Origin of the sequence: Kitasatospora sp. NPDC096128, assembly GCF_040303105.1 — a bacterium.
Lineage (GTDB): Bacteria > Actinomycetota > Actinomycetes > Streptomycetales > Streptomycetaceae > Kitasatospora.
This window is the reverse complement of the sequence record NZ_JBEOSP010000001.1, coordinates 32,992-263,677: the sequence shown is the minus strand read 5'-3', so window position 1 is coordinate 263,677 and position 230,686 is coordinate 32,992. Positions and strand designations below refer to the sequence as shown.

The following is a 230,686-nucleotide window of genomic DNA, read 5'->3' as shown; positions in this document are numbered from 1 at the left end:
TCCTGGTCGAACTGGCCGAGTCCGCCAAGGAGGTGCTGCGGGGGCTCGCCCAGGCCCCGGCCGGGCCGCCCGCGAAGCTGCGCCCGGTCTTCGCACACGGGCTCGCCCCCGCCGAGGTGGCCGACGCGGCCTTCGACGGGCTGTTCCGCTCGGCCGGCCTGGCCGTCCTGGCCACCGGCGAACTGCCGCTGTCCCTGACCGAGTTCACGGCCGGGGGCGAGCGGATCGAGCTGCCCGCCTGGTGGCTGGCGGTCGGTCCGAGCGGGGCGGACGGGCCGGCGCACGGCCCGCGCTGAACCCGTTGACGGCGCGGGCGCGTTCGACCAGTGTCAGGACCGACGGAGTGTCAGGACGAGTCGTCGCAGCCGCTCGCGGGGCAGAGGGAGCCGGACCATGGGCATCGCACGTCGTGATCTTCTCAGGTGGGGCGTCGGCGCGGGCGGCGCGGCCGCGGTCGGCACTCTGCTCGGGGCGCCCGCCGGAGCCTTGGCCGCGGGCCGGGCGACCACCCCGGGCGGGGTGACGACGGACAGCTGGATGGGCCGACTGGACGGGAGCCTGCCCCTGCTCGACCTCACCGTCCCCGGCACCCACGACTCCTGCTGCCAGAACCCCTGGTACGGCACCGAGTGGTCGCACACCCAGAACTGGGGCATCCCCCAGCAGTTGCAGGAGGGCGTGCGCTTCCTCGACATCCGCTGCAACGGCCTCCAGGGGGCACCCGACGAACTCGGGATCTACCACTCCGACGCCTACCAGCACATCCGGCTGCAGGACGTGCTCGACCAGTGCCGCGCCTTCCTGGCCGCGCACCCGGGCGAGACGCTGCTGATGCGCCTGCGCAACGAGCGCGCCGGCGGCCAGGCCCTCGACGACCAGGAGTTCCGGCGCAGGGTCGACCACTACCTGGACGGCCTGGGCTACCGCGGCCTGTTCCACTTCTACGGCTGGCCCACCCTCGGCGCCGCCCGCGGCAAGGTGGTGCTGCTCGCCGACTTCGCCAACCCGTGGGGCCTGATCGACTGGTCCAGCGGTCAGAACTCCTGGTTCGACACCCAGGACGTCTGGCAGACCGCCGGCACCGACCCGCTGGGCGACAAGGGCCGGTACGTCGTGGCCCAGTTCGACAAGGCCTTCCGCAGTCCCGGATATCCGCGGATGTTCGTCAATTTCCTCAGCTACGCGGGCGGCTTCTGGCCCAGGACCAGCTCGCAGGCCGTGATGGACCGGGCGGTCTACCCGTACCTGAGCGCCCGAACCGGGCAGCGCGCCCGGTTCGGCATCGTTCCGATGGACTTCCCGGACTTCCACGTGAACGTGCTGCAGATGCTCATCGACAAGAACTTCGACTGATCACGGTGTGGACGTCGGGCTTGCGGGGGCGACGAGGCTGGTGACGGACCTGGTGCAGCCGTCGCCCTCCGGCTGGTGGCCGCACACCTGCAGGACGGTGTCGGCGGTGGCGGCCTCCACCATCATCGAGTAGTTGTCGTAGCCCCAGTGGATCAGGGCGGTCTCCTGCGAGCCGGTGCTGGTGGTGATGGTGGCGGTGTCCCCGGGGGCGCCGTCGGTGATGCCCGCCCAGGCGGCCCGGCAGCGGGCGCTGTAGTGGACGTACAGCACCACCTTGCCGATGGTGCCGGTCACCAGGGTGCGGTCGTCGGCCTCGCACCCCATGGCCTGCGGGTCCCGGCCGGCGCAGCCGACGGCCTGGCAGAGCTGGGCGGGCAGGGCCACCGGGCGCGCCCCGGCGGTCGGGCGCCCGGCGGAGGCCTCGGCGGCGCTGGTGTCGGCGTTCAGGCCGTGCAGGTAGAGGCCCGCGAGTACGAGGAGGACGGCGACGGCGGCAACGGCGGCCAGGACCGGTGGCCGCCGCCAGCCGGGGACCCGGGCGGCGGCGGGAACGGGGACGGGTACGGGGACGGGCAGTGGGAGGGGTATGGGAACGGGGACGGGAACCGGGACGGTGGCGGCGGCCGCGGGTTCGGCGGCGGGTCCGGGTACGGGGGGTGCGGCGGCCGGCTCGGTCGCGCCGCGGGCGGCCTCGGCCTGGCGCAGCAGGGAGGTCAGCAGCACGGCGTCGCAGTCCACCGTGGCGATCAGGCCCGCCAGGGCCTGCGAGGTGATCAGACGCTTGCCGTTCAGCCAGCGTTCCCAGGAGGCCTTGCTGAGGTAGGTCCGCTTGCCGAGTTCGGCGAGCGAGATCCCGTGGGCGTCCTTGACCGCGCGCAGCTCCTCGGCCAGGCGCCGAGCGGGCTCCGACAGGTCGTCAGGCAGCGGTTTCCAGGACTGACTCATCGTGAGGTCACCTCTGGCGGTCGACGGTGGGCGCAAACTGATCTTCTTTCGGATGATCAGTCTAAGGTGCCCGGCGTCTGACCCCCGCCCGCCGCCCGCCGCGCCCGGCCCATCGTCTCAACCGCTTCCCGGTCCGCGTCCCAAGTCGCAGCTCAGAGGCCTGGGGGCGGTTCGCATCGTCTCAGAACGATCGGAGACGGTCGAAGATCGGTGCACGATCCCGCAGAGTGGGGCGCGCCGGGTAGCCCCGAGGTCAACACGGGTTCTGGTCCGGGTAAAGACCTCGCGGAGTCGGAGCACACGTCAGAGCAGACGAGGGCGCCCCGGTGCAGTTGGATCCATGCACCACAACGGTCATCTCAGAGGAAGTTCGGGGAAACCTCATGGGCCGCCACCACGCGTCCGAGATCACATCACCATCACCGGCGTCACCAGCCGACCGGCTCGCCGGGGAGCTGCAGTCATTGAAGAACGGGTCGGGCCTCACCTACGCCCGGCTCAGCGAACGCACCCACTACGCGAAGTCCTCGTGGGAGCGCTGGGTGAACGGGAAGCAGTTCCCCCCGCGCGACGCGGTGCAGAGCATCGCGGTCGTCTGCGGGGGCGATGCCCGGCTCCTGCTGGAACTGTGGCAGCTCGCGGAGAGCCGCCGCCTCATGCTCGCCGCGCCGGGCGTCCCCGGGCCGGGCAGCGGCCCGGTTCCCGGCGCCGGTCCGACCGCCGGATCGGCCGGAGCCCGGTCGGCGGGACCGTCCGTGGGGACGACCGACCTGCGGGACGCGGACGCTCCGACCGGGGAGGAGCCCCCGGAGTGCAAGCACCGCCGGCAGGCCGCCGTGCTGCGACGGGTGGCCCTGGTCTCCCTCGCGGTCGGGGCGGGCGGGGTGCTGGCCGCGGCCGGCCGCCGGACCCTCCGACGGGAGGCCTGACCGCCCGCACCCACCGTCCTGGTCCCTGCGGGCAGCGCAGGAACCTCCACTCCCCACCGGCACCACCGGCACCACTGGCACCACTGGCACCACCGACACCGTCGGCAGCACTGACAGAGCGGCACCGCGCCCCGTGGGGAGGGCGCGGTGCCGCCGCCGTGGGGGGCCGCCGCCGTTACGCGACGCCGTCCTGCCACCACCAGAAGCCCGAGCCGTAGTTGGAGTGCTCGACCCGGCTGTCCACGTGCTGCCAGGAGACGGTGTGGGTCTCCAGGCCGGAGAAGCCGCAGGTCTCGGCGATCCGGTAGACGTCCAGCGTGGACAGGCCGGAGACCGCCGTGTCGGCCGCCACCCCGTAGGTGTGCATGGAGTTGCCGGCCCCGCCCACCGAGGCGTTGTACGAGGTGCTGCGGAAGCCGGAGTTGATGGTGATCGCGCGGTCACCGGCCTTCTTGCGCAGCGCCTCCAGCTTGTACATGGTGCGGCGGACGTTCTCCTTCACCTCGTCGGCGCCGACGTTGCCGCCGCCGAAGCCCGAGCCGTCGTGGCTGGTGAACTCCGACCAGTTGAAGTGGGCGGTGGAACCGTCCGACTTCTCCAGCGCGTTCAGCACGCCGAAGGTCTGCGGACCGGCCACGCCGTCCGCGCTGAGCCCGTAGGCGGCCTGGAACCGGCGCACCGCGGCGGCGGTGCCGGGGCCGAAGGAGCCGTCCACGGCCACGTAGGTCTGCGAGGCGGAGTCCGCCGCCCAGCCCGCGACGCGGATCTGCAGCTCGGCCACGGCCGAACCGGACGAGCCCTGGCTCAGGTTGCCCGACCAGCCGTAGGCGGCCGCCGGACGGGCGAAGCCGATGTTGGCGACCGCGGCGAGCCCGGCGGCGGCCACCGCGCCGGTGCCGTAGCGCAGGAGGGCGCGGCGGTCGAGGGAAGAGCTGTTCACAACGTGCTCCTTCGAGGAGTCGGCAGGGGAAGGCGTCGTACGGGGCGGTACGGGGAGCCGGTCAGGACGACGGGCCGGTCAGTACCAGTTGTGGGCCTGCCAGAAGCTCCAGGCCGAGCACGGGGAGCCGTAGCGGTCCTTGATGTAGTCCAGGCCCCACTGGAGCTGGGTGGCCGGGTTGGTCTGCCAGTCGGAGCCCGCGCCGGCCATCTTGTCGCCGGGCAGCGACTGCGGGATGCCGTACGCCCCGGACGAGGGGTTGGTGGCGTAGACCTTCCAGCCGCTCTCGTGGTTGTAGATCTGGTCCAGGCAGCCGAACTGGCCGCTCACGCTCCAGCCGTGGCTGGGGAACTTCCACTGGGCGGTGATCTGCACCGTGCGGGCGACGCCCATCGCGTTCATGGTGGCCGGGCCGGCGATGCCGTCGTCGCTCAGGCTGTGGGCGTGCTGCCAGTTGCTGACGGCGCTGGTCGTACCGGAGCCGTAGGCGCCGTCCGCGCCCGAGCCGGCCACCCGCTGGACCTCGGCGACCTTGTTGTGCAGGGCGAGTTCGGTGCGGGGGCCGTACACGCCGTCCTCGTCCAGGCCGTTGTCGTGCTGGAAGCTGCGGACGGCGGCGGCGGTCTGCGGGCCGTAGTTGCCGTCCACGCCGCTGCTCGCCAGGTAGCCGATGCCCACCAGGTTGCGCTGGACCCAGGTGGTGCTGTCGGTCGCCTGGGCCTGCGCGGGCAGCAGGGCCAGCGCGACGAAGGCGAGCACGGCCGCGGCGAGTACGCGCAGGGCCGAGGTTTTCTTCACGGTCATCCCATCCCCTCAGGTGCCTGTCGGATGATCAGGCGGTGCCGCCCACTCTCGGGGGGCGGCCGCCCGTCCCGCCAGGAGTCGGCGGCACCAGGGACGTCCCGGGCCGTCCGGGGACGCTGCGGAGACGCTGTGGGAGGGCCGTGGGACGGGGTGGGACGGGCCCCGGCCGGGCACGCACCGGGCATGGGACGCGGGTGGGGACGGCTGTGGGACGGCCGTGGGACGCCGGTGGCCGGCCCGTTCGCGCTGGAACGGGCCGGCCACCGGACGGCGGGTCAGCCCAGCAGCCGGCTCCAGGTCCGGGCGTCCACCAGGCCGTCGGCCGGCAGCCCGGCCGAGGACTGGAAGGACGTCACCCCGGCCTGGGTGCCCGGGCCGAACGCGCCGTCCACGCTCACCTGGATGCCGTGCGCGACCAGCTGGCTCTGCACGGCCTGCACCGCACTGCCCGAGGCGCCGCGGGCCAGCGGTGCCACGGCCTGGCTCCAGGTCTGGTTGCCGGCGACGCCGTCGGCCGAGGCGTGGGTGGTGCTCTGGAAGGCCGTGACGGCGGCCTGGGTGGCGGGCCCGTACGCCCCGTCCACGGTCAGCGACTGGCCGCGCTGCACCAGCAGGTACTGCAGCGTCTTCACGTTCTCGCCCGAGGCGCCGCTGCTGAGCATCGGCCAGACCGGGCCGGTCGGGTCCCCGCCGATCCGGGCCGCGACGTCCCGGCGGATCTGCGGGATCAGCGCGTAGAGGCGGTCGCCGGGGCACTCGGTGGTGTTGAAGTCCCGGTGGCCGTACACCTGGTAGGCGCGCAGCCCGTACTGCCGGCAGATGTAGGTGATCAGGTCGATCAGCGCCGCGTACTGCTGGCTGCGCGGGTCGACGGTGCTGTAGGTGCCCTCGTTCTCGATGCCGATGGCCACCGTGTTCTGCGCGGTGCAGTGGGCCCCCTCGACGTGCTGGGTGCCGCCGCGCAGCGTGGCCAGGCTGCTGTGGCGGCCCTCCATGATGTAGGCGCCACGGCTGACGGTGAAGTGCTGGCCGGTGTCGATCCAGTTCTCGCTGTCCATCTGGTAGGCCTGCATCGAGCGGGCCAGCGCGAACGCGGCGGCCTGGGAGTAGTCCGTCACGTTGGGCGTCGCGGTGTGGTGGACGATCACCTTGTCCGGCGCGCCGGACACGAAGTTGAGCGGGCTGCCGGCCGCCCGGGCACCCCAGGTGCCGGTGTCGGCGATCACCGGGCCGGTGGCGGCGCGGGCCGCCCCGGCGGTCAGGGCGGAGCCCAGCAGGGCGCCGGTGCCGACGGCGAAGGCGCCAGCCAGGAAGGTGCGGCGGCCGGGTCCGACGGGGGCGGAGGCGGGGTTCACGGGGTCCATGCGGGGGTTACCTGGTCCTTCAGGGGTTCGGCGGGGAGACGGAAAGACCCCTGCCCCCGGGCCTGCTGACGGCGCGGGGGCAGGGGTGGCAGGGGTGCGCGTTACCGGGACGGGCCCCGGTCAGGAGCTGGTGGGCAGGGCGGCCCGGCACTTGCCGTCCCAGCCCTCGTCGCCGTAGGCGAGCAGCATGTCCCCGGTGAGCGGGCCGACGATGCCGTCGGAGCTCTTGGTGTAGCTGATCAGCTTGTTCTGGAACCAGTGGATCGCGTTGTCGGTGTTCGAGCCCCAGTACCCGTCCTCCTTGAGCGTCGGGTACCACCCGCCGCCGGCCTGGCTGAAGTGGTTGATGTCGTGCTGGACGCACTGCACGGCGGTCCAGTTGTTGGCCTGGCCGGGGCCGACGTACCCGGCGTTGGTGTTGGCGCTGGCGGTACCGGACACGGTGATCAGGGCGACGGCGGCAGAGGCCGCCACCACGGCGGCGCGCTTGACCAGGGCGTGGATGGCCACGGTTCTCCTCGGACTGGGCTGGGGTCCGCACCTCGGCGGACCGGACGGCAGCCACGCTAGGAGCGCCGCGAGGCCGTCCACCACGCTTCGCCGTCCCTCCCGCGTCCCAGCGCCGTCCCGGGACGGCGGCGGGCGGGCCGAGGCGCCTCCGCGCTCCCGGGCCCCGGCACCTCAGGCCCGGCGCACCCGGACGCCGCTCTCGGCGATCGCCTTCTCCTGGGCGTCCGGCAGGCCCGCGTCGGTCACCAGGTCGTGGACGTCGGAGAGCGGGCAGATCGAGGCGAAGGTGACCCGGCCGACCTTCGTCCGGTCGGCGAGCACGACGGTGTGGGCGCTGCTGCGCAGGAAGGCCCGGTCGGTCTGGGCCTCCATCTCGTCGTGGGTGGTGCACCCCTGCTGGACGGTCAGGCCGTCCACGCCGATGAAGGCGAGGTCCAGGTGGTACTGGTCGAGCATCCGCTCGGCGGCCGGGCCGACCAGTTCGTAGCTGGCCGAGCGGGCCAGCCCGCCGATCACGACCAGCCGGACCTCGGGGCGGACGATCAGCTCGGCGGCGATGTTGACCGCGTTGGTGACCACGGTGAGATTGCCGCGCTCGGCGAGCACCCGGGCCAGCTCGGTGGTGGTCGTGCCGCCCGTCAGGCCCACCACGGCGCCGTCCGGCACCAGTTCGGCGGCGGCCCGGGCGATCCGGCGCTTCTCCTCCGCCTGCTGGTCGCTCCGGTGCCGCAGCGGGATCTCCAGGTTGACCGCCCCGGTCACCGCACCGCCCCGGGTGCGCTGGAGCAGCCCCTGGTCCTGCAGTTCCTGCAGGTCCCGGCGCACGGTCGCGTCGGACACCCCGAGCAGGTCGGAGAGCGTCCGCACGTCCGCGCTCCCCGCCTCGGCGATGTGCGAGACGATCCTGGCGGCGCGATCAGCTTTGAGCATGGACGGAGTGTAGTTCAGCCGGGTTCGACGGTCGGTGACCGCGCACCTCTCCCCGGTGGCCCGCCCCGCGCACCGGCTCGACGGCGGCGGTCCGCCGGATTCGCTGCGCACATCCGATCGGACCTCCCGGTGTTCGAACAGCTACGGGCAGGGCGGGCCGGTGAACCGCGCATCCCCGGACGCGGAGGGAGCAGCGCTCAGGTCAGGGCCCGACGGCGGACCGGTCGGCCGGGTGCGGCGCGGTCAGCACGGCGAGCAGCCGGGCGACTTCGCGGGCCACCGCCGCCCGGCCCTCCCCCAGGTACCTCCGGGTGTCCACCAGGGCCGGGTCGGCGGCCAGGCTGCGGCGGACCGCCTCGGTGAAGGCCTTGTTGAGGTGGGTGGCGATGTTGACCTTCGTCATCCCACGGGCGACCGCCGCTGCGAGCACCGGCTCCGGCACCCCGGAGGAGCCGTGCAGCACCAACGGCACCGGGACGGCGGCCCGCAGCGCGGCGATCAGGTCGAGGTCCAGGGCGGCGGTGCGGGTGAGCATGGCGTGCGAGGTGCCGACGGCCACGGCCAGTGCGTCGACGCCGGTGCGCCCGACGAACTCGGCGGCCTGCGCCGGGTCCGTCCGGGCGCCGGGGGCGTGCACCCCGTCCTTGCCGCCGACCTCGCCGAGTTCGGCCTCCAGCCACACGCCCGCGCCGTGGCACAGCCGGGCCACCTCGGCGGTGGCGCGCACGTTCTCCTCGTACGGCAGCGCCGAGGCGTCGAACATCACCGAGCCGAACCCCAGCCCGAGGGCCTCCGCCACCAGCGGCCGCTCGGTCGCGTGGTCCAGGTGGACGGCCACCGGCACGGCGGCGGCCCGGGCCACGGCGAGCGTCGCCGCACCGATCGGCGCCAGGCCGCCGTGGTAGCGGACGGCGTTCTGGCTGAGCTGCAGCACCACCGGCGCCCCGGCGGCCTCGGCTCCGGCGACGATGGCCTGGGCGTGTTCCAGCTGGATGACGTTGAAGGCTCCGACGCCGCGGCCGCCGCTCAGCGCGGGCACGACGATCTCTCCGGTTCCGACCAGGGTCACGGTTCTCCTCGGGGCTGGGCCGTCGGTCGGGGCGGGGGCGTCGGTCGGGACTCGGCCGTCCGTTGGGGCCGGTCCGACTGCGGACCGTCCGGTTCGAGCGGCTCGATCCGGACCTCGCCGAGCAGCCGCCGGTAGGCCCCGGCGTCGTACTGCCCGGCCACCGGGGCGAGCACGGTGGCCGCGGACAGCGCAGCGGCCCGGCGCAGCCGCTCGGGCCAGGGCGTCCCGTCGGCCAGGCCGAGGGCGAGGGCGGCGACGGCCGAGTCGCCCGCCCCGATCGGGTTGCCGGGCAGCGCCTCGGGCGGGCGGGCCCGCCAGCGGCCCTCGGCGGTGGCGGCGAGCAGCCCGTCCGGGCCGAGCGAGGCGACCACCGCGGCGGCCCCGGCCGCGCGCAGCCGTTCCGCGCCCCGCACCGGGTCCCCGGTGCCGGTGGCCGCGGCGAGCTCGTGGGCGTTGGGCTTCACCACGGCCGGCCCCGCGGGCAGCGCCCGCAGCAGGGCCGGTCCGTCCGCATCCAGGACGGCCGGTACGCCGTGGGCGCGGGCCAGCCCGATCAGGACGGCGTAGGCGTCCGCGGACAGTCCGGGCGGCAGGCTGCCGGAGAGCACCGCGACGGCGGCGCCGGGCAGCAGTCGCCGGTAGTGCGCCAGGAAGCGCCGCCACTCCGGGGCGGTGACGGGCGGCCCGGGTTCCAGGAAGACGGTGGTGTCCCGGTCGTCCGCGACGGCGACGGTGCGGCGGGTCTCCCCCGCGACCTCGACCAGTTCGTCGTGCAGCGCGGCCGCCGCGAGGTCCGCCCGCAGGGCCTGGCCGGTGGGGCCGCCGGCCAGGCCGGTGACGATCGCGGTGCGGCCGAGCGCGGCGAGCACCCGGGCCACGTTGATTCCCTTGCCGCCGGCCTGCTGCCGGACGTCCCGCACCCGGTTGCCGGCGTGCAGGCGGACGGCGGGGAGCCGGTAGGTGAGGTCCAGCGCCGGGTTGAGGGTCACGGTGAGGATCACCGGCGGCCGCCGCCCGGCCGCCGGGGCCGGTCCGGGCCCGGCCGTCCGGTCACGGCTGGTCCAGCACGATCGAGCGGGTGAGGTGGCGCGGCCGGTCGGGGTCCAGGCCGCGCCGGACGGCGAGGCCGACGGCCAGGCGCTGGACCCGGACCAGTTCGGCCTGCGGGTCGAGCCGCGGCACGCTGATCGTGGCGCCGGTCGCCCCCGCCTGCCGGACCAGGCCCGCGGGCGGGGTGTCGAGGAACCAGACCAGGCCCTCGGGGCCGCTGACGCTGATCGGGCCGTGCCGGTACTCCATGGCCGGGTAGGACTCGGTCCACGAGGCGGCGGCCTCCCGGACCTTGAGCGCGGCCTCGTTCGCCAGCCCGCAGCTCCAGCCGGTGCCGAGGAAGGTGAACTGCCGTGCCTGCACCGCTCCCGGCGGCAGCGGTGCGGCGAGCGCCGTCCGGGCCTGGGCGGGCAGGTCGGCCGGTGCGGCGCCGAGGTGGGCGCGCAGCAGGGCGAGGGCAGTGGTGGCGAACCGGGTCTGGACGACGGACCGCTCGTCCGCGAACTCCAGCGCCACCACGTGGCGTGCGGCGGCGCCGACCGGGGTACGCGGGTCGGCGGTGATCGCGACCGTCTCGGTGGTGCCCACCGCGGCGAGGACGTCGAGCACCTCGGTGGTGGTGCCGGAGCGGGTGAGTGCGACGATCCGGTCGTACGGGCGGCCGGCCGGGAACTCGGAGGCGGCGAAGGCGTCGGTCTCGCCGAATCCGAGGGATTCGCGCAGCACCGCGTAGGCCTGGGCGATGTAGAGCGAGGTGCCGCAGCCGATGACGGCGACCCGCTCGCCGGGTTCGGGCAGGTGCCGCGGGGCCAGTTCCAGGGCGCGCTGCCAGCAGTCGGGCTGGCTGGCGATCTCTTCGTCGACGTGGGCCATCAGGTCCTCCTACGCGAGACTGCACGAACATGCGTGAAGATGATCGATTTATAGTTCAGCTCGCCATCATTGCGCAATAGTGCGCATCCTCGATCATCTTCGCGCAGCCGACCCCGGGCCCGCACCGCCCCGTCGGCGCACTCCCCGGGCGTCGGACTTCTCGAACACCCGACGGGGTGGTTGAGATCATCACGCTATTCACCGGTCCGAGCGATTCCGGCCCGTCCGTGTATCCGGCGGTGACTAAGCTGCCCGTTCTGTGACCGAACGTCAGAAGAGCCCAGCAGAGCAGCAGAGCGCCGATGTCGTGATCCTCGGCGCCGGACCGGCCGGACTCACCCTGGGGAACATCCTCCACGCCGCCGGGATCGACTGCGTCGTCCTCGAACGCGCCGACGACGCCCACGTCCGGACCAGGGCCCGGGCCGGCTTCCTCGCCGCCAACACCGTCCGGGTGCTGGAGCGCCACGGCCTCGCCGACGGGCTGAACCGGCGCGGCCGGCCGCACGGCACCTGCGAGTTCCGCACCGAGGACGGCAGCTTCCGACTCGACTACGGCACCCTCGGCCGCCGCGAACTCCACACCGTCTACCCCCAACAGGACCTGGTCACCGACCTCCTGGCGCGCTACCTGGACGCGGGCGGCCGGATCGCCTTCCAGGCCGAGGCCCAGACCGTGCGCGACGCCGACGGCCCCCGCCCCACCGTCACCGTGCGCGATGCCGAGGGCCGCCCCGGCCTCTGGCGCGCCCGGTACGTGGCCGGCTGCGACGGCCGCCACGGCGCCGCCCGGCGCTCCCTGCCCCCCGGCACCCGCCGGCACCACCGCGACCACGGCGTCACCTGGCTCGGCCTGCTCGCCGAGGCGCCCCCGAGCATGGACGCCGTCGGCTACGCGATGCACCCCGACGGCTTCGCCGGCCACATGGCCCGCACCGCCGACATCACCCGCTACTACCTCCAGTACGAGCCCGGCGCCCCGGCCGACGCCTGGTCCGAGAAGCGGATCTGGGCCGCCCTCGACCGGCGGATGCGCACCGACGAGCACGGGCCGCTGCACCACGGGCGGATCCTCCAGCGCTCCGTCATCCACCTGGAGTCGGACGTGGTCGAGCAGCTGCGGCACGGCTCGCTGCTGCTGGCCGGGGACGCCGCCAGCCTGCCCGCCCCCGCCGCCGCGAAGGGCGCCAACCTGGCTGTCCTGGAGGCCGAACTCCTCGCCGAGGCCCTGATCGACGAGCTCCGCCGGGGCGACTCCCGGGCGTTGGACGGCTACTCAGCGCGCTGCCTCGCCCACATATGGCGGGCCCAGGAGTTCGCGCACTGGATGATCCAGTTCCTGCACTCCCCCGTCGGCCCGGCAGGGGAATCGTTCTTCCACGAATCCATGCGGCGCTCCCGCGTCGAATCCCTGCGCACCTCGCGCACCCACCAGGACTGGTTCGCCGAGAACTACGTCGGCCTCTGACCGGCCCCGCCCACCGGACACCCCAGCCCCCTCAGCAAGGACCCCCTCGCCATGACCGCGACACCCCACGACGACACGGCCCTCCTGCGCGCCACGGCCGACTTCGTCCGGGAGCACGACACCGCGACCCTGCTCCCGCTGCTGCTGCCCGAGCTCGACGGCCCGGAACTCCTGGCCCTGGCCGAGCGCTGCCGCTTCTCGCACGCCGCACTGCTCGTCCTGCCCCCGGACCGAGCCGCACTCCACCGCCAACTCGCCGACTGCGGGCTGGACTTCGACGCACCCCCACAGCCCAGCGTGGTGGTCCGCGGCCGGCTCGCCCGCCGGCACGGACGCCCCGAGGCCGAGCTCGACGTCACCATCCTGCGCCCGCCGGTGCCCGGCCCCCACGGGGAGCGGAGCGTCGAGGTGTTCGCCCTCACCGTGCCGCCGGGCTCCGACCTGGCCGGCCTCGCCGCCCACGAGCGCGCCCACCAGCACGAGGCCCACCTCGCCTTCGACGTCGCCCACCCCGACCCGCTGGCGCTGCGCGGCCTCTGCGCGCTGTTCGCCCGGCACGGCGCCGCCCCGGACGGCGGCGGCTACAACCCCCACGAGGACTCCACCGTCCTCTACTTCACCACCCCCGCCGACTCCCGCACCGGCTACCGCCGGGTCGAGCTCCACGCCCACGGCGACCACCGCACCGTGCTCGCCGACCACCTGGGCGAGGAGGCCACCCAGCGGTCGGCCGAGACCCTGCTGCACCAGCTGACCGGCGCCTGGACCACCCAGGCCCTCGCGGTCGCCGCCCGCCTCGGCCTGCCCGACGCCCTGGACACCCGCACCGCCACCGCGCCGCAGGACCTCGCCGGAAAGCTCGGCGCCGACCCGCAGAGCCTCGCCACCCTGCTCCGCTACCTCGCCATGCTCGGCGTCGTCGCCGAACACCCCGACGGCTACCGGCTCACCGGCACCGGCGCCCTGCTGGGCGCCGACGCCCCCGGCTCGATGCGGCCGCTGGCGCTGATGTACGGCGGCCCGTTCTACCGCTCCTTCGCGGAGCTGGAACACACCGTCCGCACCGGACAGGCCGCCTTCGACCACCTCTTCGGCGAGAACCACTTCGACCACTTCGCCCGCGACCCCGAACTCGCCGAGCTCTTCGACCTGTCCATGGCCGCGAGCGCCCGGATGTTCGACCCGCTCCCGGACCACCCCGTCATCACCGCCGCGGGCTCCCGCACCCCCGGCGGCACCGTCGTCGACATCGCCGGCGGCAACGGCGAACTGCTCGGCCGCCTGCTCGCCGCCCACCCCCGGCTGCGCGGCGTCCTGCTGGAGCGCCCGCACGCCGTCGAGGCGGCCCGTCGCCGGCTCGACGCCGACGGGCTCGGCGAGCGCTGCGGATACGTGGCGGGCGACTTCGCCGACGTCCCCGGCGACGCGGACGTCTACGTGCTGTCCCGGGTACTGCACGACTGGGACGACGAGCGCTGCACCGGGATCCTGCGGCACTGCGCCCGCGCGATGCCCGCCCACGCCGACCTGCTGATCGTCGAACGGCTGCTGCCCGCCGACGGCTCGACCTCGCTGGCCACCGCGTGGGACCTCCACATGATGGTCAACACCGGCGGCCGCGAACGCCGCGCCGACCACTACGGCCGGCTGCTCGCCGACACCGGGCTGCACCTGCTCGGCCACCGCCCGCTCCCGCTGGGCGCCGCCGTCCTGCACGCCCGCAAGGCCGCCGTCCCGGCGCCGGCCGGGCCGTCCCACGCCCCGGCCCGCTCCGGGGCGTAGCGCCGTCCCCGGCGTCACGTCGGAGGACGACGGGCCACCGGGCCCGGGGTCAGCGCAGGCGCGGCTCGACGTAGTCGACGGTCTGCATCATCCCGAGGTCCTCGTGCTGCAGCTGGTGGCAGTGGGCGACGGCCCGGCCGGTGAAGTCCTCGTACCGGACCAGGAAGGTGACGGTGTCGCCCGGCCTGCCGCCCGCCAGGTCGACGGTGTCGTGCCAGACCGGGGGGTCGAGCCGGTCGCCGTTGCGGTGGGTGACCAGGACGTGGTTGGTGTGCAGGTGGAAGGGGTGCTGGAAGGCCGGGTTGGTCTCGTCGGTGCGCAGGGTCCAGCGCTCGACGGTGTCCAGTTCCAGGGTGTGGTTGACGTAGCCGGGGTCGAACAGGCCGTAGGCCGGGTCCCGGGTCGGGTCGCCCGCGGGGTCGGCGGCGGGGGTCGGGTTGCTCCCCAGCATCCGGAAGGCGTTGGGGAACGAGCCCGGGAAGACGCCCGGGTCGACGTGGAAGACCACCTCGCGGTCCGCGTCCGGGTTCGCGATGTCGCCCTCGTCGAGGAACGGCTTTCCGGCCGGGAGCGTGGTCGGCAGCCCCATCGGCGGGTCGACCGCCTCGCCCGTCACCTCGACCGTCATCAGCGGCGCCGCCCGCCCGTCGGCCCGCAGTTCGTAGCTGCCGGGGTCGTCGGCCCGGACCAGGACGTCGGCCCGGTTGCCCATGGCCAGGCGCACCGCGTCGGTGGCGACCGCGGCCGGGAAGGTCACGCCGTCCTGGGCGATCTGGTGGAGGGTGAGGTCCCGGCCGCCGCCGGTGAGCCGCAGCACCGGCGCGGTGAACGCCGTCGCGCAGACCAGCCGCCAGCGCTGCACCTCGCCCGGGCGCAGCGTCACGGTGGGGTTGACGGCGCCGTTGACGGTCAGCACGGCCGGGACGGCGGCCAGCGCGTTGCCGGAGGTGAAGTCGGGGACCTTGCCGCCCTTGAGCCTCAGCTCGTTGAGGCAGACCACCAGGTCGGCGGCGGCCGCGATCTCGGGGACCTCGTCGACGTCGCCCTCGACGACGAGGACTCCGGCCATCCCGCCGACGATCTGCACGGAGGTGGCCCCGTGCAGGTGGGGGTGGTACCAGTAGGTGCCGGCCGGGTGGCCGGCCGGGACGTCGACGGTCGTCACGTACCGCGGCTCCGGGGCGCCGGCCTCGACCTCCTCGGCGGTGCGCGGCTCGAACACCCGGAGCACGTTGTCGGCCTCCCCGGACGGGTCGACGTGCAGGCCGTGGGTGTGCAGGTTGAAGCTGTTGAAGCCGTGCGGCCGGTTGTGGTCGCCGTCGTGGGGCTCGTTCGGGGGCAGGCCGTTGACCTGGGTCAGCCGCAGGGTGTCCCCGGCGCGCAGCCGCAGGGTCGGGCCGGGGATCGTCCCGTTGTAGGTGCGGGTGGTGACGGTGCCGTAGCCGGGGACGACGGTGTCCGTGAACCGCACGTCGAGCGTCTGCTCCAGTACCGCCCCCGGGTTGCCGGGCACCCGCCGCGCGGTCCGCAGGGCGGGCTGGGGGAAGGGCTGCGGGGCGGCGGCGGCGTGCCGTCGGGAGAGGATCCCGTCGGACGCGGCCACCAGGACGGCGGCGGGCAGCGCCTTGAGCATCGACCGACGACTGATTCCGACATTTTCGCTCATGGTCGGGCAATCTAGGTCAACTCATCGACGGAGTCCGGAAAGCTCACCGGACACCCGGCGGACATCGCCCATTGACGCCCCCAGCTCATGACCCCAGCTCATGACCCTTCAGCTCATGACGCCCGGCTCAGGACCCCGACTCATGACTTCAGCCGGACCAGACCGTCACCGTGGCCTCCACCTGATAGTCCGCCGGGGCGATGGAGTCGACCTTGATCAGGGCGGTGCGGCCGCCGGGGCTCTTCAGGCAGACCAGCGTCCCGACGCTCACGTGGGCCGAGGAGCCCGGGTGACTGGCGGCCCAGTCCGCGCAGGCGGCGCCGGACGGCGGCGCCTGCCCGGTCCAGATGCCGAAGCTGTCGTGCTCCGACTGGATCTCCTCGCGCAGCACTGCCGTCGTGTCGGTGAAGCCCGTCGCGTAGATGCCCTGCGGGAAGCCGGGGTGGCGCCCCGGCGGGGTGAGGTCGAAGTCGGCCCCGCCCTCCATCGTGATGGCGACCTGACCGCTCCAGGCCACCACGGGCCCGGCCGAGGAGGGCGCGGGCGGATTCGGAACGGCCGTGGTCGCACTCCCGGCACTGGCGGTGGCCGGCCCGGGCAGGACAACGCTCGGCCCGGGCGTGCCCAGAGTCGTCGGCAGGGCCGTCGGCGAGTCGCTCTTCGGCCGGATCGCCGTCCCCAGGATCAACGCCAGCACCCCGACGGCGACCACCCCGACCCGCGCTCCCCCGCTCTTCGGCCCCGGCAGGCTGATCCCGGCCCCGCTCGCGGCCTCCTTCGCGAAGGCCACGACGAAGCAGAGCAGACCGAACACCCACAACGTGATGGTTCCTGCCACGGACCCGTCCCCCACCTGCGCAGCCGACCTCGAACGCGCAGATGCTACAAGGAAGCTGACGCCCCGGCAGGTCATTTCCCCCGTCCTTCGGGGTGCGGACCGCATCCGCCCCGCTCAACCCCTGCGCCCCGGCCGCCCGCCGGACAGGCCCTGAGGCTGCGCGCGCCCGGTCAGCGGTCGGGCCGCTGCGCGGGCCGGGCGTCGATCTCGGCCCAGACCGTCTTGCCGTCGTCGTGCGGCACGGCGCCCCACCGGGAGGCGGCCTTCTGCACGATGACCAGCCCGTGTCCGCCCGGCAGGCCCGGGCGGTGCGGCCGGCGCGGCTCGGGCAAGGCGGTGGAGCGGTCGCTGACCTCGATCCGCAGCCGGGCCTCGGAGGCGTCCAGGACGAGGTCGACCGGGCCGCCGGCGTGCAGCATGGCGTTGGCGACCAGTTCGGCGACCAGCAGCACGATGTCGTCCTCGGCCCCGGCGGTGCTCGTCGGCCAGGACCAGTCGGCGACGGCCTGCGCGGTGTACGCCCGGGCCCGGGCGACGGGCTTGGGCTGCCCGGCCAGGTGCAGGCGCCGACGCTGACCCCCGGGCGGCAGGGAGGGGCCGGTGCCCGGCCGGTCGTCGTCCAGGGTGGCCCGGCTGGTCGTCATGTGCGGGATCCCCTTCGGTTCCGGTTCGGTTCCGGCGCTGTGTTCCGCCTCGTTCCGCTGTCGTCTGCTCGGTTTCCCGACCAGTGACGAATTATGCGTGCTCTCGACCGGCCGCGGCGGTCTCCGCCGGTCTCCGCCGGTCTCCGCCGATCACCGACGGTCACCGGGGTGCGGCGGCCGCGGCCTCCACGGTCGGGTGGAGCGAGAACACGGAGTCCGTGCAGGTCAGTTCCAGCAGCCGCTGCACCGTGCCGGACGGCGCGGCGAGGCGGAAGCCCACGTCCGCCGCCGCGGCCGCCATCCGGGTCTGAAGCAGCAGGTTGAGACCGGAGGAGTCGCAGAAGCCGACCTGGGCGAGGTCGACGACGAGCAGCGGCGGGCGCTGCGCGACCAGCTCGTCGAGGGTGCTCCGGGCGGGGGCCAGGGTCTCGATGTCGAGGTCGCCGGCCAGGGCGCAGACGGCCGCCCGGCTGTCGGTGTACCAGGTGTGCACGGCCAGGTCGGGCCCGGACGGGGCGGGCCCGGACGGGGCGCCCGACCGGGAGGGGTCGGCTGCGGTGGTCGGCGGCACGGTCACGGACTCGTTCTCTGCTGGCATCGTCTTCTCGGCTGGCATCGTCGTCGTGTTCCCCTCCACGGGTGTGCTCCACGAGCGTACGCACGCCACCGGGCGCAGGACCAGGCCGGGGGCGGACCGGCCCGGTCCGGCGCAGGGTGGCGGCGGGCGGCGACGGGTGCCGTGCGCGACGTGGCGGGGCTCCCGGTGCCGTGCGGCGGCTCAGCCGGCGGTGAGGTCCGCGCGCAGGTGCTTCAGGGTGCGGCTGAGGAGCCGGGACACGTGCATCTGCGACAGCCCCAGCCGGGCGCCGATCTGCGACTGGGTGAGCTCCTCGCCGAAGCGCATCGACAGGATCTGCCGGTCGCGTTCCGGCAGGGCGGCGACCAGCGGCTTGAGAACGATCAGGTTCTCGACCGTGTCGAACCTCGGATCCTCCTCGCCGAGCCGCTGGGCGAGCGGACCCGGGTCCTCCTCGCCCTCGGTCACCGGGGCGTCCAGGGATCCGGCGGTGTGGCCGTTGGCGGCGGTGAGGCCCTCGATCACCTCCTCCTGCGAGAGGTCGAGGTGCACGGCCAGCTCGGCCACCGTCGGCGCCCGGCCCAGCCGCTGGAACAGCACGTCGCGGGCCTTGGCGAGGGTGATGCGCAGCTCCTGGAGGCGGCGCGGCACGTGCACGGCCCAGGTCGCGTCGCGGAAGTGGCGGCGGATCTCGCCGAGGATGGTCGGCAGCGCGAAGGTCACGAACTCCGCGCCGTGGTCGGGGTCGTAGCGGTCGATCGCCTTGATCAGGCCGAGCGAGCCGACCTGTATCAGGTCCTCCTCCGACTCGCGCCGGTTGCCGACGCGGCGGATCGCGAACCGCACCAGCGACAGGTTGAGCTCGATCAGCGTGGCCCGCACGTACGAGTACTCGCGGGTGCCCTCCTCCAGCGTGACCAGCCGGGCCAGCAGCACCCGGGTCAGCTCGCGCGCGTCGCCGGGAGCGACCTGCCGCGGGTCCTCGACGCCGGCGAGCTCGGGCAGGTCCGGGCACCCGGCGGGCCCCGGGACGGCGGGCCGGCGGGCGGCCGGCACGTCGGGCGTGGCGGCCTCGTCCGGGCCCGGGGCGGTCGCGCGGTGGAGGAGTTCGTCACTGGTCGTGGCCATGTCGGTCCTTTCCCCTCGGCGTACGGTCCGTCCCCGGGTACCCGCCGTGGCCGGTTCCATTCCGGTTGCCGTTGTGAGGATTACGTGAACGAAGGACCCGGACGGCGGCGCAGTGACGGCCGACACACGCCGTGCATGCCGGGCGGGGTACGGGGCACCCGGACCGGTGCAGGACCGGAGCGCAGGAGGAGAAGGAGGACCGGACGATGGGACGGATCGAGGAATCGGTCGAAATAGCGGCGCCGCTCGGCGAGGTCTACCGGCAATGGGTGCACTGCGAGGACTTCCCGCAGTTCATGCGCGGCTTGGTCAGCGTGGACGTCTCCGGCGGCGGAAGCAGCAGCTGGGTGGTCGAAACCGCGGGCGGCCGCCGGGAGTTCCAGGCCGTGACCACCGAGGTGGTGGAGGGCGAGCGGGTCGCCTGGGACGGCGGGACCGGACCGGTGCGGCACAGCGGAGTGGTGACCTTCCACCACGTGGACGACCGCAGCACCCGGGTCATGCTCCAGCTGGAGGTCGAACCGCACGGACTCTGGGCGCACGTCGCCGAGGCGCTCGGCTTCGTCGACCGCCGGGTCATCGACGACCTGAACGACTTCAAGCACCACGTCGAACGGGGCGGCGGCCGGGAGGCCGGTCCGGACGCCGGCCCGGGAGCATGAACTCCCGCACCGGGGGCAGCCGAACCGTACCGGCCCCGGAGCGGACCAGCCGGACCGGAATGAAACGAGACGAACGGAGGCAGTCATGACCGCACGCCGCACCATCTGGGAGTTCCAGACCTCCGCCGGGCACACCGCCGGCACCGACCTCATCGGCTTCCACGTCGAGGCCACCGACGGCTCGATCGGCACGGTCGACAAACTGTCCGAGGAGGTCGACGAGCAGTACCTGGTCGTCGACACCGGGCCGTGGATCCTCGGCCGGCGCGTCCTGCTCCCGGCCGGCACCGTGACCAGGATCGAGATCGGCGAGCGGAAGGTCTACGTCGACCGCTCCAAGGACGAGATCCGGAACAGCCCGGACCTCGACGACGGCGGGCCCGACCAGGAGACCGACACCCCCGGCCGATTCGGCCCCTACTGGGACCCGTACTACGGCGGCCGGATCCTCTGAGCGGGCAACCGGAGGACAGTGCCGCGCCGGGCGACCGGACCCCGACAGACCGACCGACACCACCGACGAACGGACGGGGACAGCCCGCGGCCGTCCCCGTCCGGACCACCCGGGAAAGGGGAACCCTTCCATGGAACGTCTCACCACCCGGATCACCATGCGACTGATGACCGGCGACGAACGCAGCCGGGACCTGGACGTCGACTGGTCCTACCGGGACGACGAACCCCACGCGGCGCAGCTGGACTTCACCTCCTACCAGGCGGACGCGGTGTGGTCGCTCTCCCGCGACCTGCTGCTGGCCGGCCTGCACGCGCCCGCCGGCGAGGGGGACGTCCACGTCACGCCGTTCGACGACGCCCGCGTACTGATCGCACTGGCCGGCACCGAGGGCGTCGCCCTGCTCGCGGCCCCCGCGGCGGCGGTCGCCGGATTCCTGGCCGAGACCGTACGGCTCGTCCCGCCGGGGCAGGAGCACGACCGGATCGACTGGGACGGCGGCCTCCAGGCCCTCCTGGCCGCCTGATCGTCCCGGCCGCCGAACACGCGCAGAGCGGTACGGAACCGCACAGCGCCGCCCCGAGAGGAGCGCACCATGACCACCGCCCCCGCCCGCCCCGGCATGCCGCCGCCCGAGCCCGAGCCCCCGGCGCCCCCGAGCCGGCCCCTGCTGCCCGACCCGCCGCCCCCGCCCGGCTCGCCCGTCCCCCCGCCGGCCCCGCGGCCGGTGCGCCGGCCGGCCCCGGAACCGGCCGCCCCGCAGCCGGGCCGGCCCCACCCGGTCGAGCCGCCGGACTGAACCGGGCCCGCGGCCGGGTAGTCCCGGGCCCGGGTAGTCCCAGCCCCCAACGCCCCTGCCAGCAGCGGAAAGGAGAGCCGGAGATGTGGTGGAGCCTGCTCCGCCTCACCGTCGTCGGCGTCGCGGCCGCCCTCCTCACCTACGGCCTGGACCGGGCCGTCCGACTGGTGGCGCGACGGCTGTCCGCCCCCAGGGGCGTCGGCATCCCGGAGGTACTGCGCAGGTGCCGCCACCCGGTGCTGGCGCTGACGGCCTGCCTGCTGCTCTCCGCCGCGCTGCCGTGGATCGACGCGCCGCCCGCCGCCCGCGAGGGCCTGCGGCACCTGGCGGTGATCCTGGCGATCACCTCCGGCGGCTGGCTGTGCGGCCGGCTGGTGGCGATCCTGGTGGACGGCGCCGCCCGGCTCGCCGTGTACCGCCGCGATCCGGCCTGGGCCGGCCGCGCCCGGACCCAGGCCAGTCTGCTCGGCCGGATCTGCCAAGTCGTGGTCGCAGTCGTCACGTTGGGCGCCGTACTGATGACCTTCCCCGCGGTGCGCGGCGTCGGCACCAGCCTGCTGGCCTCCGCCGGGCTGGTCGGCGTGGTGGCGGGCGTGGCCGCCCAGAGCACCCTGGCCAACGTGTTCGCCGGGGTGCAGCTGGCCTTCGGCGATCTGGCCCGGATCGGGGACGTCGTGGTGGTGGCCGGTGAGTGGGGGACGGTGGAGGAGATCACCCTGACCACCGTGGTGATCGAGACCTGGGACCAGCGGCGGCTGATGATGCCGATGTCGTACTTCGTCGGGCGGCCGTTCGAGAACTGGTCCCGCCGCTCCAGCCGGATCACCGGCACCGCGCTGCTCCACCTCGACCACCACGCCCCGATCGGGCTGCTGCGCGAGGAGTTCGAGGACTACCTGGCCAAGAGCGAGCTGTGGGACGGCCAGGGCAGCGCCCTCCAGGTGGTGGACACCACGCCGACCACCATCGTGGTCCGGGTGCTGGCCACGGCAGCGGACGGCAGCGACGCCTTCGAGCTGCGCTGCCGGCTGCGCGAGCACCTGATCGGCTACCTGCGCGACCGGCACCCGTACGCGTTGCCGCGGATCCCGGTGGCGGAGGCACCCGCACGGCCCCCGGACGGCCGGGGGGACCCCCGTACCCCCCGGCCGGCCCCGGGACCGTAGGACCGGCACCGGAGCGCCGGGTCACGGCGTTACGGCCGCGGGTCGACGGGCGCGAGCACGCCGAAGCGGCGCTCGAGCACCTCGGCGGCCTCCAGGCACTGGTCCTCGCGGTACATCCGGCCGATCAGCTGGAGGCTCTGCGGCAGCCCGTCGGCGAACCCGCTGGGCACGCTCACGGCGGGCACCCCGACCAGCGAGGTCACCGCGCACACGGCCCTGGGCAGCGTCAGCGCGGCGTGGCCCTCGGCGTCGGTGTCCGCGGTGAACACGTCGACCCCGGGGACCGGGTGGGGGCAGGTGGGCGTGAGCAGCAGCGGGTGGGTCTCCAGCAGCTCGGCCCAGTCGCGCTGCAGGCCGAGCCGGACGCCGGTCTGCCGGAGGAACTCGCCGAGGTCGGTGTGCGGGGTGCGCTCAAGGAACAGGTCGAGGTTGCGGGCGCCCTTCTCGGTGAGCAGCTGCCGGATCCGGGGCCAGCTCAGGCCGAACTCGGCCATGATCAGCTTGCCGTAGCAGTCCAGGGCCTCGAACAGCCGGGGGATCTCGACCTCCTCCACGGCGTAGCCGGCCTCCCCCAGGGCGGCGGCGGCCTCGTCGAGGGCGGCGCCGATCGCGGGGTGGACGCCGATGCCGGCCGGGTCGACCACCACGCCGACGGTGAGCGGGCCGGTGGGGCGGGGCCCGTAGGCGGGGGCCGGGACGGCCCTCGGGTCCTGCGGGTCGGCGCCCGCCAGCACCTCGTAGGCGGCCCGCAGGTCGGCGACCGAGCGGGCGAACGGGCCGTCGACCGGGACGAGTTGGGAGGCCAGCAGCGGCTCCTGGCCGAGGATGCGGTGGTCGGCGGCGAACCGGCCGTAGCTCGGCTTGAGCCCGGCGACCCCGTTGAACGCGGCGGGCAGTCGGACCGAGCCGCCGGAGTCGTTGCCGAGGCCGAGCGCCGCCATGCCGACCGCGACGGCCACTCCGTCGCCGCAGCTGCTGCCGCCCGGGTTCCTGGTCCGGTCCCAGGGGTTGTACGTCCGGCCGTGGAGCCGGCTCTCGGCGTCGGAGGAGATCGACAGGTCGGACATGTTGGCGTGGCCGATCGGGATGGCGCCCGCGGCGCGCAGCCGGCGCACCGGCGGGGCGTCGGTCGCGGCCACGTGGTCGCGGAACCGGGGCACGCCGTGCGTGGTCGCCAGGCCCGCGACGCGGATGTTCTCCTTCACGGTGAACGGCACCCCGGCCAGCGGGCCGAGCGGCTCGCCCGCCGCGCGGCGCCGGTCGGTCTCCCGCGCGGCCTCGCGGACGGCGTCCGCCCTCAGCTGGGTGACGGCGTTGACGGCCGGGTTCACAGCCGCGATGCGCTCCAGGTGGCTCTCGACCACCTCGGCCGCCGAGAGCTCGCCGCGGGCGACGGCGGCGGCCAGTTCGGTCGCGCCCAGCTTCCACGGGGCGGTGGTCGTCGTGTCGGCACTCATCGTGGTTCTCCCCTCCGGTTCGTTTCGATGCACCTGCATCACATCGCATCCGAGGAAGCGATGCAAGTGCATTGCTACGGGCCCGTGCCGACCCCGCCCGGAGGGTCGGCGATAGGCTGAACGGATCGGATGATCTTCAGGAGAGCCATGAGCACCACCAAGCCCCGCGTCCTGCTCGTCACCGACCTCGCCTACCAGGCCCGGGGCCGGCGCTACTGCGACGAGGACATCCAGCTCTCCGCCCGGCTGCGCGAGGACTTCGACGTCGCGCTGTGCCACCCGCTCGACGCCGCCGCACTGCTGGACTCCTTCGACCTCGTCCTCGTCCGCAACAGCGGCCCGGTGCTCAACTACCGCGCCGAGTACGAGGACTTCCGCACCCGCGCACTCGCCCGCGGTGCCCGCGTGTACACCCAGCTGACCGGGCGCGCCGACATGGCCGGCAAGCAGTACCTGCTCGACCTCAGCGCCGCCGGGTACCCCGTCATCCCCACCGTCGACCGGGCCGAGGACCTCGACCGGCTGCCCGTCGTGCCCGAGTACGTCGTCAAGCCGAAGCTCGGCGCCGACTCCGTCGGCCTGCGGATCGTCCCCCGCGAACAGCTCGACGGCGTCGCGTACGACCAGGACGTCCTGGTCCAGCCGCTGATCCCGTTCAGCTACGAGGTCTCGTTCTACTTCGTCGACGACACCTTCCAGTACGCCCTGCACGCCCCCGACCCCGAGCAGCGCTGGCGCCTCGAACGGTACGAACCCACCGCCGCCGACCTGGAGTTCGCCCAGCGCTTCATCGACTGGAACACCGTCGAGCACGGCATCCAGCGGGTCGACGCCTGCCGCACCCCCGAGGGCGGGCTCCTCCTCGTCGAGCTGGAGGACCTCAACCCCTACCTCTCGCTCGACCTGGTCGACCAGGCCACCCGGGACGCCTTCGTCGACGCCCTCAAGGCCGCCCTGCACGCCTTCGCCACGAAGCCCCGGCCCCTGACGGAGCCCCGGTCCGCCGACTAGGGCCTGGGGACCACGGCCGACCGGCGCGCCCGGGCTTCGTCGAACGCCCGGACATCGGCACCACGCCGATGCCCTGCCCGCCGCCGGGCTCGATCGTCCACCCGTCCTGACGGGGGACAAGCGCACGCACAGGAAGTCGACCCCGCCGACGTCCTGCGCCGGGCGCACCGGGTTCGGCACGGCTGGGACGATCGGTGACGGGACGCCCTCAGGACGCCCGCACCCGCCGGACCGCCTCCGTCAGCGCCGCCCCCAACGGCAGGCCGACCCGGGCCTCGGCCAGCTCGTCGCCCCGGGTCGCGCCCTGGTTGACGATCACCACCGGTGTGCCCGCGCGGGCGGCACGGCGCACGAAGCGCAGCCCCGACATGACCGTGAGCGAGGAGCCCAGGACCACCAACGCCTGGGCCGCGTCCACGAGTTCGAAGCAGCGCTCGACCCGCGGCTTGGGCACGCTCTCGCCGAAGAAGACCACGTCCGGCTTGAGCACTCCCCCGCACACCGCGCAGGGGGCGACCCGGAAGCCCGCCACCAGCTCCGGCGCCAACTCGGCGTCGCCGTCCGCCCGGACCAGTGCCGGGCCGTCCCGGAAGCCGTCGTTCAGCTGCTCCAGGCGCCGGTCCAGCTCCGTGCGCGGGCTGGTCCGGCGGCAGTCCAGACAGACCACCCGGTGCAGCCCGCCGTGCAGCTCCACCGCCGCCCGGGTGCCGGCCGCGCGGTGCAGGCCGTCCACGTTCTGGGTGATCACCGCCGCCACATGCCCCGACCGTCGCAACTGCTCCACCGCCCGGTGCCCGGCGTTCGGCTCGGCCCCCGCGATCGCCCGCCACCCGACGTGGCTGCGCGCCCAGTACCGCCGCCGGGCCGCCGCGCTCCCGGTGAACTCCTGGAAGGTCATCGGCACCCCGCGCCGCCGACTGCCGGTCTCCCCCCGGTAGTCCGGGATGCCGGACTCCGTCGACAGCCCCGCCCCGCTGAGCACCACCACACCGCGCCCGGCCAGCAGCCCGACCAGCACCGCCAGGCCGGCCGCATCGGCGGCCGGGCTGCCGGGGGTCGTCACGGGCACACCCATGCCGTCCAGGGTAGAACGGTGGCCCGTAAAGCGGTGGCCCCGGATGGAGCCGGGGCGTTAGCCTCGGGGGCATGGACGTCATGGACCGCAGCCACCGCAGCAACCGCTGCACCACCGCAGCCGCGCGAGCGACCAGCTCGCCGGCCGCCGCCGCCTGACGTACCCCCTCCCCCGGCGACCGGAAACGGTCCGCCGGTGGTGGCTTCGAGGCGTTCCCGCCTCGGTCCCGATGATCGCGCGGCTCGTTCTCCGGCGCCTCCCTCCCCCGAGAAGGAGCCCCGCCATGAACACCGACCAGCTCGTCCGCGTCTTCACCGAGTACTTCGAGGAGCGCGGCCACCGCCGGATCACCGGCTCGACCCTGCTGCCCCCGCCCGGCGACCCGGTGCTGTTCACCACCTCCGGCATGCACCCCCTCACCCCGTACCTGGAGGGCCGACCACACCCGCTCGGGCGGCGGCTGGTGAACGTGCAGCGCTGCCTGCGCACCACCGACCTGGACGAGGTCGGCGACCGGACCCACCTCACCGTCTTCGAGATGCTGGGCACCTGGTCGTTGGGTGACTACGAGGGCCCGCAGAGCCTGGACTGGGGCTACGGACTGCTCACCGACGGCTTCGGCATCGATCCGGGCCGACTGCACGTCACCGTCTTCGGCGGGGACGAACAGGTCGGGCCGGACACCGGCTCGCTGGAGCTGTGGCAGGGCCGCGGGGTCCCGGTCGAGCTGACCGTCGAGGACAACTGGTGGTCCAACGGGCCGACCGGCCCCTGCGGCCCCGACTCGGAGATCTTCCTCTGGACCGGCGACACCCCGCCGGAGTCGACCCCGACCCGGGACGACCGCTGGGTGGAGGTGTGGAACCACGTGATGATGCGGCACCGCCGGCTCGACGACGGCTCGCTCGTCCCGCTCCCCCAGCGCAACGTCGACACCGGGCTCGGCCTGGAGCGGCTCTCCTCGCTGCTCCAGGGCCGCTCCTCGGTCTTCGACTGCGACGTCTTCGAGCCCTGGCGCCGTCTCGTGCCGACCCTGTGGCCACTGGACGAGCCCTCGCTGCGCCTGGTCTGCGACCATCTGCGCTCGGCCGTCGTCGTGATCGGCGACGGCGTCCACCCCTCCAACACCGGCCGCGGCTACGTGCTGCGCCGCCTGATCCGCCGGGTGCTCACCGTGCTCCGCCGCGAGGACCCGCAGCGCGGACTCGGGGACCTGCCGCCCGAGCTGGTGCGGCACACCCTGGACCGGTTCCGCCAGGACGTGGACCCCGAGTCGGTCCGCCGGGTGCTGCTCGACGAGGAGCGCCGCTTCGACCGGCTCCTGGACCGCGGCCGCCGCCTGCTCTCCGGCCCCCGCTTCCAGGGGCCGCTCGACGAGGACGACCTCCACTACCTCCACGACACCCACGGCCTGCCGCGCGAGCTCGTCCTGAACCTGCGCCCGCAGTGACGCCCGGCGGCGGGGCGGGGCCGGGCGGGGCGGGCGATGCGTCGAAGGAAGTCGACATGTCGGAATCCTCCGACGCATGGTGGAGGCACGGCGGAAGTCGATGTGTTCAGCGCGCCGGCCAACCCGGTACGGCGCAAGCTGCTGGAACGGCTCCAGGACGGGCCCCGGGCGGCCGGTGAGCTGGCCGGGGGGTTCGACCTCAGCCGGCCGGCCGTCTGCGAGCACCTGGCGGTGCTGCGGAACGCCCGACTGGTGCGGGAGGAGCCGCGGGGGCGGCATCGGTGCTACCACCGAACGGGCTGTCATCGTACGGTGCCTGGCGGCTGCTCGCTCACGGGCCGGACGTCGGGACGGCCGGTTGCAGGTACTGCTCGGCCCAGATGATCTTGCCCTCGGGGGTGTAGCGGACGCCCCAGCGTTCGGTGAGCCGGGCGACGAGGAACAGGCCGCGGCCGCCCTCGTCCTCCTCGACCGCGTAGCGCAGGTGCGGGGCGGTGCTGCTGCTGTCGGAGACCTCACAGATCAGCGTGCGGTCGTACAGCAGCCGCACCCTGATCGGTCCGGTCGCATAGCGGATGGCGTTGGTCACCAGTTCACTGAGCACCAGTTCGGTGACGAAGGCGGCCTCGTCGAGACCCCACTCGGCGAGCTGTCGGGTGGCCTCGGCGCGGGCCTGGGCCACGGCCTCCGGAGCCGGGGCCACCTCCCACTCGGCGGTCCGATCGGGCTCCAGCACGCGGGTGCGGGCGACGAGGAGGGCGATGTCGTCGGTCTGACGGACAGGCAGCAGCGCGTCGAGCACGGCGTCGCAGACCTCCTGGGGCGATCGGTCGGGGCGGGCCAGGACGGCCGTCAGGACGTCCAGGCCGACGCCGATGTCACGGGTGCGGTCCTCGACGAGGCCGTCGGTGTAGAGGATCAGGCTGCTTCCCGGTGGCAGCCGCACCTCCGTGGCTTCGAAGGGCATCCCGCCCAGACCGAGCGGCGGGCCGGCGGGGAGGCCGAGGAGCTTCACCGTGCCGTCCGGGTGGACGAGGGCGGGCGGGGGATGGCCCGCCCGGGCCAGCGCACAGGTGGCCGTGCTGGGGTCGTAGATCGCGTAGAGGCAGGTGGCGCCGGTGATCGCGAGCTCACCCCCGGCCGCGGCCGCCTCCTGGTCTATGTGGGCGACCAGCTCGTCAAGGTGTCCGAGGAGCTCGTCCGGCGGCAGGTCGAGGGTGGAGAAGTTCTGGACGGCGGTACGCAGGCGGCCCATGGTCGCCGCCGCGTGCACGCCGTGGCCGACCACGTCGCCGACGACGAGCGCGACCCGGGCACCCGGCAGCGGGATGACGTCGAACCAGTCGCCGCCGACCCCTGCCTGGGCGGGCAGGTAGCGGTAGGCGACGTCGAGGGCACTCTGCTCGGGCAACGCGCGCGGCAACAGGCTGTGCTGCAGGGTGACGGCCATCGTGTGCTCGCGGGTGAAGCGGCGAGCGTTGTCGACGGACACGGCGGCCCGGGCGGCCAGCTCCTCGGCCAGGGACAGGTCGTCATCCTCGAACGGGCCTCTGTCACGGCCACGCCAGAAGCAGGCGATGCCCATCAGCACACCCCGCGCCGTCAGCGGAACGGCGATAAGCGACGCCAGGCCGAACCCCAGCACCGCCTGGGTACGCTCGACATCCTGCATGCGCCACCCGGCATCGGTCGCCAGTTCGGGGACCAGCGCGGATCGCCCGCTGACGAAGCCCGCCGCCTGCGGGGTACTCCCCATCCATCGGACCAGCGTGTCCTGGGGGTACAGCGGCGAATCGTCCCGGATGCCCGCGAGCGCCACCCGCCGCAGCTCCACCGTGGCACCGACCGTCAGGGTCTGCGGCTCCTCGCCCCGCAGGACCGCTTCGGCGAGGTCGACGGTGGCGTAGTCGCAGAATTCCCGGGAGGCCGTCCCGGCGAGTTCCTCCGCGGTGCGCCGGACGTCCAGGGTGGTGCCGATGGCCATGCTGGCCTCGTACAGCAGCCTGAGCCGACCGCGGGCGACCTCGGCCTTCCCCGCTAGGGCGCGCAACTCGGTGGAGTCGCGCAGGGTGGTGACGCTGCCGGGCGGGCCTCCCCCACTGTCGGTGGGGCGGTTGTTGACGGCCAGCAGGCGGTCGCCCACGGGGAGCACCTCGTCGGTGACCGCGCAGTCGGAGAGCAGCAGTTCGGTCGTACGGGGATCGAGGCCGAGGTCGGTGACAGCTCGCCCCTCAACGTCGGAGGGCAGGTCCAACAGCCGGCGCGCCTCGTCGTTGGCGAGCAGGACCCGGCCGTCGCCGCTGACGATGGCCACGCCCTCGCGCACCGCGTGCAGCACCGCATCGTGGTGCTCGTACATCCTGGTCATCTCCTCCGGCCCCAAGCCGTGGGTCTGCCGCAGGAGACGCCTGCCCACCAGCGCAGTACCGGCCGTGGCCAGGCCGAGCGCGACGGCACCGGCGCCCAGCACGACCGGCAGCTGGCGGTTCACCGTGCTGCTCACGTTGGCGACCTTCATCCCGGCGGACACGATGCCCACGACCGCACCGTGGGTGTCCTCCACCGGAACCACCACCTGGTACTCCAGGCCGAGCGGGCCGTGCACCTGCTCGACGGTGATTCGGCCCTGCAGCGACGGCCCGATGGTGCCGACGAACTTCTTGCCGATCTGTTCCGGCTGGGGGTGGGTGTAGCGGATGCCGTTTCGGTCGGTCACCACGATGAAATCGACATTCGCGTCCTTGCGGGCCACTTCGGTCAGGGGCTGGAGCACCGTGCTGGGATCGGGGCCCTGCATCGTCGCCACCAGACCGGGGCTGTGGGCGAACGCCTCGGCCGCGGCGAGCGAACGGTCGCGCGCTGCGGCGAACCGGTCGCTGCGGGACTCGATCAGAAGTGCGCCGACCGCCGCCACCACGAGCAGCAGCACGATCAACACCTGGAGGAGGAACATCTGACCGGCGACGCTGCGGATGCTCGTCACCGACCGCAGACGCCGCGCCGACGGCTCCCCCGGGATCGGACTCGGATGCCGCCGCCCGCCATGACCACCCGCTCGGCCCGGCACCCGGGGACCGGGGCCCGTGTCTCTCGCCATACACCCATGGTCCCGCCCCGGACAGCGCGGGACACGCCGCACGGGGCACCTCGCCCGAGCACCCCCGGGTACGCCCCGCCCGCCGGCCCGCGGAAGCGGCCCCGCTCCGTCATGGCTCAGCGGGGGACGGAGCGGATCAGCAGCAGCGCGACGTCGTCGGTGCGGCGCTCTCCGTGTCCGGCCCGATCGACGAGCGCATCGGCCAACCGGTCGAGTGGTTCGCCGCCGTGGCGGGCCACCGTGGCGGTGAGGTCGGCCAACGCCTGGTCGAGATCCGTACCGGGCGTTTCGATGAGGCCGTCGGTGTACAGGACCAGAGTGGTGCCGATCGGCAGGTCGATGCGGATCTGCGGGTAGTCGGCGGCGGGGTCGACGTTCAGCACCAGGCCGACGGGCGGCTCCAGCGCGTCCGCCCGGCCGTCCGGGCGGTATCGCAGGGGCACGGGGTGACCGGCGTTGGCCAGCCAGGCCTCACGGCGGGCGAGGTCGACGCGAAGGTAGGCGCAGCTGGCCAGCAAGGCGGTGTCCAGGTCGGCCACCAGGCGGTTGGTGCGGGAGAGCACGGTGCTCGGATCGGCATCGGCCGCGGCGAAGGCACGGACAGCGGTACGGACCTGGCCCATCAGCGCGGCGGCGTTGACATTGTGGCCCTGGACGTCGCCGATCACCACGGCCACGCTGTCAGGCCCGACCCGAATGACGTCGTAGAAGTCGCCTCCGACGTCCATGCCCTCCGTGCACGGGAGGTAGCGGGCACTGACCTCCAGGCTCGGGACGTCCGGCAGTGCACGGGGCAGCAGGCTTTCCTGGAGGCCGTGGGCGAGACCGAGCTTGGTGTCGTACAGCCGGGCCCGGTCCAGGGCCTGGGCGATCAGTCCGCCGAGCGAGGTGAGAACGGCGCGTTCCTCGAGATCGAAGTGGTGCGGCTCGGCGAAGGCCAGCACGCAGGTGCCGATCAGCCTGCGCGAGGTCACCAGCGGCAGATAGGCCCAGGCGGCCATCCCGTCCTGGGTCTCGGGGCGGCCCGGGTAGACCCGCTCCAACTCCGCACGGGTCTCGAAGTACGCCGGTACGGGGTTGGTGGACGCCCGGACACCGGGCGTGGGCTCGGTCAGCGGAGTGCCGTCGAACCGGTCGACCAGGCCGGGCGGGTAGCCGCGATGGCCCACGATGCGCAGTCGGCCTCCTTCCGCCATCAGCACCGCCACGGCTCGGCCGCCGAACGCCGGCACGATCTGCTCCGAGACCATGCTCACCACGTCCTGCACGCTGACGGCCTCGGTCAGCGCACCGGCGAGGTGGAGGAGGTGGTAGAGCGCCCCGGGCCGGGTGTGCCCCGCCCGGGGCGCCCCGGTGGCCCGGGCGCGGTGGGCGGCGTCGGCGGTGACGATCCGCGCGGTCAGTCCGGACGGGCCCGGGAAGAGCTCGAACGACAGCCACCGGTCCGGCGGTCGCATCGCGACGAAGGAGGTGGACTGCCCGCTGATCACCGCGGCCCGGTAGTGGTACTCGTACACCGGGTCCCGCAGCCACGGCAGAACCTCCCACGGCCGCGCGCCCAGCAGCCGCTCGACCGGCTCGCCCAGCAGCTCGGCGGCGGCCGGTGTGACCACGGCCAGCCTGCCGTTCAGATCGATGGCGCAGATGCCCTCGGGAAGCCGTGCCGCCATCGTGGTGAGCTGGGCGACGGAACCGCGCTCCGCCACCTCGGGGCGCGGGCCGGCCCGGACCGGACGTCCTGCCCGGGCTGCCTCAGCCAGCGCCTCGGTCAGGAGCGCGGCGAACGCGCTGAACCCGTCCCGTTCACCGGGCGACATCTCGGGCGGATGTGCCGCGGGCCAGAGCACGAAGACGGCCCCGTACGCGGTCCGCCGCCTGACGAGCGGGGCGACTGCGAGGCAGAACGCGTACGGCATGGCGACCGCGATCCTCGGATACCTGCGCGCCATGTCCTCCGCGCCACCCACCCAGACGACCCGGCCGCTGCGCACCGCCTCCGCCACCGGTATCGGTGCGGTCAGGCCCACGCGCTGCCACGGCCTGGTGAACTGCCGGGCAGCCCCCAGTGTCAAAGCCAGTTCGAGCAGCTGCCGGTCCTCGGACAGCAGGTAGAGACCTCCGATGTGCGCATCGAGCCGGGTCGGCGCGGATCGCAGGAGCTGCGCCATCGCCTCAAGGCCCTGCCCGGCCGGCGCCTCGGCGGCCTCGTGTCCGGGCCTTGGCGACGAATGCCACGGCACGCCCATCACGAACACCCCAATCGAGCCGACCACCCGTAGGCCCCCTCCTATAGTGGCCCGGTCTCGCCCCCGCTACTCGCCGCCCGTCGTCGCCCCCGCCACAGACAGGAGTCCTGTGTCGCCCCGCGTAGCCACCGGAGTGCCGACCGGTGGCCGTCGTCGGCAGGGTGTCAGGTCAGCGCCCTGGACCGCCAGTAACCGAACCGGTCGAGCGGGTCACCGTCGAGTGTCCACGGCCAGGCGGTGACCGTGTCGCCGATCAGGCCGAAGGCGTCGGCACACTCGCGCACGCGGCCGGCCTGGACCATGGCGAAGGCGAGCAGGTTGAGGTCGGCCAGAGCGGCCGCGTGCCGCAGGTGGCCGGGACGCGGCCAGCCCGCCAGAGCGGTCTCCAACGCGGTGGCGGCGCGGTTGTTCTCCCACTGGCGGCGGACCAGCAGGGCCTCGACGCCGCCCCGGGCGGCGATGCGGGTGTGTTCGTCGACCAGTGCGGTCAGTTCCACGCCCACGGCCGGTGCGTCGGCCGGCACCGAGGCCCGAACAGCGTGCACGAAGTCCAGCTGACTGCTGCGCGAGCCGCACTCCTCCGGCGACAGGTAGCGCAGCATGTGCAGATGGGCCTCCCGGTTCCAGGGGTCGCGCGCTGTCACCTCGTGCCAGACGGCGAACACCTCTCGCGATTCGGCGCGCGTCAGACGCAGGATCCCGAGCAGCACCACCCACGGTGTGGGGTCGTCGGGAACGGCGGCGGCGGCACGACGGCAGCATTCGGCGGTGGCGGGGGCGTCCTCCATCCGCCCCGCCCATCGGCCACGGCACAGCTCGACCCACGCCTCGAAGACCTGCGGGTCGGCACCGGACGGGCGGCGCATCCGCCAGGAGCGGGAGAGCGCCGAGTGCGCAGCCGCCTCGGCGAGCACGGCGAAGCGGTGCGCGCGACGGTCCCAGTCCGTACCGGCCCCGTGGAGCAGCCGCTCGATCTGGTCGATCTGAATTCCGTGCTGCCCCGGCATCGCGGGTGAATTCAGCTGTCGCCGCACGCGACCGAGTTCAACGTCGTCGAGTTCCGGCCGCAGGCGCGGGCCGGAAGCGCGAAGTCTTCGAAGGATCGACACGCGTCGCAGCCTAGGCCACCGGTCGAATTTCAGAAACCCCCGAAAGGAAACCGATATGTCCAGCAGATTCCGGTGACCCTACCGCCCCGTACGGCGACCGGAAGGGGCACGGCGGGAATCGACTCCGAGCCCTCGGACGGCGGTTGCGGACCGAGAGTTGGCGGGGCCCCGCAGGAGGGGCTGGAGGCATGCGAGGGCACGGCTCCGGCCGTCACGCACGACCGCTGGTTCGCCCGGCCCTTCGACCGGTTCACGGTCTTCGGTCGGACGGCGTCGCGCGGGAGACACCCGAACCGGTGCGGGCCGAGCGCAAGGTCGAACGGGCTCACCGAGCCCGCGATCTGACATTCAGTCGGCAGCCCATTGACGAATCATTCACTGAATTTCGCCCGCCATTCCCATTCGCACCGCATACGGAATGAGGTGCTTTTGTCCCAGCAGACAGCAATCGGCCATTCCCTCCGATCGTTGCGTTCGTCTGCGAGGCCCTGCGTTCGGGCATCGACACCGTGCCACAAGGGAGTTACCGGCACCCTGTTTCGCATGTCGCGCCTTGTGGGCGGCGATCAGATCTCGGTACCAGGCGCACGAGGCCCTCGGCGTACGGCGCTGCGTTGCGAAGTCGACGTGGACGAGACCAAACGTCTGACTGAACCCCTCTGCCCACTCCAGGTTGTCGAGGAGCGACCAGGTGTACCGACCGCTTGCTCACCCGGCCGTACTGCGCCGGATCGCGCCCGCGCTGGCCGAGTGAACAGTCGAGCGCCGGGGTTCGGTGAGCTCAGGCGCGGCCGAGGACCCGCTCGACGGCGATCTCGATGACCACCCGGTCCGGGTTCTCCCGGGGCTGGCGGTAGCGCTCGGCGTAGCGGCGCTCGGCGTCGGCGACCTGCTCAGCCGAGTCGCGCAGCACGGCGACGCCCTCCAGGTGGGAGAAGCCCATGATGGTCTCCTGCGGACTGACGCCGGTGGCGCCCGGCAGGACGCTCGCGTCGCACAGCCGCAGGTTCGTGAAGCCGTGCGGACGCCCCTGGGCGTCGCACACCCCGCCCAGGGCGGCCGGGCCCATCCGGCAGGACGCCATGGGGTGAGGTTCCCCGGCATCACCCGCACACCCCGGTCGGCGAACTCCTGGAGCTGCGCGGTGAAGATGGTGCCCTCGGTGGCCCGGATGGATTCGCCGAACAGCGCCACCGTACGGAAGTCGACGTGGAACGCGATGGCCCGGGCCGCGCCCGCCGACGGCGCTGCGCCACAGCAGCAGCGGGCTGCCGATCGGCCCCGCGGCCAGGAACACCGTCTCCGGTTCGACGTCGTCATGGAGGGTCAGACGTCCGGGTTCCGGCGGGACGCCGACGCGACGGCCGTCGCCCCGTACCGGGCGGCCGGCCTCACCTGGTGGGTGGAGAAGCTGGGCTGGTTCCGGGGCCCGGTCGACCTCGTCCGGACCCGGATCGCCGCCCCCCCGGTTCCCACCGTTCCGGGAGCCGACCGCCCCGGCGACGGTCACCACCGACCGGCCCAGCACCGGCAGACCGCCCGCTGAGACCCCGGCGGCCCGCCCGGCCGGTGGTCAGACAGGTCGTCGACTCCGGTCGCCGGGCGGGGCGAACCGCGCCGCCGACCGCGGGTGCCACAGCAGCAGGACGCCGGCCGCCGCCGGCACCAGCAGGACGCAGCAGGTCCACAGCGTCGGATCGTGGAAGCTCAGCAGTACCTGCGGCAGCGCCAGCGAGGTCACCAGTCCCGCGCCGACGGTGGCCGCCACCCGGCCGGACGGCCGGCCGTGCCGGCACCGCACCACGATCCAGGCCCACAGGGCCAGTGCGGCACCCCCCGCCAGCACGACCAGCAGCGCGTCGACGGCGTGGCCCGTCCGCGTGACCTGGTCGTCCAAGGTCTGCGGCCAGGGCATCGGGGCCTGCAAGGCGTGCAGCAGGCGGTACTCCACCGTGTACCCGGCCGCCGTGAACGGCAGGGTACCGGCGGACATCAGCAGGAGCGCCGCCCGCACCGTCAAGGGCAGCTCACGCCAGGTGGCTTGATGGCGTTCGGGGCCGCCCAGATCGGGCAGCGGGACCGCCGCCCCGGGCACGGCACCCGGCGGCACCGGACGGGCAGGCGACCGGGGTTCGAAGTGCGGCGCCGAGCCCGGCCGCCACAGCAGGACGACCGACACGAGCGCGGGCAGCAGAAAGCCGAGGCCCAGTACGTGCTGGGCGACGCCTGCCATCCGGCCGGCGACCATCAGCGAACACAGCAGGACGATCCCGAACAGGACGGTGGCGGCGCTCCGGGCCCGGGCGTCGCCACGCGCACAGCGCCAGGCGACCGGGATCCACACCAGGAAGGAGATCACCAGCTCCACGGCGAGGACCCCGCCGAACGAGTCGGCGGCCGGGGTGGAACCGTCGTTCGGGACGGTCGGCTCCGTGGCCGGGGCGGTGTTCACCAGGTGGGCGAGCACGACGGTCGCAGGCAGGTAGCAGACCATCGCCGCCACCGTCAGCCCCAGGGCCCACCGGACGGTGGCGGGCATCTGCCCCCGGGGCACCGGTGCGGGGGCCGGCCGCCACGGCGGCGGGGGCGGGGGCGGGGCCGACTGCCACGGCGGCGGCGGGGCCGACTGCCACGGCGGCGGCGCGGGCGGGGGCGGCGGGGGCCCGTAAGGGCTCGGCTGCGGCGGAGGACCGGAGGGAGCCGGCTGCGGGAACCCCCGGGGTGGGACCGGCAGCGTGCACCGTGCCTCCAGGTGCTCCATCGCCCGCATGATCGCGACCGCGTACGTCCACTCGGTGCGCCGCTCCGCGCCCCAGGCCGACCAGCCCTCACCCGGCACGTACAGCAACAGGTGTGCCGCACCCGTCGAGTTGAGCTCCCGGGCGCCCCGGTACACCGGCCACCGCTCGACGAACTCGCCGAACGCCGCCCAGCGTTGGGCGACGGTGGGCGGCTCCCGGTGCGGGGCCGCCTTCGGCAGCACCACCCGGACCGCCCGCCGGGCCGAGACGGCGACCTGCCGCCAGAGCGTCCAGGGCCGGTCCGGCGGGACCAGCAGCAGGAGCGGGTGCGGTGGCATCCGCTCCCCCAGCATCTCCAGCTCGTAGCGGAATCCGGGCCGCAGTTCGACCGGTGCCGCCGACAGCAGTACGGCCCTGCTGGACCGGGCGTACATCTCGACCTCGTACTTCCACCGGTCCAGCGGCTCGGTCGAGAGGAAGAGCTTGGCCGCGCCGAGGGTGGCCAGGCCGGCGGCGTTGGGGTCGTTCCCGGCGATGACCGCCCCGTAGTGCTGGAAGCGCCAGGCGATCACCTCCTCGAACGGCAGCCGCCGGCCCGGCGACAGGGCCGTGACCAGGCCCCGCCGGTTGACCGCGCCGGCCCGGATCTCCACCGCGTCGTCCTGGAACGTCCGCAGGTAGAGCACGTGCGGCCGCTGGTCGGCGGCGAGCAGGGCGTTCACCCGGGGTGAGCGGTACCTCAGCCCGCGCTGGTCGACCCACCGCACCACCGAGGCGAGCCCCCGCAGCGCCAGCAGGCCCGCGGCCGTACCGCACACCGCGACGACCCCGCCGAGCGCACCGAACTGGCCGGTCACCGCCATGGCCGTCAGCACGACCAGCAGCATCCCCATCGGCACCCCGTAGAGGAGGGCGGGGGACAGCACGGCCGCCACCCCGGTCCGGACCAACGAGCCGCGCAGGGAGTGGCGTCGCCCCGCCCGGCCGCGGCGCGGCGGGGAGTACATCGGGTGGGCGTACCGACGGCAGAGCGGCGTGAGGGCGAGGCCGACCAGCGCCAGCAGGGCCGCCGCCACCACCAGTCGGTCCCCGCCGGCCCCGGCCGAGGACACCGTCAGGGCCTGCCGCGACACCCAGCCGGAGAAGGCCAGATAGCCCCCGCCGATCACCAGCACCCGCCGGGCCAGGAACAGCAGCCGCCACCGGCGGGCCCGCCGCCGCAGCTCCACCGCCTCCGGACCGACGTCGTGCCAGTCGCGCGAGGGGGCGGGCAGCTCGTGCACCACCCGGTGCCTGCGCCGCCCGACCCCGTAAGCCAGCGCCACGCCGACCAGCAGCGCCGCGGGCAGCACACCGGCAAGCACGCCCACTCACCGGCTCAGCATGACGGCCGGGCCCGCACGGCCCGTCCGGGAAAGCTCGACATGAATTTCGACACCCGAGTAGTATCCGACGGGCCATCAGAACTGACAAGGCGTCAATTCAGTTCTCATAAAGCAGAGATGACAATTCACGGTCAGATTTCGACCGGCTTTCCCGGCGGGATGGGGCCCTGCGGCGCGAGGATGCGCCGCCCCGTCACAAGGCCCCATCCGACCGGGCAGGACGCTTGAGAGTCGAGGACACCGGGGGCTATCCTGCGACCCGGGCCGGGTGATCGCACCCGTCACCCCCGGACGACGACCTCTTCCGTCAGCCTTCACCGTGGAAATCCGATCCAGGCAGATGATGGACAGGGAAGCACACGTGAAACGAGCCATCGTCGTCGGAATCGACGACTACCAGACGGCACCCCTCCAGGGCTGCGTGGCGGACGCCGAAGCCCTCAAGGACCTCCTCGCCACGAACGCCGACGGAGGCCCCAACTGGCGCGTGGAACTGCTCACCAGCGCGCGGGCACCCCGGATCACCCGGGACCGGCTCCGCGGGGCACTGGCTCAGCTGTTCGCGAACGCGCGGGACAGCGATCTGCTCTTCTACTTCGCCGGGCACGGCATCCAGACCGCGTGGGGGGCCGACCTGGTCACCCAGGACGCCACTCGCCACAGCTTCGGCGTGTCCATGAACGACCTGATCACCCTGGCGAACGACTCGCCCGCCCGCAGCGTCACCCTCCTGCTCGACTGCTGCTTCGGCGGGGACGCCGGAAACTCCCCCGGGCACCAGGCCGCGGCAGTGGCCGAGACCTTCCGGCTCAACAGGAGCACCCTCCGGGAGAACGTCACCGTCCTGGCGGCCAGCCGGGCGACCGAGGCCTCGGAGGAGGTCGACGGGCACGGCGCGTTCACCCGCGTGCTGCTCGACGGACTCGCCGGCGGAGCGACCGACCACCTGGGGAACGTCACCGCCCTGAGCCTCTACAGCTTCACGAGCGCCGCGTTCGACGCCTTCCAGCAGCGCCCCACCTTGAAGACCCACATGACCGAGCCGGTCGTCCTGCGGATCGGACCGCCCTGGGTGGACGCGGAGCTCCTCCGGCAGCTCCCGGCACACTTCCGGACCGCGGACTCCCCGGTCTGGCTGAGTCCCGCCCACGAAGGCGAGGGCCGCCCGCTGCCGCCCGGGAACCCGGGCACCCGGGAGCAGCAGCAGTTCGACTACCTCGGCCGCCTGCGCAACGCCAACCTCGTGACGACCGACGGTCGGCGCGACCACTACTGGGTGGCCATGGACAGCGGAGCTGTGTACCTCACACCGCTCGGCCGCTACTTCTGGAACCTGGCCAAGAGGAGGGTACTGTGATCCGCATCGGTTGTTCCGGTCACCAGAACCTGACCGCCGGCACGCGCCGCGTCGTCGCCCGGGCCGTCGCCGCGCAGATCGCCGAGGTCACGGACGACGAGTTCGTGGGACTGTCCTGTCTTGCCGAGGGCACGGACCAGTTGTTCGCGTTCGCGGTGCTGGCGGCCGGCGGACGGCTCCACGCCGTTCTCCCCAGCCATGAACTCGAACGCAGCTTCCGGTCGGCCGAAGCGCTCACGAGGTACCGGGCCCTGCTGGACCTGAGCACCGACGTCCGGACCCTGCCCTTCGCCGAACCCGGCGAGGACGCGTACCTGGCGGCGGGCTACGAGGTCGTCGACCGCTGCGACCTGCTGCTCGCCGTCTGGGACGGACAGCCCGCGGGTGGCAAGGGCGGGACGGCGGACGCGGTCGCCTACGCGCGGCGGAAGGGCGTCGCCGTCCACGTCATCTGGCCGTCGGGAGCACGCCGGGCCTGAACGGCCGCGCCCCCGTCGCCGCCCCTCTCCCACCGGCGGGCGGCGGCGGAGCACCGGGAGAAGCGCTCAGGCGCGGCCGAGGACGCGCTGGACGGCGATCTCGATGACCACCCGGTCCGGGTTCTCCCGGGGCTGGCGGTAGCGCTCGGCGTAGCGGCGCTCGGCGTCGGCGACCTCGTCGGCGGTGTCGCGGACCACCGCGACGCCCTCCAGGGTCGACCAGCGGGCCCGGTCGACCTGGCAGACCGCGACGCGCAGGCCCTCGGGGCCGGCCTCCGCCACGTTGCGGGCCTTGCGGCTGGTGCGGCTGGTGATCACCCGGGCGGTGCCGGTCACCGGGTCGAAGGTGACGCCGACCGGCACCACGTGCGGGGAGCCGTCGGGGCGGGTGGTGGTGAGGGTGGCGATGTGCCGCTCGCGCCAGAAGGCGAGGAAGGCGTCGTCGAGGTCGCGCGGGTCGTGGGCCATGATCGTGATCGTACGGCCCCCGGGGAGGCGTCCTCGCCCGGGGGCCGTACGGCGTGCGGCAGGCGGCTCGCCGGCCGCGGGCGGCTCAGCGGCCGGAGCGGCTCAGTGACCGCGGGCGATCCACTCCGGCAGGGCCGGGGCCTCGGCGCCGATGGTGGTCGGGTCGCCGTGGCCGGTGCGCACCACCGTGTCGGCCGGGAGCGCCAGCAGGCGCTCACGGATGGACTCGATGATGGTCGGGAAGTGCGAGAACGAGCGTCCGGTCGCGCCGGGGCCGCCGTGGAACAGGGTGTCGCCGGTGAACACGGTGCCGAGTTCGGGGGCGTACAGGCAGACCGCGCCGGGCGCGTGGCCCGGGGTGTGCAGCACGGTCAGCGCGGTGCCGGCCACCTCGATCCGCTGCCCGTCGGCGAGTTCGCCGTCCGGGAGCCGCTCGGGGTGGGTGAGCTTCCACAGCGGGAGGTCGTCCGGGTGCAGCAGGACCGGCGCGCCGGTGCGCGCGGCCAGCTCCGGGGCGGCGTCGATGTGGTCGTTGTGGGCGTGGGTGGAGACGATCGCCAGCAGCCGGCGCCCGCCGAGCGCGGCCTCGATGGCCCCGGCGTCGTGCGCGGCGTCGATCACCACCGCCTCCTCGTCGTCGCCGACGATCCAGACGTTGTTCTCCACCTCCCAGCTGCCGCCGTCGAGTTCGAAGGTCCCGGCGGTGACCAGGCGGTCCACTCGGACGGTCACAGGACCACCACCGAGCGGAGGACGTCACCCTGGTGCATGCGCTCGAAGGCCTGCTCGACGGCGTCGAGCTCGATCGTCTCGGTGACGAAGGCGCCCAGGTCCAGGCGGCCCTGGAGGTAGAGGTCGATCAGCATCGGGAAGTCCCGGGAGGGCAGGCAGTCGCCGTACCAGGAGGACTTGAGCGCGCCGCCCCGGCCGAAGACGTCCAGCAGCGGCAGTTCCAGGGTCATCTCCGGGGTCGGCACGCCGACCAGGACGACGGTGCCCGCGAGGTCGCGGGCGTAGAAGGCCTGCCGGTAGGTCTCGGGGCGGCCGACGGCCTCCACCACGACGTCGGCGCCGTTGCCGCCGGTCAGTTCGCGGATCGCCTCGACCGGGTCGGTGGTGCGGGAGTTGACGGTGTGGGTGGCGCCCAGGGCGCGGGCCTTCTCCAGCTTGCGGTCGTCGATGTCCACCGCGATGATCTTCGACGCGCCCGCCAGCCGGGAGCCCATCACGGCCGCCCCGCCGACGCCGCCGCAGCCGATCACCGCGACGGTGTCGCCGCGGCCCACGTTGCCGGTGTTGAGCGCGGCCCCGAGGCCCGCCATCACGCCGCAGCCCAGCAGGCCCGCGACGGCCGGCTCGGCGGCCGGGTCGACCTTGGTGCACTGCCCGGCCGCGACCAGGGTCTTCTCGGCGAAGGCGCCGATGCCCAGCGCCGGGGACAGCTCGGTGCCGTCCAGCAGCGTCATCTTCTGCTTCGCGTTGTGGGTGTTGAAGCAGTACTGCGGGCGACCGCGCTTACAGGCACGGCACTGACCGCACACCGCACGCCAGTTGAGGACGACGAAGTCGCCCGGCTCGACCTCGGTGACGCCCTCGCCGACCGACTCCACGATGCCTGCGGCCTCATGGCCGAGCAGGAAGGGGAACTCGTCGTTGATGCCGCCCTCGCGGTAGTGGAGGTCGGTGTGGCAGACGCCGCACGCCTGGATCCGGACCACCGCCTCGCCCGGGCCCGGGTCCGGCACCACGATCGTGGTCACCTCCACGGGCGCGCCCTTGGCGCGCGCGATGACTGCCTTCACCTGCTGGGCCATCCGATTCCACCTCCGTCGGCCGATGCGGCTCCGCACCGGCGTGACCTGCGACAAACGACTGCGGGAGAACTCTAGAAGCACTGCCGAAGGAGTGCCTACGAAGGGTAGCGCCCGCCCGGCTTGCCGCACGTGCCCCGGGCATATCCGGCGGCCCGCCCGGCGCTCGCCCCCGCGCGGCCCCGGCGCGGCCCGCCACCAGGGGCGCGCGGGCGGCGCCGAGCGCCCGTCAGCGTGCTACGAACTGCCCGGAAAGCGCCGCCGTTGGCTGGAAGTGCCGCAGACGGGCGCCCCGCCGTCCACGTACGGTCGTAGCAGAGACGGTCCACGCGACCACGCTCAGCACACCCGTCCCACCTGACGGCTCGCCACCGCGCGCCGCCCGTGCCGGGCGCGTACCGACCGTACGCCCCCGCACGTTCGCGCCGTCCGCGCGCGGGCCCGCGCCCCGTGCGGGCCGCGTTCCCGGTCCCACCGCTCCCCGGCCCGCTTGAACCCTGGTCCGCCAGGCCCCCGGTCCCACCGCACACCCGGAACCACCGCGCGCCCGGAACCACCGCACCGCCGGCCGCGAGTCGAGCCGCCCCGGCCGAACCGCCCGTCCCCGCACGAACCCCGGATCCACCCCCCGTCGGGCCGCACCGCGCGGTCCCAGCCCTGGAGTCTGGAGTACGGATGTCCACCGAGAACAGTGCGACCGGTGCCGGCACCGGCACCGCCCCGCTCCCCCCGATGCACTGCCTGCGCCACCTCGAGCCCGGCCCGCCCAGGCTCGCCGCGCTGCCCACCGGCACGCCGGTCTGGCTGGTCAGCCGGCACGCCGACGTCCGGCAGGTGCTGACCGACCCGCGGCTGGGCCGCGCCCCGCTCTACGCGCCGGACGCGCCGCCGCTCATGGTCACGCCCAACATCCTGGACGACCCGCAGAGCATGCTGAACATCGACGGCGCCGAGCACCAGCGGCTGCGCCGCACCGTGCAGCGGGCCTTCACCCCGCGTGCGATCGCGCGCTGGAAGCCCTGGGTCGCCTCGGTGATCGAGTCGCTCATCGACGAACTGATCGACCACGGCTCCCCCGCCGACATCGTCGCCACCTACACCCGCCCGCTGCCGGTCCTGGTGATCAGCCGGCTGATGGGCCTGGACAACCTCGACGGCAAGCGGCTCGCCCACTGGAGCGACCACGCGCTCTCCACCACGGCCTACAGCGCCGACGCGATCGCCACCGCGCTCGGCGAGTTCGCCGCCTTCGGCGCCGAGGTGATCGCCGAGCGGCGCGCCGCCCCGGGCGAGGACCTGGTCAGCAGCCTGCTGGCGGCCGCCGAGGAGGACGGCTCGATCACCGAGGGCCAGCTGATCACCCTGGTCATCGGCCTGGTGGTGGCCGGACACGAGACCACCATGACCAGCCTCGGCAACGCCCTGGTCTACCTGCTCCAGGACGGCCGGGACGCCTGGCAGCGACTCGCCTCCGACGAGGCCAGCGCCGCCGCCGCGACCGAGCAGATCCTGCGCGCCGTACCGCTCGGCGACGCCCTGGAGCACATGCCCGGGCTGCTGCGCCGCACGGTGGAGGAGGTGGAGATCGGCGGGGTGGTCATCCCGGCCGGCAGCGTCGTCGCCGCCGACACCGGCGCCGCCAACCAGGACCCGGAGGTCTTCACCGGGGACCTGCGCACCGAGCTGTTCTCCCCGCTGGCCGCACCGATGCTCACCTTCGGCGCCGGACCGCACCACTGCCTGGGCGCGTGGCTGGCCCGGATGGAGCTGGAACTCGCCCTGCACCGGCTGGCCCGGCGACTGCCCGCGCTGCGGCTGGCCGACCCGGTACAGGACATCGACTGGCGGCGCGGACTGCTCACACGCAGCCCCGACGTCCTGAAGGTCGCCTGGTGACGGGCCCTACCGGCCCCGCCGACGCGGCGGCGGCCGAACCCGTACTGGTCCGGGTCGACCGGGACCGCTGCATCGGCTCCGGGATGTGCGCCCTGAGCGCCCCCGAGTCGCTGGCCCTCGACACCGAGGGGCAGGCCCGCCCGGTGGCCGGATACGCCGATGGTGGCGCGGAGTTGACGGACGGGCTGGCCGAGGCGGTGGAGTTCTGTCCGGTCGAGGCGCTCACCCTGCTCTCGGCCCGTGGCGGCCACCGGATCGCTCCCGCGGACTGACCCGCCGGAACGCGTGATCCCGTGATCCCGTGATCCCGTGCTCCCGTCATCCCGTGGCTCCGTAACCGCGTGACCCCGGTGGCGCCCGCTGAGACTGCGGCAGCAGGCGCCACCGGGGCGGGTGGGCGGGTCAGGCTTCGCCCGGCCCGGTCGGCCGCCACCGCGCCCACGGCTCGTCCTGACCGGTCCGGGCCTCCCCCTCCCACCACTGCAGGACCGTCGGACTGCTGTCGAGCAGCGCGGACACCCGCAGCCCCTCCTCCCGTGCGGTCACCCGGGGCAGGGGCGCGAACTCCTCCGGGAAGACGTCCAGCAGACTGCTCAGCGTCTCGCCGCTCCGCAAGGTCAGCAGCAGCCGGCAACGAATCTGGCGCGGCAGCTCCGGGCGACCGAACACCGTGTTCCACCCGACCGGCCACAGGTGGTGGCTGCCGTCCGGCGCCGCGTGCTCGCGCACCCAGCCCGGATCCAGCCGCTGGTTGAGGACGAACTCGTCCGCCCGCTCCTCCAGCCTCAGCAGGGCGGCCGTGTCGCAGGCCTTCACTTCCCGGGGAACGGGCTGATCGGATCGCATCCCGCTATCCTGCCCGACGCCCGCAGGCCAGGGCGGCGCGCAGTTCGGCGGCCGGGTCGCCCTCGTGGTACGGGCGTTCGCTGGGCTCGATGTGGTCCAGGAACTCCTGGTAGCGCAGCGCGTGGAACACGTGGTGCAGCGGCTCGGCGAGCTCGAGAGCGCGGCCCGGGTCCGAACCGGGGGCGTGCTCGCGCCAGGCCGCCGTCCAGACCTCGGCGTGGTGCCGCCAGGCCGCCGGGGTGAGGTAGCCACGGGGGCGCAGACCGTCCAGGGCGGGGTGGCCCAGGCAGGCGTCTGCGTAGTCGACGACGACCGGGCGGGTGGCGCCGGTGCGCCAGTTGCCGGGGTGGAAGTCGCCGTGCAGCAGCGTCTCCGGGAGCCCGCAACCGGCCAACTCCTCCAGTATGCGGGGAAGTTCGGCGGCAAGGCCGCGCAGCCCGTCCCGTTCCTCCGCCGTCAGGTCGGTCTCGGCGGGGAGGCGGTCCAGCAGCGCGAGGAGCTGGACGTGCAGGGTGGCGGGCGTGCGGTCGCGCAGGGCGGCGAGAGCGCGCGGCCGGGCGGCGAGCGCGGCCTGGGCGGCGACGAAGCGCGGGAGGACGTCGGCGACGGTCGCCTCGGTGGGGCTCCAGCAGTCCTCGCCGGGGACGTGGTCGAGCAGCAGCCGGCCGGCCACCGGGTCGGCGGCGAGCACCGGTGGGACGAGGGTGGGGTCGACGCCGCCGAGCAGCGCGATGACCTCCCCCTCGGCGGCGTTGAACTCCGGGCTGGTGGTCTTCAACCAGGCGTCGGCCCCGGCCGGATCGAGGTCCGGAGCGACGGCGGGGAACCGGAAGAGGCCGGACAGGTTCCAGGTCCGGATCTGCCGCGCCGCCCCGCTCCGGCGGCCGAGGGCGGCGAGTTGCCCCTCCGCCCAGCTCAGCGCCGAGCGCAGGCCGTCCGGATCCGCCCAGGCGGCGCGCCGGGCGGCGGGTGCCAGCAGGGCGGCCGTCCCGTCGTCCAGCGGGCGGGGGGCCAGGGCGGCGGGCGGGCGGAGCGCCTCGGCGTGGTAGCGGACCCGGCCGCCGTGGCCCGGGTCCTCGCTGCTGCCCTCCAGCAGCCTGGCCACCAGCACCGGCACTCCGGCCAGTTCGGTCGCCCGGCCGACCACGCCGTCCACCGCGGACCACCAGCCGAGGTCCACCTCGAAGGGGCCCAACTGCCCGTAGTACGCGCCCCGGTGGGTGAGGTCGACGGTCACGGTCCGACTGCTCGCTCGCTGCATCCGAGCAGCTTCGGCCACGGATCCCGGCGGACGCGAACGATTTTCCACCGCGGCCGCTCGGGGTCGGTCCGGCGGTGGTCCCCCTGGCGAGGCTGCGCCGCCCGTAGCGTCCCGCCGGGGTCCCGCCGGTCCGTGTCACCGGGGCGATGCCACCAGGCCCATGCCACCGGTGCCGCCGTCGGAGGCGCCGCCGTCAGAGGTCGTCGAGCGGCTCGTCCAGGACGCCTTCGCGCGCGATGATGTAGCCGAGGTGGCCCCGGCTGCGGCTGCCGAGGAGTTCGCTGGCCTTCTGGATGTGGCTGGAGACCGTACGGGTGCTCATCCCGAGGCGGGTGGCGATGGCCTCGTCGGTGAAGCCGTTGACCATCAGCCGCAGGACGTTCCGGCGGGTGCGGTCGGTGAGCAGCTGGGGGCGGTGGTGGCCCTCCAGGTAGGTGACGGGCTCGGCCCGCTCCCACATCAGTTCGTAGATCTTGAGCAGGTACTCGACCAGCGGCGGGTACTGGATCAGCACCGCGGCGGCCTCGCGCTGGGCGCCGGCCGGGATGAAGGCGGTGGAGCGGTCGCAGATGATGACCCGGTCGAAGACCTCGTTGAGGGTGCGCACCTGGGCGCCGCGGGCGCTGACCTGCTCGATGTAGGCGAGGGTCGGGCCGTGGGAGCGCACGGTGTGCTGGTAGAGGGTGCGCTGGCGGACGCCGCGTTCGGCGAGGGCGAGGTCGCGCGGGAGGGCGGCGGCCAGGTGGTCGGCGCCGCGGCCGCCGCCGGGCTGGGCGGTGCGCAGTTCCTCGGTGCAGGCGGCGACGGCCTTCTCCAGCGCGGGGTTGATCTCCTCGCCGGCCAGCAGGCGGATCGGGAGCTGGGCCTGTCTCATCACGTCCTGGTAGGCGTGCTCGGCGGCGGTGAAGGCGGTGCGCAGCTCGGCGAGCTGCTCCTGGTGGGCCAGCACGGCGAGTTCGAGCGGCCGGGTCAGGCCGGCGACCGCGAGGTCGGGCGGGACGGGGGCGAGCCGCTGCCCGGCCCCGGGCAGGGTGCGCAGCAGGCCCATGCTGAGCAGGCATTCCGGGGCCTGTCCCGCCGTGGCGCCGCCCTCGGCGAGTGCGGTGCGGTAGAACTCGATTCCCCGGTCGCAGAGTTGGGGTGTCCCCTTTTCCGTGCTGGTGTCCTGGGATACGCACATCTGGGCATCCTTCCGGCTTCGGCATTGCGCTTTCACGAATGCCCGAACCGGCAACAGCCAGACGCCCGGAAGGGCAGGATGGTGTTCACCTGCCGTTCGGACGCATCCCCCCCGGGCCACGACAGCCGCGAGTGTACGCCCTGAAGGCGCGGAAATCAGCGGTTGACGGCGAAACCGGCATGCCCGGACACGGCGTCCGACGGTGGTGACGGCGAGGACGACCGCACCCGACGGCCGTGACGGGCGGATGGCCGCCGCACTGCACGTGTCGCCCCGTCAGGGCGGTTGGAGCGAAGGGCCGGTGGACCGGCCCGGCCGACGGACGGAGGGCACCCCTTGATGCGAGCTGATCCCGACCCGCCGCCACCCGTGGACCCGCCCCCACCCGTGGACCCGGCCGGGCTGGTGGACCAGCGGCTGGTGCGGCAGCTCGCGGAGGCGGCCGCCGCTCAAGTCGGCTCGGGCTCGGTGCAGTTGCTCGGTGACGGCGGGCTGCTCCAGGCGCTGGCCAAGCAGTTGATCGAGCGCGCGCTGGAGCTCGAACTCCAGGAGCACCTGCGCGGGCCGGGCGCCGACAACCCCGCGGGGGTCGCCGGCGGCTCCGGCACTCCGGTGGGCCACCGCGGCCCCAACGGGCCGAACGGCGCCCGGGCCAGGCGGCTGCTGACCGAGATCGGGCCGGTCGAGGTACGGGTGCCGCGCGACCGGGACGGCAGCTTCGCCCCCCGTACGGTCCGGCCCCGGGCGCGCCGGCTGCCCGGCCTGGACCGGCTGGTGGTCTCGCTCTCCGCGCGCGGCCTCAGCTCGGCCGAACTGGTGGCGCACCTGGCCGAGGTGTACGGGGTGGAGCTCAGCCGGGAGACCGTCTCGGTGATCACCGACCAGGTGCTCGACGAGCTCGCCGACCGGCGCGGGCGTCCGCTGGACCCGGTGTACCCGGTGGTGTTCGTCGACTCGGTGCGCTGCGGGCGTTCGGGCGGCCCGCTGGTGCACCTGGCGCTGGGGATCTCCGCGGACGGCCTGCGCGAGGTGTTGGGCCTGTGGCCGGCCACCGACGGGGAGCGCTGGCCGCAGGTGCTGGCCGGGCTCTCGGAGCGCGGGGTGCGCGAGGTCTGGGTGCTGGTCGGCGACGCCGGGGCGGGGCTGGCGGAGGCGGCGGCCGCGCGGTGGCCGCGCACCGTGGTGCACACCTCGGTGGCCCATCTGCTGCACGCCGCGCTGCGGCACGCGCCGGGCGAGGACTGGGGCGGGCTGGCCCGGACGCTGCACGAGATCTGTACGGCGCCCACCGAGGCGGCGGCGCTGGAGCGGCTGGGCCGGGCCGAGCGGGAGTGGGGGCCGGGCCACCGCGAGGTGTTCCGGGTCTGGCGGGCGGCGTGGCCGCTGCTCGCCCCGGGGTTCCGGTTCGGCCCGGAGGCGCGGCGGCTGCTGGCGGGCGGGGGCGCGTTGGAGCGGCTGCACGCCCGGTTGCGCCGGATCGAGCAGTCCGCGGGGCGGGTGCGGGACGAGCGGGCCGCGCTCAAGCGGGTCTACCTGGCGACCCTCGCCCTGGAGTCGCCGGCCGGGGCCCGGCGGCCGTGGGCCGGGGACTGGCCCACCGTCCGGGAGGAGCTGCGCCGGGGATCCCGGCGCTGACCCCGGACCGCTCCGGCCGGTACGGGAGTTCGGACCGGGGGTCCGGCCTGGGAACCCGCCTGGGGTCCGGCCTGGGAACCCGCCTGGGAACCGGCCGCTGAGATGCGCTCCAGCCAGGGGCCCGGACTTCCGCATGCCCGGGCTTCCCACCACTGATCTGACAGGCCCAGGTGCTCTTTGCATCAGATCTGCCCGTTTTTGACACAGTCTGTTCACGCTTCCGGTTCTCGCATTGCGTGATCCCGATAACGGCCAGAGCTTCCACGCCAGTTTGAGCCTCGGCAGGATTCATTCACAGCGAGGAGCGCACACACCGCCCGCCTCAGGAAGAGGAATTCGCCATGACGAATCTTGCCGATCGCATTCACAAGATGCTCGGGATTCTCGCCGTTCTGCTGGTCGCCGGGATCGGCTTCCAGATGCACGCCGCACCGTACCAGTCCACGGTGGCCGCAGGCCCCTCGGCCATGCACGGGGACGACTCCGGCTGGGGCCCGTGAACGTACTGAGGCGAACTCGGTGAACCGGACGCAGATGTAGTCCGTTCACCGCCTGCCGACGAAATTCCCCCCTCCTCGTAATTCTCCGAACAGAGAGGAAACCGACGATGGCGAACCCGTTCGAGGACCCCGAGGCCGACTACCTCGTCCTGGTCAACGACGAGGGCCAGCACTCGCTGTGGCCGGTGTTCAGCCCGGTGCCCGACGGCTGGCACCAGGTCTTCGGCGCCGCCGCACGACAGGACTGCGTCGACTACGTCGAGCAGCACTGGCAGGACCTGCGGCCGAAGAGCCTGGTCGCCCACCTGTCCGGCCACTGACCGCGCCGCGGTACGCGACACCACGCGGCACCACGCGGCACCACGCGGCACCGCGCAGCGAAGACGCAGAACGCGCAGAACGCGCAGCGACACCGCACGCCCACGCTCCACCGGTCACGCAGCAACGAGGGGAACAGTCACATGTCCGGGGACCAGCAGACGCGCAGAACCGACCCGCGGCCGGGACCGGCCGAGGTGCTGTGTCGACTGTTCGCGGAGGTGCTCGGCCGGGAGTCGGTCGACCCCGCGGCGGGCTTCTTCGAGCTGGGCGGCGACCGGCCCGCCGCCGCACGGCTGCTGGCCCGGGTGCGCGCCGAGCTCGGGTTCCGGGTGCCGCTGCCGCTCCTGCTGGACGCCCCCACCCCGGCCGGCCTGGCCACCAGGCTGGCCGACCCGGCCACGACCGGCCCCGACCCGCGCCCCACCCTCGGCGCACTGGTCGACGCCCAGGTGTCCCGTACCCCGGACGCCCCCGCGCTGTACACCGAGGACGCCACCCTCACGTACGCCGAACTGGACGCCCGCGCCAACCGGCTGGCCCGGGTGCTCGCCGCCCGCGGCCTGGGCACCGAGGACGTGGTCGCGCTCGCCCTGCCGAAGTCCCCCGAGGCGGTCGCCGCGATCCTGGCCGTGGCCAAGACCGGCGCCGCCTGGCTGCCGGCCGACCCGGCCTACCCGGCCGAGCGGCTGCGGCACATGCTCACCGACTCCCGCGCCGCGCTGGTGCTCACCACCACCGGCGCCGCCGAGCGGCTGCCCGGGACCGACGCCCCCCGGCTGCTGCTCGACTCCCCCGAGCACCTCGCCGAGCTGGCCGACCGGCCCGGCACCCCGTTCGCCGCCGACGAGCGGGTACGCCCGCTGAGCGCCGACCACACCGCGTACGTCATCTACACCTCCGGCTCCACCGGCCTGCCCAAGGGCGTGGCCGTCACCCACGCCGGGCTGCCCAGCATGATCGGCACCCAGGTCGCCGCCACCGGTCTCGGCCCCGGCAGCCGGGTGCTCCAGGCCGCCTCGCTCAGCTTCGACGTCTCCGTCTCCGACCTGGCCGCGGCGCTCACCACCGGCGCCGCGCTCGTCCTGCCCCGCGAGCAGAGCCAGCTGGTCGGCGAGGCGCTCGCCGACCTGATCGACCGCCACGGCGTCACCCACGCCGACCTCGCCCCCGCGATGGCGGCCACCCTGCCGGACGTCCCGCTGCCCTCCCTGCGCACCCTGGTCAGCGGCGGCGAGGCCGTCCCGCGCGAGCTGGCCGCCCGCCTGGGCCGCGACCGGCTGATGTTCAACAGCTACGGGCCGACCGAGGCCACCGTCAGCGTCACCCTGAGCGAGCCGCTCACCGGCGCCGAGCAGCCCCCGATCGGCCACCCCTGCCAGGACGTGCGCATCCATCTGCTGGACGAACGGCTGCGCCCGGTCGAGCCGGGCACCGTGGGCGAGCTGTACCTCTCCGGCCCGCACCTGGCCCGGGGCTACCTGGGCCGCCCCGGCCTGACCGCCGAACGCTTCGTCGCCTGCCCCTTCGGCGGGCCCGGCGAGCGGATGTACCGCACCGGCGACCTCGGCAGCCGGCGCCCCGACGGGCAGCTGGACTTCCTCGGCCGGGCCGACGACCAGGTGAAGATCCGCGGCTTCCGGGTGGAGCTCGGCGAGATCGAGCAGACCCTCTCCGCCCACCCCGGGGTGCGCCAGGCCGTGGTGCTGCTCCGGGAGGACCGCCCGGGCGAGCGCCGGCTGGTCGGCTACACGGTCGGCGCCGCCGACCCGGCCGAGCTGCGCGCGTACTGCGCCGAGCGACTGCCCGACCACATGGTGCCCGTCGTCGTGGTGCTCGACCGGCTGCCCCTCACCCCCAGCGACAAGGTGGACAAGCGGGCCCTGCCCGCGCCGGTCCTCGGCGCCGCGCAGGAGGGCGGCCGGGCCCCCGCCGGGGAGCTGGAGCACACCCTCAGCCGCCTGTTCGCCGAGGTGCTCGGGATACCGGGGGCGGGCGTCACGGATTCCTTCTTCGAGCTCGGCGGCGACTCCATCGTGGCCATCCAGCTGGTCTCCCGGGCCCGGCACGCCGGGCTGCAGCTCACCCCGCGCGAGGTCTTCGACGCCCCGACCGTGGAGGCGCTGGCCCGGGTCGCCCGCCCGTTGGAGGGCCCGGTCGCGGTCGAGCCGCCCGGAGCCGGCCTCGGCGAGGTGCCGCCGACCCCGATCGTGCACTGGCTGGCCGAACAGCGGGGCGCGGTCGAGAGCTTCTACCAGGCCACCGTGCTGCCCCTCCCGGCCGGGACCGGACACCGGCACCTCACCGCCGCCCTCCAGTCCCTGCTCGACCACCACGACGTCCTGCGCGCCCGCACCTCCCCGCTCGCCGAGCGCCCCTGGACGCTGCACGTCCCCGCCCCCGGTGCGGTGGCCGCCGCGACCGTACTGCGCAGCGTCCCCGGCCCCGCCACCGAGCAGACCCTGCGCGCCGCGACCGCGGCCGCCCGCGACCGCCTCTCGCCCGAGGACGGCCGGATGCTCCAGGCCGTCCGGTTCGACGCCGGCCCGGAACTGCCCGGGCAGCTGCTGCTGGTGATCCACCACCTGGTGGTGGACGGCGTCACCTGGCGCATCGTCGAGGAGGACCTGCTCGCCGCGCTCGCCGCCGCCCGGCAGGGCCGCGAACCCGCGCTGCCGCCGGTGCCGACCTCCTTCCGCCGCTGGGCCCAGCGGCTCACCGCCGAGGCCCGCACCGACCGCCGGGCCGCCGAACTCCCCTACTGGCAGGCCGCCCTGGCCACCCCGGACCCACTGCTCGGCGACCGGCCGCTGGACCCCGCCAAGGACACCCACGCCACCGGCGGCGCCCTGCGCGTCGTGCTGCCCGCCGAGACCACCCGGGCCCTGCTGACCCGGGTCACGGCCGCCTACCACGCCCAGGTCAACGACGTGCTGCTGACCGCGCTGGCGCTCGCCCTCGGCCACTGGCGCGGCGACGCCCCCGCCGGGCCGGACGGCGCCGTGCTGGTCAGCGTCGAGGGCCACGGCCGCGAGGAGGTGGTCGAGGGCGTCGACCTGCACCGCACCGCCGGCTGGTTCACCTCCGTCTACCCCGTCCGGCTCGCCCCCGGGGCACTGTCCTGGTCCGAGGTCACCGCCGCCGGCCCCGAACTCGGCCGCGCCCTGGGCCGGGTGAAGGAACAGCTGCGCGCCGTCCCGGACAACGGCATCGGCTACGGCCTGCTGCGCCACCTCAACCCGGCCACCGCGGCCGTGCTCGCCGGCTGCGCCGAACCGCAGATCGAGTTCAACTACCTGGGCCGCTTCCAGCCCGAGGGCGTCACCGCCGAGGACGTGCTCGCCGGGGCCGAGGCGATGACCGAGGGCGCCGCCGACGGCCTCGCGCTCGCCCGGGTGCTCGGCCTGGACGCCACCACCGTCGACACCCCGCAGGGCCCGCTGCTGGTCGCCCAGTGGTCCTGGGCCGCCGAACTGCTCGACGGGGACCGCGTCCGCGCCCTCGCCGAGGCCTGGTTCACCGCATTGCGCGCGCTCGCCGAGCACGCCGAGCGGCCCGGCGCCGGCGGGCACACCCCCGCCGACTTCCCGCTGGTCCCCCTGGGCCAGGACGAGGTCGACCGGCTCGCCGAACACCACGCCCCCGCAGGCCTGGTGGACGTCTGGCCGACCTCCCCGCTCCAGCAGGGCATGGCCTTCCACGCGGCGTACGACACCGACGGCGCCGACGTCTACACCGCCGTCTGCACCTTCGACGTCACCGGTCCGGTCGACGCCGACCGGCTGCGCGCCGCCGCCGAGGCCCTGCTGCTGCGCCAGCCCAACCTCAAGGCCGGCTTCCACCAGCGCCCCGACGGCCCGCCCGTCCAGGCCGTGCCGGACCGGGTCGAACTGCCCTTCACCGTCCTGGACCTGACCGGGCACCCCGCCCCGGAGGCCGAGGCCGACCGGGCCGCCGCCGCCGAGTACGGCCGCCGCTTCGACCTGGCCCGGCCGCCGCTGCTGCGCTACACCCTGCTCACCCTGGCCCCCGGCCGGCACCGGCTGATCGCCGCCGCGCACCACATCCTGCTGGACGGCTGGTCCACCCCGCTGTTCGCCGAGGAGCTGTGGGCGCTGTACTTCGAACGGCCGCTGCCTCCGGCCGCGCCCTACCGCGAGTACCTGCGCTGGATCACCCGGCGCGACGGCGCCGCCGCCCGCACCGCCTGGGCCCGGGCCCTCGCGGGCGTGGACGAGCCCACCTTGCTCGCCCCCGGCCACACCTCCGCCACCCCGCAGCTGCCGCTGCGCGTGCACGCCGGCCTCTCCCCGGCCGCCACCGAGGCGCTCGGCCGCACCGCCCGCCGCTACGGCGTCACCCTCAACACCCTGGTCCAGGCCGCCTGGGGCGTGCTGCTGGCCCGGCTCACCGGCCGCACCGACGTGCTCTTCGGCACCACCGTCTCCGGCCGGCCGCACGACCTGCCGGGCGTCGAGCGGATGATGGGCCTGCTCATCAACACCGTGCCGGTGCGGGTCACCCTCGACCCGGCGGAGAGCTGGGGGCAGCTGCTGCTGCGCCTCCAGCACGAGCAGTCCGCGCTGCTGGACCACCAGCACCTCAGCCTCACCGAGATCCAGCAACTCGCCGGGCTGGGAAACCTGTTCGACACCGTCACGGTGTACGGCAACTACCCCGACCCGTCCGCCCTGGACGACGCCGACCCGAGCGGCACCACCCGGGTCACCCTGGTCGAGGACGTCGACAGCGCCCATTACCCGCTGCTGCTCGCCCTCACCCCCGGCGACGGCCTCCAACTGCGGCTCGACCACCAGCCGGACGCCTTCGGCCCCGCCGAGGCCCGCACCCTGCTGGACCGCTTCCTCGCCCTGCTCGACCGGATCACCGCCGACCCGTCCGAACTCATCGGCACCGTCGATGTGTCGACCCCCGACGAGCGCGAGCGGCTGCTGTCCGACGGAAGCGGCCCGGTCGCCGCGCTGCCGGCCGGCTCGGTGCCCGAGCTGTTCGAGGCCCGGGCCGCCGCCACCCCGGACGCCGTCGCCCTCACGGCGGACGACGGCGAGCTGAGCTACGCCCAGCTCAACGCCCGGGCCAACGGCCTGGCGCTGCGTCTGGTCGAGGCGGGCGTCGACGCCGAGACACCGGTCGCACTGCTGCTGGACCGCTCGGCCGCCCTCGTCGTGGCCGTCCTCGCGGTGCTCAAGGCCGGCGGCAGCTACGTGCCGCTGGACGACGCCCAGCCGCAGGAGCGCCTGGAGGCCGTCCTCGCCGACGCCGGCGCCCGGATCGCCGTCACCGACCGGGAGCACCCCGCACTGGCCGGGCTGACCACCCTGGCGGTCGGATCCGACACCGCCGACAACCTCGAACTCGCCATTGCCGACGACCGGTTGGCCTATGTGATGCACACCTCCGGCTCCACCGGCACGCCCAAGGGAATCGGCGTCACCCACCGCTCGATCGTCGACCTCGCGCTCGGCGGGACGTTCACCGCCGGCGGTCACGAACGCGTCCTGGTGCACTCCCCGACCGCCTTCGACGCCTCCACCTACGAACTCTGGGCCCCGTTGCTCGCCGGCCACCGCCTCGTCATCGCCCCCGCCGGACGCCTCGGGATCGCCGAACTCGCCGACACCGTCGACCGGGGCCGGGTGACGGCCGCCTGGCTGACGGCCGGCCTGTTCGGCGTGCTGGCCGCCGAGGCGCCGCAGACCCTCGCGGGACTGCGCGAGGTGTGGACGGGCGGGGACGTCGTCCCGCCGGCCGCCCTGCGCCGGGTACTGGAGAGCTGCCCCGGACTGCGGGTGGTGAACGGCTACGGCCCCACCGAGACCACCACCTTCGCCACCCACCACCGGATGGCCACCGCGGCCGAGGTCCCGGACAGCGTCCCGATCGGACGCCCCCTGCCCAACACCCGGACGTACGTGCTGGACGCCGGGCTCCGCCCGGTGCCCGCGGGCGTGACCGGTGAGCTCTACATCGCCGGGCCCGGCCTGGCCCGGGGCTACGTCGGCCGCCCGGGGCTGACCGCCGAGCGCTTCACGGCCTGCCCGTACGGCGAGCCCGGCGGCCGGATGTACCGCACCGGCGACCTGGTCCGCCGGACCGGCACGGGCGAACTGGAGTTCGTCGGTCGAACGGACCACCAGATCAAGCTGCGCGGCTTCCGGATCGAACTCGGCGAGGTGGAGGCCGCGTTCACCGCCCACCCGGCCGTCGGCCAGGTCGTCGCGCTGGTGCGCGAGGACCAGCCCGGCGACAAGCGCCTGGTCGCCTACGTCACCGGCGGGGCCGCCCGCGGCGACCTGCGCGCCTTCGTCGCCGGCCGGCTGCCCGCCTACATGGTCCCGGCCGCGGTCGTCACCCTCGACGCGCTGCCCGTCACCCCCAACGGCAAGGTCGACCGCCGCGCCCTGCCCGCCCCCGACTACAGCCTCACCGAGGGCCGCGCCCCGCGCAACGCCACCGAACAGACCCTCTGCGACCTGTTCGCCGAAGTCCTCGGCCTGCCCGAGGTCCGGATCGACGACAGCTTCTTCCACCTCGGCGGGCACTCCCTGCTCGCCACCAAGCTGGTCAGCCGGATCCGCACCCGCCTCGGTGCGGAACCGCCGATCCGCACCCTCTTCGACCACCCCACGGTGGCCACCCTCGCGCTCGCCCTGCCCGCCGCCGCCCGGGCCCGCCCCGCCCTGCGGCCGGCCACCCGGCCCGACCGCGTCCCGCTCTCGCCCGCGCAGCAACGCCTGTGGTTCATCGAGCAGTTCGAGGGGCCCAGCGCGCTCTACAACACGCCCGTCGCCGTCCGGCTGACCGGCACGGTCGACCTCCCCGCGCTGGAGCAGGCGCTCCGCGACGTGGTCGCCCGGCACGAGGCGCTGCGCACCATCGTCCCGACCGCCGACGGCCAGCCGCACCAACTGGTCACCGACGCCGCCGGGTTGAGCCTACGCGCGGTCCGGGTGGCCACCCCGGACGAGCTCCGCGCCGCCCTGGCCGAGGCCGGGCAGGAGGTCTTCGACCTCGCCCGCGACCTGCCCGTCCGGGCGACACTGTTCTCGCTGCCGCAGGACGAGCACGTGCTGCTGGTGCTGATGCACCACATCGCCGGCGACGGCTGGTCCATCGCCCCGCTGTTCCGCGACCTCGGCGAGGCCTACCAGGCCCGCCGCACCGGCACCGCGCAGAACCGGGAGCCGCTGCCCGTCCAGTACGCCGACTACGCGCTCTGGCAGCAGGAACTGCTCGGCGACCACGAGCGGCCCAGCACCCTGCTCGCCGGCCAACTCGCCCACTGGCAGCGGACCCTGGCCGACGCCCCGGAAGAGCTGGCACTCCCCTACGACCGCCCGCGCCCGGCCGCCCCGAGCCACCGCGGCCGGCTGACCGAGGTCGCCGTCGACAGCGAACTCCACCACCGGCTGGCCGAGTTGGCCTCGGCGCAGCACGCCAGCGTGTTCATGGTCCTGCAAGCCGCCGTCGCCACCCTCTACACCCGGCTCGGCGCCGGCACCGACCTGCCGCTGGGCACCGCCGTCGCCGGACGCACCGACGAGGCCCTGGACGACCTGGTCGGCTTCTTCGTCAACACCCTCGTGCTGCGCACCGACACCACCGGCGACCCCAGCTTCCGCGACCTGCTGGACCGCGTCCGCCGGCTCGACCTGGACGCCTTCGAGCACCAGGACGTCCCCTTCGAGCGCCTGGTCGAACAGCTCAACCCCACCCGCTCCCCCGCCCGCCACCCGCTGTTCCAGACCCTGGTGGCCCTGGAGAGCCCGGCCGCGGTACCCGCCGCCTTCGGCGACCTGGCCTGCGCGGAGCACCGGTTCGAGCTGGACGTGGCCAAGTTCGACCTCTCCTTCCGCTTCACCGAGTCCGTCCGCACCACCGAGTCCTTCCGCACCACCGAGCAGGGCCCGCAGGCGGGCCTGACGATCGTGCTCGAGTACGCCACCGACCTCTTCGACCACACCACCGCCACCACCCTCGCCGAGCGCCTGCTCCGGGTGCTGCGCGCCGTCGCCGCCGACCCCGACGCGCCGATCGGCACCGTCGACGTCCTCGACCCGGCCGAGCGCGAGCAGCTGCTCACCGGCTGGCACGGCCCCGCCGCGGCCGTCCCGGACGCGACCCTGCCCGAGCTCTTCGAGGCCCGGGCCGCCGCCACCCCCGACGCACCCGCCGTGGTGACCGACGCCGGGCGGCTGAGCTACGCCGAACTCGACGCCCGGGCCGAGCACCTGGCCGCCGGCCTCGCCGAGGCGGGCGTGGGCGCCGACAGCCCGGTGGTCCTGCTGATGGACCGCTCCGCCGAGCTGGTGGTCGCCCTGCTGGCCGTCCTCAAGGCCGGCGGCAGCTACGTCCCGCTGGACGACCGGCAGCCCGCCGCCCGGCTGCGGCAGATCACCGCCGAGACCGGGGCCGCCCTCGTCCTGGTCGACTCGGCGCACCGCGACCACCCGCTGGCCGCCGACGCCCCCTGCCCGGTGCTGACGCTCACCCCGGACCGCTTCGACGGACCGCTCCGGCGCCGGGCCCACCGCCCCGCCGTCCACCCGGAGCAGCTCGCGTACGTGATGTTCACTTCCGGCTCCACCGGGGTGCCCAAGGGCATCGCGATCACCCACCGGGACGTCGTCCAGCTCGCCACGGACCCGTGCTGGCAGCACCCCGACGGGCTGCGGGTGCTCTTCCACGCCCCGCACGCCTTCGACGCCTCCACCTACGAGCTGTGGGCACCGCTGCTCTCCGGCGGCCGGGTGGTCGTCGCGCCGCGCGGCGACCTGGACGCGGCCACGATCGGCGCCCTGGTCCGGGCCCACGGGCTCACCCACGTGCACGTCACCGCCGGGCTGTTCCGGGTCATCGCGGAGGAGGACCCGGGCGTCTTCGCCGGTGTGCGCGAGGTGCTCACCGGTGGGGACGTGGTCTCCGCGCCCGCCGTGCGCCAGGTGCTGGCGGCTGTCCCGGGGGTCGGCGTGCGGGTGCTCTACGGCCCGACCGAGATCACCCTCTGCGCGACCCAACTGCCGCTCCCCTCGGCCGAGTCGGTGCCGGACACGGTGCCGATCGGCCGTCCGATGGCGAACACCCGGGCGTACGTCCTCGACGAGGGCCTCCAGCCCGTCCCGGTCGGCGTCCCCGGTGAGCTGTACATCGCGGGGGCCGGCCTGGCCCGCGGCTACCTGGGCCGCCCCGACCTGACCGCCGAGCGCTTCGTGGCCTGCCCCTACGGGGAGCCCGGCACCCGGATGTACCGCACCGGCGACCTCGTCCGCCGCCGCGCGGACGGGGTGCTGGAGTTCCTCGGCCGGGCCGACGACCAGGTCAAGATCCGCGGCTTCCGGATCGAACTCGGCGAGGTCGAGGCCGCCCTCACCGCCCACCCCGCCGTCGGCCAGGCCCTCGCCCTGGTCCGCGAGGACCACCCCGGCGACAAGCGCCTGGTCGCCTACGTCACCGGCGACGCCACCCCCGGCGAACTCCGCTCCTTCCTCGCCGACCGCCTCCCCGCCTACACGCAACCGGCCGCCGTCGTCACCCTCGACTCCCTGCCCGTCACCGCCAACGGCAAGGTCGACCGCCGCGCCCTGCCCGCCCCCGACTACACCGGCACCCCCGAGGGCCGCGCCCCCAGGACGGCGCAGGAGCGGAGCCTGTGCGAGCTGTTCGCCCAGGTGCTCGGACTGACCGCGGTCAGCATCGACGACGGCTTCTTCGACCTGGGCGGGCACTCGCTGCTCGCCACCAAGCTGGTCAGCCGGATCCGCGCCGCCCTCGGCGTCGAGATGACGATCCGCACCCTCTTCGACCACCCCACGGTCGGCGAACTCGCCACCGCGCTGCCCGCGGCCCGCAAGGCCCGGCCCGCCCTGCGGCCGATGCGCCGGCCCGGCAGCCCGTCGTAGGCCCCGCGCGCCACCGGCCGTCCCCGGTGGCCCGACCGCACCCGTCCCCACTCAGCACGTCACCCGCCGGAGGCAGACCTTGATCCCGTTGTCGTTCGCGCAGCAGCGGCTGTGGTTCATCGAGCAGCTCGAAGGCCCCAGCGCGCTCTACAACACCCCGTTCGCCGTCCGGCTGACCGGCGGGCTCGACGCCGCCGTCCTCTCCCTCGCGCTGCGCGACGTGCTCGCCCGGCACGAGGTGCTGCGCACCACCTTCCCCACCGTCGACGGCCGGCCGCAGCAGTCGATCGCCGAGCCGGACGGCCCCGCCGTCGCCTCCGTCGAGGTGGCCGCCGTCCCGGTCGCCGACGCGGCCGAGCTGACCGCCCGGCTGGCCGCGGCGACCCGGCACGTCTTCGATCTCGCGGCCGAACTTCCCATCCGCTGCACGCTGTTCTCACTGTCCGCCGAGGAGCACGTGCTGCTGGTGCTGATGCACCACATCGCCAGCGACGGCTGGTCGGTGCCCCCGCTCTTCCGCGACCTCGACCAGGCCTACCGGGCCCGCCGGGCCGGCGGCGCGCCGCAGTGGGAGCCGCTGCCCGTCCAGTACGCCGACTACACCCTGTGGCAGCGCGAGCTCCTCGGCGAGGAGGACGACCCGGAGAGCGTGCTCAGCACCCAACTCGCCCACTGGCAGGGCGCCCTGGCCGAGGCGCCGGAGGAGCTGGCACTCCCGTACGACCGGCCGCGACCGGCCGCGCCCACCCACCGCGGTGGCGCCGCCGACCTCGCCCTGGACACCGAACTGTACGCGGCCCTGGCCGAGTTGGCCGCGAAGGAGCGGGCCAGCCTGTTCATGGTCCTGCAGGCCGCCGTCGCCACCCTCTACACCCGGCTCGGCGCCGGCACCGACCTGCCGCTGGGCACCGCCGTCGCCGGACGCACCGACGAGGCCCTGGACGACCTGGTCGGCTTCTTCGTCAACACCCTCGTGCTGCGCACCGACACCACCGGCAACCCCACCTTCCGCGAACTCCTCGACCGGGTCCGCCAGGCCGACCTGGACGCCTTCGAGCACCAGGACGTCCCCTTCGAGCGGCTCGTCGAACAGCTCAACCCGGCCCGCGTCCCGGCCCGCCACCCGCTCTTCCAGACCATGCTGACCCTGGACAGCGACGAGGACCTCCCCAGCGACTTCGCCGGGCTCGGCTGCCGGGAGCACGTCCTCGACCAGCACCTCGCCAAGTTCGACCTCTCCTTCGCCTTCGTCGAACTGCACGACGCCCACGGCGTCGCCAACGGCCTGACCGGAGCGGTGGAGTACGCGGCGGACCTCTTCGACCACGCCACCGCCGCCACCCTGGGCGAGCGCCTCACCCGGGTGCTGCGGGCGGTCGCCGCCGACCCGGACGCGCCGATCGGCGCCGTCGAGATCCTCGGCGCGGACGAGCGGGAACGACTGCTGACCGGCTGGCACGGGCCGGTGGCGGCACTGCCCGCGGGCGCGGTGCCCGAGCTGTTCGAGGCACAGGCCGCCGCGACGCCCGAGGCGATCGCCCTGGTGGCGGGTGACACCGAACTCAGCTACGCCCAGCTCAACGCCCGGGCCAACGGCTTGGCGCTGCGCCTGGTCGCGGCGGGCGTCACCGCCGAAACCCCCGTCGCACTGCTGCTGGAGCGCTCGCCCGCCCTCGTCGTCGCCCTGCTGGCCGTCCTCAAGGCCGGCGGCAGCTACGTGCCACTGGACGACGCCCAGCCGCAGGAGCGCCTGGAGGCCGTCCTCGCCGACGCCGGCGCCCGGATCGCCGTCACCGACCGCGACCACCCCGCACTGACCGCCCTGACCACCCTGACGGTCGGCGACGAGACCGCCGACAACCTCGAACTCACCATTGCCGACAGCCAGTTGGCCTATGTGATACACACCTCCGGATCCACCGGCAAGCCCAAGGGCATCGGCATCACCCACCGCTCCATCGTCGACCTCGCGCTCGGCGGCACCTTCACCCGTGAAGGCCACACCCGGGTCGCGGTGCACTCCCCCACCGCCTTCGACGCCTCCACCTACGAGTTCTGGACCCCGCTGCTCTCCGGCGGCCGCCTCGCCATCGCCCCGCCCGGCCGGCTCGGGATCGCCGAACTCGCCGGCCTGCTCGACCGGCAGCGGGTCTCCGGCGCCTTCATCACCGTCGGGCTGTTCAACGTGCTGGCCACCGAGGCCCCGCAGACCTTCGCCGGGATGCGCGAGGTCTGGACCGGCGGGGACATCGCCTCGCCGACGGCCATGCGACGCGTCCTGGAGACCTGCCCCGGGCTGCGGGTGGTGCACGTCTACGGCCCGACCGAGACCACCACCTTCGCCACCCGCCGCGCGATGACCTCCCCCGAGGAGGTGCCGGCCGCCGTGGTGCCGATCGGCCGGCCCCTGCCCAACACCCGGGCGTACGTCCTCGACGAGGGCCTCCAGCCCGTCCCGGTCGGCGTCCCCGGTGAGCTCTACCTCGCCGGTCCCGGCCTGGCACGCGGCTACGTCGGCCGCCCGGCGCTCACCGCCGAGCGCTTCACCGCCTGCCCCTACGGGGAGCCCGGCACCCGGATGTACCGCACCGGCGACCTCGTCCGCTGGACCGGCACGGGCGAACTGGAGTTCGTCGGGCGAACCGACGACCAGGTCAAGATCCGCGGCTTCCGGATCGAACTCGCCGAAGTGGAGGCCGCGTTCGCCGCCCACCCGGCCGTCCGCCAGGTCTTCGCGACGGTCCGCCAGGACCAGCCCGGCGACAAGCGCCTGGTCGCCTACGTCACCGGCGGCGCCCCGCTCGACGAGCTGCGCGCCTTCGTCACCGACCGGCTGCCCGGCTACATGGTCCCGGCCGCCGTCGTCCCGCTCGACGCCCTGCCGGTCAACTCCAACGGCAAGGTCGACCGCCGCGCCCTGCCCGCCCCCGACTACTCCGCCACCACCACCGGCCGGGCCGCCCGCAACACCACCGAGCAGACCCTGTGCGCGCTCTTCGCCGAAGTCCTCGGAACAGCCGAACCCGGCATCGACGACAGCTTCTTCGACCTCGGCGGCCACTCCCTGCTGGCCACCAGGCTCGCCAGCCGCATCCGCACCGCCCTCGGCACCGAACTGCCCATCCGCACCCTCTTCGACCACCCCACCATCGCCGGACTGGCCCGGCACCTCGGCGAGAGCCCCACCCCGGTGCGGACCGGACCGACCGCCCGGGAGCGCCCGGAGCTGGTACCGCTCTCCTACGCCCAGCAACGCCTGTGGTTCATCGACCAGTTCGAGGGCCCGAGCGCCCTCTACAACACCCCCTTCGCCCTCCGGCTCACCGGCACGGTCGACACCCGGGCACTGGCGGCGGCGCTGGCCGACCTGGCGACCCGGCACGAGGTGCTGCGCACGACGTTCCCCACCGTCGACGGCCGGCCCCACCAGCTGGTCACCGCCTCGGGCCGGCCGGCCCTGACCGTCACCACCGTCGCCGACGAGGCCGAGCTGACTGGGCAGTTGGACCGGGCGATCGGCCACGCCTTCGACCTGGCCGCCGAACTCCCCATCCGGGCGTCGCTGTTCTCACTGCCGTCGGGCGAGCAGCACGTGCTGCTGCTCCTGCTGCACCACGTCGCCAGCGACGGCTGGTCCGTCGCCCCGCTCTTCCGCGACCTGGGCCAGGCCTACCGGGCCCGCTGCCGCGGAGGCGCACCGCAGTGGCAGCCGCTGCCCGTCCAGTACGCCGACTACACCCTCTGGCAGCGCGAGCTCCTCGGCGACGAGGACGACCGGGACAGCCTGATCGGGCGGCAGCTCGCCTTCTGGCAGCAGTCCCTGGCCGACGCACCGGAGGAGCTGGCGCTCCCGTACGACCGACCTCGACCCGCCGTGCCCAGCCACCGGGGCGAGCTGGTCGAGTTCACCGTCGACGCCGAACTGCACCACCGGCTGGTCGAGTTGGCCACCGGCAACCGGGCCAGCCTGTTCATGGTCCTGCAGGCGGCCGTCGCCACCCTCTACACCCGGCTCGGCGCCGGCACCGACCTCCCGCTCGGCACGCCCGTCGCCGGACGCACCGACGAAGCGCTCGACGACCTGGTCGGCTTCTTCGTCAACACCCTCGTGCTGCGCACCGACACCACCGGCAACCCCACCTTCCGCGAACTCCTCGACCGGGTCCGCCAGGCCGACCTCAGCGCCTTCGAGCACCAGGACGTCCCCTTCGAGCGCCTGGTCGAGCAGCTCAACCCCACCCGCACCCCCGCCCGCCACCCGCTCTTCCAGACCCTCATCGCCCTTGAGAACCAGGCGAAGGCGCCGCATTCCTTCGGTGAACTCCCTTGCCGTGAAATGGAATTCGATCTCAATGTGGCCAAGTTCGACCTCTCCTTCGGATTCTCCGAACTGAGCGGACCGGGCGAGGCGGGCGGAGCAGGCGGCCTCTCCGGCGCCCTGGAGTACGCGGCGGACCTCTTCGACCACGCCACCGCCGCGGCCCTCGCCGCACGCCTGCTGCGCGTCCTCCACGCCGCCGCCACCGACCCCGACGCGCCGATCGGCACCATCGAGATCCTCGACCCGACGGAGCGCGAGCAGCTGCTGTCGGGCCGGCACGGGCCGGTGGCGGCACTGCCTGCGGGCGCGGTGCCCGAGCTGTTCGAGGCACAGGCCGCCGCGACGCCCGAGGCCGTCGCCCTGGTGTCGGGCGACACCGAACTCAGCTACGCCGAACTCAACGCCCGGGCCAACGGCTTGGCGCTGCGCCTGGTCGCGGCGGGCGTCACCGCCGAAACCCCCGTCGCACTGCTGCTGGAGCGCTCGCCCGCCCTCGTCGTCGCCCTGCTGGCCGTCCTCAAGGCCGGCGGCAGCTACGTGCCACTGGACGACGCCCAGCCGCAGGAGCGCCTGGAGGCCGTCCTCGCCGACGCCGGCGCCCGGATCGCCGTCAGCGACCGCGACCACCCCGCACTGGCCGCCCTGACCACCCTGACGGTCGGCGACGAGACCGCCTACAACCTCGAACTCTCCATTTCCGAAAGCCAGTTGGCCTATGTGATGCACACCTCCGGATCCACCGGCAAGCCCAAGGGCATCGGCATCACCCACCGCTCCATCGTCGACCTCGCGCTCGGCGGCACCTTCACCCACGACGCCCACCAACGCGTCCTGGTCCACTCCCCCACCGCCTTCGACGCCTCCACCTACGAGCTCTGGGCCCCGCTGCTCTCCGGCGCCCGCCTCGCCATCGCCCCCGCCGGCCGCCTCGGCGTCACCGAACTCGCCGACACCATCGGCCAGGGCGCCGTCACCGCCGCCTGGTTCACGGCCGGGCTGTTCAACGTGCTGGCCACCGAGGAGCCGAGCCTCTTCGCCGGCCTCCGCGAGGTGTGGACCGGCGGCGACGTGGTCTCCCCGGCCGCCGTCCGCCGCGTCATGACGGCCTGCCCCGGCCTCACCGTGGTCGACGGCTACGGCCCCACCGAGACCACCACCTTCGCCACCCACCACCCCATGGCCACCCCGGCCGAGGTGCCGGCCGGCATCCCGATCGGCCGGCCCCTGCCCAACACCCGGGCGTACGTCCTCGACGAGGGCCTCCAGCCCGTCCCCGTCGACGTCCCCGGTGAGCTCTACCTCGCCGGGCCCGGCCTGGCCCGCGGCTACGTCGGCCGCCCGGCGCTCACCGCCGAGCGCTTCACCGCCTGCCCCTACGGAGAGCCCGGCACCCGGATGTACCGCACCGGCGACCTCGTCCGCCGCCACTCGGACGGCGTGCTGGAGTTCCTCGGCCGGGCCGACGACCAGGTCAAGATCCGCGGCTTCCGGATCGAACTCGGCGAGGTCGAGGCCGCCCTCACCGCCCACCCCGCCGTCGGCCAGGCCCTCGCCCTGGTCCGCGAGGACCACCCCGGCGACAAGCGCCTGGTCGCCTACGTCACCGGCGACGCCACCCCCGGCGAACTCCGTTCCTTCCTCACCGACCGCCTCCCCGCCTACATGCAACCGGCCGCCGTCGTCACCCTCGACACCCTGCCCGTCACCGCCAACGGCAAGGTCGACCGCCGCGCCCTGCCCGCCCCCGACTACACCGGCACCCCCGAAGGCCGCGCCCCCCGCACCACCACCGAGCAGACCCTCTGCGCACTCTTCGCCGACACCCTCGGCCTGCCCGCCCTCAGCATCGACGACAACTTCTTCGACCTCGGCGGCCACTCCCTCCTCGCCACCAGGCTCATCAGCCGCATCCGCACCACCCTCGACACCGAACTCCCCATCCGCACGCTCTTCGACCACCCCACGGTCGCCGCCCTGGCCGAGGCCCTCCCCAGCCCGGAGGCCGAGGCCGGCAAGGCCCGCCCGGCGCTCCGGCCACAGCCCAGGCCGGAGCTGGTCCCGCTCTCCCCGGCCCAGCAACGCCTCTGGTTCATCGACCAGTACGAGGGCCCGAGCGCCCTCTACAACACCCCGTTCGTCGCCCGCCTCAACGGCGCGATCGACACCGGGGCCCTCGCCGCGGCCCTGACCGACGTGGTCGCCCGGCACGAGGTGCTGCGCACCACCTTCCCCACCGCCGACGGCCGGCCCCACCAGCTGATCGCGCCGAGCGCCGGGCCCGTTCTGCACACCCGCACGGTGGCCGACGAGGAGGAGCTCGCAGCAGCGGTGGCCGAGGCCACCGGCGCGGTGTTCCGCCTCGCCGAGGACATGCCGATCCGAGTATCGCTGTTCTCGCCGGCCCCCGAGCGGCACACCCTGGTCGTCCTGCTGCACCACATCGCCAGCGACGGCTGGTCCGTCACCCCCCTGCTGCGCGACCTCGACACCGCCTACCGGGCCCGCCGGGCGGGCACGGCACCCGACTGGGAGCCACTGCCCGTCCAGTACGCGGACTACACCCTCTGGCAGCGCGAGCTGCTCGGCACCGAGGACGACCCGAGCAGCGCCCAGCACGCCCGACTCACCCACTGGAAGCAGGCGCTGGCCAAGCTCCCGGAGGAGCTGGCGCTCCCCTACGACCGGCCGCGACCGGCCGCGCCGAGCCACCGCGCCGGGACGGTGGAGTACCGACTGGACGCCGAACTGCACCTCCGGCTCGGCGAGTTGGCCAACGCCAACCGCGCCAGCCTGTTCATGGTCCTCCAGGCGGCCGTCGCCACCCTCTACACCCGGCTCGGCGCCGGCACCGACCTCCCGCTGGGCACGCCCGTCGCCGGACGCACCGACGAGGCCCTGGACGACCTGGTCGGCTTCTTCGTCAACACCCTGCTGCTGCGCACCGACACCACCGGCAACCCCACCTTCCGCGAACTCCTCGACCGGGTCCGCCAGGCCGACCTCAGCGCCTTCGAGCACCAGGACGTCCCCTTCGAGCGGCTCGTCGAACAGCTCAACCCCACCCGCACCCCCGCCCGCCACCCGCTCTTCCAGACCGTCCTCACCGTGAGCAGCGGCCCGTCCCCGCTGCTCACCCTCGGCGGGGTGAGCGGGGCGCTGGAGGGCGCGGGCGAGTCCCTGGCGCACTTCGACCTGAACTTCAACTTCGTCGAGCAGCACGGCGAAGGCGGGGCTCCGCTCGGCGTGGCCGCGGCCGTGGAGTACGCGGCGGACCTCTTCGACCACGCCACCGTCGCCACCCTCGCCGAACGCCTGCTGCGCGTCCTCACCGCCGCCGCCGAGGACCCCGACGCGCCCATCGGCACGATCGAGATCCTCGACCCGGCCGAGCGCGAGCAACTGCTCACCGGCTGGAACGACACCGCCGTCCCGATCGCCGACACCACGGTGTCCGAGCTGTTCGAGGCCCAGGCCGCCGCCACCCCCGACGCGGTCGCCGTGGTCTCCGACACCGAGCAGCTGAGCTACGCCGAACTCGACGCCCGGGCGAACGCGTTGGCGGCCGTCCTGGTGGACCGCGGGCTGGCGGCGGAGGAGCCGGTCGCGATCCTCATGGACCGCTCGACCGAGCTGGTGACGGCGATCCTCGCGGTCACCAAGGCGGGCGGCAGCTACGTCCCGCTGGACGCCCGCTACCCGCTGGACCGGATGCGGCACATCCTGGCCGACACCCGGGCGCAGCTCGTCCTGGTCGACCCGGCCCACCGCGGCCATCCGGTCCTCGACGGCGATACCGGCGGCACCGGCGTCACCGCCCTCGACGTCACCGAGGCGGCCGCGGCCCGGCCCGCCGCCGGCCCGGCCGCCCCCCTCGCCCCCGCCGGCCGCCGCTCGCACCCCGGCCAACTGCTCTACGTGATGTACACCTCCGGCTCGACCGGCGTCCCCAAGGGCGTCGCGGTGACCCACCGCAACGTGGTCGACCTGCTGGCCAACCGGCACTTCCACCAGGGCCACCACCGCAGCGTCCTGCTGCACTCGCCCACCGCCTTCGACGCCTCCACCACCGAGGTGTGGGCTCCGTTGGTGACCGGTGGCCGGATCGTCCTGGCCGCCCCCGGGCAGCTCGACCTGCGCGCGCTGGCCGCGACCATCACCCGGCACGCCGTCACCCTGGTGCAGGCGCCCTCCGGTCTGCTGCGGCTGCTGGCCGAGGAGGCCCCGGAGGCGTTCCGCGGGGTGCGCCAGGTGTGGACCGGCGGCGACGTGGTCCCGCCGGAGGCCGTCCGGCAGCTGTTCCGGGTGTGCCCGGAGACGGACGTGGTAGCGGTGTACGCGCCGACCGAGACGACGGCGATCAAGACCACCTTCACCATGGCGCCGGGCGGGGACGTCCCCGCCGTGGTGCCGATCGGCCGCCCGCTGGCCAACACCCGGGCCTACGTCCTGGACGACACCCTCCGGCCGGTCCCCGCCGGGGTGCCCGGCGAGCTGTACCTCGCGGGCAACGGCCTGGCCCGGGGCTACGTCGGCCGCCCGGCGCTGACCTCGGAGCGCTTCGTGGCCTGCCCGTTCGGCGGCAAGGGCGAGCGGATGTACCGCACCGGCGACATCGTGCGCTGGAGTACGGACGGCGTGCTGGAGTTCCTCGGCCGGGTCGACGACCAGGTGAAGATCCGGGGCTTCCGGATCGAGCCGGCCGAGGTGGAGGCGGCGCTGGCCGCCCACCCTGCGGTGGGCCACGCGGTGGCGATGGTCCGCGAGGACCAGCCGGGTGACAAGCGCCTGGCCGCCTACGTCACCGGTGACGCCACTCCCGGCGAACTGCGCGCCTTCCTCGCCGACCGGCTGCCCGCCTACATGGTCCCCGCCGCGGTCGTCACCCTCGACGCCCTGCCCGTCACCGCCAACGGCAAGGTCGACCGCCGCGCCCTGCCCGCCCCCGACTACACCGGCACCCCCGAAGGCCGCGCACCCCGCACCACCACCGAGCAGACCCTCTGCGCACTCTTCGCCGACACCCTCGGCCTGCCCGCCCTCAGCATCGACGACAACTTCTTCGACCTCGGCGGCCACTCCCTCCTCGCCACCAGGCTCATCAGCCGCATCCGCACCACCCTCGACACCGAACTCCCCATCCGCACCCTCTTCGACCACCCCACCGTCGCCGCCTTGGCCGACCACCTGGGCGAGGGCGCCGGCCCGGTCCGCGCCCGGCTGCTGCCGCGGCAGCGCCCGGAGCTGGTCCCGCTCTCCCACGCCCAGCAACGCCTCTGGTTCATCGACCAGTTCGAGGGCCCGAGCGCCCTCTACAACACCCCGCTCGTGCTCCGGATCGGCGGCGCGGTGGACACCGGGGCCCTCGCCGGGGCCCTGACCGACGTGGTCGCCCGGCACGAGGTGCTGCGCACCACCTTCCCCGCCGTCGACGGCCGGCCCCACCAGCTGATCGCGCCGAGCGCCGGGCCCGTTCTGCACACCCGCACGGTCGCGGACGAGGAACAGCTGCGGGACGCCCTGGCCGGAGCAGGCCGGCAGGCCTTCGACCTGGCCGCCGAACTCCCGCTGCGGGCAACGCTGTTCTCCCTGCCGCAGGGCGAGCACGTGCTGCTGGTGCTGATGCACCACATCGTCAGCGACGGCTGGTCCGTGGGCCCGCTGCTGCGCGACCTCGACACCGCCTACCGGGCCCGCCGGGCGGGCACGGCACCCGACTGGGAGCCACTGCCCGTCCAGTACGCCGACTACGCCCTCTGGCAGCGCGAGCTGCTCGGCGCGGAGGACGACCCGGCCAGCACCCAGCACGCCCAACTCGCCTACTGGAAGCAGGCCCTGGCCGGCCTCCCGGAGGAGCTGACGCTCCCCTACGACCGCAAGCGGCCGATGGCGCCCACCCGCCGGGGGGACACCGTCGAGTTCCGGCTCCCGGCCGAACTCCACTCCTCCGTCGTCGAGTTGGCCCGGGCGAGCCGGTCCAGCGTGTTCATGGTGGTACAGGCCGCGCTGGCCGCCACCCTGGCCCGGCTCGGCGCGGGCACCGACATCCCGCTCGGCACCCCGGTCGCGGGCCGCACCGACGGGGCCCTGGACGAGCTGATCGGCTTCTTCGTCAACACCCTGGTCCTGCGCGCCGACCTTTCCGGCGAGCCGAGCTTCCGGCAACTGCTGGAGCGGGTGCGCCAGGCCAACCTGGACGCCTTCGAGCACCAGGACGTGCCCTTCGAGCGGCTGGTCGAGGTGCTCAATCCGGTCCGCTCGACGGCCCGGCACCCGCTGTTCCAGGTGATGCTGACCTTCGCCGCCGGGCCCGAGGCCGAGACCGCCCTCGACTTCGCCGGCCTGCCCGCCCGGGTGGAGCCCTCGGCCGCCGAACTCGCCAAGTTCGACCTGGCCTTCGGCTTCAGCGAGCAGCTGGCCGCCGACGGTTCCCCGGCCGGGATCGGCGTGGTGGTCGAGTTCGCCGAGGACCTGTTCGACCCGGCCACGGTGACGGCGATCGGCGAGCGCTTCGAGCGGCTGCTGGCCGCCGTAGTGGCCGACCCGGCCCGCCCGGTCGACGAGGCGGAGCTGCTCTCCCCCGCCGAGCGGACCCTGATCCTGGACCACTGGAGCGCGCCCGCCGGGCAGCCGGAGAGCGTCGAACTCCGCACCGTCCCGGAGCTGTTCGCGGCCCAGGCGGCCCGGACCCCGCAGGCCGTGGCGGTGGTCCACCGGGACGAGCGGATCAGCTACGCCGAGCTGGACGCCCGGGCGAACCGGCTGGGCCGGCTGCTCGCCGACCGGGGCGTCGGCCCCGAGCGCCTGGTGGCGCTGGCGCTGCCGCGCTCGGTGGAGCTGGTGGTCGCCGTGCTCGCGGTACTCAAGGCGGGCGGCGCCTACGTGCCGATCGACCCGGACTACCCGGCCGACCGGATCGCCTACACCCTGGCCGACTCCTCCCCCGAGCTGCTGCTCACCACCACCGCGGCCGCCACCCGGCTGCCGGATCCGCGGCTGCCGCTGCTGCTGCTCGACACCCCGGAGACGGCCGCCGAGCTGGCCCGGACGCCCGCCGGAGCCCCCGCCCCCGCGCTCGGCCCCGACCACCCGGCGTACGTCATCTACACCTCGGGCTCGACCGGCCGGCCGAAGGGCGTGGTGATCCCGCACGGCAACGTCGCCCGGCTGTTCGCCGCCACCGACCACTGGTTCGCCCCGGGCCCGGCGGACGTCTGGACGCTGTTCCACTCCTACGCCTTCGACTTCTCGGTCTGGGAGCTGTGGGGCGCGCTGCTGCACGGCGGCAGCCTGGTCGTGGTGCCCTTCGAAACCAGCCGCTCGCCCCACGAGTTCCTGGAGCTGCTGGTGCGCGAGCGGGTCACCTTCCTCAACCAGACCCCGTCCGCCTTCTACCAGTTGATGCAGGCGGACCAGGAGGATCCGGAGCTCGGCGCCCGACTCGCCCTGCGCCGGGTGGTCTTCGGCGGCGAGGCGCTCGACCTGGCCCGGCTGGCGCCCTGGTACGAGCGGCACGCCGAGGACGCGCCGGTGCTGGTCAACATGTACGGCATCACCGAGACCACGGTGCACGTCTCCTACCGTCCGCTGGACGCCGGAACGGCCGCCGGGCAGTCCCGTTCGCTGATCGGCGCGGGCATCCCGGACCTGCGGCTCCACCTGCTGGACTCCCGGCTGCGCCCGGTGCCCGCCGGGGTGCCCGGCGAGCTGTACGTCGCCGGCGCCGGCCTGGCCCGCGGCTACCTGGGCCGACCGGCCCTGACCGCCGAACGCTTCGTCGCCGACCCGTACGGCGCCCCCGGCAGCCGGATGTACCGCACCGGCGACCTGGCCCGCTGGACGGCCTCCGGCGAGCTGGACTACCTGGGCCGGATCGACGCCCAGGTGAAGATCCGCGGCTTCCGGATCGAGCTGGGCGAGATCGGCTCGGTGCTCAGCCGCCGGCCCGAGGTGGCCTCCGCCGCCGTGGTGGTCCGCGAGGACGCCCCGGGCGAGAAGCGCCTGGTCGGCTACCTGGTGCCGGCCGCCGGACCCGCCCCGGTGGACCTGGACGCACTGCGCACCCAGCTGGCCGCCGAGCTGCCGGACTACATGCTGCCCGCCGCCCTGGTGCCGCTGGAGCGCCTGCCGCTGACTCCCAACGGCAAGCTCGACGAGCGGGCGCTGCCCGCCCCCGAGCCGGGCCGGGCGGGCGACGGGCGGGGGCCGCGCACCCCGCTGGAGGAGGTGCTCTGCGGGCTGTTCGCCGACGTGCTCGGCCTGGACCGGGTCGGCATCGACGACAACTTCTTCGAGCTGGGCGGCCATTCCCTGCTGGCCGGCCGGCTGGTCGCCGGGATGCGCGAGCTGACCGGCAGCGCCGAACTCGGTGTCCGGGCGCTGTTCCAGGCCCCGACCGTCGCCGGACTGGCCGAACTGCTGGCCGCGGCCCGGGACGGCGCCCCCGCCGAGGAGAACTTCCCGGTGCTGCTGCCGATCCGCACCCGCGGCTCGCGCCCGCCGCTGTTCTGCGTGCACCCGGCGGCCGGGATCAGCTGGGTGTACACCGGGCTGCTGCGCCACCTGGACGCCGAGCAGCCGATCTACGGCCTCCAGGCGCCCGGGCTGGCCGACCTGGCACGCCACCCGGCCAGCCTGGCCGAGATGGCCCGCACCTACCTGGCCGAGCTGCGCTCGGTCCGCCCGCACGGCCCGTACGCCCTGCTGGGCTGGTCCTTCGGCGGCCCGGTCGCCCACGCGGTGGCCGCGCTGCTGCGGGAGCAGGGCGAACGGGTCGAGCTGCTCGCCGTGCTGGACGGCTACCCGGAGCTGAACGAGTACGAGCAGCACGCCGGCCAGGACCAGGCCGGGGAGTCCCGCGACCGCGACCCGGCGCTGCTCGCCGCGATCCTCGCCTCGCTCGGCCAGCAGGCCGGCGAGATCACCGCCTGGCCGGCCGACGAGGCGGGCTACGCCGAGCTGGTCCGGCACGGCGAGGGCCCGCTGACCGGGCTGAGCGGCGCCGGGGTGGCCCGGGTGGTCGAGGTCTTCCTGGCCAACCTCGCGCTGGCCGACGACGCCCCGCTGCCCGGCTACGACGGCGACGCGCTGGTCTTCGTCGCCGCGAAGGACCGCCCGGCCGACGCCCCCGACCCCGAGACCTGGCGGGCCCACGTGGGCGGCCGGCTGGAGGTCCACGAGGTGCCGAGCACCCACGGCGCGATGACCGGCCCGGAGGCCCTCGCGGTCATCGGCCCGGTGCTCGCCGACCGGCTGCGCCCTCCGGCACAGGACGCCACGCCCCGCCACTGAGCCTCCCCGCACCACCGCGACACCCCCGCACCACCACACCGAGCGGCCGTGACCCGGCCCACCACGAGGAATGGACACACCGATGCAGACTGCCGTCATCCCCGACACCTGGCGCGGCGTCACCCCGGCGCCGATCTCGTCGACCGACGCCTACAACGGCTTCATCGCCGCCAACGTGATCTTCGCGCTGGACCGGATCGGGGTACTGGAGCAGATCGGCCGCGGCGAGCCGCTGGCCGCCGCCGAGGTCACCGCCGAGCGCGGCGACACCGCCCGCACCGAGGCCGTGCTGCGCGCCGCCGCCGACTACGGCTACCTCAAGGCCGACGGCGCCGGCTACCTGCCCACCGAGGCCGGCATCGAGATCGCCGCCGCCCGCGGCTACTTCACCTGGGCGGTCGGCGGCTACCACGACGTGTTCGGCCGCGCCGGACACCTGAGCACCGGCTCGCACCACTACAACGCGGACGTCTTCCGCGACGAGGCGATGGTCGCCCTCGGCTCCGCCCAGTGCGACCAGTCGATGTTCGCCGCCCAGCTGGCCGACGTGCTCTCCGGCATCGACTTCCGCACCATCGCCGACCTGGGCAGCGGCACCTCCGCCCGGGTCCGCCGGGTGGTCTCCCAGCGCGAGGGCAGCCGCGGCCTGGGCATCGACATCAGCCGCCCGGCCACCGACATCGCCCGCGCCGACATCGCCGCCGCCGGGATGCAGGACCGGGTCACCGCCGTCCGGGCCGACGTACTGGGCCTGCTCGGCACCCAGATCGACAACGACGCCGAGGCCGCCGAGGTGGCCGAGGTCGACACCGTGATGAGCTTCTTCCTGCTGCACGACCTGCTCGCCGACCCGAGCACCCGCTCCTCGATCTTCACCCGGATGCGCGAGGCCTTCCCGAAGGCCCGCACCTTCGTGCTCGGCGACACCATGCTGCGCGGCCCGGGCGAGTCGCAGAGCGCGATGCCGGTCTTCTCGGTCGGCTTCGAGCTGGCGCACGCGATGATGGGCGTGCCGCTGCACACCAAGGAGACCTACGAGCGGCTGTTCACCGAAGCCGGGCTGCGGATCGACCGGGTCGAGGCGCTGGCCACCCCGCACTCCTGGCTCTACGTCCTGCAGGCCGACTGATGGCGGCCGCGTCCGGGGCCAGACACCTGCTGGCCCAGAACGAGCTCCCGTACCCGCCGCCGCTGTCCGTGCTGACCGCCCTGGCGGGGGCGGTCGCCGACCTGAACCGCTACCCGGACTTCCGCCCGGAGCGCTTCGCCGGGCTCATCGCCGACTGGCAGCGCGTCCCGGCCGCACAGGTCGTGGTCGGCCACGGCTCGGCCGGCGTCGCGCTGGACCTCTTCCACTCCGTCGTCCGCCCCGGCGACAACGTGGTGCACTCGGACCCCTGCTTCGACGCGTACCCGCTGTTCTGCGCGATCGCCGGGGCCGAGCCCCGGGCCGTCCCGCTCGGCCCGGACGCCCGGCACGACCTGGCCGCGATGGCCGACCGGGTGGACGACCGCACCCGGATCATCGTGCTGTGCAACCCGCACAACCCGACCGGCACGGTCTACTCCTGGGCGGAGCTGACCGGCTTCTTCCGCCGGGTGCCGGCCACCGCGCTGATCCTGCTGGACGAGGCGTACATCGACTTCGCCCGGGGCTGGGCGGCCCCGGAGGTGCCGGCCCGGATCGCCGAGTGGCCCAACCTGGTGGTGCTGCGCACTCTCTCCAAGTCGCACGGCCTGGCCGCCCTGCGGATCGGCTACGCGGTCGCGGCGGAGTCCGTGGCGCAGCGCGTACGGGCCGTCCAGGTCCCGTACGCGGTGAACCGGCTCCAGGAGGCGGGGCTGCTGGCCGCCGTCGCCGCCCAGGACGAGGTGGACCGGCGGATCGCCGAGATCGCCGCCGAACGCGAGCGGCTGCGGGCCGAACTGCTCGCCCTGGGCCGGTCGGTGCCGCCGAGCCTGACCAACTTCCTCTGGGTGGCGGCGCCTTCGCCCGAGGAGCAGCTCCCGGTCAAGTCCGAACTGGAGCGGCTCGGGGTGGCCGTCCGCTTCTACCCGGGCCAGGGCATCCGGATCGCCGTCGGCGAGAAGGACGCCAACGACGCCGTGATCGAAGGCTTCACCCGCGCCCACCGGGCCGTCACCGCGCCCCGCTAGGGCCGGACAGTCGCCGGGCACCGCTCCATCCCTCGCAAACGCAGCAGTCAAGGACAGGACAGGACATGCACCCACTTCTGGCGCGGCCGGAGTTCCGGCTCTACATCGCGGGACAGACGCTGTCCGTCCTCGGGGACAGCGCGCTCTTCATCGCCCTCGGCATCTGGGCCAAGGTCCTGACGGGGAGCAGCTCGGCGGCCGGTCTGGTGATGTTCTGCTACGCCGTCCCGATGCTGCTGCTGCCGCTCGGCGGCCTGGTCGCCGACCGGGTGCGCCGACGGCCGCTGCTGGTCACGGTCAACCTCGCGCTGGCGGTGGCGGTTTCGCCGCTGCTGCTGGTCGACGGCCGCGGCCGGCTGTGGATCGTCTACGGCACCGCGGTGCTCTACGGCCTGGCCGGAGCCGTCCTGACACCGGCCCAGAGCGCCATGCTGCGCACCATCCTGACGGAGCGTCAGGACTTCGGCGCGGCCGTCGGGTTCACCCAGACCATGCGCGCCGGCACCACCCTGGTCGCGCCGCTGGTCGGCTCCGGCCTGTACGGGTGGCTCGGCGGCCGGGCCGTCGCCCTGGTCGACATCGGCATCCTGCTCGCGGCCGCGCTCGCCTTCCTGGCGCTGCGGGTGCCCGAGACCAGGCCGGAGCCGTCCGGCCGGCACTGGCGCACCGAGGTGCTGGCGGGCTTCCAGCACCTGCGCGGCACCGCCTCGCTGCTGCCGCTGCTGATCGCGACCACCGCCACCGCGACCGTGCTCAGCTTCCTGCAGCCGGTGCTCTTCTCGCTCATCCAGCACGGGCTGAACCGCTCGCCGCAGTTCCTCGGCGTACTGGAGACCGTGGAGGCGGTCGGGGCGCTCGGCGGCTCGGTGCTGGGCGGCATCCTGATCGGCAGGCTCGGCCCCCGGAAGACCGTGATGCTCGGCGCGGCCACCTTCGCGGTCGGCGCCCTGCTGCTGCTGGTGCCCTCGGTCTGGGTGGTGTCGGCCGGACTGCTGATCGCCGGGGCCGGCATGCCGGCCGGGGTGGTCGGCCTCGCCACCGCCGCCCAGTCGCTGACCCCGCCGCAGCTGATGGGCCGCACCCAGGCGGCCGTCAACCTCTCCCTCACCGCCCCGCAGGCGGTCGCCATCGGCGTCGGCGCCGGCCTGGTGGCCGCGCTGGACTTCCGCACGGTGCTGGTCGCCATGGTGGTCGGCGCGCTGCTGTCGGGCCTCTACCTGCTGGGCAAGCCCGACGCGGTGATCGAGGACGACGCGGACGACTCCGACGAGGAGGAGTCGGCCGGGCAGCCCGCCGGGGAGCTCACCCCGGCGCCGGCCGAGGACGCCGAGGACGCCGAGCCGACCGCAGTGCCCGCCGAGTCCGCCCCGCGCCTCCAGTCCACCTGACCGTCCCGCACCACCCCGCCCCCGCACCACACCGCCCCAGCACGACACCACCGGCCCACCCCGGCGGCGGCCCGGCCGCACCGCGCCGCCACCGGGGCGGGCCGCCGCGCCCTCCTCACGAGAGAGCCCCTCAGATGCCCGACAGATCCGCTCCCGCCCCTGCCACCGAGACCGCCGTCGGCAGCACTGCCGGAGCCCCGGTCGAACTCGCCCTGGACCACGTCGAGTTCTACGTCACCGACCTCGCCGCCGACGTCGCCCGGCTGACCGCGGAGTACGGCTTCGACCTGCTCGTCCCGCCCACCGAGCGCGGCGACAGCGCCGAGCGCTGCGTCTCCGCGCTGCTCGGCCAGGCCGCGATCCGGCTGCTGCTCACCCAGCCGCTGGCCGCCGGCCACCCGGCCACCGACTACCTGGCCCGGCACGGGGACGGCGTGGGCGCGCTCGCCCTGCGGGTGCCGGACGCCACCGCCGCCTACCGCGCGCTGACCGGCCGGGGCGCCGACGGGCTGCGCCCGCCGCAGGCCGCGGCCGGCTGCGTCACCGCCGTGGTCGGCGCCTTCGGCGACGTGGTGCACACCCTGATCGAGCGCGGCCCCGGCGTCCCCGCCGACCGGATACCGGGCCTGCCCGACGCCGCCCCCGCCGCTCAGCGGGCAGCGGGCGGCGCCGACGCGGTGGGCCTGCGCTCCGTCGACCACTTCGCGGTCTGCGTCCCCTCCGGCGGGCTGCGCGCGACCGTCCGGCACTACCGCGAGGTGTTCGGCTTCCGGATGGTCTTCGAGGAGCGGATCGAGGTCGGCACCCTCGGCATGGACTCGATGGTCGTGCAGAGCCCCGACCACAGCGTCACCCTCACCCTGATCGAGCCGCTCACCCCGGACGCCGGCGGCCAGATCGCCTCCTTCCTCGCCGACCACGGCGGCGCCGGGGTCCAGCACGTGGCCTTCTCCTCCGCGGACGCCGTCCACTCCGTCTCCACCATGGCCGCCCGCGGCGTGCCCTTCCTGCGCACCCCGGGCGCCTACTTCGACGCCCTGCCCGCCCGGCTGACCCCGCTGCGGCACTCCCTCGACGAGCTGCGCGACCTCAACCTGCTGGTCGACCAGGACCACGACGGCCAGCTGTTCCAGATCTTCACCCGCTCCCAGCACCCGCGCGGCACCTTCTTCTTCGAGGTGATCGAGCGCATCCGGGCCCGCAACTTCGGCAGCAACAACATCCGCGCCCTCTACGAGGCCGTCGAACTCCAGCGCAGCGCCAGCGAAGTCGCCGGATGAGCGCCCCGGTCACCACGGCACCCCGGCAGGCGCTGTCGGTAGCCGAGTACGCCGAGCCCGCCCGGGCCGCCCTGGCCCCGGAGGTCTGGGACTGGCTGGCCGGCGGCGCCGAGCAGGAGCGCACCCTCGCCGCCAACCGGGCGGCGTTCGACCGGCAGGCGGTGGTGCCCCGGGTGCTGGCCGACGTCTCCGCCTGCGACACCTCCGCGACCCTGGTGCACAGCCGGGCGGCCCTGCCGGTGGCGGTCGCCCCGATCGCCTACCACCGGCTGTTCCACCCCGAGGGCGAACTGGCCACGGCCCGGGCGGCGGCCGCGGCGGGGGTGCCGTTCACCGTCGGCACGCTCAGCAGCGTCGGCTTCGAGGAGCTGACGGCGACCGGGGCCACCCTCTGGTTCCAGCTGTACTGGCTGCGCGACCGGGCCCGGCTGCTCGACCTGGTCGCGGCGGCCGAGGCGGCGGGCAGTGAGTGCCTGGTCGTCACCGCCGACGTGCCGTACATGGGCCGCCGGCTGCGCGACGCCCGCAACGCCTTCGCCCTGCCCGGGGACGTCCGCGCGGCGCTGCTGGAGGGCGGCGCCGCCGGGCGGGCGCACCGGGCCACCGCCGAGGTCTCGGCGGTGGCCGCGCACACCGCCGAACTGCTCTCCCCCGCCGTCACCTGGGCGGACCTCGGCTGGCTGCGCGAGCACACCGGACTGCCGCTGGTGGTCAAGGGGGTGCTCGACCCGGCGGACGCGCTGCGGGCCGCCGAGCTGGGCGCCGCCGCCGTGGTGGTCTCCAACCACGGCGGCCGCCAACTCGACCGGGCGGTGCCCTCGTTGACGGCCCTGCCGGCCGTCGCCGAGGCGCTGGCCGGGCGCGGCTGCCAGGTGCTGCTGGACAGCGGGGTGCGCGGCGGATCCGACGTGCTCACCGCGCTGGCCCTCGGCGCGTCCGGGGTGCTGCTCGGCCGCCCGGTGATCTGGGGCCTGGCGGCCGACGGCGAGCCGGGCTGCACCCGGGTGCTGGACCTGCTGGCCGCCGAACTGCGCCACGCCCTCGGCCTGGCCGGCTGCCCCGACCTGGCCACCGCCGCCGCCCTGCGCACCACCCCGATGCCCTGCCCCGCCTGGAGCTCCCCGTGACCCTGATCGCCCCGCCGCACGAGCTGCGGCTGACCGACCTGCACCCCTCCCTCGCCGACCCGGCGATGACCTCGATGAACCTGCTCAACGAGATCTCCATCCGCTACCCGGAGGCGGTCTCCTTCGCGGCCGGCCGCCCGGCCGAGCAGTTCTTCGAACTGGACGCCGTCCACCGCCACCTGGACCGCTACACCGAGCACCTGCGCACCGAGCGCGGGCTCTCCGAGGAGGCGGCCCGCCGCCAGGTGCTCCAGTACGGGCGGACCAAGGGGATCATCCACGAGCTGATCGCCGCCCACCTCGCCGTGGACGAGGGCATCGAGGTGCCCGCCGAGTCGATCGTGGTCACGGTCGGCTGCCAGGAGGCGATGTTCCTGGTGCTGCGGGCGCTGCGCCGCGGCCCCGAGGACGTGGTGCTGGCCGTCTCGCCCACCTATGTCGGGCTGACCGGCGCCGCCCTGCTGGCGGACCTGCCGGTGCGGCCGGTGGCCGACGGCCCGGACGGGCTGGACCTCGCCGACCTGCGGCGGCAGTTGGCCTCGACCCGCGCCGAGGGGCGGCGGCCCCGGGCGCTCTACCTGGTCCCGGACGTGGCCAACCCGAGCGGCGCCAGCCTGCCGCTGGAGCTGCGCCGGGAGCTGCTGGAGCTGGCCGCCGAGGAGGACTTCCTGGTCCTGGAGGACAACCCGTACTGCGTGTTCGCGGGCGATCAGCGGCTGCCCTCGCTCAAGGCGCTGGACACCGGGCGCCGGGTGGTCCACCTCGGGTCCTTCGCCAAGACGGCCCTGCCGGGCGCCCGGGTCGGGTACGTGGTGGCGGACCAGCTGGTGGCGGACGGCGCGGGCGGCACCGGGCTGCTGGCCGACCTGCTCGGCATGATCAAGAGCATGACCACGGTGAACACCTCGCCGATCGCCCAGGCCGTGATCGGCGGTGCGCTGCTCGAACACGGCCACAGCCTGCGGGCCGCCAACACCGAGGTCGCCGCGCTCTACCGGCGCAACCTCGCGCTGGTGCTGGCGGGCCTGGCCCGGCGCTTCCCACCGGGCGGCGGGGTGACCTGGAACGAGCCGCGCGGCGGCTTCTTCCTGGTGCTCACCGTGCCGTGCGTGGCGGACGACGCCCTGCTGGAGCTCTCCGCCTCGCGGTACGGGGTGATCTGGACGCCGATGTCCCACTTCTACCCGGGGGAGGGCGGGGAGCGGCAACTGCGGCTCTCGGTCAGCCAGGTCGACCCGGCGACCCTCGACCGGGGGCTGGACGGCCTGGCCGCCCTGCTCGCCGACCGGTCCTGACCCGGTGGCGGGGGGCGCCGGTCCGGTCCGGGACCGGCGCCCCCCGCCATCCGTGCCGCTACGGGATGGCCACCGCCGTGCCGGAGACCCGCACCCGGGTGTCCTCCGTGCGCAGTTCGACCCGCAGCACGCCCGGGCGGCCGAGGTCCTCGCCCTGGTGCAGCGTCAGCACCGCCGGGGCGGCGACGGCGCCCAGCTCGCGCAGGTACGCCCCGAAGGCGGCCGCGGCCGCGCCGGTGGCCGGGTCCTCGACCACGCCGCCGACCGGGAACGGGTCGCGGACGTGGAAGACCTCGGGAGCCTCACGCCAGACCAGCTGCAGGGTGACCAGGTCGCGGGCGTTCATGAACGCGGCCAGCCCGTCGAAGTCGTAGTCCAGCCGGGCCAGTCGGGAGCGGGTGCCGGCGGCGAGCACCAGGTGCCGGGCCCCGGCGTAGCCGATCCGCGGCGGCAGCGCCGGGTCCAGGTCGGCGGCCGACCAGCCGAGCAGCGCGAGCGCCTCCTCGACGTCCGCCGCCGGCACCTCCTCGACCTTCGGCTCGACGCTGGTGAGCGTCGCCCGCAGGCCGTCGGCGCCGTGCTCGACCTCGACCGGGACGTCCCCGGCCGCGGTACCGAACACGTACCGCCCGGGGCCGGTCCGCTCGGCGACCGCGACGGCGGCGGCCACCGTCGCGTGCCCGCAGAACGGCACCTCCAGGAGCGGGCTGAAGTACCGCACGCGGTAAGCGCCCTGCTCGCTGCCCGGGATCAGGAAGGCGGTCTCGGAGTACCCGACCTCGGCGGCGACGGCGAGCATCCGCTCGGCGGTCAGTCCGGTGGCGTCGAGCACCACACCGGCCGGGTTGCCGCCCTCGGGGCGGATCGCGAAGGCTGCGTAGCGGAGGATCTCAGGGTCGTCGGTCATGACCGGACGAACGTCCCGCCGGTGATCACTGTTCCCGCCGCTCCCGCCGTCCCCGCTCCCCCGTCCCCGCTCACCGCAGCACCGCCTCCAGGAAGTCCGAGCCGAGCCGGGCGCTGCCGGAGAGGTCCAGCTGGTAGAGCATGTACCGCCCGCGCCGCTCGGTGACCAGCAGCCCGGCCTTGCGCAGCACGGCCAGGTGGCGGGACACCTCGGGGGCGCTGAGCTGCCAGGCCGCGGCGAGTTCGCCGGTGGTGTGCGGGCCGCGGGCGATGGTGCGGGCCAGCCGCAGCCGGATCGGGTGGGCGAGCGCCTCCAACCGCTGCTGGACCAGCGCGAGCGAGACCGGCTCGGGCAGCCCGGCCTCGGCGACGGGGTACTGCAGGACCGGCCGCCAGCCCGGGGCGTGCACCGCCAGCAGGTGGGGGCGGCCGAAGGCGGTGGGGATGAAGGTGACCCCGCTGCCGTCGGTGCCGCTGGTGCTGGAGTCCTGGAGCTTGTCGATGACGATCCGTCGCCGACCGCCGCTCTCGTCCAGCCTGACGGACGGCGAGAGCGCGCCCACGGCCTCGGCCGGGCCCCGACGGGCGAGCAGGTCGGCCTTGTGCCGGGCGTCGGCGGCGAGTCCGGGCAGGACCCGCTGCCAGGCGTCGGCGAAGAACGCCGACCGGCAGTCCTCCAGCATCCGGCGCACCAGGGCCCGGACGGCGGGCGGGTCGGCGAGCAGCCGGTCCGCGAAGGCCGCCTGCCGGGGGCCGCGGGCGAGGGCCAGCTCGCGGGCGCGCTCGTTGGCCGCCGGGTCGGTGAGCGGGGAGGCCGTCGGCCGGTCGGGCCGGGAGGCACCGCAGGTGGTGATGAGGGCGGCGGCCACGTACAGCTCGTCGTCGATCCGGTCGACGGCGTCGAGCTCCTCGGCGAGGGTGGCACCGGGCCGGCCGGGCACCAGGAAGTCGGCCCGCGAGGAGCGCCAGAGGAAGTCCGCCTCCAGCAGCCGCTCGGAGAGCTCCGGCGGGATCGCCGTGGTGGTGCAGGCGGCCCAGCCCTGCAGCGCCGGGTGGTGCGCGGGCTCGGAGAGCACGTGCAGCATGGCGTTCAGCTCGGCGAGCGGCGAGGGGGCGAAGAGCAGGTGCTCCTCGGGCAGGCCGGTGATGTCGATGGTCACACTCACGATCAGGATCCTGCCATCTGCCGAGCAGCCCTCCCCCGTCGATTGACGCCAACCGTCAATCCACGGGACACGCGGCGCGACCTGGGCGGACCGTACCGGCCATGAGCCTGATCCAGGAGAAGTCCGTCCACGATGCCGCCGACGCCCGCAGCGGCGAACCGCCCGCACCGCCGATCGGCACCGGCCGGGGCGGCCCGTCCGCGCTGCTGAGCCTGCTGACCGCTGCCGGCGGCCCCCGGTACGCGGCGGCGCTCGCCGTCGACGCGGTGGGCGGCGGCATGCTGCGCCCGTTCCTGCTGCTGTACGGCGTCGGGGTGCTGCACCTGCACGCCGGGGCGGTCGGCCTGGCCCTGTCGGCCGGGATGGTCGCCGGGCTGGTGATGGTGCCGCTGACCGGCCGTTGGATCGACACCGGCGCCCGCACCCTGCCCGCCGCCGTCACCCTGCTGCTGCGGGCGGCGGGCGCGCTCGTCCTGCTCGCCGCGGACGGGCTGCCGCTGTTCACCGCGGCGGCGGTGCTGCTCGGCGTCGGCAGCCAGTCCTGGCCGACCACCCACACCGCCGTGGTGAGCACCCTGACCGAGGGCCGGCTGCGGGACGCCGCACTGGCCGCCGGGCGCTCGCTGCGCAACGCGGGCCTGGGCGCGGGCGCGCTGCTGGCCACGGTCGCGGTGGCCGGCGGGACGGACACCATCCGGGTGCTGGCCGGGGTGACGGGCGCGGCCTGCCTGCTGGCCGCCGGGCTGGTGGCCTCGCTGCGGGTCCGGGCGCCGCAGACGGTGGTGGAGCGGGCGAAGGAGGCCGGGGACGGCGGCGAGCCGCTGCGCCGGATCACCCTGCTGAGCCTGGCCAACCTGCCGTACGCGTTCTGCTTCGACGTGCTGGAGGTGGCGCTGCCCGCGCTGCTGGTGCTGCAGCTGCACGCGTCCGCGGCCTGGTCCTCGGGCGTGTTCGTGGGCAACACCGTGCTGGTGATCGCGCTGCAGCTGGCGCTGGTGCTGCGGCTGGCGAAGCGTTCCCGGCAGTCGGTGCTGGCGGTCTCGGGGGCGGCGCTGAGCGTGTCCTACCTGGGCTTCTGGGCGGCCGGGTCGCTGGGCGGGGTGTCGGGCACGGTGGGCATCGTGCTGGTGTCCGTGCTGTACACGCTGGGTGAGATCCTCTACACCGGCTCGGGCACCGCTCTGGTGACGGCCACGGCGCCGCCGCACCTGCTGGGGCGGGCGGTGGCCCGCTGGGAGCTGTCGATGGGGGTCGGCCGGGCGGCGGCGCCCGCGGTGCTGACCGGGCTGCTGGCCGCGGGGCCGGGGCTGCTGTGGGGCGGGCTCGCGGTGACCACGGCGGTCGGCGCGCTGGCGGTGCTGCGGCTGGGCCGCACGGAGGAGTAGGGCCCAGCCCGGCAGCGGGCTGATCATCCGCAGGGCAGCGACCTCACCCCCCGGACCAGGCACTGAGGCCCGTCGACGCCGGTGGCCGGAGGCGCCGCCCTCGGCTCCTCCGGCCACTTCATCACTTCAGACGCCCACGCGCGGGACGGCCGGTCAGGCGCGCCCCCCGTGGACGCCGGACACCGGGATACGGTCGGCGTCCGGGCCCCACGGGTGGTCCGGCGGGTCGCACGGCTCCGGCGGGCACGGCTCAGGCGGACACGGCTCCGGCGGACACGTCCTGCTGTCCGCGACCGTGATCTCCACGCACGGGCAGTCCTTGGTCAGTTCGACCGTGGACACCGCGTCCTGCGGCAGGTCGTACCCGGGGGGCGCGACGACCTCCTGCCAGTAGTACGTCCCCAGCGGGAGGTTGTCCGCCGAGCACACGCCGTTGACGTCGGTCGCGCAGAGCGGGCCGACCGCCGTGTCCGGGTTGGACCCGGTGGTCTGCAGCCCGGGCACACCGTTGGTCTCCCGCCACAACTGGAAGACCGCACCCGCCAACGGCTTGCCCGTCTCGGCGTCCACCTTGGTGACGGTCGTCCTGCCGGTCTGCGCGGCCGTCCTGGAGTCCTTCACGGTGACCGGCACGTTCTGCCCCTCGGTGTCCAGCACCACCGTCGTCACCGGCTGCTGCGGCAGGTCGTACCCGGGCGGGGCCGCCGTCTCCTGCCAGTAGTACGTCCCCAGCGGCAGACCCGTCGCCGAGCAGACGCCCGAGGCCGGGGTGGTACAGGGCGAACCGACCGCCGTGTCCGGGTTGGCACCCGTGGTCTGCAGCCCGGGCACACCGTTGGTCTCCCGCCACAACTGGAAGACCGCACCCGCAAGCGGCTGCCCGGTCGCGGAGTCGACCTTCGTCACCGAGGTCGAACCGGTCGGGGCGACGGTCTGGGTGTCCTGGACGGTCACCGGGACGGTCTGCCCGTCGGTGTCCAGCACCACGGTGGTCACGTTCAGGTCGGGCAGCTCGTAGCCGTTGGGCGCGGAGACCTCCTGCCAGTAGTACGTGCCCAGCGGCAGGCCGTGCGCCGAGCAGACGCCGTCCGCCCCCGTGGTGCAGGGCGAGCCGACCGCCGTGTCCGGGTTGGCACCGGTCGTCTGCAAGCCGGGCACGCCGTTGGTCTCCCGCCACAACTGGAAGACCGCGCCGGCCAACGGCTTGCCGGTCGCGGAGTCGACCTTCGTCACCGACGTCGAACCGGTCGGGGCCGCCGTCCTGGTGTCGGCCACCGTCACCCCGACGGTCTGCCCGTTGGTGTCGAGCACGACCTCGGTCACGTTGAGCTGCGGCAGGTCGTACCCGGGCGGGGCCGCCGTCTCCTGCCAGTAGTACGTCCCCAGCGGCAGACCCGTCGCCGAGCAGACGCCCGAGGCCGGGGTGGTGCACGGCGAGCCGACCGCCGTGTCCGGGTTGGCCCCGGTCGTCTGCAAGCCGGGCACACCGTTGGTCTCCCGCCACAACTGGAAGACCGCACCCGCGAGCGGCTGCGAGGTCGCCGAGTCGACCTTGGTCACGCTGGTCGACGCGGTCTCGACCACCGGCGTCTTGGTGTCGGCGACGGTGACCGGGACGTTCTGCCCGTTGGTGTCCAGGACCACCGTCGCCACCGGCTGCGGCGGCAGGTCGTAGCCGGGCGGGGCCGCCGTCTCCTGCCAGTAGTACGTGCCCAGCGGCAGGTCGCCGGCGGAGCAGACGCCGTCCGCCCCCGTGGTGCAGGGGGCGCCGACCTTGGTGTCCGGGGTGGTGCCCGAGGTCTGCAGCCCGGCGACGCCGTTGGTCTCCCGCCACAGCTGGAAGGTGGCGCCCGCCAGCGGCTGCGAGGTCGCCGAGTCGACCTTGGTCACGCTGGTCGACGCGGTCGCGATCGGCGGGTTGCCGCAGTCGGGCAGGTCACCGTTGAAGGGGTAGGCGTGGAACTCGGTGCCGGTCATGCCCGAACCGGAGTTGTGCAGCAGCGAACCGGTGGTGAAGAAGCGCCCGTTCAGGCCGGGCAGGTTCATCGTGCTGGTGCTGGCCGGGTTGCCGACCAGCACACTGCCCTGGAACTGCCCGGAGCCCGTGAGGGTGACGGTGCTCGCGGTCGGGAAGTTCCACAGCAGACGCGGGCGCAGCCGGTTCCACGGGTCGTTGTCGTCGAAACTGCCGCTGTAGGTGTTGATGGTGCGGGCGCCGCCGACCAGGTTGACCAGCACCGTCGCGTTCGTGGGGATCCCGGCGAAGGCGACGCCCTGGGTGGAGCCGCCGTTGCCGACCAGGTCGAAGTCGACGTTGAAGACCTGGAGTGCGGAGCTGCCGTCGCCAGTGAACAGGGTCTGGTAGCCCTGGTTGACGGCCGTCCCGGTGGCCGGCCGGGGTGTGCCGACCCCGGCGTAGCACTCGCTCGCCGACTGCAGCTGACCGCGCAGCGGCGTGTAGGCGGCGACGGCCTGGCCGTCCTGGGTCGTGGTCCCGGTGATGGTGCCGGTGGCGGTGCCCGCGTAGCGGACCACGCCGCCGTCCGCCAGCAGCCGCTGGCCCGGGGCGACCGTGACGTTTCCGCCGGCGGTGAGGAAGTCCGCGCCGTCCGGCGGGGGCACCCGCGAGCCGACGCCGACGATGCCGATGTTGTACCCGGAGCTGGCCCCGGCGGCCTTGTTCTGGCTGAAGTTGCCGAGGGTCACCACGTGGCCCTCGGCCTCGGCGGCCGAGCCGCCGACGTTGAAGTCACCGCCGACGAAGATGTTGATCCCGGCGTCGCGGCCCGCGAAGGGGCCGTTGTTGACCGGGGGGAACGTCGCCGGGCAGTCCGCGCCCAGGCAGGGCCCGAGCCCGCCCGGCAGCCCGGCCGCCGAGGCCTGGGTGGGTGCGGCGAGTGAGATGGCGAAGGGTACGAGCGTCAAGGCCAGGGCGGATGTCATCGCCTTGCCTAGTCGGCGTCTCCAGCCGACGGGTGGTGCCGCCGGTCTCTGACTGGGCTTCACCGCGGTCCTCTCATGACGTGAACACGATGGGGCCCTGGAAGTCTCCTGGGGCACGGCCCGGGCGACTGGCGACGCGCACGGGGTGTCCCCCGAGCACGGAACGGGAGCACCCGATCGGCAGCAACCGCCCGCTCTCCGGATGCGGGCCGGTGCCCCGGCACGGATCCTGGCGACGAGGCGTGCCCGGCCCGAGGAAGGACTTCACGGCATGAGTTCTCTCGACTTCGAGATCATCGACGCCCCCGACAGCTCGCTCAACAAGACCGCCGTCCTGGTCACCGGGCCGAACGACGCCCTGCTGGTGGACGCCGGCTTCACCCGCTCCGACGGGCGCCGGCTGGTCGAGCGGGTGCGCGCCAGCGGCAAGCGACTGACCACGGTCTTCGTCAGCCACGGCGACCCGGACTTCTACTTCGGCGCCCAGGAGGTCCAGGAGGCCTTCCCGCACGCCCGCTTCCTGGCCACCGCCTCGACCGTCCAGCACATCCAGGAGACCTACGAGGACAAGCTGCGCGCCTGGGCGCACCTGGGCCCCGAACTGCCGACCCGGCTGGTCCGGCCGGAGGTGCTGCCCGGGGACGAGATCGTCTTCGAGGGCCACCGGTTCGAGCTGCGCGGCGCCGACTTCCACCTGCCCGACCGGCACTACCTGTGGCAGCACCACCACCGCGCCGTGCTCGGCGGGGTGCTGCTCTTCGAGGGCCTGCACGTGTGGACGGCCGACACCCCCACCGCCGCCCAACGGGCCGCCTGGATCGACCTTTTGGACGAGATGGAGGCGCTCCACCCGACCTGGGTGGCGGCCGGCCACCGGGTCGCCGACGCGCCCACGGACCTGAACGCCCTCGACCACACCCGCGCCTACCTGCGTGCCTTCGAGACCGAGCTGGGCCGGGCCGCGGACGCCGCCGGCGCGAAGGAAGCGCTGGAGCGGCGCTTCCCGGAGCTGGGGCTGCGGATCGCGGTCGACATCGGCACCAAGGTCGCCATGGGCGAGATGGCGTGGGGGTGAGCACCCGGTGATCGAGATCCCCCGGGACGTGTCCGGCTTCGCCGAGTCCGCCGCCCCCGCCGACGTGGTGCGCCGCCAGTACCTGGCCTCCGCCAGGGGCGACCTGGCCGCGCTGCGCGGCACCCTCGCCGACGACGTCGAGTGGACCGAGATGGCCGGCTTCCCGCTGGCCGGCACCTACCGCACCCCGAAGGGCGTCACCGCCAACGTCATGGAGCGCCTCGCCGCCGAGTGGCACAACTGGACGGCGCACGACGACCACTACGTGGTGGACGGCGAGAACGTGGTGGTCCTGGCCCGCTACACGGCCGTCCACAAGGCCACCGGAAAGCCGCTCGCGGTGCGGGTCGCCCACCACTTCGTCGTGCGCGGCGGCCGGATCGTCCGCTTCGAGCAGTTCACCGACACCGCGCTGGTCAGGGACGCGACGACACCGTGAGGCGCCCCGTTCACCCGTACGGGCGGGCGGGGCGCGGCGCGCCCGGCACTGCCTCGACACACCACCCCGGCGGCGGCAGGCTGACGCCCGATCCCCAGACGCCTGATCCGTCAGACGCCTGATCCGCAACGGAGAGCAAGGAGTCGGGCATGGTGGGCAGCGAGCGGCCGATCGTGATCGTGGGGGCCTCCCTGGGCGGCGCCAAGGCGGCCGAGGCCCTGCGCGGGGCCGGGTACCGGGGCGGGATCGTGCTGATCGGCGAGGAGCACGAGCGCCCGTACGAGCGCCCGCCGCTGTCCAAGGGCTACCTGCTCGGCAAGGAGGGCCGGGAGAAGATCTACGTCCACCCCCCGCAGTGGTACGCCGAGCACGACGTCACGCTGCGCCTGGGCACGGCGGTGGTCGCGATCGACCCGGCGGCCCGCACCGTGACGCTCGCCGACGACGGCGAAATCGCCTACCACAAGCTCCTGTTGACCACCGGCTCGGTGCCGCGCCGGCTCCCGGTGCCCGGCGCGGACCAGGACGGCGTGCTCTACCTGCGCCGGGTCGAGGACAGCGACCGGATCAAGGCCGCGCTGCACCCGGGCGCCCGGATCGCGGTGGTCGGCGCGGGCTGGATCGGCCTGGAGGTGGCGGCCGCGGCCCGCACGGCGGGCGCCGAGGTCACCGTCCTGGAGGCGATGGAACTGCCGCTGCTGCGGGTGCTCGGCCGGGAGGTCGCCCAGGTATTCGCCGACCTGCACCGCGCGCACGGCGTGGACCTGCGCTTCGGCGTGCAGGTCGCCGAACTCACCGGCGCGGACGGCACGGTGAGCGGCGTGCGGCTCGGCGACGGCAGCGCGGTGGCGGCCGACGCGGTGGTGGTCGGCATCGGCATCTCGCCCGCCACCGCGCTGGCCCAGGCGGCCGGCCTGGAGGTCGACAACGGCATCAGGACCGACCGGCACCTGCGCACCTCGGACCCGCACGTCTACGCGGCCGGCGACGTCGCCAACGCCTACCACCCGCTGTTCGAGCGGCACCTCCGGGTCGAGCACTGGGCCAACGCCCTCAACCAGCCGCAGACCGCCGCCCGCGCCCTGCTCGGGCAGCCGGACGCCGTCTACGACCGCGTCCCGTACTTCTTCTCGGACCAGTACGACCTCGGCCTCGAGTACCTCGGCTACGCCGAACCCGGCGGCTACGACCGGGTGGTGTTCCGCGGCGACCCGGCCACCCGCGAGTTCATCGCCTTCTGGCTGTCCGGCGACCGGGTGCTGGCCGGCATGAACGTCAACGTCTGGGACGTCACCGACCCGATCCGCGAACTCATCGTCTCCCGGCGCCCGGTGGACCCCGACCGCCTCGCCGACCCGAAGGTCCCGCTGGCCCAGGTCTAGGCAGCGCGGCGGGGACACCCGCCGAACGTCAGGACCGCACGCGCTCGGCGATACTGGGGTCCGAGGGGAAGTCTCGGGGCTGGTACTTCGGGCTGGGAGGCGCGCGGTGGGTGGGACGGCCGGGTTCGCCGTGGTGGTGTTCGGTGCGCTGGGCGGCGTGGTCGCCTACCTCGCCGGGGTGGTCGGGCTGCGCGAGCTACGGCGGCTGCGCCGGGTCGGGGTGCCGGTCCGGGCGCTGGTGCGGGCCCGGGCGGCGACGCCGGAGGACCGCGCGCTGCCGCCGCGCCCGCTGCTGCAGTTCGAGACCGCGGACGGCCGGGTCTTCGAGGTGTTCTCCCCCGTCCCGTCCACCGCCCGCCACCCGCTGCCCGACGGCGGCTACGTCCCCGTGCGCTACGACCCGGCGGACCCCCGGCAGGTGCTGGTGGACGGACGGGAGCGGGTGCGGCTGGAGTACGGCTTCGTCGCGCTGGGGCTGCTGATGGTGCTGGCCTCGATCACCCTCGGTGCCGCCGTGCTCTGAGCCGGGGGCCGTACAGGCGTAAAGGCCGTACAGGCCGTACAGGCCGTACAGGCCCCGGCTAGCGGCCCGCCCGCAGGCCGGCCGGGGTGAGGCCGGTGTGCAGCCGCATGGTGCGGGTGAGGTGGCTCTGGTCGGCGAAGCCGCACAGCTGGGCGATGGCCGCGATCGGGGTGTCCGTGGTGAGCAGGGCGCGGCGGGCCCGCTCCAGGCGCAGCCGGACCAGGTACTGGTGCGGGGACTGGCCGGTGGAGGCCCGGAACGCCCGGGTGAAGTGCGAGGGGCTGACGCCCGCGACGGCGGCGAGCTCGTTCAGCGACAGCCGTCCGTCCAGGTAGCCGTTCATGTGGTCGACGACCCGGTTCAGCCGCTTGGGGGTGAGCCCGCCCTCGCGCTCGGGCAGGGCGGGGCCACGGGTGGCGGCGGTGCGGATCAGGTGGGCGGCGAGGGCCTGGAGCAGGGACTGCGCGTAGAGCGGGTCGGCGGGCTGCGGGCCCTCGTACTCGGCGACCAGGCGCTCGACCAGCATGCCCAGGAACGGGTCGGTGAGGTGGAAGCGCGGGGCGAGCTCCAGCCGGCCGGGCCGGTCGGCCTCGGTGGCGAGCCGCTCCAGCCAGGCGGGTTCGAGGGCGACCAGCATCAGCTCGGCGTCCTGCTCCCAGCGCGGGCGGGCGGCCCAGCCGGCCGGGTTGACCAGGGCCTGGCCGCGGTGGAAGCGCTCCCGGCGGGGGCGCCCGTCGGCACGCCAGCTGAGGTCGGCGGAGCTGCCGGTGTGGACGGCCACGACGTGCCGGGTGGGGCCGGCCGCCGCCTCCCCCGCGCCGCCGGCCCGCTCCAGACCTCGCTCGACCACGCCCGCGTCGAGGTCGGCGCCGCTGCCGGAGAGCCGGACCAGGTGGGGCTTGATCGCGGAGGAGCCGGTGCGTACGGGCTGTGCGGGGGTCGTCGGAGTCGCCATGCTTCCGATTCTGGTCCGTCCGGGCGCGGAACGACGAACGCGCGCGGCCCCGGCCGGCTGATCGTGAGCGGTTCGTTCCAGGGCCCGTCGGATTGTTCAAGCCCCGGAGGGCCCGCGCCCCGGACAGTGGTCGGGCGAACAATCCCCACTCTTCCGGCGAGGAGCCGTAGATCATGAGCAACAACCACTCCCTGGCGGGCAAGGTCGTCCTGGTCGGCGCGGGCGCGAAGAACCTGGGCGGGCTGATCAGCCGCTCGGCGGGCGCGGACGGCGCCAAGGTCGTCGTGCACTACCACTCGGACGCGACCGCGCCGGCCGCCGAGGCCACCGTCGCGGCGATCAAGGAGGCCGGCGGCGAGGCCGTGGCCGTCCAGGGCGACCTGACCGTGGTCGCCGAGGTGGAGCGCGTCTTCGCCGCCGCGAAGGAGACCTTCGGCCGGATCGACGTCGCGGTGAACACGGCCGGCATGGTGCTGCGCAAGCCGATCGTCGAGACCACCGAGGCCGAGTACGACGTGATGCACGCGGTGAACGCCAAGGCCGCGTACTTCTTCATCCGCGAGGCGGGCAAGCAGCTCCACGACGGCGGCAAGGTGATCACCGTGCTGACCTCGCTGCTGGCCGCCTTCACCGACGGCTACTCGACCTACGCCGGTGCCAAGGCCCCGGTCGAGCACTACACCCGGGCGGCGGCCAAGGAGTTCGCCGCGCGCGGGATCTCCGTCAACAGCGTCGCCCCGGGGCCGATGGACACCCCGTTCTTCTACGGCCAGGAGACCCCGGAGCGGGTGGCCTTCCACAAGTCCCAGGCGATGGGCAACCAGCTGACACAGATCGAGGACATCGCCCCGATCGTCACCTTCCTGGCCACCGACGGCTGGTGGATCACCGGGCAGACCCTCTTCGCCAACGGCGGCTACACCACGAGGTAGTCGGCCCCACTCCCATAGGCCTGCCCCCACCGCTCGGGTGGGGGAAGGCCGGAGTTCTATCGGCACGCGCGCTCGGCCCGGAGCTGCCGCCGCTTCGCCCGCAGTCGGCACGCCGCCGGTCGGCGCGAGAAGTAGAGGAACCACCAGTCTCCCGGCCGGTAGCGCACCCAGTACCACACCCTCAAGAGTCGGCCCGGGTGCGAGACGTCGGTAGAGTCGTTCATCGTCAGCCTGCTTTCGTCCAGGTTGGCCACGCCCCGGGGCCGTTCGCGCGGTCGCCGGGGTATCGCTTGCGCCTCCATCGTTACGCAGCAGTCGCTACCCTTGACCCTGCGTCATGTTCCGCATGCTGTTCGGGAACAAAAGGGAGCACGCCAGATGGCAGCTCGAACACAAGAACTCGACCCGCTGAGCTCGGCACGCGACTTGTACGGTCGGGAGTTGAAACGCCATCGGGCGAACGCGGGGCTGTCGCTGGACCGGCTCTCCGAGATCGTCAACTACAGCAAGACGCATCTGCACGGCGTCGAGAAGGCGGAACGCCTCCCGCTACCTCCGCTGTCCGGAAAACTCGATGCCGCATTCGGCACGGGTGATCTCTTCGAAGGCCTGTGGGAGATCATTCGACGGGAACAATTCCCCGACCGATACCGCCGGTACATGGACCTCGAAGCGCAGGCCAGCCTGATCCAAGTCTATTGTGCGCAGGTCATCCTGGGGCTCGTACAGACCGAGGACTACGCCCGCGCGGTACTGCGCACCGGCAGCCCACGGGACACGGATGAGCGTGTCGAGGAGAAGCTTGCCTCCAGGCTGGAACGCCAGGAGATCCTAGCCCGGCCCGTGCCCCCTCACCTCTGGCTGATCCTCGACGAGGCTGCCCTGCGACGCCCCGTGGGCGGTCCGGCCTGCATGACGGAGCAGCTGGGCCGCGTGCCGGCGGCAGCGCAGCACCCCGGTGTCGTGGTCCAAGTACTGCCGTTCGCATGCGGGGCGCATCCGGCGATGGGCGGATCACTGACGATACTCACGCTTCCCAACGGGGCCGAGAGCGCCTACATGGAAGGCAGTCACACGGGACATCTTGAGGAAGACGCTGAGGCTGTCAGAGGGTTCCGGCTGTCCTACGATCTGCTCAAGGCTTCGGCCTTGCCGCCGGACGAGTCAGCGGCTGTGATCCAGACAGCGATGGAGGACTACGCACGATGCGCGACCCCGACCTGAGCGCCGCCACCTGGCGCAAGAGCAGTTACAGCAACGGCGATGGGGGACAGTGCATCGAGGTCGCCGACGGCTTCCACAGCACCGTCCCCGTACGTGACTCGAAGGATCCGGACGGGCCCTCGTTGACCTTCTCCGTCGAGGCGTGGTCGGCGTTCATTGCCGACATCAAGGCCGGAGTCTTCCGAGCACCGTGAGTCACGTCGCCGGGCCCGCTCCTCCAAGAGCGGGCCCGGCGGCGTTTGAAGTAGCCCCCAGGTGGTGGACGCCAGGGCGACTCTCCGTCGTTGCTGTCTGGAGCGGAAGGGTGAGCACCATGACCGACACCCGCCGACGGCCGAATCATCGACCGCTCCTCGTTCATGCAGGCGCGGTCGCAGGCCGCCATGCCGATTGCCGGAGACCTGTCCGCCCGCACCGCCTTCCCCGAGAACGAGCGGCCCGCCGAGGTCGCGCCGACCATCCTGAGCGAGTGGATGCCGGCCTTCATCGCCCAGCTCGCCGCACCCGGCGCTCAGTTCGTCCGGGCCACGGCGGACGACGGCGTACGGCTCCTCTACCTCTTCGACCCGGAGCGCGAGTCCTTCGCCGAGTTCATCGCCGCAGGCGAGGCGTGGCTTGTCCGCCAGGGCGGCCCCGTCGCTCTGTGGGACGTCATCGAGCGGTCCCTTCTCGCTTGGCAGGATGCCGGTAGCCCGGACATCACCGCCGTGCAGCTCCGCATCACCAACAGGGCACACACGTACTGGATCGGCGACAACGGCGACCTTCGATGGGAACACCGCCTCGCCTACTCAGCTTGATCCACGTTCAGCAACGCATGGCAACCGTGCCCGCCCCGCCGCCAGGCGGGGCGGGCCGGCGTGTCAGCTGACCGTCGCGGCGACGGTTGTCGCGGCGGTCGTGGCGGCGATCACGGCGGCCATGGTGGCCTGCATGTTCCGGATCGCCTCGCCGACCGACTCGCCTGCCCAGTCGCCCGCGGCGATCTCGGCGAAGCGCGGCTGGACCTGCTTGCGCGGCAGGTCGGGGAAGGCCAGCCGGTGCAGCTTGGCCGAGTGCAGCAGGGCGATCAGCGCGGCGGTGCGCAGCTCCGGCTCGTCACCGTCCAGGACGACGGCCGTCAGGCGCTCGCGCAGCGCGCGCTCCACGCTGCCGTCGGCCTCCGGGTAGTGCCGGACCGGGAAGATGCCGAGGACGCGGTGGCGCTCCTCGGTGACCAGGCCGCGTTCGCAGAGCCGCAGTTCGGTGTCCCGGACGACGGTGGCCCGGTCCTTGGTGAGCCAGTCCCCGGCCTTGGCCCGGCCCGGGCGCTTCCCTGCGATCCACTCGTCGAGGCGCTCCAGCCGGCCGTCCAGCAGCGGGTCGCCGGTCGGGGTGCGGTCGACGACGCCGAGCCGGCCGTCGGCCACCTCGACGCGTCCGGCCAGCACCAGTTCGGCCAGCAGGCCGCCCGCGGCGGCCCAGGCGGTACCCACGCCCTCCTTCGGCGCGCCGGTCCTGTCGTCCAGCGAGAGCAGCACCAGCTCCTCGGCGAGGGTGACCTGCATGGGGATCCTTCCTCTCTCATCGCTCAGCGGCTTTCATGATCGCAGGGCCTCGGCCAGCCGCCGGGCCCGGGTGTCCTCCGCCAGCAGCACCCGCAGCAGCGCCTCGGCGCCGCCGTCCGCCGCGCCGCCCGACAGGTAGGCCTCGACCGAGCGCGGATCGGCGGGCAGCGTCACCTCACCGGCGTCGAGCGCGGCGTGCGCGCGGGCGTAGTCGACGCCGAGGCCGGCCAGCAGCTCCCCGGCGTCCGCCTCCGGCACCGACTCCGGCTCCTGGCGGGCCACTTCGTGGAGTGCCAGGAGGGCCAGCAGCACGTGCTCGGTGCCGGGAGTCCGGCGGCCGAGGCGCTCGGCCTGGGCGTCCGCCTCCAGCCGGATCCAGGCCGAGCGCCCGGCCGCCCCCGGCTGCAACAGCCGCTTCCAGCGCGGCAGTCGGCGGGCCCGGCGGGCCGCCAGCGCCTCCCGGGTGGGGCGCAGCAGGGCGGCGGGGTCGCCTTCCGGTGCGTCGGCACCGCCCGCGCCGCCCCGACCGCCCCTGTCCTCACCGCCCCCGTCCGCGTCGCCGGGCGCGTGCCGGTACGGCTCCAGCTTGGTCGTCTCCATCGGGCCCCTCCCACGGATGCTGCTTTGCTTGAACGATACGCCTGCTTTTCTCTTCCTTTAGAATCCTTCGCACGTCAAGAACGCGCCAGGATCGGCGCGGGACCCGGGGCGGCACAGCGCCCCACCGAGGACGTCTTCCCCACCACGAGAGAGCCGGTCCCATGGTCTTCCTCCGCACGCGGCCCCGGCGCCTCGCCGCCGTCGCCCTCCTGGGCGCCGTCGTCCTCGGCTCGACCGCCTGCGGAGGACAGCGCACCGCACACCCGGCGGCAGCCGGCCCGGCCACTCCGACCGGCACGGACGGCCCGAACGCCACACCCCACGTGGAGCCCGGGGCCGGCGACGGCGCTCCGCACCACGGCGAGAACAACAGCTCCCGCACCGCCCGCGAGCTGACTCCCGCCGCCGAGCAGCAGGCACGCACGGAGGCCGACCGGATCGAGCCCGTCCTCAAACGGCTCTGGGAATCCGGCACCTGGGACCCGGCGAGCGTGCGCACCGCACTGCTCCGGCTCGGGTACCCGTCGGAGGACGCCAGGCCGAACACCACGCAGACCCTCGGCGCGCTCACCGTGTGGTCGGGTGAGCCGCGCTTCACCAGCGACCGGGGCTACGTCACCTCCGAGGGCGCCGTGCTCAGTCTCCGGGTCCGCCCCGACGCCTGCGTCCTCGGGTGGGTGCACCCGGCCGACTACCAGGTGCGGACGAGCGGCCCCTACCCCGAAACCGGCTGCTTCGAGCCGCCCTTCGCGCACTGAGGCCGACGGGCGGAAGCCCCGGCGACGCTCCGTTGTTGCCACCGGGTGGACCCGCGGCGCCGGAATTCCCCACCGAGGACCGACCGACCACCGACCGGCGTGGGCCTTTGACTGTCAGTCACCACCAGTGCTGGGGTGGGCGCATGGAGCCCATCGAACGCATCCGGCAGGCGATCACCCACGAGCGGGAGGAGTGGCACGCCTGGCTCGCCGGGCTGCGGGCCGGCCGGGCACCGGCACCCCAGGGGCGGATCCGGCACGTCTTCGTCCTCGTCCTGGAGAACCGCTCGTTCGACCACATGCTGGGGGTGTCGACCGGCACGGTGGCCGACGGCGGCCTCCGCCACGGCGTCGGCACGGACGCGGTGACCGGCGCGCCGACCACCGTCGACGGCCCCGACACCCGCGCCGGCAACCACCACGCGGGCAAGGACTACCCCGTCCGGATCGGCGCGCCCTTCGCCCTGCCCGTCGACCCGCCGCACGAGTTCTGCGACGTCCAGCTCCAGCTCGCCTCGACCGCCATCACCGGCCGTCCGCACGACGACCGGTGCGCCTACGACGGCACCTACCCGCCGATCACCCTGGACGGCTTCGTCGACAACTACGTCAACGAGGCGACGGTGAAGCAGAACGCCGAGGCCCTCGCCGACCCCGGCGCCGTCATGGCCTGCTTCACCGCCGACCAGCTCCCCGTCCTCAGCACCCTGGCCCGCGAGTTCGCCGTCTGCGACCGCTGGTTCTCCGCCCTGCCCGGGCCGACCTGGCCCAACCGCTTCTTCCTGCACGCGGCGAGCTCCGCCGGCCTCGACCACAGCCCCGACCCGGTCGACACCGTCCGGTCGCGGCTGAGCGGCTACACGTTCGAGCACGGGACGCTCTACGAGGCCCTGGACGCCAAGGGCCTCCCGTGGCGCGTCTACGCCGGCGACGCGCTCCCCCAGGTCAGCGCGCTCGCCGGGATGGACCTGCCGACGACGGTGGAGCACTACCACCACCTCGACGACCTGGCGGAACACCTCCAGGACCCCGCCTACCCGGCCGCCTACACCTTCATCGAGCCGAACTACGGCCACGTCCTCACCCACGGCGGCGACTTCCGCTGCGGCAACAGCCAGCACCCGCTCGACGACGTGACCGACGGCGAGGCGCTGATCAAGTCCGTCTACGAGGGGCTGCGGCGCTCACCGCTCTGGGAGTCCAGCCTGCTCGTCATCACCTACGACGAACACGGCGGCTTCTACGACCACGTGCCGCCACCCGCCGCCGTCCCGCCGGGCGACCGCACCGACCCGGAGCACAGCGCCCACGGCTTCCGCTTCGACCGGCTCGGCGTCCGGGTGCCCGCCGTCGTCGTCTCCCCGTGGGTCCCGGCCGCCGCACCCGGCGGCACGGACGGCGGCACGAAGGGCGGCAGCGGCGCCGGCACGGAGGGCGGCAGCGGCGGGCGGAACTGCAACCTGATCGACCACACCCCGTACGACCACGGCTCGCTGCTCGCCACCGTCGAGCGGCTGTTCGGACTGGCCCCGCTCACCGACCGCGACGCCCGGGCGAACGACTTCCTCCACCTGCTCTCCGCCGACGCCCCGCGCGAGGCGCCCCGCACCCTGCCCGACCCGGCCGAGTCGGGTGTGTCCTGGAAGGCCGAGGCCGCCGGCCCGGCCGATCCCGGCCGGCCCGTCACGGCGACGCTGCGCGGGTTCGTCGAGACGGCGGCGATCCAGGAGGCCCGCCTGCACCCGCAGGAGCACGACCGGATCCGCCGGCGGGCCGCCGGGATCGGAACGGTGGCCGACGCCGAGCGCTACCTCGCGGACATCACCGGACAACTCGGCCGGGCCGGGCTGCGCATCGCCCGGCCGCCCCGGGACTGACCCCGCCGGGTGCCCCGCAGCGAGGTCGGACACCGGCTGCGGGGAAAGGCCTCCAGGGCCTGTCCTGTCCTACCCGCCCGGGGCGCGCCGCATCGTCCAGAGGGTCGGGCCGTCGGCCGGCAGCCGGACCTCCTCCAGCACCTCGAAGCCGAAGTGGCGGTAGACGGCGAGGTTCTCCCGCTTGGAGGACTCCAGGTGGACCGGCAGGCCCGCGGCGTCCGCCCGGGCCAGGCCGGCGCGCAGCAGTACGGCGCCCTGGCCCCGGCCCTGGGCGGCCGGGTCGGTGCCGAGCAGCGCCAGGTACCAGTGCGCCTCCTGGGGCGCGGTCGCGGCGGCGGCCGCCACGCACTCCCGGAACCAGTCGGCCCGGTCGCCGAGCAGCGCGGCCAGTTCCCGGATCGTGCCCTCGTCCGGCACGGCCTTCTCCTGGGCCTCCGGCGCGACCCAGATCGCGGCCGCGTGCCCGGTGCGCTCGCACACCCCGTACGGCAGGTACTGCCGGGTGAGCAGCGTGTCGAAGTAGCCGGCCAGCGCGGCCGGCCGGGTGGCCTCCTCGGGGAAGAACCAGCACATCATCGGGTCGTCGCCGAAGGCCCGGGCCAGCAGCCGGGCCGTCGGCCCGACGTCCTCGCCCGTGACGCCCCTCGGCCGGTCCGCGTTCGTCATCCGCATACGGACATCCTCCGCGCCCTTATTCCCGGCCACCAGGGCGGGGGCACCAACTCGACCACGAAGAGCGGGACATGGCGGTGCGCGGGGTGGCGGTGGAGTGGCCGCTGCGGGCGGCGGCCCGCTGTCCGAACGGCGGCCACTCCACCGCGGGGCGCCGGGGCGCCCCGCCTTCACCTGTCTTCCACCGGCCGTCGCGGGCTCCGGAGTACCGGCCGGGGCCCGGGGGTTCGGCGGCAGCCCGTCCCAGGAGGGGGCGGACCGTTCTCGGGGCGCCTCAAGGCGCGTCTGAGGTGGTGCGGTCGAGGCGCAGCAGCGCCACCCGGACCCTGCGGCGGGGCAGCGCCGCGGGCAGCGGGAGCAGCAGGGCGGCGGCGGTGAACGCCGCGTAGTGCCAGGCCTCGGGCCACGTGCCGGACCAGCCGAGTTCGGCGTGCCGGTGCTCGGCGAAGGCGTTGCAGCACAGCCAGGCGGCCAGGCCGACGACGGGCGCGGCGCGCGGGCGGGAGAAGTGCCCCACCAGCACGCACAGCGCCAGGTACGCGGCGAGGGCGGGCGGGCCGGAGTGCAGCTCCCCGATCAGGCCGAGGGCGAGGGCCAAGAGGCCGCCGCCGAGCAGGGCGGCGGTGCCGGAGGCCCCGGGCGGGAGCCGGTCCAGCACCGGGCGGTAGCGGCTGCCGCCGGGGCCGGCCGAGTACATCCGCACCCGTGACTACCCCTTCGTGGCGAGCAGTTCGGGCGCGGGCCCGACCGGGAGGTGCCAGCGGGTGCGGCGGTGCAGGGCCTCCAGGTCGTGCAGCAGTTCGGGCACCGGCACGGTCAGCACCGGGCAGCCGGCCCGGCGGGCGCAGTACGCGGACACCGGCCGCCGCAGCCGGCGGCGCAGCGGGCCGCCGCTGCGGCCGAGCACCAGCAGGTCGTCCGGCCGGTCGGCGAGGTGCACCAGGGCGGGGCCGGTCTCGCCGCGGATCACCACGGGCTGCATCGGCACGCCGGGGCCGTCCGCGCCGAAGGCCGCCTCCAGCGCTTCGTCCAGGCGCCGCTCGGCGGCCTCCCGGACGGCGGCGAGCAGCGACGGGCAGGGCGAGCGCCGGTAGCCGTGCTCACCGCCCGGGGGCTCCCAGGCGAGCACCGGCCACAGCACGGCGCCGCGCTCGCGCGCCTCGGCCCGGCCGCGGTGCAGCGCGGCCAGGCTCCCCAGTGACCCGCTGACCCCGACCACCACCCTGGGTGCCGTGTCGTCCTGGTGCCGCCCGTCGCCGTACATGATCCGTCCTCGTGTGGTTCCGGTTCTCCGTCGCTCTCCACCCAATCGCCTCCCGGCCGCCCGCCCGGCCCCCGTTGACGCCTTCCTGACGCCCCGGGCGGCGTTCCGTACGCACTCCATACACGGGTCGGCCGCCTCACCCGTCCGGCCCAGCCGAGGGGCGGGGACCACGATGCGCCCACCTCGAACGGTTATGCATACGGCATGAGAATCACCTTTCGCGCTGCTCTCGGTGTCCCGCTGATGACCGCCGCCGCCCTGGCCCTGACCTCCGTTCCGGCCGGCGCGGCGACCGGGGACCTGGCCATCAACGGGACCACCCAGACCGATCCCTCCGGCTGCTACGCCCTGGACGAGGCCGCCAGCATCGTCGACAACCTCACCGACGCGGCGGCGGAGATCCACTCCGGCGCGGACTGCGGCGGAGAGGTCGTCGAGGTCATCCAGGCCGGTGACGACAGCCGGGTCACCGGAGCGCAGAGCCTCTACATCCCCTGACCGGGCGGGAGTACTCCCGCTCCCCCGCCGGGCGCCCCGCGCGGCACTGGCACCACCACCGAATGGTGCTATCGTCACTAGCACCATGTTGCTGAAGCTGGACCTTGGCGATGCCCGCCCCCTGCACGAGCAGGTGGCGGGCGCGATCCGACGGGCCGTCGCGGAGGGCGAATGCGCCCCCGGTGACAAGCTGCCACCGGCCCGGGAGCTCTCCCGGGCCCTCGGGGTGAACACCAACACCGTCCTGCGCGGGCTGCGCGCCCTGCGCGACGAGGGGGTGCTGGAGTTCCGCCGGGGCCGCGGCATCACGATCGCCAGCGACGCCGACACCCGCACCGAACTGGTCGAGCGGGTCCGGCAGTTGGTCGCGGACGCGGCCCAGGCCGGCTACAGCAGGAACGATCTCGTGGACCTGATCAGGGGGATGTCGTGAGGAACGAAGAACCGGCCGGAGAGCCCGACTCAATCCGGCCGGTGCGCCGGGGGGCACTGTGGGGGGCGGTGGTCTGGACGCTCGGCGTGCTGGCGCTGCTGCTCGCGCTTCCGCAGCTCGCGGGCGACCGGCTGCCCGACCCGGTGGCGACCCACTGGACCGGGCGCGCCCCGGACGGTTCGATGTCGCTGACGGCGGCCTCGCTGTTCCCGGCCGCCGTCTGGCTGCTCACCGCGCTCGGCACCGGGGCCGCCCTGCGGTTCCGGCCCGGCCGGGGCCGGGGCGCCCACGGGACGGCCCTGGCCGCCACCGGCGTCCTGCTGACCGGCGCGCAGGCCTCCATCGTGCACGCCAACCTGGACCGCGCCCGCTGGCAGGATGCCGCCCCGATGGGCATCGAGGTGGTCCTGATCATCGTGGCCGCCGGCGCGGCCGGGGTGCTGACCTGGCTGGCCACGCGGCCGGCCGCCACCGCCCCGGCCGAACCCGGCACCCCGGTGCTGGACCTGCCGGCCGGCCAGCGGCTGGTCTGGCTCTCCTCCGCGGCCAACCCGTGGATGCAGGTGGCCGCCGCCCTCTTCGGACTGCTGTCGGTGGCCGCCCTGCTGACCCGGATCGGCGGCCTGGACCGGCCCGACTGGCCGGGGATCGTCCTCTTCGGCCTGTCCCCCGTCGCCCTCCTGCTCTGCTCCTCCGTACGGGTGCGGGTGAGCCCGCAGGGCCTGCACGTCGGCTTCGGCCCGTTCGGCTGGCCCGCCCGGCACCTCGCCCCCGGCGAGCTGGTCTCGGCCCGGGTCGAGCAGCTCACCGCCCGCCAGGCCGGCGGCTGGGGCTACCGGGCGTACCGCGGGGGCTCCACGGTGTTCCTGCGCCGGGGCGAGTGCCTGGTGGTCCGCACCAGGCGCGGGACGGACTTCGCGGTCAGCGTCGACGACGCCGAGCGCGGGGCCGCCCTGCTCAACGCCCTGATCGCCCGGGCGGACGCCCCGACCCGCTGACCCCCGGCCGGACCCCGCCACCGCAGACGACCAGGCCCCGCCACCGCGGACGGACCGGCCCGCCTCCGGTGGCGGGCCGGTCCGTCTGCGGCGAGGCTGGTGCGCGGTCGGGCCGGCGCGGCCCGCCCCAGCGCGGTGAGCGGCGGACGGACGGTGGTGCAGGTGGCCGACGGCAGCGGCGGCTTCCCCTCGCGCGGCGTGTGGCGCCGCCCCGGACTGCGCTGGGTGGACGTCCTGGTCGCCGCCGCGCTGGTCGCCGGACTGTACGGGCTGCTGCGGCTCGCCCCCTCGCTGGACGCCCCGTTCCTGCCCGACCAGGCCCCCGCCACCGTCTCCACCGACCCGTCCGAGCTGCCGTTCTACGCCGTCCGCTCACTCCTGCGGATGTTCGTCGCGCTGATCGCCTCGGTGCTGTTCACCTTCGTCTACGCGACTGCCGCCGCCCGGATGCGGCGGGCCGAGAAGGTGCTGCTGCCGGTCCTGGACATCCTCCAGTCGGTGCCGATCCTGGGCTTCCTGTCGATCACCGTCACCGCCTTCATCAACCTCTTCCCCGGCTCCACGCTCGGCCTCGAATGCGCGTCGGTCTTCGCCATCTTCACCTCGATGGCCTGGAACATGACCTTCGCGTTCTACTACTCGCTGGTCAGCCAGCCGCGCGAACTGGACGAGGCGGCCCGGGTGATGCGGCTGACCAAGTGGCAGCGGTTCTGGCGCCTCGACGTGCCCAGCGGCATGATCCCGCTGGTCTGGAACGGGATGATGAGCTTCGGCGGGGCCTGGTTCTTCCTCGCCGCCTCCGAGTCGATCAGCGTGCTCAACCACCACTACGCGCTGCCCGGCATCGGCTCCTACGCGGCCACCGCCATCGGCAACGGCGACCTCGGCCAGGTCGGCATCGCGATCGGCGTGATGGTCGTCATGGTGATCGGCGTCAACGTGCTGTTCTGGCGGCCGATGACGGCCTGGTCCGAACGCTTCCGGGTGGAGGAGTCGGAGGCCGCCGACCGGCCGCGCAGCATCGTCCTGGACCTGCTGCGGCGCTCCAGCCTGCCGGAGCTGGCCGGGCGCCCGCTGCGCCCGCTCGGGTCCGCGCTGGACCGGGCCACCCGGGTGTTCGGCCTCGCCGAGCACCCGCTCGCCCGGCCCGCCACCCGGGAGCGCACCGGGGACGTGTTCTTCGCCGGCGCGGTCGCCGCCGTCGTGGTCTTCGGCGCCTGGCGGGCCTTCGACTACGTCCACACCACCGTCGGCCTCGGCGAGTTCGGCCACGCCTTCGCGCTCGGCGCGGCCACCTTCACACGGGTGCTGGTGCTGCTCGCGGTGGCCACCCTGGTGTGGGTGCCGATCGGGGTGTGGATCGGCATGAACCCCAAGGTCACCCGCTTCGCCCAACCGGTGGTGCAGGTGCTGGCCAGCTTCCCGGCGAACTTCCTGTTCCCCTTCGCCACCGCCGCCTTCGTCGCGCTCGGCGTCTCGCTGAACATCGGCTCGGTGCTGCTGATGGCGCTCGGCGCCCAGTGGTACATCCTGTTCAACGTGATCGCCGGGGCCTCCGCGATCCCCAGCGACCTGCGCGAGGCGATGACCGGCTTCCAGGTCCGGGGCGGACTGCGCTGGCGGGCCTTCGTCCTGCCGGCCGTCTTCCCGTACTACGTCACCGGCGGCATCACCGCGGCCGGCGGCGCCTGGAACGCCTCGATCGTCGCCGAGGTGGTCGACTACGGCTCCCACCACCTGACCGCCACCGGGCTCGGCTCGTACATCGCCGACGCCACCGGCACCGGCACCTTCCCCAAGATCCTGGTCGGAGTGACCGTGATGAGCGTCTACGTGGTCGCGCTCAACCGGCTGCTGTGGCGCCGGCTCTACCGGCTCTCCGAGACCCGCTACGCCCTCTGAGACCCGCTACCCGAGGAGACCCCGCACGATGACCGCCGCCACCCGCACCACGATCGTCGAGGCCTCCGACGTCACCAAGACCTTCGCCACCCCGGACGGACGGGCGCTGCCCGTCCTCGACGACATCAGCCTGCACCTGGCCGAGGGCGAGATCGTCGCCCTGCTCGGCAAGTCCGGCTCCGGCAAGTCCACCCTGCTGCGCTGCCTGGCCGGGCTGATCTCGCCCTCCTCCGGGACGGTCACCTACCGGGGCACCCCGCTGCGGGCCGCCAACCCCGGGGTGGCCATGGTGTTCCAGTCCTTCGCCCTGCTGCCCTGGCTGACCGTCCAGCAGAACGTCGAACTCAGCCTCCAGGCACGCGGGGTGGACGAGGAGGAGCGGCGCGAACGGGCGCTGCGCGCGATCGACCTGATCGGCCTGGACGGCTTCGAGGGCGCCTACCCCAAGGAGCTGTCCGGCGGGATGCGCCAACGCGTCGGCTTCGCCCGGGCGCTGGTGGTCGAACCGGACGCGCTGTTCATGGACGAGCCGTTCTCCGCCCTGGACGTGCTGACCGCCGAGAACCTGCGCAGCGAGCTGGTCGGGCTGTGGGAGGGCCGCGGGGCCCCGGTCAAGTCCATCCTGATCGTCACCCACAACATCGAGGAGGCGGTGCTGCTGGCCGACCGGATCCTCGTGCTGTCCTCCAACCCCGGCCGGATCCGCTCCGAACTGACCGTCGACCTGCCCCGCCCGCGCGACCGCCGCACCCCCCAGTTCGAGGCCCTGGTCGACACCGTCTACGGCATCCTCACCGGCCGCGAGGAGCAGCCCGCCGCCGAGCCCGCCGCCCGGCAGGCCGCCACCCCGATCACCACCCCGCTGCCGCCCGCCACCGTCGGCGGGCTGGCCGGCCTGCTGGAGATCCTGCTCGCCATGGGCGGCGAGGAGGGCCTGGCCGAGATCGCCGACGAGCTCAACTTCGAGGTCGACGACCTGCTCCCGCTGGTCGACGCCGCCGTCCTGCTCGACCTCGCCCGCACCACCGACGGCCGCTTCGCCATCACCCCGGACGGCCGCGCGTTCGCCGCCGCCGACATCCTCACCAGGAAGCAGCTGTTCGCCCACCAGGCCGCCCGCCGCGCCCCGCTGGTCCGCGCCATCGTCCAGGCCCTCGCCACCACCGCGAACCACAAGCTCCGCGAGGACCTCTTCCTCGACCTGCTGCGGGCCGGCTACGACACCGAGGACGCCCGACGGCAGTTGGAGACCGCGATCGACTGGGGGCGCTACGGCGAGCTCTACGACTACGACGCGGACGACGCCGAGTTCGCCCTCGAACCCGGCGCCGAGGCGGCGCTGTAGCACCGCATCGTCAACTCGCGCTCGTCACAAACCACCTGATCCAGTGGTGGGACCTGCGCCTTCGCGGGTACACCAGTTGACGGCCGTGTCCGTGCGGCGGCGCCCCGTCGACACCGCCCCGCACGACTCCCCAGCGGCCGGAGGACTGCGGGCCGGTGCTGCCCGTGCGGAAGGCGAGGAGGCGTCCGTGAGCGACGACCTGCGCGGCGAGGAAACCACGAACCCACCACCTGGGGAAAGCCTCCAGGACGAACGCACGGTCACCTTCCTGCGCTACGGCGTCGGGGCGATCGGCGTGCTGCTGCCGCCGGCCCTGCCGTTCGGCAACTGGCTGGCCGACGAGGTCACCGGGCGGGCCACGGACGGGTACTGGCCCGCGTCGATGAGTGCCGCGTACTACGGCAACACCCGGAACATCTTCGTGGGCGCCCTGTGCGCACTCGGGGTGTTCCTGATCTGCTACCGCCTGGACCGGCGGGACGACCGGTGGAGCACGGCGGCCGGGGCGTTCGCGCTCGGGGTCGCGCTGTGCCCGACCACGCCCCCGGATCCGAGCGGGCTGCAGCGCACGGTCGGGGCGCTCCATCTGGTGAGCGCCGGGCTGCTGTTCGTGATGCTCGCGCTGTTCTGCCTGTACTCCTTCCGCAATCCGCGCTCGGCGCAGCCGGCCCGGGTGGCCACCGCGTACCTGGCGGCCGGGGTGCTGATCCTGGTCGCGCTGCTGGCGGCGGTGGCGACGGGGCTGTCGGGCTTCGGGGCGGACTGGACGGTCCGGCCGGTGTACCTGTGCGAGTGGGTGGCGACCTGGGCGTTCGGTGCGGCCTGGATCGGTGCGGCGGTGGAACTGGCGGCCGGGCGCGGCGGGCGGGCCGGGTCGCTGCCCCGGCAGGCGGTCGGGGGCGGGGTGCGCAGTACGGAGGCACAGACCTGAGCGATCGTCACCTTGTCGCGCCGGGCGACCGTTACCATGCGCACCAGGGCCGGCCGCCGTGGCGTTCGGTGACGGATGCCGGACAGCGACGGGGAGCGAGAGCGTGACGGACGAGCAGTACCCCTCGACAGACCTGCGGATGGACGTGCCGCACTCCGCACGGGTCTACGACTACCTCATCGGCGGCAAGACCAACTTCGAGGCGGACCGGACGGCCGCGCACGCCTCCGTCCGGGCCTGGCCCGCGCTGCCGACCTCCATGCGCACCACCCGCGACTTCATGCAGCGCTCGGTGCGCCACCTCACCGAGCAGTACGGGGTGCGGCAGTTCCTGGACATCGGCACCGGCATCCCCACCTCCCCCAACGTGCACGAGATCGCCCAGGCGATCGCCCCCGAGGCCCGGGTCGGCTACGTGGACAACGACCCGATCGTGCTCACCCACGCCCGGGCCCTGATGTCCAGCACGCCCGAGGGCCGCACCTGTTACGTGGACGCCGACTTCCGCGACCCGGAGTCGATCATCGGCGACCCCCGGCTGCGCGAGGTGCTCGACCTCTCGCAGCCGGTGGCGCTCTCGCTGATCGCCATCGTGCACTTCGTGCTGGACGAGGACGACCCGCAGGGCATCGTCCGCCGCCTCATGGACGCGCTGGCGCCCGGCAGCTTCCTCGCCCTCACCGTGTTCACCGGCGACACCGACCCGGTCGGGGTGGGCGGCGTCGGCCGGGAGTACAACGCCCGCGGCATCCCGCTGCAGATCCGCGACAGGGCCGGGACCGAGGCCTTCTTCGACGGCTACCGGCTGCTCGACCCGGGCGTCACCCTGGTCCACCACTGGCGGCCGGACGCCGACGCCCCGCCGATCCGCGACCGGGACATCGCGATGTACGCGGGCGTGGCGGTCAAGAGCTGAGGGCCCGGGGGCCTGGTCAACCAGGGACGGAGACCAGGCCCGCCTCGTAGGCCAGGATGACCAGCTGGACCCGGTCGCGGGCGTCCAGCTTGGCGAGCAGCCGGGTCATGTACGTCTTCACGGTGGCGATGCTGAGCACCAGTTCGGCGGCGATCTCGGAGTTGGACAGGCCCCGGCCGACCAGGGTGAGGATCTCCCGCTCCCGCTCGGTGATCACCGCCAGCCGGTCCGGCGCCCGCGCCGGCTTGGGCTGCTGGGCCGCGAAGGCCCCGATCAGCCGCCGGGTGACGCTCGGCGCGATCAGCGCCTCCCCTGCGGCGACCACCCGGACCGCGGCCAGGATGTCGTCCAGCGCCATGTCCTTGACCAGGAAGCCGGAGGCCCCGGCGCGCAGCGCCGCGTACACGTGCTCGTCCTCGTCGAAGGTGGTGAGCACCACCACCTTCGTCGGCCCGCCGGCGGCGGTGACCTGCCGGGTGGCCTCGATGCCGTCGGTACCGGGCATCCGGATGTCCATCACCACGACGTCCGGCCGCAGTTCGGCGGCCAGCCGGACGGCCTCGGCGCCGTCGCCCGCCTCGCCGACCACCTCGACGTCCGTCGTCTCGGTGATCACCATCTCCAACGCGGCCCGCACCAGCGGCTGGTCGTCGGCCAGCACCACCCGGATCACGCCGTCACCGCCTCGGGGACGGGCAGCCGGGCGGCGACCCGGAAGCCGCCGCCCGGGCGCCGCCCGGCCTCGAACTCGCCGTGCAGCAGGGCGACCCGCTCGCGCAGCCCGGCCAGGCCGAAGCCGGTTCCGGGCGCGTCGCCGTGGCCCCGGCCCCGGTCGGTGATCTCCACCCGGAGCTCCCCCGCCCGGCTGCGGTCGACGCTCACCAGGCAGTCGCGGACCCCTGCGTGCCGGACCACGTTGGTGACCGACTCCTGGATGATCCGGAAGGCCGAGAGGTCGATCTCCGGTGGCAGCGGACCGGGTTCGCCCGTGTGCCGCACCTCCACCCGCACCCCGGCCGCGGTGGTGGCCTCGGCCAGCCGGTCGAGGTCGGCCAGGCCGGCCGGCACGGTGTCCGACACCTCGCCGTCGGCCTGGCGCAGCGCGACCAGCATCCGGCGCAGCGCGGCGAGGGTCTCCCGGCCGGCCGTCTCGATCTCGCCCAGCGCCTGCTTGGCCCGCTCGGGCCGGCGGTCGATCACCCGGCGGGCGGCTCCGGCCTGGAGGGCGACGATGCCCATGCTGTGGGCGACGGTGTCGTGCATCTCCCGGGCGATCCGGAGCCGTTCGGCGGTCACCGCCTCGGCGGCCACCCGGCTGCTCAGGGTCTCGGCGTGCTCCCGGTTCTGCCGCACCGAGCGCCCGGCCAGCCAGGCGACCAGGGCGAGCAGCGCGGCGCCGTCCGCCTCGCCGATGTGGGTGCCGGTGAAGATGCCGACGGTGTTGCCGTGGACCATGCCCATGTGCAGGACCAGGAAGACCCCCGCCACGGCGAAGGCGGTGCGCGAACTGCGGCGCGGGGAGCGGGCGGTGATCAGGAACAGGGCGACGTACACCGCCAGCAGCGCACCTGGCGGGACCTGGTTCTTCGCCGACCAGCCGTCGGTCTCCGTCCAGGTCGCGATCAGCAGTACGACGACCGAGAGCACCGGCAGCCGGCGCACCAGGGCCGCGCCGACGAAGGCGATCGCGGTGTCGCCCAGGGTGAAGGCCAGGCCGCCGTGCAGGGCGGCGCCGCGCTGCAGGCGTTCGGTGGCGCCGAGCAGCACGGCGGGGTAGGCGGCGGCCACGCACCAGGCGAGGGCGACCCAGGCCTCGGGCGGGACGCGCCGCAGCAGCGGGGGCGTCGGTGTCTCGGGCATGGATCAAGATCGTAACGACGGGCCCGGGCGCCGTCATCCAACCGTGGTTGTACGACCGGGGCCGGCCCGCGGTGTCGACGCCGGTCCGATGCGGCGGCCGGGGCTCCCCCGGCACCGTGGTGCCCATGATCGAAGTCATCGAACTGACCAAGCGCTACGGCCGCCGCACGGCCGTCGACCGACTCACCTTCACCGTGCGCCCCGGCCACGTCACCGGCTTCCTCGGCCCCAACGGCGCCGGCAAGTCCACCACCCTGCGGATGGTGCTGGGCCTGAACGCCCCCACCTCCGGCACCGCCACCGTGGGCGGACGGGACTTCCGCGGTCTGCCGCGCGGCCTGCGCGAGGTCGGCGCCCTGCTCGACGCCGGCGACGTGCACGGCGGCCGCACCGGCGGCGCCCACCTGCGGGCCCTCGCCCTCGGCAACGCCATCCCGCGCCGCCGGGTGGACGAGGTACTCGCCGAGGTCGGCCTCGCCGACGCCGCCGGGCGCCGGATCGGCGGCTACTCACTGGGCATGAAGCAGCGCCTGGGCATCGCCGGCGCGCTGCTCGGCGACCCGCCCGTACTGCTCTTCGACGAGCCGCTGAACGGCCTCGACCCCGAAGGCGTGCTCTGGGTGCGCGGACTGTTCCGCCGCCTCGCCGAGCAGGGCCGCACGGTCTTCGTCTCCAGCCACATGATGGCCGAGATGGAGCACACCGCCGACCGGCTGGTGGTGATCGGCCGCGGCCGGCTGATCGCCGACGAGAGCCTCGGCGAGTTCGCCGCCCGGGCCGGCCGCGCCGCCGTCGGCGTCCGCGCCGCCGAACCCGAGCGGATGACGGCCGTGCTGCGGGCCGCCGGCGCCACCGTCCGCCCGGGGCCGGACGGCAGCCTGGAGGTGACCGGTCTCGATCCCGGCCGGATCGGCGAACTCGCCCTGGAGCAGCGCCTGTTGCTGTACGGCTTGACCGAGCGCGGCGCCTCCCTGGAGGAGGCCTTCATGCAACTGACCGCCGACAGCGTCGAGTACCTCGCCGGAGAGCCCCGTTGAACACCCCGACCCCTGTACGCCGTGCCCGCTTCGCCGACCTGCTCGCCGCCGAGTGGCTGAAGTTCTGGTCACTGCGCTCGATCCCCTGGGTGCTCGCCGTCGGCGGGCTGCTCATCCTCGCCGCCAACCTCAAGTCCGCCCAGTACACCCACGACCACTACACGCCCGGCGACGGCGATCCGGCGGTGATGAAGCAGGCGGCCCTGTACGTCTCCTTCATCACCGGCTCCGCCGACATCGTGATGCTGCTCGCGGGCGGCCTCGGCTCGATCGTCATCGCCGGCGAGTACGCGACCGGGCTGATCCGCACCACGCTGGCCGCCGTACCCGACCGCCGGGCCGTTCTGCTGGCCAAGGCGGGTGTGCTGACGGCCGTGCTGCTCGGCTTCGGCGTGCTCACCGCAGGCCTGTCCTTCGCCCTCACCCAGGCGATGCTGGCCGACCGGGGCATCGGGCAGTCGATCGGCGACCCGACGGCGCTGCGGTACGTGGCGGCGGCCGCGCTGTTCGCCCCGGTCTGCGGACTGGTCGGCCTCTGCCTGGGCACCCTGCTGCGGCACAGCGCGGGAGCGGTGGTCGGCACCGTGGTGGTGCTGTTCTTCCTGCCCTCCCTCGTCACCGAGCGCTACCGCTGGTCCGCCGACCTCCTGCACGCCCTGCCCTTCCCGGCCTGGCAGCGCCTGGCCCGCACCACCCTGGCCGGGATGCGCCCCACCGACTACCCGGCCACCGTGGCCGGCTCCTGGACCAGCTACGCGGGGTGGGCGCTCGCCTCGGTCCTCATCGCGGTGGTGGCGATCCGGCGCCGCGACCACTGAGGGGACGACCACCGGGTCCGGCGGCCTCCCGCCGGCCCGCCCACTCGTCGGCGAGGGCGACCAGCAGGGCCGCCAGGACCAGGCCGGCCGCCACCGTGACGCCCAGTTGGAAGGCGAGCGCCCAATCCGGGTGGCGTCCGGCGGCGTGGGCGAAGAAGACCGAACCGACGACGGCGATGCCGACCGCCGAGCCCACCCGCTGGGCGGTCTGCAGGACGCCGCCGGCGCTGCCCGCGCGGGCGAGCGGGACGTGCTGGAGGGTGAGGGTCTGGTTCGGGGCGATCACCAGACCGCTGCCCACCCCGGCGACCAGCAGCGGGCCCACCGTCGTCCATGCCACCGCGGGCCCGTCCCAGAGCTGCACCGCCAGCGCCGAGGCCAGCAGGCCGACCAGCACCAGCATCAGCCCCGCCACCACCAGCGACCGCCCGTACCGGCTCACCAGCCGTCCGCCCACCGCGGCCGACACGCCCGAACCCACGGCGAAGGGGGTGATCGCCAGACCCGCCGTCAGCGCCGAGTAGTGGCGCCCCGCCTGGAGGTAGAGCGTGAAGATGAAGAAGACCGCGGTGAACCCGGCGAAGTACACCAGGGACAGCAGCACCCCCGCCGCGTACGGCCGCACCGCGAACAGCCCCATGTTGACCAGCGGTTCGCGCCGCCGCACGCCCTGCCGCTCCCGCGCGTAGTGCCGCTCCCAGCCGACGAAGGCCGCCAGCAGCACCGCCGCCAGCGGCAGCAGCAGCCAGCGGGCCGGGCCGTGCCACTGCTGCTCCTGGACGAAGGGCAGCAGCAGGGCGACCGTCCCCGCGCCGAGCAGCAGCACCCCGAGCGGGTCGAAGTCGCGCTGCCCGGCCCGCTCGGCGGCCGGGCGGGGCGGCGGGAGCAGCCGGTAGGCGATCGGCAGGGCGGCGAGGCCGATCGGCAGGTTGACCAGGAACACCCAGCGCCAGCCGTCCTGCGGGCCGAAGATGTGGATCAACAGGCCGCCCAGCAGCGGTCCGACGGCGGTGGACAGCCCGATGGTCGCGCCCAGCGCGCCGAAGGCCCGGCCCCGCTCGGCGCCCTGGAACAGGGTCTGGATGAAGCCGGACACCTGCGGCACCAGCACCCCGCCCGCCGCGCCCTGGAACAGCCGGGCCAGCACCAGCCACTCCTGGTTCCGGGCCGCCCCGGCCAGTGCGCTGGCCGCGGTGAACAGGGCGAGCCCGGTGAGGAAGACGGCCCGGCGGCTGCGGGCGTCGCCGAGCCGCCCGGCGGGGACGAGCACCAGGCCGAAGGCGAGCGCGTAGCCGCTGAGCACCCACTGCAGGCCGCTGTCGGACATGTGCAGTCCGGCCCGGACGGTCGGCAGGGCGACGTTGACGATGCTGACGTCCAGCAGGGTCATGAACCCGGCGACCAGGCAGACCGTCAGCGCCCGCCAGCGCCGCGCCTCGGCCCGCCCGCCGACCGCCGAGGCGCCGGGCGGCTGCGGGCGCGGGCACTGCGCGTCGCGGGAGGGTGGGGCGGTCATGGGAGCCTCTTCCCGGTGTCCGGGGACTGGTCCTGGCTCTGCTCCGGCTCATCCTCACCCGCACCGGACCCCGCCGCCACCCGGGCCCAGCCGGTGCCGGGCAGGCCGGGGTGGTCACCCGGACGGACGAACCGGATCGCGACCGACCCCCACGCCCCCGAGGCTGGCGGCATGACCGTCGCCACCGAGAACCAGCCCTCCGCCCCGCCGGTGCTCGACGTGCGGCAGCGGAACGTCGTCTTCGCCACGATCGTGCTCGGCATGCTGCTGGCCGCCCTCGACCAGACCATCGTCGGCACCGCGCTGCCCACCATCGTCTCGGACCTCGGCGGCGCCGCCCACATGTCCTGGGTGGTGACGTCCTACCTGCTGGCCGAGACGGTGGCCACCGTTCTGGCGGGCAAGTTCGGCGACCTGTACGGGCGCAAGTCGATCTTCCAGATCTCGGCGATCGTCTTCGTCGGCGGCTCCTTCCTCTGCGGCCTGTCCACCGACATGACCCTGCTGATCGCCTGGCGGGCGGTGCAGGGCATCGGCGCGGGCGGGCTGATGGTCACGGCCATGGCGCTGATCGCGGACGTCATCCCGCTGCGCGAGCGCGGCAAGTACCAGGGCGCGATCGGCGCGGTGTTCGGCCTGGCCACCGTCATCGGGCCGCTGCTGGGCGGGCTGTTCACCGACCACCTGTCCTGGCGCTGGGCGTTCTACGTGAACGTCCCGATCGCCGTCGTGGTGGTGCTCGCCGCCGCCCGGACCATCCCGGCGGTGCGCTCGGCGGTGCGGCCGGTGATCGACTACCTGGGCATCGCCCTGGTCTCGGTCGGCGCCAGCGCCCTGATCCTGGCGACCAGTTGGGGCGGCAACCAGTACGCCTGGGGCTCCGGGGTGATCATCGCCCTGTTCGTCGGCGGGGTGGTGGCGCTCGGACTGTTCTGCTGGGCGGAGACCCGGGCGGTCGAACCGATGCTGCCGATGCGGCTGTTCCGCAACCCGGTGTTCGCGGTCTGCTCGGTGCTCAGCTTCATCGTCGGCTTCGCGATGCTCGGCGCCCTGACCTTCCTGCCGACCTTCCTGCAGTACGTGGACGGCGACTCGGCGACCGTCTCCGGCGTGCGGATGCTGCCGATGGTGATCGGCCTGCTGATCGCCTCGATCGCCAGCGGCAACGTGGTCAGCAAGACCGGCAAGTACCGGGTGTTCCCGATCGCCGGCACCCTGGTGATGGCCGTCGGCCTCTACCTGCTGTCCCGGCTGGAACCCGGCACCGGCACCGCGCAGGCCTCCCTCTACATGTTCGTGCTCGGCGTCGGCATCGGGCTGAGCATGCAGGTGCTGACCATCGCCGTGCAGAACACCGTCGACTACGCGGACCTCGGCACCGCCACCTCTGGGGTGACCTTCTTCCGCACCATCGGCAGCTCCTTCGGCACCGCCGTGTTCGGCACCGTCTACGCCAACGGCCTCAAGACCGAGCTGGCCGAGGGCGTCGCCTCCGCCGCCCGGCTCACCGGCGCCGACCCGGCCGTGCTGGTGCACGCCGCCGAGAGCCCGCAGGGCCTGCACAAGCTGCCCGCCGAGCAGGCCGCGCCGATCATCCAGGCGTACTCGGACGCGCTGCACACCGTGTACCTGTGGACCATCCCGGTGGCCGCCGTCGGCTTCGTGGTCGCGTTGTTCCTCAAGCAGGTGCAGCTGCGCGACACCACCCGGGCCGGCTCCACCGACATGGGCGAGGGCTTCGCCCAGCCGACCACCAGCGACTCCGACCCGCACCTGGAGTTCGCCGTCTGCAAGCTCGTGCGCGACATCGACCTGGACACCGTCCGGACCATCGTGGGCGACGCCGACACCCGGGTGGACCTGGCCGGCGCCTGGGCCCTGATGGAGGTGGCCGGCCACACCAAGGCCCTCGGCCACGCCTCCCTCGACCTCATCGCCACCCGCAAGAAGCTGCCGCCCGAGGTGCTGGAACCGGTCTTCGACCGGATGGCCGCCGAGGGCTACCTCACCCGCGACGGCGACCGCCTCACCCCCACCGAGGCCGGCACCCGCGAGGTCCGCGCCCTCGGCCGCGCCTGGTCCGACTGGCTCAACGCCCGCCTCGACGCCGACGCCGGCCGCCCCCGCAGCCCGCAACTGCGCACCGCCGCCGACGCCATCGCCTGGCGCCTCCTCACCGAAGACCTCGCCAACGGCCTCCCGGCCGCCGCCCGTGCCAAGAACGGCGCCACGGTCTGAGGAACCGTCGACGCGGGCCCCGTTCTCACCATGTGGCGCCCGCAGCAGGGCGGAGCGGACACCGCGTACGATCCACGGCAAGCCGTGGAGGCGGCACATCCGCCACCGCTCGGAGCAGTTGGAGGTTTCCGTGACCGCACACGTCTCGCGGTTGTTCGGAGCGGACGCCGGGCAGTTCGACCGCGAGCGCGCGGGACTGATCCCCCACCTGCACGCGCTGTACGAGATCGCGGTGGACCTCGCCGTGCACAACCGGGGCACCGCCCCCAGGGTCCTGGACCTGGGGGCGGGCACCGGCCTGTTCAGCGGGGAGCTGGCGACCCACCTGCCCAACGCCTCGATCGATCTCCTGGACGCCTCCCGGGAGATGCTCGACGTGGCCGCCCGGATGCTCGACCTGTACGCGGTGAAGCACACCCTCATCGAGGGTGACCTGACCGACGCCCTGCCCGACGGGCCCTACGACATCGTGGTCTCCGCGTTGGCGATCCACCACCTGTCCGCGGCCGAGCAGGCCGATCTGTACCGCCGGGTGTACGCGGTGCTGCGGCCGGGCGGGGTGTTCGTGAACGCCGAGCAGGTCGCCGCGGCGGTGCCCGAACTCGACGAGCTCTACGCGGAGTTCTGGCTCCGGGAGGTCAAGGCCGCGGGGACCCCGGCAGGTACCGTCGACAAGGCGCGCGAGCGGATGGCCTACGACCGCCCGGCGCCCGTCGCCTCCCACCTGGCCTGGCTCGCGGACGCGGGCTTCCGCTCCGCGGACTGCTTCTACAAGCGGTTCAGGTTCGCGGTGCTGGCCGCCTGGCGCTGACCCGGGCCCCGACCGCACCCCGGCGGGTACGACCAGCATCGGCCCTAGATGAGCAGCCCGCCGTTGACGTCGATGACGGTGCCGGTGGTGAACCCCGCCTCCTCGGAGCAGAGGTGGAGCACGCTGCCCAGGGCCTCGGCGATCGTACCGAACCGGCCGACCGGGATCCGCGACAGCACCGCCCGCCGCTCCTCCTCCGGGCGATCGACCCAGGCGTCGGCGATGCGCTTGGTGGCGATCGGGCCGTGCGCGACGGCGTTGACCCGGACCCCGAAGGGCGCCAGCTCGTACGCGGCCTGCTTGGTGAGGCCGAGGACGGCGGACTTGGCGGCGACATAGGCCGCGTTGCTGAAGTGGCTGTAGGTCCGACCGCCGGCAGAGGAGAAGTTGACGATCCGCCCGTAGCCGGAGCGCTTCATCGCCGGTACGCACAGCCGCATGGTGGTGAGCACGGGCACCACATTGAGCGCGATCGAGTCGTTCAGGAACGCCTCGTCGAGGTTCTCCACCGACTGCACCCGGGTGTCCCCGCCGACCCCGTTGACCAGGATCCCGGGCGCCCACTCGCCGGTGAGCGCGCCCAGTTCCGCCTCCAGCCGGGCCACGTCCCGGACGTCGGCGACCACCGTCCGGACCTCGGTGGCCCCGGAGAGCTCCGCGGCGAGTTCCTTGAGCGCGGTCTCGTCGCGGTCGAGCAGGACCAGCCGCTCGCCGCGGGCGGCCAGCGCCCGGGCGAGCTCGCGGCAGATGCCACCTGCGGCGCCGGTGATGAGGGCGGTGCGAACGGTCATGTGGTGTTCTCCTCCCGGGAGGACTGCGGGGTGGGCGACGGGCCGGGCGGAGAGCGCCCGGCCCGTCACGGAATGGCACACGGTGCCTGCGGAAACCGGCCCGCGAACCGACTGTGCGTCAGTTCTCGCTCTGGGCCGCCGCACCGGCACCGGCGATCCGTCCGGTGACCAGGCATTCGGTGATGTTGCTCGCGCCCTGGTAGAGGTGGCCCCAGGCGGATCCGAACTCCCCGGCGGAGTACAGCCGGGGAATCGGCTCCCCGTACGGGTCCACCACCCGCGCGTTCCGGTCCCGCCGGGCCCCGCCCTGGGTGTTGAGCACCGTCGGGTGCAGCGGCACCGCGTAGTACGGCGCCTCGATGGGCTTCAGGGTCTGCGCGGAACGGCCGAACTCGGTGTCCACGCCGCTCGCGCAGGCCGCGTTGTAGCGGCCCAGGGTCGCTTCCAGGACCTCCACGGCCACGCCGAGCCGCTCGGCCAGTTCCTCGACGGAGTCGGCCCGCACGATCCAACCCCGCTCGATCTCGGCGGAGTTGTCGGGGCTCCAGCGGTACAGGTCGCGGTTGTAGCCGCTGGCGTTCCAGGTCAGCGGGCCGGCCAGGCGGGTCTCCTCGTTGAAGATCCCCCAGCTCGGAATGCGCGGGAACTCGACCTCCTCGGTGTCGAAGTGGGCGAAGACCCGGGTGAACTCGTGCAGTTCCACCCCGGTCTCGTCGACGTAGCGACGGCCGTGCCGGTCCGTGTAGACGAAGCCGTCGGAGGGGAAGAAGATGCCGAACGCGGCCTCGAACTCCGGCGCCTGGAAGCCGATGATGGTGGAGGTCGGGGACATGTGCCAGAGGTCGGCGCCCACCCCCTGGGCCATCCGGATCCCGTCGCCGGTGTTGCCCGGGTTCCCCGCGAACTTCAGCGGCTTGGCGGGCACGTGGTCCTGCTTGAGCCCGGGATCGTTCTCGAAGCCTCCGCAGGTCATCACGACCGCCCGGCGGGCGCGCAGGGTGACGCGCCGCCCGTCCACCTCGGCGGCCACGCCGACGACGGCGCCCGAGTCGTCGGTGATCAGCTCCTGGGCGGCGGTCCGCAGCCGGACGTCGATCGCCCGCTCGGCCACGTTGGCGGACAGCAGGTTCCACAGCCGCAGCGACGGCGGCACGTCGGCGTCCCCGCGCAGGCAGTACTTGTCGAAGGTGCCCTGGCCGCCGGGCACCTTGGGGAAGCCGGGGCCCTTCACGGTTCGCGGATACGTTCCGGCGACTATCAGCTGCTCGGGTATGTGCAGGTCACCGCCGAGGTCCGCGCACCACTTGACCAGGGTGCGGGCCTCCCGCACGATGGCCTCGACCACGTCGCGCGGGGTGGTCCCGAAGCACAGTTCGGTGAGGTAGTCGGTGAAGCTCTCGACGGCCTCGTCGCTGTCCCGGGGAATGACGCAGTTCCCGCCGCTGACCCTGGAGTTCCCGCCCGGCTGGGCCATCTTCTCCAGCACCGTCACCTCCGCGCCCGCGTCATGGGCGGTGATCGCGGTGACCGCGCCGGCGAATCCGTAGCCGATGACGATGACGTCCGTCTCCGCGTCGTACGTCGAAGGCACTGCTGACTTGCGCATGATCCGACTCTCCTTCTCTGGTTTCCCGCTCAGCGGGGGTTCCCGCTCAGCGGGCCTGCGGGACGTTCCGGGCGCGGTCGGTCCGCACTCCCGGGTCGGCCGGGTAGCGGGGGCGCTGCCCGGCGAGGACGGCACGGACGTGCTCGACCGCGGTGGGCACCAGGGAGTCGAACAGGTCCCGGGTGTGGCCCACGATGTGCTCGGTGAGAATGACGTTGTCGAGCCCGCGCAACGGATGGTCGGCCGGTACGGGCTCGGTCTCGAAGGTGTCGATCGCCGCGGCCCGCAGCCGGCCCGTGGCGAGCCGTTCGGCCAGGGCGGCCTCGTCCACGAGACCGCCGCGGGAGGTGTTCACCAGGACCGCTCCGGGCTTCATGCGGTCCAGCTCGGCCGCTCCGATGACACCCCGGGTGTCGGCGGTGAGCGGCAGGTGCAGGCTGACCGCGTCGCTCCGCGCCAGCAGCGTGTCCAGGTCGGTGAACTCCACCGGCGGGGCCGACCGGTGGCGCCCGGGGTGCCGGGTGGCGACCAGGACGCGCGCCACCCGCCAGCCCGCCAGCCGCGCGATGACCTCCCGGGCGATCCGGCCGTGGCCGACGAGGCCGACGGTGCTGCCGGCCAGCAGCCGGGCGGTGAGCGCCTGCGGGGCCGGGCGCGGCTCGTGGCGGGCCAGCTGCCGCTGCTTGAGCGGCAGGTCCAGCATCAGCGCGGAGAGCAGCATGACCGTGGCCTCGGCCATCCCCTCCATGTTCTCCGGGGTGGCACCGTGGGCGACCACGATGCCCCGTTCGGAGGCCTCCCGCAGATCGCACGAGGCGGTGCTGCTGGAGGCGAAGACCAGGCCCCGCAGCCGCGGCGCCCAGCTCATCAGCTCCGGCGTGATCACCGTCCGGGAACTGATCACCGCCACCTCGGCCCGGCCGAAGTAGCGGGGCCACTGCGCCCGCGGGTACTCGGTCCGGGCCGGCGCGGGCGCCGCGGGACCGCGCACCACGGTGTGGCCCTCCTTGCCCAGTTCCGCCGCCACCCGGTCCAGCACGTCGCCGAGCACGTGATCGTCACCGACGAAGATCTCGACGGGCATCGCTTCTCCCTCCATAGGTGTCCGGTCCTCAGGTGTCCGCTCCCCAGGTGTCCGCTTCAGGCGAGCCGCCGCACCAGGCTGTCGTCCCCTTCGAGCCCGAAGGCGATCGCCGCCGCCAGGAAGCGTTCGACCGCGTCATCGCTCATCCAGGCCATGTGCGGGGTGACCAGGACTCTCGGGTCCGTGCGCAGCGGGTCGTCCGCGGGCAGCGGCTCCACGTCGAAGACGTCCAGGGCCACTCCGCCCAGCGCCCCGGCGCCCAGCCGACGGCGAAGCTCCGCCATGTCCAGCAGGGCCGCCCGGGCGGTGTTCACCAGCAAGGCGTCGGGGCGCAGCAGGGCGAGCCGGCGGGCGTCGATGATCCCGGTCGTCCCGGGGTCGGCTCGCAGGTGGAGGCTCACCACGTCCGCGCTGCCGAGGAGTTCGTCCAGCTCCAGGCGGCGGACTCCGGCGCCGCGCGCGGTCCCCTCGTCCAGGGAACGCGACCAGACGGCCACCCGCATGCCGATGCCGGCCCCGAGCGCGGCGACCGCCGCGCCGATCCGCCCCCAGCCCACCACCCCGAGCAGCCGTCCGGAGAGGTCCCGGCCGGTGGTGGGCTGCCAGCCCGACCCGGCGCCCACCCCGGTGGGCAGGCGCCGGGCGAGGGCGAGCATCAGGGTGAGGGTGAACTCGGCGACCGTCCCGGCGGCCAGTCCCGGGGTGTCGTAGACCTGGATCCCGGCGGCCCGGGCCGCGCCGAGGTCCACGGCGCCGCCCAGCGGGCCGGCCACCAGCACGCGGGCCGGCCGCGCGTCCAGCAGTGCCCCGGTGTCCAGGGGAGGGCCGTCGAAGAATGTCAGCACGTTCGTGGCGCCGCGCATCCGTTCGGCCAACTCCCTTGTACTGCGCGGTTGTTCGCTGTGGAGATCGACCTCCGCACCGCCCGGGCAGCCGCGTACCAGTTCCGCCAGCCGCGGATAGCCCGTGGTGTCGGGCATGACGAGTCGCCGCATCACTTCTCTCCCCTGGGTGTCCGGTTCTTCGTCCCGGCCGGCTCAGGCCGCCTGCCACCCGTTCAGGTAGGGCAGGCGGCGGCTCAGGTCGGCGGCTGCCGCGGTCCCTTCCGCGAGCGTGCCCAGGCTGTCCCAGCCGCCCGAGACGAACCGCCGGCGCAACGACTCGTTGATCTCGACCGGCCAGCTGCGACCGGCCGTCCGCAGCTGCTTGGCCGCCAGGTCGACGGTGACCTCCGCGGTCGGGTCCGCCGCGATGACCGCCCGGGCCTGCGCGGCGGCCTCGGGCGTGAGCAGCACGCACGGCAGTCCGATGGTGGCGGAGTTGCCGCGGAAGATCTCGCCGAAGCTGACCGCCGCGATCGCCCGGATGCCCCAGCGGTAGAGCGCCTGCGGGGCGTGTTCGCGCGAGGAGCCGCAGCCGAAGTTCTCGCCCGCGACCAGCACCGAGGCACCGGCGTGCTCGGGCGCGTCGAAGGGGTGGACCGCTCCGGCCGCCTTGGCGTTCGTGCGGTCGCCCTCGAAGACGAAGGTGCCCAGGGCGTCGAAGGTGAGTGCCTTCAGGTGGCGGGCCGGGATGATGCGGTCGGTGTCGATGTCATCGCCCTCCATGGCGATGGCGGTGCCGCTGATGATGTCGATGGGCTGCATGGCGACCATGGCAGTCGGGCCTTTCTTATGCTGTTCGGGTACGGGGCGGGCGGGGGCGGTCAGCCGGTGATCCCGAAGACCTCACGCGGGTCGGCCACGGCGCCGCGGACCGCGGCCGCGGCCACGGACAGCGGTGACATGATCAGGGTCCGGCCGGTCGGGGAGCCCTGGCGGCCCTTGAAGTTCCGGTTGGAGGAGGAGGCCGCGGTCTCGCCGTCGTTGAGCCGGTCCTGGTTCATGGCGATGCACATCGAGCAGCCGGGCTGCCGGAACTCGAAGCCGGCCGTCTCGAAGACCTTGTCCAGGCCGCGCTCGACCAGTTGGGCGCGCACCTCCTGCGAGCCGGGCACGGCCAGTGCGCGCACGCCCTCGGCCACCCGGGCACCGCTGCGCCGCAGCGCCTCGGCCACCTCGACGAAGTCCGAGAGGCGCCCGTTGGTGCAGGAGCCCAGGAAGGCGACGTCGATGCCGATGCCCGCGACCGGCTGCCCGGCCTCGACGCCCATGAAGGCGCGCGCGTCGGCGAGGGCGGCCTCGCCGGAGGCGTCGGCGGCCGGCCCGGGGACGTGCCCGTCGACCGGCACCGACTGGCCGAGGTTGACCCCCCAGGTGACCATCGGGCTGATCTCCGCGCCGTCGAAGACCACCCGGTCGTCGTACTCCGCGTCCGGGTCGGAGGCGAGCGAGCGCCACCAGGCGACCGCGCGGTCCCAGTCCTCGCCCTGGGGGGCGCTCGGCCGACCGCGCAGGTAGCCGAAGGTCGTCTCGTCCGGGTTGCAGTAGCCGACCAGTGCCCCGCCCTCGACGACCATGTTGCACACGGTCATCCGCTCGTCCATCGACATCGCGTCGATGACCGGCCCGCCGAACTCGTAGGCGTACCCCACACCGGCCTTGGGGCCGAGGCGGTGGATCACGTAGAGGATGACGTCCTTGGCGGAGACCCCGGGCGCCAGCTCGCCGGTGATCTCGATCCGGCGCACCTTGAGCCGGTTGACGATGACCGACTGGGTGGCCAGCACGTCACGGACCTGCGAGGTGCCGATGCCGAAGGCCAGTGCGCCGAAGGCGCCGTGGGTGGCGGTGTGCGAGTCCCCGCAGACGATGGTCAGCCCGGGCTGGGTCAGCCCGCGCTCCGCCCCGATCACGTGCACGACACCGTTCTCGCGCCGCTCCGGGGAGAGGAAGCGCAGCCCGAAACTCCCGGTGTTCTGCTCCAGCGCGGACATCAGCGCCTCGCTCTGCGGGTCCGCGAAGGGGCGCGAGGTGTCGTCGGTGGGGATGATGTGGTCGACGGTGGCGACGTTGCGCTCCGGGTAGCCGACCTTGAGGCCCCGCTCGCGCAGCATGGCGAAGGCCTGGGCGCTGGTCGCCTCGTGGATGAGGTGCAGACCGATGAACAACTGGTACTGGTCTTCACCCAGTTCGCGCACGACGTGCTGGTCGAAGACCTTGCGGTAGAGCGTGGCCGCCATGGTTCGGTGTCTCCTCGGGGGGATGGGGCTCGGGGATGGGAGGGGTCTGAAATCCGGGGGCGACGCGCCGTCAGGAACTGCCGGCGGTGACGCCGCCGTCGACCAGCACGGTCTGGCCCGTGACGTAGGCGCTCAGCGGACTGGCCAGCCACACCGCGGCGTTGGCCACCTCGGTGGGCGTGCCGAGCCGCTTGAGCGGCGCCCGGCTGGAGCGCGCCTGCAGCGCGTCGGCGCTCTCGTACAGGGAGCGCAGCATGCCGGTGTCGGTGGAACCCGGGCTGACGACGTTGACCCGGATGCCGGAGCCGGCGTACTGGAGGGCCGCCGACTTGCTCAGGCCGATGACGGCGTGCTTGGTCGCCGAGTAGAGCGGGCTCTTGGCGTGGCCGAGGTGGGCGGCCACGGAGGCGCAGTTGACGATGGCCCCACCGCCGTTCTCCAGCATCCGCGCGACCTGGTGGCGCATGCAGCGCCACAGGCCCCGCAGGTTGGTTCCGACCACGAGCTCGAAGTTCTCGTCGTCGTCCTCGTGGAGGGGGCCGAACCGGCCGAAGGTGCCGGCGTTGTTGAAGGCCGCGTCGAGCCGGCCGAAGCGCTCCACCACCGCGTCGAGCAAGGCGACGACCTCGGCCTCGCTGTCCACGTCGCAGCGCAGCGCCAGGGCGCCGTCCGGGTCCGGGAGCAGCTTCAGGGTCTCCTCGAGGGCCTCCGGGCGCCGGCCGGCGAGGGCCACGCGCGCGCCCGCCTCGGCGAAGGCGACCGCGGCCGCCTGCCCGATGCCGCTGCCGGCTCCGGTCACCAGCACGACCTGGTCGTGCAGTCCGAACGCCGATGCCGGTGCGGACATCCCTGTCGCCTCCACTCTGAGTACCTCCACTGCCTGTCGTTTCGGGGTTGTGCTGTTGCCGGGCTGTGCTGGGGCTGTGCTGCTGCCGGGCTGTTGCCGGAGCCGGGCGGGTGCCGGCGGGCGCCGTCAGCTCGGTCGGCCGGCGTCCGCGGCGGGCGCGTACCGGTCGACGAGGAACCGCAGGGCCAGCTCGTAGCCGGCGATGCCGCAGCCGCAGATCACGGCCGTGGCGGCGGGGCCGGTGACCAACTTCTCGTGGTAGCCGCCGCGTGAGATCACGTTCGAGATGTGGACCTCGACCACCGGGGTCTTGATGACCTGGACGACGTCCCGGACCGGCAGGCTGGAGTGGGAGAGCGGACCGGGGTTGAGGATGACCGCGTCGTAGTCGTGGCGTGCCTGCTGCAGCCGGTCGACGACGTCCCCTTCGGAGTTGTGCTGGGCGAAGTCCACTTCGGCGCCGAGTTCCTTCGCCAGCGCGGTGACGTTCTGCTCGACGTCGGCGAGCGTCGCCGTCCCGTAGTGGGCGGGATCCCGCTCGCCCAGCAGGTTCAGGTTGGGGCCGTTGAGGACGAGGACGCGCAGTGCGGACGACTTGCTCATGGGTTTCTCCGATCTCATGCTCATGGGGTTCCTGGATTCCGGTCGGCCGACGGCCGGCCGGGTTGCGCCCGGGCGGGCGGTCCCGGGATCAGCCCTTCTCCCGGGCGGCCGGGTCGGGGGCCGCGGCGACGGCGACGGCGGCCGGGTCGGGGTCGGGGGCCGGCGCTTCGGCGAGGTCCAGCCGCCCGGCGACGCGCGCGGCCGTGCCCTTCGCCCACGAGGTGGTCGCGGCCACGGACAGGACCGTGACCACCGCCCCGCCGCCGACGATGATCCACCAACCGGCCCGGCTGGCCGTGTCGAGCGCGACGGCGGCGCTACGGCCGTGCAGGCCGGCGGCCACCACGCTGCCGATGACCGCCACCCCCAGCTCCTGTCCGACGAAACGGCTCGTGGAGGCGATCGCCGAGGCCACCCCCGCCTGGGAGCGCGGCATCCCGGCGACGGCCGTGGCGGTGATGGGCGCGTTGACCAGGCCGAAGCCGACGCCGAACAGGCCGAACGCGACGAGCACCCACCAGTCCGGGGTGGTGCTCCCGAGCCCGGTCAGCATCAGGGCGCTCAGCATCATGGCCGCGCCGGCGAGCAGCAGCGGAGTCCTGGTGCCGCGGGCGCCGGCGATCCGTCCGGACACCGGGGCGAAGACCAAGGTCATCGCGGCCATCGGCAGCAGGTACAGACTGCTGCGCAGCGCGGAGAACCCCCTGGCCTCCTGTAGGTACAGATTGCTGATGAACAGGAAGCCGCCGAGCGAGATGAAGGCGGCCACCGCCGTGAGGGTCGCCCCGGAGAACGGGACGCTGCGGAAGAACCGCAGGTCGATCAGGGGTTCGGTCCGCCGGCTCTCGTAGCCGAGCAGCCCGAGCAGCCCGAGCGCCGCGGCACCGAGGCACACCAGGATCCGGGGCGCGGTCCAGCCGATGCCGGGGGCCTCGATCACGGCGTAGGTCAGCGGCAGGAGGAGCACCATCACCAGGACCTGCCCGACCGGGTCGAGCCGCCGGGCCCGTTCGGCCCGCGATTCGGGGATGAAGGTCAGGGTGAGGACGATGGCCAGCACGCCCACCGGCACGTTGACCCAGAAGATGGACCGCCAGCCGACGGTGCCCACCAGCAGCCCGCCGACCAGCGGCCCCGCGGCCATGCTCGCCCCGTAGACGCTGCTCCAGACCCCGAACGCCCGGGCCCGCAGGGCGGGTTCGGGGAAGGTGGTGGAGATGATCGACATGGCGATGGGGTTGAGCATCGCCCCGCCGACGGCCTGCAGCGCGCGGAAGGCGATCAGCCAGCCGCCCGAGGGCGCCAGCCCGCACAGCACCGAGGCCAGCGTGAACACCGTCAGTCCGGTGAGGAACACCCGGCGCCTGCCCCAGCGGTCGGCGGTGGCGCCGGCGGTCAGCAGCAGGGTGGCGAGCACCATGGTGTAGGCGTCGGCGATCCACTGCAGGCTCGACACCGAGGCGTTCAGGTCGTGCTGGATGTCCGGCAGGGCCAGGTTGACGATCGAGTTGTCGAGCGCCGTGATGAACATGCTCAGGCAACTGATGGCCAGGATCAGTTGACGCCGCGGTGGGACGTCAGGGGACATGCGGATCAACCTCCGTGGAACGGTGGGACTCGGTCGCGCCGGTGGGGCCCGGTCAGGCTGGCGGGCCCGGGTCGGGGCGGGGGTCGCGGACCCATTCCAGCGGGTGGGAGAACGTCACCCCGTGGCTGGCGAAGGCCATCGTGACCCGGTCGCCGTCCGTGGTCCGGAAGCCGGCGTGGAAGCTGCTCCGGTCGGCACCGATGTACACGTAGTGCACCCGGCCGGGCCAGTGGACGGCCCGGTACGCGAACAGGCGGGACATCATGGCCGGCAGGTCGTAGTGCAGGGCGTCGGCGCCGGTGGTGAAGGAGCCCTTCCAGGCGGGTGCGCCGTCCCGTTCGATGACGACCTCTCCGGTCACCGCACGCGGCGGTTCGGCCAGGTGCAGCCAGGGGGACACGCCCGCGTCGCACAGCTTGGCGTAGGAGAGGTGCCCGGCGTGCTGTTTGAAGCGGCCGATGTCGGTGAGGTCGTTGCCGAAGGTGTGGCCGGCGTAGCGCGGCACGCCCGCTTCGTCGCCGACGTAGACCAGGACGACCTCCGCCTCCTCGCAGACGGCGACCGCGTCGGCGGGAACGGACAGCGGCTCACCGGGGACCTTCAGGCAGTCGCCGAGGCCCTTGACGAACCAGTTGGGCTGATCCGGCACATCGGCGCCGACCTTCACGTTGTGCGTCATCATGAAGCCGCTGACCAGCGCGTCCCCCGGGTGCGCGGGCAGCAGGGGAGGCAGCATCCGCACCCGGTGCCGGTCGGCGGGCCGCACCTCGACGGGCTCGCGCTCCCGGGTGATCCGGGCTGCCGCGGCGCCCGGGTCGCCGCCGGCGGCGGGCAGGGCCGCGGCCAGGGTCCCGCCGGCCAGCGGGTACAGGCGCAGCGGATCCTCGTCCGACGGCAGGCCGAGGCCGAGATGACGCTGATCGTCGTACCAGCACTCGTAGACGACCGTCATGGGTGGATGCCTCCTGGCGAAGTCGCGGTGGAAAGGGCGGGTTCGGGTCCGGGCCGCCAGGCGGAGCCGCCCTCGGTGTAGTGCGCCACGGACCAGGTCGCGGCACGGCCGTTGAGTTCGAGGCCGAACCCCGGTCCGGGCGGCGGGGCGACGGTGTTGGCGGAGCGGTCCACGGCCGGGCGGGGCGAGACGACCATCTCGGGGAAGAACCGGTCCGACTGGCCGGCCTCCACGGTGAGGGCGTCGGGGTGGGCGAAGGCCAGCGCCCGGCCCGCGTTGATCAGCGGCCCCACCTCGGCCACCTGCACGCCGATCTGGAAGGACAGCCCGGCCTGGCGGGCGAGGGCGATCACCTTGGCCGCGGTGACCGGGCCGCCGTTCTTGGCGACCCGGACGTTGAAGGCGTCGCAGGCTCCGGACCGCACCGCCCGCCGGGCGTCCTGGAGGGTGCACACGGACTCGTCGAGCATCAGGCGCAGCCCGGTGCCCGCCCGGAGCGCGGCCAGTTCGGCCCACGACCCCTTCGCGAGCGGTTCCTCGACGAAGTCGGCGCCGGCGTCGCACAGGGCGGCCAGCTGCCCGGGGGCGTCCGCCACGGACCAGCTCATGTTGGCGTCGACCATGACCGGGACCGTGCGGCCGAGGCGGGTGCGGATCGCGGTGACCGTGGCCACGTCCCGGCGGATGTCGCCGGATGCCTTGACCTTGACGAAGTGGAACGGGCCACGGGTGTCGAGGAACTCCTCCACGTCGAGGCTGAGGTCGAGCACCTGTGACACCGGCAGAGCCGCCGGTCCGCCGTTCGGCACGCCGTCCGGCGCTCCCTGACCCGGCGTCAGCTCCGGTCCGCCGAGCCCGAGCCCGCGCCCCAGCAGGTCCAGCAGTGCGATCTCCAGCAGGCAGAGCAGGTTGCTGCCGCCCCGCACGCCGAAGGTGTCGGCGACGCCCTTCTCGCGGAGCTCGGCCAGCAGTTCGACGGGGTCGGCCGCGCGGAGCCGGGCGAAGACCGCGTCCAGCGGGACCTTCCGGAGTTCCCCGGTCACGGACGCGGTGGTCTCGCCGGTGACGTACGCCCGGGGCGCGCACTCCCCCAGTCCGGCCAGCCCGTCGGCCTCCAGGTGCAGCAGGAGGCTGTCCGAGGCCGAACGGCGCTTGGCGGGGTGGTCGAAGCCGACCGCCATGGGAGCCTCGACCCGGTACAGGGTGGCCCGGGCGGGTTCAGCCATCGCGGTCCACCCCCTGGAGCAGGGTGAAGGTGGACACCCAGTCGACCAGCCGGGCCCGGAAGTCGGTGAAGAACAGGTAGTGCTTGTCCGTCGCGAGTTGGACGAGCGCACCGTTCGCCCCGGTCATGCGCCGGTACACGGCGCGCGCGTCGTCGAGGTCGACGATCGGGTCCCGCACCCCGGAGACGTAGGCCGACGGAACGGGGGGCAGTGCCCGCCGGGGCCGGAGGTAGAGCTCCTCCAGGCCGAGGAGCACGGCTCGGGAGCGGCGGGTCAGGGTGCGCACCGCCAGGTCGTCGTGGTCGATGAAGTGCCGGTGGCGCGGGTCGTCGGTGAAGTCCTCCGACCTGAGTCCGGGGTCCCACGGCTCCGTGCTGGTCTCGGCCGCGAGGGCCCGCCGCTGCTCCTCGTCGAGCGTGGCGTGCAGCTTGCCCAGCCAGGTCGAGCAGACGACCACGGCGTCGTAGCGGGTGGTGAAGTCCGGGTGGTGCATGAGCGCGGCCATGAAGGAGCCGCCCAGGCAGTGCCCGAACAGGGACAGCGGCACCTCGTCGCCGATCGTGCGCCGCACGTGCTCCAGGGCCGTGATGTAGTCCCGCATGAGGGTGTCCACATCGGCCAGGTCCTGCCGGTCTCCCCCGCTGGTACCGCTGCCGCGGCGGTCGAGGACGTAGAAGGCGATGTCGTTGTCGGCGAACTGGGGGCCCACCTCCCACTGCCAGCCGGCGTGCGACTGGAGCCCGTGGAAGTAGAAGACCGCTCCCTTGGCCGGTCCGCGCGGGCGCCACAGGTGCAGGGCCAGCTCGGCGCCGTCGACCGGGAGCGCCACGATCTCCCGGCGGGTGTTCTGCGGCGGTCTCTTGGTCTCGATCACGTCCGAACTCCCTTTCGGCGACTGGTGAGGGCGGTGACGAAGTCGACGTCCCGCTGGAACGGCTTGTACTTGTACTGCGTGGTGTTGCTCCCCTGGCGTCTGCTCTCGACGTACGCCGCGATGGCGTCCTGACGCACGGTGAAGGCCTCCAGCGCACCGAGCCGGCCGCTGTCCCGTTTGGAGGCGTACTCGATGTTGATCTCGTGCAGCGCCGCGTCGACGGCCGCCGACAGGGCCCGGTCCAACTGCTCGGACGGCTCGGGGACTTCGGCGACCAGCTGGTAGTACGGCGGCTCCGCCCAGCGCGGTCCGCACATGTAGAGGCCGGCGTCGATGCCCTGGGACCGGAGGCCGCGCTGGATGGCCCCGGTCACCTGGGACTCGGTGAGCTTCTCGCCGGTGAAGGAGTGGAAGATGCCGTCGCGGTGCACGAAGTGCACCCAGGGGGTGCCGTCGACGATGCGGTCGACGTGGTAGACGTCCCCGGTCCACAGCCGGTAGAGGCCGTTTCCCTGCGTCATGATCAGGTGGTAGTCGCGCCCCGCCTCCACCTCGTCGAACAGCAGCGTCTCCACCTGCTCGCCGCTCTCGACGAGTTCGCCGAGCGGCACTTCGGCGGGCACGAACTCGAAGTACGCCTGCGAGACGGCCAGCGGCTGGCTGTGCAGGGAGTCGTCCACCGGGATGGTGGTGACCCCCTCGGTGCCGCAGCTCATGAACGGCAGCTTGGCGACGCCCGGCAGGACCGCGTCCAGCTTGGCCGCGTACAGGCTCGCGGAGGCCGAGAGCCAGCAGGTGTAGAGGGTCAGCGACGGCCAGACGTCCTTGAGCGTGAAGTCCGGCCGGCGCAGCACCTCCGCCAGGCGGCGGGCGGCCCGCTCGTCCGGCTCGGTGTACGGCCGGCCCTCCAGTGTTCCGGCCCGCAGGTCGCTCACCAGTTGGTCCGCGCGCTGCGCCAGGATGTCGCGCAGGGAGATCAGGGTGCTCGGGTTGATGGACGAGATGTAGTGCAGATCCCGGGCGGCCAGGTGCCGGATGCGGTGGTACATGCGGCCCTCGTGGCTGCTCGGCACCCCGGGCCCGAACCACGGCGATTCGTACCACGGCGGGTTCCAGTCCCGGCTGTTGACCTTCGGGTGCCGGTTGCTGATCGCCTGGTGGCCGATGCCGTGCACGAAGTCGTAGACGTCCTCGCGGACGGTCTGGGTGTCGAGCGTCGCGTACGGGTGTGCCAGCAGTTCCGGGTGGTACTCCAGGTACGTCCCCCACATCGCCTTCATCGCGGGGATGCGGTACGTCAGGAGCCAGTGCAGGGTGTACGGCACCAGCTTGGGGGCGCCGGTGGTGCCGCTGGTCTTGAGCCAGCGCAGGACCGGGCTGCAGGTCAGGGTTCCGCCCTTGGTCCGGGTCTCGTTCCGGATCTCGGGGACGAAGTCGTCGTAGCGCATCACGGGCAGCACGGAGCGGAAACGGCCGGGGTCGTCCGCGACGACGTCGTAGCCGCGTTCCTTCCAGTGGACCGAGCCGGCGCTCATGTCGATGACGTCGGCGAGGACCCGCTGCTGTGCCAGGGCCGGTTGCTTGAGGTCGACCAGCAGTTCGTCCCGGGCCCGCCGGCATTCGGCCTCGAAGGGCCCACGGCGGTCGTACCAGTGTTTCAGCCAAAGAGGATCGTCCACGGCTGCTCCTGAGAAGTCTGAAGGTTCACGGTTGGGGGCCGGAAAGGATCAACTCGACGACGCACGCGCCGTGGTCGTGCCCTGACGGCCCGGCTTGCGCGTCCTCGGCTTGCCCCTTGCTCGTGGCAGCTGGCGCTCCAACTGAAGCACATTGATGAACTGAAGTTCAATGCCTGACTCGAGTCAAGGTCATCCCCCAGGCCGGTCGACCCCAGCTGTCTCGCCATGCGGACGCCGCCAGGGAGGCTAGAGGTCAATTGTGCCAACCGTGTTAAGCGGACGTCATGGACTGACGGGTCGTCACCCCCATTCCCAAGCTTCCGCAAAATCCGAGGTCAAATTTGTCCTTCGGTATAAGGTTGAATCACCAACTGGGGGAAGGTTACGAAATGTACATATCGGAACCGATCGCGATCGTCGGCATGTCATGCCGACTCCCCGGGGCGGCAGGGGTCGAGGAGTTCTGGACACTGCTCGAGAGCAACACCGACGCCATCACCCCCGTCCCGCCGGACCGGTTCGACGTCACCGCCTGGTACCACCCCGAGCCCGCGACGCCGGGCAGGCTGATCTCCCGTCACGGCGGCTTCCTGGACGGCCCCTACGACTTCGACGCCGGGTTCTTCAGGATCTCCCCGCGCGAGGCCCGCACCATGGACCCGCAGCAGCGCCTCCTCCTGCAGACCGTGTGGGAAGCGCTGGAGGACGCCGGCATCCCGCCCTCCTCCGTCCGGGGCAGCGGCGGCGGGGTGTTCGTCGGACAGGCGACCGCCGAGTACGCGGACGCCACCGGGCACCCCGCCACCGCCGACGTACGGACCATGTCCGGCAGCCGGCTGCGGGCCGTCACCTCCGGCCGGGTCTCGCACGCCTTCGACCTGCGGGGCCCCAGCCTGGTACTGGACACCGCCTGTTCGTCCTCCCTGGTCGCCGTGCACACGGCCCGGCAGAGCCTGCTCACCGGCGAATGCGACCTCGCGGTCGCGGCCGGCGTCAACGTCGTCCTCTCGCCCAACGACGCGGTCGCCTACTCACAGGGGCGCATGCTCGCCGGCGACGGGCGGTGCAAGTTCGGCGACGGCTCCGCCGACGGCTTCGTCCGCAGCGACGGCGTGGGGGTGGTACTGCTCAAACGGCTCTCCGACGCGCTCGCCCACGGCGACCGGGTCCGCGCAGTCCTGCTGGGCAGCGCGGTGACCAACGACGGCGACGGCAGCGGACTGCTGCTCCAGCCGGCGGTGTCCGGGCAGACCGCGATGCTGCGCGCGGCCTGGCGCAGTGCCGGGGTGGCCCCGGCCGAGGTGGACTACGTGGAGGCGCACGGCACCGGGACGATCGTCGGCGACGGCGTCGAACTGCGCGCGCTGGCCGAAGCCGTACGCGACGGGGCGGACCGCCCGGCACCGCTGCTGGTCGGCTCCGTGAAGACCAACATCGGGCACGCCGAGGCCGCCGCCGGCATCGCCGGCCTCATCAAGGCCGTCCTCATCGCCGAACACCGCACCGTTCCCGGCTCACTGCACCTGACCTCCCCTCAGGCCCAGCTCACCGAACCCGGCTTCCCCGTCGCCGTGGTGACCCGCAACACCCCGCTGCGCCCAGCGGGCGGACGGGCGGTGCTCGGCGTCAGCTCGTTCGGCATCTCGGGCACCAACGCGCACCTGGTGATCGGCGAACACCTCCCCGAGCCGGTCACCCCCGGGACCCGCGGCCTCCCGGACCAGGCCGACGACAGCGGCCCGCACCTGCTCGTCCTCAGCGCCCGCTCGCCCACCGCCCTGCGCCGGCTGGCCCTGCGCCACGCGGAGCACCTGAGACCCGACGGCCGCGGCCACGGCCACGCCCTGCGCGACATCTGCCGGTCGGCGGCCATCGGCCGGGACCACCACCCCTTCCGGCTGTGGGCCGTCGGCGACTCCCACGACGCCCTGGCCGGCGTCCTGCGCGCCCTGGCGGACGGCCGGCCCACACCCGACGGCGGGCTGCACGAGGCGGGCTTCGGCGGCCCCCGCGAAGTGGCCTTCGTCTTCCCGGGCCAGGGCTCGCAGTGGCGGGGCATGGGCCGGGACCTGCTGCGGACCTCCCGGGCCTTCCACGCGACCATGGCGGAGTGCGACGCGGCGCTGCGCGAGGAACTCGGCTGGTCGGTGCTGGACCTGCTGCTGGACGAGGCCGCGGAACTCACCGACGCCGTCGACGTGGTGCAGCCCGTGCTGTGGGCCGTGGAGGTCGCGCTCGCCGCGCACTGGCGGGCCGTGGGCGTGGACCCCGACCTCTGCCTCGGCCACAGCATGGGCGAGGTGGCGGCCGCCTGCGTCGCGGGAGCCCTGTCCCTGCCGGACGCCGCACGGGTCATCGCCCGGCGCAGCGGCCTGATGCAACGCCTCGCGGGCCGCGGCGCGATGCTCGCCACGGAGCTCTCCCCGCAGCAGGCGCACGAGTTCCTCGCGGGGTACGGCGACAAGGTCCGCGTGGCGGTGGAGAACTCCCCCCGCTCCACCGTGCTGGCCGGCGACGCCGGTGTCCTGGAGAAGATCGCCGGCGAGCTGGACCGGCGTCAGGTCCTGTGCCGCGCCGTCAAGGTCAACGTCGCCTCCCACTCCCCGGTGATGGACGAGATCCGGGACGAGCTGCTGGCGCGGCTCGCGTCCCTGGAGCCGACCGCACCCGACACGCCGATGTTCTCCACCACCCGGTGCGCTCCCGTGGAGGGGGCCGTCCTCGACGCGGCCTACTGGGTGGAGAACGTGCGGGAGCCGGTGCGCTTCGCCGACTCGGTGCGACGGGTCACCGAGGAGCGGAACGTGGTCCTCCTGGAGGTCGGCCCGCATCCCGTGCTCAGCCAGGCGATCGAGGACGTGCAGCGCGACGCCGGGCTGCCGCCCACCGTGGTCACCACCCTGGCCCGGCAGCAGAGCGGACCGGCGACGATCGCCCGTGCCCTCGGCCGCGTCTTCGGCCTCGGAGCCGCCGTCGACTGGCGGCGGTGGTACGGCGACGACAGCACCCGGGTGCCGTTGCCGCTGTACCCCTGGGACCTGGAGGAGCACCGCGCCGAACCCACGCCCACCCTGCCGGCGCCTCCGGTGGCACCGTGGGTCCGCCAGGAACGCCGGGAACGCCGGGAACGCCGGATCCGGCTGTCCAGGCTCGGAGTCACCGCGTCGGGCCCGGGGGTCACGGTACGCGGTGCGGCCCTCGTACCGCCGGTGCTGTACCTGGAGGCTGTCAGCGACACCCTGCGCGACCTCGTCGGCGAGGGGCCGGTGGAACTGCGGGACGTACGCATCGGCGACGACCTGCCGCGCCTGACGGAGGCGGCGGAGACCACCCTGGCCATCACCCTGGACGGGACGGGCGGTGACGGGAGAGCAGGCGACGGGGAGGACGGTGACGGGGAGTTCGGCTTCCGGGTCGACGCGTTCTGCGGCCGGTCCGGCGCCCCGGTCCCGTGCGTGACCGGGACGGCGTGGGTGGAGGCCGCGAGCACCTCGACCGGTCCGCGCCCCCGCCCGGCGGACACCTCGGCCGTGCCGCTGGACATCGTGCTGACGCGGTGCGGGGAGTTCGTCCCGGGCCCCGAGTTCTATCGCAGGGCCGAGGTGCACGGGTACTCCGTGCCCCACGAGCTGCAGGCGGTACGCCAGTTGTGGCGGCGGGACGGCGAGGCGGTGGCCCGACTGCAGCTGCCCGCCGGCACGGTCGGCGCGGCCCTGGAGTCCGGGCTGCTGGCCATGCTCGGGGCCTGGCCGCACTGCGCCTCCGCGGACGATCCGGCGTGGGCGTACCTGCCGCTCTCCTTCGAGCGCGTCCGGCTGGCCGGGGCGCCCGCCGGGGAGGTCTGGTGCGTGGCCCGGTTCACGCCCGGGGCCGACGGGCGGAGCGCGCGCTGCGACGTGGTCCTGACCACCGCGGACAACCACCTGCTCGCCGAGTTCCAGGGCATCGGCCTGCTCCGGCAGCCCGCCCGGGCCGACGCGGCGGGACGGGACGCGGCGGCCCGACGGGACGCGGCAGGTGCGGCCCCGGCCGCGCGCCGGCCCGTCGAGCGGGCGCACCCCGGCGCGCCCGGGGGCGTGCCGTCGGCCGGTCCGCACCTGCCGACGGATCGGCTGCTCGCTCACGCGGCGACGGTCCTCGGCACCACCGTCGACCGGGTCGACCTGCAACGGCCGCTGCGCGACCTGGGCCTCGACTCGCTCATGGCGGTCCAGCTCAACCGCAGCCTCAGACAGGACCTCGGGGTGGAGGTGCCGACCAGCCGACTGCTGGGCGACGAGAGCACGGCCGCCATCGCGGCCCTCCTGGCGACCGCCCGGAGCTGACCGCCGGGCCCGGCCCCGCGAACGGCCGCACCGCGTCCTGCGCGGTGCGGCCGTTCCCTTGTCCGCACTCGAAGTCCGTCCAACAACTAGCACTGAGATGCATTCGTGCACTACGGTACAAAGAAGTGTCACCGCGGACACGGGCCTTGTGACGCGCCGACAAGCGCGCTGTCGTCGGATTTCGGGGGAGCGCCACGGAGATGACTCGATGAGCTGAGAAGAGAGAAACGATGACCACTCAGGAAACCCAGGACGTACGTGCCCCCGGCCGACGGGAGCGGAGCAAGCAGCGCGTGCACGATCGCCTGTACTCGTCCGCACTGGAACTCTTCGCAGAGCAGGGCTACGAACACACCACCATCGACCAGATCACCGAACGCGCCGACGTCGCCCGGGGAACCTTCTTCAACCACTTCCAGCGCAAGGACGACCTCGTCACCACCTGGGCGCAGCAGCGCCAGGACAGGCTCCAGGAGTTCATGGAGAAGTCCCTGACGCACACGGAGGACGGCACCATCATCCAGTTGGAGCGGTGCATGTCCGCGCTCGCCGACTTCAACGAGGCGGAGCGCAACCTCACCCAGGTCATGCTGGCCGCCTGGGTCAAGTCGGGCCAGCCGCTCCAGGAGGAGCCCGAATACGCCGGTCACGTCTTCGTCCAGGTCATCTCCGCGGGCCGGGAGCGGGGCGACGTGGCCTGCGACATCGATCCGGTGATGGCGGGCAACATGCTCCGGGACGCCTACCTGGGGCTCCTCTACCGATGGAGCCGGGCCACCGCCGAATCGGTACCGCTCCACGTCGAACTGCGGGCACTGCTCAGAATCGCACTCACCGGCCTCCTGCCGTACACCAAGCGCTGCGAGACGGCACCCCAGCCCGCGGAGTAGCGGCAGCATCGACGGAGGTACGGCTCAGCGCCGGAAGAATGCGCTTTCTCGGCCCCTCCCCCCGGTCGGAGGATGGGCGGGCGAATCAACCCGCCCAGGAGGAAACGCCGTGTCCCCTGTGTCGCCCGCCCTGCCGCCCGTCGACGCCCGACCCGACTCCCCTGCCGACTCCCCTGCCGACTCCCGCCTTGACTCCGGCCTCGGTTCGCCCGCCGGCGCGCCCGTCGAGCCGGGGCTGCTGCCGCTCACCGCCGAGATCCGGCCCGAGGGCCTGGCGGTGGGCGGCGTCCTGCTCGAACAGGTCGCCCGTCAGCACGGCACCCCCCTCTTCGTCTACGACGAGGAGCACCTGCGCAGCCGCTGCCGGGAGGCGGTGGCCGCCTTCGGCCCGGGCAACGTGGCCTACGCCGCCAAGGCCTTCCTCTGCACCGCGATGGCCCGGCTCGTCGCCGACGAGGGCCTGCTGCTGGACGTCGCCTCCGGCGGCGAGCTGCGCACCGCGCTGTACGCCGGGGTGGAGCCGGACCGCATCGTGCTGCACGGCAACAACAAGGACGACGCCGAACTGCGCACCGCGATGACCGCGGGGCTGCACCACATCGTGGTGGACAGCTTCGACGAACTGGAGCGGATCGAGCGGCTGCACCACGTGGAGGGCCTGCCGCCGGCCCGGATCCGGCTGCGGGTGGCGCCCGGTGTCGCGGCCGGCGCCCACGAGGCGATCCGGACCGGCGGCCACGACTCCAAGTTCGGCTTCGGCCTGGCCGACGGCGCCGCCGCGGCCGCGGTGCGCCGCGCCGCCGCCTCCTCGGCCGTCCGGCTGGAAGGGGTGCACGCGCACGTCGGCTCCCAGGTCCTCGACCCGGCCGAACTGGCCGACGGGGCAGCGACGGTGGCCCGCTTCGCGGTCGGGAGCGCGGCCGGGATCGGGGTCGGCGGCGCCGTCACCGGACTGACCGTGGGCGGCGGCCTGGGCGCGGCCTACGTGGGCGGGCAGCAGGCCCCGTCCTTCGCCGTCTGGGCGGAGCGGGTCCGCGCGGCGGTCCGCGGAGCGGGCTGGACGGGCCGGGTCGGTGTGGAGCCGGGCCGCTCGATCGCCGCCCGGGCCGGGCTGACGCTGTACCGGGTCGGCACCGTCAAGCGGATCCCGGACGTGCGCACGTACGTCAGCGTGGACGGCGGAATGAGCGACAACCTCCGCCCCGCGCTGTACGGCGCCCGGTACGAGGCCTTCCTGCCGCGCCGCCCCGAGGCACCCCGCCCGCAGCGCGCCCGGCTGGTCGGCAAGCACTGCGAGAGCGGCGACGTGATCATCGACGACGCGGCCCTGCCCGACGACCTGCGGGTGGGCGACCTGCTGGCCACCCCGGTCACCGGCGCCTACGGCTACGCGATGGCCTCCAACTACAACAAGCTGCCGCGGCCCGCCGTGGTCTTCGTCCGCGACGGCCGGGCCCGGCTGGTGGTGCGCCGGGAGACCGAGTACGACCTGCTGCGCCTCGACGTGGCGGGCGAGGGCCCGCAGCGTTCGGCCCCGGATCCGGCGGCCCCGGATCTGGCGACCTCGGAGCCGGCGACCGCGCAACGGGGCGCTTGAACCCCGCCCCGGACCGGAACCTACTCTGGGCCGATGCTGAACAGCGCCCGCCTGCTCGTCCTGCTGGAGATCGCCCGTCGCGGCACCATCGTGGCCGCGGCGCAGGCGCTGCACCTGAGCCCCTCCGCCGCCTCCCATCAACTGGCGCGGCTGGAGAAAGAGTTGGGGGTCGCCCTGGTGGAACGGGCGCCGCAGTCGCTGCGCCTGACGGCCGCCGGCGTCCGGCTGGCCGAGCACGCCCAGGCGATCGCCGACCTGATGGCCGCCGCCCGGGACGACCTGCGGGCGCACGCGGAGGCGACGGCCGGGGTGCTGCGGGTCGGGTTCTTCGGCTCGGCCGGGCTGGACCTGCTGCCCCGGGCGCTGTCCGGGTTCGCGGCACAACACCCCTTGGTGGAGCTGGAGTTGGTGATGGGCCAGCCGCACGAGCTGGTGCCCGCCCTGGAGGCGGGCCGGCTGGACGCGGCCGTGGTCTTCGAGCACCCGCTGGACCCGTGGTGCCGGGAGGCGGCGGTGGAGGTGCGGATGTTCTTCGAGGAGCCGCCGCTGATCGTGCTGCCGCCGCGGCACCGGTTGGGGCGGCGCCCGGTGGTGCGGCTGGGTGAGCTGGCGGGCGAGAGCTGGATCGGCACCCATGGCGGCGGCCACGGCGAGCCGGTGCTCGAACGCGCCTGCGCGGCCGAGGGGTTCCGCCCCCGGGTGCGCTGCCGCAGCGACCACTACCAGGTCACCGTCAACCTCGCCCGGGCCGGGATGGGCGTGGCGCTGGTCCCGGCGCTCGGCCTGGCCGACGACGCCGGGGTGCACGTCTGCCGACTGGACCACCCCCGGCTGCACCGCCGGATCGGGGTGGCCGTCCGGGCCGCCAACCGCAATCCGGCGCTGCGCGCCTTCCTCGCCGAACTCGGCGCCGCCGCAGGGGAGATCGGTTCCCTGCTGGAGCGGCGGTGGGCGGCCTGAGACCGAGGCCGAACCCTGGGCCACCGGCTGCGGGTGTGTCATGCTTCAGCGACCAGAATCCATCTCAGCCGATCGGACCCTGATGATCCGCCGGATATCCGCCCTCCTGATCGCCGCCGCCGCCCTCCTGTCCGTCGGGGCCGGCTACGCCCAGCACACCTCGGCCCCCACCGGCACCCTCGCCGAGGCCCCCGCCACCACCGCCGGCGGCCACACCGCCGAGCGCTCCGAGCACCACTGAGCCGCCGCCCCGCCCGGAGCCGAGACGGGCCCCGGCGGCCCGGGACGGGGTTCCGGTGAGCCGCCGGGCGCACGCGGCTGCCGTGACCCCGCCACGAAGCCCGCGGTCAGAGCGCGATGCGGACCTTGAGGGCCGTGCGCTCGTGCATCGCGCGGTAGCCGTCGGGGACGCCGTCCAGGTCCACGGTGCGGTCGAAGACCGCGCCGGGGTCGATGGCGCCGGAGAGGACGTCGGGCAGCAGCTCGGGGATGTAGGCACGGGCCGGGGCGACGCCGCCGGCCAGGGTGACGTTCCGGTCGAACATCTGGGAGATGTCCACCCCGGCGGAGCCGCCGTGCGGCACGCCGACATAGCCGACCGCCCCGCCGTCGCGGGCGATGGAGACGGCGGTGCGCAGGGACTCCGCGGTGCCGACGGCCTCCAGCACGGCGTGCGCCCCCAGGCCGCCGGTCAGCTCCCGGACCGCCTCGACCGCGGCCTCGCCGCGCTCGGCGACGACGTCGGTGGCACCGAAGCCACGGGCGATCGCGGTACGCCGCTCGTGGCGGCCGAGCGCGATGATCCGTCCGGCGCCCAGCCGGTGCGCGGCGAGCACGCCGCACAGTCCGACCGCGCCGTCGCCGACCACCGCCACCGTGGCACCGGGCCTGACCCGGGCGGAGACCGCGGCGTGGTGGCCGGTGCTCATCACGTCGGAGAGCGCGAGCAGGCCGGGCAGCAGCTTCTCCTCGCCGGCCGCCTCCCGGGGCAGTCCCACCAGGGTGCCGTCGGCGAACGGCACCCGGACGGCCTCGCCCTGGCCGCCGTCCGAGCCGACCTGGCCCCAGATGCCGCCCTCGGGGCAGGAGGTGTGCAGGCCCTCGCGGCAGAACTCGCAGGTGCCGTCCGACCAGACGAACGGGGCGAGCACGAAGTCGCCCGGCCGGAAGCCGGTCACCTCGGCGCCGACCTCCTCGACGATGCCGAGGAACTCGTGGCCGATCCGCTGCCCGGCGACCCGGGGCGCGACGCCCCGGTACGCCCACAGGTCGCTGCCGCAGATGCAGGCGTCGACCACCCGCACCACCGCGTCGGTCGGCCGCCGGACCACCGGGTCGGGCACCTCCTCGATCCGGATGTCGTTGGGACCGTGGATGACGGTGGCACGCACGAAGACACTCCCGCACTGTTCGAGGACTGGGGCTGGGGCAGTCAGGTTCGCCGTCCGCACGCCCCCGCGTCCAGCTACATCTCCTACAGCAGGTCGTTAAGCTGGACTGATGCTCGATGTCCGACGGCTCGTCCTCCTGCGCGACCTGGAGGCGCACGGCACGGTGACCGCCGTGGCCGAACTCCACCGCGTCACACCCTCCGCCGTCTCCCAGCAGCTGCGGCTGCTGGAGGAGGAGACCGGCAGCGCCCTGCTGGAACGCACCGGGCGTTCCGTGCACCTCACCGCGGCCGGGCACCGGCTGGCCGAGGACACCGGGGCGGTGCTCGCGGCGCTCGAACAGGCCCGGGAGCGCCTGCACACCGGCGCCGGGGAGCCGACCGGCCCGGTCCGCCTCGCCTGCTTCCCGAGCGCCCTGGTCCCGGTGGCCGCCCCGCTCGGCGAGGCCCTGGAACGCGCCCACCGGGGCCTGCGGGTGCACATCACCGAGGCCGAACCCGAGACCGCCGTACGGCTGCTGCTCCAGCGCCGCGCCGACGTCGCGCTCGTCTACCGCTACGCCAACCTCGCCCACACCGGCCTCGCCGCGCCCCGGCACCCCGCCATCGAGACCCGCACCCTGCGGACCGATCCGCTGGTCGCGGTCCTGCGCGCCGACCACCCGGCCGCCGACCCCGCCGGGCCACCGGTCGACCTGCGGGAGCTCGCGGACACCTCGTGGATCACCGCGCCGCCGCAGACCCCCTGCGGGGACGCCGTCCTCCAGGCCTGCCGGTCGGCCGGCTTCACCCCGCGGGTGCGGCACACCTGCACCGACTTCGCCGCCATGGCCGCCCTCGCCGCGAGCGGCGGCCACACCGTCCTCATCCCCCGGATCGCCACCGACCGCCTCCCGCCGACGCTGACCGTACGGCCGGTGTCGGACGGCACGCTCACCCGCACGATCGAGACCGCGGTCCGCCAGGGCACGGCCCACCGGCCCGCGATCGCCGCCTGCCTCGAGACCGCCGAGCTGCTGGGCTGAGCACAGTACGGCGGGTCGGTCCGGGCGGGCTGGGCGCGGCCGGGAGGCTCAGCCCGCGAGCGGCGGATTGAGGCGGGCGAAGGCCTCCTGGCGGCGGTAGGGGAAGTACGGGTACGGCGCGGTGCGGGCGCTGGCGGCGTCCAGGCGGGCGACCTGGTCCGGGGTGAGCGACCAGCCGACGGCGCCGAGGTTCTGGCGCAGCTGCTCCTCGTTGCGGGCGCCGATGATGACGGACGAGACGGTCGGGCGGCGCAGCAGCCAGTTGATGGCGACCTGGGGGACGCTGCGGCCGGTCTCGGCGGCGACCTCGTCCAGGGCGTCGACCACCCGGTACAGCAGGTCCTGGTCGACCGGCGGGCCGAAGTCGGCGGTGTCGTGCAGGCGGCTGCCGGCCGGGAGCGGCTGTCCGCGCCGGATCCGGCCGGTGAGCCGGCCCCAGCCGAGCGGGCTCCACACCAGGGCACCGACGCCCTCCTGTTCGGCGAGCGGCATCAGCTCCCACTCGTAGTCGCGGCCGACCAGGGAGTAGTAGACCTGGTGGGCGGCGTAGCGGGGGCGGCCGTGGCGCTCGGCCAGGTCCAGGGACTTCATCAGCTGCCAGCCGGAGAAGTTGGAGACGCCGGTGTAGCGGATCTTGCCCGCGCGGACCAGGTCCTCCAGGGTGGCCAGCACCTCCTCGATCGGGGTGGCGGCGTCGTAGGCGTGCAGTTGGAAGAGGTCGAGGTGGTGGGTGCCGAGGCGGCGCAGCGCGTCCTCGACGGAGCGGACCAGCCGGGCCCGGGAGGTGCCGGCGTCCTGGGGGCCGTCGCCGAGCGGCAGGCCGGCCTTGGTGGAGATCAGCACCTGGTCGCGGCGCCCGCGCAGGGCCTGTCCGAGCACCTCCTCGGCGGCGCCGTCGGAGTAGACGTCGGCGGTGTCGAAGAGGGTGACCCCGGCGTCGATGGCGATGTCGAGCAGGCGGCGGGCCTGCTGGACGTCGGTGCTGCCCCAGGCCCCGAACAGCGGGCCGCGGCCGCCGAAGGTGCCGGTGCCGAGGCTGAGAGCGGGGACCTTGAGTCCGGAGGCGCCGAGCCGGCGGTACTCCATGCCGGCGGGTGCCGTGGCGGTTGTCATGACAGTTCTCCCCTCGGAGCCACTAATGGGACTCCCATTCCGTTAGTATGTTCTGAAGCTAGCAGACTCCACTCGACTAACGGAACAGGAATCCCGTTAATGGCCACCGAGCCCTCCCCGGAGGAACCCTCCACGCCCGGCACCGTCCGCCCCGGCGGCCGCACCGCCCGGGTCCGCACCGCCGTCCTGCGGGCCGCCGAGGACGCCCTGGTCGAGCACGGCTTCGGCGGCCTCGACCTCGGCGAGCTGGCCCAGCGGGCCGAGGTCGGCCGCACCACCGTCTACCGCCGCTGGGGCAGCACCACCGCCCTGGTCGCCGACCTGCTCGCCGACATGGCCGAGCAGTCGCTCCCGCGCACCCGCAGCGGCTCGCTCACCGAGGACCTCCGGGCCAACGCCCGGCTGGTCCGGCGCACCCTGGCCGACCCCCGGCAGGGCGCGCTGTTCCGCGCCGTCCTGGTCGCCGCCAACGGCGACCCCGGCACCGCCGAGGCCCTGCGCCACTTCTACCGGCGCCGGGTCGAGGAGTGGGCGCCGTGCGTCACCGAGGCCGTGGAGCGCGGCGAACTCCCGGCCGACACCGACCCGTTCGAGGTGATCCGGGCCGTCTCGGCGCCGCTCTACTACCGGATGCTCACCACCGCCGAACCGCTCGACGAAGCCGCCGCCGACCGCGCCGCGGCAGCCGCCGAGGCCGCCGCCCGGGCCGGGGCGTACCGGCGGCGGACGGGCTGAGCGCCGACGGAGCCGGGCCGGAGCGCGGGCCGGACGCTCCGTCACCTGATCGCCGCCCAGCGGCTGCGGAGCGCAACAACCCTTCGTAGCGTCATGGCCATGACGACCACCTCACGCGTACGGGCGACCTGGCTCGCCCTCCTGACCGCCGCGACCCTGGCGGCGGTCACCGGCGCCGCCCCGGCCGCGCCGTCCGCCCCCGCCGCGCCGTCTGCCCCCGCCGCCGCCTCCGTCCCCTACTACGACCAGCAGCTCGCCAACGACTGCGAGGCGGCCGCGCTGCGCATGCTCCTCGCCGCGCGGGGCGTGACGGCCGACGACCAGCAGATCCTCGACCGGATCGGCGTCGACCGGGTGCACCACGAGTTCGGCCACTCCGGCCCGCTGTCCGGCGACCCCTACGAAGCCTTCGTCGGCGACCCGGACGGCTCGGAGACGGCCGGCACCGGGTTCGGCGTCTACTCCCCGCCCGTGGCCGCGGCCGCCCGCTCGTACGGGCTCACCGTGCGCCGGGACGGCCCGGGCGTCTCCGTCCAGCAGCTCAAGGACGAGCTGGCGGCCGGACACTCCGCGATCGTCTGGGTGGACTACCTCTGGCGGCACCTCAGGAGCACCACCTACACGGCCTACGACGGCCGGAGCGTCCGGTACGCGGGGCCCGCCGAACACACCGTCGTGGTCACCGGGTTCAGCGACGGCAGGGTGTCGCTCAACGACCCCGCCCGCGGCCGGACGATCGTCGCCGAGGAGGACTTCGCCGACGGCTACGCCACCTACGGGCAGATGGCGGTGGTCATCGACTGACGCGCGCGCTTGCGCAGTCTGTGCGCGATGTATCAGCGTTTGGCAACAACCCGCCCCCGACCCGCCCCGGTGGCGCATTCCCCCAGGTCAACCCCCGATACTGGCTCCCATGGCACGGCTACCCCTGTTCGACGACGACTCCGCACCCGAGGCCCCGGCGCCCGGCCCGCGCCGCGGCCCCGGCTGCGGCTGCGGCTGCGGCCTCGACTGCCGCTTCGAGCCGCGGTGAGCGCCGCCCCGGGACCCGTACCGGCACCCGCACCCGCACCCCGAGCGTCCGACGGCCCGCCCCCACGACCGGCCCCGCACCGGCGCCGGCTGGTCCGGCTGCGCCGCGCCGTCGCCGGGCTGCGGCCGCGCCTGCTGGTCGCCTTCGTCGCCGTCGCCGCCCTGAGCGCCCTGGCCACCGCCGCGCTCACCTACCGGGCCGCCACCACCTCCACCCTCGACCTGACCAAGGACACCGCCCTGGACGAGCTGCGCCGCCGCGTCGACGTCCTCGCCCCGGCCCTGCCCTTCCCGCCCACCCAGGGCGAACTCGACCGCCTGGCGGCCCAGTTGTCGGGCACCGGCGGGTTCCGCGACTGGCGGGTGCTGGCCGCCTACGGTACCGAGCGCTCGGCCTGGACCCAGCCCGTGGCCGTCCCGCCCGCCCTGCAGCGCACCGTGGACTCCGGCCACGCCGCGTTCCAGCGCTTCGCCGCCGACGGCCACCCCTGGCTCGCCGTCGGCGTCCCGGTCACCTACGCGCCGGGCGGACCGTCCGCCGGCCCCTCCGGGCTCACCGTCTTCGCCCTGCTGCCCCTCGACCGCGAGCAGAGCGCCGCCGACGCCCTGCTGGCCGGTGCCGCCGGGGCCGGGGCGTTCGCCGCGATCCTGGCCGCCGGGCTCGCCCTGCTGGCCGCCCGCCAGGTACTGCGGCCGGTCCGGGCGCTCGGCGACGCCGCCCGCGCCCTCGCCCAAGGCAAACTGGACACCCGGCTGACCGTCACCGGGCACGACGAACTCGCCCAGCTCTCCAAGACCTTCAACCACACCGCCCGCACCCTCCAGGGCACCATCGAGGAACTGCGCGCCGTCGAGTCCCAGGGCCGGCGCTTCGCCGCCGACGTCTCCCACGAACTGCGCACCCCGCTGGCCGCGATGCTCGCCGTCACCGACATCCTCGACGAGGACGCCGAACAGCTCCCCGCCGACACCGCCACCGCCCTGCGGATGATCAGCAACGAGACCGTGCGGCTGACCCGGCTGGTCAACGACCTGATCGAGATCTCCCGCCTGGACGCCGGCGCCGCCCCGCTGCGCAGCGAGAGGGTCGACGCCGCCATCGCCGTGCGCGAGACCCTCGACCTGCGCGGCTGGGGCGAGCGGGTCGACCTCGACCTGCCCGCCGCCCTGCCCGTCCGGCTCGACCCGCGCCGCTTCGACGTCATCGTCGCCAACCTGGTCGGCAACGCCCTGCGGCACGGCCGCCCGCCGGTGCACCTCGCCCTGCGCGGCGGCGAGAACGAGCTGGTGCTCACCGTCACCGACTCCGGTCCGGGCATCCCGCCCGCCGAACTCCCGCACCTGTTCGACCGGTTCTACAAGGCCGACAAGTCCCGGGCCCGCTCCGAGGGCAGCGGGCTGGGCCTGGCCATCGCCCAGGAGAACGCCCGGCTGCACGGCGGGGTCATCGAGGCCGCCAACGTGCCGGACGGCGGAGCCGTGTTCACCCTCGTCCTGCCCCACGGGCTGGACGGAGAGGAGGAGGAGTGACCGTCCGCCGCCGACTCGTCCCGCTGGCCGCCGTCCTGCTGCTGGCCAGCGGCTGCTCGATCTCCACCACCGGAGCCGTCCGCAACGGCGGGCCGGCCACCGGCGTCCAACCGGGCACCCGGCTCTACTTCCTCGACCAGCACGGCATCCGGTCCGCCATCCGGCCGACCGCCCGGCGCGAGGACCTCCAGCAGACCCTGGACACCCTGCTGGCCGGGCCCGACCCGGCCGAACGGCGCGCCGGGCTGTACAGCGACCTGCCCAAGGACGGCCGGGTCCAGACCACCGCCACCCCCGGCGTGGTCACCCTGCGGCTCTCCTGGCCCGCCGCCTCGCTGTCCGCCCCGGCCATCCAGCAGCTCGTCTGCACCACCGAGGACGCCCCCACCACCGGCCCGGTACCGAAGGTCGCCATCGTCAGCAGCGACGCCCCCTCGGCCATCCAGCAGCAGTGCGACCTGCACCGCACCGGCTGAGCAAGGGGGCGCCGGGGCTACTGACCGACGGGCCTAGAAGAAGGAGTCGTCGTCCTCGTAGTAGTTGTTGACGACCACGTGCGGTTCGTCGTCGCTCAGCGCCTCGTTGAGCAGCACACCGCCGACCAGGCCCGCCGCGCCCGCGCCGAGCAGCGCGCCGGTGCCGAAGCGGCGGCCGCCCTGCTCCTGCTGCTGGGCCGGCACGTGCGGCTGGGCCTGCTGCGGGTAGCCGGCCTGCGGGTAGCCGGCCTGCGGCGGGGTGTAGAACGGCGGGACGGTGGTCTGCACCCGCTGGGCGCAGGCGGCGCAGGTCTCGACCTGGCGCGGCACGCCCCACTGCGGCTGCCACAGCACCACGGCCGAACCGATGCCGTGGGTGGGGTCGAAGAAACACGTCACGGGTGAACTCCCTGTAGCTGGCTGGGTCTTCGGAACAGCGGGCACGACGGGCGGCACCACGGGCGCGACGGGCACAGGCACCGGAGCAGGAGCCGGAGCGGCCGGCGCGGGCTGCAGGACGTCGACCCCGAAGTCGGTGGCGATGCCCGCGAGCCCCGAGGCGTAACCCTGCCCGACCGCGCGGAACTTCCAGTCCGCGCCGTTGCGGTAGAGCTCGCCGAACACCATGGCCGTCTCGCTGCCGGTCTCGGGCGTCACGTCGTAGCGGGCCACCTCGGTGCCGGCGTCCGCGTCGACCACCCGCACGTAGGCGCGGCGCACCTGCCCGAAGGTCTGCCGCCGCTGCGCCGCGTCGTAGACCGCCACCGCGAAGACGACCTTCTGCACCTCCGCCGAGACGTCCCCGAGCCGGACCTCGATCCGCTCCGCGTCCTCGCCGCCCCCGTCGGAGCCGAGGTGGCGCACCGCGCCGTCCGGGCTCCGCAGGTTGTTGAAGAAGACGAAGTGCTGGTCCGTGAGGACCTTCCCGGAGGGGCCGCACAGCAGCGCGCTGGCGTCCAGGTCGTACCCGGCTCCGGCCGTCCAGCCGAGGCAGACCCGGACGGACCGCACGCCGGGCGCCTGCCGGTTCAGGGAGACGTTGCCACCCTTCGTCAGGGCCACACTCATGGGGTTTCCTCCACCACCGTCCGAATCACGCTGTTCGACCACGACAACGCAGTAGAGCCCACGCCGGTTCCCGCCCGTCCGACCGGAGCGGGGCGGGGAGTTCGAGCAGGCCACGGGCCCACAGGGCGGGGCGGTGGCGCAGCTGCTCGGCCGGAGGGCGGCACGGCCGGGCACGGGTGTCACCCGCTCGGCCCGCGGGTACGGCGCAGGCACCCTGGCGGGGTCCCAGCCCGCCGCCTACTGTCAGTGGCCATGACAAGTACCCGCCGTGCCCGCCGCGCCACCGCCGCACTGACCGCGCTCGCCGGCGCCCTCGCCGCGCTGCTCGCCCCCGCCGCCGCGGCCCAGGCCGCACCGGCCGGCTGCCGGACCGTCGCCACCGCCCCGCTGGACGCCGAACAGGCCCGCCTCCAGGACGCCCGGACCACCGCGTTCACCGAACGCTCCGGCCTCGCCGACCTGCTCCACGGCTTCCCCGCCGCCCTGTGCTCCGCCCGCACCGCCCACCGCGCCCAGCGGATCGTGGACGTCTGGGGCCGCAAGCTCTGGCAGGCCGGCCTCGACCGCGCCCAGGGCCGCCGGCCCGCCGGCGAGCTGCCCGCCCTCGACGACCGCCCGCTGTACTGGGCCCGGCTCGCCATGACCGTACAACTCGCCCGCTGGCAGCCCGGGTTCGAGGTCGACCACGCCGAACTTCGGGCCTGCTTCGAGGACGCCTCGCGCGGCCTCGAGGACGGCTTCGCCGACGGATCCGGCTCCGGCCCGCACCGGATCTTCATCAGCGGCTTCGACCCGTACGGCCTGGACACCGAGCCGCGCCGCGCCAACCCCTCCGGCGCCGCCGTCCTGCAACTGCACGGACAGCGGATCACCCTCGCCGACGGCAGCACCGCCGAGGTGCGGGCCGTCGTCCTGCCGGTGCGCTACCGCGACTTCGACGAGGGCATCGTGGAACGCGCCTTCGGCCCCCACCTGGAGCCGGGCGGCCCGCAGTCCGCCGACCTGATCACCAGCATCAGCCAGGGCTACCCCGGCACGTTCACCCTGGAGGCCTGGGCCGGCCGCGCCCGCTCCGCCGACCCGGCCACCGACAACCTCGCCGCGCTCTCCGGCGGCACCTGGGAGCACCCGGTGGACGCGCCGGGCCTCGGCGACGGCCCGCAGTTCATCCGCACCACCCTGCCCACCGACGCCATGACGGCCGTCCAGCAGCCCTACCCCGTGCTGCTCAACACCCCCGTCACCGAGATCCCCGCGGGCGCCACCGGCCCGGTCGTCCGCCCCGACGGCCCCACCCCCGGCTCCCGCGCCGTCGCCGGGGGCGGCGGGGGCTACCTCTCCAACGAGGTCGCCTACCGCTCCAACCGCCTCCGCCTCGAGCTCGACCCCGAGCTGCCCGGCGGCCACCTCCACACCCCGGTCCTCACCGGCTTGCCGGGCCGGCAGGACCGCGTCACCTCACCGGAGTTCGAGCACAACGAGGCGGCCATCGCCGCCGAGGTCCGCGCGATCCTGAGCAGCGCCCGGCTCTGAGCTGCGGAATCCGGTCGGGCCCTGAACGACCACTCCCCCCGGTCCGGTCCCGGCGCAGGCGCCGGACCGGACCGGACCCGGCCTACGCCGGGTAGGCGAAGCGGGTGCCCGAGGCGCGGGTGCGGGATTCGGCGATCTCGGCGTAGGCGGCGGCGCGGTCGGCCCAGTGGGAGCCCTCGACCGACTTGCCGCGTTCCAGGTCCTTGTAGACCTGGAAGAAGTGGGTGATCTCCAGCAGGTCGAACTCGGGCAGGTCGCCGATGTCCCGCAGCTCGGCGTAACGGGGGTCGCGGGCCGGGACGCAGAGGACCTTCTGGTCGGGGCCGCGTTCGTCGCGCATCACCCACATGCCGACCGCCCGGCAGGTCGACAGGCAGCCGGGGACGGCGGGTTCGCGGCCGAGGACCAGGGCGTCCAGCGGCTCGCCGTCGCCGCCCAGGGTGCCCTCGACGTAGCCGTAGTCGGCGGGGTAGCGGGTGGCGGTGAACAGGGTGCGGTCCAGGCGGATCCGGCCCGCGTCGAAGTCCATCACGTACTTGTTGCGCGATCCCTGGGGGATCTCGATCATCACCTCGAACTCCGCCTGCTCCGGGAACTCCACCGTCGCCTCCTCCTGCGCTCCTGAGGAGATTGTCCGCCGTCAGGGCGCCGTGAGCAGCTACCGAAACGACACCCCTCGTTCGGGCCCAGCCGATAGCATCCGCACCATGGGGAGCTGGCAGGTCACGGTCATGGACCACCGTCACGAGCCCGGCGGCCGTCCGCAGGGACGCCCGGCGGGGCCGCTGGCGCGGCGGGACGGGTGGGCGGTGCACGGCGGGGACGGCGAGCTCAGCTGCGTCGACGCCGGCGGCGGGGTCCGCTGGCGGCGGCCCTGCCCGGGGCGGCCGAACGCGGCACACCTCTCCGCCGACCGGGTACTGGTCACCACCAGCTCCTTCGAGTACACCGCCTGGGGCCACCTCGGCCCAGCCCTGCTGCTGGACCTCGCCGACGGCACGCTGGTCGCCGAGCTGCGCGGCGAGCGCGGCGCAGCCCTCGACGACGGGCGCTTCGTGCTGGGACTGGAGGGCTACGGCGCCTTCGACACCCGGGCCCACGACCGGGACGGCGCCGTGGTCGACAGCTGGCACAGCTACGGCCACTACGTGGTCGGCACCGGCCTGCGGGTGGTCGAGACGGACCGCCGCCACCCCACCGGGAGCCGGGTGGTGCGGCTGCTGCCCGGCGGGGTGGTCGAGCCCGGCCCGCCGCTGCGCGGCGCGCTGGCCCCGGAACCGCTGGTGCTGCCCGACGGCACCCTGCTGGTGCTGGACGCGGGGGTGCTGCGCGCCGTCGGGCGGGAGCTGGACGACGCCGTGCTGGCCGAACTGCTCCCGCTCGCCCCGGAGGAGCAGCACCGCTTCACCGGTTCGCTGCGGCGGACGACCGAGGGCCTGACCGCGACGCTGGTCGAACGCCACCCGACCCGGATGGGCAGCTACAGCTCGCACGTCTGGACCCTCGGCCTGCGCACCCGCTGATCAGGGCAACTGCCCGCGCACCACGGGCAGTTCCAGCACCGAGCCGCGCTCGCCGCCGTAGCCGATCCGGTAATCCGCCCGGCCGTCGGCCGGGAGCAGCTCGAAGGAGTCGGGGTTGGCGGCGGCCACGGTGAGCCGGATCCGCTCGCCGGGCTCGAAGAGCACCGAGACCGGCTGGAGGTCGATCACCACCCGCTGCGCCCGCCCCTGCGGGAAGGGCTCGGCGTCCTCGGCCGCATAGCTGCGCGGCGTACGCAGCCGACGCCAGTCGGGATTGTCGTCACTGTCGGCCACCGCCCTTTCGGCGAGAGCGAGTTGGCCCTCCGTCAGATAGGTGGCCCGGCCGTCGGGGGTGACGTCCTCCAGGTAGACGTGCAGGGCGCCGTTCGCCGAGCCGGCCAGGCCGGTGACGTCGAGGGTGACCTTGCCGTTGCCGGTGACCCTGGTGGGCTCGGTCAGCGGCGCGGTGGTGTAGCTGAGAAGTTTCGCGTCCACCGCCGCGCGGTCGGGGTAACTCACCTGGGAGCCGCTGAGGTTGGTGTTCCAGCGGTCGAGCGGGCCGGTGCCGGCGGTGGGGTCCAGGTGCAGCGGGTCGGAGCCGGCCGGGGCCCCTGCGGTCCGTCCGGCGGTGAGGGTGTTGCCCGCGCCGAGCTCGAAGGGCCGGGTGCGGGTGCCGGGCACCGGCCAGCGGGTGGTGGTGCGCCAGACGTCCTCGTTGAAGGTGTAGTAGTGCACCTGCCGCTTGCCGTCGGGGCGGGCGCCGTCGCGCACGTAGCGGTCGAAGAAGTCGACCACGCGCTGGTCGTTCTGCTCGTGTTCGGCCCTGGTGAGCGGCCGGGCGGGCTTGAACGGGTCGGCGAGCCAGCCGGCTCCGTGGTTCCACGGGCCGATCCAGTCGTCCTGGGAGTTGGACAGGCCGGCGAACTGGGACAGCACGCCGTTGGCCGTCCCCGCGTCCAGCCAGCCGGCCCGGGTCAGCACCGGCACGCCGCTGTCCTCGACCGCGTCGGTCTGCTCGCCGACGCTGCCGACCGTCCAACTCTGCGGGCCGTTCCGGTAGTCGCGGTGGACTCCCTGGTGGGCCATGTCGACCAGGTTGGCGTTGTTCGCGTGCTCGGCGCGGGCGGCGGCCAGCAGGGCCGGTCCGTCCGGGCCGTCGACCGGACGGGGGGTCAGGCCGGTGAGGCCGACCTGCGCGCAGAGCTGCCGGGTCTCCGCGCTGGTCTCGCAGGTGGTGCCGCCGGCCTGGTCCAGGATGCGCAGCAGCAGCGCGTACGGGGCGAGCCGAGGCCCGATCAGCAGGCCGCCGGGGCGGACCAGGTCCTCGTACGGGTCGAAGTCGTAGGAGATGGGTGCGGCGGCGGTGATGTGGTGGTTGGCGAGGGCGGTGGCGAGCATGGCGGTGTCGCCGCCGTAGGAGACGCCGGTGGTGCCGATCCGGCTGTTGGACCAGGGCTGGGCGGCGATCCAGTCGCCGAGCGGGCCGCTGTCGGCGATCTCGGCGGCGCCCAGCTCGGAGGCCATGGTGCCGAAGGAGGCGCCGGTGCCGCGCAGGTCGGCGGCGACGTAGGCGTAGCCCTTGGCGTTCCAGGCCTCGGCCTCGCCGCTGGTACCGCCCGGCTGACCGGCCAGGACCCGGGCGCGCCAGTAGCGCTCGGTGACCAGGACGGTGGGCAGCTTGGTGCCGGGTTTCGTGCCGGTCGGAAGGTAGACGTCGACGGCGAGGCGGACTCCGTCGGGCATGGTGACGTAGCGCGACTGGAGGTGCGGTGCGGTGGCGGCGGTGTCCGCGACCGCCGGGGCCGCGGTCAACCCCAGCAGGGTGAGCGCGGCGGCGACGGCCGCGGCGGTGCGGCGGACCCGCGGGCGACTCCCGCTCCCCCGGCCCGTACTCCCCCGGCTCATCGGACGGTCGCCTTCCAGGGGCCTTCCTCGGGGCGGGCCTCGGTGTCGGTGCCCGGCCAGGGCGGCATGGTGACGGCGGTGATGCGCAGCGGCCCGTCGGCGTCCGCATCGGCCCGGAACTGGAAGGCGGTGCCCAGCGGGATCGACACGGCCGTGCCGGGGGTGAGCCGGTGGATCTCCGACCGGCCGTCCTGGCGCCGCCACAGCTCGCCGCGGCCGGCGACGACCTGCCACAGCTCCTGGACGGTGGCGTGCGACACCGCGCGGGTGACCTGCCCGGGGGCCAGTTCGAAGACCGCAAGGCTGCCCCGCCCGTCCAGGACCAGCAGCGGGCGGACCTCGGCGCCGTCCGGGGCGGTCACCACGGGGGCGTCCGCCGTCTCGGCGCTCTCGAAGGGTTGGTGCACTGGCTGATCGTTCATCCGACGACCCGGCCTCTCTCGTGGAAGGGAGTTCCTGGGCTCGTCCCCCACCGCCGATCAGACCACGCCCGCCGGACGGCCCGCCATCCGCAGCGGTCCGTATCCGACCCCGAGACAACCCCGAGGGAAGCCGCCCCTGCTACCCCGAGACGCCCCCGAACTCGCGCACCGCATCGGTGACGATGGACTCCAGGCGGGCGTGGTGGGCGCCGCGCCAGTAGGCCTGGCCGCAGTCGGCGCACTGGGCGAAGGCGTCGTAGGAGCGCTCGGTGCCGTCGTGGAGCTGCTCGCGCACCGTGGTCTTGCTCACCGTGCGCAGCGTGCCGTTGCAGGTGGTGCAGCGGGTCCAGGGGGCGAGCGGCGGGGCGAAGCGGGAGAGCACGTCGCGCAGTTGCTCGGCGGGGCGGTGGCTGTAGACGTAGGCGCCGGCCCACAGTTCGCGGCGGCGCAGCAGGCCGCGGTCGCGCGAGAGCATGACGCGCTGTTCGGCGGCGGAGCGGGCGGCCAGCGCGGCGTCCCCGATGTCGGGGTTCTCGTACGCGGCGTCGATGCCGAGCAGGCGCAGCCGGCGGGTGAGGGTGCCCAGGTGGACGTCCAGCAGGAAGCGCGGCGAGGCGGGCGAGGGCTGCGGCCGGGCCACCGCGGCGACGCTGACGTGCTCGGCGTCGGCCGGGACGTACGAGCCGGGCACCGGGCGGCCGTCCACCAGCAGGGTGCCGACCTCGGTGAGCGGGACGCCCAGGGACTCGACCACGTGGCCGAGGCTGGAGGTGCCGTCGGTGCGCAGCGCGGTGCGGCCGGCCCGCCGGGGCGCGGAGACGAAGAGGTGCAGCTCAGGGGCGAAGTCGAGCCAGATCTGGGGTCTTTCCACGCGGCCAGCATGCCAGCGGGCGGCGGGTGGGGGCCACCGTTTTCCGCAGGCCCGCGCGGGGGCCGGTACGGGGGCCCGTGCGCGGGCCCGCGCGGGCGGCCCCGGCGGGCCGCCGCGCGGGAGTCTCCGCGGGCGGCTCGCGGAGTAGCATCGGCCGTATCCGGAGCAGCAGCGGCGGTTGGAGCGTGCGATGACCGGAAACGAACGGCGGGACGGCTGGCCGGACCTCTCGGCCGACCCGGTGGAGGAAGGCCCGGACGACCTGTTCGCCGACCGGTCCGGGCGGCGGGCCGCCGGGGGCGCAGCGCCGTACGGCGGCGACGACGACCTCTACGGCGCCTCGGTGCCGGTGGCCCCGACGGCCGCGGAGGACGGCGAGGGGGTCGACGGCGCGGCGGCCGATGCCGGGCCGGGCGACGCCGAGGAGGCCGACGGCTGGTAGCCGCGGTCGCTCGCCGCCCAGCGGGCCACCGGGCCCATCGCGTACCCGGCGGCGAGGAACACCCCGCCCAGCACCAGCCAGCCCGCGAGCCCGCCGTCCAGCAGCAGCGCGGTGAGCAGCAGCGGGCCGAGGGTGCGGGCGACGGCGACGCCGGTGCCGAAGAAGCCCTGGTACTGGCCGATCCGCTCGGGCGGCGCGAGGTCGAAGCCGAGCTGCCAGGAGCCGGCCGACTGCCGCATCTCGCCCACCACCTGGAGCACGGCCCCGGCGACCAGCAGGGCGGCGAACGCCCACAGCGGGACGTCCAGCACGGACAGCCCGCAGACCGCGCAGGAGGCGAGCAGCAGCACCCCGGAGGAGCGCACCGCCCGGATCGCCGAGTCCAGCCCGCTGACGTCACGGGCAGCCCGGACCTGGAAGGCCAGCACGGCCAGGGTGTTGAGCACGAACAGCGCCGAGCCGAGCCAGCCGAGGCCGGGGGCGCGCTGGGCGATCCACAGCGGCAGGATCAGGCTGAGCATCGGCATCCGCAGCAGCAGCACGGTGTTGACCAGGGTCACGGCGGCGTAGCGGCGGTCCCGCAGCACGGCCAGGCGCGGTCCGGCGGCCGGGTCGGCCGGCGCGGGCGGGGCCTCGGGCAGCCGGCGCAGCACGAGCGCGCCGGCCAGGAAGCCGAGCGCGGTGACGGTGAAGGCGCCGAAGTAGGCCTCCCGGGTGCCGACGGTGAGCGCGATGCCGCCGATGGCGGCGCCGACGGCCAGTCCCCCGTTGAGGGTTGACTGCAGGTGGGCGAGCAGCCCGGTGCGTTCGGCGCGCGGCACCAGGCCCGCGACCAGGGCCTGTCGGGCGGCGGTGAGGCCGGACTGCGCGGTGGCGTAGAGGCAGACGGCGAGCAGGAACAGCGGGTACGAGCGGACCACCAGGAGGGCGGCGACCACGGCGGCCGTGGTGAGCGCGAGTGCCACGGCGGTGCGGCGCGGGCCGCGGCGGTCGGCGAGGCTGCCGAGCGGGACGCCCGCCAGCGAGCCGAGCGCCCAGGCGACGGCGAGGCCGAAGCCGAGGGCGGTCGGCGACATCCCGACGACCCGGGTGAAGTAGAGCGCGGAGCAGGTGTAGTAGGCGCCGTCGCCCACCGCGCCGGCCAACTGGGCTGCGGCGAGGGTGCGCTGGGGGCCGGCGGGGGGCAGCAGGGCGAGCCGGGCGGCGCTCTGGTTCGGCACTTCTCTCCTGTCGGATCCGGTCGGACCGACGGCGCACGGCCGGACGGCGCGCGGGCCGGGCGTTCGCAACCGCTCGGGGTGGTCCTCGGTGGGGCGGGCTCCAGCCTAGGGAAGAAGTGGACCGGCCGACAGATCCATTGATCTTGTATTTTCCTGGGCCACTCCAGGCCCGCGCCGCACCGCCGGACGAGCCGTGAACTCCCGTGCGACGAAGGCCCGTTGCGTGCGGAGCGAACTCCCGGCCCGGTCCGGCGCGATCCATCCCGGCCCCGGCCGCCCGGCCGCAGCGCCGTCCGTACCCGCTCCGACTCCCCCGGCCGAAGCGGACCGGACACCTCCACCACCCGGCCGGAGGGCCAAGATTGGCCGTGTTGACCCGTCAGTAACGCCCTCCTATGCTCAACGGCGTTCGCGATCCGGCAGCGGGGCCGGGGCCGTCCGGGCCCGCCCGATCCGGCGCCGCCTCCGGCTCGAAGGGCTCCTCCCATCAGCACCTCCATCGCCCCCTCGGGCTCCGCCGGGCAGCCGGGCGACACCGGACGACCCGTCGGCCGCGAAAGCGCCGCCGGCCCGGCCGACCCCTTCGGCCCCGCGGACCAGGCCGGCCCCGCCGAGGGCGAGGGCACCGGCCGCCGCCGCTTCCTCACCTACCTGCTGGCCGCCCCCTCCCTCACCGTCGCCGCCCGGCTCGGCCTCGACGCCGCCGCGCCCGCCACCGCCCGGGCCGCCGAACGCACCGCCGCGGCCGCACGCGACGCCTCCGCGCCCCCGCAACTGCTCGGCCTGCCCGGCATCCCCGACGTCCTCGACCTCGGCGACGCGATGATCCTCGCCGGGCTGCCGACCTCCCACCTGCTGGTGCTCGAAATCACCCCCGCCGGGCGTGCCGCGCTCCACCTGCCCCGGCTGGAGGTCGGCCAGGGCCTCACCACCGCGATCGCCATGCTGGTCGCCGAGGAACTCGACGCCAGGCTCACCGACGTCGACGTGCCGCTCTCCGACGGCCGCCCCGAACTGCTCTTCTACCAGCTCACCGGCGGCTCCAACTCGGTGCGTTCGCTGTACGACCCGGTGCGCGCCGCGGCCGCCGCCGCCCGCGCCCGGCTGGTCACCGCCGCCGCCCACCGCTGGAACGTTCCCGCGGGCACCCTGCGCACCGCCGACTCCGCCGTACTCGCCCCCGACGGCCGGCGCCTCGGCTTCGGCGAACTCGCCGCCGACGCCGCCGGCGTGGTCGTGCCCGCCGTGTCCGCCGCCCCCAAGCCGGCCGACCAGCGCCGTCTGGTCGGCACGCCCACCGGCCGCATCGACGCCCGCGACATCGTCACCGGCCGCGTCAAGTACGCCGGGGACCTGCAGATCCCGGGCGCCGCACCCACCGTGGTCGCCCGCCCCACCACCGTCAACGGCACCCTCAAGTCCCTGGACGCCTCGGTCGCCCGCGCCATGCCCGGCGTCCTGGCCGTGGTCCAGATCCCCACCGGCGTCGCCGTCCTCGCCGAGACCTTCGACCAGGCCATCAAGGCCCGCGACGCGCTGCGCACCACCTGGAACCCCGGCCCGGCCGCCGGCCTCTCCACCGCCGACGTCCGGGCCCGACTGCGCACCGCCCACGCACCGTTCCTGCTGCCGCCGCTGCTCACCCCGTACCTGGACGGCGAGTTCGACTTCGCCTTCGTCAACCACGCCCCGATGGAGGTGCTCACCGCCGTCGCCGACGTCCGGCCCGGCCGCGCCGAACTGTGGTTCGCCGCCCAGAGCCCGATCATCGCCCAGCAGACCATCGCCGCCGAACTCGGCCTGCCGCAGGACGCCGTCACCGTCCACGTCGTGCGCGGCGGCGGCTCCTTCGGACGCCGGCTGTTCTTCGACGCCGCCCTGGAGGCCGCCCAGATCTCCCGGGCCGCCGGCCGGCCCGTCAAGCTCATGTGGACCCGCAACGACGACATGCGGCACGGCCGGATGCGCCCCGCCAGCCACCACCGGATCCGCGCCACCTACGGCCTCGGCCAAGTCCTCAGCTGGGAACACCGCGCCGCCACGGTGCGCACCGACCTCTCGCACGGCCTCGGCGAAGCCCTCACCGGCGCCGGGTTCAACCTCTCCGTCGCCGGGATCAGCCTCGCCCAGGCCTTCTTCCTGCTCACCGAGAAGAACCCGTACAACGTCGGCGTGCCCACCCAGCTGCTCGCCGAACTGCCGCTGCCGGTGCACACCGGCAGCTGGCGCTCCGTCTACTCCGGCATGGTCCGGGTCGCCGACGAGATCATGATGGACGAACTCGCCCGCCGGATGGGCCAGGACGAGGTCGCCTTCCGCCGCGCCCGGGTGCGCGACGCCGCCGGGCAGGCCCTGCTGGACACCGTCGCCAAGGCCGGCGGCTGGGGCCGCCCGATGCCCGACGGCCAGGCCCAGGGCGTCGGCTACCACGACGAGAACGGCGGCCGGGCCGCCTACCTGGTCGAACTCGACGCCACCGACCGCGCCAACCCCCGGGTCACCAAGGCCGTCATCGCCGCCGACGTCGGCCAGGTCATCAACCCCCGCGGCCTGGAAGCCCAGTTGACCGGTGCGCTGATGGACGGCATCTCGGTGATCCTCCAGGCCGGCAACCACCTCGACAACGGCGCCTTCCGGGAAGGCAGTTACGCCGACTTCCACTACGCCCGGCAGCGCAACGCCCCGCCGGTGGTCGAGATCCACCTGATGCCGCCCAGCGGAGCACCCGGCGGCGCGGGCGAGTTGGGCGTCCCGGCCGCCTCGGCCGCCGTCGCCAACGCCTACGCCCGCGCCACCGGCACCAGCCCGCGTTCCTTCCCGATCAACTTCTGACCACCCCTGAGGACGTCGACTCCCCATGCCCACCCACACCTTCGTCCTCAACGGGCAGCCCGTCAGCGTGGACGCCCCGGACGACATGCCGCTGCTCTGGGTCCTGCGCGACAAGCTCGGCGTCACCGGCCCCAAGTACGGCTGCGGGGTCGGCGTCTGCCGCGCCTGCACCAGCCACCTCGACGGCCGGGAGTTCCAGCCCTGCACCCGCTCCGTCAAGGACTGCGAGGGCCACACCGTCACCACCATCGAGGGCCTCGCCGACGGCGACACCCTCCACCCCGTCCAGGAGGCGTGGATCGACTGCGACGTCGCCCAGTGCGGCTTCTGCCAGCCGGGCCAGATCATGACCGCCGTCGCCCTGCTCCGCACCACCCCCGACCCGACCGACGCCGACATCGACCAGATCCAGAACATCTGCCGCTGTGGCAGCTACCCCCGCATCCGCGAGGCCATCAAGCGCGCGGCCGCCGCCCAGCAGCCCCACTGACACCCGGGGGGCCCGGGCGCCCGGGTCGCGGTCGGAGCCGCTGGGCACGCGGACCCGGCCGGAGCCGCCAGGGCCTGTCCGGCCCTAGGCGCGCGGGTCGCGGCCGAAGAAGGCGGCGAGCCGGTCGTACGCCGGGGCGTCCGCCGGGGCGGGGACTTCGGGGCCGAAGGCGTGGTGCCCGGCCTCCTCGCCGCGGTACTCGGGTTTGAGCGCGCCGTGCGCCCAGTCGAGCGCCGCGTGCGCGACCTCGTGGTCGAGGCCGGCCGTGGACTGTCCGGTGGCGTGGGCCAAGTCCCAGGCGTGGACGGCGAACTCGGTGGTCTGCTGGTCGACCGGGAAGCGGGCCGGGAGGGTGCCGCCGGCGGGGAGCGCGACCGTGCCGGTGAGGTCACCGGCGGCGCGCCAGGCTTCGACGAGCCGCTCGGCGCCGGCCTCGAAGGCGTGCAGCCAGTCCTCCTCGACCCGCTCGAAGGGCTGCGTCCAGTCCGGCTGTCCGCCTTCGGCTCGGAGGGTGAACTGCTCCAGGTCGTACAGGAGGTGGCTGATCAGGTCGCCGACGTCCCAGGAGCGGCAGGGGGTCGGGTGGCCGGCCAGCTCGACGCCGGTACCGTCGATCAGTCCGGCGGTCTGGGCGAGGGCCCGGGCGAGCAGATCGATCGGGTCTGCCGGGTCGGCCGGGTCGGTCGGGTCGTCCACCTCGGTCATGGCACACCTCTCGGTCCGGGGGCGCACAAGTCGTGTCGGGCGATCGTAAGCGCGCTCGCCGACGACCGCCCGGCACGACACCGTCGCCCCCGCCGAACGGGAGGTCAGGCAGCGAAGCCGCCGTCCACCGACAGTTCCGCACCGGTGACGTAGCGGGCGTCCTCGCCCACCAGGTAGGAGACGGCGCCCGCGACCTCCGCCACCGCGCCGTACCGGCCGAGGGCGACGAAGCTCCGCTGGAAGTCGGCGGACTCGCCGTCGGCCGGGTTCATGTCGGTGTCGATCGGACCCGGGTGGACCAGGTTGACGGTGATCCCGCGCGGGCCGAGCTCCCTGGCCAGTGCCTTGGTCAGGCCGATCAGCGCGGTCTTGCTGGTCGCGTAGAGAGCGGCGCCGGTGAAGGCCACGCGCTGGGCGATGCAGCTGCCGACGCTGACGATCCGCCCGCCCTCGGCCAGGTGCTCGACGGCCGCCTGGGCGTACAGGTACGGCGCCCGGACGTTCACCTCCAGCACCCGGTCGAGCTCCTCCGTGGCGACCTCCTCGATCGGCCCGGCGGCGCCCACGCCGGCGTTGTTCACCAGGATGTCCAGCCGCCCGAACCGCTCGGCGACCGCGGCCACCGCGCCGCGCACCGCCGCCGGGTCGGCGCTGTCGGCGCGCACGGCCCAGCCGGTGCGCCCCATCGCAGTGATCTTGGCCACCACCTCCTCGGCCCGCTCGGCCGAGCCCTGGTAGGTCAGCGCCACGTGGGCGCCGTCCTCGGCCAGCCGCAGCGCGACCGCGGTCCCGATCCCCCGGCTGCCGCCGGTCACCAGGGCCACCTTGCCGTCGAGCGCCGCCGCACCGTTCATCGTCATGTCTTCGGATCTCCTCTGCACCGTGTTCCGATCGCGCCCCGGCCGGGTTCCGGCCGGCGTTCCGCTCCCGGTGTGTGAGTCGATCCTGATCCGGAATCCTTGACGTCTCCGGCGGTATTCGGACGTTGAGTTCAATCTTCAACTACGACTCCTCCGCACCTCCGCGCGCCCCGGTGGTGCGGCCCCTGGTTCGTACGACCACCGGGTGGTAGTACGACCCGACCGCCGGCTGCCCGGTCCAGTTCGGCCCGGCCGACGGGTCGGCGCCCGCGTAGCCGAAGGGCAGCGCGACCGGCCGCCCGCCGTCCAGGAGCAGCAGGTGCCGGCGCGAGCGGTACTCGAACCCGGCCGCCCGCAGCGCGGCCAGCACCGCGCGGGCCGCGCCGGAGCCGTCGGGGCGGCGCACCGACTCCGGGTCGAAGTGGGCGGCGAAGCGGCCGTCCGGGGTCAGCCAGGAGGCGGCCCGGGCGATCACACCGAGCTGGTCGCCGAGGTAGTGCAGGCCGTGCACACAGGTGATCAGCTGGTACGACCGCTCTGGCACCCAGTCGGCGAGCGCCGCCGTCACCAGCCTGACCTCCGCCCGCCCCCCACCCCGGCCCGCCGTGCCGGGCGGCGGGACCAGCGGCCCCACCAGGTCCACCCCGGTCAGCTCGACGCCGGCGGGAAGCACCCGGGCCGCCTCGACCAGCGCCCGCCCCTCCCCGCTGCAGAGGTCCAACCAGCCGGGCTCGGCACCGCCGCGCTCCCGCAGCCAGGCCGCGGGGTCGAAGCCCAGCTCGCGGGTGTAGCTGTTCACGCCGCCGAGGCCGCGCCCGCGGTTCATGGTGCTGTTGGCCACCACGGAGGAGGCGGTGAGCTCACTGTCGCTGATCAGTCGGACCATCAGACGACACTACCGGCACGGGAAATCCAGCGACCCGCATGCGCCGGAGCGCCGAACGCGCCGAGCGGCCACCCCCGCGCAGGGGTGGCCGCCGGATCGCGCCGCCGGGCGGCGCGGTGGGGCGTCAGACGGTCAGCGTCTGCCCGGGGAAGATCAGGTCCGGGTCGGCGCCGATGGTGCGGACGTTCTTGCTGTACAGGCTGACGGTGTCGACACCGAACTTGGCGGCGATGTCGCTCAGCGTGTCACCGCTGCGGACGGTGTAGTCGCCGCCGGAGGTGTTCCGCTCCGCGGCGGGGACGGACTGGACCGGCTTGGCCGACGGGCGGCCCTGCGGGGCCTCCGGGGCGTGCGGCTTCGCCTTCGGGGCGGCGGCCCTGGGGGCCTTCGGGGCGGCCTGCCCGGCGGCCCTGGGCGCCGCCTTCGCGGACCGCTTGGCCGGCTTGGCGGGAGCCGCGCCGGAGTCCGCGGAGCCCGAGCCCGCCGAGGTGTCGACGGCGGCCGGGGCGCCGCCCTTGCTCAGGCCGGCCTTCTTGGAGCAGACCGGCCAGGCGCCCGGCCCCTGCGAGGCGAGCACCTTCTCGGCGACGGCGATCTGCTGCGCCCTGGTCGCCTGGTCGGCCCGGGGGGCGTACGCGGTTCCGCCGTACGCGGCCCAGGTGGAGGGGGTGAACTGCAGTCCGCCGTGGAAGCCGTTGCCGGTGCTGATGCTCCAGTTCCCGCCGCTCTCGCACTGGGCGACGGCGTCCCAGGCCGAGGAGGGTGCGGCGGAGGCCGAGGTGGCCGTGACGAGGCCGGCCACCGGCAGGGCCGCGACGGCGGCCCCTGCGACGACCGCCATCCGCAGGCGGTTGCGCTTGCCGGGGGTGGTCTCGGTGGCGGCGGCGGTCTCGTGACGGGAAGTCATGAATGTCCTCTCGGCAAGCCCCGGGCGGGCAGGCGGAACCAGGCCCGGGACACGGGCCGGTCGGTTGCGCTCACCTCACTCGTCGGGCGGCCGGACACGTGTCGGACGTGCCGTGCCGCCCCGGCCACCTCCACTCGCCGACGGCCTGTTGGAGCCGGTCTCGTCAGCGGCACCGCCCTCGCGCCGGGGGTCAGTCGGCGGGCCGTGCGTCGGGGTGAACCCGGGTGGCGCTCGTTGCGCCGCCAAGAAAGCTAGGGGCATGTCCGGGGCGCAGCAAGCAATTCTTGGTCTTCGCAGGTCAGTTGACTGTTACCGGCGGTATCGATCAAGAAATGCTGCCCGGTTCGACCAGGTTTGACCGCATTTTAAAGATCGAACGATCAATTTCCGTGCCCTCGCTCACATCTGTCCATTCGTGAACTCCCGCACACCGTCGACGGTCCGTCAGCAGTTCATGACGGACCGTCACCACGACATCCGGAGTTCCCCGTTCGGACCGGCAGTTGAGTGGCATCCGTCACCGAACACACGCTCTGCGAGCGCGCCACGACGCTCAGCTACGGCCGTCGAGGTCCGCGTCCCGCGCCAGCAGCGCCGCCTGGACCCGGTTCTCGCAGCCCAGCTTGGCCAGGATCCGGCTGACGTACGTCTTCACCGTCGCCTCGCTCATGTGGATCCGCGCCCCCGCGTCCGCGTTGGACAGTCCTTCCCCGAGCAGCGCCAGCACCTCCAGCTCGCGCCCGGTGAGCACCTCCAGCCGGCGCCGCGCCGCCGCGGCGCGGGCGCCCACCGAGCCGCTGCGCCCGGCGGCCAGCGAGTCCACGATGTGCCGGGTGGCGGCCGGGGAGAGGAAGGCGTTCCCGCCGGCCGCCGCGCGGACGGCCTGGATCAGCTCGTTCGGCGCGGTGTCCTTGAGCAGGAACCCGGCGCCGCCCTCGGTCACGGCGCGCAGGACGTTCTCGCGCTCCCCGAAGGTGGTGAGGATGATCGCCCGCGCGCCGGGTGCGACCCTGCCGAGCTCCCCGAGCGCCGTCAGTCCGTCCATCACCGGCATCTGGATGTCCAGCAGGACGACGTCCACCCGGTACGCCCGGGCCAACTCCAGCGCCTCCCGACCGTCGGCGGCCTCCGCGACCACCTCGATGTCCTCGGCCGACCCCAGGATCATCCTGATCCCGGCCCGGATGAGCGGCTCGTCGTCGGCGACGAGGACTCGGATCACGCTGGTCATTCCCCTCGAACGGTGGTGCGGCTGCGGCACCATCCTCACATCCCCGGCACCCCGGCCTCCCGTCCGGGGCCCGCCGGCACGGAACCCGGACGGACGGGCGGCGTCAGCCCTTGGTGACGTACTCCACCTTCTCCACCAGCACCCCGCCGTCGAAGCAGAACCGCGCCACGTGGTTCTCCGACCAGGAGTCGCCCGGCTCGCCCTTCGCCAGCGAGTACCAGCGGCAGTGCGAGCCCTCCGGCTTGGGCGGGCCTTCGCCCTGGAAGTCGGAGGTGAAGAAGTCGTTGCCGGGCGGGAGCTGCCGCAGCACCTCGGCCCTGGACTCGCCGACCCCGATCTGGTCGTAGACCGACTGCCGCACCGTCGAGTCGCTGGCGCCCCGGACGAAGGCCACCACGCCCCAGGCCACCAGGCCCGCCACGATCAGCGTCACCGCGCCCACGCCGGCCGCGCAGCCGAGCACCGGGCGGCGCCGGCCGTCGTCCGCCCCCTCGACCGGCGGCAGCCCGCCGGTCACCCAGTCCTCCTCGGCCGCCAGGCCCGCGGCGCCTTCGGCCTCCGCCCCGGCGTACGGGAGCACGGCCGCCAGCCGGAAGCCCTGCTCGGGCGTCGGCCCGGCGTGCACCATCCCGCCGACCAACCGGGCGCGCTCCCGCAGGCCGGTCAGCCCCTGTCCGCCGCTCACCACGCCCCCCGCGCCGGGGCGCGCGCTGACGAGCTCCGGCGCGCGCGGGTTGGTGACCTCCACGACCAGGGCATCCGGCTCGTACCGGAGCGCGACCGCGATCGGCGCGCCGGGGGCGTGCTTGTGCGCGTTGGTGAGCGCCTCCTGCACGATCCGGTACGCCGCGTGGTCGACCACCGCCGCGAGCGGCCGCCGCTCACCCTCGGCACGGAACTCCACCAGTGCACCGGCCGCCCGGGAGGACTCCACCAGCCCCTCGACCCCGTCCACCCCGCCCCGGGACGGCGCCGACCCGGACGCTCCGGCGGCGGGCGGCACCGCCGTCGACTCGTCGTGCAGCACCCCGACCACCTCGCGCAGCTCGCGCATCGCGGCGACCGCCGCCTGCCGCAGCACCCCGACCGCCTCCCGCTGCCGGTCGCTGAGGGTGCGGTCCACCTCCAGGGCACCCGAGTGCACGGAGATCAGGGCCAGCTGGTGGCCCAGGCTGTCGTGCATGTCCTGGGCGATCCGGTGCCGCTCCCGCAGCCGGGCCTGGTGCACCACCATGGCCCGCTCGCGCACCAGCTGGTCGTTGCGCTCGCGCAGCGCGTCCAGCAGGGCCCGGCGCTGCGCCCGGTAGCGGCTGTAGAGGGCGGGCAGGACGGCGAAGACCAGGAAGACGCCCAGCGAGACTCCGATGATCAGCTTGGAGGAGCCCCCGGCGCCGTCCTTGAGCATCCCGAACGTGGAGAACATCAGGTAGCTCAGCACGAAGGCGCCGACCAGCCGCCACACCCGGCTGATCCGCGCCCCGGCCGCCCAGCCCGCGCACACCAGCAGCACTATCGGCCCGAGCGACCAGCCCGCGATCACCCCGGTCAGCACCAGGACGGTCGCCGGGAACCCGCGCCGCAGCAGCCACAGCGCGGCGACGGCCAGCCCGAAGGGCACCGCCAGGTCCGTGGCGGCGACGACCTCCAGCAGGCCCGCCACCACGCCCATCAGCAGGGCCGCCACGGCCTCGCCCACCACCCGCCGGGGCCGCCAGGGCCCCGGGAGCGCCGTCCGTACCGTCTTCGACCAGGCCCGTGCGATTGCTTCCACCCGTCGAGGCTAACCGGGCTGCCGTCCCGCCCGCGGTCACCCTTCGTCGCCGCCCGGGCCGACGAAAGTCGCCGCTCCGGAGCCACCGGCCGCCGCGCCGCCCGCGTCGGAACCGCCGCCCGGCCCGGAGCCCCCGCCCGCCCCGGAGCCGCCGCCCGACCCGGCGTCACCGTCGGCCCCGAAGGCCGTGAGCAGCACCGCCACGTCGTCCACCCGCCCGGTCGAGCCGACCTCGCGCAGCAGCCGCTCGGCCAGCTCCTCCAGCTCCTCCCCCGCCCGGCCGTGCGCCAGCGCCGCCCGCAGCCGGTCCACCCCCTGGTCGATCGCCAGTGCCGGATCCTCCACCAGCCCGTCGGTGTAGAGGGCGAGCAGCGAGCCGGGGCGCAGCCGCAGCTCGCTGACCGGGTAGGCCGCCCGCTCGTCCACACCGAGCAGCGGCCCGCCCGGGACGTACAGCGCCTCGGCCCGTCCGTCCGGGTGGCGCAGCACCGGCGGCAGGTGCCCGGCCCGGCCGATCCGCACCGTGCCGTCGGCGGGGGTGAGGCGGACCAGGCAGCAGCTGGCGAGCAGCCCCGGGTCGAGGTCCAGCAGCAGCCGGTTGGTACGGGCGAGCACCTGGTCGAGCGGCTCGCCGAGACTGGCGAACGCCCTTACCGCGCTGCGGAGTTGGCCCATCGCGGCGGCGGCTGCGACGCTGTGGCCCTCGACGTCGCCGATCACCAGGGTGAGGTCGTCGCCGGTGACGATCGCGTCGTACCAGTCGCCGCCGATCTCCATGCCCTGGGTGCCGGGCAGGTAGCGGGCGGCGGTCCGGATGCCGGGCACCTGCGGGAGCCGGTGCGGCAGCAGCCCCTGCTGGAGCCCGCGGGCCAGGGCGAACTCGGCGTCGTACAGCCGGGCCCGCTCCAGGGCCTGGGCGATGAAGCCGCCGAGGCCGGTCAGCAGGCCGCGCTCCTCCACGGTGAAGGGGTGCGCCCGGTCGAAGCCCAGGATGCAGCTGCCGACCGGCCGGCCGGAGGCGATCAGCGGCAGGAACGCCCAGGCGCCCATCTCGTCCAGGGCCAACCCCGGGTAGGCGGCGGCGAGTTCGCGCACCGACTCGAAGAAGATCGGAGTACCGGTGCTGAGCGTCTCCGCGCCGGGCACGAGGGCGTCCAGCGGGGTGCCCTCGAAGCCGTCCAGGAAGCCGTCGGGGTAGCCGCTCTGCGAGACCAGGTGCAGCCGCTGCTCGCGCACCCCGTAGATGGCGAGCTCCTGGCCGCCGAAGGCCGGGAGGATCTCCTCGGCCACCGCCCGGCACACGTCCCGCACGGTGACGGCCTCGGTGAGCGCGCTGGCCAGCTGGAGCAGGTGGTGGGTACCGCCGACCCCGCCCGCCCCCGTGCCGAGCGTGGCCCCGGGCGGCAGCAGGGCGGCGGGCGGCTCGGCCGCGCCCGGCGGCGCCTCGGCGGCGACCACCCGGCCGGTGACGCCGTGCGGATCGGGGTAGAGCGAGAAGGCGAGCCAGCCGTCCGGCGGGCGGGCGGCCAGGAAGGCGGTGGGCTGCTGGGAGAGCAGGGCGGCGCGGTAGCGGTTCTCGTAGAAGGGGTCGGCCAGCCACGGCAGCACCTCCCAGGGGTGGCGGCCGACCAGCTCCTCGGCGCCGGCCCCCAGCAGCGGCTCGGCGGCCCGGTTGACGTAGCTGATCAGGCCGTCCGGGTCGAGCGAGATCAGGCCCTCGTGCAGCCGCTGCACGGCGGCCGCGGCGGCGGTGAGGGAGCGGACGTCCAGCACCGCGCCGACCAGGTGGGTGCGGCCGTCGGAGATCGCGCCCGGCACCCGGGCCCACAGCTCCACCGGGTACGGGCGGCCGCCCGGCCCGAGCACCCGCACCCGGGCCGCCAGCACCTCGCCGTGCTCCAGGGCGGTACGGGCGGCGGCCCGGAACTCGGGCACGTCGCCGGGGGCGATCCGGCCGGTCAGACAGCGCACCGTGCCGTCGAACTCGCCGGGCGCGAAGCCGAAGATCTCCCGGAACTGGGTGTCCGCGGCGAGCGCGCCGGTGGCCACGTCCCAGTCGAACAGTCCGACCCGGGTGGTCGGCACGGACGGCGGCGACAGCTCCACCACGGCCGCGTCCCCGGCCGGCTCCACCGACTGCCCGGCCGCCACCAGCCCGGCCAGCCCGGCGCCCAGCCGGGAGGCGACCGCGTCCAGCCGCCCGCCCTCCTCGGCCGGCACCCCGTCGTCCGAGGCCGGCCACAGCACGCTGAGCACCCCGAACCGCTCCCCGCCGTGCCCCACCGGCACGCAGGCGGACACGAAGTCGTACGGCAGGCCGACGGCGAGCTGGGGGAAGCGCCGCATGGTGTCCTCGGAGTCGGACAGCGCCACGGTGCGCCCGGTCCGGAAGCAGACCGCGACCGGCAGCGGCCCGGCGGCCGCGACCCGGCGGAACGCGCTCATGATCGACAGCGGCACCCCGGCGAGGGTCCGCAGCACCAGCGACCGCCCGTCCCGCGAGCGCAGGTACACCATCGCCCCGTACGCCCCGGTCGAGCCCAGCACCCCCCGGACGGCCTCCGCCAACAGCTCGTCCCGCGCCTGCACCGCCTCCGGGCCCGCCCCGCGGACCGGCTCGGCGTCCCCGCCGGTCGCCTGCGGATCGCGCATGCTCCCTTGCTACGTCCGGGCCGGAACCCTGTCAAGGCGAGCCCCGACTCCCCCACCCGGCCCACCGGCCTCACCCGCCCGACCCCGAACGCCCCGCACGATCCCTCGCCCCGCTCCGCCGGGAGGGTGACGGCTACGGCAGGGTGGTGAGGTCGACCTCCACCGGGTACGGCACCACGGCCTTCACCGGCCCGGTGAACAGCTCACCGGCCCGGTACGTCCCGCTCGCCGCGTCCAACAGGTACGTGTGCACGATCGGCACCCGGCCCGCCGCCTGCTCGACCCGCCAGTAGAAGGGGATTCCGGCCTTCGCGTACTGGTCGAGCTTGACCACCCGGTCGGTGGTCTCCGAGCCCGGCGAGACGACCTCGACCAGCAGCAGCACGTGCTCCGGTCCGGTCAGCGGCTCGTCGAAGGTGTCGGCGCGGTAGACCACCACGTCGGGCCGACGGTTGTTGAGCGGCACGTCCTGAAGGCGCACGTCGAAGTCGGTGTCCGCGATCCACTCCTCACCGCCCGCGCTGTCGAGGGCGTTCGCCAGGAGGCGCCCGATCCGATGGTGGCGCCTTGATGCGCCCGGGCTCACAACGACCATCCCGTCGACGATCTCGATCCCCGCGCACTGCTCCTCGGTCCAGGACTCGTACTCCTCCCTGGTGATCTGCCGGTGCATCCACTCGGGTGCGATCATCTCGGCCGTCACGGTGTACCTCCCCCGGGCCGCTGACGGGTCTGTGCTGTGCGCCACAGCCCAGTGCAGGACGACGACGGCTTGGGATGGTTCGGGGACCGTTCGATATCCTCGCCCGCGGGTGGTGGCGCCGAGGCCGCCGGGGGTGGGAGCGAGGGCTGGATGAAGTCGTCCGAGGGGCCGGTGCAGGAGGCCTCGTGGCAGTGGGACGGTGACGCCGACAGCGCGGCCGAAGCGCCCGGGGACGTGCTCGACGGCGGGGGCGGGGGCGGGCCCCGGCTGAGCCGGCGCGGGCTGCTGATCGGGGCCGGGGTGCTGGCGGCCGGCGGGGCGGTGTGGGCGCTGGGCCGCGCGGGCGCCGACGGGCCGACGCCCTCGCCGTCGCCGAGCAAACCGCAGCCGACGGCGCTGTCCGGGCCGACGCCGCTGTGGACGTACCGGGGGGCACAGGCGATGACCCCCGAGCGGCTGATCGACCCGCCGCCGCGCCCGGTGTTCCTCTCCAGGGCCGGGCTGCAGGTGCTCGACCCGGCCGGCGGCGCCGCCCGGCGGCTCGTGGTGTTCGACCCGCCGCGACCCGCGAACTGGCCGAGCGACAACGAGGCGCCCGGCGGGAAGGTCGTGGTCGGGCCCGAGTACCTCTTCAGCGCCGAGTCGAAGGGGCACCTGGACGCCCACCACCTGACCGACCCGGCCGGCGACTGGAGCCTGCCGATGCCCGACGATCTCCAGGGCGAGGTCCACCTGGTCTGCGCGGACGGCGACGTCCTCTACGGCTACGCCTGGAGCCGGTCCGACGCGGACGGCATCGTCCTGCGCACCCGGGTCTTCGCCGTGCGGGTCTCGGACCGCTCCGTCCTCTGGTCCGCCGGCGGCGACCAGCAGGAGCACCCGGTCGCCGTCGCCGGGACCGGCACCCGCCTGCTGGTCTGCACCCGTTCCAACGGCAGCCGCGCCGAACTGGTGGTCCGGGACGCCGCCACCGGCCGTGAGCAGTGGACCACCCCCGGCGCTCAGGACCTGAGCTGGTGCACCCCGGTGGGGACCACCTTCCTCGTCCCGGACGGCACCGGCGGCGTGCGCAGGATGGGCCCCGGCGGCGAGACGCTGTGGACCCACGCCCCCGCCCGGGGGGAGTCCTGGCAGGCCCTGCCGCCCGTCCCGGACGCCGTCCGGGTGTTCGTCCCGCGCAACAACGGTGTCGTCACCTGCCTCGAGACGTCGACCGGCACGGTCCTCTGGTCCTGCAAACTGCCGTTCCTGCTGGACCGCCGCAGCCGTCCGCTGGTCGACAACGGCACGCTGTACGTCCCGGGGCCGTCGGCGGGCGGGGTCAGCGCGGTCTACGCCGCGACCGGCCGGCTCGGGTGGACCTTCCACGACTCCGGCCCCGGCAAGGACGTCTGGAGCGTCTCCACCGACGGGAGCCGCCTCTACGCCGGCCACGACGACGTCCTGCACGCCCTCCCGCTGAGCTGAAACCGCTGGACTGAAACCGCTGGGCCGGGAGCCCCCCGAGCGGCAGGATGGCCGGATGCAGGTACGCCCGATCTCCCCCGACAAGCTGGCCGAGCTGCTCGCCGACCGGATCACCGAACTGCCCGGCGCCGGCGAGCGGTGGCTGCGGGTCGCCGTGGACGGCGCCGGGCCCGCCCGGCCCGAGCTGCTCGCCGACGCCCTGGTCGAGCCGCTGCGGCTGCGCGGCCGCCCCGCGCTGCGGGTGTCGGCGACGGACTTCCTGCGCCCGGCCTCGATCCGGCTGGAGTACGGCCACCGCGACGCGGACGCCTTCCACGACCTCTGGCTGGACGACGGCGCCCTGCTGCGCGAGGTGCTGGACCCGCTGGAACCGGGCGGCAGCGGCCGGGTGCTGCCCTCGCTGCGCGACCCGGCCACCGACCGGTCGACCCGCGCGCGGTACGTCCGGCTCCCGCCCGGCGGCGTGCTGCTGCTGGACGGCGCGCTGCTGCTCGGCCGCTGGCTGCCGCTCGAACTGAGCGTCCACCTGGCGCTCACCCCGGCCGCGCTGGCCCGCCGCACCCCCGCGGACCAGCAGTGGACGCTGCCCGCCTTCGCCCGCTACGAGGCGGAGACCGGTCCGGCCGAGGCCGCCGACCTCACCGTCCGGGTGGACGACCCGCGGCACCCCGCCCTGGTCGAGCGTACGTAGCGGAGCCGGCACCCGTGGCGGCGTCAGGGTTCGGCACGGCCGGGGCCGGGCCGCGCTGGCAGTACGGGCACCAGAACACCGCGCGGTCCCGCGGGGCGTCGCCCTGGCGCCCGGCCAGCACCGGGGTGACGCAGCGCGGACAGGGGCGGCCGGCCCGGCCGTAGACCCAGTGCCGGTAGCCGGGCCGGGTGTCGCCGGTGGTGATGTGGCCCGGGCGCAGCTTGTTGGCGTCCAGCATCCGCTGTGCGCGCTCCACCAGCCGGTCGGGGTGCGGGACTCGGCCGACCTCCGTCCACGGGGTCACCCCGGCGACGAAGCACAGCTCGTTGGCGTAGACGTTGCCGATCCCGGCCAGGTTGCGCTGGTCGAGCAGCGCCTCGACGAGCGGCCGGGTAGGGCGGGCGAGGAGTCGGCGGACGGCTTCGGCCGGGTCCCAGTCGGGGCCGAGCAGGTCGGGGCCGAGGTGGCCGACGGCCCGCCCTTCGTCGGTGGTGCGCAGCAGTTCGACGACCGGCAGCCGGTAGCCGACGGCGGTGCCCCGCTCGGTGCCGAGGACGGCGCGGATCTGGAAGGCGGGGCCGCCGGTCCAGCGCTCGCCGGGGCGGTAGACCGCCCAGCGGCCGTCCATCCGCAGATGGGTGTGCAGGGTGAGTCCGCCTTCGAGGCGGGTGAGCAGGTGCTTGCCGCGCGGGCGGACCTCCAGGACCCGGCGTCCGGCCAGCGCGGCGGTGGCGTGCGCGGGCACCCGCAGCTCGGCACTGGTCAGCCGCTGCCCGGCGAGGGCCTCGTGCAGCTGGGCCGCCACGCGGTAGATGGAGTCACCTTCTGGCATGACCCCATTCTGGTCCGCGCGGCGGCCCGGCGCGGCACCGGCCCCTGGCCGCCTGCTCCTGCCCGTCTCTCCTACTCGTCTCTCCTACTCGGACTCGGACTCGGACTCGTGCTGCTGCTCCTGCTGCTCCTACTCCGCGTCGGCCTGGCCCTCGCGCACCACGACCACCGGGCAGGGCGCGTGCTCCGTGAGGTGACGGCTGACCGAGCCGAGCAGCACCCCGGAGAAGCCGCCGAGGCCGCGGCTGCCGACGACCAGCAGAGCGGCACCCTTGGCGGCCTGGAGCAGGGCGCCGGCCGCGTTGCCGGGCATCACGCTCTCGCTGATCGGCACGCCCGGGTCCTCCCCGACCACCTTGGTCACGCTCGCGGCGAGCGTCTGGCCGGCCAGCTCCTCGGGGTTGAGGGACTCCCCGGTGGGGACGGCCGTCCCGCCCCAACCGTAGAAGGCGGGGTACTCCCAGGCGGTGATCGCGCTGATCGTCCCGCCGACGGCCTTGGCGTAGTCGACCGCCCAGCGCAGCGCCTGCTCGGAAGCGGGCGAGCCGTCGACGCCGACGACGATCCGGTGGTTGCCACTCATGCGGTTGCTCCTTCGGTCTCTCCAAATCGGCAGTGATCATCCGAACATAGATCAAATCGGGCACTCGCTCGGCATGTGCCACACCGTGCACGGCACTGCGCAGGCAATTCGGGTGCCTGGCCCAGGACCCTGGCCGAGGACCACCGCGCGTACGGGTTCCGCGCCGCCGACGGCCGGACGCTGCCCTGCCTCGACCTCGACTTTTGACTCAACTGCGGTAGGCAGCCCACGAGTTGGACATCCGCTGGACCTGGCCCGGGGTGAACTGGGTCATGCAGGAGTCGTAGCTGTAGTCCATGAAGTTGTGGATCGGGTCGAGCCCGCCACCCGGGCAGGTGTGCCGGCCCTCGGGGCAGCCGAAGGCGGCGCTGCGCTCGGGCGGCGTGTCGTCCACGTAGTCGCCCGGGGGCAGGCAGCCGCCCTGGAAGGTGTGGAACAGGCCGAGCCAGTGGCCGATCTCATGGGTGGCGGTGTTGCCCTCGTTGTAGTGGGTGGCGGGGCCGCCGGGCAGCGAGTCGTCCAGGATCACCACGCCGTCGTCGGCCGGGTTCGAGCGGTAGACGTCGGGGAAGGTCGACCAGCCGAGCAAGGACTGGCCGAGGTGGGCGGTGTAGAGGTTGAGGGTGCCCTGGTCGCCCTTGCGCAGGGCGGTCTTCATCGACCGCTCGGCGGCGGAGCCGGGGGTCATGCCGGAGTACCAGCCGGAGTTGTCGGTCCAGTCGGTGCCCGCCAGTTCGAAGTGGAACTGGGTGGGGGTGTTGCCCTCGCCCTGGCCGCCGTAGGTCGCGTTGAGGTGGTCGACCTGGGCGGCCACGACGCTCCCGTCCAGCCGGCCGGCCTCCCCGGAGTGGATCACGTGGACGTACACCGGGACGGTGGTCGGCGCGGCGGCCAGCTGGATGTGGGCGGGGCCGAGCTCGGTGAGCCGGTGGTCCAAGTCCGCCTGCATCGCCCGGGCCCGGTCGGCGCTCACGGCGTTCGGGTCCCGGCCCGCCTGGCTGCCGGCCGGCTTCCGGGCGGCAGGATCGGCACCGACCGCCCCGTCGGCACCGTCGGCCTCACCGGCACCGGCGACTGCGGTGCCGTCGCAGACGGCCGCCACCGCGCGGTGCGGGGCGGGCGCGGCGAACTGGCTCAGCCCGGCCGCGGCGACCAGCGCGGCGGCGCAGGGGAACAGGCGGGGGGCACGCGAGCGCACCCGGGCAGTACGGCGCATCAGCGCTCCTGACGGAGAGGTGAGGGGGGAGGTGACGGGCAGCTGACGGAGGTGACCGGGACTCGACCGCTCCTCGGGCCCGCCCACCGGCGACCGGCGCCCGGCGCGGACCCGCCCGAGACTACGACGCCGAGAAGTCGATCTCCCGCAGGGCGCGCGCGGCACCCCGGTCGAGTACCACGGCCGACGCACAGCCGGCCGGCGGCCGTCCCGCCCCGAGCAGCAGCCCGCGCAGCCGGGCCGCCGCGCCCCGGTGCCGGGCGAAGGCGTAGCGCGAGACCCACCGCCCACGCCGCCGCTGCCCCGCCCGGGCCTCCTCCGGGTCCACGTCGAGCAGCAGCAGGTGCACCCGGCGGCCCTGCCCGGCGGCCGCGCGGACCAGCCAGAACCGGACCAAGGGCAGCGTGCCGCAGTCGTGGACTGCCAGCGGCCCGCCGTCCAGCACGGCCCGGCGCAGCCGCCGGTAGTGCGCGAGCCGGGCCAGCGGACGGTACAGCGCGTACGGGAGGCGGCCGGGCAGCCGGGCCGCGTACTCCTCGCGGACCAGCTGGGAGTCGACCAGCGGGGCGCGGACACTGCGGCGCATCAGGGTGCTCTTGCCGCTGCCGGGCAGTCCGGTGACGACCAGCAGGTCGCCGACGGGATAGCGCAGCGCGGCCGGGCCGGGGCCGCGCAGCTCGTGCACACCGGCGCGGACGGTTCGGGCCGCGTTCGGACGACCCTCGGGCGGTCGGTTGCCGGCTGGGCCGCCCCCGGCAGCGCGGGGCGGCGGCACCCGTGGCGCCGCCGCCCGCGGTATTCGTGTCCCCGTCACCGGCCCTCCGCCCGCCGCTTCCGCTCGCGTTCCCTGCCACGAGCATGGCGTATGACCAAGAACGAGTAAAGACCGGTGGTCAGAGCGGGTGCGGAGGCTCCGGCAGGAGGCTAGCCCAGCTGCGGGGCGACCCGAGCGGCGACCAGCTCCAGGTGGTCGAGGTCAGCCAGGTCGAGCACCTGGAGGTAGACCCGCTCGCTGCCGACCGCCGCGTACCGGCCGAGCTTCTCCACCACTTCGTCCGGAGTGCCGGCCAGGCCGTTCTCCTTCAGCTCCGCCACCTCGCGACCGATCACGGCGGCCCGGCGGGCCACCTCGGCGTCGTCCCGGCCGACGCAGAGCACCAGGGCGTTGGAGTACACCAGCTCGTCGGCCGAGCGGCCGGCCTGCTCGACGGCGGCCCGGACCCGGCCGAACTGCGCGGCCGTGTCCTCCACCGAGGCGAACGGCATGTTGAACTCGTCGGCGAAGCGTGCGGTCAGCGCCGGGGTGCGCTTCGGGCCCGAGCCTCCGACCAGCACCGGGATCCGCTCCTGGGCGGGCTTGGGCAGCGCGGGCGAGTCGGTGAGGGTGTAGTACTCCCCGGCGAAGTCGAAGGTGTCGCCGAGCTTGGTCCGCCACAGCCCGGTGATGATCTCCAGCTGCTCCTCCAGCCGCCCGAACTTCTCCTTCGGGAACGGGATGCCGTACGCGGTGTGCTCGGCCTCGTACCAACCGGCGCCGAGGCCGAACTCGACCCGGCCGCCGCTCATCGCGTCGACCTGGGCGACCTGGATCGCGGTGACGCCGGGCAGTCGGAAGGTCGCGGCGGTCATCAGGGTGCCGAGGCGGATGGTGCTGGTGTCGCGGGCGAGGCCGGCCAGGGTGATCCAGGCGTCGGTGGGACCGGGCAGGCCGTCCACGTCGCCCATCTTGAGGTAGTGGTCGGAGCGGAAGAAGGCGCTGAAGGCGCCGAGCTCCTCTGCGGTGCGGGCGACCTTCAGGAGGGTGTCGTAGCTCGCGCCCTGCTGGGGCTCGGTGAAGATGCGGAGATCCATGCGGACCATTCTGGTACGGACCGCCCGTTCGGGAACGCAGGGAACCGGCCATGCCACGGAACGTTCCGAAGGTGGCCAAGGTCTCAGCACGGAACCATCACGTCCCGGCTCGCCTCCCCGACGACTCGCCTACCGTGGACGGATGTTCGCGACCCCCGACGAGTCTTTCCGGCGCTCCCCCGACGAGCCCGGCGGCTGCCCGCTGCCCGGCATCGTGGCCGCCTTCACGCCCCGGCTGGCCGAGTTCGCCTTCGAGCCCGGTTTCGTCGCGGCCGTCGACCAGCACGCGGCGATGCTGCGGGAGCTGCTGTACGCCCAGGGGCCGGAGCTCGCGCCCCTGCCCCTGGACCGTGAGGAAGTGTCGGACTACGCGCTGGGCTTCCTGGACGCGCTCACCGAGATCGGCTGGCGGGAGCCGGTGGGCTACGACTACGCCGTCACCCGGCTGACTGCGATCTGCTGGCTGGTGCGCGACCAGGGGCTGCTGGAGGCCTGAGCCTGTGCCTGGCTCTGAGCCTGGCTCTGTGCCTGCTGTCTGGTGCCTCGCCGCGAATATGTAGCCCGGTCTACATCGCCAGATTTTTTCTGTAGACCGGTCTACAGACTCTTTTTCGGTAGACCGGTCTACAGGGACGCTATCCCGGTAGACCGGTCTGCATATCGTTCTCAGAAGACCGATCTACCGATCCTGACCAGGCTCGATGCCCGGCGCCGGCGGGTTGCCCGGGCCGGTCTGGGTGGTCGGGCGGACCGGCTGGTTGGTCAGCGCGTCGGAGCGGCCGGCCTGGTAGGCGGTGCCGCGCAGCCGGGCGCTCTCCTGTTCGGCGCTGTCCAGCCACCGCTCCCAGCGCTGCCGCATCGGCATGATCAGGCCGCCGCCGACGCCGACCACCACCACTCCGGTGACGATGGCGAGCGCCGCGATCAGCACCGGCCCGGTGATCGCGGTCGCGATCCCGGCCTGGCCGAGCGCCGCGATCACCCCGAGCGCCACGATGAACCCCCATGCCACGGTGGAGACGGTGCGCCCGTACGAGGCCCCGGAGAGCGCGTTGCCGACGATGTCGCGCACGCCGTTGGCGATGGCCATCGCCACCACCACGATCGCGACCGCGACGATACCCCTGGGCAGCCAGGCGACGATGCTGTGGATCATCACGCTGATCGGGTTCGGGCCGAAGACGCCGAACGCCAGCTGCAACGCCATCAGCAGGATCGCGTAGTAGACGATCTTGCAGATGATGCCGGTCATGTCGTACTTGGAACCGCTCAGGTACCGGGCCATCCCGGCCCGCTCGGCGACCTTCTCCGAGCCGACGCGGCGCAGCACGCGGTCCAGGATCCGGGCGATCGCCTTGGCCACGACCCAGCCGATGGCCAGGATCACCAGGAAGGCGATGAACTGCGGGATGACCTTGGCGATCTTGCCCCAGGCCTGGGTGAAACCCGACCCGAAGTCGACGGAGAGTGCGAGCTGCTGAGCCACGGAGTCCTCCACTGGGTGACACGGCGCCACAAGCGGCGCACGCGGCCCCCCACCCTTCGTGGATAGCAGCACCCCGCCGAGCCCGCGCGCGCCCGAATGTCCGGATGGTTCCGTCGGGTGAACGCTCCCGCCGTCCGCACGCGTACAGTGGCGGTCCGGGCCGACGGGGCGGGGGCCACGGATTGCGGATCCACGGTGACGGGGCGGGACGGAGCTCGACGGTGCTGGACGGTGCGAAGGTGAGCGGAAGCGGTACGGATCCGGGCTCGGCCCCGGGCCCGGGGACCGGTGCGGCTGCGGGGACCGGTGCGGCGTCGCACCGGGCGCTGCACTGGCGGGTGCGCCCCCCGGTGGCCAGGTCCGCCGTCGTGGTCCTGCACGGCGGCGAGGAGCACAACCTCGCCCGGCCCCGCCGGCTCAACCTCCCGCTCCTGCGGATGCACGGCTTCCTGCGCGGGCTGACCCGGGAGACGGCGGGCCAGGGGGTCGCCATCGCCACGGTGCGGTACCGCCACCGCGGCTGGAACGGGGACCGCGCCGACGCCGCCCAGGACGCGCTCGCCGCGCTCGACGAACTCAGCAAGGCCCTCGGCCAGGTGCCCACCGTCCTGGTCGGCCACTCCATGGGCGGCCGCGCCGCCCTGCGGGCCGCCGGGCACCCGACCGTCACGGGCCTGGTCGCCCTCGCCCCCTGGTGCCCCGCCTCCGACCCCTGCGAACAGCTCGCCGGCCGCGACGTCCTGCTGCTGCACGGCGACCGCGACACCGTGACCGCCCCCGCCGACACCCACGCCTTCGCCGCCCGCAGCCGCGCGGCCGGCGCCCGCGTCTGCGGCTACACCGTCGCCGGCAGCGGCCACGCCATGCTCCAGCGCATCCCCGACTGGCACCGCGCCACCACCCGCCTCACCACCGCCCTCCTCGGCCTCCAGCCCCTCCCCGCCGAGACCGCCTCCGCCCTCGCCCTCCCACCCTCCTCCCCCGAGGCCCTCACCCTCCCCCTCCCCCGCCAACCCCGGACGGCCCCCGCCCTCCCGACCAGCACCTGAGCCAACCCACGCCCGGACTCGGGCACGGGCGGCGATGTGACCGCCGTGGGGGTGGGTGAGCCAGCAGCGTGGGTCGGCGACGGGCAGGCGGCTACGCGGCCGGGAGCGGCGGATCAGCCGTGGCAGCCCCGTCGGAACCGTGGGGCTGTGGGGCCGTCCTTGCCGTCGGGGCCGGATCGTCCGCCAGGAATCCTCGGGCCTGTCGGCGAGGGGTGGGGGTGGGCTGGTGGCTTCGAGTACGCATTCGGGTGACCGCGGTCGATTCAGCCCACCGACTGGATCCGACGTGCTATTCGGGCTCGGCGGCCGGGGTGGGGACGCGGCCGGCCAGGAGGGCCCGGCCGAGCGGGGTGGGGCGGTGGGTGACGGTGCGGCCGTCGCGGTCCTTGGTGGTGAGGCCGGAGTCGGCGAGCACGGTGGCGTGTTCGCTGGCGGAGGCGGTGGAGATGTCGAGCAGTCCGGCCAAGTCCTTGGTGGAGCAGGGGCCGTGGATGGCGATGGCCTCCAGGGCGGCGGCACGGGTCTGGCCGAGCAGGGCGGTGAGGGTGCGGCTCGGAGTGGGTTCGGGCTCGGGCTGCAAGGGGCCGTTGATCCTCGCCGGGTAGAGGAGGACGGGCTGCTGCCGCGGGTCCTCGTAGCGGGCGATGACGGGGCGGCGGGGGCCGAACACGCAGGGCTGGAGCAGGAGTCCGCGGCCGTCCAGCCGCACGTCGTGCCGGCAGTCCCCGATCAGCGGGAAGCTGAGCACCGGGCGGCGCCAGGAGACCGCCGGGTGCAGGGAGGCGAGGACCAGGTCCGGTTCGCCGATCCGGCGGCGCCGACCGTGCTCGGTGGTGACGATGGTCTCGATCTGCCGCCGGTACGGGTCGATCGCGCGGGTCTGGTAGTCGGCGGTGACGTTGCCGAGCAGCCTCCTGGCCCGCCGGTCGCCCGCCGCCACTCCGCGCGCGAAGGCGCTCAACTGCCGTGCCCCGCCCACCGATCGCAGGTGCTCGCGGAGCGGCTCCTCGGGCGCCTCGGCGGTGGCGCTCTCGGTGGCGCCGGGGTCTCGGCGCACGGTGAGGAACTCCGGGATGGCCGAGGGGGTGTAGAGGTCGAAGAGCAGCGCGGTGCGCGGGTTCCAGGTCGCCCGCAGCCGGTTGCGCCACACCTGGAAGCGGGGATCGCAGCGGCCGCTGACCAGGCCGTGGACGCTGAGGGACAGCTCCATCGACATGTCCGGGCACTCGGCCACCCGGACGCGGTCCAGGTCGTCCGTACCGAAGAAGATTCGCAGCACGGACAGGATCGTCACCCTGCGGGCCGCTGGTCCGCAAGACCGTTCGGCGAGGACCGAATCCATTGCCTCGCGGCCTGCCGCACCGGCAGGCTCGGAGGGCCGGCGGGGGCGGCGGGCCGGCGGGGCGGCAGCCGTCGCCGCGCCCGGGCGGGGTGCCCCGGGTGACGGACCGGGGCGCCCCGCCGGTACGGAGGGTGGCCGACGGCGGCGGCCCACCGGCCGCTCAGCCCAACTCGGCTCAGCCCAACTCGGCTCGGCTCAGCCCAGCTCAACTCAGCCCAGCTCGGCCGCCGACTCGACGACCACGCCGTAGAGGTCCCCGACGGTGGCCAGCGCGCCGCGGTGGACCTGGGCTGCGCTGAGCTCCGCGGCGCCGGACTCCAGCGGGCGGGTGGCGCAGGCGTCGGCGACCACGGTGGGACGGTTGCCGCGCAGGAAGGCGCCGGCGGTGGTGAAGGCGACGCACAGGTGGGTCATGAACCCGGCGACCACGACGTCCTGGTGGCCGGCCGCGTCCACCAGTTCGCCCAGCTCGGTGCCGACGAAGGCGTCCGGGGCCTGCTTGACCACCACCCGCTCGCCCTCGGCGGGGGCGACGGCCGGGTGGATCTGCCCGATCTCCTCGCGGATGTCGTACGGGGTGCCCGCGCCGCCGTCGTTGATGACGTGGATGACGGTGGCGCCCTCCGCCCGGGCCCGGGCGAGCAGGGCGGCGGCCGCGTCGAGGGCCTCGCGCCAGCCGGTCAGCTCCATCACGCCGCGGGTGTAGGTGTTCTGGTAGTCGACCAGCACGAGGGTGGCCGCACCGAGCCGGGCGGGCTTGTCGTCGAGGCCGGTGAGGGTGCGCAGGGTGGTGGTGGGCGTGGGCATGGCTGTACCGCCTTCGTCGCTGGGGGGGTGTCCGGGCAGGTCACGCCTGGTGCGGCCTGCCCCAGGAACGCTACGGGCGGGTGCGGTATGGCGGCAATGCCGTCTAACCTGCAGATTCCGACATCAGGGGCACCGCATGAGGATCGAGGGAGAACCCGTGGAGAGCGCGCAGTGGCTGATCGTCATCGTCCTGTTCGAGGGCGTCGACCTGCTGGACGTCACCGGACCGCCCGAGGTGTTCTCGCTGCTCCGGCGGGAGACCGGTGACGCGGCCGGCTACCGGGTGGTGCTGGCCGCCGCCACCACCGACCCGGTCACCACCGCCGCCGGGGTGCGGATCCTGCCCGACCTGACCTTCGAGCGGGCCCTCGCCGCGGGCGGCATCGACACCCTGCTGGTGCCCGGGGCGGTGGAGGTCGACGACGCCGGGCGGGTGCGGGCGGCGGTCGACCCGGACGTGGTCGAGCACGTCCGCCGGCTGGCCACCCGTTCGCGCCGGGTCGCCTCGGTGTGCGTCGGCGCGCACCTGCTGGCCGCCGCCGGGCTGCTGGACGGCAAGCGGGCCACCACCCACTGGTCGACCGCGGGCCAACTCGCCGCCGAGTACCCGCAGATCGAGGTCGACGCCGACCCGATCTTCATCCGCGCGGGCGAGGTCTGGACGGGCGCGGGCATCAGCGCCTGCCTGGACCTCTCGCTCGCCCTGGTCGCCGAGGACTTCGGCGAGGAACTCGCCCTGCGGGTCGCCCGCCAGCTGGTGATGTACCTCAAACGACCCGGCGGCCAGAGCCAGTTCAGCGTCCCGCTGGAGCCGGTCTCCACCACCCGGCGGATCGAGGAGCTGCGCCACCACATCCTGCGCAACCTCACCGGCCGACTCACCGTGCCGGAGCTCGCCGCCCACGCGCACCTCAGCGAACGGCAGTTGATCCGGATCTTCAAGACCGAGCTGGGCACCACGCCGAGCGCCTACATCGAGTCGGCCCGGGTCGAACTCGCCCGCCACCGGCTGGAGTCGGGCGACGACACCCTCGAACGCGTCGCCACTGCCTGCGGGTTCGGCACCACCGACACCCTGGTGCGCGCCTTCCGCCGCCGGCTGGACACCACGCCGACGGACTACCGGCAGCGCTTCCGTACCGGTGTCACGCCACCGACACCCGCGCCGTGAGCGGAATCCGCACCGTGAAAGCGGTACGGCCGGGCCGGCTGGCCGCCTCGACCGTGCCGCCGTGAGCCTGGACCACGGCCCGGACGATGGCCAGGCCCAGCCCGGTCGAGCCGGTGGCCCGGGAGCGGGCCCGGTCGCCCCGGACGAACCGCTCGAAGACCCGCTCCAGCAGCTCCGCCGGGATCCCCGGACCCTCGTCGACGACACCCAACTCGACCTGATCCGCGGCGAGTTCGAGGCTCAGCTCGACGGCCGTACCGGCCGGGGTGTGGGTACGGGCGTTGGCCAGCAGGTTGGCCACCACCTGACTCAGCCGGTGCTCGTCCCCGCGCACCAGCACCGGCTCCTCGGGCAGCACCAGGCGCCAGCGGTGGTCGGGGCCGGCCGCCCGGGCGTCGGCCACGGCGTTCAGCGCGATCCGGGTGAGGTCCACCTCGTCCCCGGCCAGCGGGCGGCCCGCGTCCAGCCGGGCGAGCAGCAGCAGGTCCTCGACGATCGCGCCCATCCGCAGCGCCTCGGCGTCGATCCGCTCCAGCGAGTGCCGCACCTCGCCGGGCACCTCGCCGGGGTGCCGCAGTGCCAGTTCGGCGTGGCCGCGGACGGCGGCCACCGGGGTGCGCAGCTCGTGGCTGGCGTCGGCGGCGAAGCCGCGCAGCCGCTCCTCCACCGCGTGCCGGCGGGCCAGGGCGTCGCCGACGTGGCCGAGCATCCGGTTGAGCGCCGCGCCGACCCGGCCGACCTCGGTGCGCGGGTCGTCGTCCGGCACCCGCTCGGCCAGCATCACCGCGCCGCTGGCGAGCGGCAGCGCGCTCACCCGCTCGGCCATGCCCACCACCCGGCGCAGCGGACGCAGCGACCAGCCGACCCAGACCGCCCCGGCGGCGCCGGCCACGGCGACGGCGATCGCGAAGACGGTCAGCTCCAGGGTCTCCAGCCGCGTCACGGTGTCCTCGGCCGGGCCCAGCGGCAGCCCGCACACCAGTACGTCCCCGTCCCGGCCGGCCACCGCCCGGGCCCGGTAGTGGCCCAGCGTGCCGCCCAGGTCGAGGGTGCGGGCCGAGCCGCCGACCGGCAGGGCGGCCAGCGAGCGCTGCTGGTCGGGCGTGAAGGTGACCCGGTCGTCCGCGTCGTCGGGCCGGTTGGCGTCGTCGGCGTCCCCGTCGACCACCCCGGCGGCGGTGACCCGCCCGTCCACCAGCCGTACGCCCAGGGTGCCGGGGGTCTGGGCCCGGGTGTCCGGGACGGAGCCGGGGCCGCTGTACTCGAGGCTCGCGGCGTAGCGGCCGCCGGCCTCGGCGAGCTGCTGGTCGAGGCGGTCGACCAGGAAGTGGCGCAGGGCGGCGGCGGTGGCGAAGCCGACGGCGGCGCAGGTGACCACCAGCAGCACCAGCAGGCCGGCGATCAGGCGGGCGCGCAGGGTGCGGGGCAGCAGCTTCCGCAGTACCTTCGCGGCCTTCGCGGCGGCCCGCTCCACGGCCCGCGTCACTGCCCGCGTTGCTGCCCGCGTCACTGCGCGCATCACTGCGCCGCCTTGATCAGGTAGCCCGCGCCGCGGACGGTGTGGATCATCGGGCTGCGCCCGGCGTCCAGCTTCTTGCGCAGGTAGCTGATGTACAGCTCGACGATGTGCGCCTGGCCGCCGAAGTCGTACGACCAGACCGCGTCCAGGATCTGCGCCTTGCTGAGCACCTGCCGAGGGTGGCGCATCAGGTGGGCGAGCAGGGCGTACTCGGTCGGGCTGAGCTCGATGGTCTCGCCGTCCCTGGTCACCTCGCGGGCCCGGTCGTCCAGGACGAGGTCGCCGAGCACCAGGGCGTGCGCGGGCGGTCGGTGCGGCCCGTCCGTCGGGGCGGCCCGGCGCAGCAGCCCGCGCAGCCGCACCACCACCTCGGCCAGGCTGAACGGCTTGGTGACGTAGTCGTCGCCGCCCGCCGCGATCCCCGCGATCCGCTCCTCGACGGCGTCCCGGGCGGTGAGGAAGAGCACCCGCACCTCGGGCTGCTCGGCGTGGATCCGGCGCAGCACCTCCAGCCCGTCCAGGTCGGGCAGCATGACGTCGAGCACCACGGCGTGGGGCCGCCACCGCGCCGCGTCCCGGACGGCCTCCAGGCCGGTGGTCGCGCCGCGGGCCTGCCAGCCCTCGTAACGGACGGCGCCGCAGACCACCTCGACCAGGTCCGGTTCGTCGTCGACGACCAGGACCCGCCAGTCCGGGCGGTCGCCGGTGCCGGCGGCGTCCGGGCGGTCGGCGGTGTCGTCCATGGTGCTCCCTCGGTTCGGCAGTGGACAACGCTCATTCTGGCCCGCCGCGATGAGAAACCCGTGAGATCACCAGGACTGGTTCGTGAACCAGTACACCGCCTCCGACCTGCGGAGACAAGGATTCCGGCGGGCGCCGGGGCCGGGCTCGCTCAGAGGCGACTCAGAGCTTGCGGTGCCATCGTGGACCGCCCCGGCGGGGCCGTGCCACCGCCGGGAGTCAAGGAGGATCCGCGATGAGCACTGCCACCGTACCGAAGTCCCGGCAGGCGCCCGCCGGCCCGCGTCACCGGGCGGCGGCCCACCCGTCGCTCGCGTTGCCGCCGGGCGCGGCGCTCGGCCTGATCGCCGCCGGGGCGCTCGGCGTGCTCGGGCTGTGGTGGATGAACACCGCCTCGGTGGTCGGCGCGGCCGGCTGGCTGACCGGCGCCGGGCGGATCGCCGGACTGCTCGCCGGGTACGCCGCCCCGGTGCTGCTCCTGCTGATGGCCAGGCTGCCGCCGGTGGAGCGCGGGGTCGGCGCCGACCGGCTGGCCCGCTGGCACGCCTACGGCGGCCGCTGGCTGGTCGGCCTGGTCACGGTGCACGTGCTGACCGTGATCTGGGGCTACGCGCTCACCGACGGGCGCGGGCCGGTCGGCGAGGGCGTGGAGATCGTCTTCCACTACCCCGACATGCTCAAGGCCACCGCGGGCACCCTGCTGATGCTCGGCACCGGAGCGGTCTCCGCCCGGGCCGCCCGCCGCCGGCTCTCCTACGAGACCTGGTACTACCTGCACCTGGCCACCTACCTCGCGGTGGCGCTCGCCTTCGCCCACCAGCTGACCACCGGCGCCGACCTCGGCGGCGGTCCCGGCCGGGCCGCCTGGTACGCGCTCTACTTCGGGACGGCGGCACTGCTCGGCTGGTTCCGGCTGCTGCGGCCGTGGCTGCTCAACCGGCGGCACGGGCTGAAGGTGGCCGAAGTGCGCCCGGAAGGCCCCGGGGTGGTCTCGCTCTTCCTGTCCGGTCGGCGGCTGGACGAACTCCGCGCCGAGCCCGGCCAGTTCTTCCGCCTCCAGTTCCAGGCCCCCGGGCTGCGCTGGGCCGCCAACCCGTACTCGCTGTCCGCGCCGGCCCGCCCGGACTTCCTCCGGTTCACCGTCAAGGACCTCGGCGGGCACAGCGCCGCCGTCGCCGGACTGCGCCCGGGCACCCGGGTCCGGGCCGAGGGGCCGTACGGGGCGTTCACCGGACGGCAGCAGCGGCAGCGCAAGGTGCTGCTGCTCGGGGTGGGCGTGGGGATCACGCCGCTGCGCGCCCTGTTCGAGACCCTGCCGGGCGAGGTCACCCTGGTGCAGCGGGCCCGGCGCACCGAGGACGTGCTGTTCCGGGCGGAGCTGGCGGACGTCGCCCGGCGGCGCGGCGCGGTGGTGCACGAGCTGCTCGGCTCGCGGGAGCAGGTCGGGGACCTGGGCGCGGCGCTGGCCCGGCTGGTGCCGGGGCTGGCGGAGCACGAGGTGTACCTGTGCGGGCCCGAGGCCGTCGCCGAGGAGGCCGTACGGGCGCTGCGGGCGGCCGGGGTGCGGCCGGGGCGGATCCACCGCGAGTCCTTCGTCTTCTGAGCCCGCCCACCAGTCCATTCATCGGAGGAGTCGTCCAGTCATGCGCCGAGCCGTCGTCACCAGTGCCGCCACCGCCGCCGGGGTGGTGCTGCTGCTCTCCCTCAAACCGCACCAGGCGACCGGGAACGCGCCCGTGATCAGCTCGGGGGCGGACACCTCCTCGGGCGCCGGGTCGTCCTCGGGCTCCGGGTCGTCCTCGGGCTCCGGGCCCTCGTCGGGCTCCTCGTCCGGGAGCGGGAGCACCGGCGCCGCCGACGCCTCCGCCTCCGCCTCCCCCACGCCCGCACCGGCCGCCGGCGGAGCCGCCCGGAAAGTCAGCGGGGACACCGTGAACACCCGGTACGGCCCGGTGCAGGTGCAGGTCACCCTCGCCGGGAGCCGGATCACCGGCGTCGACGTGGTCAAGTACCCCACCGAGGACCGCCGGGACCGCGAGATCAACGCCGACGCCCTGCCCACCCTCAACCAGGAGGCGATCTCCGCGCAGAGCGCCCGGATCGACGCGGTCAGCGGCGCGACCTACACCAGCGACGGCTACATCCGCTCGCTGCAGAGCGCCCTCGACCGGGCGAAGGGCTGAGGCCGGTGCTGCGGCACGCCGAACCCGTGATGGGCACCGTGTTCTCGATCACCGTCCGCGACCCCGGGCCCGGCACCCCCGACGCGGTGCGGGGGATCGCCGCACGGCTGCACCGGATCGACGCGGTGTTCTCCCCGTACCGGGCGGAGAGCGACATCAGCCGGCTCGGGCGCGGCGAACTGGCGCTCGCCGACTGCGATCCCGAGGTCCGCACGGTGCTCGACGCCTGCCGCGAGGTCGCGGCCGAGACCGACGGCTACTTCACCGACCGGCCCGGCGGCCGGCTCGACCCCAGCGGCTGGGTCAAGGGCTGGGCCGTCGAGGAGGCGGCCCGGCTGCTGCGCGCCGCCGGTGCCCGGCAGTTCTGCGTCAACGGGGGCGGGGACGTCCAGACCTCCGGCGGGCCCTGGCGGATCGGCATCGCCCACCCCGGGCAGCCGGGCGCGCTCGCCGCCGTCCTGGCCGGCAGCGACCTCGCCATCGCCACCTCCGGCACCGCCGAGCGCGGCGCCCACATCCTCGACCCGCACACCGGCCGCCCGGCGGACGGCCTGGCCTCGCTCACCCTGGTCGGCGCCCCGGGCACCGGCATCGCCCGCACCGACGCCTGGGCCACCGCCGCCTTCGCGATGGGCCCCGACCGGGCGCTCGCCTGGGCGGCCCGCCGGCCCGGGGTGGAGGCCCTCGCCGTACTGCCGGACGGCAGCAAACGCTGGACCCCCGGACTGCCCGGACACCTGCCGCCCGCCGGCCCCGCCGACTGGCAGCTCGCCGCGACACGCTGATCCACTGCGGCAACTCGACTGCTACCGAGCCGAGTTCACTAAATCAGGTGAACCCCGGCGATCATGCCTCGCTCACCCCCGTGCGGTGGCCGATAGTGGGGAAACCGATCGGGCACGGACCGCCCGACCCCCACCGGCCCCCAGCGGCCCCCAGTCGAGGAGACACCGCGCCGTGACACCCGCCGCCGCCCCGCCCGGCCGGGCCCCGTGAACGCCCCGCCCGGCCGCACCGCACTGGTCGTCGTCGACCTCCAGAACGACTTCTGCGCCGGACCGGTGGCCGCCGCCCGCTACCCCGGCGACCCGACCCGGCTCGCCACCGTCGCCGCCAACACCGCCCGCGCCGTCGAGGCCGCCCGGGCCCACGGCACCGAGGTGGTGTTCGTCCGCTTCCTCGGCGATCCGGCCCACCAGGGCGCGAGTTGGCGCCACCGGGACGCCGTCCTCGGCAAACGCCCCAAATGCCTCGACGGCAGCTGGGGCGCCGAGTTCCACGCCGTCACCCCGCGCGCGGACGAGCCCGTGTTCACCAAGTACGCGTGCTTCGACGCCTTCCTCGCCGAGGGCTTCGAGCAGCACCTGGTGGACGGCGGCATCCGGCACCTCGCGCTGACCGGCGTGTTCGCCGACGTGTGCGTGGACAGCACCGCGCGGACCGCCTTCCAGAAGGGCTACCACGTCACGGTGCTCGCCGATTGCACCGCGGCCCTGCACCTCCCGGACGAAGCCGTGCTGGCCTTCATGCGCCGGGTGTACGGCGCCCGGGTCACCACCCGCGACGAACTCGCCGTCTGGACCAGCCTCCCCGAGGCCCCCGGCCTTCTCCCTGAGACCTCCACCCCCCGACAGCAGGAGCGCGCATGAGCGTCGGCGTCACCACGAACACCGCCGTCACCGCCGTCACCGCCACCGAACACTCCGGCTCGGCCGAGGGCGTGCCGCTCACCGCCCTGCTGGTCGCCGCCGCCCGCGCCGTCGAGACCCACCGCCCCGACGCCCTCGCCCGGGACCGGTACGCGGAGCACTTCGTCCGCGCCGCCCCCGCCGCCGCCCACTGGCCGCTCCACCCCCGGGACGTCCCGGACGGCGAGGCAGACCCGCTGTGGGGCCGGCTCGGCCGCTACCTCGCCCTGCGCACACGGGCGTTGGACGACCAGCTGCTCCGCGCCGGCCAACTCGGCGCCCGCCAGGTCGTCCTGCTCGGCGCCGGACTCGACGCCCGCGCCTACCGGCTGGACTGGCCGGCCCACTGCACCCTCTACGAGATCGACCGGCCCGAGGTGCTCGCCTTCAAGCAGCGTGTCCTGGACGGCATCGAAGCCCGGCCGACAGCCCCGCACCGGGTCACCCTCGGCGCCGACCTCCGCACCGACTGGGCCGAGGCCCTCACCGGCGCCGGATTCCGGCCCGACCGGCCGACCGCCTGGCTCGCCGAAGGCCTGCTGCCCCACCTGCCCGCAGCGGCCGAACGCGAACTCTTCGCCACCGTCGACCGGCTCAGCGCCCCCGGCTCCACCCTCGCCTACGAGGCCAAGACCGGCACCGAGTCCGCCGCCGTCCGCGCCAACCCCGTCTACACCGCCACCCTCGAACGGACCGGCCTCGACCTGCTCGCCCTCCTCGACGCCGAACCCCGCCCCGACACCCCCGCCGACCTCGCCGCGCGCGGCTGGTCCACCACCGCCCACACCCCCTTCGAGTTCACCCGCCACTACGGCCGCGGCCCGCTCCCCGAACCCGACGACGCCCTCGCGGCCAACCGCTGGGTCTTCGCCGTCCGGCCCTGAGGAGCCGCCTCCCGCCGGTCCGGACGCAAGCTCGGTATACACGTTCCGTCAACGGTTCAAATTCCCGGCATCTTCTCCGCGTACCGTCGATCCGGCGCCCGATCAGGGGCCCAGGTACGGAGGAGAGACGCATCATGCACACCGCTGCCACCCACGTCGCCGTGCACGCCGCCGACGATCTGCTGCGCGACGGCTACGCCCGGATCACGCTCCGCGACGGCGCGGAGCACCTGCTGCACCGGGCGCTCGGCGAGAGCCGGGCGTTCTTCGGGCAGCCGACGGAGCGGAAGTTCCGCTACTCCACCGGGGACTTCAATTTCGGCTACCGCCCGCTCGGCCGCGAGTTCTCGGTCCGCGCCGACCGCCCCGACCTCAACGACTGCTTCACCCTCTGGCACGACCGCCTCGACCTGATCCCCCACGCGGCCGAACTCCCGGCCCTCACCGACGCCCTGCTCGCCTGGCGCGGCCACCTGGCCGGGCTGGTCGCCGACACCGTCGGCGAGATAGCCGCCCGGCTCGGCGGCCACAAGGCGCCCGCCTTCGAGGCGGCCTCCTATCTCCAGCTCAACGACTACGCGGCCACCGGCTCCGACCGCGACCTGCTCCAGGACCGGCACGAGGACGGCCACCTGGTCACCGTCATCCACGCCACCGCCCCCGGCCTGGAGCTCTTCCTCGACGGCGACCCCCGCCCGGTGCACACCGCACCCGACGAGGTCGTCCTGATGCCCGGCTCGGTCCTCACCGACCTCACCGCCGGCCGCGTCCCCGCCCTCTACCACCAGGTCCGCAACCTGCGCCTGCCGGAGCGCACCGCCCTGATGTACTTCGTCAACCCCGAGCTCACCGAGCCGGTGTACGCCTGGACGGCGGAGCCGGGAGGCGAGTCCGGGGCCGGGCGGGAGGACCTGCGGGAGAAGATCCGCAACAACCCCGGCATGTTCGGCCTCCCCGTCGTCCCGGTGCTCTGAGCCCCTGTGGCCGTCAGAAGTCCGACGGGACGGACCAGCGGCCCGAGCGCTCGAACCGCACCGTCCCGTCGAACTCCCGCAGCCGTGCGTCCTCGGCTCGTAGCAGCCGACGATCACGACGGCTCGAAAAGTGGTAGCGCGTCGTCGTCCGTGATCATCAGCCGCTTCCGTTGGGCATCCAGCCGGTCTGGATCAGCGTTCCGGACGGACGGGACGGGGTCACCTGGATTCCTTGGCCCGGGGGAAGCGGGCGGGGGGCGACGGAGCCCAGCAGGGGGCCTTCCTGTTCGTGGCCGGGGAGGACCACGCCGTGCGGGCCGAGGTCGCAGACCGCGCGCAGGAACGGCTCGGTGGCGCGGGCGCGGCCGGCGCCCTCGCAGCGGCGGGCGACGATCACGCGCACCCCCAGGTCACGGGCTTGCGGGAGGAATTCGACGAGCGAGGACAGCGGGTCGGGCCGGCCCTCGGCGAGGTTCGCGGCGATGAGTTCGTAGTCGTCCACGATCAGGAAGATGTCCTTGTCCAGCCGCCGCCGCTCGGCCGAGGCACGGTGGATGCGCGGCGTACGGCTGCCCGCCGCGACCCGGACGATCCGGGCCAGGGTCTCCAGGTCCGGCACGCTCGACGCGTAGTGGACGAGGTAGTCGGGCCGCAGCAGGTCGCGCAGCGTGCGGCGGAAGTCGAACACCAGGAAGCCCACCTCGTCCGAGCTGTAGCGCTCGGTGAGCTGCTTGACCAGCAGCCGGAGCAGTGCGGTCTTCCCCGATCCGGCGTCGCCGAACACGGCGAACAGCGGATCGGTCTCGAAGTCGACGAAGACCGGGGCCTGTTCGGCGACGTCCAGCCCGATGGCCAGGCCCTGCGGGGCATCCCCGCGCGGGAGGCGGTCGGCGGCCACCCCGGCGGGGGCGGACGTTCCGCCCTGCGGCACGAGCAGCGCCTCGGCCCGGCCGGGCCGGTCGAGTTCGGGGTCGGCCGCTCGGATCATCCGGTGCAGCCTCATCACGGCCGGGCCGGGCTCGACGGCGAACTCCCCCTCGAGGCGCGTCCGGAGCCGGTCGTAGACCTCCAGGGCCTCGGCCTGCCGCCCGCAGCGGTGGAGGGCGAGCATCAGCAGGGCGCACAACCGCTCCCGCAACGGGTGCTCGACGGCGAGCAGTCCGATCTCCGCGACGAACTCCTCGTGCCGTCCGAGTGCCAAGCCGGTGGTGTACAGGTCCTCGGTGGCGGCCATCCGGCGCTCCGTCAGCCGGGTGCGCTCCCAGGAGGCGTACGGCCCCGGGACTCCGTCCAGCGCGGGCCCCTCCCAGAGGTCGAGGGCGGACCGCAGCAGCGCATGCCGCGCGGACGGGTCTCCGGCCTGCTCCGCCTGGGCGGCATCGGCCAGGAGCCGCTCGAAGACGGCCACGTCGACCGAGCCCGGCTCGACGGCCAGTCGGTAGCCGTCGGCCACCGACTGGAGGATGTCGGCGGCCGCGCCGCGCGGCTGGGTGCCGTCGCCCAGGACGTGGCGCAGCCGGGAGATGTAGGTGCGCACCGAGGCCACGGCCTGGGCCGGTGGCAGGTCGCCGAAGACGGCGTTGACCAGGCTGGCCATCGGCACCGGTGCCGGACCGTGCATCAGGAGGGCGGCGAGGACGGCCTGCTGCTGCGGCGAGCCGACGGGCTGCGACACCCCGCCCCGCAGGACGCGCAGCGGGCCGAGCAGCCGGTAGCTCAGGCGGGTGTCGCCGAGGCGGGCCCGCGGCTCGGTCTGACGGAGCAACTCCTCTGCCCGGTCGTGCAGTTCGGTGAGCCTGGCCCGCTCCAGCTCCGCCGACGGCCCCGGCAGGCCGGCCAGCGGCGGGCCCTGCCAGAGGGCGAGGGCCTCCAGGGCGTGCAGGCGGGCTGCCGCCCGGCCGCCGGCCGACATCGCCGCCTCGGCTTGCTCCAGGGACCGCTCGAACAGCACGGTGTCGATCTGCTCGGAGGTGACGTTCAGGACCCAGGTGTGACCGTCCGCCAGCTCCTCCAGCACCTCGCGAGCGGCCGGTGAGGTGTTGAGCACCCGTTCCAACTCCTGGACATGGAACCACACTTCGTCGATCTCACGGGTGGACGAGGTGTGCTGCGGCCGGACCGCCTCGATCAGCACCTCGGCCCGGACCGGGCGGCCGCGGTACCTCAGCAGGGCGGCGAGCACCGCCTTCCGCTCCTGCGAGCCGAGCTCCACCGGCTCGTCCCCGCGCCAGGCGCCGACCTCGCCGAGCAGGGTGAACCGGAGCGGGGCTTCCGGTGTGCGCCCGGGCAGGCGCAGGGCGCCGGAGGCGGTGATCCGCTGGACGACCTCGGCGGCGGAGGACGGTCGGCGGCGCGGGTTCGGGTGCACCAGATCGAGGACGAGGCCTTGCAGGGCCTCGGGCACTCCGGTCTCCTGGAGGACGGTGCCGAGATCGAAGAGGTCGACGGTCCGATCCGTCGTGCCGTTCCCGTCGAGGTCGATCCCGAGGTCGCAGAGGACCGGACTGCCGTCCGGGCGGATGAGGATGTTGGCGGGCTCGACCCTGCCGTGCGCGATCCCCTGGTCGTGCAGGTACACCAGCGCCTCGGCCACGCCGTGGGCGATCCGCGCCGCCTCGTGCGCGGGCACGGAGCCGGCGTCGAGCAGGCTCCTCAGGTCCGGGCCGTCGATGAACTCCAGTGCCAGGTAGAGGCGTTCGGCGTCGGTGCCGGCGACCCGGCAGCCGACGATGCCCGGGTGGTCGAGATCGACGAGCCTCCTCGCCTGCCCCAGGAACACCTCCTTGTCCAGTTCGGGGAACAGGTGCTCCCGGTAGAAGGTCTTGACCGCGACGGTCGTACCGTCCCGTTCGTCCCGGGCACGCCAGATCTCGCTCTGCCGCCCCTGGGCGATCCGCTCGATGAGGCGGAAGCGGTGGGCGAGCAGCGGCTGTTCGGCCTCCCGCCGGTCGCCGCGCCAGCGACCCTCGAACTCCCAGATGTGGACGTGGGTGTCCCGGTCGCCGATCGAGGCGATCACGCAGCGGGTCTCGTCGCCGGTGATCCCGACGATCGTCCGCGCCCGGCCGGGGTCGACCACGGCGGCGGCGAAGTACTCGACGGTCGCGGGGTCTTCGGGCCGCCAGCGGTGCAGCCGTCCGGTGGGGTCGACGCCGACCAGGAGCGAGGGCCCGTCCGCCTGGGGCAGCGTGGTCATCGCCCAGGAGCGCTGGCCCCCGGGGAGCCCGGGCAGCTCCAGAATCACACCGTCGGTCCGAACGTCCCAGATCCGCATGCGGCCGTCGACATACGAGGTCCAGAGGTACGTGTGTCCGTCGGTGTGGACGAAGCGGGCCATCGCCACCGGCGGCTCGGGATATCCCCGCTCACCTGCCGCGAAGCCGCCGTCTCGGGGATCCCAGAAGGCGAATCCGGCATCGGAGTCCGCAGTGCAGAGGACGAACATCCGGTCGCGGAGTCCGGCCATCGCGACGAAGTCGGTGCCGGAGTCCTCGAGCTCGAACGCCGGCTCGATCTCCCGGCCGGTCGTCACGTCGATGTTGCGTACCAGCCGGTCCGCACCGAAGACGGCAAGGTAACCTCCGTCATCGGTCGGCATCAGTGCCATCGCCAGCGCGGGGCTGGGCAGCCGGAAGCTGCGCACGTTGGAGTAGGAGTCCCCGGATCCGGATGCTCCGGTGAGGACGGCCAGCTTCTCGTCGAGGTGCCAGGTCACCAGTTCGTCCGGGCGCCGGGGCATCCGGTCGAGCAGGTGCTGGAACTCCTGGGCGTGCTCGATCCGTTGGTAGGCGTCGCCGAGGCGGTGGCGGATCTCCTCGCGCAGTTCGGCCTCGGTGAGGAAACCGAGGGTGACGGTCCGCGCGGAGTCGAGGAAGCGCATCCCCTCCCGTGAGTTGACGTTGACGATCAGGCGGCCCGACCTGGCGGTGAGCAGAGCGGAGAGCTCACGGGGGAAGCCGGATCCCGGCCGCAGGGCGTCCACGACGATCAGCCAGTCCGGGTGGCCGCCGAGCACCTCGTCCAGGGGGGTGTCGGGCCCGGCCCCGAGGGCGGACCGTACCCGCTCGAACCCGGTCGCCAGCCCGTCCGCCGTCCGCCCGTTGATCCAGTGGACGAAGGAGTGGCGGTCGCCGTACGACTGGACGTACTCCTGGACGAGTCGGCGCCTGCCCATGCCCGGGGCGGCCTCGACCACCACCGGCCGGGTCTGCGCGCCCCCCGGTGCGCAGGCCTGGACGAGCCGGGCGAGCTCCTGGCCCCGCCCGATCATGCGCGGCGGGTCCGGCGGGCTGACGATCGGCGGCGCCGGACTCAGCAGCTCCCGCCGGATCGCCGATCCGGCACCGCCCGCCTTGCCGGTCAAGTGCCGCGCGATCGAGGCGTGTTGGCCGCCGGCCCCGGCCAGCACCGTCGCCGCGACCTCCGCGAACGGCCGGCTGCGCTCCGGCAGTCGGTGCCGTGAGTCCTTCGACGCGGCCGCGAGGGCGCGGAAGTCCAGGGTGCCGCCGAAGGTCGCGGCGACCCGGCCGGAGACCTTGGCGAGGACGTGTTCCAGCACCCGGACCGACTCGGTGCGGGTCAGTTCCCCGAGGAGTTCCTCCCGGACGCCGTCGACGAAGTCGTACACCACCTCGTCCGGGTCGGCGGCCTTCTCCCGCACCTCGATCAGTCCGGACAGGAACAGCTCCGCCAGCTCCCGCTGTCCCGAGGCCGGCACGGTCGCGCGCTGGACCAGGCGCATCACGGGCAGGCTGAGCGGCGCCGCCGCCAGGTGGCAGGCGAGCCGGTAGGCGTTCGGGGAGCTGCCGGCCCGGAAGGCGGCGACCCGGTCGGCGGGCGGGCGCGGGGCCGTGTCCCTGGTGCGCGGGCGCGGTGGTCGCGGAACTCCGCTGAGCGGCGCGGCGAGCATGGGCGTCCAGCCGGTGGTGCGGCCCGCGGTGAGGTCGGCCCAGGGGGCGAGCCAGTCGGCGTCGATCTCCAGGACCGGCAGCCAGCCCACCGCGGCCCGCGCCGGTTCGCCGGCCCGGCCGCGCGGGATGCCGGGCAGGGTCGCCTCGGTGCGCAGGACGGGGACGGGCCGGCCGTGGGTCGCGGCCCGGCCCTCGACCGGGGCGGGGCGCAGCGCCGTCCGGTGCCAGAGCCGGCGGGGCAGCACCTGGAGGGCGGCGGCCGGGCCGGCGGCCGCGGCCCGGGCCAGGAAGGGCACCAGCTCGGGCCCGTACCAGGCCGGTCCGACGCCGTCGGTGACGACGAACAGGATGCGGCGCCCGTGCGGGTCGGCGAGCGGGCGGGACCAGTTCCGGTCGGGGGTGGCGGGCGGTGGTGCGGCGGTGCGGCGGCGCCGGAAGGGGGTGAGGTGCGGGCTCTCCCGGTCGGTGTCGAGGGACCAGGTGCGCACCTCCTCGAAGGCGCCGTGGCGCTCCAGCAGGGTGGCGAGTTCGCCCGCCAGGTCGTGCCAGACGGCCATGGTGGCGCCGGTGTCGACCAGCAGGTCGACCGAGTAGCGGTGCCTGGTCCGCTGCCAGACCGGGAGCAGCACACCGGCCTCGGCGGTGGCCTCGGCCGTCGCCTCCTCGTCGAGGTGCAACGGCCGTCGGCCGCCGGGCCGGCGGGTGAGCGGGCGGCGCAGCGGCCGCAGGGCGCGGGCGATGGCGAGGGCGCCGGGCAGGGCGGTGGGCCGGGTGACCTGGACGACCTCGCCGCCGCGGGCGGGGTCTTTCGGGCGGTCGGGGTGCGCGGGGGTGCGGCGGGGGTGCAGTTCGACCTTGGGGTCGGGCTGCGGGGTGGCGGGCCCGGGCGGTCCGGGATCGGTGGCGCGGCGGTGGTCCGGTCGGGGGTCGGCGTCGTCCGGGTCCGGGGGCGGGGCGGTCGGGGGTAGGGGCCGGTCGGTCGGCGACTGCGCCTCGGCGGGGACGTCGGCGTCGGCGTCGGGCAGGGGATCGAGGCCGGCGAGCCGGGAGATCCACAGCACGTCGGCGAGGTCCTGCGGCTGCGGCGCGCCGTCCCCGGGTGCGACGAGTGCGGCGAGCGCCTGCCGCAGCGCGGCGCGCGCCGCCGTCTCCCGGTCCGTACCGAACCCGTCCACCGGCTGCCGCCTCAGCTCTCGTTGAGCGGGCGCAGCAGGACGTCGTGGATGACGTCGCGCCCCGGTCCGCTGCCCCACAGGCCGCGCTCGGCCATCAGCAGCGCGTTGAGCAGTTGGTCGTTGGCGAGGTCGGCGCCGTCCTCGCGCTGGCGGCGCAGGAACTCGGTGATCAGCGCGGCGCGTTGGGACCCGTCCGCGGTGCCGTCCTGGCTGCCGTCCGCGGTGCCGTCCTCGCCGAGGTGGGCGGCGACCATGGCGGCCAGCCGTTCCTCGGTGGGCGGCTGGATCTCCAGGCGGACGCAGCGGCGCAGCAGGGCGGAGGGGAACTCCCGCTCGCCGTTGCTGGTGAGGACGACCAGCGGGAAGTGGGCGCAGCGCACGTGGCCGCCGCGGACGACGGCCCGGCGGCCGGGGTCGGCGACGGCGACCTCCTGCGGGCCGGGGCCGAGTCGCTGGAGTTCGGGGATCTCGAACTCGCCCTCCTCGAAGACGTTCAGGAGGTCGTTGGGCAGGTCGATGTCGCTCTTGTCGATCTCGTCGATGAGGACGACGCGGGGGGTGCGCCAGGACAGCAGGGCGGTGCCGAGCGGGCCGAGGCGCAGGAACTGGCCGATGGCGGGCGGACGTCGGTCGGTGCCGTGCTGCGGTGCGTGCAGGCCGGCCTCGTGGAGCCGGCCGATGGCGTCGTAGGTGTAGAGGCCGTCGCGTAGGGTGGAGCGGCTGCTGATCGGCCAGCGCAGCACCGGGCCGAGCCCCAGCTCGTGCGCGACGGCGTAGGCGAGGGTGGACTTGCCGACGCCGGGCTTGCCGGTGATCAGCAGCGGGCGGCGCAGGTGGAGGGCCAGGTTGACGAGGTGGACCTCGCGTTCGTCGGCCTGGTAGGCGGTGGCCTGCCGGGCCCGGCCGAGCCGGCGGGCCGTCAGGCCGGAGGCCTCGTCGGCCGGGGGCGCCGGCAGTTCCGCGTCGCTGTCGACCCAGTCGCCGAAGGAGCGCCAGGCCGGGGCGGGCGGGAGCGCGGCGATGCCGTCGTGGGGCACGCCGGTGCCCCGGTAGATCCACCAGTTCTCGGGCATCGTTACCGCCTCGTCCTCATCGTTTCCCACTCCATGGTTCTCCGCGCGGTGGCTTCCCGTGCCGTTGGTTCCTGCGCCCTTGGATCCTGCGCCGTTGATTCCCGTGCCGTCGGTTCCTGCGCCGTTGATTCCCGCTCCACCGGTGTCCATCCGCCTCACACCATCCCCGGAAAGCCGGCGTCCTGGTCCGGATCCATGCAGTTCGGATCGTCCCAGAACAGGGTGACGCCGTCCTGCGTCGGCGCCGCCCGGGTCAGCTTGCGGTGCCGGTGGACGGCCTCCGGCAGGTGGGCCAGGGAGCGCGGGCGGTCGCGCCGCAGGGCGTCGACCACGTCGGTCGGAGCGCCGGGGGCGCGGCGCCACAGCATGGCGGGGACGCCGTCGACCTCCACGGCGTCCAGCACGGCCGCGCGCACCCGGGGGTCGAGTTCGTCGTACGGGGTGTCGAGGCCGAGGCAGGCGACGGTGGGGCGGCCGCCGAGCCAGCCGGGCAGGTCGGCGACCCGCTCGGGGTGCAGGGGCGGCCAGCCGATCCGGTCGGCGGCCTCGCAGTCGAGGGTGTCGGCGAACAGGTGCTCCCACCGTTCGTACCAGGCCTCGGTCTGCAGCCACGGGTTGATGTAGCGGTCCAGGTAGCGGACCACCACCGGGTGCAGCAGTCCGATTCCGATCCGGTGCCGGTCGGGGGTCGGGGACCACAGTTCGGCGCTGTGGCCGAGCAGTTCGCGGGGCAGCAGGAACTCGATCCGGACCGGGCTGCGCTTGCTCCGGCCCAGCTCGGAGAGCAGCGTCTGCCAGCCGGCCAGCCGGGCGCTGCCCGCCGCGACCAGGTCCTCCAGGGCGAGCGAGTCGGTGGCGGCCAGGTCGTGGAGGCGTTCGAGCGGCCCGCCGGCCAGCGGCTGCCGGTAGCAGGACGCCCGGAGGTGGTAGCGGCTCGCCTCGATGTGCTCCGCGGTCTCCGGTTCCAGCCGGATCTGCACGATCAGGCGGCCGGGCGCCTCCGGCCGGGGCGCGGGGCGGGCGAGCGGGACGCTGCCCACCAGGGCGCCCAGTTCGGCGAGTCGGGGGTGCTGGAGCAGCAGCTCCTGGTCGCGCGCCAAGCCGTCCAGGAAGGACAGGGCGTAGCCGGCGTCGGGGCCGCCGAACTGGTCCAGCAGCCGCGCGAGGGCTTCCGGCAGCGTCGTCCCCTCGTCGATCAGGTTGCGGCCGGGCGCGTCCTGGGGCACGTGCAGGCGCAGCCGCCGCGGGGCGAGCGCCGGGTCCAGGGTGCGCAGCAGGGCGATGACGCGCAGCAGGAGGCCGGCCGGCAGGCCGGTGTCGGCGGTCAGCGCCAGCACCACCAACTGCAGCCAGGGCAGCGCGCCGTCGTACGGGTCGTGGTCCCTGAGCGCCTCGGCGAGCGAGCGGAGCACCGCCCGGGGGTCGCGGGCGCAGCGGATGCCGCGCAGGATCTCCCGGACGTGCTCGCGCGCGGTGTCGGCCTCCTTGACGTCCAGATGGAAGAGCTTCGACGACGGGGAGCGGCCCATCGTCTCCAGCACTCCCTGCCGGAAGTCCCGCCGGGGGATGCCCCGGAAGTCGAACAGGACCTCGGCCAGCAGGCCCTCGGCCGCCTCGAACGGGACGGCGAGGTGCGCCCCCGGTCCGCCGGCGGCCCACGGCGGTCCGTCGCCGTACGCCCCTGCGCTCATCGACCTGCCCGCTCCCCCCGACCGTCCGCGGGCCAGCCCCCGGCGGCCCGGCCGACCACGGCCCGGAGCTGCTCCAACGCGCCGTCGTACGGGGAGAGTTCCTCCAGCGCCGTGTACAGCGCGCGCAGCGCCGCCGGGGCGTCGCGGTGCTGGCGGCAGCGGCGCACGATGCGGAACAGGTGGTCTCGGCGGTCGGAGCGCTCCTCGGCCTCGAAGGGGTGCGGCAGGCCGAGGTGCTCGCCCATCCGCTCCAGCAGGTCGAACCGCCCGTCGGCGCGCGCGGTGTACGGGACGGCCATCAGCGCCGTCACCAACTCGGCGTCGGTGGGCGGTGGTTCGTCCGCCGCCGTGGCCACCGTCCGGACTGCCGGGCCGAGGAAGGCGAGCAGCGCGGCCAGCGGCACGTACCAGCCGCCCAGGTCCTGCTTGTACGAGCGGCTGCCCTTGAGCACGCCGCGCACCAGCCCGTCCGGCCCGACCAGCATGCTGCCGCTGAAGCCGACCTGCACGAAGCCGGTGACGCCGATGAACTCGCCTGAAAGCCCGACGACCTGGAGGCCGACGGTGTCGACGTCGGCTCCTGGGGAGGGGGTGGACCTGGAGTAGCCCAGGGCGGTCAGCCACGTCCCCGGCTCCGCCTCGACGCCCGCCAGCGGGGCCACCGGGTGGCCGGAGCCGGCCGCCGCCGGGACGTCGAGCAGCGCGAGGTCGGGGAACGGCTCGAAGTCGCCGCCGCCCCCGCTGTCGGGCTCGGCCCGGATGGCGCCGCGCGGCACGGGGTACACGCTCTGCTCGTGCCGCACCACCGCGTCGCCGACCAGGCGCCGGTCGTCGAGCACGACGTGCGCGCAGGTGACCACCAGCCCCGGGGCGACCAGGAAGCCGCTGCCCCGGAAGCCCTTCGCCGTCTCGATCCGGACGGTGCAGCGGCGCAACTCCTCGGCGCGGGTCCGGTCGAGGTGCGGGCCGGTCACTCCGCGGCAGCAGGGGTGGCAGCCTCGGCGCCGGCTCCTGCGCCCACCGTGCCGCCCGCCCGCTCCCGGCGCGCCGCGAGGTCCCAGGAGAGCTTGACGGTCAGCCCCGCCTCGCTCCCGGCCTCCGCGATGATCCCGAGCAACTGCCCGGACTTCACCGCCAGTTTGAGCCCGAACTCGACCTCGAAGGAGTCCGGCGCCCCGGCCCCGCCCTGGGTGATCGTCTCCGCCGCCCAGCGGCCGATGCCCTGCACCGTGCCGCGCACCTGGTCCAGGGACAGCGCCACCGCCGAGCCGACCCGGGCGGCCCGGTCCCGCAGCCCCACGTCGCCGTACTCGTCCTCTCCCCCGGCCGCGGCGAAGCCCACCTCGCCGATGACCTCGGCCCGCACCGTGGTGCCGTCCCCCAGGTCGATCGTCTCCACCGTCACGTCCCCGGCCACGCCGCTCCCCTCCCGAACGTCCGAACCCCGTGCCCGCCGCGACCGACGGTCCGCGCTGTGCGTCAGTTCCGCACCCCCGAACCGCTGTTGCCGGACGCGACCGCCCCTCTCTGCGCGCGCCACAATACCGCGACCGCCGCGCAACCCACCGTTACGGGGTCGGACGCCTCGGGCCTCGGGCCGACGGTGTCAGCGGTGGCAGTAGCGGCGTCAGCGGTTCCAGCCGTTCCAGCGGTTCCAGCGTCGTCAGCGGACGAAGATCCGGTGCGGGGCCTTCGTGGGGGCGGGCCGGCTGCGGTCCAGGCGGACGCCCGGGTACGTCTTCCCCGCGCTGCGCACACCGAAGCTGAAGAGCACGGCCAGCACGCCGGCCACGCCCGACAGGCCGGCCCCGGCCCCGCCGCCGCCGATGAGGCCGGCGACGATGACGAGGAGGATCCCCACCGCGAGCAGGAGCCAGCCGAGCGTGCTGCGGGTCCGCTGCTTCTGCGCGGCGACCGGCTCGGATTCCAGCACCACCCCGACGGGGCCGCGGCAGTCCGCACAGAACGCCTCGAGGACGACGGACCCCGACTCCGGGCGCCGACTCGCGCCGAGCGGGAACAGGTGCCACTGCGAGTGGTAGGTCGTGCTCCGCACCCCCTCGGTGCGGGTCATGCTCGTCCGGTGGCCCAGGCGGAACTTCGACACTTCGGTGGGCACGCTCATGGCTCTCGCTCCGTCTCCCCGTACGCGGTCCCCCACGCGGCCGCGCGAGCCGCGATGGTAACAAGCGCGCGTGTACACGAAGAGGCCAACGGGCAACGCCCGGGCGGCGGGTGGCGGAGTCCTCGCCGGTCGCGGGTTCGTGGGTCAGCGCGTCGTAGGTCGGCCGGCCGGGCGCCGGGCGGGTGCGCGGCGAAGGAGTGGAGCGGGAAGTCGACGGGGTCGACGTCCCGCTCCACCGCCGCGCCCGGGCTCAGCGGCTCGGCACCGGCTCAGCGGGTCAGCGGGTCAGCGGGTCGGCTCCAGCCGTTCCGGGGCGAGCGAGTTGCCGGCCGGGATGTGGCCGCAGTCGGAGGGCGCGGGGTGGCCCGCGAAGCGGTCGTTCAGCCAGCCGAGGGCCTGCGGGGCCCAGACGACGGGGACGCCGAAGTGGCTGAGGAGGTCGTACTGCTGGTACCCGACCGGGCTGGTGCCGGTCGCACAGTACTGCCGGGCGAGCGCCCGCACGTCCCCGGCGACCATCACGCCGTCGCCCGTGCCGATGCCCGCCGGGCTGGCGAAGGTGCCCTCGAGGAAGCCGGCGTTGCCCTGGGCGATGGAGCCGGGCACGGTCGGGGTGGGGGCCGAGCCGAGGTTGTTCCAGTTGACCGCCTCGACGAAGGCCGCGATGGAGTTCGGGTCGGCGTACTGGGGCTTGGCCATCGCCTTCCAGGTCAGCCCGGGGTAGTGGCCCAGGGCGTCGACGATCGAGCCGTGCTCCAACTGCCGGTAGACCGAGAGGCCGTAGTCGCTCAGGTAGGGCGTGAGGTCGATGCCGAAGGAGCGCGAGACCCCGACCACGGCCATCGGGGTGATCCCGCTCCACACCAGCGAGCCGTCCACGTACTTGAGGTTGTGCGCCGAGTCGACCAGCAGCCCGCCCTCGGTGTAGCCGACCAGCTTGGCGTTCACCTCGGGCGCGTAGCCCGGCGCGAGCGCGGCCGCCCAGGCGGTGGCGACGGCGCCGCCGGAGTACCCCATCAGCCCGAAGCGGGTGCCGGAGTCCAGGCCGGTCGCCGGGGACTTGGTGGCGGCCCGGATCGAGTCCAGGGTGTTGGTCCCGTACTCCGGCCCGGCCCCGAAGTCGGCGCCCTGGCCCTCGGTGTCGGGGATCACCACGTTGTAGCCCTGGGCCAGCACGGGCACCAGGAAGAGCGCCTCGACGTTGGGGATCAAGCCGCCGATGCTGACGTCGCCGGCCACCGCCCGGGAGGGGCTGTCGGCCGGGTCGAGCGAGTCGTAGTAGGACTGGTACGACACGGCCTTGCCGGCGTCTCCGGTCAGGCTGCGCACCACGGTGGTGACGTTGGCGGCCGGGCGGCCCTGCGCGTCGGTGGTGCGGTAGAGCAGTTGGACCGCCGTCACAGGGGTGGGCAACCCCAGCAGGTGGTACGGCAGGGTCCGCGTCTTGAGCACGGTGCCCGGCGCGAGCGAGGCCAGCGGCGCGCTGCCGTCGTAGGAGTAGAACGGGTCGCTCGCGGAGGCGGAGCGCGTGGCGGCCGAGCGCGCGGCCGCCGCGGCCGGGCCGGCGGTGACGGCCGTGGCGGTGGCGGCCAGGGCGGCGGTGACGGCGGCGGCGAGCAGCCGGGACGTGCACTTGCGCATGGTTCCCCCGGGTCTTGGAAGTCCTGATGGTCCGTCGGGTCCGTCGGAAAGCGCGTGTTACCAACTGGTAGGTGGCGCCCCGGAGAACATCATGTCGGTGACCCGTCACATTGTCCCCGGGTCGGGCCACAAAGATTGACGACGTGGCTTGTGACTGGTCACAAGGTGGCACACCGCGCGGCACGGTCGGCGCGCCGTGCCGGGTGCACGGGTATCGGCAGCCGGATGAGGCCCGCTTCGACCCGCTTCGATCCGCTTCGATCCGGGGCGCCGCCGGCCCCCGTCAGCCCTGGGTGCCCAGCCAGCGGCGGAAGGCGAAGCGCAGGCGGCCGGGGGTCGGGCGGCCGGCCACGACCGCTTCGAAGCGGCGGCGCTCACGGGCCGCCCGGAGCACCGCGAGGTCGTGGGTGCCGGGTGCGGGCGGGGCTGCTTCGGCGTGCTGGGAGGCCCGGTAGCTGTCCAGGAGGTGCTGGTGCAGTGCGTTCATGCGCCCACCGTGCCGCACCGCCGCCCCGCCGGTCCCGCCGATTGACGACCCCCGTCAAATGACGAGGTCAGCGGGCCCGGCACGATAGAGGGGTGAGCGTGACCATCGACATCACCGGACTGCCGCACGAGCGGATCGCCTTCCAGCCCTCGCCGCTGGCCGAGCTCGGCAACGCCCTGCACGCGCTCGCCGAGCCCGCCCACCACCCCCGGCTGCACGCGTGGGCGACGGCGACCTCCGGCGCCCTCGAACCGGAGCTGGCCGGCCGGATGCTGGAGGCCGACTTCATGTGGCGCTCGACGCGCTCCGACTTCCTGATGCCCGCCCGGCCCCGGCAGACCCTCGCCGAGGAACTGGACGACCTCGACCGGATGCCGGACGAGCGCTTCGTCGGGGCGGCCCTGGAGATCTCCTGCAGCACCACCCACTACCCCAAGGGCCTGCCGTCGCCCCTGGTCGACGCGTGGTCGCGGCGCCGCGCGCTCGACCTGGCGGCGGCCCGCGGCCCGCACCAGGCGGCGTTCGTCGAGCGGATGCTCGACGACCCCACCGGCACCCGGGCGTGGATCCGGCGCCTCCTGGAGGACTGCGACCGGGCGTTCTTCGCCGACACCTGGCGCCGGGTCCACGCCCAGCTCACCGCAGACGCCCAGCAGAAGACCGAACTGCTGCGCCGCAAGGGCCTGGCGGAGGCCCTCACGGCGGCGTCACCGGCACTGAGCCTGGAGGAGGACGAGCACGGCAGCCGCATCGTCGTCGACAAGCTCGTGCACGGCCGCACCGACGCCCGCGGCACCGCCGTCACCCTGCTGCCCAGCGTCTTCGGCTGGCCGCACCTGTTCACCCTGTACGGGCCGGGCTGGCAGCCCGTGATCCAGTACCCGGCCGCGGCCCACGAGATCGGCGGCGCCGAGCCCGTGGAGACGGTCAAGCTGCGGCTGGACGCGCTGACCCATCCGATGCGGATGAACCTGTGCCGCAACCTGGCACGCGCCGCGTACTCGACCAACGAGCTGGCCGACGCGTACGGCCTCACCGCCCCCGAGATCTCCCGCCACCTCACCGTCCTGCGGAAGGCCGGGCTCCTCGTCACCCGGCGCCGGGGCCGCTACGTCCTCCACCAGCTCGACATCTCCGTCGTGGCCCGGATCGGCAGCGACTTCCTGGAGTCCGTGCTGCGGTGAACCCCGCCCGCCGCCTCCAGGGTGTACGTCCGGGGAGAACTCGGCTCGGCCGTTTCGCGGTGCATGCGGCTCCGCTTGAGCGTTTCTGCTTGAGCATCTCCGCTTGAGCATCTCCGCTTGAGCGTTTCCGCTTGAGCGTTTCTGCGCAGACCGGGTTGCGGCAGGCCCGGAGCGGGGCGCTTTGGTGCGCGAAACTGTGCGCAGGATTGACATGAACCACCCGAAGCAGCAAGCTGCTCTTTCGAAACTGCTCAAAACCTGCGTTCTTCAAGCATCTTGGATCATCCGATCAAGCACGCACGAAGGCGGTATCTGCGGTGGACAAACGTGTGCTGGCCCTCGTCTCGGCGTGTGCCCTGGGGGCGCTCGCCCTCACCTCCTGCGGCAGTGGCGGCGGGGGTGGCGGAGCGGACGCGGACGGGAAGGTGACGCTCAAGCTGGTGGCCGCCGACTACGGCGACAAGGAGTCCAACAGCTCGAAGAACTACTGGAACGGGCTCGCCGCAGCCTTCACCGCGGCCAATCCCGGCATCAAGGTGGACGTCCAGGTGGTGAACTGGAACGACATCGACAAGCAGGTCAAGACGATGGTCCAGAGCGGCAACGTGCCGGACGTGCTGCAGACCGGCGGGTACGCCGACAAGGTCGCCGACGACCTGCTGTACAAGGCAGAGGACGTGCTGTCGCCGGACACCCGGGCCGATCTGATCGACAGCTTCGCCGAGGCCGGGCAGGTCAAGGGCGTGCAGTACGGCATCCCGTTCGTGTCCTCGGCGCGGGCGCTGTTCTACAACAAGGCACTGTTCCAGCAGGCGGGGATCGGCCGACCGCCCACCAGCTGGGAGGAGTTGCGCAAGGACGCCGAGCTGGTGAAGGCCAAGGTGCCGGGGGTCACGCCGTACGCGCTGCCGCTCGGGCCGGAGGAGGCCCAGGGCGAGAGCATGCTCTGGGAGCTGGGCGACGACGGCGGGCCGACCGGCAAGGACGGCGGGTACACCCTGAACAGCCAGGCGAACATCGACACCTTCCGCTGGCTCAGGTCCAACCTGGTCGACCCGGGGCTGACCTACGCCAACCCGGCCACCACCGACCGCAAGACCGCGTTCGCCGACTTCGCGGCGGGCAAGGCGGCCATGCTCAACGGGCACCCGTCGCTGATCAAGATGGCCCAGGACGGCAAGGTCGACTACGGGGTCGCGCCCGTCCCCGGCAAGAACGGCCCGCTCGCCTCCACCCTCGGGGTCGCGGACTGGATGATGGCCTTCAAGAAGAACGGGCACCGCGACCAGATCCGCACGTTCCTCGACTTCGCGTACGGCAAGGGCAACCAGGTCGCCTTCGACGAGACCTACAACCTGATGCCGGTCACCAAGAGCGCACTGGGCGAACTGACCACCGGGGGCAAGCACCAGGACCTCGCGCCGTTCTTCGCGCTGCTGCCGCACGCCGTCTTCTACCCGCTGGGCGACACCACCTGGGACGCGGTCTCGGCCGAGATCAAGAAGTCCGTCGGCAGCGCCGTCTCGGGCGACCCGGCCAAGGTGCTCGGCGACCTGCAGAAGAAGGCCCAGGACGCGGTCGCGAACAAGTGACGGCCCGCCCCGAGCCGAGTGCCGGCCGGCGCCGAGCGGCGGCCGTGGAAGGCGCCCCCGTGACTCCCGGCCCCCCGGTGCGCAGAGGCCGTCGGTTCGGTCCGCTGCCGTGGATCGCCCCGGCCGTGCTGCTGATCCTCGCCGTGGTGCTGTGGCCGGTGTACGAGATGGTCCGCACCTCGTTCCTGCGGGTCAGCACCAGCGGCTTCGTCCGCGGCTCGGCCGGGCTGGACAAGTACCGCAAACTGTTCGGCGAGGCGGACCTCGGCCACGTCCTGCTCTCCACCGTGGTCTGGACCCTCGCCGTGGTCGGCCTGACCATGCTGCTCTCGCTCGCCCTGGCCCAGCTGTTCGACCAGCGTTTCCCGGGCCGGCGCTACGCCCGCTGGGCGCTGATCGCGCCGTGGGCGGCGTCGGTGCTGATGACCGCGATCGGCTTCCGCTGGATGCTCGACCGGACGGCGGGCGTGCTGAACACCCTGCTGACCGACCTCGGACTGGTCGACGGCCCGCGGGACTGGCTGGGCGACCCGTCGACGGCCTGGCCCTGGATGGTCTTCGTCGCCGTGTTCGTCTCCCTCCCGTTCACCACCTACACCCTGCTGGCCGGGCTGCAGACCGTCCCCGGCGAGGTGTACGAGGCGGCGCGGGTGGACGGCGCCTCGCCCTGGCAGACGTACCGGCGGATCACCCTGCCGCTGCTGCGCCCGGCGTTCCTGGTCGGACTGGTGATCAACCTGATCAACGTCTTCAACTCCTTCCCGGTGATCTGGGGCATGACCCAGGGCGGCCCGAGCAGCGACACGGCCACCAGCACGGTGTTCATGTACCAGTTGAAGTCCACCGACATCGGAGAGTCGGCGGCGATGTCGGTGGTCAACTTCGCCCTCGTGGTGCTGATGGTGCTGGCCTTCCTCAAGGTCAGCCGCTGGAACCGGGAGGAGAGTTGACGAACCGTCGAAGCGGTCGGAGGCCGCGCGCCCTGGCCCTCGCGGGGGCGGCCTGGCTGCTGGCGGCGGCCTTCCTGTTCCCGTACCTGGAGATGGCGGTCACCGCGCTGCGCCCGGCCGACGAGCTGCGCGACGCGACGTACCTGCCACGGCACTTCGCCTGGTCCAACTTCGTCGGCGTGTGGCAGGAGTCGACGCTCGGCGGCAACCTGCGGGTCACCCTGCTGGTGGCCGGCGGCTCAACCCTGCTGGCGCTGCTGGTCGCGCTGCCCGCCGCGTACTACACCGCCCGGGTGCGCTACCGGGGCCGCCGGCTGTTCCTGCTGCTGGTGCTGGTCACCCAGATGTTCCAGCCGACGTCCCTGCTGGTGGGCCTCTACCGGGAGTTCTACCAGCTGTCCATGCTCAACTCGGTCTGGACGCTGATCCTCTGCAACGCCGCCTTCAACCTGGCCTTCGCGGTCTGGATCCTCACCGCCTACATCTCCTCGATCCCGGTGGAGTTGGAGGAGGCCGCGATGCTCGACGGACTGGGCCGGATCGGGGTGCTGCGCCGGGTCGTGCTGCCGCTGGCCCTGCCGGGCGTGGTCACGGCGGTGATCTTCACCTTCATCTCCGCCTGGAACGAGTTCGTCATGGGCCTGACGCTGTCCACCGATCCGGGCAGCCAGCCGCTGACCGTCGGCATCAACAGCTTCATCGGCAACTACACCGTCCAGTGGAACTACCTGTTCGCCGGTTCGGTCGTCGCGATCGTGCCGGTCGTGGTGCTGTTCGCCCTGATCGAGCGGCACGTGGTCTCCGGCCTGACCGCCGGATCGGTCAAGTAGAGCTCACCACAGGCAGGCCGAGCCACCGCTTCACCCCGAGTCGACAGGAGAACCCCCGTGCGCCTGCTCCGACCCCACCTCCGCCGGGCCGCCCTCGCGGCGGCCCTGACCAGCCTCGCCGCCGTGGCCGGCCCGGTCGTACCGGCCCACGCCGCCGGACCGCCCGCCGCCGTCCTGGACAGCGGCCACCAGAGCGTCACCTGGCAGAGCCCCGCGTACCCCAAGGGCACCCTCGGCGGGGCGAGCTCCTGCCCGGCCGTCGCCCAGGACCCGGACGGCACGGTCTGCGGCCGCTTCGACCTGACGGTGAACGTCCCGAACGGCTACTGGGACGACAACCCCGAGGGCGGCGTCCCGATCTCCGTCCAGTGGCAGAACCCCACCGACGACTTCGACCTGTACGTCTACGACGCCAACGGCAAGGAGGTCGCCGAGAGCGCGGGCACCGCCGACCCGGAGGCGACGGTGATCCCCAACGCCTCCGGCACCTACCACGTCCTGGTCGTCCCGTACGACGTGCACGGCGGCTCCTTCACCGGCCGCGCCTACCTGCCGCAGACCGCCGACGCGGGCGACCTCACCTCCTTCGGCGGCGGCCGGGGAAGCTACGACATCACCGCGGGCACCCTCAAGGCCAAGGTCGACTTCCTCGCCGACGACCAACTGCGCCTGCGCGCCGCCCCGGACGGGGTCATCACCGACCCGGCAGGCAGCACGATGATCCGCAAGCAGCCCGGACTCCAGCCCCGCACCTCCTCGTTCGACGCCGGCGACTACTACGGCGTCCGGGCCGGCCACGTGGTGCTGCGGGTCTACAAGCACCCCCTGCGGTTCGGCCTCTACCAGGCCGACAACCGCACCGCGATCTGGCAGGAGGACGCCCCGCTGCGCTGGTCCACCAGCGGTCTGCGGCAGAGCCTGACCCGCGGCGCCGACGAGCAGTTCTTCGGCGGCGGCGAGCAGAACGGCAGCTTCTCGCACCGCGACCAGACCGTCCACGTCGCCAACAGCACCAACTGGAACGAGGGCGGCTACAACAACTCCCAGCCGTTCTACGTCTCCAGCGCCGGCTACGGCGTCTTCCGCAACACCTTCGCCCCCGGGATCTACGGCTTCGGCTCGCCGGTGCGCACCGGGCAGCAGGAACGGCGCCTGGACGCCTACTACTTCACCGGCGACGTCAAATCCGTCATCGGCCAGTACACCTCGCTGGTCGGCAAGCCCTTCATGCCGCCGGTCTACGGCCTGGAGCCCGGCGACTCCGACTGCTACCTGCACAACGCCAACCGCGGCGAACGCCACACGACGGACGCCCTCAAGGTCGCCGACGGCTACGTGCAGAACCGGATGCCGCTCGGCTGGATGCTGGTCAACGACGGCTACGGCTGCGGCTACGAGAACCTCCCGCAGACCGGCGAGGGCCTGCGCAAGGACCACGCCCAGCTCGGCCTGTGGACCCAGAACGGCCTGCCCAACCAGGCCGAGGAGGTCAAGGCCGGAGTCCGGGTCCGCAAGCTCGACGTCGCCTGGGTCGGCAACGGCTACGGCTTCGCGCTGAACGCCTGCGACCAGGCCAAGTCCGGCATCGAGGAGAACAGCGACGCCCGCGGCTTCGTCTGGCTGCCGGTCTCCTGGGCCGGCGCCCAGCGCTGCGGCGTGCTGTGGAGCGGCGACCAGAGCCTGTCCTGGGACTACATCCGCTGGCAGATCCCCACCTACGCGGGCGCCACCATGTCCGGCATCGCGTACGACACCGGCGACGTCGGCTCGATCTTCCGCCGCGACCCCGGGATGTACACCCGCGACCTGCAGTGGAAGGCCTTCCTGCCGACCATCATGACCATGGACGGCTGGGCCAAGGACATGACCGGCAAGCAGCAGCGCGACCAGCAGCCCTGGCTGGACGGCGAGCCGTACACCTCGATCAACCGCAAGTACCTCCAGCTCAAGGAGCGCCTGCTGCCGTACATGTACACCCTGTCCGCCGAGGCCACTCGCACCGGCGTCGGCGCCGTCCGCCCGCTCGCCCTGGAGTACCCGCACGACCCGGCGGCGCTCGGCCCGGACGCCGAGTACGAGTTCCTCGCCGGGCCGGACTTCCTGGTCGCCCCGGTCTACTCCGACACCTCGGTGCGCAACGGCATCTACCTGCCCGAGGGCACCTGGACCGACTACTGGACCGGGCGCACCTACCAGGGCCCCACCACGGTCAACGGCTACTCCGCCCCGCTCGACACCCTGCCGGTGTTCGTCAAGGGCGGCTCGATCGTGCCGATGTGGCCGCAGGGCACGCTGTCCTGGCAGAACCGCGACCGCACCGAACTCGACTACGACCTCTACCCGCAGGGCGACTCCTCGTACACCCTGTACGAGGACGACGGCGTCACCCGCCAGTACGACGCCGGGTCCTCCGCCACCCAGCGCGTCGACGTCCGGGCGCACGGACCGGTCACCAGCGTCGAGGTCGGTGCCAGCGAGGGGAGTTACACCGGCAAGCCGGAGGCCCGCTCGTACCGGTTCACCGTGCACGGGCAGTCCGCCCCGCGCCTGGTCGTCACCCAGGGCGGCCCGCTGCCCGAGCTCGACTCGGCCGCCGCCCTGGACTCCGCCGACTCCGGCTGGTACCACGACGGGGCGACGGGCGTCACCCACATCAAGACCCCGCAGGTCTCGACCGACGACGAGTTCTCCCTCCACCTGATCCGCTGATCCACGGCGGCCGCCGGCCGACCAGCCGGAGGCATCGCAAGAACGCTCGACGCTAGGACTCCTGCCGGAACGCCCCCGGCCCTCAGCAGCCCGTTCGAGGCCATTCCGGCCGCGACACGGATCCGGCCGGGACATCGGCCGGTCGGGTACGGAAGTGTGAGGCCACCCCGTCCCGGGGCCACCCCCGTGGCCCCGGGACGGGTGACTTCACGGCCACGACCGGCCGGGAGCGACCCGAGCCCGGGATGGTGGCATGACCCCGCAGGACACCCCGACCGCCGCGACCACCCGGCACGGCGACTTCGCCGAGCTGCGCCGGCGCGTCACCGAGGCCGGTCTGCTCCGCAAGCGCCCGCTGTACTACACCTGCCGCACCACCGCCCTGCTGGCCGCCCTCGCCCTGCTGCTGATCTGGTTCACCGCGCTCGGCGCGAGCTGGTGGCAGCTCGCCCTGGCGCCCGTACTCGCCCTGATCCTGGGCCAGTTGGCACTGCTCGGCCATGACGTCGCGCACCACGCGGTGTTCTCCGGGCGCCGGGCCACCGACCTGGCGGGCATCCTGCTCGGCAACCTCGTCGTCGGGATGAGCTACGGCTGGTGGGTCAGCGACCACAACCGCCACCACGCCCACCCGAACCGCGCCGGACGCGACCCGGCCGCCGACGCCATCCTGTTCGTCCGCACCGCCGAACAGGCCGCTTGGACAAGGGGGTTGAGGAGGACCGTCGCCAAGTACCAGGCGGAGCTGTTCTTCCCGCTGCTCTCCCTCCAGGCCCTCGGCCTGGTCGTCGCCACCGCCGTGACCCTCGCCCGCGGAAGGCTCCGCCACCCGGCGCTGGAACGGACCCTCGCCGTGCTGCACTACGCCCTCGCGGCGGGCCTGCTGCTGGCCGTCCTCACCCCGCTCCAGGCGCTCGCCTTCGCACTGCTGTGCGGCGCCGTGCTCGGCGTGTACCTGGGCTGCATCTTCGCGCCCAATCACAAGGGCATGCCGATGACCGGCCCGGACGAGGCGCCCGCCGACTACCTGCGGCGCCAGGTGCTGCCCTCCCGCAACCTCCGCGCCGGACCGTTCACCCACTTCGTCTTCGGCGGCCTCGGCTACCAGATCGAGCACCACCTCTTCCCGGCCATGCCGATCGCGGCCCTGCGCCCGGCCTCGCGGATCGTGCGCGCCTACTGCGCGGAGGTCGGCCTGGCCTACCGCGAGGCGGGCCTCGTCGACTCGTTCCGGGAGATTCTGGAGGACCTGCGGGCGGTCGGCCGCTCCGTCGACGCGGCCCCGGCGGCGCCCCCGGCAACGGCGCTACCCGGTGCGCGCGCCGACGGCGACGCCACCCCGGCCGAGCACGAGGCCGTCCGGTGAGCCGCGTCCTGTCCACCGCGGAAGCGGCCCGCACCGCCGGACCGGACGCCCCGGGGCCCGACGGCGGCCGGCTGCGCGTCCTGATCGTCACCGAGTCCTTCCCCCCGCAGCTCAACGGCGTCGCCCACAGCGTGCTGCGGACCGCCGAGCACCTGACGGCCCGCGGCCACACCGTCCTCGTGGTCGCCCCGGCGACCCGCACCCTGCGCGGCCCCGAGCGGGTCGGCGGCTACCGGGTGCTCAGGGTCCCGTCCGTACCGCTGCCCGGCTACCCGGAGGTGCGGATCGCCCTCCCCGGCGGGCAGTTGGCCGCCGCGATCGACCGGCACCGCCCCCAGGTGGTCCACCTGGCCGGGCCGTTCGCGCTCGGGGCGACCGGCGCCGGCGCGGCCCGGCGGGCCGGGATCCCGACCGTGGCGGTGTTCCAGACCGACATGGCGGCCTACGCCAGGACCTACCTCCCCTTCGCGGGCGAGGCCGGCGCCCGGACGGCCTGGCGGATCCTGCGGCGCGTCCACACCGCGGCCGCGCGCACGCTGGCGCCGTCCCAGGCCTCACTGGGCGCGCTGGCCGCCCACGGCGTCCCCCGGCTCCACCTGTGGCCGCGTGGGGTGGACCGCGAGCGGTTCCACCCGCGCCACCGCGACGAGGCCCTGCGCCGCCGGCTCGCCCCGCGCGGGGAGGTGCTGGTGGGCTATGTCGGGCGGCTGGCCGCCGAGAAGCAGGTCGACCGGCTGGCGCCCGCCTCCCGGCTCCCGGGCGTCCGGCTGGTCGTCGTCGGCGACGGCCCGTGCCGCGGCCCGCTGGAGGCCGCCCTGCCGGACGCGGTGTTCCTCGGCCGCCGCACCGGGCACGAACTCGCCCGGCTGTACGCCTCGTTCGACGTGTTCGCGCACACCGGGCCGTACGAGACCTTCGGCCAGGTGCTCCAGGAGGCGATGGCCAGCGGCCTGCCGGTGGTCGCACCGGCGGCCGGCGGGCCGCTGGACCTGGTCCGGCCGGGGCGGACCGGCTTCCTGGTGCCGCCCGGCGCGGGCGAGGAGTTCCGCACGGCGGTGGAACGGCTCGTCCGGGACCCCGGCCTGCGGGCGGCCTTCGGCCGGGCGGGCCGCGCCGCCGTGTCCGAGCGCAGCTGGGAGGCGGTCGGCGACCGGCTGATCGGGCACTACCGCCTCGCGATCGCGGAGACCGCCGGGCCGCCGCGGCGCTGAGCCCCCGCCCCCGCCCCCGCCCTCGCCACACCCGCCACGAAGCCCACCGAAGCCGCCCTCCTCCCGCCTCACGAAAGAACCGGCCCCCGTGCAGCACCAGCCCCTCGCCGCCGACTACACCCCGAGCACCGAACCCGCCGCCGACACCGCCGTGTTCCTGCACGGGCTGGGCGGCTGGACCCACAACTGGGCCGCCCTGACCGACCGGCTCCGCGGCTCGGTGCACTGCCTGGCCCTCGACCTCCCGGGTTACGGCCGGTCGGCGCCCCCGCCCGGCGGCGTCGTCACGGTCGAGGGGCAGGCCGCGGCCGTCGCCGCCCACCTCGACCGCGCCGGGCACCGCCGGGTCCACCTGGTCGGCAACTCCCTCGGCGGCCTGACCGCCCTCCGACTCGCCGCCCACCGGCCCGAGTTGGTCGCCACCCTGACCCTGCTCGCCCCCGTACTGCCCGCCCTGCCCCCGCCCCAGGCCCTGCGCGCGGCCCTGCTCGCCCTCCCGGGCGCCCCGCGCCTGTACGCCCGGCTGCTCGCCGAGCGGAGCCCGGACCGCCAACTGGACGACCTCTACCGCCTGATCTACGCGGACCCCACCCGGGTCCGCCCCGACCAGCGCGCGGCGGAGGCCCGCGAACGCCTGCGCCGCAGCGAACTCCCCCATGCCGGAGGGATGTTGGCCGCCGGCATGCGCGCGGTGGTCCGCGCCTCCCTGCACCGCGGCGCCGCCTCCCCCTGGCACCAGGCCTGCCGGATCACCGCCCCCACCCTGTTGGTCTACGGCCGGGAGGACCGCCTCGTCCCGTTCCGGCTCGCCCCGCGCGCCTACGCCGCCTTCCGCGACGCCCGCCTGCTCACCCTGCCCGACACCGGCCACGTCGCCATGCAGGAACGCCCGGACCTGGTCGCCACCGCCTTCCGCGCCCTCCTCGCCGACGCCGGCCGGCCCGTCGAGGGAGCCGGCCGATGATCACCCAGGTCGCGAGGTACTGGGAGGCCAGGCACCCGCCCGCGGTGGCGATGTTCCCGTCGGCGTGGAACGGCGCGTTCAGGACGGCAGGGAGGCGAGCCAGTCGGTCAGGATCCGGTTGACCTCCTCGGGGCGCTCCTGCTGGATCCAGTGGCCGCAGCCGTCGAGCACGTGTGAGCCGACCAGGCCCGGGAGGCTGGTGGGGAAGGCGCCGATCGCGTCGGCCAGCCAGGTGGTGGAGGCGTCGTGGCCGCCGCCGACGAACAGGGACGGCTGGGTGATCGGGGCGCCGTCGAAGGCGGCGAGGTCCGCCCAGTCCCGGTCCATGTTCCGGTACCGGTTCAGTGCGCCGCTCAGGCCGGTCCGCTCGAACTCCCCCGCATAGACGTCGAGGTCCTCCTCACCGAGCCATCCGGGCAGTCGGCCGACCGGGAACCGGTCGCGCAGCGTCCCGCCCCGGCTCACGAAGTGCGGGTCCGGCGCGGACGGTGCGGGCATGGTGTCCGCGGACATCGCCGCGTAGAACCCGGCGAGCCAGCCGCGCACATCGGGCTCGACCTCGGCCTCGGCCCGACCGGGCTCCTGGAAGTAGGAGACGTAGAACTCCTCCTCCCCGCCGCCGAGTCGGCCGAACACCTCGCTGGGCCGCGGGCCGCCACGCGGGACGTAGGGCACGCTGAGCAGCCCGACCGCCCGGAACACCTCCGGCCGTACCAGGGCGCAGTTCGCGGCGATCGTCGCGCCCCAGTCGTGCCCGACGATCGCCGCGGACGGCTCACCCAGGGCCCGCACCACCGCGACGGCGTCCTCGACCAGGTCGAGCATCCGGTACCCGGCCACCGCCAGGGGCCGGGAGGATCGGCCGTACCCGCGCACGTCCATCGCGACCGCCCGGTACCCGGCGGCGGCCAGTGCCGGCAGCTGGTGCCGCCAGGAGTACCAGGACTCGGGGAAGCCGTGCACGAGCAGCACCAGCGGCCCGCTGCCCTGCTCCACCAGGTGGATCCGACCCGCCGGCCCCGGCACCAGCCGGTGTGTGCGATCCGCCGTCCGCTGCGACATAAAACCCTCCGAGGCCGTCGTTCCGTCGTTCCGTGGTTCCGCAGTTTCGCGCACGCCGGGCCGGTGCCGTTGCCACCGGACCGCGGCTGCGCACCGATCCTGTCGCGCGCACCACGAGCGAGGCCAGAGATGTTGCCGATTCGGCACATCACGCCGACCCGGCAGGGTCGAGGCACCGGGTTCGTCGGCGATGCGCCCAGGCCGACCGGCCCATCAAGCAGGGCAGGCCCCCGCATCGCGGGTGCGGGTATCCCTACCAGCGGGAGCCGCATATCAGATGAAATTATCTATTTTCGAGGAAGCCAAATCCCCCATATATCTCTTTCGCCACTTCCATACTCACCTGTCCCGCACATGCCACGGACACTCGACACCGTTCTCCGGATATGCGACAGTCGCTTTCGACCACGTGGTTCTGAGGAGCACGAGTTGCCCGTTTCCAGGCGTTTGATATCGCCCGAAGGGCGCATCTGGGAGACCGACGAAATCGTGGCCCGGGTATTCGGTGCCACCGAACTTCTTGAACGCCGCGCCGTCGGACCCGGTTCGCGGGTGATGATGAGCGGGGCCAATTCGCCGGAATGGGTCGTCGTTCTGCTCGCGCTCATCCACCTCGACGCCTCGGTGGTCCTGGCCGATCACCGAGCGGCCCCGGCGCAGCGGGAGCGGATCCGCGCCCAGGCCCGCGTGGTGCTCGACATCGGCGACGGCGGCGACATCGGCGACGGCGTGGACGGCGGCGAGGACCGCGGCGTGCTCTCCACCACGGGCGCCGCCGCGAGGCCCCGCCCCGCACCGCACCCGGCGGCCGAGCCCGATCCGGCGAGCTGGGCCCTGCGCCGGGACGCCGCGATCTCCTGGTCCTCGGGGACGACGGGCAGCCCCAAGGGCATCGTCCGCTCCGGCCGTTCGATCCTGGACAACCTCACGCTCAGCGCCGAACGGATAGGCTACCGGCCCGACGACGTCTTCCTGCCCGTACTCCCCTACTCCCACCAGTACGGCCTGTCGCTGGTCCTCTGCTGGTGGCTGGGCGGCGGCACCCTCGTGGTCTACGGGCCGACCACGCGCCTGGACCACGCGCTCGCGGTCGGCCTGGAGCACGGCCTCTCCGTCGTCGACGCGGCCCCCTCGACCTATTACGCCCTGCTCAACCTGCTCGACCGCCGGCCCGCCCTCGCGAAGGCGCTGGAACCGGTCCGGGCCTGGTGCGTGGGCGGCGCGCCACTGGGGCGCAGCCTGGCGGCCCGGTTCCACGCCCGCACGGGTCGGCACCTGCTCGACGGCTACGGGGCGACCGAGGTGGGGAACATCGCGCTGGCGCCCCCCGACGATCCGGTGGGGTGCGGCACCCCGCTGCCCGGGGTGGTCGTCGAGGTCCACGACGACCGCGGCAGGCCGCTGCCCAGCGGTCGGCTCGGCGAGCTGGTGGTCCGCACCGAGGGTCTGATGACGGGCCGACTCGGCGACGACGGCGAGATCGTCCCGGTGCCGGGCCCCGTCCACCGCACCGGCGACATCGGGCTGCTCGACGACGCCGGCCGGGTCTTCCCCGTCGGGCGCCGGCACGCCGTGCACCGTGACGGCCACACCCTCTACCCCGACCACCTCGCCGAGCGGGCCGAGTCGGCCGGCGCGCCGACGCAGGTCGTCGCGGTCCCCGACGCCCGGCTGGGCTGTCGTCTGGTGTTCGTGATCACGGACCCGGACGGTCACCACCCCGCGCACTGGAAGCAGTTGCTGCGCTCCGTGCTCGCCCGCTACGAGCGGCCCGATCACATCGTCGTGCTTCCCTCACTGCCCCTCACGAACACGGGAAAGCCCGACCGGGCCGCTCTGGAGAAGATCGCCATGACCTCGTTGTCCGCATCGACCCCACTGACCACATCGACCCCGTTGTCCACATCGACCCCGCTGACCGCATCGCACGGGACGACCACCGAAGGGACCGGGTCCGTCGACGCGACCGACTACCGCATCCCGTTCGCCGACCGGGTCGAGGCGCTGCGCGCGGTGCGCCGGTACGTGGCCGAGCACGAGGACGCCGTGCTGCGGATCCTCACCGAGATCTCGCCCCACCGCACCGCCGCCGCGGAGATCCGGTCCTTCCTCGCCACCCTCGACGGCGCGGAGGAGGAGGTCCGTCGCGTCCGGCCCGGCCATGTGCCCCGGGCCGCGGTCTTCATGCCCTCCAACATCCCGCTCTATTCCTATGCGCTCTACATGCTGGTGGCGGCCCTGTACAGCGAGAGAATAACCTTCCGGCCGTCCTCCGAGATCACCGGCCAGATGCAGCGCCTGCACGACCTGCTGGCCCCGGTGCACGGCCTTCCCATCACCCTTTCCGAATTGAGCCGGCGCAAGTTCGTGACGGGACCGGTGCGCGAAGCCGACCTCATCGTCTTCACCGGCGATTACGCCAATGCCGAGACCATTCGCGAGGGGCTGGCGGAGGACCAGCTCTTCCTCTACTTCGGCCACGGCATCAATCCCTTCGTGATCGCACCCGACGCCGATCTCGCCCTCGCCGTGCACGACGTCATGAGGATCCGGCTCTACAATTCGGGCCAGGACTGCTTCGGCCCGGACGTCGTGTTCGCCCCGAAGGGCCGCGCCGAGGACTTCGTCGACCGGCTGGCCGCCGAACTGGCGTCGCTGCGCTTCGGGCCGAACGACGACCCGGCCGCCGACTACGGTCCGCTCTTCTACGACTCGGCGCTGGTGGACTGCTCGGACTACCTGGTGCGGCACGCGCGCCGCATCCGGCACGGCGGGCGCATCGACCTGCCGTCCCGCAAGGTGGAGCCGACCGTGCTGCTGTGGGGCTTCGACGACAAGCTGCCGCTGGAGGAGATGTTCGCCCCGGTGTTCAACATCGTGGCGTACCCCAGCGCGAGGCTGCTGCGCGAACGCCTGTCGAGCCCCTTCTTCAGCGAACGCGCCTTGGGCGCGATGGTCTACGGGAACGACCCGGAGACGGTGGAAGTCCTGACGAAGCGTCACCGCACCTGCGTCAACCACACGCTGCTCGACGCCGAGGACGGCAACCGTCCGTTCGGCGGCTTCGGGTTGCGGGCCAACTACCTGTCCTACGGCGGCGAGCGGCGTGCCGAGCCGCTGCTCGTCTCGCAGGCCGTGGCGCGGGTGCTCCGAACGTCCCTGCCTGTCACGGCAGTCGGGGAGTGAACCAGGTGAACGAACGAGCAGAAGGGCCGCTGCGCAAACGGTACCCGGACGCGTGGTCGGCGATCGTCGACCTGCTGGTGGCGAACGGTGTGGACACCTGCTTCGGGCTGCCCGGCGACGACTTGGAGCTGCTCCGCGCCCTGGACGGCGCCGGCCTGGACCTCGTCCCGTGCCGGGACCAGCGCAACGCGGTGTACATGGCCACCGGTTACGCACTGCAGTCCGGCCGGCTCGCCGTCTGCGCGCTGGGCAAGGGCCCGGCCGTCACCCACGCGGCCACCGGGCTGCTGGAGGCGCGGGAGTCCGGTGCGCCCGTCCTGGTGCTCGCCGCCGGCGGGCCCGAACACCGCCGGGGCAGCGGCGGGTTCCAGGAGCTCGACCAGGTCTCCGTGACGGCGCCGCTGGTGCGCTGGGCGCACCGGGTGGGGCATCCGGACCGGGTCGTCCCCGCGACGGTGACGGCGCTCACCCGGGCGCTGGGCCCGCCGGCCGGACCGGTCTACCTGGAGGTGCCCGACGACGTCCGTACGGCGGAGGTCCTCGTCGCCGGACCGCCGCCGACGCTGCCCGAACCACTCGTCCTCGACCCGGTTCCGGTGGCACCCGGGCCGGCGCTGGCCGCGCTCCGCGACAGCCGCCGCCCGGTGGTGCTGGTGGGCGGCGGGATGCGGCACCGCAACGGCGGCGGTGCGGTGGAGCGCTTCGCCGAACACCTCGGCGCGGCGCTCTTCACCACCGCCTCCGGCCGCGGTGCCGTCGACGAGCACCACCCGCTGTTCTGCGGCGTGGCCGGCCTCTACGCCGCTGGCCCCGCACGGGAGTTGTGGTCCTCCGCCGACCTGGTGGTGTCGCTCGCCGGGCGGCTGGAGGAGACGGTCGTCGAGGGCGGGACGCCGTGGCCGCCGGTCCCGGTGGTCCAGGTCAACGTGGACCCGGCCGGACTGTCGGCGGAGTTCCCGGGCCCGCGCGTACTCGGGGACGCCCGGCACGCCGTGCTCGGCTGGTCGCGGGCCCTGGAGGAGGACGGCGGAGCCGGGCGCGCGGCGGCGCTCGGGGCGTGGGCGGACCGGATCGCCGCCGCCCGCAAGGCCCTGTCGGCCGACGCGGCAACGGAGTTGGCCCGTGCGGCGGCCCTGCCGGGGATCCGCGTCGCCGAGCTGCTCGCCGCGCTGGACGCGACCGCGGGCGAGCCCCGCGTGCTGGTCCAGGAGAACGGGCTGCAGGACATCTGGTCCTACGGCTTCCCGTTCCGCGTCGGCGGCGGGTCCGTCGTGCCGTCGGAGCAGACCCCGCTGGGCTTCGGGGCGGCCGCGGCCATCGGGGTCAAGCGGGCCGCCCCGGACCACGAGGTCACCGCGTTCATCGGGGACGGCGCGTTCCTCGCGGCCCGCGCGGACATCGCCGTCACCGCCCCGGCCCACGGCGGCGTGCTGTACGTGGTGCTGTGCAACGGCGGCTACGGCTGGCTGGACGCCCAGCGCGCCCGCCTCGGCCTCGACGCCGAACGCCACCCCTTCACCCGCCCCGGCGCGCCGCCGCCCGCGGTGGACGACGGGCCGGACCTCCGCTGCCGGGTGCTGCGCGACAAGGCCGCGCTCACCGAGGAGATCCACGAGGCGCGACGGTTCTGCGCCCGGGGCGGCACCGCCGTGCTCATGGTGCCGGTCGCCGCCGACGACGTCCTCCCGGCCCTCCGCGACGCCGGGGTGGTCCCCCAATGACCGGCGGGTGGGGGCGGGTTGACGCCGGGCCCGGCCGGTCCCGGCGCCGGGTGGTGGTCACCGGGTACGGCGCGGTGACGCCGCTCGGCCACAGCGCCGACGAGACGTGGACGGCGATGCTGGCCGGGCGCAGCGGCATCGCCGCCGTGGACGCGATCGACGTGACCGGTCTCGACGTCCGGATCGGCGGCCAGGTCCGCGGCTTCGTACCCGGCCAATACATGCCGCGGGCGGTCAGCCGCCGCGCCGACCCGTACGCGCAGTACGCCCTCGCCGCGGCCCTGGAGGCGTGCGGGCACGCCGGACTCGTCGTCGACGACCGCCTGGCACCGCGGGTCGCCGTGGTGATCGGCAGCGGCTACGGCCCGGTCGGGTCGATCTACCGCGCCGCGAACACGCTGCGCGACCGGGGGCCGCGGGCCGTCGGCCCGTTCACCCAGGTCACCACCGCCATGGACAGCGCCGCCTGCGAGATCGGCATGCGGCTCGGCGCCCAGGGGCCCAGCCGGGCCCAGAGCACGGCGTGCGCCAGCGGCGCGGACGCGGTGGGCGCGGGGCTGCGCATGATCGCCGGTGGGGAGGCCGACGTCGCCGTGGTCGGCGGCGCAGACGCCTGCGTCACCGCCGTCGACCTCGCGGGCAGCGGCAACGCCCGGGCGCTGTCCCGGCGCAACGACGACCCGACGGCGGCGTGCCGGCCCTTCGACGCGCACCGCGACGGATTCGTGATGAGCGAGGGAGCCGCCGTGCTGGTGCTGGAGGCCGCCGAGGCGGCCGAGCGGCGGGGGGCGAAGGCGCTGGCCGAACTCGCGGGCTACGGGGCGAGTTCGGACGCCCACCACTGGACCGCACCGCATCCGCAGGGGCGGGGCGCGTGCCTCGCCGTCGAGGCGGCGCTGCGCGACGCGGGGATCACGGGGGCGGACGTGGACTACGTCAACGCGCACGGCACCGGGACGCTGCTGAACGACGCCACCGAGACGGCCGTCCTGCGCAAGGTCCTGGGCGACCGGGTCACCCGGATCCCGGTCAGCTCCACCAAGTCGATGACCGGGCACATGATCGGTGCGGCCGGGGCGGTCGAGCTGGTGGCCTCGATCCAGGCCCTCCGCACGGGCGACGTCCCGCCGACCGTCAACTGCGACGAGCCGATCGACCCGGACATCAACTTCGTGCCGCACCGGGCGCAGCACCACGAGGGCCTGCGGATCGCGCTCAGCAACTCCTTCGGCTTCGGGGGCCACAATGCCGCCCTCGTGGTCCGAGCGGTCTGAGGGCCGGCCGTGCACCGCCGCCCGGAACCGGCGCCGAGCCCGGAGACCGCCACCGCAACCGCCCGCACCGCCGCCACCGCCACCGCCGGCACCGCCACCAGCAACGGCACCGTCACCCGCAGCGGGCCGCTGACCTGGGTCCAGCAGTGGCACTGGTTCGAACGCACCCTTCCCCCGGCGCGGCGGGTGAACCCGACGCCGCTCGCCGACCACTGCCACGTCCCGCCCCCGGCCACCGTCGCCGACGTCCACGCGGCGCTCGCCGCCCTGACCGCCCGTCACGAGGCCCTGCGCACCACCGTCGACCCGCTGCGCCCGGTCCAGCACGTCCACCGGGCGGACTGGGCCCCGCTGCCGGTCGACCACCTCGACGTCCCCGTCGTCGACGCCGCCACCGTGGAGGCCGCCACGGCGGCGCTGGCCGCCCGCCCGATCGATCCCGAGCGGAACCCGCCCTGGCTCGCCCGGGTGCTGCTGGAGGCCGGGCGGCCGCGTGCGGTCCTGATCGCCGCCCACCACGTGCTGATCGACGGGTGGGGGCTGGCGGTGCTGCTCGACCAGCTGCACGGTCAACTCCTCGGCACAGCAGCATCGTTGGCGGCGTGCCCGCACCCGCTCGACGCGCTCGCCGCCCAGGCCCCGGCCCGTGCCCGGGCGGCGGAGCGGGAGTGGCTGATGCGCCTCGCGGACAACCCGACCGGCGTGCTGGCCCCGTTCCGCGGGAACGGGAACGGAAGTGGGAGCGGGAACGGGAGTGAGGGTGGGTCCGAGGCCGGCGCCGGTCGCCACCGCCTCCAGCACCGCTCGGTGGACGCGTACCACGACGTCCACCGCGTCGCCCGGCGTCACCGGGTCAGCCCGGAGGTCGTCGTGCTCGCGGCGCTGGCCCACGACGTCGCCACCCGCACCGGCGAACACCGGTTCCTCGCCTCGGTGGTGGTCTCCAACCGGGCCCGGGCCGCGCTGCGGACGGGCGTCGGCGTCCGGGCCCTGACCGTCCCGGTGCAGATCGACCTGCGCCCGGGCGCGGCCTTCGGCGAGGTGGTCGCCTCGGTCGCCGCCGCCTCCGCCACGGCCTACCGGCACGGTCAGTGGCGCCCCGCGGAACTCGTCGCCGCCCAGGCGCGGATGGACCGCCGCCGCGGAGTGCTGAGCGTGCCCGCCCTCGAGTACAACTGCTACTCCTGGCCGCGCGACTACCTGGTCCCCGGGTGCCCCACCCCCGACTCCCCGACCCCCGGGCGGGACACCGCCCCGGACGGGTCCGCCTCCTGGCTCCGCAGCGCGCCCGACGAGCCCTGCGACACCCTCTACGTCGACCTCGCCCTGGACGCCGGGGCCGTCACCCTCGATGTCACCGTCGGGGACCACCTGCTCGACGCCGCCCAGGCCGCGGCGCTGCCGGTCCGACTGTGCGCCCTGCTGCGCGCGCTCGCCGACGGTGCCGGGTGCCCCGTCCCGGCGCGCCCGCTCGCACCGGCCGTCCCCGGGTGGTGGCGGGCCCCGCAGGGGTGGGTGCGCCCGGCCGCGGTCGAGGAGGTGTTGCGCGGCCACCCCGGGGTGCTCGACGTGACGGTGGCCCCGGGCGGGAACGCCACGGGGGCGGACGACGGACCGTACCTGGTCGCCCGCGCCCGCACCGCCCCCGGTGTCACCCCGGAGGACCTGCACCGCCACGTCCTGGACCACCTCGACGCGGCGCCCGGCGTCCTGGCCCCGGGCCGCTACGTCCTCTCGCCGGTCGGCCACCCGCCCCGCCGCTCCACCACCGCAACGACCGGTACGCGCACGCTGCGGGTCCCGTGCCGCCCGCCCGTGACGGAGGCCGAACGGGCACTGGCCGAAGCCGTGGCCGCTGTGGCCGCCGAGGCCACCGCCGCACCCGACTGTCCACCGACCGGCTCCCCCGACGGCCGCGCCCGCCCCGACGGCCCGGGCGCCGTCGACCTGAACCGGTGCCTCGCCGAGCACGGCGTCACCCTGGTCGCCGTCCCCCGCCTGCTGGCGCTGCTCCACCGGTCCGGCTTCACCGGGATCGCGCCGGACGAACTCACCGGGACGGCCTCGCTCGTCCGCCTCGCCGCAGCCCTGGAGCCGCTACCGCCCCGCGCCCACCGTGGAGGAGGCACCTCACCATGACCACCACGCCCCGCAGCACCGCACCGTCCGTGGACCGGCTGGCCCCGTGGGCCTTCGCCGCCTTCGTCGAGGCGAACACCCACGAGACGGCGTACCGCCCACCGGTGGTGGACGGCCCCGTCGGGCCGACCATCGTCCGCAACGGCCGCGAGCTGGTGAACTTCGCCAGCATCAGCTTCCTCGACCTGGAGCGCCACGTCCCCGTGCGCCGTCACTTCGCCGAGGGGGCGCTCGCCCACGGCCTGAGCACCAGCGGCTCCCGGATGACCCAGGGGATCTGCCGGCCCCACCAGGTGCTGGAGGAGACGATCGCCCGCCACACCGGCAAGGAACGCGCCATCAGCTTCGCCACCGGACTGCTGGCCAACATCGGCTTCGTGCACGCCATGAGCAGCTCCGCGCACTTCGACGACGGGATCGAGGTCCGCAACCACGACACGGTCTTCGTCGTGGACCGCGACGTCCACTGGAGCATCTGGAAGGGCCTCCAGGGCCTCGGCTACGGCCGCACGGTGCACGCCTTCCGGCACAACGACGTCGCCGACCTGGCCCGTGTCCTGGACCGGGTCCGCGCCCGCAAGACCGTGGTGATCGCCGAGAGCATCTACTCGGCCGACGGCACGATGGGGCCGATCGTGGAGATCCTCGACGAGTGCGACCGGCACGGCGCCGTCAGCATGATCGACGACGCGAACGGCTTCATGGTCTACGGACCGGAGCACCGCCCCTACGCCCGCGAGGCGGCCGCGATCCGGGAGCGGGCCGACTTCGTCATGGTGTCGCTGTCCAAGGCCATCGGCCTGGAAGGCGGCGCGATCGCCGGGCCCGCGGCGGCCGTCGACGCCTTCGAACTCCTCTCCGGCACCTCGATGTTCACGGCCGCCATCCAGCCGCCGACCGCCCACGCGGCCGTCCGCACGATCGACGCCCTCGCCGAGGACCCCCGGATCGTCGACACCTACCTGGCCCACGCCGCCCGCCTCCGCCGCCGGATGCACGAGGCCGGGACGGCGACGACACCGACCGAGTCCTACATGCTCTCGGTGCCGATCGGCACCGACGCCGCCGCCCTGCAGATGCGGGAGTGGTTCGTCGAGGACGGCTACCTGGTGCCCGTCTTCTCCTACCCGGCCGTCCCGCGCAACCAGGCGCTCCTGCGCCTGTTCCCGCACGCGGGCCATACCGAGGAGCAGCTGGACGGCTTCCTGCGCACCCTCCTCGACTACCGGCGGCGGCTCGGCGTCTGACGCCCCGCCATATTCATCTACCGATCCCCGCCCCCCAACTCCCGAGGGAGGAACCCGTGGTGGACAACACCGACATCCTCGACGCCATCGCCGAGATCGTCGAGGAGGTCCTCGGCATCGACTCCGCCGAGGTGAGCGCCGAAACGTCCTTCACCGACGACCTCGACGTCGACTCGCTGGCCATGATGGAGATCGCCGTGGCGGTCGAGGACCGGTTCGAGGTGCGGATCCCCGACGACCGGGTCGCGGAGCTCCGGACCGTCGGCGACGCGGTGGACTACGTCGCCGAGCACCGGTGACCGCCGTCGCCGCCCGGGAGGCCGGGCAGCCGTGACCGTCCTCGACCGCTTCCGGCTCGACGGGCGCGTCGCCGTGGTCACCGGCGCCTCCTCGGGGCTGGGCGTCGCCTTCGCCACCGCGCTGGCCGAGGCCGGCGCCGACGTCGTGCTCGCGGCGCGGCGCGCCGAGCGGCTGGCGGCCGTCCGCACCGCCGTCGAGAAGCTCGGCCGCCGGGCCCTCGCCGTACCGACCGACGTCACCGAACCGGCCCACTGCCGGGCCCTGGTCGACGCCGCCGTGGGCGCGTTCGGGCGGTTGGACATCCTCGTCAACAACGCCGGGATCAGCGGCGAGCACCCCGCGACGGAGGAGACGCCGGAGCAGTTCCGCGAGGTCGTCGACACCAACCTCCTCGGCTCCTACTGGACGGCCCAGGCCGCGGGCGCGGTGATGCGGCCCGGCAGTGCCATCGTCAACGTCTCCAGCATCCTCGCGCTGGTCACCGGCGGTCTGCCGCAGGCCGCCTACTCGGCGTCCAAGGCCGGGATCCTCGGGCTCACCCGCGACCTCGCCCAGCAGTGGACCCCCACCAAGGGCATCCGGGTGAACGCCCTCGCCCCGGGCCTCTTCCCCTCCCCGATGACCGACGGCTACGCCGAGGGCTACCTGGAGGCGATGATGCCGCGGGTGCTCTCGGGCCGCCTCGGGCGGCCCGAGGAACTCGCGGCGGCCCTGGTCTTCCTCGTCTCCGACGCGGCCTCCTACATCACCGGCACCACCCTGACCGTCGACGGGGGCACCCACATCGCCTAGAAGCCGGGCACCGGTGAACGCCGCCCCGGCCGACCACGGCCGCCGACAGGCCGCAGGCGGCAGGCGGATCCGGAGCGGAGCGAGGGCCGTCACCCGGTGGCCGTGAGGACGTCCAGGAATCGCGCGTGGTCGACCGAGACCGAGATCCGTGTCCGGGTGCCCGCCGCCGGCCGCGCACCCCAGGCGCCGCGCTCGCGGTACACCTCGACCTCGCGGAAGGCGCAGACGGATTCGTCGAGCGCCACGGCCGCCGCGAGCGGGTCGTGGAAGGCCTTGCCGGCGCGGCGCTTGCCCAGGTAGACCCCCATGCCCTCCCGCACGAGCGCCATCCCGGGCGTGAGCCGCCGCGCCGACAGCGCGGCGTGCATCGCGCCGTCGTAGACGACGCCGTGGCAGACGTTCTTCGAGACCAGCACCCGCTCACCGACGTGGGGCGATTCCAGCAGCCTCGACGCGGCGTCCGGAGCGCCGTTGAAGTTGAACGTCGGGCAGGTCTCGCGTCCCTCGAACTTGGGGAGACGGTGTTCGGGCGGGACGACCGAGTCGCCGGCGAAGCCGCCCTGCGCGACCCAGCGGGCGATCCGCACGTCCGGCTCCCGCTCCAGGAGCATTCCGGGGTTCTTCAACGGCGCCCCCGTGAGCAGCGTCACGTCCCCTCCGGTGAGGGCCTCCCGCAGCAACTGCCAGGCCTCGGCGTCGGGTTCGCGGGCCGGAACCTTCCCGAGCCATCGGCGGTGGAAGCCCGACACCGGCTTCACGTCGGCGCCGGGCCGGTACGCGCCGACCGGCACGGGCACCCCGAGGCGTCCGAGCAGGTGCTTGACGATGCCGACCTGCTCATCCGATCCGGGCATGACCGTCACGGCCACCAGGCGTGCCCACGGATGGGTCGCGAGGGCACACAGGGTGAAGACGTCGTCCGGGTCGCCGGTCTCCATGTCGAACACGATCGGGATCGCCATGCCCGCGACCGTACCGATCCGACGGAACGTCACCAACGGAATATCGGCGCACCTGCGCACGCCTCGACCGGGAAGCCGGTCGTGCTGGTGGCCTCGTCGTTCCCGTCGGCGCGGTTCCGGTAGACGGAGCGGATGATCCGGCGCGACAAACACAGCCCGGCGCGGCCCGGCGCGGTTTCCGCGGACCGGACCCACTCGTCCCGCGGAAACCGCGCCCACCTGCGCGGGCGCCACATCGAGGCCGTCATCCCGGAGGAGAACGGACCTCACACGCTCAGACCGTGGTCAGGTCACGCGCCCCGATCAGGTCCTGCCACTTCATGGCGCCGGCGGGGTCCTTCCACCACACCCTGAGGAGGTAGCCCTTCGGGAGGATCGACCGGACGGCGTTCAGACAGGCGGTCCGGTCCCCGTCGATGTCGCACGGGCCCTGGGGGTCGTTGATGACGACCTCGCCGAGCGACATCCGGTTCTTGACCATCTGCCAGGCCAGCTTCGTCTCGACGAGCCCGTTGGCCGGGCCGGAGGAGTGCAGGAAGGCGGCGATCTCCTGGGCGTCGGCGCCCTCCCCGCTCGGGAGCGCGCCGCTGAGCGGGTAGGAGTCCCCCTCCCAGCCCTGGACGATGACGGTCCCCCAGGCGGGGTCGCCCTTCTGCCACCCGGGAAGCCTGCCGAGGATCTGCTCGGCGAACTTCTCCCGTCCGTCGTTGTGGACCAGGACGGGCGTGTCGCCCGCGAGCACGTAGTAGGTGTGCAGTTCGTCGACGGTGAGGTTGTAGGCGGGGGCGGAAGCGCTCCGGTGCCGCACGGAGACGACCCGGACCGCCGCACCGGTGTCGGTGCGCAGGGTGTCGCCGGGCCGCAGGTCGGCCGCGTCGGTCCACCGGGCGCTGTTCTGCGCCCAGAAGGGGTGGTTGTCGGTGGCGGTGAGGGTGGACGTCCCACCGTCCGGGCCGGCGACGGTGAGGTCGGTGAACTCGGTGTCGTTCGGGTTGGAGATGGTCGCCCGGACGGTCCGCGGGCCGGACACGCCGGTCTGCGGGTCGGCGGCCGTGACGGCGTCGCCCACGTGGACCTGCTCGATCGGGCGGGTCGTTCCGTCGGCCATCAGCACGAGGGTGCCGGCGGGGAAGCTGTTGAAGCCGGGAATGCGGTCGAGGAACTTCCGGACCTGCGTCGCCGCCTTCCTGCCCTGGTTGGCGGCCCACTTGCCGACCGCGACACCGGCGTCCGCGAGCTTCGGGCCCCACTTGAGGGCATCCTTGGCAATGGCGTTGACGCTCTTGAGGCCGAGCAGTGCGCCGGCGCAGCCGGTCACGATGTCAGAGGTGTCGGCATAGCCGGCGAAGCCCTCGCCGACGTACCAGGCGCAGTTGACGGCTCCGGCGGCCGGGCCGATCTCCGGGACATAGCTGGCGAGTCCGAGGACGGTGTGACCTGTGCCGGAGAACCAGTCGTACCAGGTCCGGAAGAACTCGGACGGAGCGTTGTAGTCGTGCAGCACCGACAGCGCCACCTGCTCCGACAGCCGCCGGATCGCGTCCTCCCGCTGCGCCTGCCGGACGGCGTCCAGCTGGGCGTTCTCCGCGATGGAGCGGGCCTCGTCGCGGCTCTTCCCGGCGTTCTCGGCGGACTGGCGGGCGGATGCGACCGCCGCGTACGCGAGGTCTGCGGAGCCGCGCGCGGCAGCCGCGCTGGCCGCCGCATAGGTGGCCGAGTTCTGCGCGGATTCGGCCGCCCGGTTGGCCGTGGCCTGGGCGGTGCGGGCGCTGGCGGCGTAGCCGGCGGCCTTGGTGGCGGACGCGTCGGCCTGGTCGGCGGCGGTCTTGGCCTGCTGGGCGAAGCCGGCGGCCGCGTTCGCCGCGGCGTTCGCCTGGGCTGCCGCGGTGTTGGCGGCGTCGGCGGCGCCGGCGGCGACGGCCGCGTACTGGGCGGCCTGGGCGGCGTTCTGCTTGGCGAGGGCCGCGACCTGGGAAGCGCCGTTGACGGCGTTGTCGATCGAGGCGACGTGCGTGGCCGTCAGGCTGTCCTGCTGCTGGGCCTGGTACTGGCCGATCAGCAGGAAGTCGGTGAGGACCGGGTAGGGGCCTTCCATGGCGATCTGGGCGGCGGACTTGACCTCCGCGCCGCCGGTCTCGATGAGTCGGGAGGCCGTGAGGCGGTCGTCGACCGCCTTGGCCTCGTACCGGCCACGGGCGAGGAAGGTGACGAGGGCGTCGGGGGTGTTGGTCTCCAGCGCCGCCTTGGCGGCCTGCTGGAGGTGGGGCCCGCCGGTCTCGATGAGCTGGGAGACCTTGACCCGGTACTGGCTGAGCGCCGCGGTGTGCCGGCCGGTCCGGAGGAAGGCGTGGACCGCGGCGCCGTCGCCGGCCAGCGCGGTGCGGGCCGCGGTGCGGACGGTGTCGTACTCGCTGTTCTCGGCGAGACGGCGGGCTTCGGCGCGCTCGTCCTGCTCGGACGAGGTCTGCCAGGCGGTGCGGACGTAGTCGACCACGGCCTCGTCGCTGCCACTGAGGGCGTACTCGGCGGCGGACTTGGCCCACGGACCGCGGACCTTGAGGGCGGCGAGCGCCATCCTGCGGCCGTCGGCGACCACGGTGGCCGGGTCGGCGCCGGGCTGGGACGCGCGGGCGGCGAGTTGCACCGCGTCCTGATCCAGGCGCAGCGCCGCGGCCGTGGCGTCGTCGGCCGCGTGCCGGCCGGCGTCGTAGTCGGCCTTCAGGTCCTGGGCCTGGACGATGCCGTCGGCCGTGCGGGAGTTCTGCTCCTCGGCCTCGGAGGCCAGTGCCTGGGCGTGCACCTGGCGGGCCTTGGTGACGGCGGTGTCGGCGGCGGCGGCGGCCTGCCGGGAGCTGTCGGCGTGGGCGGCGGACTGCTGGGCCGCGTTGGTGGCGTTGCCGGCGTTGGCGGCGGCGTTGCGCGCGGACTCGGCGGCCCTGGTGGCGCGGTCGGCGGCCGAGTTGGCGGCGTCGCGGGCCTCGGCGGCGGCCTGGCCGGCCTCCTTGGCGAACTTGGCGGCGGCGTTGGCGGAGCGGGTCGCCTCGCCGGCGTTGCGGCGGGCCTTGGCCGCGGCCTGCCTGGCCTCGGCGGACGAGGCCCCGGCCCGGTCGGCGTAGGTGCCGGCCTGGTCCGCCGCGTCGGCGGTGGCGTTCACGTCGGCGACGGCGGACGCCGCCTTCTCGGCGGCGTACTGGGCCTCGATCGCGGCCTTGGAGGCATTGTCGGCGGTGGCGCCGGCGGCGCGCGCCTGGGTGGCGGCCTGGGTGGCGGCAGCGGCCGCGTCCTCGTCGACCTTGCCGGCGGCGGCGGAGGCGAGCGCGCGGGTGGTGGCCTGGGCAGCGCCGGCGGCGGCGGCCGCGGCACGGCCGGCGGCCACGGAGGCGCGGTTGGCGGCCTGGACGGCGGCCCGGGCCGCGGCGATCGAGGCCCGGGCCGCGTCGGCGGCGCGCTGGGTGGCCTCGGCGGCGCGCCTGGCGGCGGCCGTCGCCCGCTGGGCGTCGTCCTTGGCGGCGAGGGTCTCGGCGACGGCCTCGTCGGTGGCCTTCTTCGCGAGCGCGGCGGCCTCGACGGCGCGGTCGGAGGCCTCCTTGGCGGCGTCCTTCTTGCGTGACGCCTCCGCACCGGCCTGCTGCGCCTGCTGGACCAACTGGTCGATGGTCGCGTGTTCCTGGTCCCGGGCCGCGGCGATCTGCTGACCGGTCTCCAGGAAGGTGCGGATCTCCTCCGCGCTGCCGTCGAGGGCGATCTGGGCGGCCTGCTGGGTCGCGGGGCCGCCGGTTTCCAGGAGCTGCGAGACCCGGACCCGGTTGTCGGTCTCCTGGAGCGAGAACCGGCCCTGTTCCAGGAAGGCCTGGATGTCGGCGGTCGGCTTGTCCAGCACCGCGAGGGCGGCGGCCTTGGTCCGGGGGCCGGCGGCCTCGGCGATCTGGGAGACCAGGACCCGCTGGTCCTGCTCCAGCGGTGCCTTCCAGCCGTCCTTGGCGAAGGCGGCGACGCCCTGGTCGGTGCCGGCGAGCGCCGTCTCGGCGGCCGCGCGCAGCCGGGGGCCGCCGGCGGTGACCATCTGCAGGAGGGCCGCCCGGGTGTCCTTCGTCTCGGCCTTGGCCAGCTCGCCGTCCTGCGGGTTCTGCGGCGTGCCGAGGAACAGCCGGACCTGGTCCGAGGTCCCGGCCAGGGCGATCTCGGCGGCTGCCTTGACGCTCGGGCCACCGACCTTCCAGGCCTGCAGCACCCGTCCACGGTCCGTCAGCGGCGGGGTGGGCGTCGTCCCGTCCGCCGTCGCCGGGGCGACCGAGAGCGCGGACGCGAGCAGCGCGACCGGCAGCACCGTGCGGCACAGCAGCCTCAGCCCGGCCCTCCTTCCCCGGTGTGCCAGGCCTGTCGAAGCTGAACTCATGTTTTCCTCGCAAAATGTCGGACGGAGTGACATCGGACGAAGTGATGTCGGACGGAGCGGTATCGGACCGATTGATTCTGGACGGAGTAATTCCGGGCAGCACGGAAGCAGCGCGGAACACGGCCGCGGAATTACTCCGGTCTGGCCGTACGCATCCGTTCACCGCAGTGGTGGAGCTCCATGAGAGTCCGCTTCGACGATCGAATCAAGCGCTGGCAAAGCGGCGGCAAATGTCTGTTTCAGCCGCCTTGCCGGGGATGTGCGCCCGGCCCGTCGGCCGGGAGAGGTGCCGTGCGGGAAGGGATCGCGTGCTCCGGGCACCGTGGGGCGCGGTGACCGCCGGCCGCCGGCCGCCGTCACGGGTCGGCGGGGCGCACCGGGCTGTCGACGCAGTGCACAGGACTGTCGACGCAGTGCAAAAAACGCCGGGCCGTGCCCCTGCCAGAATTCACCGGGAGCCACTCGCGTCGAATTCCCGTATCAATGCGGCCGCGCCCGTGATCGGGTGTGAAGCCCATTCCTCGGGTTCTCGTACCGGAGAACCGTCATTCCTGGTGATGTCTCGAACCGCTCCCGAACCGATCCCGAACCGATGAGGAGTTATGAAGAACCTTGCAGGAAATCGCGGCTTGACAGCCGTGGCGACCGCTCTCGTCCTGTCCACCGTGGCGGGCTGGGGCACCGCTTCCGCGGCGCCCGCCGGCGCCGCGCCGACCGCGGCGGCGGATGCGCCGGCCGCCGCGGTGGAGACCTTCGCCTACCCCGGTTCGGCGCAGATCCTGGCGGCGCGGGGGATCACCCTGACCCGCGGCGACGGGGGCATCACGCTGACCGACTGCGGCAAGGCCGGGAGCTTCCAGATCAAGGTGCGGGCGATCACCACGCCGCCGAACCCGAACGACGAGATCTGCTTCGCCGCACCGGGCGCCTCCGGGTACCTGGCGCTGTCGATCCCGAACGCGTACCGGGTCAGCACGTACGGCCGCTCGGTGCGGGCGAGCCTGTCGACGGACCAGAAGCCCACCGAGACGGTCGACGTCGCCGCGGGCGGGAGCAAGGGCATCGGCGAGACGCTGGACCCGAACAGCCGGGCGGTGCTCCTCGAACTGCGCGTCACCGGATCCACCGCCACCGCGCCCGCACCCCAGCCCACCGACCCGGCACTCGCCTTCACCGCCAGGATCAACGTCGGTGACGGCAAGCGCTCCTGCACCGGCACGCTGGTGGACCGGTACTGGCTGATGACGGCGGCGTCCTGCTTCACCGACACCCCGAACGACCTGTCCACCGTCACCGCCGGCGCGCCGAAGGACAGGACCACCGTCACCGTCGGCCGCACCGATCTCACCAACACCGGCACCGGCGCGGTCGTCGACGTGGCCGAGCTGGTGCCGCGCACCGACCGCGACCTGGTGATGGCCCGTCTGGCCACGCCCGTCGACGGCGTCGTGCCGGCCACGGTCGCGGGCACCGCACCCACGGCCGGAGAGCAGCTGCGCATCCCGGGCTACGGCCGCACCGCCACCGACTGGGTGCCCACGAAGCTGCACACCACCACCCACGCGGTCGCCGCGGTCACGGCGACGGGTGTCGACACCGCGCCGGCCGCGGGCCAGGCCGCGCTCTGCCAGGGCGACGCCGGCGCCCCCACCCTGCGCGACACGAACGGCACCGCGGAACTCGCCGCCATCGCCACCCGCTCCTGGCAGGGCGGCTGCCTGGACACCCCCTCGACCGAGACCCGCACCGGTGCCAACGCCAGCCGCGTGGACGACCTCGGGCCCTGGGTCAAGGTACTCAGCTACCGTACGGCGGAGGTCAAGGCGGGCCTGCACGTCCAGATCGTCGGCGGCAACAGCGCGCTGTGGGACACCGCCGTCGACCGCAGGACGAGCAACTGGCTCGGCACGTGGTCGATGATCGACAGCAGTGCCCTGACCGCGGTGGACAGCGTCACGATCGGCGACACCGTGCACGTCTTCGTGGTCGGAGCCGGCCGGGTCTACACCAAGGACGGCAAGGTCGGCGGCGCATGGACCCCGTGGCGTGAGGTCCCCGGTGGTGCCGCCGGGGTCCAGGGCATCACCGCGACCGCTCGCGGCAACACCGTCAGCCTGCAGATCCTCGGCTCGGACAAGACGGTGTGGGACGCCACCGTCGACTACGGCACCGGCAGTTGGAGCGGCTGGGTGAAGCTCGGCGACAACACCGCGGACCAGCTCAGCAGCGCCACCACCCCCGACAACGTGGTCCACCTGTACTCCGTCGGCACCACCGGCAGGGTCTACACCCGCGACAAGCTGACCAACGGCAGCTGGACCGCATGGGGCGAGATCCCCGGTGGCGCCGTCGGTGTCCGGGGCATCACCGCCGCCGCCCGCGGCTACACCGTCGACCTGCAGATCATCGGCGGCGCCGGCGACCTGTTCACCACCTACGGCCACTACGACCGCGGCTACTGGGACCAGCAGTGGCAGAAGGTCAGCGACAACCGCCTGAAGGCGATCAGCAGCAGCGCCGAGGGCAACGTCGTCCACCTCGTCGCCGTCAACGAGGACGACAAGGTCTACAGCCGCGACGCCGACTACAACGCCGGCCAGTGGACGCCGTGGATCGAGATCCCCGGCGGCGCCACCGGAGTGAAGGCCATCACGGCCACCACCACCGGCTGACCGTCCCGAGCGGGTGGGCGCCCGGGGGGAGCTGGTCGCCGACGGTACGGCGCTCGCGGAGCGCACCGGGCTCTGCGGA

The 230,686-nt window shown here is 74.2% G+C and carries 182 protein-coding genes and 4 pseudogenes (1 of these 186 cut by a window edge); 94 read left to right on the top strand and 92 right to left on the bottom strand.

The genetic code is table 11. The features are described from left to right. Both ABTY61_RS01095 and ABTY61_RS01090 read left to right on the top strand, forming a co-directional pair. Window positions 1-296, top strand: partial view of a class I SAM-dependent methyltransferase gene (locus ABTY61_RS01095; protein WP_350502763.1) — the 3' portion only. Its footprint begins 457 nt before the window's first position; 296 of the gene's 753 nt are visible here — the last part of the coding sequence; its start codon lies off the left edge, out of view; its stop codon occupies window positions 294-296. Window positions 297-393: 97 nt separating this feature from the next. Beyond that, window positions 394-1,353 (top strand): phosphatidylinositol-specific phospholipase C, encoded by a 960-nt coding sequence (locus ABTY61_RS01090; protein ID WP_350502762.1) that lies wholly within the window; start codon window positions 394-396, stop codon window positions 1,351-1,353. On the opposite strand, the gene ABTY61_RS01085 is transcribed toward ABTY61_RS01090, so the two are convergent. Then, window positions 1,354-2,298, bottom strand: coding sequence for a DUF2690 domain-containing protein (locus tag ABTY61_RS01085; protein WP_350502761.1), 945 nt, complete (start codon window positions 2,296-2,298; stop codon window positions 1,354-1,356). A 383-nt stretch (window positions 2,299-2,681) separates the two neighbouring features. On the opposite strand from ABTY61_RS01085, the gene ABTY61_RS01080 reads away from it, so the two are divergent. After that, window positions 2,682-3,227, top strand: coding sequence for a helix-turn-helix domain-containing protein (locus ABTY61_RS01080; RefSeq protein ID WP_350502760.1), 546 nt, complete (start codon window positions 2,682-2,684; stop codon window positions 3,225-3,227). A 175-nt stretch (window positions 3,228-3,402) separates the two neighbouring features. Here ABTY61_RS01080 and ABTY61_RS01075 read toward each other — a convergent pair whose 3' ends face one another. The 9 genes and pseudogenes from ABTY61_RS01075 to ABTY61_RS01040 form a co-directional block, all read right to left on the bottom strand. Beyond that, window positions 3,403-4,167, bottom strand: coding sequence for a D-Ala-D-Ala carboxypeptidase family metallohydrolase (locus tag ABTY61_RS01075; protein WP_350502759.1), 765 nt, complete (start codon window positions 4,165-4,167; stop codon window positions 3,403-3,405). A 78-nt stretch (window positions 4,168-4,245) separates the two neighbouring features. Further along, window positions 4,246-4,680, bottom strand: coding sequence for a peptidoglycan-binding domain-containing protein (locus tag ABTY61_RS41925; protein ID WP_502895193.1), 435 nt, complete (start codon window positions 4,678-4,680; stop codon window positions 4,246-4,248). A 138-nt stretch (window positions 4,681-4,818) separates the two neighbouring features. Then, window positions 4,819-4,971: pseudogene (locus tag ABTY61_RS41920) on the bottom strand (hypothetical protein); the annotation flags it as partial. A 275-nt stretch (window positions 4,972-5,246) separates the two neighbouring features. Further along, entirely contained in the window at window positions 5,247-6,335 is a 1,089-nt protein-coding gene (locus ABTY61_RS01065) for a peptidoglycan recognition protein family protein (protein WP_350502757.1), read from the bottom strand. A gap of 120 nt (window positions 6,336-6,455) precedes the next feature. After that, window positions 6,456-6,845: a peptidoglycan-binding domain-containing protein gene (locus ABTY61_RS01060; RefSeq protein WP_350502756.1), complete on the bottom strand. Its 390-nt coding sequence runs from the start codon at window positions 6,843-6,845 to the stop codon at window positions 6,456-6,458. Between the two features lie 171 nt (window positions 6,846-7,016). After that, entirely contained in the window at window positions 7,017-7,775 is a 759-nt protein-coding gene (locus ABTY61_RS01055) for a DeoR/GlpR family DNA-binding transcription regulator (RefSeq protein ID WP_350502755.1), read from the bottom strand. A 202-nt stretch (window positions 7,776-7,977) separates the two neighbouring features. Continuing rightward, window positions 7,978-8,844, bottom strand: a complete 867-nt coding sequence (locus ABTY61_RS01050) for a class II fructose-bisphosphate aldolase (RefSeq protein WP_350502754.1) — start codon at window positions 8,842-8,844, stop codon at window positions 7,978-7,980. After that, window positions 8,841-9,845 carry a 1-phosphofructokinase family hexose kinase gene (locus tag ABTY61_RS01045; RefSeq protein ID WP_350502753.1) on the bottom strand — a complete coding sequence of 335 codons (1,005 nt, stop codon included), beginning with the start codon at window positions 9,843-9,845 and terminating at the stop codon, window positions 8,841-8,843. Before ABTY61_RS01045 ends, ABTY61_RS01050 begins: the two co-directional genes overlap by 4 nt. A gap of 49 nt (window positions 9,846-9,894) precedes the next feature. After that, entirely contained in the window at window positions 9,895-10,767 is an 873-nt protein-coding gene (locus tag ABTY61_RS01040) for an SIS domain-containing protein (RefSeq protein WP_350502752.1), read from the bottom strand. Window positions 10,768-11,026: 259 nt separating this feature from the next. Between ABTY61_RS01040 and ABTY61_RS01035 the strand changes: the two genes are divergently transcribed. Beyond that, window positions 11,027-12,235 (top strand): 4-hydroxybenzoate 3-monooxygenase, encoded by a 1,209-nt coding sequence (locus ABTY61_RS01035; RefSeq protein ID WP_350502751.1) that lies wholly within the window; start codon window positions 11,027-11,029, stop codon window positions 12,233-12,235. A 51-nt stretch (window positions 12,236-12,286) separates the two neighbouring features. Then, entirely contained in the window at window positions 12,287-14,017 is a 1,731-nt protein-coding gene (locus tag ABTY61_RS01030; RefSeq protein WP_350502750.1) for a methyltransferase, read from the top strand. Window positions 14,018-14,066: 49 nt separating this feature from the next. Here the strand turns inward: ABTY61_RS01030 and ABTY61_RS01025 are convergent, their stop codons facing one another. The 5 genes from ABTY61_RS01025 to ABTY61_RS01005 form a co-directional block, all read right to left on the bottom strand. Next, window positions 14,067-15,683 (bottom strand): multicopper oxidase family protein, encoded by a 1,617-nt coding sequence (locus tag ABTY61_RS01025; protein WP_350502749.1) that lies wholly within the window; start codon window positions 15,681-15,683, stop codon window positions 14,067-14,069. 148 nt (window positions 15,684-15,831) lie between these two features. Beyond that, window positions 15,832-16,521 carry a hypothetical protein gene (locus ABTY61_RS01020; protein ID WP_350502748.1) on the bottom strand — a complete coding sequence of 230 codons (690 nt, stop codon included), beginning with the start codon at window positions 16,519-16,521 and terminating at the stop codon, window positions 15,832-15,834. Between the two features lie 170 nt (window positions 16,522-16,691). After that, window positions 16,692-17,165, bottom strand: a complete 474-nt coding sequence (locus tag ABTY61_RS01015) for an ATP-binding protein (RefSeq protein ID WP_350502747.1) — start codon at window positions 17,163-17,165, stop codon at window positions 16,692-16,694. Window positions 17,166-17,325: 160 nt separating this feature from the next. After that, window positions 17,326-17,763 carry an STAS domain-containing protein gene (locus ABTY61_RS01010; RefSeq protein WP_350502746.1) on the bottom strand — a complete coding sequence of 146 codons (438 nt, stop codon included), beginning with the start codon at window positions 17,761-17,763 and terminating at the stop codon, window positions 17,326-17,328. A gap of 180 nt (window positions 17,764-17,943) precedes the next feature. After that, the gene (locus ABTY61_RS01005) at window positions 17,944-18,870 is read right to left on the bottom strand and encodes an RNA polymerase sigma factor SigF (protein ID WP_350502745.1); all 927 of its coding nucleotides are present in this window, start codon (window positions 18,868-18,870) and stop codon (window positions 17,944-17,946) included. A 206-nt stretch (window positions 18,871-19,076) separates the two neighbouring features. Between ABTY61_RS01005 and ABTY61_RS01000 the strand changes: the two genes are divergently transcribed. The 5 genes from ABTY61_RS01000 to ABTY61_RS00980 all read left to right on the top strand — a co-directional run bounded on the left by ABTY61_RS01000 (window position 19,077) and on the right by ABTY61_RS00980 (window position 21,951). After that, window positions 19,077-19,532, top strand: coding sequence for an SRPBCC family protein (locus ABTY61_RS01000; RefSeq protein ID WP_350502744.1), 456 nt, complete (start codon window positions 19,077-19,079; stop codon window positions 19,530-19,532). Window positions 19,533-19,617: 85 nt separating this feature from the next. Beyond that, on the top strand, window positions 19,618-19,986 hold the full coding sequence (locus ABTY61_RS00995) for a PRC-barrel domain-containing protein (protein WP_350502743.1): 369 nt from the start codon (window positions 19,618-19,620) through the stop codon (window positions 19,984-19,986). Window positions 19,987-20,116: 130 nt separating this feature from the next. Then, on the top strand, window positions 20,117-20,512 hold the full coding sequence (locus ABTY61_RS00990; RefSeq protein ID WP_350502742.1) for an SsgA family sporulation/cell division regulator: 396 nt from the start codon (window positions 20,117-20,119) through the stop codon (window positions 20,510-20,512). A 69-nt stretch (window positions 20,513-20,581) separates the two neighbouring features. Beyond that, complete coding sequence (locus tag ABTY61_RS00985; protein ID WP_350502741.1) at window positions 20,582-20,785, top strand: hypothetical protein; 204 nt, start codon at window positions 20,582-20,584, stop codon at window positions 20,783-20,785. 83 nt (window positions 20,786-20,868) lie between these two features. After that, window positions 20,869-21,951, top strand: coding sequence for a mechanosensitive ion channel family protein (locus tag ABTY61_RS00980; protein ID WP_350502740.1), 1,083 nt, complete (start codon window positions 20,869-20,871; stop codon window positions 21,949-21,951). 29 nt (window positions 21,952-21,980) lie between these two features. Here ABTY61_RS00980 and ABTY61_RS00975 read toward each other — a convergent pair whose 3' ends face one another. Continuing rightward, a complete protein-coding gene (locus ABTY61_RS00975) occupies window positions 21,981-23,408 on the bottom strand; it encodes an amidase (RefSeq protein ID WP_350502739.1) in 1,428 nt (475 codons plus the stop codon). A gap of 147 nt (window positions 23,409-23,555) precedes the next feature. Here ABTY61_RS00975 and ABTY61_RS00970 point away from each other — a divergent pair, with 147 nt between their 5' ends. Next, the gene (locus ABTY61_RS00970; protein ID WP_350502738.1) at window positions 23,556-24,419 is read left to right on the top strand and encodes an ATP-grasp domain-containing protein; all 864 of its coding nucleotides are present in this window, start codon (window positions 23,556-23,558) and stop codon (window positions 24,417-24,419) included. Between the two features lie 208 nt (window positions 24,420-24,627). On the opposite strand, the gene ABTY61_RS00965 is transcribed toward ABTY61_RS00970, so the two are convergent. Continuing rightward, complete coding sequence (locus ABTY61_RS00965; RefSeq protein ID WP_350502737.1) at window positions 24,628-25,494, bottom strand: NAD-dependent protein deacetylase; 867 nt, start codon at window positions 25,492-25,494, stop codon at window positions 24,628-24,630. 283 nt (window positions 25,495-25,777) lie between these two features. Here ABTY61_RS00965 and ABTY61_RS00960 point away from each other — a divergent pair, with 283 nt between their 5' ends. Together ABTY61_RS00960 and ABTY61_RS00955 are read left to right on the top strand one after the other, a co-directional pair. Further along, on the top strand, window positions 25,778-26,944 hold the full coding sequence (locus ABTY61_RS00960) for an alanine--tRNA ligase-related protein (RefSeq protein WP_350502736.1): 1,167 nt from the start codon (window positions 25,778-25,780) through the stop codon (window positions 26,942-26,944). Between the two features lie 36 nt (window positions 26,945-26,980). Then, the gene (locus ABTY61_RS00955; RefSeq protein ID WP_350502735.1) at window positions 26,981-27,328 is read left to right on the top strand and encodes an ArsR/SmtB family transcription factor; all 348 of its coding nucleotides are present in this window, start codon (window positions 26,981-26,983) and stop codon (window positions 27,326-27,328) included. Here ABTY61_RS00955 and ABTY61_RS00950 read toward each other — a convergent pair. The 3 genes from ABTY61_RS00950 to ABTY61_RS00940 form a co-directional block, all read right to left on the bottom strand. Then, the gene (locus ABTY61_RS00950; RefSeq protein ID WP_350503071.1) at window positions 27,276-29,897 is read right to left on the bottom strand and encodes a SpoIIE family protein phosphatase; all 2,622 of its coding nucleotides are present in this window, start codon (window positions 29,895-29,897) and stop codon (window positions 27,276-27,278) included. The two genes, ABTY61_RS00955 and ABTY61_RS00950, sit on opposite strands and share 53 nt — an antisense overlap. A 260-nt stretch (window positions 29,898-30,157) precedes the next feature. After that, window positions 30,158-32,209 (bottom strand): SpoIIE family protein phosphatase, encoded by a 2,052-nt coding sequence (locus ABTY61_RS00945; protein WP_350502734.1) that lies wholly within the window; start codon window positions 32,207-32,209, stop codon window positions 30,158-30,160. Window positions 32,210-32,451: 242 nt separating this feature from the next. Continuing rightward, a complete protein-coding gene (locus ABTY61_RS00940) occupies window positions 32,452-33,321 on the bottom strand; it encodes a hypothetical protein (RefSeq protein ID WP_350502733.1) in 870 nt (289 codons plus the stop codon). A 240-nt stretch (window positions 33,322-33,561) separates the two neighbouring features. Here ABTY61_RS00940 and ABTY61_RS00935 point away from each other — a divergent pair. Continuing rightward, window positions 33,562-33,722: pseudogene (locus ABTY61_RS00935) on the top strand (ABC transporter ATP-binding protein); the annotation flags it as partial. Between the two features lie 220 nt (window positions 33,723-33,942). On the opposite strand, the pseudogene ABTY61_RS00930 reads toward ABTY61_RS00935, so the two are convergent. Further along, window positions 33,943-34,098, bottom strand: a pseudogene (locus ABTY61_RS00930) (family 1 glycosylhydrolase); the annotation flags it as partial. A gap of 79 nt (window positions 34,099-34,177) precedes the next feature. Next, window positions 34,178-34,480: a GMC oxidoreductase gene (locus ABTY61_RS41915; protein ID WP_502895178.1), complete on the bottom strand. Its 303-nt coding sequence runs from the start codon at window positions 34,478-34,480 to the stop codon at window positions 34,178-34,180. A 3-nt stretch (window positions 34,481-34,483) separates the two neighbouring features. Here ABTY61_RS41915 and ABTY61_RS00915 point away from each other — a divergent pair, with 3 nt between their 5' ends. Further along, window positions 34,484-34,942: a hypothetical protein gene (locus ABTY61_RS00915; RefSeq protein WP_350502732.1), complete on the top strand. Its 459-nt coding sequence runs from the start codon at window positions 34,484-34,486 to the stop codon at window positions 34,940-34,942. Window positions 34,943-34,969: 27 nt separating this feature from the next. Here the strand turns inward: ABTY61_RS00915 and ABTY61_RS00910 are convergent, their stop codons facing one another. Further along, the gene (locus ABTY61_RS00910; protein ID WP_350502731.1) at window positions 34,970-37,507 is read right to left on the bottom strand and encodes a hypothetical protein; all 2,538 of its coding nucleotides are present in this window, start codon (window positions 37,505-37,507) and stop codon (window positions 34,970-34,972) included. A gap of 376 nt (window positions 37,508-37,883) precedes the next feature. On the opposite strand from ABTY61_RS00910, the gene ABTY61_RS00905 reads away from it, so the two are divergent. Both ABTY61_RS00905 and ABTY61_RS00900 read left to right on the top strand, forming a co-directional pair. Then, window positions 37,884-38,879, top strand: coding sequence for a caspase family protein (locus ABTY61_RS00905; protein WP_350502730.1), 996 nt, complete (start codon window positions 37,884-37,886; stop codon window positions 38,877-38,879). Further along, window positions 38,876-39,358: a hypothetical protein gene (locus ABTY61_RS00900; protein WP_350502729.1), complete on the top strand. Its 483-nt coding sequence runs from the start codon at window positions 38,876-38,878 to the stop codon at window positions 39,356-39,358. Before ABTY61_RS00905 ends, ABTY61_RS00900 begins: the two co-directional genes overlap by 4 nt. 66 nt (window positions 39,359-39,424) lie before the next feature. Here the strand turns inward: ABTY61_RS00900 and ABTY61_RS00895 are convergent, their stop codons facing one another. From ABTY61_RS00895 to ABTY61_RS00885, 3 genes are all read right to left on the bottom strand, one after another. Beyond that, window positions 39,425-39,826, bottom strand: coding sequence for a pyridoxamine 5'-phosphate oxidase family protein (locus ABTY61_RS00895; RefSeq protein WP_350502728.1), 402 nt, complete (start codon window positions 39,824-39,826; stop codon window positions 39,425-39,427). A gap of 102 nt (window positions 39,827-39,928) precedes the next feature. After that, complete coding sequence (locus tag ABTY61_RS00890; RefSeq protein WP_350502727.1) at window positions 39,929-40,558, bottom strand: MBL fold metallo-hydrolase; 630 nt, start codon at window positions 40,556-40,558, stop codon at window positions 39,929-39,931. Continuing rightward, window positions 40,555-41,640: an S-(hydroxymethyl)mycothiol dehydrogenase gene (locus ABTY61_RS00885; protein ID WP_350502726.1), complete on the bottom strand. Its 1,086-nt coding sequence runs from the start codon at window positions 41,638-41,640 to the stop codon at window positions 40,555-40,557. The genes ABTY61_RS00890 and ABTY61_RS00885 overlap by 4 nt, the downstream gene beginning before the upstream one ends. Window positions 41,641-42,312: 672 nt before the next feature. Between ABTY61_RS00885 and ABTY61_RS00880 the strand changes: the two genes are divergently transcribed. Both ABTY61_RS00880 and ABTY61_RS00875 read left to right on the top strand, forming a co-directional pair. Beyond that, complete coding sequence (locus tag ABTY61_RS00880; RefSeq protein WP_350502725.1) at window positions 42,313-43,533, top strand: cytochrome P450; 1,221 nt, start codon at window positions 42,313-42,315, stop codon at window positions 43,531-43,533. Then, on the top strand, window positions 43,530-43,805 hold the full coding sequence (locus tag ABTY61_RS00875) for a ferredoxin (protein WP_350502724.1): 276 nt from the start codon (window positions 43,530-43,532) through the stop codon (window positions 43,803-43,805). The genes ABTY61_RS00880 and ABTY61_RS00875 overlap by 4 nt, the downstream gene beginning before the upstream one ends. A 130-nt stretch (window positions 43,806-43,935) precedes the next feature. Here the strand turns inward: ABTY61_RS00875 and ABTY61_RS00870 are convergent, their stop codons facing one another. The 3 genes from ABTY61_RS00870 to ABTY61_RS00860 form a co-directional block, all read right to left on the bottom strand. Continuing rightward, complete coding sequence (locus ABTY61_RS00870) at window positions 43,936-44,379, bottom strand: hypothetical protein (protein ID WP_350502723.1); 444 nt, start codon at window positions 44,377-44,379, stop codon at window positions 43,936-43,938. Between the two features lie 4 nt (window positions 44,380-44,383). Then, on the bottom strand, window positions 44,384-45,616 hold the full coding sequence (locus tag ABTY61_RS00865) for a phosphotransferase family protein (protein WP_350502722.1): 1,233 nt from the start codon (window positions 45,614-45,616) through the stop codon (window positions 44,384-44,386). 217 nt (window positions 45,617-45,833) lie between these two features. Next, the gene (locus tag ABTY61_RS00860) at window positions 45,834-46,820 is read right to left on the bottom strand and encodes a helix-turn-helix transcriptional regulator (RefSeq protein ID WP_350502721.1); all 987 of its coding nucleotides are present in this window, start codon (window positions 46,818-46,820) and stop codon (window positions 45,834-45,836) included. A 387-nt stretch (window positions 46,821-47,207) separates the two neighbouring features. Here ABTY61_RS00860 and ABTY61_RS00855 point away from each other — a divergent pair, with 387 nt between their 5' ends. The 11 genes from ABTY61_RS00855 (at window position 47,208) to ABTY61_RS00805 (ending at window position 80,049) form a co-directional block, all read left to right on the top strand. Continuing rightward, window positions 47,208-48,455 (top strand): IS256 family transposase, encoded by a 1,248-nt coding sequence (locus tag ABTY61_RS00855; RefSeq protein WP_502895192.1) that lies wholly within the window; start codon window positions 47,208-47,210, stop codon window positions 48,453-48,455. A 341-nt stretch (window positions 48,456-48,796) separates the two neighbouring features. Continuing rightward, window positions 48,797-48,955, top strand: coding sequence for a hypothetical protein (locus tag ABTY61_RS00850; RefSeq protein ID WP_350502719.1), 159 nt, complete (start codon window positions 48,797-48,799; stop codon window positions 48,953-48,955). 107 nt (window positions 48,956-49,062) lie between these two features. Further along, a complete protein-coding gene (locus ABTY61_RS00845; RefSeq protein WP_350502718.1) occupies window positions 49,063-49,275 on the top strand; it encodes an MbtH family protein in 213 nt (70 codons plus the stop codon). Between the two features lie 141 nt (window positions 49,276-49,416). Next, window positions 49,417-59,193 (top strand): non-ribosomal peptide synthetase, encoded by a 9,777-nt coding sequence (locus tag ABTY61_RS00840; RefSeq protein WP_350502717.1) that lies wholly within the window; start codon window positions 49,417-49,419, stop codon window positions 59,191-59,193. Between the two features lie 79 nt (window positions 59,194-59,272). Next, window positions 59,273-72,802 carry a non-ribosomal peptide synthetase gene (locus tag ABTY61_RS00835; RefSeq protein ID WP_350502716.1) on the top strand — a complete coding sequence of 4,510 codons (13,530 nt, stop codon included), beginning with the start codon at window positions 59,273-59,275 and terminating at the stop codon, window positions 72,800-72,802. A gap of 82 nt (window positions 72,803-72,884) precedes the next feature. After that, the gene (locus tag ABTY61_RS00830) at window positions 72,885-73,931 is read left to right on the top strand and encodes a class I SAM-dependent methyltransferase (protein WP_350502715.1); all 1,047 of its coding nucleotides are present in this window, start codon (window positions 72,885-72,887) and stop codon (window positions 73,929-73,931) included. Then, on the top strand, window positions 73,931-74,959 hold the full coding sequence (locus tag ABTY61_RS00825) for an aminotransferase class I/II-fold pyridoxal phosphate-dependent enzyme (protein ID WP_350502714.1): 1,029 nt from the start codon (window positions 73,931-73,933) through the stop codon (window positions 74,957-74,959). Before ABTY61_RS00830 ends, ABTY61_RS00825 begins: the two co-directional genes overlap by 1 nt. A gap of 65 nt (window positions 74,960-75,024) precedes the next feature. Continuing rightward, window positions 75,025-76,347 carry an MFS transporter gene (locus ABTY61_RS00820; protein WP_350502713.1) on the top strand — a complete coding sequence of 441 codons (1,323 nt, stop codon included), beginning with the start codon at window positions 75,025-75,027 and terminating at the stop codon, window positions 76,345-76,347. Between the two features lie 134 nt (window positions 76,348-76,481). Further along, window positions 76,482-77,627: a 4-hydroxyphenylpyruvate dioxygenase gene (gene hppD / locus ABTY61_RS00815; RefSeq protein WP_350502712.1), complete on the top strand. Its 1,146-nt coding sequence runs from the start codon at window positions 76,482-76,484 to the stop codon at window positions 77,625-77,627. After that, window positions 77,624-78,754: an alpha-hydroxy acid oxidase gene (locus ABTY61_RS00810; protein WP_350502711.1), complete on the top strand. Its 1,131-nt coding sequence runs from the start codon at window positions 77,624-77,626 to the stop codon at window positions 78,752-78,754. Before hppD ends, ABTY61_RS00810 begins: the two co-directional genes overlap by 4 nt. A gap of 65 nt (window positions 78,755-78,819) precedes the next feature. After that, window positions 78,820-80,049 (top strand): aminotransferase-like domain-containing protein, encoded by a 1,230-nt coding sequence (locus ABTY61_RS00805; protein WP_502895191.1) that lies wholly within the window; start codon window positions 78,820-78,822, stop codon window positions 80,047-80,049. A gap of 58 nt (window positions 80,050-80,107) precedes the next feature. Here the strand turns inward: ABTY61_RS00805 and ABTY61_RS00800 are convergent, their stop codons facing one another. Further along, window positions 80,108-80,956 carry a PhzF family phenazine biosynthesis protein gene (locus ABTY61_RS00800; RefSeq protein WP_350502709.1) on the bottom strand — a complete coding sequence of 283 codons (849 nt, stop codon included), beginning with the start codon at window positions 80,954-80,956 and terminating at the stop codon, window positions 80,108-80,110. A gap of 70 nt (window positions 80,957-81,026) precedes the next feature. After that, window positions 81,027-82,121 carry a DUF5937 family protein gene (locus ABTY61_RS00795; RefSeq protein ID WP_350502708.1) on the bottom strand — a complete coding sequence of 365 codons (1,095 nt, stop codon included), beginning with the start codon at window positions 82,119-82,121 and terminating at the stop codon, window positions 81,027-81,029. Between the two features lie 101 nt (window positions 82,122-82,222). Here ABTY61_RS00795 and ABTY61_RS00790 point away from each other — a divergent pair, with 101 nt between their 5' ends. Further along, window positions 82,223-83,506, top strand: a complete 1,284-nt coding sequence (locus ABTY61_RS00790; protein WP_350502707.1) for an MFS transporter — start codon at window positions 82,223-82,225, stop codon at window positions 83,504-83,506. Window positions 83,507-83,659: 153 nt separating this feature from the next. Here ABTY61_RS00790 and ABTY61_RS00785 read toward each other — a convergent pair whose 3' ends face one another. Further along, the gene (locus ABTY61_RS00785) at window positions 83,660-86,431 is read right to left on the bottom strand and encodes a SpaA isopeptide-forming pilin-related protein (protein ID WP_350502706.1); all 2,772 of its coding nucleotides are present in this window, start codon (window positions 86,429-86,431) and stop codon (window positions 83,660-83,662) included. Between the two features lie 289 nt (window positions 86,432-86,720). On the opposite strand from ABTY61_RS00785, the gene ABTY61_RS00780 reads away from it, so the two are divergent. The 4 genes from ABTY61_RS00780 to ABTY61_RS00765 all read left to right on the top strand — a co-directional run bounded on the left by ABTY61_RS00780 (window position 86,721) and on the right by ABTY61_RS00765 (window position 89,868). Further along, a complete protein-coding gene (locus tag ABTY61_RS00780; protein ID WP_350502705.1) occupies window positions 86,721-87,524 on the top strand; it encodes an MBL fold metallo-hydrolase in 804 nt (267 codons plus the stop codon). Window positions 87,525-87,552: 28 nt separating this feature from the next. Next, on the top strand, window positions 87,553-87,963 hold the full coding sequence (locus tag ABTY61_RS00775) for a nuclear transport factor 2 family protein (protein ID WP_502895190.1): 411 nt from the start codon (window positions 87,553-87,555) through the stop codon (window positions 87,961-87,963). Window positions 87,964-88,112: 149 nt separating this feature from the next. Next, the gene (locus tag ABTY61_RS00770) at window positions 88,113-89,345 is read left to right on the top strand and encodes an NAD(P)/FAD-dependent oxidoreductase (protein ID WP_350502704.1); all 1,233 of its coding nucleotides are present in this window, start codon (window positions 88,113-88,115) and stop codon (window positions 89,343-89,345) included. A 106-nt stretch (window positions 89,346-89,451) separates the two neighbouring features. Then, window positions 89,452-89,868: a DUF3592 domain-containing protein gene (locus tag ABTY61_RS00765; RefSeq protein ID WP_350502703.1), complete on the top strand. Its 417-nt coding sequence runs from the start codon at window positions 89,452-89,454 to the stop codon at window positions 89,866-89,868. Window positions 89,869-89,926: 58 nt separating this feature from the next. On the opposite strand, the gene ABTY61_RS00760 is transcribed toward ABTY61_RS00765, so the two are convergent. Next, the gene (locus ABTY61_RS00760; RefSeq protein WP_350502702.1) at window positions 89,927-90,823 is read right to left on the bottom strand and encodes a helix-turn-helix domain-containing protein; all 897 of its coding nucleotides are present in this window, start codon (window positions 90,821-90,823) and stop codon (window positions 89,927-89,929) included. 173 nt (window positions 90,824-90,996) lie between these two features. Here ABTY61_RS00760 and ABTY61_RS00755 point away from each other — a divergent pair, with 173 nt between their 5' ends. The 4 genes from ABTY61_RS00755 to ABTY61_RS00740 all read left to right on the top strand — a co-directional run bounded on the left by ABTY61_RS00755 (window position 90,997) and on the right by ABTY61_RS00740 (window position 93,779). Next, a complete protein-coding gene (locus ABTY61_RS00755) occupies window positions 90,997-91,755 on the top strand; it encodes an SDR family oxidoreductase (RefSeq protein WP_350502701.1) in 759 nt (252 codons plus the stop codon). 378 nt (window positions 91,756-92,133) lie between these two features. Then, complete coding sequence (locus tag ABTY61_RS00750; RefSeq protein WP_350502700.1) at window positions 92,134-92,979, top strand: helix-turn-helix domain-containing protein; 846 nt, start codon at window positions 92,134-92,136, stop codon at window positions 92,977-92,979. Beyond that, window positions 92,961-93,173: a DUF397 domain-containing protein gene (locus tag ABTY61_RS00745; RefSeq protein ID WP_350502699.1), complete on the top strand. Its 213-nt coding sequence runs from the start codon at window positions 92,961-92,963 to the stop codon at window positions 93,171-93,173. Before ABTY61_RS00750 ends, ABTY61_RS00745 begins: the two co-directional genes overlap by 19 nt. Window positions 93,174-93,362: 189 nt before the next feature. Beyond that, complete coding sequence (locus ABTY61_RS00740) at window positions 93,363-93,779, top strand: methyltransferase domain-containing protein (RefSeq protein ID WP_350502698.1); 417 nt, start codon at window positions 93,363-93,365, stop codon at window positions 93,777-93,779. Between the two features lie 63 nt (window positions 93,780-93,842). On the opposite strand, the gene ABTY61_RS00735 is transcribed toward ABTY61_RS00740, so the two are convergent. Then, window positions 93,843-94,526, bottom strand: coding sequence for a GOLPH3/VPS74 family protein (locus tag ABTY61_RS00735; RefSeq protein ID WP_350502697.1), 684 nt, complete (start codon window positions 94,524-94,526; stop codon window positions 93,843-93,845). Window positions 94,527-94,559: 33 nt separating this feature from the next. Next, window positions 94,560-95,126 carry a hypothetical protein gene (locus tag ABTY61_RS00730; protein WP_350502696.1) on the bottom strand — a complete coding sequence of 189 codons (567 nt, stop codon included), beginning with the start codon at window positions 95,124-95,126 and terminating at the stop codon, window positions 94,560-94,562. Between the two features lie 161 nt (window positions 95,127-95,287). Between ABTY61_RS00730 and ABTY61_RS00725 the strand changes: the two genes are divergently transcribed. Next, window positions 95,288-95,884 (top strand): hypothetical protein, encoded by a 597-nt coding sequence (locus ABTY61_RS00725; protein ID WP_350502695.1) that lies wholly within the window; start codon window positions 95,288-95,290, stop codon window positions 95,882-95,884. Between the two features lie 143 nt (window positions 95,885-96,027). After that, a complete protein-coding gene (locus ABTY61_RS00720; RefSeq protein ID WP_350502694.1) occupies window positions 96,028-97,761 on the top strand; it encodes an alkaline phosphatase family protein in 1,734 nt (577 codons plus the stop codon). A 69-nt stretch (window positions 97,762-97,830) separates the two neighbouring features. Here ABTY61_RS00720 and ABTY61_RS00715 read toward each other — a convergent pair whose 3' ends face one another. The 3 genes from ABTY61_RS00715 to ABTY61_RS00705 form a co-directional block, all read right to left on the bottom strand. Beyond that, window positions 97,831-98,427, bottom strand: coding sequence for a GNAT family N-acetyltransferase (locus ABTY61_RS00715; RefSeq protein WP_350503069.1), 597 nt, complete (start codon window positions 98,425-98,427; stop codon window positions 97,831-97,833). A gap of 280 nt (window positions 98,428-98,707) precedes the next feature. Next, complete coding sequence (locus ABTY61_RS00710) at window positions 98,708-99,136, bottom strand: hypothetical protein (RefSeq protein ID WP_350502693.1); 429 nt, start codon at window positions 99,134-99,136, stop codon at window positions 98,708-98,710. 6 nt (window positions 99,137-99,142) lie between these two features. Further along, the gene (locus ABTY61_RS00705; RefSeq protein WP_350502692.1) at window positions 99,143-99,697 is read right to left on the bottom strand and encodes a universal stress protein; all 555 of its coding nucleotides are present in this window, start codon (window positions 99,695-99,697) and stop codon (window positions 99,143-99,145) included. Window positions 99,698-99,901: 204 nt separating this feature from the next. On the opposite strand from ABTY61_RS00705, the gene ABTY61_RS00700 reads away from it, so the two are divergent. The 7 genes from ABTY61_RS00700 (at window position 99,902) to ABTY61_RS00670 (ending at window position 106,720) form a co-directional block, all read left to right on the top strand. Next, on the top strand, window positions 99,902-100,195 hold the full coding sequence (locus tag ABTY61_RS00700; protein WP_350502691.1) for a hypothetical protein: 294 nt from the start codon (window positions 99,902-99,904) through the stop codon (window positions 100,193-100,195). 85 nt (window positions 100,196-100,280) lie between these two features. Then, window positions 100,281-100,628: a GntR family transcriptional regulator gene (locus ABTY61_RS00695; RefSeq protein WP_350502690.1), complete on the top strand. Its 348-nt coding sequence runs from the start codon at window positions 100,281-100,283 to the stop codon at window positions 100,626-100,628. Window positions 100,629-100,669: 41 nt separating this feature from the next. Next, entirely contained in the window at window positions 100,670-101,626 is a 957-nt protein-coding gene (locus ABTY61_RS00690; protein WP_350502689.1) for a DUF1648 domain-containing protein, read from the top strand. 162 nt (window positions 101,627-101,788) lie between these two features. Beyond that, window positions 101,789-103,528: an ABC transporter permease gene (locus tag ABTY61_RS00685; protein ID WP_350502688.1), complete on the top strand. Its 1,740-nt coding sequence runs from the start codon at window positions 101,789-101,791 to the stop codon at window positions 103,526-103,528. A gap of 28 nt (window positions 103,529-103,556) precedes the next feature. Then, window positions 103,557-104,873, top strand: a complete 1,317-nt coding sequence (locus ABTY61_RS00680) for an ABC transporter ATP-binding protein (RefSeq protein WP_350502687.1) — start codon at window positions 103,557-103,559, stop codon at window positions 104,871-104,873. Between the two features lie 187 nt (window positions 104,874-105,060). After that, window positions 105,061-105,804: a PMP-22/EMP/MP20 family protein gene (locus tag ABTY61_RS00675; protein WP_350502686.1), complete on the top strand. Its 744-nt coding sequence runs from the start codon at window positions 105,061-105,063 to the stop codon at window positions 105,802-105,804. A gap of 103 nt (window positions 105,805-105,907) precedes the next feature. Continuing rightward, window positions 105,908-106,720, top strand: coding sequence for an SAM-dependent methyltransferase (locus tag ABTY61_RS00670; protein ID WP_350502685.1), 813 nt, complete (start codon window positions 105,908-105,910; stop codon window positions 106,718-106,720). A 16-nt stretch (window positions 106,721-106,736) separates the two neighbouring features. On the opposite strand, the gene ABTY61_RS00665 is transcribed toward ABTY61_RS00670, so the two are convergent. Then, window positions 106,737-107,393 (bottom strand): response regulator, encoded by a 657-nt coding sequence (locus ABTY61_RS00665; protein ID WP_350502684.1) that lies wholly within the window; start codon window positions 107,391-107,393, stop codon window positions 106,737-106,739. Next, on the bottom strand, window positions 107,390-108,580 hold the full coding sequence (locus tag ABTY61_RS00660) for a sensor histidine kinase (RefSeq protein ID WP_350502683.1): 1,191 nt from the start codon (window positions 108,578-108,580) through the stop codon (window positions 107,390-107,392). The genes ABTY61_RS00665 and ABTY61_RS00660 overlap by 4 nt, the downstream gene beginning before the upstream one ends. Window positions 108,581-108,705: 125 nt before the next feature. Here ABTY61_RS00660 and ABTY61_RS00655 point away from each other — a divergent pair, with 125 nt between their 5' ends. Further along, entirely contained in the window at window positions 108,706-109,617 is a 912-nt protein-coding gene (locus ABTY61_RS00655; RefSeq protein ID WP_350502682.1) for an ABC transporter ATP-binding protein, read from the top strand. Then, window positions 109,614-110,435: an ABC transporter permease gene (locus tag ABTY61_RS00650; RefSeq protein WP_350502681.1), complete on the top strand. Its 822-nt coding sequence runs from the start codon at window positions 109,614-109,616 to the stop codon at window positions 110,433-110,435. Before ABTY61_RS00655 ends, ABTY61_RS00650 begins: the two co-directional genes overlap by 4 nt. On the opposite strand, the gene ABTY61_RS00645 is transcribed toward ABTY61_RS00650, so the two are convergent. After that, on the bottom strand, window positions 110,398-111,951 hold the full coding sequence (locus ABTY61_RS00645; RefSeq protein WP_350502680.1) for an MFS transporter: 1,554 nt from the start codon (window positions 111,949-111,951) through the stop codon (window positions 110,398-110,400). The genes ABTY61_RS00650 and ABTY61_RS00645 overlap by 38 nt on opposite strands. Before the next feature lie 171 nt (window positions 111,952-112,122). Between ABTY61_RS00645 and ABTY61_RS00640 the strand changes: the two genes are divergently transcribed. Continuing rightward, window positions 112,123-114,189, top strand: coding sequence for an MDR family MFS transporter (locus tag ABTY61_RS00640; RefSeq protein ID WP_350502679.1), 2,067 nt, complete (start codon window positions 112,123-112,125; stop codon window positions 114,187-114,189). A 130-nt stretch (window positions 114,190-114,319) separates the two neighbouring features. Then, window positions 114,320-115,000 carry a class I SAM-dependent methyltransferase gene (locus ABTY61_RS00635; RefSeq protein WP_350502678.1) on the top strand — a complete coding sequence of 227 codons (681 nt, stop codon included), beginning with the start codon at window positions 114,320-114,322 and terminating at the stop codon, window positions 114,998-115,000. 44 nt (window positions 115,001-115,044) lie between these two features. On the opposite strand, the gene ABTY61_RS00630 is transcribed toward ABTY61_RS00635, so the two are convergent. The 13 genes from ABTY61_RS00630 to ABTY61_RS00570 all read right to left on the bottom strand — a co-directional run bounded on the left by ABTY61_RS00630 (window position 115,045) and on the right by ABTY61_RS00570 (window position 129,371). After that, window positions 115,045-115,791 (bottom strand): SDR family NAD(P)-dependent oxidoreductase, encoded by a 747-nt coding sequence (locus ABTY61_RS00630; protein WP_350502677.1) that lies wholly within the window; start codon window positions 115,789-115,791, stop codon window positions 115,045-115,047. 118 nt (window positions 115,792-115,909) lie between these two features. Continuing rightward, entirely contained in the window at window positions 115,910-117,397 is a 1,488-nt protein-coding gene (locus ABTY61_RS00625; protein WP_350502676.1) for an FAD-dependent oxidoreductase, read from the bottom strand. 46 nt (window positions 117,398-117,443) lie between these two features. Beyond that, a complete protein-coding gene (locus tag ABTY61_RS00620) occupies window positions 117,444-118,481 on the bottom strand; it encodes an NAD(P)-dependent oxidoreductase (RefSeq protein WP_350502675.1) in 1,038 nt (345 codons plus the stop codon). Window positions 118,482-118,537: 56 nt separating this feature from the next. Further along, the gene (locus tag ABTY61_RS00615; protein WP_350502674.1) at window positions 118,538-119,476 is read right to left on the bottom strand and encodes an NAD(P)-dependent oxidoreductase; all 939 of its coding nucleotides are present in this window, start codon (window positions 119,474-119,476) and stop codon (window positions 118,538-118,540) included. Between the two features lie 42 nt (window positions 119,477-119,518). Beyond that, window positions 119,519-120,127: a 3-isopropylmalate dehydratase small subunit gene (locus ABTY61_RS00610; RefSeq protein WP_350502673.1), complete on the bottom strand. Its 609-nt coding sequence runs from the start codon at window positions 120,125-120,127 to the stop codon at window positions 119,519-119,521. Window positions 120,128-120,186: 59 nt separating this feature from the next. Beyond that, the gene (locus ABTY61_RS00605) at window positions 120,187-121,602 is read right to left on the bottom strand and encodes a 3-isopropylmalate dehydratase large subunit (protein WP_350502672.1); all 1,416 of its coding nucleotides are present in this window, start codon (window positions 121,600-121,602) and stop codon (window positions 120,187-120,189) included. 70 nt (window positions 121,603-121,672) lie between these two features. Continuing rightward, entirely contained in the window at window positions 121,673-122,449 is a 777-nt protein-coding gene (locus ABTY61_RS00600; RefSeq protein WP_350502671.1) for an SDR family NAD(P)-dependent oxidoreductase, read from the bottom strand. Between the two features lie 126 nt (window positions 122,450-122,575). After that, window positions 122,576-123,052: a type II 3-dehydroquinate dehydratase gene (locus ABTY61_RS00595; RefSeq protein ID WP_350502670.1), complete on the bottom strand. Its 477-nt coding sequence runs from the start codon at window positions 123,050-123,052 to the stop codon at window positions 122,576-122,578. Between the two features lie 88 nt (window positions 123,053-123,140). After that, window positions 123,141-124,640 carry an MFS transporter gene (locus ABTY61_RS00590; protein WP_350502669.1) on the bottom strand — a complete coding sequence of 500 codons (1,500 nt, stop codon included), beginning with the start codon at window positions 124,638-124,640 and terminating at the stop codon, window positions 123,141-123,143. Window positions 124,641-124,692: 52 nt separating this feature from the next. Next, window positions 124,693-125,592, bottom strand: coding sequence for an FAH family protein (locus tag ABTY61_RS00585; protein ID WP_350502668.1), 900 nt, complete (start codon window positions 125,590-125,592; stop codon window positions 124,693-124,695). Next, window positions 125,589-126,818, bottom strand: coding sequence for an enolase C-terminal domain-like protein (locus tag ABTY61_RS00580; RefSeq protein ID WP_350502667.1), 1,230 nt, complete (start codon window positions 126,816-126,818; stop codon window positions 125,589-125,591). Before ABTY61_RS00580 ends, ABTY61_RS00585 begins: the two co-directional genes overlap by 4 nt. Continuing rightward, window positions 126,811-127,692, bottom strand: a complete 882-nt coding sequence (locus ABTY61_RS00575; RefSeq protein WP_350502666.1) for an alpha/beta hydrolase — start codon at window positions 127,690-127,692, stop codon at window positions 126,811-126,813. Before ABTY61_RS00575 ends, ABTY61_RS00580 begins: the two co-directional genes overlap by 8 nt. Next, the gene (locus tag ABTY61_RS00570; RefSeq protein WP_350502665.1) at window positions 127,689-129,371 is read right to left on the bottom strand and encodes a GH3 family acyl-acid amido synthetase; all 1,683 of its coding nucleotides are present in this window, start codon (window positions 129,369-129,371) and stop codon (window positions 127,689-127,691) included. Before ABTY61_RS00570 ends, ABTY61_RS00575 begins: the two co-directional genes overlap by 4 nt. 389 nt (window positions 129,372-129,760) lie before the next feature. On the opposite strand from ABTY61_RS00570, the gene ABTY61_RS00565 reads away from it, so the two are divergent. From ABTY61_RS00565 to ABTY61_RS00545, 5 genes are all read left to right on the top strand, one after another. Beyond that, window positions 129,761-133,696 carry a type I polyketide synthase gene (locus tag ABTY61_RS00565; protein WP_350502664.1) on the top strand — a complete coding sequence of 1,312 codons (3,936 nt, stop codon included), beginning with the start codon at window positions 129,761-129,763 and terminating at the stop codon, window positions 133,694-133,696. 230 nt (window positions 133,697-133,926) lie between these two features. Continuing rightward, complete coding sequence (locus ABTY61_RS00560) at window positions 133,927-134,586, top strand: TetR/AcrR family transcriptional regulator (RefSeq protein WP_350502663.1); 660 nt, start codon at window positions 133,927-133,929, stop codon at window positions 134,584-134,586. Between the two features lie 109 nt (window positions 134,587-134,695). After that, a complete protein-coding gene (gene lysA, locus ABTY61_RS00555) occupies window positions 134,696-136,183 on the top strand; it encodes a diaminopimelate decarboxylase (RefSeq protein ID WP_350502662.1) in 1,488 nt (495 codons plus the stop codon). 33 nt (window positions 136,184-136,216) lie between these two features. Beyond that, the gene (locus ABTY61_RS00550) at window positions 136,217-137,143 is read left to right on the top strand and encodes a LysR family transcriptional regulator (RefSeq protein ID WP_350502661.1); all 927 of its coding nucleotides are present in this window, start codon (window positions 136,217-136,219) and stop codon (window positions 137,141-137,143) included. Between the two features lie 82 nt (window positions 137,144-137,225). Then, on the top strand, window positions 137,226-137,384 hold the full coding sequence (locus ABTY61_RS00545; protein WP_350502660.1) for a hypothetical protein: 159 nt from the start codon (window positions 137,226-137,228) through the stop codon (window positions 137,382-137,384). Window positions 137,385-137,490: 106 nt separating this feature from the next. Here the strand turns inward: ABTY61_RS00545 and ABTY61_RS00540 are convergent, their stop codons facing one another. Further along, window positions 137,491-138,534 (bottom strand): zinc-dependent alcohol dehydrogenase family protein, encoded by a 1,044-nt coding sequence (locus tag ABTY61_RS00540; protein WP_350502659.1) that lies wholly within the window; start codon window positions 138,532-138,534, stop codon window positions 137,491-137,493. Between the two features lie 109 nt (window positions 138,535-138,643). Here ABTY61_RS00540 and ABTY61_RS00535 point away from each other — a divergent pair, with 109 nt between their 5' ends. Next, window positions 138,644-139,558: a LysR family transcriptional regulator gene (locus ABTY61_RS00535; protein WP_350502658.1), complete on the top strand. Its 915-nt coding sequence runs from the start codon at window positions 138,644-138,646 to the stop codon at window positions 139,556-139,558. Between the two features lie 48 nt (window positions 139,559-139,606). On the opposite strand, the gene ABTY61_RS00530 is transcribed toward ABTY61_RS00535, so the two are convergent. Next, entirely contained in the window at window positions 139,607-140,644 is a 1,038-nt protein-coding gene (locus tag ABTY61_RS00530) for an aldo/keto reductase (RefSeq protein WP_350503068.1), read from the bottom strand. Window positions 140,645-140,770: 126 nt separating this feature from the next. Here ABTY61_RS00530 and ABTY61_RS00525 point away from each other — a divergent pair, with 126 nt between their 5' ends. From ABTY61_RS00525 to ABTY61_RS00510, 4 genes are all read left to right on the top strand, one after another. After that, window positions 140,771-141,406: a TetR/AcrR family transcriptional regulator gene (locus ABTY61_RS00525; protein ID WP_350502657.1), complete on the top strand. Its 636-nt coding sequence runs from the start codon at window positions 140,771-140,773 to the stop codon at window positions 141,404-141,406. 99 nt (window positions 141,407-141,505) lie between these two features. After that, window positions 141,506-142,210 carry a C39 family peptidase gene (locus tag ABTY61_RS00520; protein WP_350502656.1) on the top strand — a complete coding sequence of 235 codons (705 nt, stop codon included), beginning with the start codon at window positions 141,506-141,508 and terminating at the stop codon, window positions 142,208-142,210. A gap of 225 nt (window positions 142,211-142,435) precedes the next feature. Beyond that, window positions 142,436-143,968 (top strand): sensor histidine kinase, encoded by a 1,533-nt coding sequence (locus tag ABTY61_RS00515; protein WP_350502655.1) that lies wholly within the window; start codon window positions 142,436-142,438, stop codon window positions 143,966-143,968. Then, complete coding sequence (locus ABTY61_RS00510; RefSeq protein WP_350502654.1) at window positions 143,965-144,444, top strand: GerMN domain-containing protein; 480 nt, start codon at window positions 143,965-143,967, stop codon at window positions 144,442-144,444. The genes ABTY61_RS00515 and ABTY61_RS00510 overlap by 4 nt, the downstream gene beginning before the upstream one ends. A gap of 33 nt (window positions 144,445-144,477) precedes the next feature. Here the strand turns inward: ABTY61_RS00510 and ABTY61_RS00505 are convergent, their stop codons facing one another. After that, on the bottom strand, window positions 144,478-145,512 hold the full coding sequence (locus tag ABTY61_RS00505; RefSeq protein WP_350502653.1) for a TerD family protein: 1,035 nt from the start codon (window positions 145,510-145,512) through the stop codon (window positions 144,478-144,480). A 252-nt stretch (window positions 145,513-145,764) separates the two neighbouring features. Here ABTY61_RS00505 and ABTY61_RS00500 point away from each other — a divergent pair, with 252 nt between their 5' ends. Beyond that, entirely contained in the window at window positions 145,765-147,045 is a 1,281-nt protein-coding gene (locus ABTY61_RS00500) for a pyroglutamyl-peptidase I (protein WP_350502652.1), read from the top strand. Window positions 147,046-147,127: 82 nt separating this feature from the next. On the opposite strand, the gene ABTY61_RS00495 is transcribed toward ABTY61_RS00500, so the two are convergent. Continuing rightward, the gene (locus ABTY61_RS00495) at window positions 147,128-147,613 is read right to left on the bottom strand and encodes an inorganic diphosphatase (RefSeq protein ID WP_350503067.1); all 486 of its coding nucleotides are present in this window, start codon (window positions 147,611-147,613) and stop codon (window positions 147,128-147,130) included. Window positions 147,614-147,752: 139 nt separating this feature from the next. Here ABTY61_RS00495 and ABTY61_RS00490 point away from each other — a divergent pair, with 139 nt between their 5' ends. After that, window positions 147,753-148,568, top strand: coding sequence for a hypothetical protein (locus tag ABTY61_RS00490; RefSeq protein ID WP_350502651.1), 816 nt, complete (start codon window positions 147,753-147,755; stop codon window positions 148,566-148,568). Here the strand turns inward: ABTY61_RS00490 and ABTY61_RS00485 are convergent, their stop codons facing one another. From ABTY61_RS00485 to ABTY61_RS00475, 3 genes are all read right to left on the bottom strand, one after another. Further along, complete coding sequence (locus tag ABTY61_RS00485; RefSeq protein WP_350502650.1) at window positions 148,569-150,473, bottom strand: CocE/NonD family hydrolase; 1,905 nt, start codon at window positions 150,471-150,473, stop codon at window positions 148,569-148,571. Further along, complete coding sequence (locus ABTY61_RS00480) at window positions 150,470-150,880, bottom strand: cupin domain-containing protein (protein WP_350502649.1); 411 nt, start codon at window positions 150,878-150,880, stop codon at window positions 150,470-150,472. Before ABTY61_RS00480 ends, ABTY61_RS00485 begins: the two co-directional genes overlap by 4 nt. A 154-nt stretch (window positions 150,881-151,034) precedes the next feature. After that, window positions 151,035-151,766, bottom strand: a complete 732-nt coding sequence (locus ABTY61_RS00475; protein ID WP_350502648.1) for a Mut7-C RNAse domain-containing protein — start codon at window positions 151,764-151,766, stop codon at window positions 151,035-151,037. Between the two features lie 190 nt (window positions 151,767-151,956). Here ABTY61_RS00475 and ABTY61_RS00470 point away from each other — a divergent pair, with 190 nt between their 5' ends. Then, window positions 151,957-152,208: a hypothetical protein gene (locus tag ABTY61_RS00470; RefSeq protein WP_350502647.1), complete on the top strand. Its 252-nt coding sequence runs from the start codon at window positions 151,957-151,959 to the stop codon at window positions 152,206-152,208. On the opposite strand, the gene ABTY61_RS00465 is transcribed toward ABTY61_RS00470, so the two are convergent. Next, the gene (locus tag ABTY61_RS00465; protein ID WP_350502646.1) at window positions 152,097-153,428 is read right to left on the bottom strand and encodes an MFS transporter; all 1,332 of its coding nucleotides are present in this window, start codon (window positions 153,426-153,428) and stop codon (window positions 152,097-152,099) included. The genes ABTY61_RS00470 and ABTY61_RS00465 overlap by 112 nt on opposite strands. A gap of 822 nt (window positions 153,429-154,250) precedes the next feature. Between ABTY61_RS00465 and ABTY61_RS00460 the strand changes: the two genes are divergently transcribed. Beyond that, the gene (locus ABTY61_RS00460) at window positions 154,251-156,260 is read left to right on the top strand and encodes a xanthine dehydrogenase family protein molybdopterin-binding subunit (RefSeq protein WP_350502645.1); all 2,010 of its coding nucleotides are present in this window, start codon (window positions 154,251-154,253) and stop codon (window positions 156,258-156,260) included. Between the two features lie 25 nt (window positions 156,261-156,285). Then, entirely contained in the window at window positions 156,286-156,750 is a 465-nt protein-coding gene (locus ABTY61_RS00455) for a (2Fe-2S)-binding protein (RefSeq protein ID WP_350502644.1), read from the top strand. Window positions 156,751-156,834: 84 nt separating this feature from the next. Here the strand turns inward: ABTY61_RS00455 and ABTY61_RS00450 are convergent, their stop codons facing one another. The 8 genes from ABTY61_RS00450 to ABTY61_RS00415 all read right to left on the bottom strand — a co-directional run bounded on the left by ABTY61_RS00450 (window position 156,835) and on the right by ABTY61_RS00415 (window position 166,465). After that, window positions 156,835-157,455, bottom strand: coding sequence for a TIGR03086 family metal-binding protein (locus ABTY61_RS00450; RefSeq protein ID WP_350502643.1), 621 nt, complete (start codon window positions 157,453-157,455; stop codon window positions 156,835-156,837). A gap of 104 nt (window positions 157,456-157,559) precedes the next feature. Beyond that, a complete protein-coding gene (locus ABTY61_RS00445) occupies window positions 157,560-158,315 on the bottom strand; it encodes an SDR family NAD(P)-dependent oxidoreductase (protein WP_350502642.1) in 756 nt (251 codons plus the stop codon). Window positions 158,316-158,457: 142 nt separating this feature from the next. Beyond that, window positions 158,458-159,201, bottom strand: coding sequence for a class I SAM-dependent methyltransferase (locus ABTY61_RS00440; RefSeq protein WP_350502641.1), 744 nt, complete (start codon window positions 159,199-159,201; stop codon window positions 158,458-158,460). A gap of 124 nt (window positions 159,202-159,325) precedes the next feature. Next, window positions 159,326-160,108, bottom strand: coding sequence for a transglycosylase family protein (locus ABTY61_RS00435; RefSeq protein WP_350502640.1), 783 nt, complete (start codon window positions 160,106-160,108; stop codon window positions 159,326-159,328). A 553-nt stretch (window positions 160,109-160,661) separates the two neighbouring features. Next, the gene (locus ABTY61_RS00430) at window positions 160,662-161,330 is read right to left on the bottom strand and encodes a response regulator transcription factor (RefSeq protein ID WP_350503066.1); all 669 of its coding nucleotides are present in this window, start codon (window positions 161,328-161,330) and stop codon (window positions 160,662-160,664) included. 112 nt (window positions 161,331-161,442) lie between these two features. Beyond that, on the bottom strand, window positions 161,443-163,110 hold the full coding sequence (locus ABTY61_RS00425; RefSeq protein WP_350502639.1) for a sensor histidine kinase: 1,668 nt from the start codon (window positions 163,108-163,110) through the stop codon (window positions 161,443-161,445). Between the two features lie 36 nt (window positions 163,111-163,146). Continuing rightward, complete coding sequence (locus ABTY61_RS00420; protein WP_350502638.1) at window positions 163,147-165,762, bottom strand: SpoIIE family protein phosphatase; 2,616 nt, start codon at window positions 165,760-165,762, stop codon at window positions 163,147-163,149. Between the two features lie 133 nt (window positions 165,763-165,895). Beyond that, complete coding sequence (locus tag ABTY61_RS00415; protein WP_350502637.1) at window positions 165,896-166,465, bottom strand: Uma2 family endonuclease; 570 nt, start codon at window positions 166,463-166,465, stop codon at window positions 165,896-165,898. 150 nt (window positions 166,466-166,615) lie between these two features. Between ABTY61_RS00415 and ABTY61_RS00410 the strand changes: the two genes are divergently transcribed. Beyond that, entirely contained in the window at window positions 166,616-167,932 is a 1,317-nt protein-coding gene (locus ABTY61_RS00410; protein WP_350502636.1) for an outer membrane protein assembly factor BamB family protein, read from the top strand. 55 nt (window positions 167,933-167,987) lie between these two features. Then, complete coding sequence (locus tag ABTY61_RS00405; protein WP_350502635.1) at window positions 167,988-168,623, top strand: nucleoside/nucleotide kinase family protein; 636 nt, start codon at window positions 167,988-167,990, stop codon at window positions 168,621-168,623. On the opposite strand, the gene ABTY61_RS00400 is transcribed toward ABTY61_RS00405, so the two are convergent. From ABTY61_RS00400 to ABTY61_RS00380, 5 genes are all read right to left on the bottom strand, one after another. After that, window positions 168,571-169,455 (bottom strand): DNA-formamidopyrimidine glycosylase family protein, encoded by an 885-nt coding sequence (locus ABTY61_RS00400; RefSeq protein ID WP_350502634.1) that lies wholly within the window; start codon window positions 169,453-169,455, stop codon window positions 168,571-168,573. The two genes, ABTY61_RS00405 and ABTY61_RS00400, sit on opposite strands and share 53 nt — an antisense overlap. Before the next feature lie 129 nt (window positions 169,456-169,584). Next, the gene (locus ABTY61_RS00395; protein ID WP_350502633.1) at window positions 169,585-170,037 is read right to left on the bottom strand and encodes a universal stress protein; all 453 of its coding nucleotides are present in this window, start codon (window positions 170,035-170,037) and stop codon (window positions 169,585-169,587) included. A 208-nt stretch (window positions 170,038-170,245) separates the two neighbouring features. After that, window positions 170,246-171,253 carry a zinc metalloprotease gene (locus tag ABTY61_RS00390; protein WP_350502632.1) on the bottom strand — a complete coding sequence of 336 codons (1,008 nt, stop codon included), beginning with the start codon at window positions 171,251-171,253 and terminating at the stop codon, window positions 170,246-170,248. Window positions 171,254-171,374: 121 nt separating this feature from the next. Further along, window positions 171,375-171,938 (bottom strand): AAA family ATPase, encoded by a 564-nt coding sequence (locus tag ABTY61_RS00385; RefSeq protein WP_350502631.1) that lies wholly within the window; start codon window positions 171,936-171,938, stop codon window positions 171,375-171,377. Window positions 171,939-172,177: 239 nt separating this feature from the next. Beyond that, a complete protein-coding gene (locus ABTY61_RS00380; protein WP_350502630.1) occupies window positions 172,178-173,104 on the bottom strand; it encodes an LLM class F420-dependent oxidoreductase in 927 nt (308 codons plus the stop codon). Window positions 173,105-173,246: 142 nt separating this feature from the next. Between ABTY61_RS00380 and ABTY61_RS00375 the strand changes: the two genes are divergently transcribed. Continuing rightward, entirely contained in the window at window positions 173,247-173,600 is a 354-nt protein-coding gene (locus ABTY61_RS00375; RefSeq protein WP_350502629.1) for a DUF6401 family natural product biosynthesis protein, read from the top strand. A gap of 183 nt (window positions 173,601-173,783) precedes the next feature. Here ABTY61_RS00375 and ABTY61_RS00370 read toward each other — a convergent pair whose 3' ends face one another. Next, window positions 173,784-174,590, bottom strand: coding sequence for a mechanosensitive ion channel family protein (locus ABTY61_RS00370; RefSeq protein ID WP_350502628.1), 807 nt, complete (start codon window positions 174,588-174,590; stop codon window positions 173,784-173,786). A gap of 350 nt (window positions 174,591-174,940) precedes the next feature. On the opposite strand from ABTY61_RS00370, the gene ABTY61_RS00365 reads away from it, so the two are divergent. Next, complete coding sequence (locus ABTY61_RS00365) at window positions 174,941-175,639, top strand: alpha/beta hydrolase (protein ID WP_350502627.1); 699 nt, start codon at window positions 174,941-174,943, stop codon at window positions 175,637-175,639. A gap of 289 nt (window positions 175,640-175,928) precedes the next feature. On the opposite strand, the gene ABTY61_RS00360 is transcribed toward ABTY61_RS00365, so the two are convergent. Then, on the bottom strand, window positions 175,929-176,918 hold the full coding sequence (locus ABTY61_RS00360; protein WP_350502626.1) for an ArsR/SmtB family transcription factor: 990 nt from the start codon (window positions 176,916-176,918) through the stop codon (window positions 175,929-175,931). 273 nt (window positions 176,919-177,191) lie between these two features. Continuing rightward, on the bottom strand, window positions 177,192-177,788 hold the full coding sequence (locus ABTY61_RS00355) for an isochorismatase family protein (RefSeq protein WP_350502625.1): 597 nt from the start codon (window positions 177,786-177,788) through the stop codon (window positions 177,192-177,194). Window positions 177,789-177,924: 136 nt separating this feature from the next. Between ABTY61_RS00355 and ABTY61_RS00350 the strand changes: the two genes are divergently transcribed. Continuing rightward, the gene (locus ABTY61_RS00350; protein ID WP_350502624.1) at window positions 177,925-178,959 is read left to right on the top strand and encodes a GlxA family transcriptional regulator; all 1,035 of its coding nucleotides are present in this window, start codon (window positions 177,925-177,927) and stop codon (window positions 178,957-178,959) included. Here ABTY61_RS00350 and ABTY61_RS00345 read toward each other — a convergent pair. Together ABTY61_RS00345 and ABTY61_RS00340 are read right to left on the bottom strand one after the other, a co-directional pair. Next, a complete protein-coding gene (locus ABTY61_RS00345; RefSeq protein ID WP_502895177.1) occupies window positions 178,934-180,445 on the bottom strand; it encodes a sensor histidine kinase in 1,512 nt (503 codons plus the stop codon). The two genes, ABTY61_RS00350 and ABTY61_RS00345, sit on opposite strands and share 26 nt — an antisense overlap. Window positions 180,446-180,477: 32 nt before the next feature. Next, on the bottom strand, window positions 180,478-181,221 hold the full coding sequence (locus tag ABTY61_RS00340) for a response regulator transcription factor (protein ID WP_350502623.1): 744 nt from the start codon (window positions 181,219-181,221) through the stop codon (window positions 180,478-180,480). Between the two features lie 233 nt (window positions 181,222-181,454). Here ABTY61_RS00340 and ABTY61_RS00335 point away from each other — a divergent pair, with 233 nt between their 5' ends. The 6 genes from ABTY61_RS00335 to ABTY61_RS00310 all read left to right on the top strand — a co-directional run bounded on the left by ABTY61_RS00335 (window position 181,455) and on the right by ABTY61_RS00310 (window position 186,948). Further along, entirely contained in the window at window positions 181,455-182,822 is a 1,368-nt protein-coding gene (locus tag ABTY61_RS00335) for a ferredoxin reductase family protein (protein ID WP_350502622.1), read from the top strand. Window positions 182,823-182,862: 40 nt separating this feature from the next. Next, window positions 182,863-183,402: an FMN-binding protein gene (locus tag ABTY61_RS00330; protein WP_350502621.1), complete on the top strand. Its 540-nt coding sequence runs from the start codon at window positions 182,863-182,865 to the stop codon at window positions 183,400-183,402. A 29-nt stretch (window positions 183,403-183,431) separates the two neighbouring features. Then, window positions 183,432-184,187: an FAD:protein FMN transferase gene (locus ABTY61_RS00325; RefSeq protein ID WP_350503064.1), complete on the top strand. Its 756-nt coding sequence runs from the start codon at window positions 183,432-183,434 to the stop codon at window positions 184,185-184,187. Window positions 184,188-184,394: 207 nt separating this feature from the next. After that, window positions 184,395-185,051, top strand: coding sequence for a cysteine hydrolase family protein (locus ABTY61_RS00320; RefSeq protein ID WP_350502620.1), 657 nt, complete (start codon window positions 184,395-184,397; stop codon window positions 185,049-185,051). Beyond that, window positions 185,048-185,974, top strand: a complete 927-nt coding sequence (locus ABTY61_RS00315; protein ID WP_350502619.1) for an SAM-dependent methyltransferase — start codon at window positions 185,048-185,050, stop codon at window positions 185,972-185,974. Before ABTY61_RS00320 ends, ABTY61_RS00315 begins: the two co-directional genes overlap by 4 nt. Window positions 185,975-186,108: 134 nt before the next feature. After that, window positions 186,109-186,948: a 2OG-Fe(II) oxygenase family protein gene (locus ABTY61_RS00310; RefSeq protein WP_350502618.1), complete on the top strand. Its 840-nt coding sequence runs from the start codon at window positions 186,109-186,111 to the stop codon at window positions 186,946-186,948. 157 nt (window positions 186,949-187,105) lie between these two features. On the opposite strand, the gene ABTY61_RS00305 is transcribed toward ABTY61_RS00310, so the two are convergent. From ABTY61_RS00305 to ABTY61_RS00270, 8 genes are all read right to left on the bottom strand, one after another. Then, window positions 187,106-193,033 carry an SAV_2336 N-terminal domain-related protein gene (locus ABTY61_RS00305; protein ID WP_350502617.1) on the bottom strand — a complete coding sequence of 1,976 codons (5,928 nt, stop codon included), beginning with the start codon at window positions 193,031-193,033 and terminating at the stop codon, window positions 187,106-187,108. Between the two features lie 11 nt (window positions 193,034-193,044). After that, window positions 193,045-194,106: an AAA family ATPase gene (locus tag ABTY61_RS00300; protein ID WP_350502616.1), complete on the bottom strand. Its 1,062-nt coding sequence runs from the start codon at window positions 194,104-194,106 to the stop codon at window positions 193,045-193,047. Between the two features lie 155 nt (window positions 194,107-194,261). Next, window positions 194,262-195,797: a VMAP-C domain-containing protein gene (locus ABTY61_RS00295; protein ID WP_350502615.1), complete on the bottom strand. Its 1,536-nt coding sequence runs from the start codon at window positions 195,795-195,797 to the stop codon at window positions 194,262-194,264. Beyond that, window positions 195,794-196,771, bottom strand: a complete 978-nt coding sequence (locus tag ABTY61_RS00290) for an effector-associated domain 2-containing protein (protein WP_350502614.1) — start codon at window positions 196,769-196,771, stop codon at window positions 195,794-195,796. Before ABTY61_RS00290 ends, ABTY61_RS00295 begins: the two co-directional genes overlap by 4 nt. Beyond that, complete coding sequence (locus tag ABTY61_RS00285; protein ID WP_350502613.1) at window positions 196,768-197,214, bottom strand: CU044_2847 family protein; 447 nt, start codon at window positions 197,212-197,214, stop codon at window positions 196,768-196,770. Before ABTY61_RS00285 ends, ABTY61_RS00290 begins: the two co-directional genes overlap by 4 nt. A 246-nt stretch (window positions 197,215-197,460) precedes the next feature. Continuing rightward, window positions 197,461-197,922 (bottom strand): hypothetical protein, encoded by a 462-nt coding sequence (locus tag ABTY61_RS00280; RefSeq protein WP_350502612.1) that lies wholly within the window; start codon window positions 197,920-197,922, stop codon window positions 197,461-197,463. Window positions 197,923-198,207: 285 nt separating this feature from the next. Continuing rightward, the gene (locus tag ABTY61_RS00275; protein WP_350502611.1) at window positions 198,208-199,563 is read right to left on the bottom strand and encodes a lipase family protein; all 1,356 of its coding nucleotides are present in this window, start codon (window positions 199,561-199,563) and stop codon (window positions 198,208-198,210) included. A gap of 283 nt (window positions 199,564-199,846) precedes the next feature. Beyond that, window positions 199,847-200,050, bottom strand: a complete 204-nt coding sequence (locus ABTY61_RS00270; protein WP_350502610.1) for a hypothetical protein — start codon at window positions 200,048-200,050, stop codon at window positions 199,847-199,849. Window positions 200,051-200,142: 92 nt separating this feature from the next. Between ABTY61_RS00270 and ABTY61_RS00265 the strand changes: the two genes are divergently transcribed. The 8 genes from ABTY61_RS00265 to ABTY61_RS00230 all read left to right on the top strand — a co-directional run bounded on the left by ABTY61_RS00265 (window position 200,143) and on the right by ABTY61_RS00230 (window position 210,856). After that, window positions 200,143-201,234, top strand: a complete 1,092-nt coding sequence (locus ABTY61_RS00265) for a DUF5937 family protein (RefSeq protein ID WP_350502609.1) — start codon at window positions 200,143-200,145, stop codon at window positions 201,232-201,234. Window positions 201,235-201,551: 317 nt separating this feature from the next. Then, window positions 201,552-202,826, top strand: a complete 1,275-nt coding sequence (locus ABTY61_RS00260; RefSeq protein ID WP_350502608.1) for an extracellular solute-binding protein — start codon at window positions 201,552-201,554, stop codon at window positions 202,824-202,826. A 59-nt stretch (window positions 202,827-202,885) separates the two neighbouring features. Then, entirely contained in the window at window positions 202,886-203,776 is an 891-nt protein-coding gene (locus ABTY61_RS00255; RefSeq protein ID WP_350502607.1) for a carbohydrate ABC transporter permease, read from the top strand. Beyond that, window positions 203,773-204,606: a carbohydrate ABC transporter permease gene (locus ABTY61_RS00250; RefSeq protein WP_350502606.1), complete on the top strand. Its 834-nt coding sequence runs from the start codon at window positions 203,773-203,775 to the stop codon at window positions 204,604-204,606. Before ABTY61_RS00255 ends, ABTY61_RS00250 begins: the two co-directional genes overlap by 4 nt. 57 nt (window positions 204,607-204,663) lie before the next feature. Continuing rightward, window positions 204,664-207,315: a glycoside hydrolase family 31 protein gene (locus ABTY61_RS00245; RefSeq protein WP_502895175.1), complete on the top strand. Its 2,652-nt coding sequence runs from the start codon at window positions 204,664-204,666 to the stop codon at window positions 207,313-207,315. 253 nt (window positions 207,316-207,568) lie between these two features. Further along, the gene (locus ABTY61_RS00240) at window positions 207,569-208,681 is read left to right on the top strand and encodes a fatty acid desaturase family protein (RefSeq protein ID WP_350502605.1); all 1,113 of its coding nucleotides are present in this window, start codon (window positions 207,569-207,571) and stop codon (window positions 208,679-208,681) included. A gap of 71 nt (window positions 208,682-208,752) precedes the next feature. Further along, window positions 208,753-209,892, top strand: coding sequence for a glycosyltransferase family 4 protein (locus ABTY61_RS00235; RefSeq protein ID WP_350503063.1), 1,140 nt, complete (start codon window positions 208,753-208,755; stop codon window positions 209,890-209,892). Window positions 209,893-209,980: 88 nt separating this feature from the next. Further along, window positions 209,981-210,856, top strand: coding sequence for an alpha/beta fold hydrolase (locus tag ABTY61_RS00230; protein WP_350502604.1), 876 nt, complete (start codon window positions 209,981-209,983; stop codon window positions 210,854-210,856). On the opposite strand, the pseudogene ABTY61_RS00225 reads toward ABTY61_RS00230, so the two are convergent. Together ABTY61_RS00225 and ABTY61_RS00220 are read right to left on the bottom strand one after the other, a co-directional pair. Beyond that, a pseudogene (locus ABTY61_RS00225) lies at window positions 210,825-210,941 on the bottom strand (AraC family transcriptional regulator); the annotation flags it as partial. The gene ABTY61_RS00230 and the pseudogene ABTY61_RS00225 overlap by 32 nt on opposite strands. Next, complete coding sequence (locus ABTY61_RS00220) at window positions 210,935-211,918, bottom strand: alpha/beta fold hydrolase (RefSeq protein WP_350502603.1); 984 nt, start codon at window positions 211,916-211,918, stop codon at window positions 210,935-210,937. The pseudogene ABTY61_RS00225 and the gene ABTY61_RS00220, both read right to left, overlap by 7 nt. 489 nt (window positions 211,919-212,407) lie before the next feature. On the opposite strand from ABTY61_RS00220, the gene ABTY61_RS00215 reads away from it, so the two are divergent. The 7 genes from ABTY61_RS00215 to ABTY61_RS00185 are packed head-to-tail and all read left to right on the top strand — an operon-like array spanning window position 212,408 to window position 222,577. Then, window positions 212,408-215,104, top strand: coding sequence for an aldehyde dehydrogenase family protein (locus ABTY61_RS00215; protein WP_350502602.1), 2,697 nt, complete (start codon window positions 212,408-212,410; stop codon window positions 215,102-215,104). A 5-nt stretch (window positions 215,105-215,109) separates the two neighbouring features. Next, window positions 215,110-216,825 carry a thiamine pyrophosphate-binding protein gene (locus tag ABTY61_RS00210; RefSeq protein WP_350502601.1) on the top strand — a complete coding sequence of 572 codons (1,716 nt, stop codon included), beginning with the start codon at window positions 215,110-215,112 and terminating at the stop codon, window positions 216,823-216,825. Then, window positions 216,822-218,099 carry a beta-ketoacyl-ACP synthase II gene (fabF, locus tag ABTY61_RS00205; RefSeq protein WP_350502600.1) on the top strand — a complete coding sequence of 426 codons (1,278 nt, stop codon included), beginning with the start codon at window positions 216,822-216,824 and terminating at the stop codon, window positions 218,097-218,099. Before ABTY61_RS00210 ends, fabF begins: the two co-directional genes overlap by 4 nt. Window positions 218,100-218,108: 9 nt before the next feature. After that, entirely contained in the window at window positions 218,109-220,238 is a 2,130-nt protein-coding gene (locus tag ABTY61_RS00200) for a condensation domain-containing protein (RefSeq protein WP_350502599.1), read from the top strand. Next, complete coding sequence (locus ABTY61_RS00195) at window positions 220,235-221,485, top strand: aminotransferase class I/II-fold pyridoxal phosphate-dependent enzyme (protein ID WP_350502598.1); 1,251 nt, start codon at window positions 220,235-220,237, stop codon at window positions 221,483-221,485. Before ABTY61_RS00200 ends, ABTY61_RS00195 begins: the two co-directional genes overlap by 4 nt. 56 nt (window positions 221,486-221,541) lie before the next feature. After that, window positions 221,542-221,784 (top strand): acyl carrier protein, encoded by a 243-nt coding sequence (locus ABTY61_RS00190; RefSeq protein ID WP_350502597.1) that lies wholly within the window; start codon window positions 221,542-221,544, stop codon window positions 221,782-221,784. Window positions 221,785-221,815: 31 nt separating this feature from the next. Then, window positions 221,816-222,577 carry an SDR family NAD(P)-dependent oxidoreductase gene (locus tag ABTY61_RS00185; protein WP_350502596.1) on the top strand — a complete coding sequence of 254 codons (762 nt, stop codon included), beginning with the start codon at window positions 221,816-221,818 and terminating at the stop codon, window positions 222,575-222,577. 89 nt (window positions 222,578-222,666) lie between these two features. On the opposite strand, the gene ABTY61_RS00180 is transcribed toward ABTY61_RS00185, so the two are convergent. Both ABTY61_RS00180 and ABTY61_RS00175 read right to left on the bottom strand, forming a co-directional pair. Beyond that, window positions 222,667-223,539, bottom strand: a complete 873-nt coding sequence (locus tag ABTY61_RS00180) for a nucleoside hydrolase (protein WP_350502595.1) — start codon at window positions 223,537-223,539, stop codon at window positions 222,667-222,669. Window positions 223,540-223,813: 274 nt separating this feature from the next. After that, window positions 223,814-227,935 (bottom strand): polymorphic toxin-type HINT domain-containing protein, encoded by a 4,122-nt coding sequence (locus tag ABTY61_RS00175; RefSeq protein WP_350502594.1) that lies wholly within the window; start codon window positions 227,933-227,935, stop codon window positions 223,814-223,816. 638 nt (window positions 227,936-228,573) lie between these two features. Between ABTY61_RS00175 and ABTY61_RS00170 the strand changes: the two genes are divergently transcribed. Then, window positions 228,574-230,607 (top strand): trypsin-like serine protease, encoded by a 2,034-nt coding sequence (locus ABTY61_RS00170; protein WP_350503062.1) that lies wholly within the window; start codon window positions 228,574-228,576, stop codon window positions 230,605-230,607. The last annotated feature ends 79 nt before the right edge of the window (window positions 230,608-230,686 follow it).

What these genes read in the sequence shown, in the direction of transcription:
- ABTY61_RS00420 (WP_350502638.1), bottom strand. Translation starts at nt 165,762, where the DNA reads ATGCGCGATCCGCAGGCGACCGGCGGGGACGCCGAGCCGGTCCGCGGG.
- ABTY61_RS00800 (WP_350502709.1), bottom strand. Translation starts at nt 80,956, where the DNA reads ATGACCGACGACCCTGAGATCCTCCGCTACGCAGCCTTCGCGATCCGC.
- ABTY61_RS00330 (WP_350502621.1), top strand. Translation starts at nt 182,863, where the DNA reads ATGCGCCGAGCCGTCGTCACCAGTGCCGCCACCGCCGCCGGGGTGGTG.
- ABTY61_RS00620 (WP_350502675.1), bottom strand. Translation starts at nt 118,481, where the DNA reads ATGCCCGTCGAGATCTTCGTCGGTGACGATCACGTGCTCGGCGACGTG.
- ABTY61_RS00535 (WP_350502658.1), top strand. Translation starts at nt 138,644, where the DNA reads ATGCTCGATGTCCGACGGCTCGTCCTCCTGCGCGACCTGGAGGCGCAC.
- ABTY61_RS00240 (WP_350502605.1), top strand. Translation starts at nt 207,569, where the DNA reads ATGACCCCGCAGGACACCCCGACCGCCGCGACCACCCGGCACGGCGAC.
- ABTY61_RS00695 (WP_350502690.1), top strand. Translation starts at nt 100,281, where the DNA reads ATGTTGCTGAAGCTGGACCTTGGCGATGCCCGCCCCCTGCACGAGCAG.
- ABTY61_RS00325 (WP_350503064.1), top strand. Translation starts at nt 183,432, where the DNA reads ATGGGCACCGTGTTCTCGATCACCGTCCGCGACCCCGGGCCCGGCACC.
- ABTY61_RS00530 (WP_350503068.1), bottom strand. Translation starts at nt 140,644, where the DNA reads ATGGAGTACCGCCGGCTCGGCGCCTCCGGACTCAAGGTCCCCGCTCTC.
- fabF (WP_350502600.1), top strand. Translation starts at nt 216,822, where the DNA reads ATGACCGGCGGGTGGGGGCGGGTTGACGCCGGGCCCGGCCGGTCCCGG.
- ABTY61_RS00580 (WP_350502667.1), bottom strand. Translation starts at nt 126,818, where the DNA reads ATGGCTGAACCCGCCCGGGCCACCCTGTACCGGGTCGAGGCTCCCATG.
- ABTY61_RS00730 (WP_350502696.1), bottom strand. Translation starts at nt 95,126, where the DNA reads ATGGAGACGACCAAGCTGGAGCCGTACCGGCACGCGCCCGGCGACGCG.
- ABTY61_RS00980 (WP_350502740.1), top strand. Translation starts at nt 20,869, where the DNA reads ATGTGGTGGAGCCTGCTCCGCCTCACCGTCGTCGGCGTCGCGGCCGCC.
- ABTY61_RS00275 (WP_350502611.1), bottom strand. Translation starts at nt 199,563, where the DNA reads ATGCGCAAGTGCACGTCCCGGCTGCTCGCCGCCGCCGTCACCGCCGCC.
- ABTY61_RS01080 (WP_350502760.1), top strand. Translation starts at nt 2,682, where the DNA reads ATGGGCCGCCACCACGCGTCCGAGATCACATCACCATCACCGGCGTCA.
- ABTY61_RS01010 (WP_350502746.1), bottom strand. Translation starts at nt 17,763, where the DNA reads ATGCCAGCAGAGAACGAGTCCGTGACCGTGCCGCCGACCACCGCAGCC.
- ABTY61_RS00315 (WP_350502619.1), top strand. Translation starts at nt 185,048, where the DNA reads ATGAGCGTCGGCGTCACCACGAACACCGCCGTCACCGCCGTCACCGCC.
- ABTY61_RS00335 (WP_350502622.1), top strand. Translation starts at nt 181,455, where the DNA reads ATGAGCACTGCCACCGTACCGAAGTCCCGGCAGGCGCCCGCCGGCCCG.
- ABTY61_RS00605 (WP_350502672.1), bottom strand. Translation starts at nt 121,602, where the DNA reads ATGGCGGCCACGCTCTACCGCAAGGTCTTCGACCAGCACGTCGTGCGC.
- ABTY61_RS00560 (WP_350502663.1), top strand. Translation starts at nt 133,927, where the DNA reads ATGACCACTCAGGAAACCCAGGACGTACGTGCCCCCGGCCGACGGGAG.
- ABTY61_RS00740 (WP_350502698.1), top strand. Translation starts at nt 93,363, where the DNA reads ATGCCGATTGCCGGAGACCTGTCCGCCCGCACCGCCTTCCCCGAGAAC.
- ABTY61_RS00655 (WP_350502682.1), top strand. Translation starts at nt 108,706, where the DNA reads ATGATCGAAGTCATCGAACTGACCAAGCGCTACGGCCGCCGCACGGCC.
- ABTY61_RS00985 (WP_350502741.1), top strand. Translation starts at nt 20,582, where the DNA reads ATGACCACCGCCCCCGCCCGCCCCGGCATGCCGCCGCCCGAGCCCGAG.
- ABTY61_RS00640 (WP_350502679.1), top strand. Translation starts at nt 112,123, where the DNA reads ATGACCGTCGCCACCGAGAACCAGCCCTCCGCCCCGCCGGTGCTCGAC.
- ABTY61_RS00680 (WP_350502687.1), top strand. Translation starts at nt 103,557, where the DNA reads ATGACCGCCGCCACCCGCACCACGATCGTCGAGGCCTCCGACGTCACC.
- ABTY61_RS00770 (WP_350502704.1), top strand. Translation starts at nt 88,113, where the DNA reads ATGGTGGGCAGCGAGCGGCCGATCGTGATCGTGGGGGCCTCCCTGGGC.
- ABTY61_RS00280 (WP_350502612.1), bottom strand. Translation starts at nt 197,922, where the DNA reads ATGAGCGTGCCCACCGAAGTGTCGAAGTTCCGCCTGGGCCACCGGACG.
- ABTY61_RS41915 (WP_502895178.1), bottom strand. Translation starts at nt 34,480, where the DNA reads ATGGCGTCCTGCCGGATGGGCCCGGCCGCCCTGGGCGGGGTGTGCGAC.
- ABTY61_RS00725 (WP_350502695.1), top strand. Translation starts at nt 95,288, where the DNA reads ATGGTCTTCCTCCGCACGCGGCCCCGGCGCCTCGCCGCCGTCGCCCTC.
- ABTY61_RS00410 (WP_350502636.1), top strand. Translation starts at nt 166,616, where the DNA reads ATGAAGTCGTCCGAGGGGCCGGTGCAGGAGGCCTCGTGGCAGTGGGAC.
- ABTY61_RS00375 (WP_350502629.1), top strand. Translation starts at nt 173,247, where the DNA reads ATGTTCGCGACCCCCGACGAGTCTTTCCGGCGCTCCCCCGACGAGCCC.
- ABTY61_RS00805 (WP_502895191.1), top strand. Translation starts at nt 78,820, where the DNA reads ATGACCTCGATGAACCTGCTCAACGAGATCTCCATCCGCTACCCGGAG.
- ABTY61_RS01055 (WP_350502755.1), bottom strand. Translation starts at nt 7,775, where the DNA reads ATGCTCAAAGCTGATCGCGCCGCCAGGATCGTCTCGCACATCGCCGAG.
- ABTY61_RS00585 (WP_350502668.1), bottom strand. Translation starts at nt 125,592, where the DNA reads ATGACGGTCGTCTACGAGTGCTGGTACGACGATCAGCGTCATCTCGGC.
- ABTY61_RS00490 (WP_350502651.1), top strand. Translation starts at nt 147,753, where the DNA reads ATGGGGAGCTGGCAGGTCACGGTCATGGACCACCGTCACGAGCCCGGC.
- ABTY61_RS00440 (WP_350502641.1), bottom strand. Translation starts at nt 159,201, where the DNA reads ATGGTCCGACTGATCAGCGACAGTGAGCTCACCGCCTCCTCCGTGGTG.
- ABTY61_RS00955 (WP_350502735.1), top strand. Translation starts at nt 26,981, where the DNA reads ATGCGTCGAAGGAAGTCGACATGTCGGAATCCTCCGACGCATGGTGGA.
- ABTY61_RS00180 (WP_350502595.1), bottom strand. Translation starts at nt 223,539, where the DNA reads ATGGCGATCCCGATCGTGTTCGACATGGAGACCGGCGACCCGGACGAC.
- ABTY61_RS00270 (WP_350502610.1), bottom strand. Translation starts at nt 200,050, where the DNA reads ATGAACGCACTGCACCAGCACCTCCTGGACAGCTACCGGGCCTCCCAG.
- ABTY61_RS00485 (WP_350502650.1), bottom strand. Translation starts at nt 150,473, where the DNA reads ATGAGCCGGGGGAGTACGGGCCGGGGGAGCGGGAGTCGCCCGCGGGTC.
- ABTY61_RS00780 (WP_350502705.1), top strand. Translation starts at nt 86,721, where the DNA reads ATGAGTTCTCTCGACTTCGAGATCATCGACGCCCCCGACAGCTCGCTC.
- ABTY61_RS00745 (WP_350502699.1), top strand. Translation starts at nt 92,961, where the DNA reads ATGCGCGACCCCGACCTGAGCGCCGCCACCTGGCGCAAGAGCAGTTAC.
- ABTY61_RS00720 (WP_350502694.1), top strand. Translation starts at nt 96,028, where the DNA reads ATGGAGCCCATCGAACGCATCCGGCAGGCGATCACCCACGAGCGGGAG.
- ABTY61_RS00520 (WP_350502656.1), top strand. Translation starts at nt 141,506, where the DNA reads ATGACGACCACCTCACGCGTACGGGCGACCTGGCTCGCCCTCCTGACC.
- ABTY61_RS00175 (WP_350502594.1), bottom strand. Translation starts at nt 227,935, where the DNA reads ATGAGTTCAGCTTCGACAGGCCTGGCACACCGGGGAAGGAGGGCCGGG.
- ABTY61_RS00460 (WP_350502645.1), top strand. Translation starts at nt 154,251, where the DNA reads ATGATCCTCGCCGGGCTGCCGACCTCCCACCTGCTGGTGCTCGAAATC.
- ABTY61_RS00715 (WP_350503069.1), bottom strand. Translation starts at nt 98,427, where the DNA reads ATGACGAACGCGGACCGGCCGAGGGGCGTCACGGGCGAGGACGTCGGG.
- ABTY61_RS00405 (WP_350502635.1), top strand. Translation starts at nt 167,988, where the DNA reads ATGCAGGTACGCCCGATCTCCCCCGACAAGCTGGCCGAGCTGCTCGCC.
- ABTY61_RS00810 (WP_350502711.1), top strand. Translation starts at nt 77,624, where the DNA reads ATGAGCGCCCCGGTCACCACGGCACCCCGGCAGGCGCTGTCGGTAGCC.
- ABTY61_RS00760 (WP_350502702.1), bottom strand. Translation starts at nt 90,823, where the DNA reads ATGGCGACTCCGACGACCCCCGCACAGCCCGTACGCACCGGCTCCTCC.
- ABTY61_RS01015 (WP_350502747.1), bottom strand. Translation starts at nt 17,165, where the DNA reads ATGACGACCAGCCGGGCCACCCTGGACGACGACCGGCCGGGCACCGGC.
- ABTY61_RS00395 (WP_350502633.1), bottom strand. Translation starts at nt 170,037, where the DNA reads ATGAGTGGCAACCACCGGATCGTCGTCGGCGTCGACGGCTCGCCCGCT.
- ABTY61_RS00705 (WP_350502692.1), bottom strand. Translation starts at nt 99,697, where the DNA reads ATGTACGGCGACGGGCGGCACCAGGACGACACGGCACCCAGGGTGGTG.
- ABTY61_RS01065 (WP_350502757.1), bottom strand. Translation starts at nt 6,335, where the DNA reads ATGGACCCCGTGAACCCCGCCTCCGCCCCCGTCGGACCCGGCCGCCGC.
- ABTY61_RS00895 (WP_350502728.1), bottom strand. Translation starts at nt 39,826, where the DNA reads ATGGCCCACGACCCGCGCGACCTCGACGACGCCTTCCTCGCCTTCTGG.
- ABTY61_RS01040 (WP_350502752.1), bottom strand. Translation starts at nt 10,767, where the DNA reads ATGGCCCACGTCGACGAAGAGATCGCCAGCCAGCCCGACTGCTGGCAG.
- ABTY61_RS00195 (WP_350502598.1), top strand. Translation starts at nt 220,235, where the DNA reads ATGACCACCACGCCCCGCAGCACCGCACCGTCCGTGGACCGGCTGGCC.
- ABTY61_RS00870 (WP_350502723.1), bottom strand. Translation starts at nt 44,379, where the DNA reads ATGCGATCCGATCAGCCCGTTCCCCGGGAAGTGAAGGCCTGCGACACG.
- ABTY61_RS00995 (WP_350502743.1), top strand. Translation starts at nt 19,618, where the DNA reads ATGACCGCACGCCGCACCATCTGGGAGTTCCAGACCTCCGCCGGGCAC.
- hppD (WP_350502712.1), top strand. Translation starts at nt 76,482, where the DNA reads ATGCCCGACAGATCCGCTCCCGCCCCTGCCACCGAGACCGCCGTCGGC.
- ABTY61_RS00445 (WP_350502642.1), bottom strand. Translation starts at nt 158,315, where the DNA reads ATGACGATGAACGGTGCGGCGGCGCTCGACGGCAAGGTGGCCCTGGTG.
- ABTY61_RS00840 (WP_350502717.1), top strand. Translation starts at nt 49,417, where the DNA reads ATGTCCGGGGACCAGCAGACGCGCAGAACCGACCCGCGGCCGGGACCG.
- ABTY61_RS00645 (WP_350502680.1), bottom strand. Translation starts at nt 111,951, where the DNA reads ATGACCGCCCCACCCTCCCGCGACGCGCAGTGCCCGCGCCCGCAGCCG.
- ABTY61_RS01000 (WP_350502744.1), top strand. Translation starts at nt 19,077, where the DNA reads ATGGGACGGATCGAGGAATCGGTCGAAATAGCGGCGCCGCTCGGCGAG.
- ABTY61_RS00400 (WP_350502634.1), bottom strand. Translation starts at nt 169,455, where the DNA reads ATGCCAGAAGGTGACTCCATCTACCGCGTGGCGGCCCAGCTGCACGAG.
- ABTY61_RS00505 (WP_350502653.1), bottom strand. Translation starts at nt 145,512, where the DNA reads ATGAGTGTGGCCCTGACGAAGGGTGGCAACGTCTCCCTGAACCGGCAG.
- ABTY61_RS00820 (WP_350502713.1), top strand. Translation starts at nt 75,025, where the DNA reads ATGCACCCACTTCTGGCGCGGCCGGAGTTCCGGCTCTACATCGCGGGA.
- ABTY61_RS01085 (WP_350502761.1), bottom strand. Translation starts at nt 2,298, where the DNA reads ATGAGTCAGTCCTGGAAACCGCTGCCTGACGACCTGTCGGAGCCCGCT.
- ABTY61_RS00340 (WP_350502623.1), bottom strand. Translation starts at nt 181,221, where the DNA reads ATGGACGACACCGCCGACCGCCCGGACGCCGCCGGCACCGGCGACCGC.
- ABTY61_RS01090 (WP_350502762.1), top strand. Translation starts at nt 394, where the DNA reads ATGGGCATCGCACGTCGTGATCTTCTCAGGTGGGGCGTCGGCGCGGGC.
- ABTY61_RS00435 (WP_350502640.1), bottom strand. Translation starts at nt 160,108, where the DNA reads ATGACTTCCCGTCACGAGACCGCCGCCGCCACCGAGACCACCCCCGGC.
- ABTY61_RS00525 (WP_350502657.1), top strand. Translation starts at nt 140,771, where the DNA reads ATGGCCACCGAGCCCTCCCCGGAGGAACCCTCCACGCCCGGCACCGTC.
- ABTY61_RS00990 (WP_350502742.1), top strand. Translation starts at nt 20,117, where the DNA reads ATGGAACGTCTCACCACCCGGATCACCATGCGACTGATGACCGGCGAC.
- ABTY61_RS00220 (WP_350502603.1), bottom strand. Translation starts at nt 211,918, where the DNA reads ATGTCGCAGCGGACGGCGGATCGCACACACCGGCTGGTGCCGGGGCCG.
- ABTY61_RS00660 (WP_350502683.1), bottom strand. Translation starts at nt 108,580, where the DNA reads ATGCCCGAGACACCGACGCCCCCGCTGCTGCGGCGCGTCCCGCCCGAG.
- ABTY61_RS00880 (WP_350502725.1), top strand. Translation starts at nt 42,313, where the DNA reads ATGTCCACCGAGAACAGTGCGACCGGTGCCGGCACCGGCACCGCCCCG.
- ABTY61_RS00600 (WP_350502671.1), bottom strand. Translation starts at nt 122,449, where the DNA reads ATGTCCGCACCGGCATCGGCGTTCGGACTGCACGACCAGGTCGTGCTG.
- ABTY61_RS00500 (WP_350502652.1), top strand. Translation starts at nt 145,765, where the DNA reads ATGACAAGTACCCGCCGTGCCCGCCGCGCCACCGCCGCACTGACCGCG.
- ABTY61_RS00590 (WP_350502669.1), bottom strand. Translation starts at nt 124,640, where the DNA reads ATGTCCCCTGACGTCCCACCGCGGCGTCAACTGATCCTGGCCATCAGT.
- ABTY61_RS00495 (WP_350503067.1), bottom strand. Translation starts at nt 147,613, where the DNA reads ATGATCGAGATCCCCCAGGGATCGCGCAACAAGTACGTGATGGACTTC.
- ABTY61_RS00630 (WP_350502677.1), bottom strand. Translation starts at nt 115,791, where the DNA reads ATGACCGTTCGCACCGCCCTCATCACCGGCGCCGCAGGTGGCATCTGC.
- ABTY61_RS01030 (WP_350502750.1), top strand. Translation starts at nt 12,287, where the DNA reads ATGACCGCGACACCCCACGACGACACGGCCCTCCTGCGCGCCACGGCC.
- ABTY61_RS00735 (WP_350502697.1), bottom strand. Translation starts at nt 94,526, where the DNA reads ATGCAGGTCACCCTCGCCGAGGAGCTGGTGCTGCTCTCGCTGGACGAC.
- ABTY61_RS00830 (WP_350502715.1), top strand. Translation starts at nt 72,885, where the DNA reads ATGCAGACTGCCGTCATCCCCGACACCTGGCGCGGCGTCACCCCGGCG.
- ABTY61_RS00595 (WP_350502670.1), bottom strand. Translation starts at nt 123,052, where the DNA reads ATGAGCAAGTCGTCCGCACTGCGCGTCCTCGTCCTCAACGGCCCCAAC.
- ABTY61_RS00860 (WP_350502721.1), bottom strand. Translation starts at nt 46,820, where the DNA reads ATGTGCGTATCCCAGGACACCAGCACGGAAAAGGGGACACCCCAACTC.
- ABTY61_RS00975 (WP_350502739.1), bottom strand. Translation starts at nt 23,408, where the DNA reads ATGAGTGCCGACACGACGACCACCGCCCCGTGGAAGCTGGGCGCGACC.
- ABTY61_RS00450 (WP_350502643.1), bottom strand. Translation starts at nt 157,455, where the DNA reads ATGACCGAGGTGGACGACCCGACCGACCCGGCCGACCCGGCAGACCCG.
- ABTY61_RS00755 (WP_350502701.1), top strand. Translation starts at nt 90,997, where the DNA reads ATGAGCAACAACCACTCCCTGGCGGGCAAGGTCGTCCTGGTCGGCGCG.
- ABTY61_RS00700 (WP_350502691.1), top strand. Translation starts at nt 99,902, where the DNA reads ATGAGAATCACCTTTCGCGCTGCTCTCGGTGTCCCGCTGATGACCGCC.
- ABTY61_RS00845 (WP_350502718.1), top strand. Translation starts at nt 49,063, where the DNA reads ATGGCGAACCCGTTCGAGGACCCCGAGGCCGACTACCTCGTCCTGGTC.
- ABTY61_RS00850 (WP_350502719.1), top strand. Translation starts at nt 48,797, where the DNA reads ATGACGAATCTTGCCGATCGCATTCACAAGATGCTCGGGATTCTCGCC.
- ABTY61_RS00300 (WP_350502616.1), bottom strand. Translation starts at nt 194,106, where the DNA reads ATGCCCGAGAACTGGTGGATCTACCGGGGCACCGGCGTGCCCCACGAC.
- ABTY61_RS00470 (WP_350502647.1), top strand. Translation starts at nt 151,957, where the DNA reads ATGACCGGAAACGAACGGCGGGACGGCTGGCCGGACCTCTCGGCCGAC.
- ABTY61_RS00965 (WP_350502737.1), bottom strand. Translation starts at nt 25,494, where the DNA reads ATGGGTGTGCCCGTGACGACCCCCGGCAGCCCGGCCGCCGATGCGGCC.
- ABTY61_RS00970 (WP_350502738.1), top strand. Translation starts at nt 23,556, where the DNA reads ATGAGCACCACCAAGCCCCGCGTCCTGCTCGTCACCGACCTCGCCTAC.
- ABTY61_RS00455 (WP_350502644.1), top strand. Translation starts at nt 156,286, where the DNA reads ATGCCCACCCACACCTTCGTCCTCAACGGGCAGCCCGTCAGCGTGGAC.
- ABTY61_RS00610 (WP_350502673.1), bottom strand. Translation starts at nt 120,127, where the DNA reads ATGCAGCCCATCGACATCATCAGCGGCACCGCCATCGCCATGGAGGGC.
- ABTY61_RS00350 (WP_350502624.1), top strand. Translation starts at nt 177,925, where the DNA reads ATGAGGATCGAGGGAGAACCCGTGGAGAGCGCGCAGTGGCTGATCGTC.
- ABTY61_RS00960 (WP_350502736.1), top strand. Translation starts at nt 25,778, where the DNA reads ATGAACACCGACCAGCTCGTCCGCGTCTTCACCGAGTACTTCGAGGAG.
- ABTY61_RS00625 (WP_350502676.1), bottom strand. Translation starts at nt 117,397, where the DNA reads ATGCGCAAGTCAGCAGTGCCTTCGACGTACGACGCGGAGACGGACGTC.
- ABTY61_RS00750 (WP_350502700.1), top strand. Translation starts at nt 92,134, where the DNA reads ATGGCAGCTCGAACACAAGAACTCGACCCGCTGAGCTCGGCACGCGAC.
- ABTY61_RS00950 (WP_350503071.1), bottom strand. Translation starts at nt 29,897, where the DNA reads ATGTTCCTCCTCCAGGTGTTGATCGTGCTGCTGCTCGTGGTGGCGGCG.
- ABTY61_RS00825 (WP_350502714.1), top strand. Translation starts at nt 73,931, where the DNA reads ATGGCGGCCGCGTCCGGGGCCAGACACCTGCTGGCCCAGAACGAGCTC.
- ABTY61_RS00945 (WP_350502734.1), bottom strand. Translation starts at nt 32,209, where the DNA reads ATGGCGCAGCTCCTGCGATCCGCGCCGACCCGGCTCGATGCGCACATC.
- ABTY61_RS00885 (WP_350502726.1), bottom strand. Translation starts at nt 41,640, where the DNA reads ATGGCCCAGCAGGTGAAGGCAGTCATCGCGCGCGCCAAGGGCGCGCCC.
- ABTY61_RS00390 (WP_350502632.1), bottom strand. Translation starts at nt 171,253, where the DNA reads ATGCGCCGTACTGCCCGGGTGCGCTCGCGTGCCCCCCGCCTGTTCCCC.
- ABTY61_RS00545 (WP_350502660.1), top strand. Translation starts at nt 137,226, where the DNA reads ATGATCCGCCGGATATCCGCCCTCCTGATCGCCGCCGCCGCCCTCCTG.
- ABTY61_RS00790 (WP_350502707.1), top strand. Translation starts at nt 82,223, where the DNA reads ATGAGCCTGATCCAGGAGAAGTCCGTCCACGATGCCGCCGACGCCCGC.
- ABTY61_RS00615 (WP_350502674.1), bottom strand. Translation starts at nt 119,476, where the DNA reads ATGCGGCGACTCGTCATGCCCGACACCACGGGCTATCCGCGGCTGGCG.
- ABTY61_RS01005 (WP_350502745.1), bottom strand. Translation starts at nt 18,870, where the DNA reads ATGGCCACGACCAGTGACGAACTCCTCCACCGCGCGACCGCCCCGGGC.
- ABTY61_RS00310 (WP_350502618.1), top strand. Translation starts at nt 186,109, where the DNA reads ATGCACACCGCTGCCACCCACGTCGCCGTGCACGCCGCCGACGATCTG.
- ABTY61_RS00295 (WP_350502615.1), bottom strand. Translation starts at nt 195,797, where the DNA reads ATGAGCGCAGGGGCGTACGGCGACGGACCGCCGTGGGCCGCCGGCGGA.
- ABTY61_RS00355 (WP_350502625.1), bottom strand. Translation starts at nt 177,788, where the DNA reads ATGCCCACGCCCACCACCACCCTGCGCACCCTCACCGGCCTCGACGAC.
- ABTY61_RS00380 (WP_350502630.1), bottom strand. Translation starts at nt 173,104, where the DNA reads ATGGATCTCCGCATCTTCACCGAGCCCCAGCAGGGCGCGAGCTACGAC.
- ABTY61_RS01025 (WP_350502749.1), bottom strand. Translation starts at nt 15,683, where the DNA reads ATGAGCGAAAATGTCGGAATCAGTCGTCGGTCGATGCTCAAGGCGCTG.
- ABTY61_RS00565 (WP_350502664.1), top strand. Translation starts at nt 129,761, where the DNA reads ATGTACATATCGGAACCGATCGCGATCGTCGGCATGTCATGCCGACTC.
- ABTY61_RS00550 (WP_350502661.1), top strand. Translation starts at nt 136,217, where the DNA reads ATGCTGAACAGCGCCCGCCTGCTCGTCCTGCTGGAGATCGCCCGTCGC.